Source organism: Pseudomonas sp. MIACH, assembly GCF_001269925.1.
GTDB lineage: Bacteria > Pseudomonadota > Gammaproteobacteria > Pseudomonadales > Pseudomonadaceae > Aquipseudomonas.
Window position 1 is genome coordinate 1 of the sequence record NZ_LHVO01000015.1, and the last position, 188,246, is coordinate 188,246.

Below are 188,246 nucleotides of genomic sequence, written 5' to 3' on the forward strand. Positions count from 1 at the left end.
GCAGCAGCCCCAAAACCAGCCTCTACAGAGTGTCTGATACACCGCGTTCTTCTTGACTGGGGCTGCTGCGCAGCCCAACGCGGGACAAGCCCGCTCGCCACAGGGAGATTTGTCAGGGTCTGAAAATTTGTGTAGATACCCGAGTTTCAGTTGACATCTACTTAACTGATCCACCGCCATCGGGGGCAAGCCCCCTCCCACATTTTTAACCGCGTTTCAGGCAGTTGATGGAGCGATCCACAGTGGTTTTGGCAATTTCCAGCAAATGCCACACCGCCAAGATCTTCGCCCGCTCCGGGCTTTCCAGTTGCTCCCCACAATCCAACGCAGTCGCCGACGCACTGTCGAGCAAACTGGCGGTGTAGAGCAGGGCATCTTCAAAGCTCAGGTCTTCGTTGACGGAGTGAAAGCCTTGGGTGGGGAGATAGTGATCGATGGCGCGGTTGAAGGCGGCGCGGTCTTTGGCGGGATCGTGGGGTGGATCGGGTAGGACTTTGTTCATTGTGCAACTCCTATTGAACTAAGGAGCTACCGCCAACGCTGCTAAACGAGGGTGGCAGCTGTACGCGGGTTAGCAGACCGGTCAATAGGAAAACCAGCGCACCCGAAGGTGCCCCGCGCACAGCCACCATAAACGCAGATGTGAACCGTGTGCCTATTGACGTCAGGCTGCTAAACCCGATCACTGATGAGCAGTGACGGACCGCAGACTAGCCACCGATTCCAGCAGGCACAAGGCGGCCAGGATTGTCTAGGAAACGTCCTGCAATTAAAAGGGACCGGCCTTGCTGGCCCTTTACAAACCATGACAAAACGCCACCCGCCCAACAATGGAACGCGGTCGATGTGGGAGGGGGCTGACATAGCCATCCATTGATTGGTTTTTATCTGTACGAGCGGTCTGACATGACGGATTTTGACGGTAACGCTGACGAGCTTTCGCTTCTAGCCGGTACACCGGAACGCGTTAAATAGCGGCCCTTTGCTTCCACCGCCGAGCCCCATGGACAACTCCGACATCGCCATCACCCTCGTCTTGATCTCCGCCTTCATGCACGCCACTTGGAATGCCGTCGTCCGCGCCGGCAGCAGCCGCTTCATGACCTTGGCCATGGTCGACGGCACTGCATTGCTGATCTGCCTGGCGGCGTTGCCGCTGGTCAATGTGCCAAACCCGCAGGTGTGGTGCTATGTGCTGGTCTCCGTGGTGCTCAATACGGTCTATCGATTGTTCTTGATAAAGGCCTATGAAACCGGCGATTTCGGCCAGGTCTACCCCGTGATGCGCGGCGTGCCGCCGGTGTTGGTCGCGCTGTTTTCCTACTTCTTGCTGCATGAGCAGCTGTCAGTCCAGGCCATGGCGGGGGTGCTGTTGATTTGCGGGGGGATTATCAGCCTGACGTTTGTGCGCAAGATGACGGCGCAGATGTTCAAGCCGATTCTGATGGCCGTGTGTGCGGGGGTGTTTATTGCGTCCTACACGGTGGTGGATGCCAAAGGGGTAAGAGCCAGTGAGACCGTGGTGCAGTACATCATTTATCTCACGGTATTCCAGAGCATTCCGATCCCGTTGCTGGCGTTTTTCAAGGAGCGGCCGGCACTCGCTCAGGCTGTACGCAGTCATTGGCGGGTGGGGGTGATGGGCGGCGTTTTGTACTTGGCGTCCTACGGCCTGGTGCTGTTTGCGCTGTCGCTGGACGCGGTGGCCAAGGTCTCAGCGCTGCGGGAAACCAGTGTTATTATCGGCGCCATCATTGCTGCGCTGTTCTTCCATGAGCGGTTCGGCTGGCGACGGATGCTTTCGGCGTTCGTCATTGTTTGCGGGATCATCCTGATCAAAGTGAGCACCTGATGGCCCAGCGCCCGCCACCCACGCCGATGCTTCAAGCCTTCGTCAGTGCCGCCCAGACCGGCAGTTTTGCGCGTGCTGCCTCCGAGTTGAATCTCACCGCCAGTGCCATCAGCCATCAAATTGCGGGGCTGGAAGAATGGTGGGGTGTGCAGTTGTTCGAGCGGCATTCGCGGGGTGTGAAACTCACTGCCGCAGGGCACGCGCTATTACCGGTGGCCGAGGATTTTTTCAATGCGCTTGAAGTGGTATTGCAGACACTCAATCCGAATACTCCCCAACCGCTGAGTCTCTCTTGCACCTCCTCGCTCTGTGCTGCGTGGCTGATTCCCAGAATGCACGGTTCGCACGCCGAGGCCTCACTCAACTTGGACCTGGTACTGACCAGCGCCGATATCAGCAGCACTCAGCTTGCGGCGCATCAATTTGACGTGGCGATCGTGATGGGGAATGGCGACTACCCGGACCATCACGTCGAACTGCTGATGCGAGATGCGGTGTTCCCGGTGTGCTCGCCGCAGTTCCAGCGGGTAAATGGCGATATTGCATGGGCGCAGATCGCGCAATATCCGTTGATTCACCGGGCCGACGATCATGTGTGCCCGGGGTGGGAAAGCTGGTTTGCCTTTCAGGGGCTAGCACCGCCGCCGTATCACCGTGGGCCGCGCTTTCCGGATTCCAGCCTGGCCATCAGCCTGGCGGCTAAGGGTGGCGGGATTGCCTTGGGTCGCACGGCGTTGGTCTATGACGCCTTGAAGGACGGCTCGTTAGTCGCTCTGCAGGCTCCGGTGATGATGTCGCCCGTCGCGTACTACATCATTTGTCGAAGCGGACGACAGTCCGAACCGGCGATTGCCCGACTGTTTGAATGGCTCAAGGCCCAGGCTGAGGTGTTTGTGCGTGAGGTGGCGGCCTTTCAGGATCGCTGATCAATTGCCCTCAGCCTCCACTGTTCTCCGACGTCACAATCTGCGGCGCGATATGCACCCGATGCCGCCCCGGATCAAACCCCTCGGCACTCTGCAATTCCACCAGCAACTGCACCAGCGCGTTCGCCGTCTGCCTGGGCTGTGAATCCACCACCACATCGATCAACCCCTGGCTCAGCGCCTGGCGTGACAGCGCCGTGGACTCCTGCAAAATGCAGCACAACGCCGGGCGCTTGGGCAGCTGCGCCAGGGCGCTGATGATGCCGTCGCCGCCGCCGCCCACCACACACAGGCCGCGCAGGTCGGTGTGGCGGGTGAGCAGGTCGAGGGTGGCTTCTTCGGTGATGTCGCAGTTGTCCAGGTTGATCAGCGGCTCCAGCGGTTTGAGACCGGGGGCGTGTTCGGCGAGGTAGCTGTGCAGGCCTTCGACCCGTGCCTGGTGACCGAGGAAGCGATGGCCGCCGAGCAGGATCCCCACGCTGCCTTTGCGGGCGCCACAGGTGCGGGCGAGCAGCCAGCCCATGGTGCGGCCGACCACGTGGTTGTCCTGGCCCACGTAGGGTTCTAGGGCTTGCTCATGAATATCCGAGAGCAGGGCCACCACCGGCACGCCGGCCTCGCGGATTTGTGCCAGGCACGCGTTGATCAGCGGATGGGCGAAGCTGACCACGGCGAGGGCATCGCACTGCACGGCCAGTTGCTCGATCTGCGCGACGATGGCGCTGGGTGTGCGGTCGTTGATGTAGTCGAATTGGCAGGTCAGGTTGGCGGTGGCGTGATGCTGGGCGGCATCGGCAATCGACTGCGCCAGGTGGGCATAGAACGCTTGGGCGGTGCCCAGCAGCAGAATGCCGAAGCGATAGGTCGGCCGGCGTTCGCGTATGCGTTGGCCGATCAGCCGCGCCGCAAAATAGCCCACGGCTTCGGCGGCCTGGAACACCTGCTCGGCCGTCTGCGGATTGACTGGCGCACGCGCATTCAGCACGCGGTCGACGGTCGCCACGCTGAGGCCCGCATGGGCGGCGACGGTGGCGATGGTCGGGCGTTTATTGTTGTTCATGACAGCCCCCTTGAGCGTCTTGATAGAAAACTATCAAGCCCCGCTGGGCCTGGATGATAGCTTGATAGGGAATGGATTCAAGGCCTTGAGGGTGATTTAGCCGCGCTCTATCGTTGGTTTCGCAAAGCACCTGAAACCTCTCGCTTGCGGAGAACAATAACAATGCCTGAACACACCGCTCACACCGCTCGGCGCGACTACAGCCTCACCGGCCCCGAAGCCGCCCGCGCGGCGGAAAAAGGCCTGGTCTCGGCCAGTTGGTACCAATCGCCGATTTCCCGTAAACGCATGAAAGAACTGATGCAACGCCGCGACGCCCCGGCCTTGCGCGACACCGCTATGTGGGTGAGTGCGCTGTTCGCCACCGGCTTCGGCGGCTACTGGTTCTGGGGCACGTGGGCCTGCGTGCCGTTCTTCCTCGTCTATGGCGTGCTGTACGGCACCGCGTCCAACCCGCGCTGGCACGAAACCGGCCACGGCACCGCGTTCAAGACCCGCTGGATGAACGACGCGCTGTACCAGGTCGCAAGCTTCATGTGCATCTTCGAACCCCACGTGTGGCGCTGGAGCCATGCCCGGCACCACACCGACACCATCGTCGTCGGCCGTGACCCGGAGATCGTCGAGCCACGCCCGCCGAGCCTGCCGATGATGTTTCTCAGCCTGTTCAACCTGCCCCTGGCCTGGAAGACCTTCAGCGGTGTGGCGCGCCATGCCATCGGCCAGATGAGTGCCCAGGAGGCGGACTTCATTCCCGAATCCGAGTGGCCCAAGGTGTTCCGCGCCGCGCGTATCTGGGTCGGCATCTATGCGCTGGTCATCGGCACCGCGTTGTACCTGCACAGCTGGTTGCCGCTGATGCTGGTGGGGCCGCCAAGTATCTACGGCGCCTGGCTCGGTTACGTGTTCGGCCTCACCCAGCATGTGGGCCTGGCCGAAGATGTGCTGGACCACCGCAGCAACTGCCGCACGATCTACATGAACCGCGTGCTGCGCTTTATCTACATGGACATGAACTACCACCTTGAGCACCACATGTACCCGATGGTGCCGTACCACGCATTGGCGCAATTGCACGAAGAGATCCGCAACGACTGCCCGCCGCCATACGCCAACCTGTTCGAGGCGTACAAGGAAATCATTCCGACGATCTGGAAGCAGCGCAGCGATTCGACTTACTTCGTCCAGCGTCCTATCCGCCCCAGTGCTGAACCGGCCGCCAGTGCGCCGATGCATGCAGAAGCCACTGCCGGCTGAACCCCACCCAAGAACACGAGAAAACGCCATGAACGATCAATGGATCGACGTCTGCGCCGTGGGCGAAATAGACGAAGAAGACGTGCTGCGCTTCGACCACGGGGCGCACACCTACGCGGTGTTCCGCTCGGCGGACAATGAGTTTTTCGCCACCGCCGGCCTGTGCACCCACGAGAAAATCCACCTCGCCGACGGCCTGGTGATGGACCATGTGATCGAGTGCCCCAAGCACAACGGGCGCTTCGATTACCGCTCCGGCAAGGCCCTCGGCGCGCCGGTATGCGTCAACCTCAAAACCTACCCGGTGCGGGTCGAAGCGGGGCGGGTGTTGCTCGCCGTCACGGCTTGATGATGAACGCCGCCCTGATCATCGTCGGCGCCGGCCATGCCGGTGGCCGCGCGGCATTGACCCTGCGTGAAGAAGGCTACAGCGGGCGCCTGATCCTGATCGGCGACGAGCCGCACTTGCCCTACGAGCGGCCGCCCCTGTCCAAGGGCTTGTTGCAGGGCAGCATGGACCTGGCCGGCTGCAGCCTGTGCGACAGCGCCCGGCTCGCCGAGTTGGGCATCGAACATATCGCCGGTAACCCGGTCCGCCAACTGGACCCGCCGCAGCACCGCCTGCAATTGGCCGACGGCCAGTGGCTGTCCTACGCCGGCCTGTTGCTGGCCACCGGGGGCAGGGCGCGGCGTCTGCCCCAGGAGCAGGCCAACGTGCTGTACCTGCGCACCCACGATGAAGCGTTGGCGCTGAAATCCGCGTTGCGGCCCGGAGCGCGGCTGGTGATTGTCGGCGGCGGGTTTATCGGCCTGGAAGTCGCTGCCACGGCGCGCGGCCTGGGCTGCGAGGTGACGGTGCTCGAAGCCGGGCCTCGATTGGCGGGCCGGGTGCTGGCGCCGGTCATCTCCGAGGCGCTGCTGCAGGTGCATCGTCAACACGGTGTCGACGTGCGCTTAAATGTGGCGCTGGAGTCGGTCCATGCAGAGGCGGTGCAACTGGTGGACGGGCAGTTACTGCCCTGCGACCTGGTGGTGGTCGGCATCGGCATGCAGCCGAATATCGAGCTGGCGGTGGCGGCGGGGCTGGAGGTGGGGCAGGGCATTCGCGTCGACGCGCACCTGCGCACCAGCGCGCCGGACATCTACGCGGCAGGTGATGTTTGCGAGTTTCACCTCGGCGGTGAGTACCAGCGCCAGGAAACCTGGCGCAATGCCGAGGCGCAAGGGCGGCATGCGGCGCTGAACATGCTCGGGCGCGAGCTGGTATTCGAAACGCTCCCCGGTTTCTGGTCCGACCAGTACGACTGGGGCTTGCAGACCGTGGGCGTGATCACGCCGCTGAGCGTCAGCCGCGCATTGCCGGGCGCGGGGCTGTTGCTGTTCTACCTCGACGCCGACCAACGTTTGCAAGGCGCCTGCGGCTGGGCCCCCGGCAATAGCGTGGCCAAGGACGTCAAGCTGTGCGAACGGCTGATCAGCGCGCGCATCGCCCTGAACGCGGCCAGCCTGGCCGACCCCAACGTGTCCCTCAAACACCTGCTGCGAGGCTGATATGCGCCAATTCCTGGTATTCCAATCCCTCTGGGCGATGCACACCGAGCCCGGCCCTATGGAGGCCCAACTCGACCGCATCAAAGCCGCCGGTTTCGACGGCATTACCGATCACTATTGGCAAGCCGCCGATGTCGCGCGCCTGCACGCCGCCGCCACGGCGCGGGGCTTGCAGATCGAGGGCCAGTTGTTCCCGCAAAGCGTCGACGACCTGGCGGCCGCACTGGATGTGATCAGCCGCCATGGCTGCCACCACCTCACCCTGCAAGCCGATGTGCGCCCGCGCAGCCAAACCGAGGCTGCCCGTTTGATCGAAGGCTGGCAACGGCTGGCCGAGCAGGTGGACTTTCCGGTGCTGCTGGAAACCCACCGCTATCGCCTCACCAACGACCTGTTGTTCACCCTCGACCTGCTGGCGCAGATGCCCGATCTGAAGCTGCTGGCGGACCTTTCTCACTACGTGGTCGGGCGCGAGCTGCCCGAGCCCGGCGCCGTTGAGGACGATGAACAGATCCGCACGATCCTGCGCCACAGCTGGGGCTTTCATGGCCGTGTGGCCAGCAGCGAACAGGTGCAGGTGTCGCTGGCGTTCCCCCAGCACCAGGCCTGGGTGCAGCGCTTTGCCGCGTGGTGGCGCTACGGGATCGAAGACTGGCTGGCCCGCCCCGACACCCCGCACAGCCTGTCCTTCACCTGCGAACTGGGCCCGCCGCCCTATGCCATCACCGGCGCCGACGGGCGTGAAATCAGTGACCGCTGGGGTGAGGCGTTGAAGCTCAAGGCCTTGATTCGCGGCGTGTGGCAGGAGTGTCGGAAATGATCTGCTAATCTGCGCGGGTTCACTCCCGCCCTTAGCCTGGATTTGCCCCATGCCGACTTCCTCCGTTCAGCCGCCTCTTGAACCGCAGTCCGTCTGCCACCCGATCACCAGCAGCGCGATCTTTATGGTCGCCACCATCGCCCCCGGCAGTGAAGACGGCGTGCGCGCCTGGTGCGCAGACATCGCCGGGCTGGTGCGTTCGGTGGGCAAGCGCGTGCCGGCGGGCAACCTCACTTGCGTCTGCGGTTTTGGCTCGCAGGCCTGGGACCGCTTGTTCGGCGCACCGCGCCCGGCGGCGTTGCACCCGTTTCGGGAGTTCGGTGTAGAAGGGCGCATGGCGGTGTCGACGCCCGGCGACATCCTGCTGCATATCCGCGCCGAGCAGATGGACCTGTGCTTTGAACTCGCCACCCAGCTGATGACAGCGCTGGGCGATAGCGTGAAGGTGGTGGATGAAGTCCAGGGTTTCCGCTACTTCGACATGCGCAGCATCATTGGCTTTGTCGACGGCACCGAGAACCCGGTTGGGCGCAAGGCCGTGGGCTTCACCATCATCGGCGACGAAGACCCCGGATTCGAAGGCGGCAGCTACGTGCTGGTGCAGAAGTACCTGCACAACATGACCGCCTGGAACAGCCTGACGGTGGAAGCCCAGGAGAAGGTGATCGGGCGCACCAAACTGTCGGATATCGAGTTAGGCGAAGACGCCAAGCCGAGCAATGCCCACAGCGCCCTGACCGTGATCACCGACGAGAACGGCGAAGAAGTCAAAATCCTGCGCGATAACATGCCCTTCGGCCGCCCCGGTGCCGGGGAGTTCGGCACCTACTTCATCGGTTACGCACGCTCGCCGCAGCCGCTGGAGCTGATGCTGGAAAACATGTTCGTCGGCCGCCCGGCAGGCAACTACGATCGCTTGCTCGACTTCAGCACGGCGGTCACCGGCGGGTTGTTTTTCGTGCCGTCGGCTTACCTGCTCGAAGCACTGGCGGAGCGTACGGGCGGGCTATAAGGCAAGGCAGTTCAAATGTGGGAGGGAGCAAGCCCCCTCCCACATGAGATTTATGCCGGGTTGAGACGAGGGGGGGTATATCAACTCAACAGCCCGGTACTGACCGCCACAATCAGGAACACCCCCAGCAGCGCGCGGTAGATCACAAAGGGCCAGGTGGAGAACCGCTCCAGGAACTTCATCAGGCCCCAGATTGCGAAGAACGCCGAGACGCTGGCCACCACCAGCCCGAACAGTAAATGCGGCCAGGCATGGGCGGGCATATCGGCGTGCAGCAGTACCCACAGCTCCTTCAAGCCGGCGAGGGCGATGGCGGGCAGGCCCAGCAGGAAGGAAAAGCGTGCGGCTTCTTCACGTTTGAAATTGAGGAACAAGGCGGCGGTGAGGGTCGAGCCGGAACGCGATACGCCCGGAATCAACGCGCCGATCTGCGCGACTCCGACGATCAGCGCATCGCGCAGGCGCATCTGGCTGACCTCGCGTGTATGCCGGGCGCGCAGCTCGGCCGCCGCCAGCAATACCGCCATCACCACGCAGGAAATCCCGATCACCATCAGCCCGCGCAGCGGCGAATTGCAGGCGTTCAGGGTCGACGACAAGGCCAGCCCGGCAATCCCGATCGGGATAGTCGCCAACACAATCGCCACGGCCAGCTTGAACCATTGATCGTTGTAGTCGCCCCGGCGCACCGCGCCGATGCTGCCAGTGGTCACTTGGCGTACATCGCGCCAGAAATAGCTGACCACCGCCGCCAGTGCCGCCAACTGCATGGCCGCTGAAAACGCCGAGCCGGGGTCTTGCCAGCCGAGCAGGGCGGGCACTACGCGCATATGCGCGGTGGAGGAGACCGGCAACAGTTCGGTAATGCCCTGGATCACGCCCAGGATGAAAATCTGCAAGTAATCCAGGGAGGCGAAGCCCACATCCAGGCCGGCGGTACAGACGTTCGTCAAAATACGTGTCCTTGAGGAAAGGTAGAGATCGGCGAAGTTTATTCGAAATGTTTCAAGAATTTGGCCAAGGCAATCGCTAACTGCAATCGGTTCAGCAAGTAGAAAGGTTCGCGGCGCTATTGGACTGCGCCGAGGTTTTGTGAACAATGGCGCCCTGCGTTTTTTGACCGAGAGCCCAATGCCTGAAACTACCGTGGAACTGATCCAGACCGGCCCTGAAGAATCCGAGTTGATCCGCAACCTCTACCAGTACTACGCCTATGAGTCGTCGGACTGGGAGCAGGAAGATGTCGAGGCGGACGGCCGTTTCTACATCCATGACGAACACCTGACGCGCTACTGGCACGACCCGCAGTGGAGCGCCAACCTGTTGCTGGTCGATGGCTATATCGCCGGCTTCCTGCTGATCGAAGGCAGCGAGTTGCCGGGCATCGACGCTCTGGAACTGGCCGACCTGTTTATCCTCAAGCGCTATCGCCGCAAAGGCATCGGCCGCGCCATCGCCACCCAGGTGCTGTGCAGCGGCGAGGCGGATTGGCTGGTGCGGTTTTATGACCAGGACGAAGTGTCCCAGGCGTTCTGGCGTACGGTGCTGGATAACCTGCCGCGCCCGGTGCAGGCCCTTGAGCTGGCGGATGATCCGCAGTTGATGAGTTACCTGGTTACGCGGGCGGTGTTGCATTAAAGGTTTGCTGCATCGCCTGCGGCGGCTGCCCGAACGCCCTTAAAAACGCCTGGCGCATGCGTTCGCGATCACCGAAACCGGTTTCGCGGGCCACCACTTCCACCGGGTGCCGGCTGGTTTCCATCATCGCGCGCGCAGCTTCGACCCGCAGGGATTCGATGGCCTTGGCCGGGGTTTGCCCGGTTTCTTCGCGGAATACCCGGCTGAACTGGCGCGGGCTCAGCCGGGCCACGTCGGCCAAGGCGTCCACCGACAGGTCGTGTGTGAGGTTTTCGCGGGCGTAGGCCAGGGCCAGTTGCACGCGGTCAGACTTGGGGTCCAGTTCCAGCAATGCCGACAATTGCGACTGCTCGCTGCCCCGGCGCTGGGCGATCACCAGCTTGCGCGCAATGCGCCGGGCGAGGTCGCTGCCCAGGTCGTTCTCCACCATGGCCAGCGCCATGTCCACCCCGGCACTCATGCCGGCGCCGGTCCATACCTGGCCGTCGACGATAAACAGCTTGTCTTCTTCCAGGCGGATGTCCGGGTAGCGCTTGCGAAAGGCCGGCGCGTGGATCCAGTGGGTGGTGGTGCGCTTGCCGTCGAGCAAGCCGGCTTCGGCCAGCACGAAGATGCCCATGCACAACGAGGCGACACGCCGCGATTGAGCCGAGGCGGCCTTGACCAGTTCCAGCAGGTTGGCCTCGGGCAGGCGAAACTCCAGGTAACCGCTGACGATCAGCGTGTCATAGCCTTGGGGCCGCAGGGGCGAGGTGTTCACCGAGAAGCCCTGGGACGTCATCACCGCGCCGCCGCTTTCCGACACCAGGTGAAACTCATACGCCGGCTCACCGCGCAGCAGGTTCGCGCATTCGAACACCGAGCCGAGGCTGAGGCTCAGGGATTGGAAGTTCGGGTAAACCATCAGCGCAACGCTGTGCATCGCATGTCTCCAGGGCGTGGGAGGGTGGATTGTCGGCGCGTGCCGGGTAAACGGCAACCCACTTCGGGCCATGTCCGGAATCCTTGCGCATATGACATTGTGAGGGTTTGGCGCCGCCCCTAACATTCCCTCAACGAACTAGACGACTGGTCTAATCGGACGGAGTGAAGCATGAACAGCGAAACTAAAAGTGCACGGCAGACCATTCTCGACACGGCGCAGTTGATTGTTGGCCGTAAAGGATTCTCTGCGGTGGGCCTGAACGAAATACTTCAAGCCGCCGATGTGCCTAAAGGTTCGTTCTATCACTACTTCAACTCCAAGGATGGCTTCGGTGTCGTGTTGCTCGATACCTACTTCGATAATTACGTGCACGGCATGCAGCAACTGTTCGACCAGCCCGGTTTATCCCAGCACGCCAAGTTGATGCGCTATTGGCAGGCCTGGATCGACAACCAGACCGGCTGCACCGATGCGGGCAAATGCCTTGCCGTCAAACTGGGTGCGGAGGTGTCAGACCTTTCAGAGCCCATGCGGTTGGCGCTGCTGCGTGGCACCTCGCGCACCATCGATTTACTGGCTATCGCCATACAGCGCGGCGTCGACGACGGTTCCCTCAGCGTCGATCAAGCCCCGGAAAGCCTGGCTCGGCGCCTGTACGCGTTGTGGCTGGGGACCAGCGTCATGAGCAAGATCACCCGTACATCCGCGCCGTTTGATGAGGCGTTGCTGCTGACCCGACAGCTGTTGGGTCACCCTGAACACACAGACATTCACTGATCGAGGCACTGGAAAATGAAAGTATTAATGGTACTGACCTCTCACGACCAGCTTGGCGACACCGGCCGCAAGACCGGCTTCTGGCTCGAAGAGTTTGCTGCACCCTATTACGTGTTCAAGGACGCCGGCGCCGAACTGGTGCTGGCTTCCCCGGCCGGTGGCCAGCCGCCGCTGGACCCGGTGAGTGATGAGCCCGACGCGCAAACCGAGCAGACTCGCCGCTTTGCCGCCGACCCTGCCGCGCAACAGGCCCTGGCCAACACGGTCAAGCTGGACACGGTCAACGCCGCCGACTTCGACACCGTGTTCTACCCAGGTGGCCACGGCCCGCTGTGGGACCTGGCAGAGTCGCCGGTGTCCATCGCCCTGATCGAGTCCTTCGAGCGTGCCGGCAAGCCCATTGGTTTTGTCTGCCACGCACCGGGCGCCTTGCGTCACGTCAAGGCCGTCAATGGCGAGCCGCTGGTCAAGGGCCGTCGTGTCACCGGCTTCTCCAACTCGGAAGAAGCGGCGGTGGGCCTGACCGATGTGGTGCCGTTCCTGATTGAAGATGATTTCAAGGCACTGGGCGGCAACTATCAGAAGGGCGCCGACTGGCAATCCTTCGTGCTCGAAGATGGTTTGCTGATCACTGGACAGAACCCTGCCAGTTCCAGTGACGTGGCCAAGGCGCTGCTGAAACTCACCGCATAAGTTAATTAACCCTTCTAATCATTGGCGACTTGCAACAGTCGCCAATGCTTTTGTTCGTCCCGAATTTGGATTACCCCAATGACTAACAGCGTTTTAAGTACCCCGGTAAAACTGGGTCATCACACCTTGAACAACCGTATCGTATTGCCGCCGCTGACGCGCCAGCGCAGCGCACAACCCGGCGACATCGCCACCGACCTGATGGCCGAGTATTACCGCCAGCGCGCTACGGCCGGTTTCATGGTCAGCGAAGGCACACAGATCGAACCGCGTGGCCAGGGTTACGCCTGGACGCCGGGCATCTACACCCCGGCGCAGATCGACGGCTGGCGCAAGGTCACCGACGCGGTGCATGCCGAAGGCGGGGTGATCTTTGCCCAGCTGTGGCATGTGGGCCGTGTGTCCCATAACGCCTTGCAGCCTGACGGCGCCGCACCGGTGGCACCGTCGGCTATTCAGGCCCAGCAAGCCAAGGCCTTTATCGAAACCGCCCCTGGCGCGGGTGAATTGAAGCAACCGCCGGTGCCTCGCGCCTTGAGCGTGCTGGAGATTGAAGAACTGGTCGGGCACTACGCCCAGGCCGCACGCAATGCCCTGGACGCCGGGTTTGACGGCGTGGAAATTCACTCGGCCAACGGTTACCTGGTCAACCAGTTCATCTCAGCCCATTCCAACCAGCGCGACGATGAATACGGCGGCTCGCTGCACAACCGCCTGCGCTTTTTGCGCGAGATCGTCGAAGCGGTCAGCAAGGTGGTCGGGCCGGAGCGCCTGGGCGTGCGGTTCTCGCCGTTGTTCAGCGGCACCGACCAGGACCGTGTGTACATCGGCCTGGTGGAAGAAGACCCGCACCACACCTACATCGAAGCGATCAAAGTGTTGGAGCAGTCAGGCATCGCCTACGTGTCCATCGCCGAAGCCGACTGGGACAACGCCCCCGTGCTGCCCGACACCTTCCGGGAAGCCGTGCGCAGCACCTTCAGCGGTCGGATTATCTATGCCGGTCGTTACACCGCTGAACGCGGCGCGAAACTGGTGGAAGCCGGGCTGGCGGATTTGATTGCATTCGGACGGCCGTTCATTGCCAACCCGGACCTGCCGCAGCGGCTATTCAAGGGCTGGCCGTTGAACCCGCTGCGGGAGGAGGGGATGTATGGTGGGGGTGAGGTTGGCTACATCGACTATCCCACTTACTCCGAGTAAGAACGGGGTCAGTGTGTGGGGCTTGTTTCCGTGGCGGCCTTCGGGCCGACCATGTCGTTGGGGTTGGAATGAGTACATATCCGTTGTTGCGGTAACGGCTGCCTATGGTTCCGCTCTTACAGCGGGTCACTTTTGGAGGGACCCAAAAGTAACCAAAAAGTCCTCGCCCCAACACTCGGCACCTCGCCTAGGCTCGGTGTGCCCTCACTCCGGCTTTGGAGCGTGGGCCGCCGCGATGGGCCATCCTTGGCCCAGCGCGGCTAACCCGGCGTCCTGCCGGGTTACCCACGCTCCAAAGCCTGCGTTCGGCCAGCGTGTTTGACGGGGCGATTTGAGATCAAAAGCCAAAGCGCGGCGGCCTTAGAGCCGACCGGAGTTGGGTCTGCTGTACTCGGTAAATGTGGGAGGGGGCTTGCTCCCGATAGCGGTGAGTCAGTCAACCCAAGTATCACTGACCCATCCTCATCGGGAGCAAGTCGAATCGTCGCACCGCCCCTCCCACATTTGCTTTGTGTTGCCTGCTGATTACCCCACCCGCAACACAATCTTGCCGATGTGGTCCCCACCTTCCATCCGCGCATGAGCCTGGGCCGCGTCGGTGTATTCGTACACCTTGTCGATGATCGGCAGGCAGCGCCCGGCCTCCAGCACCGGCCACACATACTCGCGCAACTGTTCGGCAATCGCGGCTTTTTCAGCCTTGCTGCGCGCTCGCAACAGTGAGCCGGTGATCACCGCGCGTTTGCCGAGGATGCTCAGCAGGTCGACGTCATTGGCCTTGGCGCCGCCGAGGAAACCCAGCATCACCAGGTGGCCGTCCATGGCCAGGGCCTTGAGGTTGTTGTTGAGGTACGAGGCTCCCATGATGTCGAGGATCACATCCACGCCCTGGCCGTCGGTCTTCTGGGCGATAACCTCGGCAAAATCCTGCTCGCGATAATTGATCGGCTCGCCGCCCAGCTGGGCGATGGCCGCGCATTTGTCGGCGCTGCCGGCGGTGGCGAAGGCCTGGATGCCGAACTCGCGGCACAGCATCAGCGCGGTCGTACCGATGCCGCTGGTGCCGCCATGGATCAGCACGCGCTGGCCGGTGTGCGCATCGCCGAGGCCGAACAGGTTGGCCCACACGGTGAAGAAGGTTTCCGGTACGGCGGCGGCTTGAATCCAGTCCATGCCTTCGGGGATCGGCAGCGCCTGGCTGGCGGGCACCGTGCAGAACTGCGCATAGCCGCCGCCGTTGGTCAGGGCGCAGACCTTATCGCCCAGCGCGTATTCGGTCACGCCGTCGCCCAGCGCGGCGACTTCGCCCGCCACTTCCAGGCCCGGCAGCGGGTTCATGCCGGGTTTCATCGGGTACTTGCCGGCGCGTTGCAGGGCGTCGGGGCGATTGACCCCGGCTGCGTGCACGCGAATCAGGATCTCGCCGGGGCCCGCCACCGGTACCTCCGCGCGGCGCGGCTGCAACACCTCGGGGCCACCGGGGGTGGTGATTTCGATCAGGGTCATTTCTTTAGGAAGCGTCATTTCAGATTACCTGCAGCGATGAGCGTATGGGTTGGGACCGTGTCGGACGGTCGACGGTTCAGCAGGCGCATGCCCAGTTCCAGTGCCAGGGCGACCACTATCGCCCCGGCAGCGATCATGAACAACAGCGCATGCTGACCACCGCTGAGGTTGAACAGGGCGGAATAGGCAAACCCCGAGAGCGCCTGGAAAGTCGCAAAGGAGACCGTGGCACGGCTCCACGCGACCTGCTGCTGATGATGGTTGGGGATCAGTTCGTGGACCCGCGCCAGCGCCAACGGCACGATGCCCGGCGGGAACGAACCGAGGATCACCGCGAGGACCGCCAGGCCAGCCAACGAGCCGGCAAACGGCACCGCACCGACGGCAATCGCCTGCACCACCAGCACCACGCGGATGCTCAAGCGTGCCCCCAGTTTGTCTGCCAGGAACCCGTAAGTGACCGGCCCCACAATCGACCCCAGGCCGTACATCACCCAGATCATCGCGCCGATATGCGCCCCGGCCCCCAGGCCACGGGCTACGTAATCCACCAGGAACACCATCGCCGGTACCAGCCCCGCAGCCATAAAGGCGTATTGGGCGAACAGCAGATACACGCCGGAAGGCGTCGCTACGGCCGCGCCGGATGGCGGCGCGTCTTCATGCAGCGTGCCCGAAGGCCAGGCGAACCAGCTGGCGGCGGTCAACACTACGGCCAGCAGGCCCAGGCCGAACCAGGTCTGCTGCAAGCCCAGGCTCAGCAGCGGCGGCACCAGCGTGCCGGAGCCGGCGATGCCCAGGCCGATACCGAGGAAGATCGCGCCACTGGCCAGACCCCGGCGTGCGGCCGGTACATGGGGCAACACGGTCGCTGCTACCAGCACCATGATTGCGCCACCGGCAATCCCCGACAGCAGGCGCCAAGCGAAGAACCACACCACCGACAGCGGGAAGCCGCAGGCGAAGAACGCCAGGGTCACCGCCACCATCATGCTGCGCAGCGCGGTCTTGTTCGAGGTGCGCTGGGCGATGGGCCGCCCGATCAGCGCGCCGATCAAGTAACCCACCAGGTTGGCGGCGCCGAGGTACACCACGTCATTGGCGCTGAACCAGTGGGCCTGGATCAGCGACGGAATCAACGGCGTGTAGGCAAAGCGCGCCAGGCCGATGCTGACCAGGCTGGCGCACAGGCCGGCGAAGATCGGCAGCCACACGGAGTGGCGGGGTGGGGCATGAGTGTCGAGCATGATGGCGGTCCTGGGTATTTTTCTCTGGTGCCCAGCATATCCAGGTTTATCGATGCAATAATGCAGCGATTACACGTCATGGCGATGCATATATGCAGCGCAAGGAGTCAGCATGAATTGGGATGATGCACGGGTGTTCCTGGCAGTCTGCCGCGAGTCGACACTGCGCGGTGCCGCACGGGTATTGGGCGTCGACCAGGCCACCGTGGGCCGACGGGTCAATGCCCTGGAAAAGTCCCTGAGTGCAACGCTGTTCCTGCGCACCTCCGAAGGCTACGCACTGACCGCCGTCGGCGAGGCCGCGTTGCTCTCGGTGGAAAAAATGGAACGCTCGGCGCTCGACCTGGAGCGCCAGATCCAGGGCCTGGATGACCGCCTGACCGGCACCGTACGCGTCAGCACCACCGACTCCCTGGCCACCGACTTCCTGATTCCCGCGATTGCGCGCCTGCACGCCCAGCACCCCGATGTGCGCGTGCAGCTGGATGCGTCGACCCAGTTCCTGAGCCTGGCCAAACGCGAAACCGACATCGCCGTGCGCAACACGCGCCCGGACAGCCCCGACCTGATTGCCCGGCGTCTCGCGCGCTGGCCGGTGGGGTTGTTTGCGTCCCAGGCTTATATCGATCGCCAGGGCGCACCGGAGCCGGGCAGCCTGTTTGAAGGGCATGACCTCGTGGTCTATCAACCGTACCTGCAAACCCAGAAGGACATGACCCTGGTCTCCGAACCCCTGGGCCGTGGGCGCATCGTTGCCGCCCTGAGTTCCAGCCTGCTGGTGCGCCGCTCCATCGCCGCCGGGATCGGCATCGGCGAAATCCCGATCCTCACCGGCGAGCGCGACGGGCTGGTGCGCCTGTGGCCCGCGCGCACGCGGCCGTTGCCCTACGACGTCTGGCTGGTGACCCACGCCGACCTGCGCCACACCGCGCGGGTACGGGCGGTGATCGATGAAATCGTCGCGGGGTTTGCCGGCACCGGGGAGTGAGGTCAGCACACGGTTGCAAGCGTGCGTACCGCTCTGTGGACACAATCGACGTCGATAACGTGTCAACCAACCGGAGCGCATATGAACGAATCAAGACACCAGGACCTGGGGCTGCTGTTTCTGCGGGGCAGCGGGGCGTTGTTCCTGCTGTGGGTGCATGGCTTGCCCAAATTGCTCAACTACAGCGAGCAGTTGAAGCTGATCGAAGACCCGTTTCACCTCGGCGCCCATGTCACCTTGCTGCTGGCGATTTTCGCCGAAGTGCTGTGCCCGCTGCTGATCATCGCCGGGGTGCTGGTGCGCCTGGCGTGCCTGCCGATTCTGGCGGTGCTGTTGATCGCGATGGTGGTGGTGCATCCGGAGTGGACGTTGCTGGAAGGGCAATTCGGCTGGCTGCTGTTGATCATTTTCACCAGCATCCTGATTGCCGGACCAGGGCGCCTGGCACTGGAAAAAAAGGCCGGGTAAACCAACCCCTTTAGGAGCGAGCTTGCTCGCGAAGAACTCGATAGCGACGCGTTAAATCTGATTTACTGCGTCATCGTTGACGATCTTCGCGAGCAAGCTCGCTCCTACAGGGGGAGTGGCGTGCCGGCCAAAGGAGCGGGTGTTTCAGCGCTGCAGGAACGCCAGCAGGTCTTCGTTCAAGGCCTGAGCGTGGGTCACGGCAAAACCGTGCGGCGCATCCTTGTACACCTTCAGCTCGGCGCCCTTGATCATCTCGGCGGCTACCTTGCCGGTGGTCTCGAACGGCACGATCTGGTCGCCGTCACCGTGGATCACCAGGGTCGGCACGTCGATCTTGGCCATGTCCGGGCGGAAGTCGGTCTCGGAGAAGGCGGTGACGCAATCCACGGTCGACTTGAGGGACGCCAGCATGGCGATCTGCAGGGTCTGGGTCAGCGTACCTTCGGAAACGACCTGGCCCTTGTTGATGCCGAAGAACGGCGTGTTGAAGTCCGCGATGAACTGCGCACGGTCTTTCAGCAACCCGGCCTTGATGCCGTCGAACACTTCGGTCGGCACGCCCTGGGGGTAATCGGGCTTCTGGCCGAAGATCGGCGTCACTGCGCCCAACAGCACCAGGCCGGCCACGCGTGCACTGCCGTGGCGTGCGATGTAGCGGGCCACGTCGCCGCCGCCCATGGAGAAACCCACCAGGGTCACGTCCTTGAGGTCCAGGTGTTCGATCAACTGCGCGATGTCGTCGGCGAAGGTGTTGTAGTCGTTGCCGGTCCACGGCTGGTCCGAGCGACCAAAGCCACGGCGGTCGAACGCGATGGTGCGAAAGCCACGGCTGCTCAGGTATTCCATCTGGTATTCCCACATGTCGGCATCCAGCGGCCAGCCGTGGCTGAACAGCACGGGCTTACCGCTGCCCCAATCCTTGAAGTAGATCTGGGTACCGTCTTTGGCAACGAATGTGCTCATGGAAAACTCCTTGATTTGAGGGACTGAAAAACCAGCCTCACTATTGCCCGAAACCGGGCCGGGGGCTTGTACGGGTGTGCTTGCCTGGGGTCACCAACTGAACTTGAGCTCGACCCCCAGGTAATTGCTGTCATCGCCGCCGGCATCGCGCAAGGTGCGGCCGACCGCGTAGTGCACTGCTTCAACCGCGCCGGTGAGGTTCGGCGTAAACACATAATCGGTACGCAGCTGACCATAGGCACCGGTCCAGCGTTCACCCTGGCCTGCGGTGCCTGCGACCGGCAGGTTTGGCTGGGTGTACACCGCGTCGCTGGTGGTCTGGCGCCACAACAGGCCGACGGCGGTCTGCACGCTGAGCTTGTCGATGGGCTTGACGGTGATCGACGGTTTGACGTGAATCAGGTTGCTGTAGCCCGTATAGCCGGCCAGGGAAAAATAGTAGCCGTTGGGGAACAGCGGGTTGAACGTGCCGACGGTGCCGTCCCCGGTCTGGCGGTCGCCCGAGGCAATGTCCAGCTGCAGGCCGATGCGCGGTTTCCACGCCAGGCTGTCGAAGGTGTAGCCGGTGCGGCTGCCGCCGGCCCAGGCGCGAATATCCTTGCTGCCCACCGAGCCGCTTTGCAGCATGGCTTCAATGTCCCAGTCGAACCCCTCGGCCGCACCGCCCAGGCGTGCGTCGAACAGATGGCGGGTTTCATCTCCGTCCGCATCCAGATAGTGCGCGGCGCTGCGCTCGTACACGCCGTAGTAGGCCGACAGCTCATTCTTGCCCCCCACCAGCCGCTCGACCCGCAGCATGTGGAAGCGCGCGTCACTGTTGGATTTGTCGTCGAAGTGCCGCCCGTCCTGATACTGCACCGGCTGGCTGGCAATCCCGATAAAGCGCCAGTTGGACGTCTCCCAATCGGCCCACAGCGCATCGAAGGATTGCCGCACATTCGGGCCGTCCCGCGATGAGATGAAACGCTGCAAGTCGAAGGCGAAGTCCTGGCGCCCGACACGCGCCTTGAGCGTGCCACTGGCGAAAGCGTTGACGTATTCGGCAAAGGCCAGGCGCAAATCGACGCGGTTCTGATCGGCGCCGCCGACCGTGGTCTTGTCGTAGGCGCGTACATCTTCGAGTTGGGTGAAGAGCCGCCAGTGTTCGTTCAAGTGCAGGTCGGCGTGCACCTGGAAGCGCTGGATCAGGTAGCGATCACGCTTCACGTCCTTCACCCCAAAACCACTGGCATCGTTCATCTCGAAGCGCTCGCGCAACGTCGCCCCCAATGACAAATAGGTGAACGGGTTGGCGCTGGACAGCGGGATGTACTTCAAGCTGTCCAGCGGCTGCGTGCGCAACGCCGGATCCTTGAGCACCGACCAGTCCTCCTGCCAGCGGTTGGTCTTGATGGCCGGGCGTGTCGGTTGATCGGCGGCGTGGGCGCTGCCGAGCAGCAGCGGCCACAGCACGGCCAGGCCCCAGCCTGTGCGGCGAATCATTTTGCGGCGTGGAGCTGGTGAATTTCCGCGACGTAGCCGCCGGGGAATTCAACCACGGCGCTGCGACGACCCTTGCTGTCAAAGGCCGGCACCAAGACCTTGGCGCCCGAGCCGGTGGCCTTGCCCAACGTTGCCGTCAGGTCAGGCACTTGATAACCGGTGGTCTCGTGGCCGAAGGGGTAGGGCAGTTGGCCGTTGGTGACCAGCACCGCCATGCGCCCAAATGGCGACTCGATATCGACGCGACGGTAAGTGCCAGTGGCTTGACCCACATCGACGCCGGGCGCGTGTTTGTCATCGGCCAGGACCTTGCCGTGGGAGAAGCCCAGGAACGCTTTGATAAAGGCGTCAGCGCGATCGGTGGACAGGTACACGCGGTTTTCCGGCACGGTCTGGAATGCCGCGTAGTCCGGGGTCTTGGTATGCCAGTAGAGCTGCATGTTCACGCCACCCGGCCATTGCACCACGGCGTCACGCCCGATCGGGTCCGGGAAGTCGCTGACGATAACGGCGGCGCCGTTTTCTCGCGCGGCTTTGAGTGCCGCGTCCATGTCCTTGACCAGGTAGCCGTTGCGTTCCTGGCCGAAGGGGTGCGGGATGGGCGTGGTGAAACCGAACAGCGACACCGTGCCCGCCGGCGTCTGCAGCAGTTGCGAGGTGGTACTGCTCGGCACCGGCAGCACGTTCACCACCACTTGGGGCGTGCTTTTGCCGCCAAAGGTGGCGAGGAAACTCTGGGCGAAACGGTCCACATCCGCCGGGGCCACATAGACGTGGCTGGTGTCGTATTGCGGCGCCACGGCCACGCTCGGGGTCGCCGCGAAGGCATTGCCCATCATTGCGCTCGCCAGCAGCGTCAATGCCACAGATACCTTGATTGCTTTGCTACGCATGCCCACTCTCCAACACTTCTACGTGATTGAAGCCGTGAGGTTAGGGGCAGGGACGCGATGGAAATTGTATAGGCGTGCTCGGTTGAACGGTTCAGCGTCTATGCTGGTCCACTGACCTCTACCGTCAGATCACACAGGTGAACGAAATGGCCAAGACTTACAGCTACGCCGCCCAGAACGCCAAGGATGCCCTCAAGCCGTTTACCTTCGAGCGCCGCGCGCCGGGGGCGGACGATGTCCAGATCGACATTCTCTATTGCGGCGTGTGCCACTCCGACCTGCACACCGCGCGCAACGAGTGGAACAACACCCTTTACCCGTCGGTCCCCGGCCACGAAATCGTCGGTCGCGTGACGGCGGTGGGTGGCAATGTTAAGAAATTCAAGGTCGGCGACCTCGCCGGTGTCGGCTGCATGGTCGACAGCTGCCAGCACTGCGCCTCGTGCGCCGAGGGCGAGGAGCAATACTGCGAGAGCGGTTTTACCGGCACCTACAACGGCCCGGTGTTCGGCGGTGAAAATACCTTTGGTGGTTACTCGGACAACATCGTGGTCAAGGAGAAGTTCGTGCTGCGCATCTCCCACGACGATTCCAACCTGGCCGCCGTCGCGCCGTTGTTGTGTGCGGGCATCACCACTTACTCGCCGCTGCATCACTGGAAGGTCGGGCCTGGCAAGAGGGTCGGTGTGGTGGGCCTGGGCGGCCTGGGGCACATGGCGGTGAAGATCGCCCACGCCATGGGCGCCCATGTCACGCTGTTCACCACCTCACCCAACAAGCGCGAAGACGGCCTGCGCCTGGGCGCCGATCAAGTGGTGGTGTCGAAGAACCCGGACGAAATGGCCAAGGTCGCCAACAGCCTGGACTTCATCCTCAACACCGTCGCCGCACCGCATAACCTCGATGCGTTCCTCAACCTGCTCAAGCGCGACGGCACCATGACCCTGGTCGGCGCCCCCGACAGCCCGCACCCGTCGCCAACCGTATTCAACCTGATCTTCAAACGCCGCAGCCTGGCCGGCTCGCTGATCGGCGGCATCCAGGAGACCCAGGACATGCTCGACTTCTGCGCCAAGCACGGGATTGTCTCGGACGTGGAAATGATCGACATCCAGGGCATCAACGAAGCGTATGAGCGCATGCTCAAGGGCGATGTGAAGTATCGGTTCGTGATCGATATGGAGAGCTTGAAAAAGGAAAGCCACGCGGCTTGAAAACTGCTCCGGGAAACACTGGGGGCAATGTAGGAGGGGGGCTTGCCCTAATGCCAGTCAGTCAAGGAGAAACACTGTAACTGTGGCGAGCGGGCTTGCCCCGCGTTGGGCTGCGCAGCAGCCCCAGGAAAGAAGAACGCGGTGTATCAGACACTCTGTAGAGGCTGGTTTTGGGGCTGCTGCGCAGCCCAACGCGGGACAAGCCCGCTCGCCACAACAGCCCTATCTGCCCAGCGTTCAGCCAACGGTGCGTAGATACCTATGCCCGATAGCAGTGTCGACTGGCACACAGCTATCGGCGGCAAGCCCCTCCCACATTAGGATCTCGGGTGGAGTCGATATTGTGGTGTTCAGTTAGGACGCAACCGCAGTATCTGCGCCCCATCGAACGGGTCCGTCAGGTAATGCGCCTGCACCCCGAATGTCTCCCGCAAGCGCTCCGGCGTCAGCACGTCCAGCGGCTTGCCCAGCGCTACCAGGCGCCCACGATCCAGCACGGCCAGGCGATCACAGGTCAGCGCTTGATTCAGGTCATGCAGGGCGATGAGGGTGGTCACCGGCAACCCTTGCACGCCTTTCAAAATCGCCAGTTGATGCTGGATGTCCAGGTGATTGGTCGGCTCATCCAGCAACAGGATCTGCGGCCGTTGCGCCAGGGCGCGGGCGATGTGTACGCGCTGGCGCTCGCCGCCGGAGAGGCTGCGCCAGGCGCGGTGGCTCAGGTGGGTGGCATCCACATCATGCAGGGCCTGGCGCACGATGGCGTCGTCTTCGCCGGACCACGGGCTCAGCGCTGACAGCCACGGTGTACGGCCCAGCGCGACGGCGTCGAACACGCGGATGGCGTCGTCGGTGTCGGCCTGTTGTTCCACCACCGCCAGCTGTTGTGCGATGGCGCGGCGGGACAGGTCGCCCAGGCGTTGGCCGCCCAGGCGCACGTCGCCGCTGGCCGGTGTGCGCAAGCCGGCGAGCAGTTTGAGCAGGGTGGATTTGCCGGAGCCGTTCGGCCCGACAATCCCCAGGGTTTCACCCAATTGAACCTCCAGGTGAATATCGCGCAGCAACTCGGCCTCGCGCACCTTGAAGCCCAGGCCGGTGCAACTCAGTACGCTCATCGCGCATTCCTCCGGCCAATCAGGATCAGTGCAAACACCGGCGCGCCCACCAGCGCCGTCACCACGCCGACCGGAATCACCTGGCCCTTGATCAAGGTGCGCGACAACACATCGGCCGCAATCAAAAATAACGCGCCGCCCAGCGCACTGGCCGGCAGCAGGCGCGAATGCCCGGTGCCGAGCAACAGGCGCACCGCGTGGGGGATCACCAGGCCGACAAAACCGATGGAGCCGACAATCGACACCATCACCGCCGTCACCAGCGCCGCGCACCCCACCAGCACAAACTGCACGCGGCGCACCGGGATGCCCAGGGACGCGGCCGAGTCGGTGCCGAAGGTGAACGCATCCAACGCGCGCCGATGCCACAGGCACACCACCAAGCCCGTGACCGCCACCGGCACTGCCAGCCACACCGACGGCCAGCGCACGCCGCTGAGGTTGCCCAGCAGCCAGAACATGATGCCGCGCGCCTGTTCGGAGCTGGCGGACTTGGTGATCAGGAACGCCGTGAGCGCATTGAACAGCTGTGACCCGGCGATGCCTGCGAGGATGATCTGCCCGGTGCCGCTGGACGAACCGCTGGCCCGCGCCAGCAAGATCACCAGGGCGAACGCCGCCATCGCGCCGACAAAGGCACCGGCCGAGAGTGAAATCAGCCCGCCGCCCACGCCCATCAGCGCCACCAACACCGCGCCGGTCGAGGCGCCGGCGCTGATACCCAGCAGGTACGGATCGGCCAGCGGGTTGCGCAGCAATGACTGCAAAATCACCCCGCAGGTGGCCAGCCCTGCACCGCAGGCGGCGGCAACCAGGGCGCGGGTGAGGCGGTAGTTCCACACCACGCCTTCATCGATCGGGTCCAGCACGTAACCGGCTGCCCACAGTTTGTTGGCGAGCACCTGCAGCACCACCAGCGGATCGATGGCGGTTTCACCAATGGCCACGCCGGCGAGCACGGCGATCAGCAATAGCGCCAGGGCGAGTAAGGTCCGGATCATTTCGGCAGGTCGTAGCCGTCGATGGCCGTGGCCAGTTGTTCCAGGCCATCGAACGTGCGGATGCTGGCCTGCAGCGCCAGGGCGTCGAGGATGATGATGCGGTTGTTTTTCACCGCGTCCATGTTGCGCGTGACCGGGTCGCTGCGCAGGAAAGCGAGTTTCTTTTCATGGTCGTCGGCGGGATAGCGGCGGCGGTCCATGCGGGCGATCACCAGGAAGGTCGGGTTGGCCTTGGCTATGGTTTCCCAGCCGACGGCGGGCCATTCTTCATCGGATTGCACCACGTTGTGCAGGCCGAGGGTTTCGAGCATGAACTCCGGAATACCCTTGTGACCCGCCACGTACGGGTCGCTGGCCATTTCGGAACTGGAGAACCACACCAGCGCGCTGGCCTGCTTGAGGCCTTTGCTCTGCACGGTGGCCACGGATTTGGCCAGGCGCGCCTTGAGTTCGTCGTTCAGGTGTTGGCCGCGATCCTGTACGTCGAAAATCTGCGCCAGCTGGCTGATGCTCTTGTAGATCGTCTCGATACGGAACGGCTCCAGCCGCGTGCCGTCGGCGCCCACCAGGTTGTCCTTGCCTTCGCAGTCGGAGGGCAGCAGGTAGGTGGGGATCTTCAGGTCGTGGAACTGCTCGCGGGTGCCGACCACGCCCTGCGGGCCCACCACCCATTCCAGCTCGGCGGCCACCAGTTGCGGGCGCTTGGCGATTACCGCTTCGAAGCTGGGCTCGTTGTTGGCCAGGCGCTCGATGCCATCGTTCTGTGCTTTGTACTGTGGCAACACGTTGTTGAACCACAGCGAGGTGCCCACCACACGGTCGCCTACGCCCAGGGCATAGAGCATTTCCGTGGCGGCCTGGCCAATGGTCACGCTGCGCGCGGGGGCCTGCTGGAAGGTGAGGGTGCTGCCGCAGTTTTCCAGGGTAAGCGGGTACTGAGTTGGCGCGGCTTGGGCCAGGGCGCAGAAACCCAGGGCACTGATCAGGGCGGTAACGCGTGGCAGCATGAGGCAATCTCCGTGTGAACCGTACGTGGGAACAGGGGAGGTACAGTTCGGAAATACGCCCTCGAACACTGCCGGTCGGGCAGGTAAGGATGTCCTTCCCGGACACCCCGCCGGTTAGTGATTTTGCTGGGCCGGCAGGTCTCCTGACTGATGCGTCGTCGCCACGCTCCGGCCTTCCCGGACGTGGTCCAGTGGCAGTGGGGAGCAGGCTCGGCATCTACAGTTGCGGGGGCAGTTCCGATTGACGCGGCATACCGCGCTTCGGATTCCCTATTAGTCCCGTTTGGGAACCGGCGCGGTATGGTAGTTGATTAGGGCGAGGCGATACAGCCCGAGGGGCGCCCAGTCAGACACGAATATCCTCAGGGCCCTGGATCAGCGCTTCAATTCGCGTCCCGGTGGCGCGCTCCTCGTTGCTGAAGCCGTCGTAGTCCGCCAGGTTGGCGAAGCGGATACCGGTCAATTGTTCGATCTGGATCACGCTGCGCTGGTAGGTCCTGACCTGGCCGAACATCAGGTCGAGCTGACCCAGTTCGCGGCTTTGGTCGATCATGTAGGCACTGGCGCAGGGCTTGCCGTCGTCGCTGAGGTAGGCCACCACTTTCCAGAACGCCTTGGGGATTCGGATGCCACGGTAGAGGCGATCGTCGTCGGCGAACACCGGGCCGCTGAACACCGTGGCCCGGGCTTTCCAGCGTTGCGTGTTATCGAGGATGTAGTCTTCCAGTTCCAGCCAGGTCTTCTGGTTGAACCCGCTCATCTGCGGCGAGCAGTTGGTGAAGTGGAAGGTGTCGAGGTTGGCGGTTTTTGCCTCGTCGCCCCAGTTGGGGTCTTGGCGGCGCACCAGGTGCCCACGATCCAGGCCGTTGTTGGTGTAGAGCGCTTCGCCCACCTGCGCGCTGATCGGCAGGCGACCATCGTAGGCCCACGTGTCATTGCTGCGGATAATCTCCACATGCTGCCCGCCGTCGATATTCACGCCGACGTAGAGCGCCAGTCGTCGGGAACGCGACATCGTCACCGAGAAATGCGTGTAGTCCAGGCGCAGGGGTTCTACGTCATCCGCCAACGCCTCGTCTGCCGTGGGCCAGGGCACCACGAAGCTGCTGAGAAAGTCTGCTGCATAGCCGCGCCGGTCCTTTAGATCCTTGGCGGCGGTGACACGGGGCGCCGCCGCCCGGGCCTCCATCAGCGTGGGGGGGGGCGCGATCAACGGGCGCAGATCGGCGAGTCTTGGGCGGTGCGCAAGGTCGATTTTGGCTTTACGGGCTGGCATGGGTAAGTCCTCCTTGGATAAACACGACTGCAACATAGGTTGATGACAATTGATGACACGCGTTAACCCCCTGGGGGCTATCCTCAAGCGGTTACCTGGAGCTTCACCACACGCCAAAAATGGAGCCAGCCCATGTGTGATCGCCACTACCGCAATCCGATTTTCTGCCTGATCCCGCCGTACATGCTCGACCAGATCGCGCGTCACGGTGATAAGGCCCAACGCGAAATCGCGCTGCGCACCCGCGCCAAGGACAGCACGTTCCGCTCGCTGCGCATGGTCGCAGTGCCTGCCAAGGGGCCGGCCCACATGGCCCTGGTCATGGGCGCTGGTAAACGGCGCTCGATCTACAGCGCCGAAGGCACCGACAGCCTGCCGGGCAAGCTGATCCGGGGTGAAGGCCAGCCCGCCAGTGGCGACGCCGCCGTGGACGAAGCTTATGACGGCCTGGGTGCCACGTTCGATTTTTTCGAAGAGGTGTTCGACCGCAACTCCATCGACGATGCCGGCATGGCGCTGGACGCCACCGTTCACTTTGGCCAGAACTATAACAATGCGTTCTGGAACTCGACCCAGATGGTGTTTGGTGATGGCGATGAGCAGTTGTTCAACCGCTTCACCGTGGCCCTCGACGTGATTGGCCATGAATTGGCCCACGGCGTCACGGAGGACGAGGCCAAGCTGATGTATTTCAATCAGTCCGGCGCGCTCAACGAGTCGCTCTCAGACGTGTTCGGCTCACTGATCAAGCAGTATGCGTTGAAGCAAACGGCCGAAGACGCCGATTGGTTGATCGGCAAAGGGCTGTTCACCAAAAAGATCAAAGGGTCTGCGCTGCGTTCGATGAAGGCCCCCGGTACCGCGTTTGATGACAAGCTGCTGGGCAAGGACCCTCAGCCGGGGCATATGGATGATTTTGTCCAGACCTACGATGACAATGGCGGGGTGCATATCAATTCCGGGATTCCCAACCATGCGTTCTATCAAGTGGCGACCAGGTTGGGCGGGTTCGCCTGGGAGCGAGCAGGGCGTATCTGGTATGACGCGCTGCGCGATGCACGGTTGCGGCCGAACTCGGGGTTTTTGCGTTTCGCGCGTATAACCTACGATATAGCCGGTCGTCTCTACGGCGCGAATAAGGATGAGCACAAGGCGGTCAAGGAGGGCTGGAAAGCGGTTGGCATTAACGTCTGACGTGAGGAACAGCCATGAAAATATCGATCAAGGAAAACGGCGGACCGGCGTTTTTTCCGGGTTTGGCCACACCTCGTACGGTGGAGTTGAATACGTTGCCCGAGCCGGACCAGCAAGAGTTGCGGCAACTGATCGAGGCTTCAAACTTCTTTCAGTTGCCGCAAAGCACCGCGCCAGAACCCGGAAAGCCGGGCCAGGTGCATTACACCCTGACCGTGAAAGAAGGCCAGCAGGAACATACGGTGTGCGTGCTCGCGCCGGTGAAGTCGCAGGCGCTGGATGGGCTGGTGCAGTGTGTGCGCCGGCATATCCGCAGTTGAGGTCACGCCAGCAGATCCTTCACCTTGGTAATGATTTTGTCGATGTCGAACGGCTTGTCCAGCACCGCATCGAACAGGTCCGAGCGCTGCATGCCGATATGGGCCTGCGCGCCGCTGATCAGAATAATCGGCAGGTGCTTGACGGCCGGCAGTGCACGCACCGCTTCGGCGAACTCCTCACCGTCCATCACCGGCATCATGAAATCGGTGATGATCAGCGACGGCCGTTCTCGCTCCAGCACCTCCAGCGCTTTTTTCCCATTGCCAGCTGTGACGACCATGAACCCCTCATCTTCCAGTGCATAGGCAAGGATATCGGCGATCAAGTACTCGTCATCGACGACCAGGATAGTGGCCATGTCAATTCAACCTACCCGAAGACTTAAAGAGCTGAACCAGGCAGCGCTGAATTGGATGCAACTGAGGGGGCATTTGTTGAGACCTTTCTTAAGTCAACGGCTTGGTCACGGATTACCACCTCCAACAATGAGGGGTCATAAAAGCTGTCTCTGACCTTAAGAATGGAAAGCGTCCTTCTAAGTTCAGACTGAATCTCGAAGAAACGCATAAGCATGAGGTTGTCGGCAATGCTCGACAGTTCAGACGCGGGGGAAGTGACCTCCGAGCCGAACAAATCATGCATCTCCCACGTGGCAAAGACCGTGACGCCCCTGGCGCGCAGCTCGTTCATCAGGGCGCTGTAGAAATCGGTGATTCGCGCCGGGTTGTTAGAGACGCGGGTCATGCCGCTCAAGCTGTCGATGAACAGGCGCTTGATGCCCTTTTCCTCGACAAGGCGCAGCAATCGCGCGCCAAGGCCGTCCAGCAGGCCTTCGGTGGTGGGCTGCCAGGCGATGGTCAGTGCGCCGCTGTCTTCCATCTTCTGGATATCGATGCCCAGGGATTGGCCTTTGAGCCGCAGGCGCTGAGGGCTTTCGTAGAAGCCGAAGTGCAGGCCGGGGGCGTCTACCGTCGATTCCGAGAGGAACTTGAGGCCCAGGGTGGTCTTGCCGATGCCCGACGGCCCCATGACCAGGGTCACGCTGGAACTGTGCAGCCCGCCACCGAGGATGCCGTCCAACGAGCCGATACCGCTGGCGATGCGCGTCAGGTCGGCGCTGTCGGGCGCGGACGGACGGCCATAGAGGCTTTCCAGGCGCGGATACACCACCAGGCCGTCGTCGTTGATTTCACACTCGTGCAGGCCGGTGAGCGCGCCGCTGCCGCGGGTCTTGCGCAACTGGATACGGCGCACGGAACGGGTACCGAACAGTTCCTCGCCCATTTCGATCACGCCATCGACCATGGTGTGCTCGGGGCTGCCGTCGTCCAGGCGTGAGCTGGTGAGGAACAACACCGTGCAACCGGCGAAGGCGGCATGCCCTTGCAGTTCGGAAATGAATTTTTTCGTGTCGATCGGCGAGTCGGCCTTGGAACGCGCGTTCAACAAGCCGTCCACCACCATGACAGTGGCCCTCTGCCTGCTGATCTCACGCCTGAGCAGCTTGACCACTTCATCGAGGCCTTCGTTTTCCAGGGTGTCAAAGGCGCTGACAAACTGGATTTCGGCGCCCACACGGGAGGCGTCAAAAAAGCTCAGGGTAGAGAGGAACTGGAAAAGGCGGTCGTGGGATTCCGCCAACAGCGTGGCAACCAGGACTCGGCCTCCATTGCGCGCGTGATTAAACCCCAGCTGGTTGGCAAGGATGGTTTTACCTGAGCCGGGGCGACCCTGAATGATATAGGACGCCCCAGACACCAGCCCTCCCTTGAGCAGAGCGTCCAGCCCTTCGATTCCGCTTTGAAGGCGATTTAGCTTTTCCACAGTGCGATCCTGACCCTAAAAACATGCTGTTAAGCCGAGTGGACAGAATGCTAACGCCATTTGTTCACTGCTGCTACTTGCGATCCAGCCACACGGTCTGTGCATTGCAGAATTCGCGTACGCCAAAATGCGACAACTCGCGCCCAAACCCGCTCTTCTTCACGCCGCCAAACGCCACCCGTGGGTCGGACACGCTGAACGCATTGACGAAGATCCCGCCGGTTTCCAGCTGGTTGGCGATGTCGCGGGCCTTGGCCGGGTCGGTGGTGAAGATGCTGGCGGTGAGGCCGAACTCGCTGTCATTGGCCAGGGCCACGGCGTGGTCGGCGTCGCGGGCGGTGATGATCGAGGCCACGGGGCCAAACAGTTCCTGTTTGAACGAGGTCATCTGGTCGGTGACGTCGGCCAGTACGGTCGGCGCATAGTAGTTGGCGGCACCGGCGACTTTGTGGCCGCCCAGCAACAGGGTGGCGCCTTCTTCGAGGGTGGCCTGGACCTGGCCGTGCAGCTCGTCGCGCAGGTCGAAGCGCGCCATCGGGCCGACGTAGGTGCTGGCCGATGTCGGGTCGCCCATCACCAGCGCGCGGCTGGCTGCGACGAACTTGGCCGTGAAGGCGTCCACCACGCCCGCTTCGATGATCAGGCGCTTGGCGGCGGCGCAAACTTGGCCGCTGTTCTGGAAGCGGCCGATCACGGCGGCCTGCACGGCGGCGTCGAGGTCGGCGTCGTTGAGCACGATGAAAGGGTCGGAGCCGCCCAGTTCCAGCACGCATTTCTTCAGCGCGGCGCCGGCCTGGGAGCCAATGGCCATGCCGGCGCGCACGCTGCCGGTGAGGGTCACGGCGGCAATGCGCGGGTCAGCGATGGCCTGGGACACGCCGTCCTGGGTGACGTTGATCACTTCGAACAGACCTTCAGCGAAACCGGCTTTCTGCAACGCCGCTTTCATCAGGTAGGCGCTGCCCATCACGTTCGGCGCGTGTTTGAGCACGTAGGTATTGCCAGCGAGCAGGGTTGGCACGGCGCCGCGCAGCACTTGCCACACCGGGAAATTCCACGGCATCACGGCGAGGATCGGGCCCAGCGGGCGGTATTCGATCTGGGCGCTGCCGTTGTCTACCAGAGTAGGCTCCGGGGCCAGCATGGCCGGGCCGTGGGTGGCGTACCACTCGCTGAGCTGGGCGCATTTTTCGATTTCGGCACGCGCCTGGGTGATGGGCTTGCCCATTTCCAGGGTGATCATCTGCGCCATTTCTTCGGCTTGATCGCGCAGGGCGCCGGCCAGGGCCTGCAGCAATTCGGCACGCTGGCTGACCGGCTGGCGGCGCCAGGTGCGGAAGGCTGCGGTGGCACGGTCGAGGGCGGCGTCCAGTTGCGAGGCGGTTTCGTAGGGGTAGCTGCCGACTGTTTCGCCGGTGGCGGGGTTGATCGACAGGGCGTGGGTCTGGTGAGAAATAGCGTTCATGGCACCGTCCGGCTGAATGTGTGGAATAGGGTCAGCCTACGGGGATGTATGTTTTCTGGAAACTGAATAATATTAAGCAATACGTTCACGATTGGAGAATGATTTGGATCTGGTGCAGCTGGAAATCTTCAAGGCCGTTGCCGAGCAGGGCAGCATCAGCGCCGCCGCGCAGTTGATTCATCGGGTGCCGTCGAACCTGACCACGCGCATCAAGCAACTGGAGCAGGATTTGGGCGTGGAATTGTTTATCCGCGAAAAGAGCCGCCTGCGCCTGTCGCCCGCCGGATGGAATTTCCTCGGCTATGCGCGGCGCATTCTCGACCTGGTGCAGGAAGCCCGCGCGACGGTGGCGGGGGAGGAGCCCCAAGGCGCGTTTGCCCTCGGCTCCCTGGAAAGCACGGCGGCGGTGCGGATCCCGGCGCTGCTCGCGGCTTACAACCAGAAGCACACCAAGGTCGAGTTGGACCTGAGTACCGGGCCTTCAGGCACGATGATCGAGGGTGTGTTGTCGGGACGCTTGGCGGCGGCGTTTGTCGATGGGCCGGTATTGCATGCCACCCTGGAAGGCGTGGCGGTGTTCGAGGAGGAGATGGTGGTGATTGCGCCGCTGCATCACGGGCCGATCACGCGGGGGCAGGATGTGAATGGTGAGAGCATTTATACGTTCCGTTCCAACTGTTCCTACCGACACCATTTCGAGCGCTGGTTTTCACAGGACGGCGCGGTGCCGGGGAGGATCTTCGAGATGGAGTCCTACCACGGCATGCTCGCCTGCGTCAGCGCCGGGGCTGGCCTGGCGCTGATGCCACGCAGCATGCTGGAAAGCATGCCGGGGTTTACCACGGTGAGCGTGTGGCCACTGGCGGACGGTTTTCGCACGCTGCACACCTGGCTGATCTGGCGCCGGGGCACCGTGTCGCAGAGTTTGAACAGTTTTGTGAAGTTGCTGGAGGAACGCGCTCTTCAAAACACCGCCCCTCCCACATTTTGATCTGTATCAGCCGCCGAATTGCAGGGTGCCCATGGCCAGTTTCGCCATGAGTGCCGTGGCGCCCAACTGCACCAGCCACAACGCCAAACCGCCCAGGAATACCCCCAGCGCCACTTGCAGTACCAGGCTTTTCTGACGCTTGGTTTGGGGCGCGCGCGGGGTGTAGTCGTGCAGTTCGTCGCGGTCGGCGCGCAGGTCCAGGTCGTCGTTTCTCATAAGGCTCTCACAGCAAGGGGGCAGTCGGGATTCAGTCTAGTGTGTTCGCCAGCAAAAAGGGGGAAGCCATTGGCTTCCCCCTTGGTAGAACGCTGGCAGGCTTATAGAACCTGAACAATCGCCTTTGTTACCGCAGCAATGTTCGATTGGTTCAACGCCGCCACACAGATACGCCCGGTATCGAGGGCGTAGATACCAAACTCGCTGCGCAGGCGGGTGACTTGCTCAACGGTCAGGCCGGAGTAGGAGAACATCCCACGCTGGCGACCGACGAAGCTGAAGTCGTGGCCCGGCGCAGCCTTGGCCAGCTCGGCAACCATCTGCTCACGCATGCCACGGATGCGCAGGCGCATCTCGGCCAGTTCGGCTTCCCACTGCGCGCGCAGCTCAGGGCTGTTCAACACCGCGGCAACAATCGCGGCGCCGTGGGTTGGCGGGTTGGAGTAGTTGGTGCGGATCACACGCTTGACCTGGGACAGGATGCGCGCGCTTTCTTCCTTGGAGTCGCCGACGATGGACAGCGCGCCCACACGCTCGCCGTACAGGGAGAACGACTTGGAGAACGAGCTGGAGACAAAGAAGGTCAGGCCCGATTCGGCGAACAGGCGCACGGCAGCGGCGTCTTCGTGGATACCGTCGCCGAAGCCTTGGTAGGCCATGTCGAGGAACGGCACCAGGTTCTTGGCCTTGACCACGTCCAGCACGTGTTGCCAGTCGGCCGGGCTCAGGTCGACGCCGGTCGGGTTATGGCAGCAGGCGTGCAGCACCACGATGGACTGGGGCGGAAGGGCGTTGAGGTCTTCGAGCAGGCCGGCGCGGTTCACGTCGTGGGTGGCGGCGTCGTAGTAGCGGTAGTTCTGCACCGGGAAGCCGGCGGTTTCGAACAGGGCGCGGTGGTTTTCCCAGCTCGGGTCGCTGATGGCGACGACGGCGTCGGGCAGCAGCTGCTTGAGGAAGTCAGCACCGATCTTCAGCGCGCCGGTGCCGCCAACGGCTTGCACGGTCACTACGCGGCCCGCTTCGAGCAGAGGCGACTCGGTGCCGAACAGCAGGGTTTGTACGGCCTTGTCGTAGGCGGCGATGCCGTCGATCGGCAAGTAGCCACGGGCGGCGTGTTGCGCCACGCGAATGGCTTCCGCTTCGGCAACGGCACGCAAGAGTGGAATCTTCCCCTCCTCGTTGCAGTAAACGCCCACGCCAAGGTTGACCTTGGTGGTTCGTGTGTCGGCGTTGAATGCTTCGTTGAGGCCCAGGATTGGATCGCGTGGTGCCATTTCGACAGCGGAGAACAGGCTCATTTTGCGGCAGCTCTATGGGGGAAAGGAGGGACGTGTCGCGCTCCAGCCGAATGCACTAGAGCGGTGCACAAACGGGGAGCTAGTATAGAGGCCATCACGGCTGAGGGCGACAACCGAAACGGCTTTTCGGCCAAGTTTTTCGGTTTATTTGCCGACCGTTAGTCTTATTGCAACATTGATCAACCACGGCAGACAGGACGATTGCCTTGAAACCCGTCACATTCGCCACCACTTCTACAGCTATCATGGTTTTTTCCTACGACCCGCTCTGAAACTTCGCGGGTTGTGGTCTTTTTCGTCCCCGACGGGTTTACAGTCTGGGGTGACTTCAAGAGGTACGTTATGTCGGATTTCCAACTAGTCACCCGCTTTGAACCTGCCGGCGACCAGCCCGAGGCCATTCGCCAGATGGTCGAAGGTATCGAGGCCGGCCTGGCGCACCAGACGCTGCTCGGGGTGACCGGTTCGGGCAAGACCTTCAGCATCGCCAACGTGATTGCGCAGATCAACCGCCCGACGCTGGTGCTGGCTCCGAACAAGACCCTGGCCGCGCAGTTGTACGGCGAGTTCAAGGCGTTCTTCCCGAACAACGCGGTGGAGTACTTCGTTTCCTACTACGACTACTACCAGCCCGAAGCCTACGTGCCGTCCTCCGACACCTTTATCGAGAAGGATGCGTCGATCAACGACCATATCGAGCAGATGCGGCTGTCGGCGACCAAGGCGTTACTGGAGCGCAAAGACGCGATCATCGTCACCACGGTGTCGTGCATCTACGGCCTGGGCAGCCCGGAAGCGTATTTGAAGATGGTGCTGCATGTTGATCGCGGCGACAAACTTGACCAGCGCGAGCTGCTGCGCCGCCTGACCAGCCTGCAATACACCCGCAACGACATGGATTTCGCCCGCGCCACCTTCCGCGTGCGTGGCGATGTGATCGACATCTACCCGGCCGAATCCGACCTGGAAGCGATCCGCATCGAGCTGTTTGACGATGAAGTCGAGAGCCTGTCGGCCTTCGACCCGTTGACCGGCGAAGTGATCCGCAAGCTGCCGCGTTTCACCTTCTACCCGAAAAGCCACTACGTGACGCCGCGCGAAACCCTGATGGGCGCCATCGAGGGCATCAAGGTCGAACTGGCCGAACGCCTGGAGTACTTGCGCGCCAACAACAAGCTGGTGGAAGCCCAGCGTTTGGAGCAACGCACGCGCTTTGACCTGGAGATGATCCTTGAGTTGGGCTACTGCAACGGCATCGAAAACTACTCGCGCTACCTCTCGGGCCGTGAGTCCGGGGCGCCGCCGCCGACCCTCTACGACTACCTGCCCGACGATGCGCTGCTGGTGATCGACGAGTCCCACGTCAGCGTGCCGCAAGTCGGCGCCATGTATAAGGGCGACCGCTCGCGTAAGGAAACCCTGGTGGAGTACGGCTTCCGTCTGCCGTCGGCGCTGGACAACCGGCCGATGCGCTTCGACGAATGGGAAGCCATCAGCCCGCAGACCATCTTTGTGTCGGCCACGCCGGGCAACTACGAGGCCGAACATGCCGGCCGTGTGATCGAGCAGTTGGTGCGCCCCACCGGCCTGGTCGACCCGGAAATCGAAATCCGCCCGGCGCTGACCCAGGTTGATGACCTGTTGTCGGAGATTCACAAACGTGTGGCTCTGGAGGAGCGGGTGCTGGTCACCACGCTGACCAAGCGCATGTCCGAAGACTTGACCGACTACCTCGCCGACCACGGCGTGCGCGTGCGCTACCTGCACTCGGATATCGACACCGTGGAGCGCGTGGAAATCATCCGCGACCTGCGCCTGGGCACCTTTGACGTGCTGGTGGGCATCAACCTGCTGCGCGAAGGCCTGGACATGCCGGAAGTGTCGCTGGTGGCGATCCTCGATGCGGACAAGGAGGGCTTCCTGCGCTCCGAACGTTCGCTGATCCAGACCATCGGTCGTGCGGCGCGTAACCTCAATGGCCGGGCGATTCTCTACGCGGATCGCATCACCGGTTCCATGGAGCGGGCGATTGGCGAGACCCAACGCCGTCGCGACAAGCAAATTGCCTTCAACCTGGAAAACGGTATTACGCCCAAAGGCGTGTTCAAGGACGTTGCCGACATCATGGAAGGCGCCACCGTGCCGGGCTCGCGCAGCAAGAAGCGCAAGGGCATGGCCAAGGCCGCCGAAGAGAGCGCCAAGTACGAGAACGAACTGCGCTCGCCGAGTGAGATCACCAAGCGTATCCGCCAGTTGGAAGAGAAGATGTATCAGTTGGCGCGCGACCTGGAGTTCGAGGCGGCGGCGCAGACGCGCGATGAGATTGGCAAGTTGCGCGAGCGGTTGCTGGCTGTCTGATCTGCGGTGGCTGGACTGGCCTCGGTTTTCCAGAAATCCCCCAGGCTGTTACCATCCGCCCCTTGTTTCAATTTTCAGTTATATCGCCCATTCGAGACCTGCCATGACCACCGTCCGCACGCGCATCGCGCCATCGCCTACTGGGGATCCCCACGTCGGCACTGCCTACATCGCCTTGTTCAACTACTGCTTTGCCAAGCAGCATGGCGGTGAATTCATCCTGCGGATCGAAGACACCGACCAGTTGCGATCGACCCGTGAGTCGGAACAGCAGATTTTCGATGCCTTGCGCTGGTTGGGTATCACCTGGGCAGAAGGCCCGGACGTCGGCGGACCGCACGGCCCGTATCGCCAGAGCGAGCGCAGCGATATCTACAAGCAGTACACCCAGCAATTGGTCGACATGGGCCATGCGTTCCCGTGCTTCTGCACCGCTGAAGAGCTGGACCAGATGCGCGCCGAGCAACAGGCCCGTGGCGAAACCCCGCGTTACGACGGTCGTGCGCTGCTGCTGTCCAAGGAAGAAGTGGCCCAGCGCCTGGCTGCCGGCGAGCCTCATGTGATTCGCATGAAGGTGCCGAGCGAAGGCGTGTGCGTGGTGCCGGACATGCTGCGCGGTGACGTCGAGATCCCGTGGGATCGCATGGACATGCAGGTGCTGATGAAGACCGACGGCCTGCCGACGTACTTCCTGGCCAACGTGGTCGACGACCATCTGATGGGCATCACCCACGTGCTGCGCGGCGAAGAGTGGCTGCCGTCGGCGCCCAAACTGATCCTGCTTTACGAGTACTTCGGTTGGGAACAGCCGCAGCTGTGCTACATGCCGCTGCTGCGTAACCCGGACAAGAGCAAGCTGTCCAAGCGCAAGAACCCGACTTCGGTGACGTTCTACGAGCGCATGGGCTTTATGCCTGAGGCGATGCTCAACTACCTGGGCCGCATGGGTTGGTCGATGCCGGACGAGCGCGAGAAGTTCTCGTTGCAGGAAATGGTCGATAACTTTGACCTGTCCCGTGTGTCCCTGGGTGGGCCGATCTTCGATATCGAGAAACTGTCTTGGCTCAATGGCCAGTGGCTGCGTGACTTGCCGGTGGAAGAATTCGCCAGCCGCGTGCAGCAATGGGCGCTGAACCCTGAATACATGATGAAGATCGCGCCGCTGGTGCAGGGCAGGGTGGAGACGTTCAGCCAGGTTGCACCGTTGGCCAGCTTCTTCTTTGCCGGTGGTGTGAACCCGGATGCCAAGCTGTTCGAATCCAAGAAGCTCTCGGGCGACCAGGTTCGTCAGTTGATGCAGTTGATCCTGTGGAAGCTGGAAAGCCTGCGCCAATGGGAGAAGGATGCGATCACTGCAACGATCCAGGCGGTGGTTGAATCCCTGGAACTGAAGCTGCGCGATGCCATGCCGCTGATGTTTGCCGCGATCACCGGGCAGGCCAGTTCGGTGTCGGTGCTCGATGCGATGGAAATTCTCGGCCCGGACCTTACCCGTTTCCGCCTGCGCCAAGCCCTTGATTTGCTTGGTGGTGTGTCGAAGAAAGAAAACAAAGAGTGGGAAAAACTGTTGGGCGCTATCGCTTAAGCAGCCCGTTGCAGCGACGAAACCCAGGTTTTCCGGGGTTTCGTCGGTAAGTGATTGTTATCCCGGCAAAAAATTTTGGAAAATGTTGAAAATAAATTTGACACACTTCCAAACCGCCATTAAGATTCGCCCCGTCCTCACCGATGAGGGGCTATAGCTCAGCTGGGAGAGCGCTTGCATGGCATGCAAGAGGTCAACGGTTCGATCCCGTTTAGCTCCACCAATTTACAGGTTCAAGGTCTGGCCACACCGTCCTTGAATCGATCAGGTCTCAGCTCTGATCAGATGTACAGAAGGTTTTGTCCCCTTCGTCTAGTGGCCTAGGACACCGCCCTTTCACGGCGGTAACAGGGGTTCGAGTCCCCTAGGGGACGCCAGTTTCAACAAGCAGTTCGAAAGGTCTGCTGCGCCGCGAGGCGAAAATCCGGGGCTATAGCTCAGCTGGGAGAGCGCTTGCATGGCATGCAAGAGGTCAACGGTTCGATCCCGTTTAGCTCCACCAATTTACAGGTTCAAGGTCTGGCCACACCGTCCTTGAATCAGATCAGGTCTCAGCGCTGATCAGTTGTATAGAAGGTTTGTGTCCCCTTCGTCTAGTGGCCTAGGACACCGCCCTTTCACGGCGGTAACAGGGGTTCGAGTCCCCTAGGGGACGCCACGATTACCCGCTCTGCGGGATTTTTAAGGGTCATTCAATTATTGAATGGCCCTTTTGTTTGTCTGGCGTTTGGCCAATTCTCTCCTCTATTCCCTTCTTCTGTTCTGACCAATGGTCATGCCTGTCGCTTGCGAAATATTATTATGGTAATAATATTCAACCCATGAAAGACGGAGGCAACGATGAACGATAAAAAAGCGCAAACCCGCGAACGTATTCTGCAAGCCGCCAGCGCCGCGTTGATCCAGCGCGGCCCGGCCGAGCCGAGCGTGGGTGAAGTCATGGGCGCGGCGGGGCTGACCGTCGGTGGTTTCTACGCGCACTTTGAAAGCAAGGACGCGTTGATGCTGGAGGCGTTCAGCCAGTTGCTGGCGCAGCGCCGCGCATCAATCGACGACATGGACGACCAACTCACCGGCGAGGAGCGCCGTACCCTGGTGGCGGCTTTCTATCTTTCCCGCAAACACCGTGATTCCACTTCCCAGGCCTGCCCCTTGCCGGCAACGGTTGGCGAGATGGGGCGCTTGCCGGATGCGTTTCGCGAGGTATTGAGCGAGCACGTTGAGTTGATGGCCGCACAATTGGCCGGCAGCCCTGAAGACACCGATAAGGCCCTTGCGGACATGGCGTTGATGGTGGGTGGTCTGACTCTGGCGCGGGCGCTGGGGCCTGGCGAGTTGTCGGATCGTGTAATACGTGCGGCCAAGTCAGCGGTGCGTTAACGGAGGGTTTGCATGATGGGTGCGCTGACTTGGATTCGTCGCTTCAACGGCACTGTTGGCCGTCTGGCCCCGCACGCGGTCGCCAACAAGATGCGTCGTGCCTTCATGACGCCACGCGAGCTGCCACCACGCGACTGGGAACTGCCGCTGCTGGCGCAATCGGAGCGCATTACCTTGCGTTTCGGTCTGTCGGCGCTGCGCTGGGGCCAAGGCCCTGCGGTGTTGTTGATGCACGGCTGGGAAGGCCGGCCAACCCAGTTCGCCAGCCTTATCAGTGCGCTGGTGGACAACGGTTATTCCGTGATCGCCCTGGACGGTCCTGCCCATGGCCGCTCGCCGGGACGTGAAGCCCATGTGCTGCTGTTCGCCCGTGCCATGCTGGAGGCGGCTGCCGAACTGCCACCGCTGCATGCGGTGATCGGCCATTCCATGGGCGGCGCCAGTGCGATGCTGGCGGTGCAGCTGGGACTGCGCACTGAGGCGTTGGTGAGCATCGCCGCACCGTCGCGCTTTTTGGATGTGCTGCGCGGTTTTACCCAGATGGTCGGTCTGCCTGCGCGTGCACGCTCGGCGTTTATCCAGGAGGTGGAGTTGACCTTCGGAATGCCGCTCAAGCACTTGGATGTGGCTCACTACCAGATGAATATCCCCGGGCTGATCGTGCACGCCGAAGACGATACCTTCGTACCCGTCAAAGCTGCGCAGGCCATCCACGAAGCCTGGTTCGACAGCCGCCTCCTGCGCCTGGAGCAGGGCGGTCACCAGAAAGTGCTGGCTGATCCCCGGGTGATCGAGGGGGTGCTGGCGCTATTGGCCGGCCGTCGTTTACAGGACCGGCAAACCGCCTGATACACTCCCCAGCCGACATTAATCGACTGGGAGCAAGGCATGGGCTGGGATTTGGCAACGCCGTTTATCATCGATCTGCAGGTTGCCCCTGAAGACATCGACGGCCTGGGGCACGCCAATAACGCGGTGTACGTGTCCTGGCTGGAGCGCTGCGCCTGGCGTCATTCCCAGCGCCTGGGGCTGGACCTCACCGAGTACCGCCGCCTGGACCGCGCCATGGCGGTGGTGCGTCATGAAATCGACTACCTGGCGGCGGGCTACGAAGGCGACGAGCTGCAGCTGGCCACCTGGATCGTCGATTGGGACCAGCGCTTGAAGATGACACGTCGCTTTCAACTGGTACGCCCGCGTGACGGTGCGACCTTGCTGCGCGCGCAAACCACCTTTGTCTGCATCGAACTGTCCAGCGGTAAACCCAAACGCATGCCAGCGGAGTTTCTCGACGGTTATGGTCCCGCCCTGACAGGGGGTTAACGGTTGCCGTGGGAAACCCAGTAAACTGCGCCACGATTTTTGTTGAGTGTTTTCCATGCAAATTGCTTTGGCGCCCATGGAGGGGTTGGTCGACAACATCCTGCGGGACGTGCTGACCCGCGTGGGCGGTATCGACTGGTGCGTGACCGAGTTCATCCGCGTCAACGACCGCCTGCTCACCCCGGCGTATTTCCACAAGCTCGCCCCGGAACTGCTGCACGGAGCCCACACCGCGGCCGGCGTACCGTTGCGCGTGCAACTGCTCGGCTCCGACCCGGTGTGCCTGGCGGAAAACGCTGCCCTGGCCTGCGAGCTGGGCTCCGAGGTCATTGACCTGAACTTCGGTTGCCCCGCCAAGACAGTCAACAAGTCCCGTGGCGGTGCAGTGCTGCTCAAGGAGCCGGAGCTGCTCAATCAGATCGTCGAGCACGTGCGCCGTGCCGTGCCTGCGCATATCCCGGTGACCGCCAAGATGCGCCTGGGCTTCGACAGTCCGGATGGCGCGCTGGTGTGTGCAACGGCCCTGGCCGAAGGCGGCGCCGCGCACATTGTGGTGCATGCGCGGACCAAGACCGATGGCTACAAGCCGCCCGCCCATTGGGAGTGGATCCCGCGGGTGCAGGACGTGGTCAAGGTGCCGGTGTTCGCCAACGGGGATATCTGGAGCGTTGAGGACTGGCGCCGGTGCCGGGAAATCAGTGGCGTTGAAGACATCATGCTTGGCCGTGGCCTGGTGGCGCGCCCCGACCTGGCGCGGCAGATCGCTGCTGCTCGGGCGGGCGAAGAGGTGGTCGAAATGACCTGGGCGCAGTTGCAGCCGCTGCTTCAGGACTTCTGGGTTCAATCGGTGGCGCAATTGACTGAGCGTCAAGCGCCCGGCCGTTTGAAACAGTGGTTGGCAATGTTGACGCGCAACTATCCGCAAGCCGTAGAGTTGTTTACCGCTCTGCGTCGCGAGACTGATCTGCGGCAAGTTAGTTGTCTGCTCGGTATAAAACATCCTGAGCGGGTTTAAGTTAGAGTTGGATAGCGTCTAAGTAGGCTCTGGTTGTATGAAATAACTGCTGTGAACGGTAGATAAGTACGCGCCTCTAATCATTTTAGTTAAAGGTGTTAGTGCAGAGTTAATCAGGAACTCTTTTGACGCGGTTGTTACTCAGGGGGTAGGCGGAATACAGTGACTCTATGCTGAACATTCAACAGTCATACGGACTTCCGCTTAAAACCCAGTCACTAAAGGATCGTTCCTATGTCTGACGTATCGCCGAGCAGCCGCTTTGTGCCCATGCCACTCGTAGACCCTTTCAAGGGGGTAGAAGGGAATCAACACTCCGGCGCTTCAGTTGTATCTCAAAGGATTACTTTTGGAGAGCCGGCTCAGGCGGGAGTGCAAACTTTATCTTGTTACCCCGGCCCTCCGGCTTGTTCCACCCATCCGCCCGCTTGTTCCGCCCCAGCCCGACCTGTAAAGAAACAGGGGTTTTTTTCCAAGATCGGCGGTTTTTTTAAAAAGGCTTTTGGAAAGGTTGGCGAGGTATTCAGTGGAATCGGTAATGTACTCAGCGGAGTCGGTAACGTCCTCGGTACAATCGGCAAGATGTTGTGGGGGGCAAAATAACTGAACTCCTGATCGAGAAACATCACTTCAATAGTCGCCTGAAGTCTTCAGGTGGCAGGGGCTTGCTGTAAATGAAACCCTGGTACAAATGGCAGTCCAGCGCTTGCAGGAATGCCAGTTGTTCCGGGGTTTCCACGCCTTCGGCGATCACTTCCAGATTCAGGCTGCGGGCCATCGCCACAATCGCGCGGATGATTTCCGCATCATTGGGGTCGTGGGTCGCGTCGCGCACAAAGGACTGGTCGATCTTCAGCGCATCTACCGGCAGGCGCTTGAGGTACGTCAGCGATGAATAGCCGGTACCAAAGTCATCCATGGCGAAACTGACTCCGAGCTTTTTCAGGCGGCGCATCTTGGCCACGGTGTCGTCCAGGTTCTGAATCACGATGCCTTCGGTGATTTCCAGTTTCAGCAGGCCGTAGGGCAGTTGATGGCGCTTGAGGCTGCGCTCGACACGCTCTACAAAGTCGTTCTGGCGAAACTGCCGGGGGCTGATGTTCACGCACAGGCTGAAATTCAGCGGGTCCACCAGGCCTTCAGCAATAAACTTCGCAAAGGCGGCGCAGGCCTCATCAAGGATCCAGGTTCCCACTTCGAGGATCAGGCCGCTGTCTTCCAGCACCTTGATGAATTCGGACGGCGACTGCGCGCCAAGCTGCGGATGCTGCCAGCGCACCAGGGCCTCGGCGCCGACGATCTTGTTGCCGCGCGCATCCACCTGGGGTTGGTAATGCACGCTGAACTCGCCGCGCGACAGGGCCAGGCGCAGGTCGGTTTCCATGCGCAGGCGCTCGCTGGCGGCTTTTTGCATGCTGTTGTGGAACATCTGCGTGGCGTTGCGCCCCGAATCTTTGGCCCGGTATAGGGCGATGTCGGCACGCTTGAGCAGGTCCGCCGGGGTGGTGCCATGGTCCGGAATCAACGCCACGCCGATGCTCGGAGTGACCTGCAGGCGATGGCCATCGAGGAACATGGGTTCCGAGAGCAATTCGCGCAGGGTGTCGGCCAGTTCCTGCACCTGGGCGCTGACTTGCGCGCGGGTGCCGTCCAGACCGCTGAGCAGGACCACGAATTCGTCGCCGCCCAGGCGTGCCACCGTGTCCTCCATGCGCACGCTGGCTTCCAGGCGCGCGGTGACGATTTTGAGCACGGTGTCGCCCACCGGGTGGCCAAGGGAATCGTTGATGTGCTTGAAGTGGTCGAGGTCAAGAAACAGCAAGGCGCCGCGCAGGTTATGACGCTTGAGCAGGGCTATCTGCTGGCTCAGCCGATCCATCAGCAGTGCACGGTTAGGCAGGTTGGTCAGCGGGTCGTGATAGGCCAGGTGACGGATCTGCGCCTGGGCGTTTTTCAACAGGCTCACATCCCGCGCGGTCAGCAGCAGGCATGGGGTTTCATTGAGGGTGATCGGTTCGACCGACACTTCCACCGCCAGCACTTCGCCACGCTTGTTGTGCCAGAGCATTTCCAGGTGATGGATGCGCCCCTTGATCTGCAATTCGGCGAGCAGCGCCGAGCGCTGGTTTTCATCGGCCCAGATGCCAATCTGGTACAGCGTCAGGCCGATGGCTTCTTCGGCGCGGTAGCCGGTGAGGCGGCAGAAGCCGTCGTTGACCTCCACATAACGGCCGGTATCACGCTCGGTGATGGAGATGGCGTCGGGGCTGGAATGGAAGGCTTTGGCGAATTTCTCTTCGCTGGCCTTCAGCGCGGCCTCCGAGCGTTGTTGCTGGGTAATGTCGCGCAGGGTGGTGACGATGCACGGTTGATCGCCCACTTTGATCAACCGGCTGGAAATCATGCAGGTCAGGGTTTGGCCGTTCTTGTGGTGCACCACGATGGCCACATTGCTCAGCGCCTGATCGCGGATCACCTGTTCGATGCGCTGCAGGCGCTTGCTTGACTCGTCCCACAGGCCGATCTGCTCGGCGCTCTTGTCGATCACCTCGGTCGCCGTCCAGCCAAACGTCTGGGTAAAGGCAGGGTTGATCTCGATGAACGCGCCGCTGTCCAGGCCAGTGACACAGATGGGATCGGGGCTGGCCTGGAACAGGCTGGCGAATTTTTCTTCGGAGGCGGTCAGGCGTTGCTCACGCTCCACCTGGTCGGTGATGTCCAGCAGGGTGCCGGCCATGCGTATCGGAGCGCCTTGCTCGTCCCGGTAGAGGCGGGCGCGGCTTTCCAGGTAGCGCGAGCTGCCGTCTTCCAGTTGCACGCGGTAAGTCAGCTGATAATTGCCGGCCGGGCCTTCGCGCAGGGTGCGATAAGCGTTGCGCATGTTCTCGCGCTCTTGCTTGGGCATGCCCTCGAAAAACGCTTCGAAGGATTCATGGAACGGCTCGGGTGGCAGGCCGTGCAGTTGCGCGGCGCGGGCCGAACCGTAGAGCATGCCGGTGGGAATATGCCAGTCCCAGGTGCCCAGTTGCGCCGAGTCCAGGGCCAGGTCCAGGCGCTCCTGGCTGTCCTTCAGGGCCTGCTCGGCGTTTTTCCGTTCGGTCGTGTCGAGAAAGGTGCTGATCAAGTAGGCCTCGCCGTCCAGCTCGACCTTTTGCGCACTGAGGGTGCCATCGTGGATCTGGCCGTTGCTGGCGCAGAACTGCACTTCCATGGTGATGGGTTCGCCCTTGCGCTGGGTCGCCTTGACCAGCAGGGCGCGCTGTTCGGGGTGCCGCCACAGGCCCAGGTCCAAGGTGGTGCGGCCGATCGCATCGGTCACCGGCCAGCCGAAGAGCATCTCGAAATACTGATTGGCTTCGCTGATCAGTCCGTCGGACTGGCGGGTCAGCAACACCATGTTCGGGCACAGGTGAAACAACGTGGCGAAGCGTTTTTCGGAATGGCTGAGGGCGTGTTCCCGCTCGCGTTGGCGAGTGGTCTCGCGGATCACGCCGATCATGCGGCGTCGGCCAGCCTTGTCCGGTGCCAGGCTGCCATTGATCTCCAGCCAGTGATGAGTGCCGTCCGGCCATTGGATGTGATGGTGCATGGCCTGCTCGAACGGCTCGCCGGCCAGCACCGCATGAAAGGCTCGCACTACCCGGGCCCGATCCGACGGCGCCAGCAGGTCGAGGTAATCGAGGTCCTTGGGCAGCGGTTGGCGCGGGTCGAAGCCGAACAGCGCCTGGGTACCCCGTGACCAGCTTATTCTTCCGGTGTCGATTTCCCAGCACCACGCCCCCAGCCGCGCAGCATTGAGGGCTGCCAGCAGTTGCGGGGCACTGTCCCAGCTTTGTTCCGCCTGTTGAGGGTCCAGGGCGTAAATGCGGGGCAGGGGTGGCACAGGGTCGACGGGGTTGCGCATTATCAAAGGGCCTTGGCTCGATGGGCAAACAACGCGGTTTTACTCACAACCTGAGGCCGCACAGCGTCATGCCGGTACCGCTGGCAGATCCTCCTGTGCATCCAATAGGCTCATGAAGGCCCGCGCAGCGTTCGACAGCGTCCTTTCGGTGTGCACGATATAGCCTAGCTGGCGACTGAGTTGTATGCCTGGCAAAGCGATACTTGCCACCTGATCATCAAGCATGGTGCGCGGCAAGACGCTCCAGGCCAGGCCGATGGAGACCATCATCTTGATGGTTTCCAGGTAGTTAGTACTCATCGCGATGTTTGGCGTAAGGCCCTGGGCCTCGAACAGTCGGCTGACAATATGGTGGGTGAAGGTATTGCCGCCAGGGAAAACCGCCGGGTGGCCGGCAATATCGGCCAGGCTGACGCTGCCGTTGCCGGTGAGGCTGTGCTCCGGCGCCACCACGAAATCCAGCGGGTCGTCCCACACCGGGGTGGCACGCACCAGGTTGTGCGGATCGGGCGCCAGGGTGATCACTGCCACCTCGGCGCGGCCGTGGAGGATTTCTTCGTAGGCCACTTCTGAATCAAGAAACTGAATATCCAGCGCCACGTTCGGGTATTGCCGGGTGAAGGTGCGCAGGACTGGTGGCAAACGGTGCAGGCCAATATGGTGGCTGGTCGCCAGAGTGAGGCGGCCGCTGACTTCGCCGGTAAGGTTGGTGAGGGCGCGGCGGGTGTCATCCAGCACGTTAAGGATCTGATAAGCACGCGGCAGTAGGGCCCGTCCCGCTTCGGTCAAGCCGACCTCGCGGCCCAGGCGATCAAACAGGCGCACCTTCAATTGTTGCTCCAGGCCGGCAATACGTTTGCTGATGGCCGGTTGGGTCAGGTGCAGGCGTTCACCCGCGCCGGAGAAACTGCCGGTCTCGGCGATGGCAATAAAGGCGTTGAGGTTGGCCAGGTCCATGGTGGTATTCCAGTTGGTAATCCAAAGCATAAAAAATATGAATTTGAGTTATTTAATGTAGCGCCATACCATCAGCCTCACAAGCCAAAGGGTTATTGAAAAGCCCGGCGCATAGAAATACCGCTGATGAGGACCGACTGATGGCCGGCAAAACGCTTTACGACAAGCTTTGGGATTCCCATGAAGTGAAACGGCGCGACGATGGTTCGTCGCTGATCTATATCGACCGTCACATCATCCATGAAGTGACCTCGCCCCAAGCGTTCGAAGGCCTGCGACTGGCCGGGCGCAAGCCTTGGCGCGTCGACTCGATCATCGCCACCCCGGACCACAACGTGCCGACCACCCCGGAGCGCAAGGGCGGGATCGACGCCATTGTCGACACCGTGTCGCGCCTGCAGGTGCAGACTCTCGACGATTACTGTGACGAATATGGCATCACCGAATTCAAGATGAATGACGTGCGTCAAGGCATCGTGCATGTCATCGGCCCGGAGCAGGGCGCCACCTTGCCGGGCATGACCGTGGTCTGCGGCGACTCCCACACCTCCACCCACGGTGCGTTCGGCGCCCTGGCCCACGGCATCGGCACCTCCGAGGTGGAACATGTGTTCGCCACCCAGTGCCTGGTCGCCAAGAAGATGAAGAACATGCTGGTACGCGTCGAAGGCAAGTTGCCGTTCGGCGTGACCGCCAAGGACATCGTGCTCGCCGTCATCGGCAAGATCGGCACCGCCGGCGGTAACGGCCATGCCATCGAATTCGCCGGCAGCGCCATTCGCGACCTGTCCATCGAAGGCCGCATGACCATCTGCAACATGTCCATCGAAGCCGGTGCCCGCGTGGGCATGGTGGCAGCGGACGAGAAAACCGTTGAGTACGTAAAAGGCCGTCCTTTCGCTCCGGCTGGCGCCGATTGGGACGCTGCAGTTGAAGCCTGGAAAGACCTGGTGTCCGACGCCGATGCGGTGTTTGACACCGTGGTCGAACTCGACGCTGCCCAGATCAAGCCGCAAGTCAGCTGGGGCACCTCGCCGGAAATGGTCCTGGCCGTCGACCAGAACGTGCCGGACCCGGCGCAGGAGGCCGACCTGGTCAAGCGCGGTTCCATTGAGCGCGCCCTGAAGTACATGGGCTTGAAGGCCAACCAGGCGATCACCGACATCCAGTTGGATCGCGTGTTCATCGGTTCCTGCACCAACTCGCGGATCGAAGACCTGCGCGCGGCGGCGGTGATCGCCAAGGGCCGTAAAGTCGCCTCGACCATCAAGCAGGCCATCGTGGTCCCGGGCTCAGGCCTGGTTAAAGCCCAGGCCGAAGCCGAAGGCCTGGACAAGATCTTCCTCGAAGCCGGTTTTGAATGGCGTGAGCCGGGCTGCTCGATGTGCCTGGCGATGAACCCGGATCGCCTGGAGTCGGGCGAGCATTGCGCGTCCACCTCCAACCGTAACTTCGAAGGGCGTCAGGGCGCCGGTGGCCGTACCCACCTGGTCAGCCCGGCCATGGCCGCTGCGGCTGCCGTCAACGGTCGTTTCATCGACGTTCGCGAATTGATCTGAGGAAAACCCGATGAGAGCTTTTACCCAACACACCGGTTTGGTCGCGCCGTTGGACCGTGCCAACGTCGACACCGACCAGATCATCCCCAAGCAGTTCTTGAAGTCGATCAAGCGCACCGGTTTCGGCCCCAACCTGTTCGACGAGTGGCGCTACCTGGACGTGGGCTACGCCTACCAGGACAACTCCAAGCGCCCGCTGAACAAGGACTTCGTGCTCAACGCCGAGCGCTACCAAGGCGCCAGCGTGTTGCTGGCCCGGGAAAACTTCGGTTGCGGCTCCAGCCGCGAGCACGCGCCGTGGGCCCTGGAAGAATATGGCTTTCGCAGCATCATCGCGCCGAGCTATGCCGACATCTTCTTCAACAACAGCTTCAAGAACGGCCTGTTGCCGATCATCTTGAGCGATGCGCAAGTGGATGAGCTGTTCAAGGCGGTGGAAGCCGATGTGGGTTACCAACTGACCATCGACCTGGCCGCGCAAACCGTGACCCGTCCGGACGGCAAGGTGTACCACTTTGAAGTGGACGCCTTCCGCAAACACTGCCTGATCAACGGTCTGGACGATATCGGCCTGACCTTGCAGGACGGCGATGCGATTGCCGCGTTTGAAGCCAAGCACCGGGCGAGCCAGCCTTGGTTGTTTCGTGACGCCTAAATTGATGTAGGCAGGACCGCCGCCATCGAGGGCAAGCCCCCTCCCACAGGGGAACGCATTCCAAATGTGGGAGGGGGCTTGCCCCCGATGAGGCCAGTGTTAACAACACACACCCAGGGGAAACACCATGACCAACACCGCCCACACCCAAGTCGTGCAAAAACAATTCGGCGAGCAAGCCTCGGCCTACCTGGGCAGTGCCGTGCACGCCCAAGGCACCGAATTCGCGCTGCTCCAGGCCGAGCTGGCCGGGCAGGGCGCTGCGCGACTGCTGGACCTGGGCTGCGGTGCTGGTCATGTGAGTTTCCATGTGGCGCCGCTGGTCAAGGAAGTGGTGGCCTACGACCTGTCCCAGCAGATGCTCGACGTAGTCGCTGGCGCCGCAGCGGATCGTGGCCTGGACAATATCCGCACCGTACACGGCGCGGCCGAGCGCCTGCCGTTCGCCGATGGCGAATTCGACTTCGTGTTCAGCCGTTATTCGGCGCACCATTGGAGCGACCTCGGCGTGGCCCTGCGCGAAGTGCGCCGCGTGCTCAAGCCGGGCGGCGTGGCGGCGTTTGTCGATGTCTTGTCACCGGGCAGCCCGCTGTTGGACACTTACCTGCAAACCGTCGAAGTGCTGCGCGACACCAGCCACGTGCGTGACTACTCCGCCGCCGAGTGGATGCGCCAGCTCAGCGAAGCCGGTTTGCATGTGCGCAGCAGCAGTCGCCAGCGCCTGCGCCTGGAATACACCTCGTGGGTCGAACGTATGCGCACACCGCCAGCGCTGCGCGCCGCGATCCTGGAGCTGCAGCAGGCGATGGGCCAGGAAGTGCGTGATTACTACGAGATTCAAGCCGACGGCACCTTCAGCACCGACGTGCTGGTGGTATGGGCCGAACGCTGATTAATTTTCCCGACCTGCCCACGGGCAGGTCGCTCGATGAAATGAGGAACCCATGAGCAAGCAGATTCTGATTCTCCCTGGCGACGGTATTGGTCCGGAAATCATGGCCGAAGCGGTCAAGGTCCTGGAACTCGCCAACAGCAAGTACAGCCTGGGCTTCGAACTGAGCCACGACGTGATCGGCGGCGCTGCCATCGACAAGCACGGCGTGCCCCTGGCCGACGAAACCCTGGACCGCGCCCGCGCCGCCGACGCGGTACTGCTGGGCGCCGTGGGTGGCCCGAAGTGGGACAAGATCGAGCGTGACATCCGCCCTGAGCGCGGCCTGCTGAAAATCCGCGCGCAGTTGGGCCTGTTCGGCAACCTGCGCCCGGCGATCCTCTACCCGCAACTGGCCGATGCTTCGAGCCTCAAGCCGGAAGTGGTCGCGGGCCTGGACATCCTGATCGTGCGTGAACTGACCGGCGGCATCTACTTCGGCTCGCCACGCGGCGTGCGTGAGTTGGAGAATGGTGAGCGCCAGGCCTACGACACCCTGCCGTACAGCGAGAGTGAAATCCGCCGTATCGCCCGTGTCGGTTTCGACATGGCCCGCGTGCGTGGCAAGAAGGTCTGCTCGGTGGACAAGGCCAACGTCCTGGCGTCCAGCCAACTGTGGCGTGAAATCGTCGAGGAAGTGGCCAAGGACTACCCGGACGTCGAGCTGAGCCACATGTACGTCGACAACGCCGCCATGCAATTGGTCCGTGCGCCGAAGCAGTTCGACGTGATCGTCACCGACAACCTGTTCGGCGACATCCTGTCCGACCAGGCCTCGATGCTCACAGGTTCCATCGGCATGCTGCCGTCGGCGTCCTTGGACACCAACAACAAGGGCATGTACGAGCCTTGCCACGGCTCGGCGCCGGACATTGCGGGCCAGGGCATTGCCAACCCGCTGGCGACCATCCTGTCGGTCTCGATGATGCTGCGCTACAGCTTCAACCTGAGCGACGCCGCGGACGCGATCGAGAAGGCCGTGAGCCTGGTACTGGACCAGGGCTTGCGCACCGGCGACATCTGGTCGCAGGGCTGCACCAAGGTCGGTACGCAAGAAATGGGCGACGCAGTAGTCGCCGCGCTGCGGAATCTGTAATCTCTCGGGCCCGCTTGCAGTTGTTGCTGCAAGGCGGCCCACTTTTTAACAAGGTGTAGTTGCGATGAAACGTGTAGGTCTGATCGGTTGGCGCGGTATGGTCGGTTCCGTGCTCATGCAGCGGATGCTGGAAGAGCAGGATTTCGATCTTATTGAGCCGGTGTTTTTCACCACTTCGAACGTAGGTGGCCAAGGGCCGTCCGTGGGCAAGGATATCGCCCCGCTCAAGGACGCCTACAGCATTGAAGAGCTGAAAACCCTCGACGTGATCCTGACCTGCCAGGGTGGCGACTACACCAGCGAAGTCTTCCCCAAGCTGCGTGAAGCCGGCTGGCAGGGTTACTGGATCGACGCCGCCTCGAGCCTGCGCATGCAGGACGACGCCGTGATCATCCTCGACCCGGTCAACCGCAAGGTCATCGACCAGCAACTGGACGCCGGCACCAAGAACTACGTCGGCGGCAACTGCACCGTCAGCCTGATGCTGATGGGCCTGGGCGGCCTGTTCGAAGCCGGCCTGGTCGAGTGGATGAGCGCCATGACCTATCAGGCAGCTTCCGGCGCTGGCGCGCAGAACATGCGTGAGCTGATCAAGCAGATGGGCGCGACCCACGCCGCTGTCGCCGATCAACTGGCTGACCCGGCCAGCGCGATCCTCGACATCGACCGCCGTGTGGCCGAAGCCATGCGCAGCGATGCCTACCCGACCGAGAACTTCGGCGTGCCGCTGGCCGGCAGCCTGATCCCGTGGATCGACAAAGAACTGCCGAACGGCCAGAGCCGCGAAGAGTGGAAGGCCCAGGCCGAGACCAACAAGATCCTCGGTCGGTTCAAGAGCCCGATCCCGGTGGATGGCATCTGTGTGCGCATCGGCGCCATGCGTTGCCACAGCCAGGCGCTGACCATCAAGCTGAACAAAGACGTGCCGATCGCCGATATCGAAGGGCTGATCAGCCAGCACAACCCGTGGGTCAAGCTGGTGCCGAACAACCGCGACATCAGCATGCAGGAGCTGAGCCCGACCAAGGTCACTGGCACCCTGAATGTACCGGTAGGCCGTCTGCGCAAGCTGAACATGGGCACCCAGTACCTGGGCGCGTTCACTGTCGGCGATCAGTTGCTGTGGGGCGCGGCCGAGCCGCTGCGTCGCATGCTGCGGATTTTGCTGGAGCGTTGATCGCTTGAGGCAATAAGAGAAACCCGCGTTCTGGTGACAGGCGCGGGTTTTTTATTGTTCTTTCGGGCGCTATCGGGGCAAGCCCCCTCCCACAGTGAACAGCATTTCAACGTTGGAATTCGGTCGAATGTGGGAGGGGGCTTGCCCCGATAGCGCCATCAGCCACACCACAAGCCCCAGGTTAATTGCCTCACCCCCAGTCACCCGGTAAAGTGCCGCTCCCCCCGCAATGCCCGAGGCAGCCCCCATGACCCAGACCTTTGAAATTGCCGTGATCGGCGCCACCGGTACGGTGGGTGAAACGTTGGTGCAGATCCTCGAAGAACTGGCTTTTCCGGTGGGGACCCTCTACCTGCTGGCCGGTAATAATTCGGCAGGGGCTTCGGTGCCGTTTCGGGGCAAGAACGTGCGGGTCAAGGAAGTCGATGAATTCGATTTCAGCAAGGCGCAATTGGCCTTCTTCGCAGCAGGCCCGGCGGTTACCCTGAGCTTCGCGCCGCGCGCCGTGGCGGCGGGCTGTTCGGTCATCGACTTGTCGGGCGCCTTGCCCGCCGAGCAGGCCCCCCAGGTGGTGCCGGAAGCCAACGCCCATATCCTTAAAGGCATGAAAAAGCCCTTCCAGCTCGGCAGCCCGAGCCCATCCGCCACCAACCTGGCAGTGGTGCTGGCACCGTTGCGCGGCGTGTTGGACATCCAGCGGGTCAACGTCACTGCCAACCTGGCGGTGTCTGCCCAAGGCCGCGAAGCGGTCAGCGAATTGGCCCGTCAGACTGCCGAGCTGTTGAATGTGCGCCCTTTGGAACCAGCATTCTTTGACCGGCAAATGGCCTTCAACCTGTTGGCACAAGTCGGCACGCCAGACGCCCAAGGTCATACAGCCCTGGAGAAACGTCTCGTACACGAACTTCGCGCGGTGCTGGAAACTCCTTTGCTAAAGATTTCCGCAACTTGCGTTCAAGCCCCGGTGTTTTTTGGCGATAGCCTGACTGTGTCATTGCAACTGGGCGCGGCGGTCGATCTTGCCGCCGTCAATCGCGCATTGGAGGCCGCACCGGGTATCGAGCTGGTCGAAGAGGGCGATTACCCGACAGCCGTGGGCGATGCGGTGGGCCAGGATGTGGTGTATGTCGGTCGGGTTCGCGCCGGAGTGGACGACCCGGCGGAACTAAATTTGTGGCTGACGTCAGATAACGTACGCAAGGGGGCGGCCCTGAATGCCGTGCAACTGGCGCAGTTGTTGATAAAAGGCCTTGTGTAAAAGATACTTGGCGGCAATTTGTAGATTGATTCTAACCAAGCGCTATGCTTGGCCCCAAGCAGGAACAGTTGCGCGTCGGTGACCTATCGGCTCGCCATGCCTTATGGCAAGCGGTTACCAACCTTCTCGCAGGCCGGGGAGTGTTCAAACAAAGGATGAGGCTATGGTTCAAGTTCGCAAACTGGTGTTAGCAATAGCGGCCGCCTCGGCGCTGTCCTCCGGTATGGCGCAAGCGCTGCAGCTGGGGGAGATGACCCTCAAGTCGAAGTTGAACCAGCCGTTGTCGGTGGAAATCGAATTGCTCGATGTCGGTGGTCTCACGGCGTCCGAGATCACCCCGAGCCTGGCTTCATCCCAGGCATTTGTGGATGCGGGCGTTGATCGCCAGGCGTTTCTCAATGACCTGACGTTTACCCCGGTCATCAATCCCAGTGGTCGCAGTGTGGTGCGCGTCACCTCCAGCAAGCCGCTGCCGGATTCCTACGTACGTTTCCTGCTGCAAGTGCAATGGCCTAATGGCCGTTTGATGCGCGACTACAGTGTGTTGCTCGACCCGGCCAAGTTCGACCAATCTGCGTCCACCCCAGCAGCACCTGCACCGCGTGTGGGAACGCCGGCCAGCCAGGCGCCGGCGGTGAGCAAGCCGGCGCAGCACACCACCACGTCGCGCGACACCCTGTGGGAAATTGCCCAGAAGCATCGCAATGGTGGCTCGGTGCAACAGACCATGCTGGCCATCCAGGCGCTCAACCCCGGCGCCTTTGTCGACGGCAATATCAACCGCCTGAAAACCGGCCAGGTGCTACGCCTGCCAGACACGGTGCAAAGCACAGCGTTGCCGCAACCTCAAGCAATCGCCGAAGTGACTGCACAGAATGCTGCATGGCGCCAGGGTCGACGCGCGGCCACCAATCAGGCGGCGGGCAAGCAGCAACTGGACGCCACCCGGCGCACCCAGGCCGGCAACGCACCGTCGACCACCAATACCCAGGACAATTTGAGCCTGGTCTCGGCCGAAGCGGCCAAGAAGGGCGGCAAGGGCAAGGCCGCTGACAGCCAGGTCCTCAGCGACAAGCTGGCGATGACCCAGGAGCAACTGGACACCACTCGCCGTGATAACGACGAACTCAAGAGCCGTGCGGCAGATCTGCAAAGCCAGTTGGATAAACTGCAGAAGCTGATTCAACTGAAGAACGATCAATTGGCCCGTTTGCAGGCCGAAAAGGCTGACCCGGCCGCCCCGGCGACGGCGGCGATGCCCGCACAGTTGGCCGCCGCTCCGGCAACCGCTCCGGCGGCGCCTGCCGAGCCGGCCACCGCGCCAACGCCGGCCGCCCCGGCCGCGCAAGCAGCGGAGGAGGCCAAGCCGGTCGCAGCACCTGATAGCACGGAAGGCAAGTTCAATGACCTGCTGACCAACCCGGTTGTCCTCGGCGTGATCGGCGGCGCGGCTGGCCTTGTAGTGTTGTTGCTCCTGCTGCTGTGGGCGCGCCATCGCAACGCCCGCCGTGAACAGGAAAAGCACTTGCGCATGGCGCGGGCGCTGGCTGAAGAACCGGAATTTACCTCAAGTATCGAACAGGACCTGCCGTCGGACAGCTTCGAAGGCCTTGAAGTGCCGCCGCCGAACGTCAAGCTGGCAGCGACTCCGGCACCTGCTCCGGTGGTTGCGCCGGCAGTGGCGGTTCCGACGGTTGCCTCCGTGCTGGCACCGCTGGCCGCTGCCGTGGCCCCGCAAAACGCCAACGACGCCCTGGCTCAGGCCCAGTCCCATATCGATCGTGGCCATCTGAACCAGGCTGCCGACGTGCTCGAACAAGCGATCAAGCATGAGCCCAAGCGCAGCGACCTGCGTTTGAAGCTGATGGAAATCTATGGCCTGCAAGGCGACAAGGACGGTTTCGTCACCCAGGAGCGCCAACTGGTGGCCAATGGTGAAAACCATGCCCAGGTCGAGCAGCTCAAGTCGCGCTTTCCTGCGATGGCCGTATTGGCGGCGGGCGTCAGTGCAGCGGTTGCCGCAGCAGCGCTTGACGCTCAATACGTCAAGGACCTGCTGGAAGACAAGCCAGCGGCCCCGGCCCCGGCCCCCGAGCCTGCTGCACTCGACACCGATTTCGATCTGAGCCTGGATGAGCTGGAAGCGGCTTCACCGGCCAACCTGGATGACGAGAAGACGTTTGCAGCCCTCCTGGCGCAGCAATCCGCACCCAAGGCGGACGAGGAAAGCCTGTCGGACTTCGACCTGGATCTGCAGCTCGATACCCCGGCGTCCGGGCAATCCGACGACGATTTCCTTTCCGGTCTAGAGGACCAGATGAAGGATGCGGCGGCGGTCGAGCCACCGACGCTGACACCGGCGGCACTGGATGACTTCGATTTGCCGGAGGATTTCGATCTGTCCCTGGCGGACGAACCGGACGCAGCCGCCAAGCCTGATGCCTTTGCTTCGGAGCTGGACGATGTCAACGCCGAGCTGGATCGCCTGTCCCAGAGCCTGGAGCATCCACCCATCGAGCCGTCTTTCACTGCTGAAGATGCGGCCTTGGACAGCGATGAGCCGGAGTTCGATTTCCTGTCTGGCACCAATGAAGTCGCCACCAAGCTGGACCTGGCCCAGGCCTATATCGACATGGGCGATGTTGACGGCGCGCGAGACATCCTTTCGGAAGTGCTGACTGAAGGCGACGAGGTACAGCGCGGCGAGGCCAAGGAAATGCTCGGCAAAATCTGAGGGTTGGTGCAAGTCCAGTGTGGGAGGGGCGGTTGGCGTGAATCTCTAACAAAAGCGCACACCCCGCGACTGCCGCACTTATAATGGCCGCCTTTGCGTAACTCATCAGGCTCTCAGTTCTTGGCAAATATAGATAACCCGGCCGCCGAAATGGCGGCCGCTGGCTTTTACCGCATCGCCCTGGGCGTGGAATACAAGGGTTCGCGCTATCGCGGCTGGCAGCGCCAGGCGTCGGGCGTGCTGACGGTGCAGGAAACCCTGGAAAAGGCCCTGTCCAAAGTCGCCGATTCGCCGGTATCGCTGATGTGCGCCGGGCGTACCGATGCCGGCGTGCATGCCTGCGGTCAAGTGGTGCACTTCGATACCCAGGCCGAACGCACGATGAAGGCGTGGGTGATGGGCGCCAATATCAATTTGCCCCACGACGTCAGCGTCAGTTGGGCCAAGGTCATGCCGGCGCACTTTCACGCGCGCTTCAAGGCCATCGCCCGGCGTTATCGCTACGTGATCTACAACGACCAGATCCGCCCGGCGCACCTTAACGAAGAAATTACCTGGAACCACCGCCCGCTGGATGCCGAGCGCATGGCCGAAGCTGCGCAGCACCTGGTAGGCGTGCATGATTTCAGCGCCTTCCGTGCCGGCCAGTGCCAGGCCAAGTCGCCGATCAAGGAAGTCCATCACCTGCGGGTGACCCGTCACGGCAAGATGATCGTGCTGGATATCCGCGCCGGGGCTTTCCTGCATCATATGGTGCGCAACATTGCCGGTGTTTTGATGACCATCGGCACTGGCGAACGCCCGGTGGAGTGGGCCAGGGAAGTGCTGGAAAGTCGTGTCCGCCGTACGGGCGGCGTCACGGCGCATCCCTTTGGCCTGTACCTGGTGGATGTGGAGTACCGCGACGAGTTTGAACTGCCGCAACGCTTCATCGGCCCACACTTCCTCACAGGTTTCAGCGAACTTGGCGGCTGACGCCCGGAAAAGCTTTTGTTACCATCCGGGACTTTCTCGGTCCCACCCCTGAGGTTTCTACGACATGTCCGTCGTTCGCAGCAAGATTTGCGGGATTACCCGCATAGAAGACGCGCTGGCGGCAGTCGAGGCGGGGGCGGATGCCATCGGTCTGGTGTTTTATGCCAGGAGCCCGAGGGCAGTGAATGTGTTGCAGGCGCGGGCGATCATCGCCGCATTGCCGCCATTCGTGACCACCGTGGGTTTGTTCGTCAACGCCAGCCGCTGCGAACTCAATGAAACCCTGGATGCCGTGCAACTGGATATGCTGCAATTTCACGGTGACGAAACCCCCGACGAATGTGAAAGCTACCAACGCCCGTATATCAAGGCGCTGCGGGTCAAGGCGGGTGATGATATCGCGGGTGCCTGTGCTGCCTATTCCAGCGCGCGTGGCATTCTGCTGGACACCTATGTCGAAGGCGTACCCGGTGGTACCGGCGAAGCGTTCGATTGGTCGCTGATTCCCGCGCAACTGAGCAAACCGATCATCCTTGCCGGTGGGCTCAATCCCGCGAATGTAGCGGCTGCCATTGAGCAGGTTCGGCCGTATGCCGTGGATGTCAGTGGTGGGGTGGAGCAAGGCAAGGGCATCAAGGATCACAGCAAGATTCGCGCATTCATGCAGGCCGTGCGCAACAGCAGTGGCGGGATGTGACGGCTGGCAGTCTGCCGCCGTCCATAACTACCACTGTGTAAAACAGCCCGGCGTCGCCTGAGGGAGGCCCGGAAATGAAGTGGCAACCTGCACTGGCAGGCTGTCTGGAAGGCTGAGGATGCAGGCTGGGAATGGCAGGTCGAACGTCTGACCCCGTCCAACCTGCGTCATCGCCACATATGAATTTAGCTCAAGGGCATACGCGGGGCTGTGTTCAAGCCACCGGTACTGGAGAAAGAAAGCATGAGCAACTGGTTAGTAGACAAACTGATCCCTTCGATCATGCGTTCCGAGGTGAAGAAAAGCTCGGTTCCTGAAGGTCTGTGGCACAAGTGCCCATCCTGCGACGCGGTGTTGTACCGCCCCGAGCTGGAAAAGACCCTGGACGTTTGCCCCAAGTGCAACCACCACATGCGTATTGGCGCCCGCGCCCGCATCGACATCTTCCTTGACGCCGACGGCCGCAACGAGCTGGGCGCTGACCTGGAGCCGGTGGACCGCCTCAAGTTCCGCGACGGCAAGAAGTACAAGGACCGCCTGACCGCTGCACAAAAGCAGACCGGCGAGAAAGACGCGCTGATCTCGGTCAGCGGCAAGCTGCTCGGCATGCCGGTGGTGGTCTCGGCGTTCGAGTTCTCCTTCATGGGTGGTTCCATGGGTGCCATCGTCGGCGAGCGCTTCGTGCGCGCCGCCAACTACGCCCTGGAAAACCGTTGCCCGATGATCTGCTTCGCCGCCTCCGGTGGTGCGCGCATGCAGGAAGCCCTGATCTCCCTGATGCAAATGGCCAAGACCTCTGCGGTATTGGCGCGTCTGCGCGAAGAGGGCATCCCGTTCATCTCCGTACTGACCGACCCGGTCTACGGCGGCGTTTCCGCCAGTTTGGCAATGCTGGGTGATGTGATCGTCGGCGAACCAAAGGCCCTGATCGGCTTTGCCGGCCCGCGCGTGATCGAGCAGACCGTGCGCGAAAAGCTGCCGGAAGGCTTCCAGCGCAGCGAGTTCCTGCTGGAACACGGCGCAATCGACCTGATCATCCCGCGCGGCGAGCTGCGCCCACGCCTGGGCAGCCTGCTGGCACAAATGATGGGCCTGCCGACACCGGTTTACGTCGCGCCTAAAGTCGAGCCAATCGTTGTGCCGCCGGTGCCTGCGAACCTATGACCCAACGTACCCTGGGCGAATGGCTCGCCTACCTTGAGCAGTTGCATCCGTCCGCCATCGACATGGGCCTGGAGCGCTCGCAACAGGTAGCGGCCCGCCTTGGGTTGGGCCGGCCCGCACCGCGCGTGATCACGGTGACCGGCACCAACGGCAAAGGCTCTACCTGCGCCTTTGTTGCCGCGCTGCTGCAAGCCCAAGGGCTGAAAGTCGGCGTGTACAGCTCGCCGCATCTGCTGCGTTACAACGAGCGGGTGCAACTCAATGGCGTCGAAGCCACTGATGAGCAGCTCTGCGAAGCCTTCGCCGCACTCGATGCCGGGCGGGGCGAGATTTCCCTGACTTACTTCGAAATGGGCACCCTGGCGGCGTTCTGGCTGTTCGAGCGTGCGCAACTGGATGTGGTCGTATTGGAAGTGGGCCTGGGTGGGCGCCTGGACACGGTCAACGTGGTCGATGCGGATCTGGCGCTGGTCACCAGTATTGGCGTGGATCATGTTGATTACCTGGGTGATACCCGCGAGTCCGTGGCCTATGAAAAGGCCGGGATCTTCCGCCAGGGCAAGCCTGCGCTGTGCGGTGACCTGGATCCGCCACAGCCCTTGCTGGACAAGGTGCGTGAGCTGGACTGCGGGTTTTTCCTGCGTGGCCGCGAATTCAATCTTGAGATCGGTGATCAGCACTGGCAGTGGCGCGGTCGGGATGCGCGTGGGCTGGCTGTAGAGCTGCGCGATCTGCCCTTGCTGAATCTGCCGATGGAAAACGCCGCGCTCGCGCTGCAAGCCTATCTGTTGCTGGACTTGCCTTGGCATGCTGAGCAGATTGCGGCGACTTTGCTCGCGACCCGAGTGGTGGGGCGTCTGGATCGTCGTGCGTTCGACTGGCACGGCAAGCGCCTGAACCTGTTGCTGGACGTGGGGCATAACCCCCATGCGGCGCAATACCTGGTACAACGCCTGACGCGCACACCGCCGGTGGGGCGTCGTCTCGCTGTATTCGGTTTGCTCGCCGACAAGGACCTGGAGGGTGTGGTTGCACCGCTGCTGGGCAGCGTCCAGGCTTGGGCGGTCGCGCCGCTGGATACGCCCCGTAGCCGTCCGGCCCATGAGCTTGAGATCGCGTTACAGAACCTTGGTGCGCCCGTGACGTCGTATGCAAGCGTGACTGCTGCCCTGGAAGCCCAGTGTGCGGTGGCGACGGCCGAGGACGAGATTCTGTTGTTCGGATCATTTTATTGTGTTGCCGAGGCGCTTGAGTGGTTGGCCCGGCGCTCCACGGAGGAAGCTGCACATGGCATTACTGGATAGCGCATACAAGCAGCGAATGGTTGGAGCCCTGGTGCTGGTGGCATTGGCGGTGATTTTCCTGCCGATGCTGTTTTCCCGCCAGGACGAGCAGCGTCAGGTGGTCGTCGAGGCTCCGGCTACGCCCCAGGCGCCGGCGGTGCCGCAGGTGCAGGTCGAGCCGGTGGTGGTGCCTGAGCCGCAGGCGTTGCCGGAAGAAGAGCCGGTGCCGACCGATGATGAGGTGGCCGCGCAGCAGGCGCCGTCGATGCCGGTGCAGCCAAGCGTGCCGGTGGTCAAACCGACACCTGCTCCGGCGGTCGCCGCCAAGCCAGCGACGCCTGCGCCTGCGCCCAAGCCTGTAGCGCCACAGCCTGCCGCGCCGGGCAAGCCGGACGTGGGGCAGAGCCGTATTGATCCGAATGGCTTGCCGATCAGTTGGTCGATCCAGGTGGCCAGCCTGGGCAATCGCGAAGGCGCCGACGCTTTGCAGAAGAAGCTGCGTGCCCAGGGTTACAACGCCTACATCCGTAGCGCCGACGGCAAGAACCGCGTGTTTATCGGGCCGCTGATCGAGCGCGCCGAGGCGGATCGGCTGCGGGATTTGCTGGACCGTCAGCAAAACCTGAAGGGCTTCGTGACCCGCTTCCAGCCTGAGCGCGGCTGAGTCCGTGGAATGCAATCCAATGTGGGAGGGGGCAAGCCCTTCCCACATTGGTTTTGCAGTGGGGTTGAAATCGGGCTGGCTCGCCACAAACTATTGATTTGCAAAGCAGCCGCAATCACAGCTTACCGACAGCCCGACGCTCTGCTAAAATGCGCCGCCTTATCCGTCCGTAGGCTCAAACGTGCCATTTACCTGGGTTGACTGGGCGATCGTTGCAATCGTCGCCATCTCCGCTTTGATCAGTCTAAGCCGCGGCTTCGTAAAAGAAGCACTGTCGTTGCTGACCTGGATCATCGCAGGAGTCGTAGCCTGGATGTTCGGCGGTTCATTGTCGGTCTATCTGGCCGGATACATCGAGACACCTTCGGCTCGCGTCATCGCGGGCTGCGCCATCATGTTCATCGCCACGCTGCTGGTGGGGGCAATGGTCAATTATCTTATTGGCGAGTTGATACGTGTTACCGGCCTCTCCGGGACCGATCGATTTCTCGGCATGGCCTTCGGCGCTGCGCGTGGCGCGTTGCTGGTGGTCGTGGCGGTCGGGCTGTTGAGCCTGGGGCCGGTACAGCAGGATTCGTGGTGGCAGGAGTCGGTACTCGTGCCAAAATTTCTATTGGTTGCAGATTGGTCCAAGAACCTCATATTGGGGTGGAGCAGTCAGTGGCTGGCCAGCGGAATCAGCGTACCCGCTGATCTTCCGTTCAAGGAACACCTCTTGCCGGCCAAAACGCCGCAGTAAGCTGTGTTCAGTCAAGATTCATTAAGTAGGGGTTGCGTCGCATGTGTGGCATCGTCGGTATCGTCGGTAAGTCGAACGTCAATCAGGCGCTGTATGACGCGCTAACCGTCCTCCAGCACCGCGGCCAGGACGCTGCCGGTATTGTGACCAGCCACGACGGCCGGTTATTCCTGCGCAAGGATAATGGCCTTGTACGTGACGTGTTCCATCAGCGTCACATGCAGCGCCTCGTCGGGCACATGGGCATTGGCCATGTGCGTTACCCGACTGCTGGTAGCTCGACTTCGGCCGAAGCTCAACCGTTCTACGTCAACTCGCCTTACGGCATTACCCTGGCGCATAACGGTAACCTGACCAACGTTGAGCAACTGGCCAAGGAGATTTACGAATCTGACCTGCGCCACGTCAACACCAGCTCCGACTCGGAAGTGCTGCTCAACGTGTTCGCCCACGAGCTGGCCCAGCGCGGCAAGCTGCAGCCGACCGAAGAAGACGTGTTTGCCGCCGTGATCGACGTGCACAATCGTTGCGTCGGCGGTTACGCCGTCGTTGCGATGATCACCGGCTATGGCATCGTCGGCTTCCGTGACCCGCACGGTATTCGTCCAATCGTGTTCGGCCAGCGTCACACCGACGAAGGCGTCGAGTACATGATCGCGTCCGAAAGCGTGTCCCTGGACGTGTTGGGCTTCACCCTGATCCGCGACCTCGCCCCGGGCGAAGCGGTGTACATCACCGAAGACGGCAAGCTGCACACCCGTCAGTGCGCCGTAGCGCCGAAACTCACCCCGTGCATCTTCGAACACGTCTACCTGGCGCGTCCGGATTCGATCATCGATGGCGTTTCGGTGTACAAGGCGCGCCTGCGCATGGGCGAGAAGCTGGCCGACAAGATCCTGCGCGAGCGTCCCGAGCACGACATCGACGTGGTGATCCCGATCCCGGACACCAGCCGCACTGCTGCGCTGGAGTTGGCCAACCACTTGGGCGTCAAGTTCCGCGAAGGCTTCGTGAAAAACCGTTACATCGGTCGTACCTTCATCATGCCGGGCCAGGCTGCGCGTAAGAAGTCGGTGCGTCAGAAGCTCAACGCCATCGAGCTGGAATTCCGCGGCAAGAACGTGATGCTGGTGGACGATTCCATCGTGCGCGGTACCACCTGCAAGCAAATCATCCAGATGGCCCGTGAAGCCGGTGCGAAGAACGTGTACTTCTGTTCCGCAGCGCCTGCCGTGCGTTACCCGAACGTGTACGGTATCGACATGCCGAGCGCCCACGAACTGATCGCACACAACCGCACCACCCAGGACGTGGCCGATCTGATCGGCGCCGATTGGCTGATCTACCAGGACCTGCCGGACCTGATCGAAGCGGTCGGCGGTGGCAAGATCAAGATCGAGCAGTTCGACTGCGCCGTGTTCGACGGCAAGTACGTGACCGGTGACGTCGACGAGGCCTACCTGAACAAGATCGAGCAGGCGCGTAACGACTCGTCGAAGATCAAGACCCAGGCGGTCAGCGCGATCATCGATCTGTACAACAACTGAGTAGACACCGGCCCTGAGGGGCCGGTTTTGTATCTTAAATAAAGAATTGAGTAAGGAGTCGCAGCATGAGTCAGGAATGGGATGCCGGTCGGTTGGACAGCGACCTCGATGGCGTAGCTTTCGATACCCTGGCTGTGCGCGCCGGCCAGCACCGTACCCCGGAAGGTGAGCACGGTGACCCGATGTTCTTTACCTCCAGCTACGTGTTCCGCACGGCGGCCGACGCTGCTGCGCGCTTTGCTGGCGAAGTGCCGGGTAACGTTTATTCCCGCTACACCAACCCGACTGTACGCGCGTTTGAAGAGCGTATTGCGGCGCTGGAAGGTGCAGAGCAGGCGGTGGCAACGGCCACCGGCATGGCGGCGATCCTGGCGGTGGTGATGAGCCTGTGCAGTGCCGGCGACCACGTGCTGGTGTCGCGCAGCGTGTTTGGTTCGACCATCAGCCTGTTCGAGAAGTATTTCAAGCGCTTCGGTGTTGAAGTGGACTACGTGCCCCTGGCGGATTTGTCCGGCTGGGATGCGGCGATCAAGTCCAATACCAGGTTGCTGTTTGTCGAGTCGCCGTCCAATCCGCTGGCCGAACTGGTGGATATCGCCGCATTGTCCGAAGTGGCTCACGCTAAAGGCGCGATGCTGGTGGTCGATAACTGTTTCTGCACGCCTGCCTTGCAGCAGCCGCTGAAGCTGGGCGCGGACATTGTGGTGCACTCGGCCACCAAGTTCATCGACGGCCAGGGTCGTTGCATGGGCGGTGTGGTTGCCGGTCGCAGCGAGCAGATGAAGGAAGTGGTGGGCTTCTTGCGCACCGCCGGCCCGACCCTGAGCCCGTTCAACGCCTGGATCTTCCTCAAGGGCCTGGAAACCCTCAGCCTGCGGATGAAGGCCCATTGTGCCAACGCCCAGGCACTGGCTGAGTGGCTGGAGCAGCAGGACGGTATCGAGAAGGTGCATTACGCCGGCCTCAAGAGCCATCCACAACACGAACTGGCCCAGCGTCAGCAGCGGGGTTTCGGCGCTGTGGTGAGTTTCGAAGTGAAGGGCGGCAAAGAGGGCGCGTGGCGCTTTATCGATGCGACCCGCCTGATCTCCATCACTGCCAACCTGGGTGACAGCAAGACCACCATTACCCATCCGAGCACCACGTCCCACGGACGCCTGGCGCCGCAGGAACGTGAAGCCGCCGGCATCCGAGACAGCCTGATCCGTATCGCGGTAGGCCTGGAAGACGTCGCTGATCTGCAGGCTGACCTGGCTCGCGGGCTGGCTGCCTTGTGATCGAGTGGTCCATGGAGGCCGCAACGGCCAGTAATGGGCGCGTCGCTCTGGTGACGGGCGCGGCGCGGGGCATTGGCCTCGGGATTGCCGCGTGGCTGATCAGCGAAGGCTGGCAGGTGGTCTTGACCGATCTGGATCGCGAGCGTGGCTCCAAGGTGTCCAAGGTGCTGGGCGAGAATGCCTGGTTTATCACCATGGATGTGGCTGACGAGAAACAGGTGGCCCAAGGGGTCGCCGAAGTCCTGGGGCAATTCGGTCGTTTGGACGCGTTGGTCTGTAACGCTGCGGTGGCCGACCCGCACAATATCACCCTGGAAAGCCTTGACCTGGCTTACTGGAACCGCGTGCTGGCCGTTAACCTCAGTGGGCCGATGTTGCTGGCCAAGCACTGTGCACCTTACCTGCGGGCCCACGGCGGGGCGATCGTCAACCTGGCGTCGACCCGGGCTCGTCAGTCGGAACCGGATACCGAAGCCTATGCGGCGAGCAAAGGTGGGTTGTTGGCGCTGACTCACGCCTTGGCGATGAGCCTCGGGCCGGAAGTGCGGGTGAATGCGGTCAGCCCTGGCTGGATTGATGCCCGTGATCCAGCTGCGCGGCGTGCCGAACCTTTGACTGATGCCGATCATGCCCAGCATCCGGCGGGCAGGGTGGGTACGGTAGAGGACGTGGCGGCGATGGTGGCATGGTTGCTGTCGCGCCAGGCCGGCTTTGTCACCGGGCAAGAGTTTGTGGTGGACGGTGGCATGAGCAAGAAGATGATTTACAGCGAGTAGGGCAGGTAGCCGTCTTGAAGCTATTTTGTCTTTTTCAGAAAAACTTCAAGCAGGCTATTGACTTAGGTCCGCTACCTGCGTAAATTTCGCGGCCTCAACGAAGCAAAGGGTGATTAGCTCAGCTGGGAGAGCATCTGCCTTACAAGCAGAGGGTCGGCGGTTCGATCCCGTCATCACCCACCACTTCTTGAGAGTTTTGCCTTCGGGTAAGACGCAACGTTAAAGGTTGCACCGACGCGCAGCGGTAGTTCAGTCGGTTAGAATACCGGCCTGTCACGCCGGGGGTCGCGGGTTCGAGTCCCGTCCGCTGCGCCATATTTTCCAGGTTCGATTCGTCGGGCTTGAGATTGAACAGCCAAGCTGATCGATCAGATGTTAAAAGACGGTTGAGGCGGTTTGCTCGGCCGGTCAAGCGATACGCAGCGGTAGTTCAGTCGGTTAGAATACCGGCCTGTCACGCCGGGGGTCGCGGGTTCGAGTCCCGTCCGCTGCGCCATATCTGCCTCAAGGCCCACTGAACGCCTTGAAGCACAAAGAAAGCCACTGGCTGCTTTGATCCGATAGCAAAGACCCTGGTCGAAAGACCGGGGTTTTTTGTGTCTGCGATTTGGCTATTTTTTGCGAGAGCCGGCGAACCGGCTCCCATTGATTTGTCAGAAGCCCAGCTTATCCCGCAGCCCGTAATACCAAGCCCCCAGTGCCGCAAACGGTGTGCGCAACAGTTGCCCGCCTGGGAATGGGTAGTGCGGCAGGTCGGCAAACGCATCGAAGCGCTCTGCCTGGCCTCTCAGCGCTTCCGCCAGGACCTTGCCCGCCAAGTGGGTGTACGTCACGCCATGGCCGCTGCAGCCCTGTGAGTAGTAGATGTTGTCACCCAGGCGCCCGACCTGCGGCAAGCGTGACAGGGTCAGCAGGAAGTTGCCGGTCCAGGCGTAGTCGATCTTCACATCCTTGAGTTGCGGGAAGGCCTTGAGCATCTTCGGGCGGATGATTGCTTCGATGTTCGCCGGGTCGCGCGCGCCATACACCACGCCGCCGCCGAAGATCAGGCGCTTGTCGCTGGTGAGGCGATAGTAGTCGAGCAGGTAGTTGCAGTCCTCTACGCAGTAATCCTGCGGCAGGAGGGTCTTGGCCAGCTCATCCCCGAGTGGCGCCGTCGTGATCACCTGGGTGCCACAGGGCATCGACTTGGCCGCCAACTCCGGCACCAGGTTGCCCAGGTAGGCATTGCCCGCGACGATGATGAACTTGGCCCTGACCTTACCTTCGGCCGTATGTACCACCGGATTGGCACCCCGCTCGATGCGCACCGCCGCCGATTGTTCGTAGATCGTACCGCCCAGGGACTCCACGGCTGCCGCTTCACCCAGCGCCAGGTTGAGTGGATGGATGTGGCCGCCACTCATGTCCAGCAGTCCGCCGACATAGTTGTCACAGGCCACTACCTCGCGAATGCGGCGCTCGTCCAGCAACTCCAGCTGTGTATGGCCGTAGCGTTCCCACAAGCGCTTCTGCGACTCCAGATGGCCCATGTGCTTGCTGTTGAGTGCCGCGAACACGCCGCCGTCCTTCAGGTCGCACTGGATCTGGTATTTGGCCACCCGCTCGCGAATGATCCTGCCACCCTCGAACGCCATCTGCCCCAGCAACTGCGCCTGCTGGGGGCCGACGCTGCGCTCGATCACATCAATGTCACGGCTGTAGCTGTTGACGATCTGTCCACCATTGCGGCCCGACGCGCCAAAACCCACCTTGGCAGCTTCCAGCACCGTCACGCGAAAACCGTTCTCCAGCAGAAACAGCGCGCTGGACAGGCCGGTATAGCCGGCGCCAATCACGCACACATCGGTTTCGACGTCCCCTTGCAACATTGGGCGCGGCGGAACGGCATTGGCGGAAGCGGCGTAATACGACTGGGGGTAGGGGGTGTTCGCCATCCTGGAACCTCTGTTTTATATTTTTTACGAGTGCTCCGATCCTACCTGAGTTGAAAATTGCCTGCCAGCCACCCGAAAAAGCGCGGCGCACCGGCCACAAATAAAAAATTCGCATATTCATAGGCTTAGCTGCAAAAAAGATGTTGACACCCCTTCGGAATTCCGTAGAATGCCGCCTCACAGCAGGCACGTAGCTCAGTTGGTTAGAGCACCACCTTGACATGGTGGGGGTCGTTGGTTCGAGTCCAATCGCGCCTACCAAACAAAATCCGCTCTGCTGGGCGGTCTAGAAGGGCTCACCGAAAGGTGGGCCCTTTTTTGTTGTTCGCAATTTACGGCTATCAAAAAATCAACACGCCCCTAAAGTAATCGACGCCCAGGCCGATGCAGTCGCAAATCTTCAACTCTCGGACATTTGGCATGCTTATCAACATCAGCACTACCTCTTCCGTAGTAAGTACTCCCAGCCTTGTCAGCTCGACTGATACCACGGCCACGGCCAGTACGAACAGCGCAGGCGGCATGACCGTCAACATGAAAGCTGACTCCAATAGCGCGGCAGGCGTGGGTGGCGGTAGCCAAGCCTCATCGATCTCGAAGGAGTCCGATACCGTCAAGGCGTTGAAGAAGCAGATCGAGCAGTTGCAAAAGCAGCTTCAAGCGCAGCAGCAGGCCTTGCAGGAAGTCCAGTCCCGCGACCAGAGTGCAGAGGCTAAAGCCGCGGCAGTAGCAGCGGCGCAAACACAGATCGCGGGCACTGCGGCAGCCTTGCAAACGGTGACTTCCGCGCTGTTGCAGGCGGTAACGGATGAGGGCAACAGCACCTCCGGATCGATGGTCAATACCACCGCCTGATAGCCGCAAAAGTGTGTTGAACGGCAGCCGTCAGCGTCGATTCAACACACTTTCTCCCGCTCCTACCGGCAACCGGTACACATCCACCAGCGCCAACACCCCCAGCAACGCCACCCCGATGAACGCCACGCGAAAATCCGCGACCTGCGCCTGAATCTCATGCCCTTGTACGCTCATGGATGCCCGCAGCAGCAGCGCCGCGACCGTCACACCCATCCCCATGGCCATTTGGAATGACAGGCTGAACAGCGCCGACGCCTCGCTCATGCGTGCCTTGGGTACGTCCGCAAAGCCGATCGAGTTGTAGCAAGTGAACTGCATCGAGCGTGAAAGGCCGCCCACGAACAGCACGCTGGCGATCAGTGCAAATGGCGTCTGCGCGGTGAAAAACGCGCAGGCTGCAATCGACATCACCCCCATCACCCCATTGACCAATAACACCTTGCGAAAGCCGTAGCGCTGCATGATGGCTGTGGTAAAGGGCTTCATCGCCAGGTTGCCGGCGAATACCGCCAGTACCAGCAGGCCGGCATCCACTGGTGACAAGCCGAACGCTACTTGAAATAGCAGTGGCAGCAAGAAAGGCAGTGCGCTGATGGCCAGGCGGAAGAGCGACCCGCCGTAGACGCTTACGCGAAAGGTCGTGATGGACAGGGTGTCGAGCGGCAGTAATGGCTCACTGTAGCCCTTGCAATGATGCACGGCCCATACCGTCAGCAGGAGTCCCGCCGCAACCAGCATGCCGCCAGGAATGAGCATTTCGCCTGACTGGCTGCCCAGCCATTCCAGCCCGCCCAGCAGCGCTACGCAGGCGCCTGCCAGCAAGACAAACCCCTTTGCATCGAACCTGCGCACGTTCGTCTCGCGGCCTTCCGGCACCAGCCATAGGGCGGCGATCAAGGCCAGGGCGCCGAGTGGCAGATTCACGTAGAAGATCCATGGCCACGACGCATGGGTCACGATCAAGCCGCCGGCCAATGGCCCGAGGATAGGCGCCACCAGGCCGGGCCAAGTGATCACCGCGATCATCTTCACCAAGTCTTTCTTGTCGGTGTTGCGCAGCACCGCCAGGCGCCCGACGGGCACCATCAGTGCGCCGCCGATGCCTTGCAGGACACGGGCAACTACGAACATCTCGAGACTCTGGCTAAGCCCGCAGAGCAGTGAGGCGAGGGTGAAGACGATGATCGCGCCGGCAAATACGCGGCGTGCGCCAAAGCGGTCGGCGATCCAGCTGGACAGGGGGATGAAGATCGCTACGGCGAGGATGTACGCGGTGATGCCGATGTTCATGTCAACCGGCGTCACCCCGAAGGCGGTCGCCATGGTCGGTAGTGCCGTGGCGATAACGGTGGCGTCAAGGTTTTCCATGAAGAAGGTGACGGCGACCACCAGGGCAATCAGGCGGGTTTGCAGGCTGAGGCTGGTTTGCGCGGCTGAATCTGGAGTGGGTGAGGTCACCGATGCAGCCCCTTCCGATGCCGATGATGACGTGTCGTCAGTGCGCGAACCGATCGGCGCGCCGGTTTCAGTCCGGTGCGGGAGCGTGCGCTGAGGGTTTTTTCGGTTTTCACTGAATGTCCGTATCCACAACAGTGATGGGGAGCCTGGTCAATCGGCGACGCTACGATGCGCGAATCCTGCGCAGCCTGTCTACACCTTGTTACCTGCGCCGCCTTCAATTGCCCACAAGATTTATTGGTTTGCAGCAACAATTTTTCTTGTTGGACACCTCCCGCTTCCACACAGCAAAGTTGCCGCCACTGACGCTCGCCCTGACGGGTCAACAATAAAAAACCGAGCCGACTGCACGCCACTTCCTGCTGTGAACCCTTTGTTCACATCCTGCTGTAATGGCGCCGCAGCGCGCACTTAAGGACCTTTCCGCCATGCAAACTGTTGTGAACTTATGGCCGTTAATCGGCGTACTTCTGATCGTGGTTGGCTTTGTTTTGCGCTTCAATCCGTTATTGGTGGTTACCGCCGCCGCTATCGCCACAGGGTTTGCCGCCCATTTCCCGCTGGAAAAAATCCTCGCCACCATGGGCAATGGTTTCCTGCAGACCCGCGCCCTGCAATTGATCCTGTTGTTGCCCCTGGCGGTCATCGGCCTGCTGGAACGTCACGGCTTGCGCCTGCATGCGCAGAACTGGATTGCGCGGTTTGAGCGCGCTACGGTCGGGCGCCTGTTGATTATCTATCTGTTTGTGCGTGAAACCACGGCTGCCATGGGCTTGACCAGCCTCGGCGGGCACCCACAGATGGTACGCCCGCTGCTGGCACCGATGGCCGAAGGCGCGGCGGAAAAACGCTACGGCAAACTGCCGGATAAACTACGTCACAAGGTGTTGGCCATGTGTGCCGCCACCGACAATGTCGGCCTGTTTTTTGGTGAAGACATCTTCGTCGCCTTCGGTGCGATCGCGTTGATGCACACCTTCCTGCTGGGGTCGGGAATCGACGTAGAGCCGCTGCACATTGCGATGTGGGGCATTCCCACGGCTATTTGCGCGTTCATCATTCACGCGATCCGACTTCATCGCTTTGACCGAAGGCTGACCCGCGAGATGACGTCCGTCGCCACCCCAGTGGAGGTCGCGCAATGATCATCTCGATTCAATACCTGTACTGGCTCGCCGGGGTTCTGCTGCTGATTACCGCGGGCATGATCCTGTTGGATCGAACCCACCCCAAGCGTTGGTCCAGCGCACTGTTCTGGCTGCTGTTCGCCATTCCATTCCTGGTGGGGGAGCGCCTGCCATCGGTGGTGGTCGGTGTGGGGGTAGTGGTGATGGCGCTGATCGCAGGTTTGGGCGGCGTTGGTCGTGGCACCCATGCGCAGTTGCATGACAAGGCTTCGCGTGCCAGTGCCGGTCGCCTCGGTCACAAGCTGTTTATCCCGGCGCTGGCCATTCCCCTGACCACGGTGATCGGTTCGGTCTTGCTCAAGCACACCGAGATTGGCGGCGTACCGTTGCTGGATCCGAAAAACACCACCTTCGTGTCCCTCGGCATCGGCTGTTTGATCGCTCTCGGCCTGGCCTGCTGGCTGACCCGCGATACGCCAGTGCAAGCCTTGCGCGAATCCCGGCGCCTGACCGAAGCCTTGGGTTGGGCCATGGTGTTGCCGCAGATGCTGGCGATGCTTGGGTTGTTGTTCAATGAGGCCGGGGTCGGCACGGCGGTCGCGCACGTCACTACCACTTACATCAACCTGGATTTCAAGCTGGTGGCGGTGATGGTCTATGTGTTGGGCATGGCGCTGTTTACGGTGATCATGGGCAACGGTTTCGCGGCGTTCCCGGTGATGACCGGCGGCGTGGGTGTGCCGGTGCTGGTGGGTATCTACGGCGGCAATCCGGCGGTGATGGCGGCGATTGGCATGTTCTCCGGCTACTGCGGAACGCTGATGACGCCGATGGCTGCCAACTTTAATATCGTGCCGGCGGCGTTGCTGGAGTTGCCAGACAAAAACGCGGTGATCAAGGCCCAGATGCCGACGGCCTTGATGATGCTGGTGGTCAATATTGTCCTGCTTTACTGGTTGATGTGAGGTCCAGATGCGAACCGTACTGCTGACGGGGTTCGAGCCCTTTGATCAAGACGTGGTGAATCCTTCCTGGGAGGCGGTGCGCCAACTGGATGGCGTGCAGCTCGACGATGATGTGCAGATTGTTGCGCGCCGACTGCCTTGTGCATTTGCCACGGCAGGTGAGTGCCTGGTCCAACTGATCAGTGAATTGCGCCCGGCGATGGTCATCGCCACTGGATTGGCACCTGGGCGTAGCGAAATATCCATCGAGCGAGTGGCGATCAACATCAATGACGCGCGCATTCCCGACAACCTCGGCGCACAGCCTATTGACACGGCGGTAGTGGTCGGCGGCCCTGCGGCATACTTCTCAACGCTGCCGATCAAGGCGATGGCCAAGGCGGTTCGGGAGGAGGGGATTGCGGTGTCGGTGTCGCAGACGGCGGGTACATTTGTTTGCAACCAGGTGTTCTACCGTTTGCAGCACGAACTCTCGGGCTCGGGTGTACGCAGTGGCTTTATCCACGTGTCGCGTGAGCTTGGAGCGGGCCTGGTCGATGGGCTGCGCATCGCGGTGTCGACGGCATGGCACACCCCGGTGGACGTGGTGGAAGTGGGCGGACAGGTGAGTTGACGCCTCAGTGTTGTTGCAGGCGCCGTGAGCGTTTACAAGCAACCAGGTGATCCGTAGATTGCATCGCGCCGATTATTCGTTTCAGCTCACGAGGAAACCCCGCAGTGTCCATCCGAGGTTCAGCCGTATTTGCCCGCCCTTACCGCGCCTTCCTGTTCGATATGGACGGGACCCTGCTCAATTCAATTGCTGCCGCCGAGCGGGTGTGGAGCACTTGGGCTGAACGCCACGGGCTGGATGTGGCGAGGTTTCTGACCACCATCCATGGTGCGCGGGCGATCGACACCATCACGCGCCAGGCATTGCCCGGTGTTGATCCGCAGGTTGAGGCGCGGTGGATCACCGAGGCTGAAATCAAGGATGTGGACGGTGTCGTCGCGATTGCCGGTGCCGTCGAGTTTCTCAGCCGTTTGCCCGGTGATCAGTGGGCGCTGGTCACCTCTGCACCCAGGGAGCTGGCGTTGCGTCGGCTGCAAGCGGCAGGTATTACACCGCCAGCGGTGCTGGTCACGGCTGAAGACGTGGCCATCGGCAAGCCGAACCCCGCCTGTTATGTGCTCGGTGCGCAGCGTCTGGGGGTGTCGGTGCAGGACTGCCTGGTGTTTGAGGATGCCACGGTGGGGATTCGTGCGGGGGAGGCGGCTGGGGCGGATGTGATGGTTGTGACGTCGACGCACCTCAAACCCATGGTGACGGAGCATCCTTCGATTGATGGGTATGAACAGCTAAAGGTACAACGCAGCGCTGATGGCTTGTTGTGCTTGGAGCGAGCGGCGGGCTGATACAGAAAGCCAGGCCCGTTACTGGCCTTGGCTTGCGTCGCTGGCGGCTGGTTCAGGCGATGCCTGCATTCGATCACTGCGCATGCCTTGGCGGGACAGCACCATCTCTCTGAGAATCTCGTTGGCGAGCCGGGCAATTGCTTCGGCTCCGCGATAATGCGCGCGCACGATTCCGGTGATTGCGAAGTGGTCGGTTTCCGGACCGCTGAGTACGGCCGAGAGCGTGCCGTCGGCGTGCAGCGTGCAGGTGACCGCGTAGCTGGGCAGGCGGGCTGCCAATTCAGATTCGATTTGAGTTTTAGTGAGGGTGTCCATCTGTTTCTGCGCCTTTACTGGCTGTGCAAACACACTCAAGAATAGGTCTTGCTACGACGCTGTAAACACCGGTGATCTGATAGTGAATCAGGGGGGCGTCAGCGTGCGGTTTTGCGAAGGGTTCGCTGGCACAACTTGTGCTGCACGGCCATCTGGATGGGCTTGAGGCAGAACATGAACAAGTAGCCACACAGCAGCAGTACCAGGTCCAGCCGCGAACGGGGGGCCTCAGCGCCTTCTATTTCAAGCTTCAGGCCATATTCCAAACCGACGAAGACCAGCCCTATCAGCAGGGCAATCATCCAGGATGTGGAGAAAAATGGCCGCGCAGTGCCAGGCATCATCGACGTGCTCCCAGGTGCACACGGATGGCGGGATGTCAGTCAGGGGATTTGGTTGCAGAGGGTGTAATAAGTTCCAGGCGTGAAGATAGTTTCATCTTGACGAATAGATGAGTGTGCCGAAAAAACAGTTCGCGCAACTAAAGACAAAAGCAGTCCGAGGAAGTTTTCGCCAGCCGTAACAGTGAACGAAAGGGCTGGCTACTGAGGGTGCTTCAAGGCGTCTGGTTTTTGTCCGGAGCGGTCAGGCCGGCCTGGATGCGCTGGTAAATTTCCTCGCGATGCACGGCAACATCCTTGGGTGCGTTGATGCCGATTCTTACTTGCTGGCCGCTGACGCCCAGGATGGTGATCGTAATGTCATCACCGATGTTTATGCTTTCACCGACTTTGCGGGTGAGTATAAGCATGGACTTCTCCTTGATTACTTTTAAGGACACATGTTTCAGACAGGGCAGGTGTCGTATGTGTGTAGCTTACTGCTAAGCGCTTCCCTGTGACTGCCTCTTTTAGGACGCATAGAGGCGACATTAATTCCCATGGCGGCATCATACAGGTCTGGGATACATCATTCGCATTGTTTAAGCCAACGTTTATGACGGCCAGAATAGACAGTGAATGATAAAGTCGCCTCTTTATCCTTTGAAGGAGCAGGGCAGTGCGTAAAGTAGCGATGGCAATTGCGGTGTTGGCGTTGGCCGGTTGCGGTGAAGGCAAGCGTGTCGATGCCCCCAAGGCCAAGCCTGCCGTGACCGAAAACCAGCCACAAACCGGCGCGATTGCCGCCCAGGAGTGGGATCTGCGCGTAGGCCCACCGGACCACAAGTTGCAGGCAATCACGGACCTGACCGCCTGGTTGCTCGAGCACGGGTTCAGTTTTTATATCGTGAAGGTCGACGGCAAGGACGAAGTGCTGCTGGGGCCGTTTGCAACCAGGGCAGAGGCCGAGGCCAAGCAGACACTGCTCAACGAAAAGATGGCACGGGCGAAGAAAAGCGACACGGTGTCCGAGATCATCGAGCACACGTCCGCGCAGTAACGGGCTGATTGGGCGGCCGTGCCGCCCATCTTCAACTGCAGGCTTTCAGGTTTACCGGGCCGACAAATTCATTGCCAAGGCCCATCACGCACGCCACCGTCTGGTTACGTTGGCGCTCCCAGGCTTGTACCGGATAGGTCTTGTTCCAGGCTTCGTACAACTGGCGATCCTGTTTTGACAGGCGCAAGCCGTACTGCTTGCTCATGTAGAAATAAGTGCGTGCGATCATCCCGCGAATAGACGGGCGTGGCATGACCTTCTTGGCCTTGAAGTCCACCTGGGTCAGGCATGAACCGTACTGCCCACTTTGCACCGGCAGCCAGCCAAAACTGAAGTTGCTTCGGTCGCCATTGACCTCGCCGATGCTCGGCACCAGGTTGTGCAAATCCGCTTCGGCACGCTTGAACACATCGTCATGCCGCGTGCAGTTCTTGCGTCCACCGTTCTGCCAGCATTGGCGCTGATGTCCGATCTGCCAGGCCGGAACAATGTGCTCCCACTCGATGCGTGCAGCACGATTGGCGTTTTTACGTGGGATGTAGCCACAGGCTTTGAGGTCAACGCGATTACCGGTGTATTTGCAGCCGCAATAGAACTCGGTGGATTGTGGCGCATAGAGCGTCCAGGCGACCTTCTTGGCTTCGCTGAAAGTTCGGGGTGCTTGGGCATGGGCAGAGACAGCGAACAGCAGGCAGCACACAGCAATAAAACGGGCACTCATCGACTCAATCTTCCTTCGGCACAACCCAGAAAATCTGCACGCCGTCGTCATCCCGATAGGCGAGGGTGACGTTGTCGTTCTCTGCGATTTCCTCCAGCAAGCGCTGCCATTCGTCCTCTGGTTCTTCCGGCAAGCGGAAGATCAAGGCTGCCTTGGCTTTCTGAGCGTTAGTGGAGTTGATGATTTTTTGCACACGAATGGCCAGGCGTTCGTAGGCATCGGGTGGGGTTGGCGCTGCGGAAGAGGACTTTGCCACGGAGTATTCCTTAATAGGCTGTACGTGCATACAGTATTTAACTGTAGGCAATTTCGCAACTGCTTAAATTTCAAGAAGTTCGTCTGACAGCGGTTTAAGTGGTTCGGTGTAAGGCGGGGAGGTGTTGGTTGCGGGATTTACAGATGAAGTAGAGGCGGGTAAACCCGCCCCTACAGAGATGTCAGCAGGAATCAATATTCCCAGAACATCCGTTGCAGCTCTTTGCTGTCCTGGGTCTTGGTCAGGGCGACCATTGCCAGAATCCGCGCTTTCTGCGGGTTCAGGTCGAGGGCGGCGACCCAGTCGTACTTGTCGTCTGGCTGTTCGGCATTACGCAGCACCATGCCCCCGGCATTTACGTGGGAAGAACGGATGATCTGCACACCTTGCTTGCGCAACTCCACCAGCGCGGGAACCACTTTGGACGACACCGAACCGTTGCCGGTGCCAGCGTGGATGATGGCTTTGGCGCCAGCCTGGGCCAGTGCCTTGTAGGCGGTGTCGCTTACGTTGCCGTAGCCGTAGGCGATTTCAACATCGGGCAAGCTCTTGATGTTCTTGATGTCGAATTCCGAGTCCATGGTGTGACGCTTGGCTGGCAGGCGGAACCAGTAGGACTTGCCTTCAACGACCATACCCAGAGGGCCCCACGGGCTCTTGAAGGCTTCGGTCTTGATATTGATCATCTTGCTGACGTCGCGACCCGATTGGATCTCGTCGTTCATGGTCACCAGTACGCCTTTGCCGCGCGCATCTTTGCTGCTGGCCACGGCTACGGCGTTGTACAGGTTGAGCATGCCGTCTGCCGACATGGCGGTGCCTGGACGCATGGAGCCGACTACAACGATGGGTTTGTCGGTTTTTTCCACCAGGTTCAGGAAGTAGGCGGTCTCTTCCAGGGTGTCGGTACCGTGGGTGATCACGATGCCATCCACGTCTTTGCTGTCTGCCAGTTCAGCGACGCGGCGTCCCAGCTGCAGCAGGTTTTCGTTGTTGATGCTTTCGGATGCAATTTGCATCACTTGCTCGCCACGCACATTCGCGATCTGACTAAGCTCAGGAACACCGGCGATCAATTGCTCGATGCCAACTTTAGCTGCCTGGTAGGTGGCGCTATTGGCTGCGCTGGCGCCCGCGCCAGCAATGGTGCCGCCGGTGGCGAGGATCACCACGTTGGACAGTTTGGTCTTGGATTCGACGTCCTTTGCCTGAGCGGCAACAGGGAACAGCAGCAGAAGGGCTAACGCGCCCGGAACAAAGTTCTTCAATGCAGATTTCATTATTTTTCTCTCTGGTTTTTGATGAGTGCTGTAGCAGGTTCATCTAGAGCGCCCGGGCGGTTCTGAACGCCGCGAGGTGCTGGGTAAGAGCAGGATTTGTACCAGGCTGATTGTGTGCGTTGATTTAAAATAACTTATTGATTTGTAAAGACTATTGTCATTGGCTTGGCGCGTCTGGTGATGTGCGCGTCCGGCTTTCCGAACAAGTGGCGAGATTGCGTTCGGTTGTCCGAAAATGATCACGAAAAATCCTGGCCTGTACGCTGACGCCTGTCGTTTCAGAGAACGAAACTGTCGGGGGGATGTTTAACAACGTGCTTCACAAGACGGGAGAGGGCAGGGGGTAGACGCCTCGCATGAAAGGCGATGCTCAACCGTTGACAAATCTCGACAAGGTTCTCATAGTTTGATTAACGCAAACGTTTGCGAGATGTTTCACGGAGCACTCCTTGAGTCTCCTGCCAGCTCGTATCAGTCGCCCGGGTGGGACGGCTGCCGAAGCAGTCTTCGGTGCAAGCGTTGCTCACAATAATCATAAGATCGGAGTGAACCCATGAAGCTGCCATTCGCTGGACGTCTTCTTGCTGTCGCTGTGCTTGCTGCCGCATCCGCCGCCTTACCCCTTTCCTCTGCATTCGCTGATGACACCGCCACCAAACCCAAGGTCGGCCTGGTGATGAAATCACTCGCGAATGAATTCTTCGTCACCATGCAGGACGGTGCCAAGGCGTACCAGAAAGACCACGCGGCTGATTTCGACATGATCACCAACGGGATCAAGAACGAAACCGATACCAGCGCGCAGATCGATATCGTCAACCAGATGATCCTCGCCAAGGTCAACGCCATCGTCATCGCGCCAGCAGACTCCAAGGCGCTGGTCACCGTACTGAAGAAAGCCTCGGATGCCGGCATCAAGGTCGTCAATATCGACAACCGCCTGGACCCGGACGTGCTGAAAAGCAAGAACCTTGATATCCCCTTCGTCGGTCCCGACAACCGTAAAGGCTCCAAACTGGTGGGTGACTACCTGGCCAAGCAACTGGCCGCGGGCGATAAAGTCGGCATCATCGAAGGCGTGCCAACCACCACCAACGCCCAACAGCGCACCGCAGGCTACAAGGATGCGATGGACGCTGCCGGCATGAAGATCGTTTCCACGCAATCGGGTAACTGGGAAATCGACCAGGGCCAGAAGGTGGCTTCCGCCATGCTGAGCGAATACCCCGATCTCAAGGCGCTGCTGGCGGGTAACGACAACATGGCGCTGGGCGCGGTCTCCGCCGTGCGTGCGGCCGGCAAGGCCGGCAAGGTGCTGGTCGTAGGCTACGACAATATTGCCGCCATCAAGCCGATGCTGCAGGACGGCCGCGTCCTGGCGACTGCCGACCAGGCTGCCGCGCAGCAAGCCGTGTTCGGTATCCAGAACGCGCTGAAGCTGGTCAAGGGTGAGAAAGTCGATGCCAAGGACGGCGTGATCGAAACCCCGGTCGAACTCGTCCTCAAGAAGTAATCCTGGCAGCACCCAACAGCGCCCGCTCGTCCTGAGCGGGCGCCTGGAGATTTTCCTATGTCATCTTCCGCCCCGAACGCTGTCCTCTCGGTCAGCGGTATCGGCAAGACCTATGCCCAGCCGGTTCTGTCCGACATCACCCTGACGCTCAATCGCGGTGAAGTGCTGGCGCTGACCGGTGAAAACGGCGCAGGCAAAAGCACCTTGTCGAAGATCATCGGCGGTCTGGTCACACCGACTACCGGGCACATGCAATTCAACGGTCAGGATTACCGGCCGGGCAGCCGTACCCAGGCTGAAGAGCTGGGGGTGCGCATGGTCATGCAGGAGCTTAACCTGCTGCCTACGTTGACCGTGGCTGAAAACCTGTTCCTGGATAACCTGCCCAGCCACTGTGGCTGGATCAGCCGCAAACAGTTGCGCAAAGCCGCGATCGAAGCCATGGCCCAAGTCGGCCTGGATGCGATCGACCCGGATACATTGGTTGGCAGCCTGGGTATCGGCCACCAGCAAATGGTCGAGATCGCCCGCAACCTGATTGGCGATTGCCACGTACTGATCCTCGACGAACCCACGGCCATGCTCACTGCCCGTGAAGTCGAGATGCTGTTTGAGCAAATCACTCGCCTGCAGGCCCGGGGCGTGGCGATCATTTACATTTCACACCGGCTCGAAGAGCTGGCCCGTGTCGCCCAGCGCATTGCGGTACTGCGCGACGGCAAGCTGGTGTGTGTCGAGCCGATGGCCAACTACAACAGCGAGCAACTCGTTACCTTGATGGTCGGTCGCGAGCTGGGCGAGCACATCGACCTGGGCCCGCGGACTATCGGCGGGCCTGCGCTCACGGTGAAAGGCCTGAGCCGCTCGGACAAGGTCCGCGACGTGTCTTTCGAAGTGCGCGCGGGCGAGATCTATGGCATCTCCGGTCTGATCGGCGCCGGCCGCACTGAGTTGTTGCGCCTGATCTTCGGCGCCGACCTGGCCGACAGCGGTACCGTGGCGCTGGGCTCTGCGGCCCAGGTGGTGAGCATTCGCTCGCCAGTGGATGCGGTGGGCCATGGCATTGCGCTGATCACCGAAGACCGCAAGGGCGAAGGCTTGCTGTTGAGCCAGTCCATCAGCGCCAACATCGCCCTGGGCAACATGCCGGAAATTTCCGGCGCCGGTGTGGTGAATACGCGAGATGAGGCAGCATTGGCCCAGCGCCAGATCGATGCCATGCGTATCCGCAGTTCCAGCCCGGCGCAATTGGTGTCGGAGCTGTCCGGCGGCAACCAGCAGAAAGTGGTGATTGGCCGCTGGCTGGAGCGCGACTGCTCGGTGATGCTGTTCGACGAGCCTACCCGCGGCATCGACGTCGGTGCCAAGTTCGACATTTATGCCTTGCTCGGCGAGTTGACCCGCCAGGGCAAGGCGCTGGTGGTGGTGTCCAGCGACCTGCGTGAACTCATGCTGATCTGCGACCGCATCGGTGTGCTGTCCGCCGGACGCTTGATCGAGACCTTCGAGCGCGACAGTTGGACACAAGACGAATTGCTTGCCGCCGCCTTTGCCGGTTATCAGAAACGTGATGCGCTGCTCAACGACGCAGTGCTTAGGGATACCCCATGAAAACAACAACTTCCCCCGGTAAGACTGGCGGCAACTTCTATGGCCTGGGTACCTACCTGGGGCTGGCGGGTGCGTTGCTGGCGATGATTGCGCTGTTCTCAGTGCTCAGTGATCACTTCCTGTCCTACGACACCTTCAGCACCCTGGCCAACCAGATCCCGGACCTGATGGTGCTGGCGGTGGGCATGACGTTCATCCTCATCATCGGTGGCATCGACCTGTCGGTGGGCTCGGTGCTGGCGTTGGCAGCGTCGGCTGTCAGTGTGGCGATTCTCGGCTGGGGCTGGAGTGTTTTACCGGCCGCCGTGCTCGGCATGGGCTGCGCCGCGTTGGCCGGCACCATCACCGGCTCTATCACCGTGGCCTGGCGTATTCCATCGTTTATCGTGTCCCTCGGCGTGTTGGAGATGGCCCGTGGCGTGGCTTACCAGATGACCGGCTCGCGCACCGCCTATATCGGTGACTCCTTTGCGTGGCTGTCCAACCCGGTTGCCTTCGGTATTTCGCCGTCGTTCATCATTGCTTTGCTGGTGATTATTGTCGCCCAACTGGTATTGACCCGTACCGTATTCGGTCGCTACCTGATTGGCATCGGCACTAACGAAGAAGCCGTGCGCCTGGCTGGGATCAATCCCAAACCGTACAAGATTCTGGTCTTCAGCCTCATGGGCCTGCTGGCCGGTGTGGCAGCGTTGTTCCAGATTTCGCGCCTGGAAGCGGCAGACCCGAATGCCGGTTCCGGCCTGGAACTGCAAGTGATCGCCGCAGTGGTGATCGGCGGTACCAGCCTGATGGGCGGGCGTGGTTCGGTGATCAGTACCTTCTTCGGTGTGTTGATTATTTCGGTGCTGGCCGCGGGCCTTGCGCAGATCGGTGCTACGGAGCCCACCAAGCGCATCATCACCGGCGCCGTGATCGTGATCGCTGTGGTGCTGGATACTTACCGCAGCCGTCGCGCCAGTCGGCGAGGTTGAACCATGGCGACGATCAAGGATGTAGCAGCGCTTGCAGGTATTTCCTACACCACCGTGTCCCATGTGGTGAACAAGACGCGCCCGGTGAGCGAGCCGGTACGGATCAAGGTCGAAGCGGCGATCAAGCAGCTCGACTACGTGCCCAGCGCCGTCGCGCGTTCGCTCAAGGCCAATACCACGGCCACTATTGGATTGCTCGTGCCCAATAGCCTCAACCCTTATTTTGCCGAGCTGGCCCGGGGTATCGAGGATTACTGTGAGCGTAACGGCTACTGCGTGATTCTCTGCAACTCCGACGACAACGCGGAAAAACAACGTAGCTACTTGCGCGTGTTGCTGGAGAAACGCATCGACGGTTTGATCGTGACCTCGGTAGGCGGTGATGACAGCGGCCTCGCAGCGGGTTTGAGCGCGGTGCGTACGCCCATGGTGATTGTCGACCGGGCGCTGGACGGCATTGATGTTGACCTGGTGCGTATCGATCACGAGCAGGGCGCCTACCTGGCGACCCGACACTTGCTTGATCTGGGCCATCGGGACATCGCTTGCATCGGCGGCCCGGCCCACACGCGCGTCGCGCAAATGCGTCTGGCGGGGTACCAGCGTGCGCTGCATGAGGCCGGTGTGGAAGTGCTGGCCAATCGCACCCGGGAAAGCGACTTCACCAGCACCGGCGGTTATGCTGCTGCCGTGCAATTGCTGGCGGAAAACCCGCCCAGCGCAATTTTTGCCAGCAACGACATGATCGGTTTCGGCGTGTTGCGCGCCGCGGCGGAGCGTAATATCCGCGTGCCTGGCGAACTGTCGGTGATCGGTTTTGATGACATACAAATGGGCCGCTACGTGTACCCGGCGCTGACCACGGTTGGCCAGTCGATCCTGCAACTGGGCGAGACGGCGGCCGAGCTTTTACTGCGACGAATTTCAACACCTCAACTGCCGATCGATCAACGCATCGTGACGCCGAGCATTGTATTGCGCGAGTCGACGGCGCCAGTCGCCAGCGCATTCGCCCAATACCGCTGAACCGAATTGATGAGTACTGATGTATGCCAGCAAAAGTAGTGGTAGTAGGCAGCTTGAACATGGACTTGGTCACCCGCGCCAGTCGGTTGCCCCGTGCCGGCGAGACCCTGATCGGCCAAACATTTTCCACGGTGCCTGGCGGCAAGGGGGCCAACCAGGCCGTGGCATCGGCGCGACTGGGGGCGGATGTGGCAATGATCGGCTGTGTCGGCACCGATGCCTATGGCACTGAGCTGCGTGGCGCCTTGCTGGTGGAAGGTATCGATTGCCAGGCGGTGAGCACTGTGGACGGCTCCAGTGGCGTCGCCTTGATTGTGGTGGACGACAGCAGCCAGAACGCGATCGTGATTGTCGCTGGCAGCAACGGTGAGCTGACGCCCGCCTCACTACGGGCATGTGATGCGGTGCTGCAGGCCGCCGATGTGATCATCTGCCAGCTTGAAGTGCCGATGGATACTGTCGGTTATACCCTCAAGCGCGGTCGTGAACTGGGCAAGACCGTGATCCTCAATCCAGCGCCGGCCAGCGGTCCGTTGCCCGCCGACTGGTACGCCGCGGTCGACTACCTGATTCCCAACGAAAGCGAAGCCACCGCACTGAGCGGCGTGACAGTCGACTCTCTCGACAGTGCCAAGGTCGCGGCGACACACCTGATCAAGGCGGGGGCCGGTAAAGTCATTATTACTCTGGGTGCCCAAGGTGCGTTGTTCGCCGATGGCCACGGTTTTGAGCACCTGGTGGCGCCCAAGGTCAAGGCGGTGGATACCACCGCTGCCGGCGATACCTTTGTCGGTGGTTTTGCCGCAGCACTGGCCAGTGGCAAAAGTGAAGCCGAGGCCATCCGTTTTGGCCAGGTCGCTGCAGCATTGTCAGTCACCCGTGCCGGTGCGCAACCCTCCATTCCTACGCTGCATGACGTTCAAGGTTTTGTGCCCTTATGAAAAAGACCCCGCTGCTCAATATCGCCTTGTCGCGGCTGATCGCATCCCTGGGCCATGGCGACATCCTGGTGATCGGCGACGCCGGTTTGCCAGTGCCGCCGGGGGTCGAGTTGATCGACCTGGCGCTGACCCAGGGCATTCCCGACTTCATCAGTACCTTGCGTATCGTGCTCAGTGAAATGCAGGTGGAAAGCCATGTGCTGGCGGAAGAAATCCTGCTCAAGCAGCCACCCGCGCTGGTTGAGTTGAATGCCTTGACTGAGCAGGCAGCCCTCGGCGAGCGACGACTGCTCAGCCATGAACAATTCAAGCAGTTAAGCCGCAATGCGCGCGCGGTTGTGCGCACTGGCGAGTGCCAGCCTTACTGCAATATCGCGCTGGTGTCTGGCGTAACCTTCTAGAGTTCCCCAACGACAAGGAGTGTTTTATGCAACGTGGTCTCCCAACCCTGAGAAATCTGTTTCGGAGTGTCCTGCTTTTGTCCGCGCTCACTGCTGCAAGCGCCCAGGCGGCGGAAAAAATCGACTTGATCATCGACACTGATCCAGGTGCCGACGATGTGGTGGCCTTGCTCTTCGCCATGGCTTCCCCGGACGAATTGAACATTCGTGCGCTGACCACCGTCGCCGGCAATGTGCGCCTGGACAAGACCTCGCGTAACGCGCGTCTGGCCCGCGAGTGGGCCGGGCGTGAAGAAATCCCGGTGTACGCCGGCGCACCCAAACCGCTGCTGCGCACACCGATCTACGCCGAGAACATCCATGGCAAAGAAGGTATTTCCGGCGTCACCGTCCATGAACCTAAAAAGGGCCTGGCTGAAGGCAACGCTGTTGATTACCTGATCAAGACCCTTCGGGCTGCCAAGCCTCACAGCATCACCATTGCGATGCTCGGCCCGCAGACCAACCTGGCGCTGGCATTGACTCAGGACCCGGAAATCACCCAAGGCATCAAGGAAGTGGTGGTGATGGGCGGCGCGCACTTCAACGGCGGCAATATCACCCCGGTTGCCGAGTTCAACTTGTTCGCCGATCCGATGGCGGCCGAGATTGTGCTCAAGAGCGGCGTCAAGCTGACTTACCTGCCGCTGGACGTGACTCATAAGGTCCTGACCAGCGAGGCGCGTTTGAAAAAGATCGCCGACATCAAGAACAATGCGAGCAAGGTCGTCGGCGATATTCTTAATGAATACGTCAAGGGCGACATGGAGCACTACGGCATTCCGGGCGGACCGGTACATGACGCGACCGTCATTGCCTACCTGCTCAAGCCATCGTTGTTCACGGGGCGTCAGGCCAATATGGTGGTGGACAGCCGCGAAGGTCCGACCTTTGGCCAGACTATCGTGGATTGGTACGACGGCCTGAAGCAGGAAAAGAATGTGTTCTGGGTTGAGAACGGCGACGCCCAGGGCTTCTTTGATCTGCTCACCGAGCGCCTGGCGCGCTTGAAGTAAAGCGCTTGCCGGTTGACGTTCGTCAGCCGGCTCTTATTCGCGCTCGGGGTCTTGCGCCCCCATATGATCGGCCGGGTATTTTTCGAATACCTGGCCGATGAATGCTTGCGCTGCCTGGGTGCCGAGTTCCTTGACCAGCAGGTCGATACCGATGATTGCCAGTTCCTCCGGGCTTCCTGGGCTGTAGGAGCTTTGGCCTTGGGGCCACTTGGCTTTGATATCGGCTTGCAGCGTTACGGTGGTCATGGAAATCTCACGGGTTGAAAGACGGGGCAATGCGCTGGAACGCGGTTCTAGCGGGCGCAGTTAATCATTTTGCGCGGTGTTTGGCACTGCTACTTAGGCATGAAGCAGGTGCTGTGCGACACTGTCCCCCTGTTTAATTGCCGGGGGACACCGCGTGCAGATCGATTTGAATAACCCCGAAAACCTCACCCTGGCCGCCGTGCGCCAACTGATCGCCAGCGCCAGTGATGACGAGCACACCCAGTTACGTGTGAGCAAGGCTGGGATTGCCTACATATCGTCGGGGGTGGTGGGGGGCACGGATATAGACGGCCTGCTGTTTCGCCTGGAGACCTGGGCCAAGGGCTCTGGCTATGTCGGCAACGTCGCAGCCAGCGATGAAGTCTGGGTCACGCAGATTTTCAATGCGCTGAAGCAGAATTGGCCGAAGCCGCCGTTTGACTACATCGACATCTACTGATGCGTTCATATCTGGTCACGATTGATCGGGCGAATGCCTGCTGAGAGTCAGGCAGACTTGCCCATCAGCGGTTTACGTCTTGAAACCAATCTGCCAGGCCGCTGTCGCACGATCTCTGTTCATTATTTTCAATAGGAGGCTTCATGCCTTGGAAGCTCGCATCATTCGGTACCCTGTTGGCAGCACTCGCGTTGGCGGGTTGCAGCACCCCAGGTGCCTCTGAGCCAGCCAAAGACGCCGCCGTGTCCGATGCTGGCCATAGCCGCTGTGAGGCTAAGGCCGCCGAATTTACCATTGGCCAAAAAGCCTCGCCGCAGTTACTGGAACAGGCTCGCACGCGTGCCGGTGCGCAAAATGCGCGGATCCTCAAGCCCAACGATATGATCACGCTGGAATACCGCTCCGACCGTTTGAACCTGAATACCGACGACAACCTGGTGATCAATCGCGTCAATTGCGGCTGATTGCTTCCAGGTTTTTGCAGCGCCCATAAAAAACCCCGTCACATGGACGGGGTTTTTTTAGCTCAGCACAGAATTACTCTGGGCGAACCTGTGCAGCTTGCATACCCTTTTGGCCTTTCTCAGCCACGAAGGAAACGGTTTGGCCTTCTTTCAGGCTTTTGAAACCGTCGCTTTCGATAGCTTTGAAGTGTACGAACAGGTCGTCACCGCCACCTTGAGGAGTGATGAAGCCGAAGCCTTTTTCATCGTTGAACCATTTAACGGTGCCGGATTGGCGATTAGACATGGTGTATCTCCAAGAAACATATATTTTCAGTAGTACTGTGCTGCTCAGGCCAACTGGGCACACTGGGCTATCATAGTCGAAATGCTCGGCTTGGGAGCCCCCCCAAGGCATAGTTTGCTAATCAATAGCGTTGCGTTCAATGCTTGATTCGGCTGAAAGCCCCGATCTACGGGGCTTTTGCACGAAATATCAGCTGGTAAAAAAAGCCGTAAAAGCTGTGTAATTTGTGAGAAATGGCAGTTTTCGGGCTGTTTTTCCGGTAAAACGGCCGTCTGATCAGGGGCCGATCTTACTTTTTCTTCACGACTTTGCAGGACGAAATAGCCGCGACCGCTTTGTTTTTAAGCTCCGGGCTGGCGTTCTGGTTGGTCATGAGTTCCTTGATTTCAGCAGTGCTCAATTCAGCGTTGATCTTGTCAGCGCCGCATTCGCAATGGGCTTTGGCGGTTTTGACGTCCACGTTCTGGCTGGCGGCTGCGCTGCAGTCGCTGACGAAACTGTCGCGGGCGCCGGCTGGCCAGTTGGACGGGGCGGCGGCCTGTGCGCCGAGGGAAAGGAGGCTCAGGGTAGCGGCAAGAGCGAGGGTAGAGGTAAAACGCATCATGGGATGCTCCTTTGGGTCGGGGACGAACGGCGATTCTCAGTGGGTTTGAGGCATGGCGTACAGCCCAAGTTCACTTTTGCAGCTATAAAGGCTGGAATTTGTGTTTACGGCAGGTGTGGTCGGCGCGATGACCGTTCATCTGTGCTAGCATCTTGCGCTTGGCTAATTCCGGGTGCGCCATTTGCCGCCCTGCCATGTTTCTTTTTAGCTCACTCCAGTCACTGTGGTTCGATTATCGGTTGGCCGAAAGGCTCCTGCCGCTGTAAGGCAGGCGTTCATCACTGAACGGCCTGGTGTTGGATCTTGTACTGGCTCATCCCAACCCACGTGACCTTTGGTAGGGGTCACCACTAGGAGAGGAGGCGCCATGCCAACTATTACTCTTCCCGACGGCAGTCAACGCTCATTCGATCATTCGGTTTCCGTAGCCGAGGTTGCCGCATCCATTGGTGCCGGCCTGGCCAAGGCCACCGTGGCCGGCAAGGTCGATGGCAAGCTGGTTGACGCCAGCGACCTGATCACCTCCGATGCCAGCCTGCAAATCATCACGCCCAAGGATCAAGAGGGGCTGGAGATCATTCGCCACTCTTGCGCGCATCTGATTGGCCACGCGGTCAAACAGCTGTACCCAACGGCGAAAATGGTGATCGGCCCGGTCATCGACGAAGGCTTTTATTACGACATTGCCTACGAACGTCCTTTCACTCCGGACGATCTGGCTGCCATCGAACAGCGCATGCACGCACTGATCGAAAAAGATTACGACGTCATCAAGAAGGTCACTCCGCGCGCCGAAGTGATTGACGTGTTCACCGCGCGCGGTGAGGACTACAAGCTGCGTCTGGTGGAAGACATGCCGGACGAACAGGCCATGGGCCTGTACTACCACGAAGAATACGTCGACATGTGCCGTGGTCCGCACGTGCCGAACACACGCTTCCTCAAATCGTTCAAGCTGACTAAGTTGTCCGGTGCCTACTGGCGCGGCGACGCGAAGAACGAGCAGCTGCAACGGATCTACGGCACTGCCTGGGCTGACAAGAAGCAACTGGCCGCCTACATCCAGCGCATCGAAGAAGCCGAAAAGCGCGATCACCGCAAGATCGGCAAGCGCCTGAACCTGTTCCACCTTCAGGAAGAAGCGCCGGGCATGGTGTTCTGGCATCCGAACGGCTGGACCCTGTATCAAGTGCTTGAGCAATACATGCGCAAGGTTCAGCGCGACAACGGTTACCTGGAGATCAAGACCCCACAGGTGGTTGATCGCAGCCTGTGGGAGAAATCCGGGCACTGGGCCAACTACGCCGACAACATGTTCACCACCCAGTCGGAAAACCGCGACTACGCCATCAAGCCGATGAACTGCCCTTGCCACGTGCAAGTGTTCAATCAAGGCCTGAAGAGCTACCGCGAGTTGCCGATGCGCCTGGCCGAGTTCGGTGCCTGCCACCGTAACGAGCCATCGGGTGCGCTGCACGGCATCATGCGCGTGCGCGGCTTCACCCAGGACGACGCCCACATTTTCTGCACCGAAGAGCAGATGCAGGCCGAATCCGCCGCGTTCATCAAGCTGACCATGGATGTTTATCGCGATTTCGGCTTTACCGAAGTCGAGATGAAGCTGTCCACTCGTCCGGAAAAACGCGTCGGTTCCGACGAGCTGTGGGATCGCGCCGAAGCGGCACTGGCCGCAGCGCTAGACAGTGCGGGCCTTGCGTACGACTTGCAGCCGGGCGAGGGTGCCTTCTACGGGCCGAAGATCGAATTCTCGTTGAAAGATTGCCTTGGTCGTGTCTGGCAATGTGGTACCTTGCAGCTCGATTTTAACCTGCCGATCCGTTTGGGAGCCGAATACGTCTCCGAAGACAACAGCCGTAAACACCCGGTTATGCTGCACCGGGCGATCCTCGGCTCGTTCGAACGGTTCGTCGGGATCCTGATCGAGCACTACGAGGGCGCGTTCCCTGCGTGGTTGGCTCCGACTCAGGCAGTGATCATGAATATCACTGATAAACAGGCAGATTTTGCCGCTGAAGTTGAAAAAACTCTCAACGAAAGCGGATTTCGTGCCAAGTCCGACTTGAGAAATGAAAAGATCGGCTTTAAAATCCGCGAGCATACTTTGCTCAAGGTTCCCTATCTTTTGGTTATCGGAGATCGGGAAGTCGAGATGCAGACTGTCGCTGTGCGTACTCGTGAAGGTGCTGACCTGGGCTCGATGCCCGTCGCCCAGTTCGCTGAGTTCCTCGCGCAAGCGGTTTCCCGGCGTGGTCGCCCAGATTCGGAGTAATTATTATTAAGCGTGAAATGAGACAAGATAAACGAGCTGCACCGAAAGCCCCGATCAACGAGAATATCTCGGCACGCGAGGTTCGGTTAATTGGCGCTGACGGCGAGCAGATTGGCATCGTCTCGATTGATGAAGCGCTTCGTATTGCAGAAGAGTCCAAGTTGGACCTGGTGGAAATCTCCGCCGATGCAATCCCACCCGTTTGCCGGGTGATGGACTACGGCAAGTCGATCTTCGAAAAGAAGAAGCAGGTTGCCGCGGCGAAGAAGAACCAGAAGCAGATTCAAGTAAAAGAAATCAAGTTTCGTCCAGGGACGGAGGAAGGGGATTACCAGGTAAAACTGCGCAACCTGGTACGTTTCCTGAGTGATGGGGACAGGGCCAAGGTATCCTTGCGATTCCGCGGCCGTGAGATGGCCCACCAGGAGCTGGGGATGGAACTCCTCAAACGGGTTGAAGCTGACCTGCTTGAGTACGGTTCGGTCGAACAGCATCCTAAGATGGAAGGACGCCAGCTGATCATGGTCATCGCCCCGAAAAAGAAGAAGTAATCAACAGGGCACGGCAGGCCTTCTGATTATGTTTATCAACTGAATGCGGAGTATCCGAACATGCCAAAGATGAAGACTAAAAGTGGTGCTGCTAAGCGGTTTCTGAAAACTGCTAACGGTATCAAGCACAAGCACGCTTTCAAGAGCCACATCCTGACCAAAATGTCGACCAAGCGTAAGCGTCAACTGCGCGGTAGCAGCTTGCTGCATCCGTCTGACGTGGCAAAAGTCGAGCGCATGCTGCGCCTTCGTTAATTTTGGATCAAGAATAGAGGAAGTAACTCATGGCTCGTGTAAAGCGTGGCGTCATTGCCCGTAAACGTCACAAAAAAATTCTGAAACTCGCTAAAGGCTACTACGGCGCGCGTTCACGCGTATTCCGTGTTGCCAAGCAAGCGGTAATCAAGGCAGGCCAATACGCCTACCGCGACCGTCGTCAGAAAAAACGTCAGTTCCGCGCTCTGTGGATCGCTCGTATCAACGCTGGTGCACGTGTTAACGGTCTGTCCTACAGCCGTTTCATCGCTGGCCTGAAAAAAGCGTCCATCGAAATCGACCGTAAGGTTCTGGCTGAACTGGCCGTGAACGAAAAAGCGGTGTTTGCTGCGATTGTCGAGAAAGCTAAAGCCACCTTGGCTTAAGTACCCCCGACAGTCACCCTGGGCTGCTCCTGTAGCCCAAGGTGGTAAACGTCATAAATAGGGGAAGAGCCTTCAAGCTCTTCCCCTATTTTGTATCTGGAGTCTGTACATGGAAAACCTGGACGCGCTCGTCGCTCAAGCTCTTGAGGCTGTGCAAAGCGCTGAAGATATCAATGCCCTGGAGCAAATCCGGGTTCACTACCTTGGCAAAAAGGGTGAATTGACTCAGGTGATGAAGACCCTGGGAAATTTGCCGGCTGAAGAGCGCCCGCAAGTCGGCGCGCTGATCAACGTCGCCAAGGAGCGTGTCACAGAGGTGCTCAATGCGCGCAAGGCGTCGCTCGAGGAGGCCGATCTTGCGGCCAAGCTCGCCGCCGAGTCCATTGATGTGACCTTGCCTGGCCGTGGCCAGGCCTCGGGCGGTCTGCATCCGATCACCCGGACTCTGGAACGTATCGAGCAGTTCTTCACCCATATCGGCTACGGCATTGCCGAAGGCCCTGAGGTCGAAGACGATTATCACAACTTCGAGGCGCTCAACATCCCAGGCCATCACCCGGCCCGGTCGATGCACGACACCTTCTATTTCAACGCAAACATGCTGTTGCGCACCCATACCTCGCCGGTACAGGTCCGCACCATGGAAGCGAACAAGCCGCCGATCCGCATTGTCTGCCCAGGCCGTGTGTACCGCAGCGACTCCGATATCACCCACTCGCCGATGTTCCACCAGGTCGAAGGCCTGCTGGTTGATCGCGACATCAACTTCGCCGACCTCAAGGGCACCATCGAAGAGTTCCTGCGGGTGTTCTTCGAGAAAGAACTGGCGGTGCGTTTCCGTCCATCGTTCTTTCCGTTCACCGAGCCGTCCGCAGAAGTCGACATGGAGTGCGTGATGTGCAGCGGTAAAGGCTGCCGCGTCTGCAAACAGACCGGCTGGCTGGAAGTGATGGGCTGCGGCATGGTTCACCCCAACGTGCTGCGTATGTCCGGGATCGATCCGGAAGAGTTCTCGGGCTTTGCCTTCGGCATGGGCGTTGAGCGCCTGGCCATGCTGCGTTACGGCGTGAACGACTTGCGTCTGTTCTTCGACAACGACTTGCGGTTCCTCGCGCAATTTCGCTAGTCGTAACGAATCTTTAGGAGAGCAGGATGAAATTCAGTGAACAATGGCTGCGCGGCTGGGTAAGCCCGCAGGTAGATCGCGACGCGCTGGTTGCGCGTCTGTCGATGGCCGGTCTTGAGGTCGATAGCGTTACGCCGGCCGCCGGTGTTTTCAGTGGCGTAGTCGTGGGTGAGGTGCTGAGCACCGAGCAACACCCCGATGCCGACAAATTGCGTGTGTGCCAGGTCAGCAATGGCACGGAAACCTTCCAGGTCGTGTGCGGAGCGCCTAACGTGCGCCCCGGCCTGAAGATCCCGTTCGCCATGATCGGCGCCGAACTGCCGGGCGACTTCAAGATCAAGAAAGCCAAGCTGCGCGGTGTCGAGTCCAACGGCATGCTGTGCTCCCAGGCGGAGTTGCAAGTAGGCGAGGGCAATGATGGCCTGATGGAGCTGCCGGCCGATGCACCTGTGGGCCAGGACATTCGTGTCTACCTGGAGCTGGAAGACGCCAGTATCGAGGTCGACCTGACCCCGAACCGTGGCGACTGCCTGTCCCTGGCCGGCCTGGCACGTGAAGTGGGCGCGTTGTACAACGCGCCAGTCACTCGTCCAGTGGTTGCCGCAGTGGCTGCGGTGCACGATGAAGTGCGTCCGATCGAAGTACTGGCACCAAACGCCTGCCCACGTTACCTGGGGCGCGTGATCCGCAACGTTGACCTGTCCAAGCCAACCCCGCTGTGGATGGTTGAGCGTCTGCGCCGCGCCGACGTGCGTAGCATCGACGCTGCCGTCGACATCACCAACTACGTGATGCTTGAGCTGGGCCAGCCGCTGCACGCTTTCGATCTCGCCGAAATCAATGGCGGCATCCGTGTGCGCATGGCCGAAGAAGGCGAGAAGCTTGTATTGCTCGACGGCCAGGAAGTCAGCTTGCGCGCCGACACCCTGGTGATCGCTGACCATTCTCGCGCCCTGGCGATTGCTGGTGTGATGGGTGGCGAGCACAGCGGTGTGTCGGAGACCACTCGTGACATATTCATTGAAAGTGCGTTCTTCGACCAGATTGCCATCGCTGGCAAGGCCCGCTCCTACGGCCTGCACACTGATGCTTCGCACCGCTACGAGCGCGGCGTGGACTGGAAGCTCGCCCGTGAGGCCATGGAGCGCGCCACTGGCCTGCTGCTGGAAATCACCGGTGGCGAAGCTGGCCCGATCACCGAGACTGTCAGCGAACAGCATCTGCCGTCCGTTGCGCCGATCACCCTGCGCGCCAAAAGCGTCGAGCAAATGCTCGGCCTCGTCATAGCGCCGGCTGAAATCGAGCAACTGTTGTCGGCCCTCGGCCTGACCATTTCTGTGAGTGGGGAAGGGCAGTGGCACGTTGAAGTGCCAAGCCATCGCTTCGATATCAGTCTGGAAGTCGATCTGATCGAAGAGTTGGCTCGCCTGTACGGTTACAACCGCCTGCCGGTTCGTTACCCGCAAGCACGTCTGGCGCCGCAACCCAAGGCTGAAGCGCGTGCGCACTTGCCTGAGCTGCGTCGTCTGCTGGTTGCCCGTGGTTATCAGGAAGCGGTGACCTACAGCTTCATCGATCCGAAGCAATTCGAACTGTTCAATCCGGGCGTCGAACCGCTGCTGCTGGCCAACCCGATCTCTAACGACATGGCCGCCATGCGTTCGTCGCTGTGGCCAGGTCTGGTGAAAGCCCTTTCCCATAACCTGAATCGCCAGCAAGACCGCGTGCGCATGTTTGAAAGCGGCCTGCGGTTTGTCGGTCAGCTCGACGGCCTGAAGCAAGAGCCAATGCTGGCCGGGGTTGTTTGCGGTAGCCGCTTGCCAGAAGGCTGGGCGCAAGGTCGCGACGCCGTAGACTTCTTCGACGTTAAAGCTGACGTGGAAGCGGTCTTGGGCTTTGCCGGTGCACTGGACGACTTCACATTCGTGCCAGGCAGCCACCCGGCGTTACACCCAGGCCAGACTGCGCGCATCGAGCGCGAAGGTCGCCTGGTGGGCTTCGTCGGAGCCATTCACCCAGAGCTGTCGAAAACCCTTGGGCTCGACCGCCCGGTCTTCGTCTTCGAACTGGTCCTGGCCGAAGTGGCCTCGGGCAAGATGCCTAAATTCAGCGAGTTGTCGCGCTTCCCTGAAGTGCGTCGCGACCTGGCCCTGATCGCTGATCGTGAAGTCGCCGCCACTGCCGTTTTGGATGTAATCCGTGAAAATGCAGGGGAATGGCTGACAGACCTCAGGCTATTTGACGTCTATCAGGGTAAAGGCATTGATCCGCATAGAAAAAGCCTTGCAGTTGGCTTGACCTGGCAGCATCCATCGCGCACTCTTAATGACGATGAGGTGAATACCACGACACAAAATATCCTCACCTCGCTCGAACAAAGGTTGAACGCCACGTTAAGGAAGTGACGTATGGGGGCTTTGACGAAAGCTGAGATGGCGGAACGTCTGTACGAAGAGTTGGGTCTGAACAAGCGCGAGGCCAAGGAATTGGTCGAGCTGTTTTTTGAAGAGATCAGGCACGCTCTGGAAGACAACGAACAGGTCAAATTGTCGGGTTTCGGTAATTTTGACTTGCGGGACAAACGCCAGCGGCCTGGCCGCAATCCAAAAACGGGAGAAGAAATCCCGATCACGGCTCGCCGTGTGGTCACCTTTCGTCCAGGGCAGAAGTTGAAGGCCCGAGTTGAGGCTTATGCTGGAACCAAGTCATAACGACGAGCTACCCGTCATCCCTGGCAAACGCTACTTCACCATTGGTGAAGTCAGCGAGCTCTGTGCGGTAAAACCGCACGTTCTGCGCTATTGGGAGCAGGAGTTTCCTCAACTCAACCCCGTCAAACGTACTGGGAACCGTCGGTATTATCAGCGCCAGGATGTGCTGATGATCCGACAGATCCGTGCGTTGCTGTATGACCAGGGCTTTACCATCAGCGGCGCGCGCCAGCGTATGTCCGGTGATGAAGCCAAAGACGACACAACCCAATACAAGCAACTGATCCGCCAGATGATCTCCGAACTCGAAGATGTGCTGGTAGTTTTGAAGAAGTGATACAGGCTTTTAAAATACTTCCACATTTCAAAAGCTTGCGGTATATTCCTGATCGCTTCGTTACGAAGCGAACCAGTAACACGCCTAGTCGGGGCGTAGCGCAGTCCGGTAGCGCACTAGCATGGGGTGCTAGGGGTCGAGTGTTCGAATCACTCCGTCCCGACCATATTTTTCAGTGACTTAGCCGAACTCTAGCCAGTTCGGCTTTTTTACGCGTAGGGACTTTTGCGGGGGATCATCCCAGTTTCCTCCTCAAGATGGTCAGCGCTGGCCCGCGAGAGTCAGTAGCCGACACTTTGTTCGCAGCCTCAATCAAGTGCTGCAACTCCGGGGTAGAATAGTGGCTCGTAATGCTGCCGTTCTTATGCCCCAACAACGCTTTCCGATCTTCCTCCGTCACGCTCGCTGCACGTAGCCTTCTGCCAAAGGTGTGCTTCAAGTCGTGAATCCTGATCGACCTGAATCCGGGGTGTGCTGGCGCATGGTGGACCTTCTCCCACTTGTCTGCTGCGCGCACCCTGGCTTTCTTCCAGGCTGAATCATTCATTCGATGCATTGCCGTTGGCCCGAACTGATCTGGCTGCCCGTACGGGAACACCAACTCCTTGTGTAGGCCGCGCTGTCCATCGATGATGGACATCGCCACGTTGTTCAAGATCACCAGGCGTTCATCGCCGTTCTTCACCCCTGCTTTTTCACTCCGCCCGCCGAATCCGGCAGGTATCAGAAACACGCTGGTGTTCAGGTCCGGCACCCGTATTTCCCAATCCCACCGCAACTTGCACACTTCCTGCTCCCGGCAACCCGTGTTCACCTTATAGAGGGCCATCCTCAACAGGTGGTCGGGCAGCTCAGGGAACAAGAGGGCCTGCTCTTCCCAGGACATCGGGTAGGGTTTGCGGCTCGACTTCTTTTCCTCAAGCATCGATATCATCGGCACGCTCTCCAGCCACGGCCGCTTTTCAGCATCGCGCCACTTTCGGTGGCACAGGTTCAAGATCCTGACGACTCGCTGCAGGGCGATGTTGACCGTCCTGTTCGATACGCCTGGCTTCACCTTCCCTTTGTCCGTCTTGTTCGGCCGCTGCCGTTCGCGAATGAACGTAGCCAGGCTCCCATCATCGATGTGCGTTATCGGCAGATCGCCGATGTACGGGTCGAGCTGTTCGATGTGGGAAGCGGAAAGGCCAATCGATGCCTGGTCTTTGAACTCGATCAAGAACCGGGTGGCAGCTTCGCGCCAGGTGCGGACCTGGCGCACGCCGTAAATCTTTTCCTGCCGCAGCTTCTCAAGCCGATGAATCAAATACTGCTCGGCTTCCTCCCTCTCGCTTGCTCCAGTGCTTTCTTGAAGTCGGCTACCTCTGACGACTTTGTCGATGTGCCAAATCCCGTTCCTCTGGTAGAGGCCCGACATTGTTTTTCGCGCCATTGTTTTGCTCCTTGGCGCCCACTGCGGGGCGGATTGTTGTCCTGATCGGCCTGCTTTTCAATTGCCATGCGTTCGATGTAGGCGTCTGCCCATTCGTCCAGCTCGTGGCGGTCGAAGGCAACGCCCTGTTTTCCAATGGGAAATTCGCGGACGTGGGGGCGGACGGTTTCGTCGAAAACTGCTCGACACATGCCGAGGTAAGTAGGTGCGTGTTTCGCCCGGATGAAGCGCGGCGCGGTCTCTTTGGTTGGTAACGCAGTTGACTTGGCCATGGAATCATCACTGTTCGATGGAGGAAGTTGTTTGCACTGACTTCCTGACAGGAAAGGCTTCGCCCTCCCACTTGCCAGGTTTGCCACGTATCGCGCCATGCAGGTCGTATCGGTGGGGCTTCTTGCTGGCGAACAGCTTTTCACACGCCTTTAGCAAGGCGCTGTCATCTTCTATTGCCAACAACTCCTGGCCAGCCGTCGAGCCAACCTGAATCCAGCCGGATTTGTCGCGCCCGTAGTTTTCTGTCTTGAACAAGCGATACCTGTTCCTGTGTCCGGTCCCAGGTGAAGAGGTCTCGGTATTCATGTAGAACGCGACGCCATCAAGGCGCACCCGAAGTACTGTCTTAGCCATGGGGCGCACCACGCTGAAAGTGGTCTGCCAGCACCCGGCGAGCATCGATGCCACAGGATGCCGACATTGCGTAGATCTGGCCGAAGGTGGTATCCCGGCGCTGCAGGGCGTTGAACAGCTGGATCAGGCGCTCGCCCAGTTGTCCGTTGCGGCGGCTCATAGGTCCGAACTCACAGCAGGCGGGAGAGGGGCGACGGCATTGGCCAGCGCATCCAGCAGCAAGGTTTGGCGGTTCTGTCCGTCCAGATACTGGCGTACGGCTTGGACGAACACGCTGTTCATGCTGCGGTCCGCGGCGTTCGCAGCCGCTTCAATGTCAGCGCGCAGGCCGTCAGGCAGTCGCACCACAAACTTGTCAGCGGTGCGGGAATCGTATTGGTTGATGCTCATGATGATCTCCTGGCGAACTCCCAAAATATTGGGAGCTGAATGAATGGGTTAATCGCCTGATTTCGGCGTGGTGATGAGGAGGAATAAGCAGGCACTCGCAATGAGCCAGACTGCGGTACCGAAGAAAGCCGCCGTCACGTCGAAATCCGAGGAGCTGCTGATCAGGTCGCGGGCGGCAAAAAGCAGCCAGGCGCCAGAGGCGGTGATTTAGAGCAGGATGGAGATCATCACTTTGAATAGCTGAAACGGTGTGATGGGCTTACGTGGCATTCACTTTCTCCAGGGCGAGCAAGGGCCCGCCGCGTTGTTGGCTTTCGCAAAAAATTGAGGTGCTCTTGTTTCGCCATGAGGTGGCGAAGGAGTGGCTGTAAATTAGCAATAGCTAAATAAATTAGCAAATTATTTTTGCTGATTTCGGTTTGCTAATTTACATGCCGAAATAAAACCCGCCTTGGGTGGCTCGTAGTGGCGAAGTAATGGTGCTAAATTTTGCGCACCAGTCGCGCTTGGGTAATCAGCCGCGGCGGAGGAGCGTAGGACATACGACCTCTCAGATTGACAAGACACAAAATAACAATCACAGGAAGTGAACTATGAAAATTATCACCCTCGTACTCGCGACAGTTCTTGCTGTCACCTCTGTATCTGCAATCGCTCACGGCGGTCGTACCGACAAGCAGGGGTGTCACAACGATAAGAAGGCAGGTACACGGCATTGTCACTGATCTAAGCCCTGATTCAGCGTTGCCTTGTAGGAAGCTGGCAAGCACCTCGCGAAGCCAGCGCAATTGCGCCGCGATCTGAAAGAGGCTGCGGCCCTGCGTAAGTGGTTGGGCATCGATCTGGTGTGGGCAGTTGTGCGGCTATCTGAGGCTGCTCAGGAAGATTAGGCCAAGGAGTTGCAGAGGATTGCAGCGAGCTACCAGGATGTCGAGGACAGGCTGGCGGGCCATGCGGATGAGGTGAATGCGGGAAGGTTCGTTCGACTAGCGAGTACTTAGCATCGACAAGCAGGAAACGCTTGGACACTATATAAAGCGCACATGCACACCACATAAAACCGTTTTAAATCAGATGGATATGAGAAAAATGGCTAATTTGCCCACCAGCCCTAAATCACAGATGCCTTTAGCAATTGATGCTCAGATTGAGATCGATGGTATTGGTATGGGCGTACTTTCGGATGGTACGCCTTTTCTAACTGCGCGCGGTCTGGCCCGATTATGTGGCATTCAGCACACGTCAATCTTGGATATTGCAAACGACTGGGCATCGAATAGGCCGGCAATTACCAAAATTCACTCGTTGCTTCAAACTCATGGGCTGACCTATGAGGAGCCTTACACAACGGTTGTTGACAAAGGCACGATGTCACATGCGTACCCAGATGGCGTCTGCCTGGCGATCTTAGAATATTACGCATTTGAAGCAGGAATAAATCGTAAAGACGAAGCACTGATGAACTTCAGGCTTCTTGCTGGTAAAGCTCTTCGAGACTTCATTTACACGCAGGTCGGATACGATCCAGAGAACCACGTTCCTACTCAGTGGAAGCAGTTCCACGATAGGATGTCTTTGGTCTACAACGCGGTGCCAGCGGGTTACTTTGGGGTGTTCAAAGAAATCGCTGATATGGTCGTCCATCTTGGGCAGAGCGGCATTCATATTGATAGCACCTTTGTTCCTGACGGTAGCGTGGGAATACATTGGGCAAAGCATTGGAAGGCCGCTGAGTTAGAAAACGTTTACAGCCCACGAATCAAATACGAACACAACTACCCAGATTATTTCCCGCAAGCCCTGTCGAACCCTCAAGAGTCAAACTGCTATCCAGAGTCCGCCCTGGGGGAGTTTCGGAGGTGGTTCCGTGAGGTATACATAGGCGCTGGCAAGTTTGAGGCGTACCTGACAACTAAGGTCAAAGCCAAGTCTCTACCGATATCTGTAGCTCAATTAGCCATTTCTTCGTACGCAAATCAGCCGCTTCTCAAGTAATAGGCTTTTTCGCTGTATAGAGCTCGGCCCGGCCTCGCGCCGGGTTTCTTGTCTCTGCCTACCGCTTCCCCGCCTGCTCATACACAGAGCTTCGCTCGCGTTTGCCGACTGCCAGCACCAGGATGACAATTCGCTCATCCTCAACGCGGTACACAAGTCGGTAGCCGGCGCCGCGCAATTTGATCTTGTAGCAGTCCTTCATGCCATGAAGCGCATCGCCTGGCACTCGCGGGCCGGACTGCCGCTCCTGGAGCTTTTTCAGAAACTGGAGGCGTATTGTTCCGTCGAGTTTACGCAACTCCTTCAGTGCCTTCGGATCCCACTCGACCTCGTACTCAACGCCCATTGGCTATATCTGCCTCGGCCTCGCCAATGAGATCGTCGAGCGATACTCGAACAGGTGTTTCGTTGGCGTCGAGCCGTGCTTTGACTAGCTGAACCAGTTCCAGCTCGTCCAGGCGCTCGACCATCGCTTCGTAGACATTTGCCGGAACCATGTAGCCCATAACTCGGTTGTGGTTCAGCACAGCCACGGGCAGGCCGTTGGCGCCGCTCAAGACAGAGGACGGGTTCTTCTTGAGCTCTGAAACGCTGACGGCCACATCAGCCAGAATATTTTGCATGGATAAGACTCCTATATAGGTCTTTATTCTGGTCTTTTTAGGTGATGGTGGCAAGCGCATGGCGCATGGCGCATGCTCAGAACAGGCTCGGGCATTTGTAGAGCTTGATCGCCGAGCTGTCGAGGCCAGTACTGCCAATCACGTAAAGTGTTTGGATGTTGGCTTTTTCTGCAATAAAGCCTTCGCAAGAATAACCGCACATCATGATTCGGGCGGTGAAGCAAACGTTCTGCAGTTTGAGCTTGTACAGGTCTTGAGGCCAGGTCATGCAGTCGTAATTGCCGCCAATGGGGCAGGTGACGTGCTCAAGCCCGCCAGACGCTAGGACTGTTGATCCCGCTAGGTTATCAATCTCTCCGTATCCCCATGCGCTCTGACTCAGTCCAGCAACGATCAGCGGCAACATCCAGTGCAGTGTGGTCATCATCTTTCCATGATTCAGGTGGTGGGGCGCTGACTCTATCAACCCCTGATGTCGGTCTCAACGCCTGCCGATCTGGTGGCTCCGGGTGTGCTCCCCGGATGCGCCGCCAGGCTATTACATTTTGCTAACGGGCTGGATAGACTCTATATACCCCTAGTGACTGCATTGGAGGCATCAGTGGCAAGGCTGAGTAATGCTATACGCAAGGTGTCAGATATTCCCGATTGGTTTTATTTAAGTAACTATAAATTTTTAGAGGAGCTTGATAGCGCGGGTTGGTATGAACAATTATTTGCTAGGAAACAGCTGTTCCTTATGCTTGGTTACCGAGCGAATAAAAAAAAGTCGATCGCTGTTGAGGATTTAGCATATAGGGCCGCGTTCGAAATATGGGAGAAGGTAAATGTTTCTTTGGCGGAGTCCAGCGTTTTATCTTCTATGTGTGGGCATGATGCGGCTAATGGCCGCGTTCAATCAGACTATGCAAACCCTATTCATTCATTGACATATCGGCAGTACTTGCAGCAAGAAACTAAAATCAAGGAAGACTCAAAAGAGAAAGCGAATGAGTGGTGGGAAAATATCAGTAGTTTTGATTTTGGTACGGGTAGCACGGATCTAAATCTTGCTTATCAAGTTATGGAGTTTATAGATCTGCCACTATATATGTCACAAAGAAGTACATCGTTACATGCAATAGCCGACGTCGACTTAACGATGCCGGATGCAGTTTTGGTCGAAGCTTTTAAAACGTGGCTGGCAAGGACGAGAGCTGACTTTTGCTTAGAGTCACCAAAACAATATAGGAAGCCAGATTTCGCCTCGTGGGTAAGGCTTGGAGTGTTGCCTTACATAGACTTGACATCTTGGGCTGAGATATCAGGCAAGAGTATTCCTAATAGGCTAATGGCAAACTTGCTCTTTCCATCTGGAGACGGAGGGGAGGAGACAATTAGGAAAACAACTGCTCCAATTGCGATGGAGATGATTGGTCGTGGTAAGTACTCAGATAGAACCACCCTCGATATATTGCTAGCGGTTGCTGCTCATGAAGGGCGAGTCGGTGCGGTTGGGTAATCCGGAAGCTTTTTTTGCTCTTTCTTTTCCGGAAAAAAGATAGCCCTTTTCAGTGACTTTCAATTACTGATTTTGTGTGAATAATTGGAAACCATCGTAACCGCAATCTCTTCGTGAGGGGCTCGATGGTATGTATAGCGGATTGAACAGAAAAGTTCGCACAGGTGTAAAAAATGGCACGTCGGGCATAGGGCTAATCATCGATCTCAAGATCTCCATCATCATCTGGGTTTGGCAGTGCATCAAAACGCTCGACCATGCCTGGAAATTCCTCCTCCATCATGCGCCGGGTTTCAGGATCCTTAAGTTTCATCCGGAGCCCAATGATCGTCAGTTTTCGCATCAGTTCTTCAGTCGAAATGCCAAGTTTTGCCGCCTCCGTATCGAACTGCTCGGCTTCTTCGGCGCTGAGCTGAATCTCGATTTCCTTAGTGGTCTTTCTCAGTTCCGGCATCAGATCGTAGGCGTCCATTTTCAGCACCCGGGCCAGTTTGAGGGCGCCACCCAGGCGGGGTTTGGACCGACCAGCTTCATATCGGACGATTTGAGGTTGGCTGATGCCGCTTTGTTCGGAAAGATCTTTTTGCGTCAGACCTGCTTCGGAGCGTGCCCATAGGAGGCGTTCAGCAAAAGATCTGGTATCGGTCATGAGCCCTCTAAGCCTCTTAATTACTGGGTTTCATATCACTATATCAGACAACAAATGATCCCCAATGATCAGTATTGACATGTGATATCAAGTGGTATCAAATGATCATAAGTGATCACGTTCGTAGCGATGGAGGTTAAGGATGAGGCAAGAAAAAGTTCCGCTGGTGATTCGTTTGCCACTTCAACTGAGGGATTGGCTGAGCACGAAGTCAGAGGAGAACGGAAGGACAGCGAACGGGGAGGTAGTTTTCCGCTTACGGAAAATGATGGAGCAGGAGCTTGTTCATGAAAAACAACAGGCATGAAAAAGCCCCAAGCGCGCCAACGCTTGAGGCCTATGAAGCAGTGAACATTTCTGAGGACATTCACATGACGAAGCATACCGAAGTAAACGAAAAACTCAATGCTGGCGCTGTTAAAGCGCCGGTGACCGTGCCGCTTTCATTCGTGCGCTGCAACGTTGAGCGACAAGATTTGTACAGCGTTTGTCCAGGCGTTCCTGCTGTCGATGCTTTGAATCAGGCATCTTTCATTCTTCATAGCGTGAGATCGGCGCTGGAAGACGCGGGAATGGCAGGGCTCATTGTCACGCCAAGCCAAGCATGGTTGCTACACATGGCGGTCGAGTCTGCTAAGGCTGCTATCGACTCCGTCACCGAAGGCCTGGAGAAAGCACGATGAATACTTTCTTCATCCAATCTGAGCAGCTTTCTGTCGATGCTCCACGTTTTCTGCAATCGCAAAACGTGGCGCGGATGTCATCTCGCGAAATTGCAGAACTGGTGGGCTCCCGTCACGACAAGGTGAAGCAGTCGATTGAAAGGCTGGCTGAACGTAACGTTATCGTCCGCCCCCCAATGGGGGATGAACAGTCCAATGACGCACTGGGGCGTCCGCGCACCGAATCGGTCTATTACGTGAGCAAGCGCGACAGTTACGTCATCGTTGCCCAACTCAGCCCTGAGTTCACAGCCCGGCTGGTGGATCGCTGGCAGGAACTGGAAGAGATGTCAGCAAAGCCCGCATTCGATATTGCGAGCCTGAACGATCCCAAGGTTCTGCTGGCCCTGCTTACCGACAACGTCCGCAAGGTAGTTGCCCTAGAAGCTGACAACACCGAGCTGACCAAAGAGAATCACGAGTTAGAAGTGAAAGTGGAGCAGGACGCGCCGAAGGTGGCCTTTCACGACATGGTTGTGGTGTCGCACAAGACCTACAACGCCGCCCAGGCTGCGAAGCTCATCGGTACCGGCCGTACCAGGTTGCTACAGTTCATGCGGCAGAAGGGGTGGATCACTCGGTCGAACGAGCCGTATCAGGCAAAGATCGAGGCCGGCCTGCTTGATGTGAAGCTAGGTACCTTTGAGCATCCCATTCAGGGCACTATCCCGACGTGCTCGACGCTGATCACTGGCAAGGGACTGACCAAGCTGGAGGCGCTGTGGAGGGAGAGGGACGCTGACCTGTTGGCATAGAAATGAAGAGAGCCCGGTCCAGCACCGGGCTTTCTGCATCTGGTTCAAGGCTTTTCAGCGTTGGCCTTCTCAAGCAGAGCGGCAATGCCTTCGAGCAATATCAGGTCCGACTCCTTGAGCCTTCCCTTTGCCGCGGCCCTGGCGAGCTTTTCGATAACGGCAACTGCTCGCGGCGTAGCTTTGTCCTGAAGGGCTTGGTAGGCCGACGCGGCCTCTCGCACCACATCCTGCCGTGTGTACTCACCCTCGATCATCGCCGGCCCTTGCCCGTTAGGGTTGACCAGGACACCAGGCGTGAGCCCGATTTTCTGCTCGAGGTTGAGCGCTGCTTTCTCGCCCAGGGAGCGATGCCCATTGAGGATCTGGGACAAATACGACGCGTCCAGATCGTGTTGATCGGCGAAGTCTTTCTGGCTGAGTGGGCCGATGACGCGCCGCAGCGCGTCGACCCTAAGAGTTTTGATATCCATAGGCGAATAGTGTCCCTGCGTTAGCAAACAGTAAATTATAAAATGCTATTGCTGTTGAGATTAGCAAAATGTAATCTGGGCTTCTTTCGGAGGTAAACATGACGCTACTCGAACTGATCCGGTCTCTCGACACACCTTCGGTGGAGTCGTTGGCCAAACGCAGCGGCACCAGTGCCGGAAACCTCAAGCAGATCGCCCACGGCTTTCGACGGGCAGGCCCAGGCCTCGCCATCAACCTTGAACGGGAGTCGAGCAGGGCGGTGACCTGTGAAGAGCTCCGGCCCGATGTCGACTGGGCCTATCTGCGTAATTCAGTCCAAGAGCCAGATCTTTAAACCTGTTTAAAAGAACCCCTGATCGAGGGCGCATATCTTCGCCCTGAGCTGAACGTTCCGCCACGACAACCACGAAGAGGTTTCCCGAAATGGAACAGGTACATCGCGCAATACATGAAGCAGTTCTGGAGGCGGGTCCAAAGCAACTGGCTCACCTGATGGGTATGAGCCACACCGCATTGCTCAATCGCAGCAATCCGAACGATGACTCGCACCGGCTGAACCTGGAGCAATTCCTTCAGATCCTGGTGCACAGCAAGAACGTTGAGCCGCTTGAGCTCCTAGCGAACACCTTGGGTTATGCCTTGGTCCCGCAGGCACGGCCAGCCAGTAAGAACCTTATCGATGCGCTGATCCATCTCGCGGCTGAGTACGGAGATGTATCTCGACTGGTGCATGACGCCCTGGCGGACGGTCGGGTTTCACCTTTTGAGAAGGCGAACATCCAGAAAGAAATCGGCCATGTACGGCAAAGCTTGTTGGTACTGGAGGAGTCGGTCAAAGCGGCGTGATTACCTGTCCGAACGGCTAGGTATCAGAGGAATAAAACGGGCGGAGAATGAATTTTGCCCGGTGCAGAAAGCAACAAACCCGGCGGGAACCGGGCTCATCTAATCGTCCTGTGTGATCAGGACTACACAACTGCAGAGGTGTGAATCATGGCACATGCAATTCGTAGTAAACAAGTTCGGTCGCCTGTTACTGAGCGCATTCAATCTAAACCCCGGCTGGTCAGTGTGCCCAAGAGCGTGTCAATCACGCCTACGGTGCAGCCTTTTGATGAGCGGGCAGGCTTTACCTACTACGAGGTTCAAGTTGTTTATGAGGACGCGGGATTAAAACAAACCTACCCCGGCGTGCTGGATGAGTGTCTGGCATTAGAGCTGAAGGCCATGCTCGAGCCAGAAGTAGCCCCGTGCCCTGTTCGTATTTCGTGGGTAGCAGGCTGGGCAAAAGGATTCGAAAACTTCCTCCGGATGAACGACCGCGTAACAGACATGATCCAGTCAGTCCGATCGGCTGAGCGTCCTGGGCATGAGTTCCTAGCTCGTCTTGGTCAGTTCGGTCCGTATGAAGGTTACGCGCCACAAAACAGCCAGGCAGGAAGCGTGGCGCCGAATCTCTCGGAGGTTCGGTCATGAACCAGGTCATTGACTCTAAGAGTCCTAGCTTCAACAAAAAACCTTTCTACCTAGTTGAGGTTTTTGACGGGCGTGGTGTGTACGGCTTCGGCCTTGGGCTAACAGACGAGCGAGTTGCTCGTGACCTGCTCGAGACTCTCGGTCGTGATCTGCTTGGCCGAATAACAAAACTCCACACACTAGCCAACCCACCAGAAGAGGCTCGGGGTTACCAAAAGCATAGGCAGTTTACCGAGCAGACTCAGCGCATAAAGGCGTTGATTGATATGTGCGCGAACGAGCCTTCGCCTGGCCGCTCCTTCTTAGTTGCCTTCGTGCAACAGCATCGCGCTGCAATGCCCCTCAGTCATATGGCTTCAATGCTTGAGCATGCCAAGTACGAGCCCGACTTTGATGAGTTTGCCTATATCCCACTTCACCAATCTGCAATCGGGAGGGCATACCCATGAGTGAAATATCCCAAGAGGTACCTGTCACCGTCATCGACGAAGCGCACTTCGAGAAGTATCCCGATGCAGCGCTGTTGCTGAAGTGTTTCGAGGTCGTCAAGGACGCGCTGGACGTCATCGACGAGCCGGAGTACTCCATTGAGAAAGAGGACGACACTCACCTTGACCTGTACCGAGCCTACTACGCACTCATGGTGTTGTTCAGGCGTAGGACTGGGCACGACGCGAGGCAAGTGGCCCAGGATCACTTTGAGGCAATGAGCCGCCACTTGTTGGAGGGGAAGCCGCGACCAGAAAACAGCATTCCCGTCGTCGTGTTCCCTGGGGAGTGCCTACCGGATGAGGCATTCGCCGGCCTGACGGACCAACAACTGGCTTGCGCGGCGTTCAACTACAGCGATCGCGTACGAGTCCTGATCATGGACCACTCACCGCAGGCTTTGGCGTTGGACGAGGCTCGCACGCTCTCCATTGACTCCACCACAGCACTGCGCCTGCTGGTGTTGCGCCTGTCTGGCGGCTCAATGGAAACCATGTGTGCCGGGATGTGCCGCAAGCATGGGGAGACGCTGCAATGATCGGCTCTGTCGAATCAACTACGGGAATCCCCGTAATTAAACCTGCAACGGCCTGCACCATCGCCGGCCCCTGGCCAACCTACGGCAACTTCCGAACGCTTCCAGAGCGCGAGCGCTGGGTGCTTTACGGCAGCGCCAAGGCCTACCGCGAGTCGCTTGAGCGCCAAGGTTTCGAGATGGCTGAAACCTATGATGCCTTCATCCGTCGCGTGACAGAGGAGTTGGATATCTGATGGCGCGTATTAGGACGATCAAGCCAGAGTTCTGGAGCAGTGAACAGGTGATGGAGTGTCAGGCTCTGACACGCCTCCTGTTCATTGGTATTTGGAATTTTTGTGACGATGGCGGCAATCATCCTGACTCGGAGAAAACCATCAAGGCCCGGGTTTTTCCCGGCGACGAAATCAGCTCGTCGAGTATTCGTCGAATGCTCGACGAGCTGTCGTCGAACGGTCTTTTGGCCTTCTACGAGCACTCTGGCAAGCGGTATTTGCATGTCAGCGGGTGGGAGCACCAAAGGATCGATAAACCAACCTTCAAGTACCCGGAGTTTGTTGAGTCCCCAGTGGTGTCCAGTCCGCCACTTCTAGGGGCTGGCACTGATGACAACCAGAAACCGGGGCCTGGAGGTGATTCTGTCGGCGAGCCCTCCACGAGCATTCGACTACCTCTCGACGAGTCCTCGTCGAATCCTCTACTAGGCCTCGACCCCGGAAGGGAAGGGATGGGTAATAGGAAAGGAGAAGAACAAGATCAAGAGCATGTCCATCGTCGCGATGCTCCGCCGGACGACGCGGCACCGGAATCTCAAGCTGAGGCAAATGGGCAGGCGCAACCCGTAACTGATCAGCCCGCTTCGGCGGACTTGAAACCGAAGCGAGATATCAAACCTGCAGCTGCGGATCCGCTAGACGGTTTTGAGCAGTTCTACCGGTTGTATCCGCGGCGCCAGAAACGACCGAGCGCCGAGTCAGCCTGGAAGAAACTCAAACCTGACGCTGCACTGCGCGAAACGCTGCTTTCCGCGTTGGCAAAACACTGTCTGAGGTCCGACTGGATCAAGGATGGTGGCCGGTACATACCGCTGCCAGCGTCCTGGCTCAACGGCCGATGTTGGGAAGACGAACTCCTGGCGACCACCGAACAGTCCCACCACGTGGGTCTCAACAAAATTGACCACACCGCCGGCCTTGAGCAGCAAGCCGACGGTTCATATCGAATTGCGAGCGTGACCCCATGACCACAAAACCCAAGTACACCCTGGAAACTCGGGCGGGTGAATGCCAAGTGGATGGCAAGTTTGCTGATCACCTGGTGCAACAGTTCGGCGCCGATCCGGTTTGGTTCGGTTGCCCCCGTTGCCACTTCGACGCTCGCCACTCACAAGACTTTGACCAGCGTTCGAAGGCGGTAGGTATCCACCGAGACCGGCTGCTGAACGAGCGCCTCCTCGACGCAGGCATTCCCGATCGCTTCATGGGCTGCACGCTGAACAACTGGATTGCTGAGGCTCCTGCCCAGGTTCAAGCCCTTGCAGCCTGCGGTGGTTTTGTTGAAGCATTCAGCGAGAACTTCGCCGTCGGACGTTCCGCGATGCTGCTGGGTACCGTGGGCACAGGAAAAACCCACTTGGGCGCCGCCATGCTGCAGGCCGTGATCCGCGAACACGCTCATGATGGGCTGCGCGGTCTCTACGCTACCGCCGGTTCAATCATCCGAGACGTGAAGGCCACCTTCGGCAATCGAGGGCGCACCGAGGCGGATGTCTACGCTGACTTGATTTGCCCCGACCTGCTGGTCATCGATGAGGTTGGAGTTCAGCACGGAACCGACTTCGAACGCCAGGTGTTGTTCGAGGTGATCAATGGCCGTTACGAGAAGATCAAGCCCACGATCGTGGTGAGCAACTTGGGTGTGACGGAGCTTCGCCAGTGCCTGGGGGATAGGGCTGTTGACCGCCTGAGCGACAAGAGCGGCATTGTGGTGGTGTTTCGTTGGGCATCTGCGCGGGGTGCCGTATGAGCCGCGAACTGTTCAGCATCGAAGCCGAGCATGGCGTCCTGGGCGCGATCATGCTGAAACCGGATCTGTTCGACGAGGTCACCAGCAAGGTCAGCGTCTCCGATTTCCACGACTTGGAGAATGCCGCACTCTACCAGGCAATCATTGACTGCCACGCCACCGGTGATCCGGTTGACCCGGTCACAGTTGGGCTTTGGCGGCCGAAGTTGCCTAGCGGCGATAGCACCCTGGCGTTCGCAGTCGAGATCGCCAATAACATAACCAGCACCGCCAACTGGAAGACATACGCCAAGCATGTTCGAGAGCGGGCCATCTTGCGGCGAGTGGTCGAAGCTGGCGATGTGATTCGGGAGCAAGCTACCGAAGACCTGCCGCTGGCGGAGATCATCGCACTTGCCCAGCAGGCTACCGCCGACCTTCGTGATCTGGACGACGACGGACAGCGGGATTACTACAGGGCGAGCGAGATCCTGCCTGGTGTGGTCGACACCATCGACTCGAAGTTTAACAAGACGATGCCTACAGGGCTTTCGACCGGGCTGAAGGATCTTGATGAACTGGTGCGAGGGTTACGCCCTGGCAACATGATCGTTGTCGGCGGGCTGACCGGCTCAGGCAAGACGATCCTCGGTCTTCAAATCGCCCAGCACGTCACCTGCAAGCTCGATGGCGTCGGTTTAGCGTTCTCCATGGAGATGACCAAGGAGGAATTGATCACGCGCGGCCTTGCATCGATCGGTAGCGTCAATCTGAGCAAGTTGGACAGTGGCGATCTTGAAGACCATGACTGGCCAAAGCTAACCAGCGCGGTCAGCGTCCTCAACGAAGCCAAGCTGTTTGTTAACGACCAGGCGGGCATGACGATGCCTCGCATCCGCTCAATCGCCCGGCAATGCCAGCGCAGGGAAGGGCTCAGCGTGTTGCTGGTCGATTACGTCCAGTTGATCAGCGTCGAAGGTAGTGCCAATCGCTCTATCGAGGTTGGGAAGATATCCACGGCCCTGAAGAACCTGGCCAAGGAGCTCAAGATCCCGGTGATCGTGCTGGCCCAGCTCAACCGCGGTTCAACCAACCGTCCGGACAAACGCCCACGCCCAAGCGACATCCGCGACTCCGGCCAGATCGAGCAGGACGCTGATGTGGTGATCCTGGTGCACCGCGATATGGACAGCGAAGAGGGCCAGAACGGAGTAACTGAACTGATCGTCGGCAAGGTCAGGCACGCAAAGGTCGGTTCGTGCCTTGTGCAGCAGCAGGGCAAGTACGTCAGGTTTGTTGATTTCGGAGGTAAAGCACCAAGCACCGAAGAGGTTGAGATGGGGCGCGTATTGAAGTTCACCGGCCGCGCAAAGGGGAGAAAAGACCATGAGTAACGTATCAGCGGCATTGCCGCGCAAAAGCATGAGCGACCTAGAGCGGCGCTTTCTGAAGATCGCTGGTGAGGAGCTGGCCAAGGTCAAAGTCGGGGGGGCGAGCGCGCTGGCTTACCTGCTGGATATGGTAGCCAGTTGGCACGGCAGCCGGGCACAGATCGGGTTCCACGACTTTGGTCAGCGCTGGCTGATCGAGGGCAATGCAAAGAACAAACCTGCTGATCGGTTGCTGCGTGACCTGTTTGGCTTGAGTGATCCAGATCCGAGGAAAGCCGCATGAATACCAGAAAACCAGCACGTCTCCCCTTGGGTGATACCGAGTACATGCTTGAGCAGTGGGGCTTCTGGCGCATGGATGGTATGGGCGTGCCGAGCTATGTGTCGCCGTCCTGGGCGATCATGAGAGATATGATTCCATCGACAAGTAGGTCCTATGTCATAACGGATGAACTGGCTATTGTCGTTGATGGCGCCGTTGCCAGACTTTGCAAGCGTGCGCCTGAGATGGGTGACTTCGTTTGGCTGTATTACGCGGCCAAGTGGCCTGCCAAGCGGATAGGTAACAAGTACGACATGAGCGAGGCCAAGGCCAGGGAGATCATCAAGACCGGCGTCGGATGGATAGACTGCTCTTTGGAGCGATTCATCGAAGCCGCGTAAGAAAATACTTGCACACGCGGAATAGCCTTGTTTTCATGGCACGGTGTTCAGCTGTTTCAGCGCGACACCACAGAGGAGCCCCGGCCATTTAGCCGGGGTTTTTCCTTTGTCACTGATTTGGGGCTGGCGTTCCTTCAAGAGATCGGCGTTCTATGTCTGAAAGACTTTTCAACTCAAATCGTCCGCTATATGGACGGATAATAGGTCCTTTAATTGGAGTGTTGGGCGAGGTACCAGACGAAGCCCCAGGCGTTTTTCCAGATTCGCCTTGGTCGGACACGAAAGGAAGTAGATCGGCGAGATTCCCTTTGTATGCCAGCGTCTCTTTCGGAATGGTAAGTAAGTTGACGAACTTCACCGTTACAGTATTTCCGCGTTGAGAACCTGACTCAGACCCGAGGCCGCCACCGGCTTTAGCTGTTCCGGCCCCTGGCGCAACAGGCGCAGACAGGTCGATAGTTAAGTTTCCTGTCTTTTTGTCGCTGGCCGCGATATTAAATACGACCGTGACCTCCGATGCGATCAGCCCTGTTCTGACATCTCCCTCAGCCATTTTCATTACCTTCAGGCCGGTCCCAACATCTTGCATGGCTTTGACGAGAGTGATCTCGCTGGGCTTTGCGGCGGGCTGGAATAGGCTGCATCCTGAAAGAGATATCGCCCCTATTGTGATAAGTGTTTTTCCTAGCATAGCTTGCTCCTTTTTTTGGTGGCTAGATGCCACATTTGGAGCGTAGATCAGCTTTGTAAGAGTGTGCGAAGCCTTGCTAGCTAGCTTCTCTGAAGGTTGCATAAGCGCCTTCATCGTTCGATTGTTTTTGGCACAGCCATAGCGCTGGGCTTTTTCGTTTTGTGCCGTTCGTCCAGTGTTCGGCACTCGCTGCGATCTGCCGACTCCCATCCTCACGCGCGGATATTCTGTGCGTTAGAACGGAGAGCTAGCATGGAAATCAATGAGAACGCCCCGGGCAATATTTCACAGCAGGCGGTAACGCGCGGCACGGACAACGAGACGGGGCACGATCCGAAGCGTGATGAGGATAAGGTCCCACTGCCGCCGGACGACGAAGCGCCTCTTGAAGAGGACATGTCGGATGTGGACGCTGCTGATTCGGTGGCGAGCGAACACCCCGACAACTGAAGTTTTGTACATCAACAAACCCGGCCAAGCGTCGGGTTTTTTGCCTTTTGTTATCCTCGCTTGCTTTTAGCCACGTCGCGGAGTAGATCCTGCACAAACCAGAAGCCCAGAGCAGAGAAATAAATCAACTCGAGCACTTCGAGTCGCTTGATTGGTTGCTCGCTAAGGCCGAAAGAGATCCATATCCAGGCGGTCCAAAAAATGAAGCCAGCGCTCACACCAAATCTAGCCATGAACTTGGCGATGTTCGCGGTCATGTTTCCCATCAACTGGCTTATTCGCTCTATCGCTGTGGATTTGCTGAGCTGGTTTGCGATGACTGTCGCGATGATCGTTACGGCGGTGGTAGTGATGATCGTTATGAGGGTATCGTTTGGCATCCGGTGATCCTTCCTTTGCTTGCCTGGTGTGAGAGTCGGCAAGGTTAAGCGAAGGATCATCCGGATTGCATAAAATCTCAGAGCCTCGCCGCGTTCGGGGCTTTTTTATTGCCTGAGTTTCACCTATAGCCAGGACAGCCCTCCGGAAGGCCTGGACGTCGATAGCCGGTAGTGCGACGTACGATGAAAACACCGGCAGCCCGTGCACCCTGACCTCGCTGTGCTTCCGGGGTGGCGCGATGAACGAATGGCGAGATCGATGCACTGGGGCGTCGACGCTGGGACTGTCTTTGGCAGGCTGCGGGAAGACTTTGTTTATTTCTGATGAAGTAAATTCAGATAGGTCGTGCAAAACTCGCTATTGACGATTTCCGCTACTCTGGCGTCCCGCTCATCCCATGAAGAATCGGGTGGGCCCATTATTTCATCTCTTATGTTTGCGGCAATTGCAGCTAGCTCTGCTGGGTTTTTCTTGATGCCATTTTCTCGCATATAGAGGCCTGTTATTTCCCAAGACTTCGCTATCAAAGGGTCATTTTGTTTTTCAATGCTCTCTGCCATGGTGCATCGAATCATATGAAATATCCGCTCCTCATGGCGTGCGCATCCCTGAGTTGCTAGAAGAGTGCCGGCGAGCATCACCGAGAGAAATTTGCTTCCTTTCATCTTTCTTTCTGTATCCATCCAGTATTTCGTTCTTCGAAGGGGCGGCGGTCTCTATCCCCCCTCAAGTGTACCTTTTCAGGCCTCGACATTGATCGAGGCCTTTTCGTTTTCGGCCCCGCCACACCCTTCGCACTGAGCAGGGAGTGCCGCCGGGGCTGACCTATTTCAAACATGCCCCACGGAGTCGAGCGCATGGAGTATCTACAGCGCCTGCTCGACAAGATCGACAGGTTCGAATTGTTGATTGCGGGCCTGATTGGGGCCGTTGTTGCGAGCTGGTGGCACAAGGACGACTTGTCCGACTGGCGCGCCTGGATGGTGTTCTTGATCACCGGTGTTGCCTGCTCGCTGTACCTGACGAGCATGGTCAGTGCCTACCTGAATGTCACCGAGCCGAAGATCGTCGCCGGCATTGGCTTCTTGCTGGGCACGTTCGGCGGCTCGCTCCTGGCAGCAATCAACCGAGCCATCAAAGCCGCTGACCTCTGGGCGCTCATTCGCCAGCGGTTCGGGGGAGGCAATCCACCATGAATCTTGAACTGATCAACTCCATCGCCTGCGGCCTTATCGCGCTGTGGGCCACCTGGTGCGTACTGAGCGGGAAGGTGAGGGACGGCATCCTTGGGAAGCTGATCTACACCACGATCGCCATTACCGGTTTCGTCGTGTCGGTGCGCAGCCAGAACATCTTCTTCGGCCCGACCACTGCCGGCCTGACGCTGCATGTGTCCCTGGCCCTGGCCGGTGTGCGCCACATCTTCATGGTCACGTACTGGCAGCGGGTGAAGGTCTGGCTGTGCCGGGCGCTGAACTGCGAGCACTGTCTGCACTGTGACAAGGCGCCGGGCGGTATCGATCGACGGAGCAAGTAATCCGCGCCACAATTTGGCGTATTCAAAATCGTGGCGCGACTTTCATAGGGCTAGCTATAACCCGAACTGCGAATATCTCTTCGAAAGAAGGGCTATCAGCTGAGTTTTTGCTTCTGCATAGTCCGCCGTATTTACACCCCTGCGCTGATCAGGCGCCAGTACATTCGGGCCGCTCATCATTGTCGAAATGGTTGAGAGTATTTCCGACCTAATCGACCGTCCCTCAAGCTCGGTCCACAGCGCAGGGTTACGGTTTTGATCGGTAAGTGCATCGAACGCCAGCGCGATAAGGTCCGCCGGGTTGTCCTTGTTGAACGCTGATTCTTTACTCATGGTGAGGCTCGTAAGCTCGGGAGATGACGCGCCCGCTTCCCGAAGAGCCGTCCTTATGATTTCAAGCATCTGCACCACGTTTTCTTCGGAAGCTGGGATTCCATTGCGAAGAGCAGTGTCCCCCTTGCTGTATGCGGTTAAGCAGTGATTCACAATATTCATGTACCGATCTCTCTCTCTGGTGGTTAGGGGCCCATCAATACCGGCAAAGCGCCACTATTTCAACCACGACTTTATGGTCACTTGAGACAATTTATGACAACCAAGCAACCCGACTGGGAGGCGATCGAACGAGCCTACCGGGCAGGTTCGCTTTCCATCAGGACTATTGCAGAGCGCCAAGGCGTGAGCGACACGGCAATCCGGAAGAAAGCCAAGGTTCAAGGATGGGCGAGAGACCTTTCTGACCAGGTGCGCAAAGAGGTTCGCAGCAAGCTGGTTCGCGGAGAGGTTCGCAACGACCAAGGCGCGAACTGCGAACTTGATGCCGAGATCATCGAAGAGGCCGCAGAAGAAGGGGCCCGGGTGGTTCGCAGCCATCGCCGAGACATTCGGAAGGCGATGAACCTTGCGAACCTGCTGATGGATGACTTGCTAAACACCATCCAGCGCCGCGAAGAGATCGAAGACGCGATCATCGATGAGACGGGCGAGGACAATAACGGTATGCGCCGGGCCTCGATGCTCGCTGCTGTCGCGCTGCCCAGCAACTCCAAAACCCTGTTTCAGCTTTCCTCTGCAATGAAGAACCTGCAGGTTCTGGAGCGTCAGGCATTCAGCCTGGACGAGAAGGAGAAGACGGACGACGCCGACGAGATCTCGAAGATGATGGACGAACTATCACAGGACGCTTGATATGAAACCCGAGCACATGAAACTGCTTCGGGATCGATTCTGGCGACTGAATAATCTCTATTTCATCACCGACAAGCAGGGAAAGAAGGTTCGCTTCCGCATGACGCAGGAGCAGATCGATTACTTCCAGGGGATGCATACCCGGAACATCATCCTGAAGGCGCGTCAGCTTGGCTTCACGACGCTGGTGTGTATCGTCCAGTTGGATGCGGCGCTGTTCGAGGCTGCGAAGTGCGCCTTGATCGCTCACACCCTGAACGACGCCAAGCGCCTTTTCCGGGAAAAGGTGAAGTACGCCTACGACAACCTGCCGAAAGAGCTGCGCGCTGCCAACCCAGCACGAAATGACGCCGCCGGTGAGTTGGTATTTAGTAAGGGCGGCTCGCTTTACGTTTCCACATCGTTCCGTGGCGGCACGCTGCGCTACCTGCACGTATCCGAGTTCGGGAAGATCTGCGCCAAGTTTCCGCACAAGGCGCGGGAGATCGTCACCGGCGCTTTCGAGGCAGTGGCTGCTGATTGTTTCGTCACCATCGAGTCGACGGCGGAAGGCCGGGCCGGGTATTTCTTCGATTACAGCCAGTCAGCGGAGCGCCAGCAATTGGCCGGTGTTCCGCTAGGCCTGCTGGATTGGAAGTTCTTTTTCTTCAGTTGGTGGAACAACAAGGCCTACAGCCTCGACTCTGCCGACGTGGTGCTGCCGCAGCGCCTTACCGATTACTTCAACGAACTGCACGCAAAGCACGGGGTCGTCACCAACGACGGCCAGCGTGCCTGGTACGCGGCCAAGGAGAAGACACTCGGCGATGACATGAAGCGGGAATACCCGTCGATTCCCGTCGAAGCCTTCCAGCAGTCGGTCGAGGGCGCCTACTACGCGCAACAGTTCACCAAGCTGTATGCCGCTCAGCGAATCGGCACTCTGCCAGACAACAGCCACCTGCCGGTGATGACCATTTGGGACATCGGTGTGAGCGACTCCACCGCCATCTGGTTTGTGCGCCAGGTGGGCGAGCAGTACCACGTCATCGATTACTACGAGAACTCAGGCGAAGGCCTGCGGCATTACATGAAGGTGCTCAAGGACAAGGGTTACACCTACTCCGAGCACTGGGGGCCGCATGATATCGAGAACCGTGAGTTCGGCAGTGATGCGAAGACGCGCAAGGACATCGCCCGAGAGGGTTACGAAATCGACGGACAGGTTTATCGGATGACGTTCCAGGTCGTCCCGAAAATCGGGGTGGACGACGGCATCGAGCAGGCCCGCGAAATTCTGTCCAAGTGCGCCTTCGACGAATCGAAGTGCGAAGAGGGCATTACCTGCCTTGAGAACTATCGCAAGGAGTGGGACGACAAGAAGGGCTGCTGGAAAGACAAGCCGCTGCATGACTGGACGTCTCACGGCTCCGATGCATTCCGATACTTCGCTGTCGCTAAGAGCGCAAAGAAGCCGGTCAAATCAATCAAAATGGGATTCGCACGCTAATGGCAAAACAACGAGAAATGAACTGGGAAGCCATGTTCGCGGATCGCATGCGCCTGAGCGAAAGCGGATGCCTGGAGTTCACCGGCTACTGCAATCCCGATGGCTATGGAGCGATCACTTGTAGGGGCATCAAGCACGGCGCCCATCGCCTCAGTTATTTGATGACCAAAGGGCCAATACCTGATGGATGCGTTGTGCTGCATGAGTGCGACAACCCTGGCTGCGTCAATCCTGATCACTTGCGGGCGGGCGAAGTCGCGGACAACGTGCTCGACATGGAAGAGAAAGGTAGAGCGCGGAAGGTAGTCGGCTCTGCGCATGGCCAATCGAAGCTTGATGAGCTGGATGTTCGCCTGATCCGATCCAGCAAAGAAACTGGTGCTGCGTTGGCTCGCCAGCTTGGTGTCACAAAGAGTTTGGTATGTCGGATCCGGCGCGGCATTGGCTGGTCTCATGTCGGAGAATCAAATGTCGCATGACGTCACATACACCCGCCCGGAATACGACGCGGCACAGTCCCGTTGGCGGCTGGTGCGAGACGTGTGCAAGGGCTCCGAGACGGTAAAGGGGCGCGGCGATGTTTACTTGCCCAGGCCCAACAAGCACGACACCAGCCCTGAGAACCTTGAGCGGTACAAGTCGTACAAGCAGCGGGCCGTGTTCTACAACGCTACCGGGCGCACAAAGCACAGCCTGGTGGGCGCCGTCTTCCGTACCTGGCCAACCTTGACTGTCCCTGGTGAGCTTGATTACGTGGCCACGGACGTCGACGGGCAGGGTGTGAGCGTTTATCAGCAGTCGCAGTCGGTCATCGGGCATCTGCTCGAAGTCGGTCGGCACGGTTTGCTGGTGGATTACGCTGCGGTGCAGGCCGGCACAGTGAGCAAGGCAGATGAGCAGGCTGGGCGCGCTCGTGCGAACGTTGCGAGCTATCCGGCCGAATCAATCAGGAACTGGAAGACCCGCAAGGTCGGTGGTCAGCACCTGCTGAGCTTGGTGGTGCTGCAAGAATCTGTAGACGTCGATACCGATGATGGCTTCGGCAGCGAAAAGGTTACCCAATACCGCGTGCTGCGCCTGGATGAGGCTGGCGTCTATACCCAGGAAGTTTGGCAGGAGGGCTCAAGCGAAACTTCGATGATCACTCCGCCTTTCACTCCGCTGAACGGCGCCGGGCAGCCTTGGCGCGTGATCCCGTTTCAATTTCTCGGCAGCGAGAACAACGACACCAGCATCGACGACTCGCCGCTGTACGACATGGCCGTGCTGAACATCGGCCATTACTGCAACAGTGCGGATTACGAGGACTCGGTGTGGTTTTCCGGGCAGCCGCAGTTTTGGATCTCTGGTCTTGACGAAGCCTGGCGCGACCATCTTGAAGCCAACGGCATCTATGTCGGCTCCAGGGCTCCGCTGACACTTCCTGCCAACGGATCGTGTGGCTTTGCTCAGCCTGAGCCGAACACGCTGGTGAAGGAGGCCATGGACGCCAAGAAGCAGGACATGGTGTCCCTCGGCGCCCGTCTGATCGAACGTGGTAGTGCCGTGAAGACCGCAACCCAGGCCGATAACGACAGCGCCGCCGAACACAGCGTTCTCTCCCTGGTGGTGAGCAACGTCAGCGAGGCATACAGCCAGTGCCTGGTTTGGATGGCCGAGTTCGTGAACGCCACCGGCGAGGTGGTCTACAAGCTCAACCAAGACTTCAGCCAGATCACTCTGGATGCCACGATCCTGGCGGCGCTGTTCAACGCAGTGCAGGGCGGCAAGCTACCGGAAGGCGACTTCTGGCAGTACCTGCGTGATCGCGGCGTTATCAACCCAGAGAAAACGGACGACGAAATCCGGGATGAGCTGGAGGCACAAAGCACCGGGCCAGCCCTGGACGACACCGAGGTAATTCCGAATGGCGGCAAACCAAGCAATCCTTGATGCCACCATCCGGCATGCCGTGTTCTTGGAGCAGCTCAAGTCGGGAGAGGTGAAGAAGTTCGCCCCCTTTCTCAAGGAGATCGACCGCTCGATTCGTGAGCGGCTGACGCGGGCGGATCTGACGGACTACACCGTCGTCCGCCTGGAGCGGCTGCTTAGCGAGGTTGATAGCCTGCTGCTGGGCATCTTCGACCGCTACAGCGAGAAGCTGAACCTCGACCTGGTGGACATCGCCAATTACGAGGCCGAGTTTGAAGCGACCAGCCTGACCCGGGCGGCGCCGGTGGGTGTCACTTTTGACGCGGTGGTGCCAGGTGCTGCGGCAATCAGGGCAGCAATCCTCACCAATCCGCTCAGCGTGCGCGGTGCGGATGGCGGGAAGCTGCTCAAGTCGTTCATTGATGGATTCACCGCCACCGAGCGGCAACGCCTCACAGGCGCGATCAGGCAGGGCTTCTTCGAAGGCCAAACAAACTTCCAGATCATTAAGAACATTCGCGGCAGCAAGGCGCTCCAGTACAACGACGGCGTCCTGGCCACGACGAGCCGTAACGCCGGCTCCATCGTGCGGACGGCGGTGCAGCACGTCGCCACCCAGGCGCGTATGGAGACGCTGAAGGAAAACAGCGACGTCGTGCAGTCGGTGGAGTGGGTCAGCACCCTGGATTCGAAGACAACCAGCCAATGTCGGACGCTCGATAAGCGTCGATTCAAGCTGAACGAGGGGCCAAGGCCGCCGATCCACATCAACTGCCGCTCGACGCTGGTTGCTGTGACGCGCTTCAGCGCCTTGTTCGCCAAGGACGCCACGCGGGCATCGATCGGTGACGGCGGCGCTCAGCAGGTGAGGGCGGACCTCAGCTACTACGACTGGCTCAAGCAGCAGCCGGCGGCGTTTCAGGACAAGGCTATTGGGCCGATGCGGGCGAGGCTTTTTCGCGAAGGTGGATTGAGTGTCGAGCGCTTTGGCGAGCTGCAGCTTGATCGCAACTTTGCGCCGCTGACCCTTGCACAAATGCGCGCCCTTGAGCCGCTGGCTTTCGAGCGCGCAGGTGTTTGAGGGATCAATCGCTGCCCTTGTCGAGCGACGATTTGTACCAGAAGTACGGATTGATGGGGTCTTGGACGGGCGGTTTCCCCGCAAGAAATTCTTTGGCTGCGTCGAGATTGAAGTCGAGAGCATTCACGGGCCGGTAAAAATCGAACTTTCGTTTTGTAGGATTGAAGATCCCAGTGCTCACCAGCGCGTTTACCACCTCTGTGGTTGCCTGCATGGTGTTGCGATACGGTGAGTTCTTCGGCAGAAATTTCGCCCGAATCAGAGGGTCCAGCGACCCCATCTGCCGAGCGTCGAAGTTGGCTAGTGCCTGCGCGCGCATATTTACTGGAAAGCTTTCGCCGTACTCTTTCCGCACCTCGTCGAGATCGTCGTCCGCGCCCATGCTCACCTGGCTTGTCCGGACGCAATAGTCGACCAGCCGGACGAGATCAATATGCTCGCCCGGTGCGTGGGGCAATGAAATGCGCAGCCCGTCATCCGACAGGAGAGTGGTTTTTGTGGGAGCTGCACTCCGCTCCGTTATGTTTTTTTGAAGCATTACGTATTCCTCGTATGGGATCAGAGCAAACAGTGGTTTGCCCTCTTGATCACTGATTATTTGATGTTTTTTGTTCATGTTGCGTTCTCGTTTCGTGTAATAAACGAAATATTAAATGAAATAAATGAAAAATCCAATCTGGATTTATCCCGGATATCGGGTTTTCACATCCGCAGGCAGGGCCTGCACCTACGTCTCTGGGAGACAACCAATGCTGAAATTCCAACTGGATACCCTGGAAGGGGTAGATGAAGCCGTGCGCGCTCTTTACACCGAGAAGGACGGCAAGTTTGTCCTCGGTATCGAAGGCCTGCCGCAACCAGAAGATGTATCCGGCCTGAAGTCGAAGGTGGAAGAGCTGCTCGGAGAAAAGAAAGCCGCCGAGAAGGCTCGCAAGGATGCGGAAGAGCAGGCCCGACTGGAGCGTGAAGAGGCCGCTCGCAAGTCCGGCAACGTCGAGGAACTCGAAAAGTCCTGGTCTGAAAAGTACAACCGCCGCGAAGCTGAGCTGAACGGCATGCTGGAACAGGAGCGTGGAACGCTGAGCACTCAGATCCGGGATCTGACCGTCGGCCGTACCGCTACTGACATCGCGTCTGCCCTGGCAATCCCAGGCAGCGCCAAAGCCCTGTTGCCGCACATCGAACGCCGTCTGAGCGTCGAGCAGCGCGATGGGAAGCCTGTCGTGGTCGTCCTCGACCAGCAGGGCAAGCTCTCGGCGGCAACGCTGGATGAGCTGAAAGCAGAATTCGCAAACGACACGGCCTTCGCGCCGTTGATCGCGGGTAGCAAGGCATCTGGCGGCGGGGCTGCTGGTGCTGGAGGTGGCGGCGGGGCCGCAAAAGGAAAAATCGGCGGCACCAAAGAGGAACGACAGGCCGCGATCGCGAGCCGGTTCCCGGATCTACCACAATCGTAAGGAATAACTCATGTCCCTGTCGCAAATGCAGGTTTTCAACGAATACATCATGCCGGCGACTCTCGAGACGCTGGATCAGTATCTTTCCGCGTTCAACGCCGCCAGCCGTGGCGCAATCGTGCTGTCTCCGGATGGCTTCACTGGTGACTTCCTCCAAGAGTCGTTCTTCCAGACCCTGGCCGCCGCCCAGCGCCGCGTGGATCGCTACAGCGCAAACGCCGCTGTCGCTGCCACCGACCTGACCGAGCTGAAGAACACCTCGGTGAAAGTCGCCGGCGGCTTCGGTCCGATCCGCTACGAGCCGTCGCAGATGACCTGGCTGGAGCGTCCAACTGCGCAAGGCATCGAAGTCGCCAGCCGCGCATTCGCTGAAATCCTGCTGAAGGACCAGCTGAACACCGCGATCGCCGCCCTGGTTGCTGCTATCACCGCACAGGCTGCCGCCGTCAACGATGTGTCGGCTACCACTGGCATCACCTACGCAGGTCTGAACAACGCCCACGCGAAGTTCGGCGACGCAAGCCAGAACCTGGTAACCCAGGTGATGCAGGGCACCAGCTACCACAAGCTGGTAGGTCAAAATCTGGCGAACCAGCAGCAGCTGTTCCAAGCGGGCAACGTCCGCGTGGTGGACATCCTCGGCAAGATCTCCGTTGTGACGGATGCCCCGGCGCTGATGCAGGCCGGCACCCCGAACAAGGAAATCATCCTGTCCCTGGTGCAAGGCGCTGCGCTGGTCCACGACGGCCGCGACATCATCAGCAACGTCCAGACCACTAACGGCAAGGAGCGTATCGAAACCACGCTCCAGACCGACTACACCTTCGGCCTGGGCCTGAAGGGCTACACCTGGGACACCACCACCGGCGGCAAGTCGCCTACCGACGCCGAACTGGCGACCGGTACCAACTGGGACAAGACTGCCACCAGCATCAAGCACACCGCCGGTGTGGCTCTGATCGGTGATGCCTCCAAGTAACCCTGACAGCTGAGTCGGGCCCAGTGCTCGGCTTGGCGAGGACATGATCATGAGCAACAAGAACATCTGGTATCTGCCTGGTCCATTCCATCAGTACCAAGAAGACGTCAAGGCACTGGCCAAGGATCATGGCTTGCGCATCATCGACGCGAGCGCTACCGAAAGCCGCGAAGATGCTGCCGACGATGTGCCTGACGTGACGGTCAAGGAAGTGCCGAAGGTGCTGCTGATCGATGGTGGCAACTCCAGCGTCAATATCGATGTCTTCCGTGCCGAACTCGAATCTGTCGGTCTGATCGTCGAGTCATTCGCTGATCAGGCGCTGGTGCGCCCCGAAGGCGATCTTGGCCCGATCGCTGATCGCCTGTTTCAGGCGTTCGAAGCGGTAAACGCCGGCGTGGAAAGCCTCATCCGTGAGCGTGATGGCGAAGCTGAAAAGGTGAAGGCTCTGCAACTGCAGGTGGACGACCTTCTCCACCAGGCCGCCAAGGCTCGCCTGGACGACCCGGACGCGAAGGAAGTCGCCGACCTGAAGGCTAAGTTGGACGAAGCCAAGGTTCCATACCGGGCCAACGCATCGAAAGAATCCTTGGAAAAGCTCGTCGCTGATCTGCCCAAGGCTTGATAATGCTGGCTGCCGGTGACCCGGTGGCCGATCTCAAACCATTCCAGCGAGTTGACGCATGACACTCATCATTGAGGACGGCACCGGCAAGCCTGACGCCGAAAGCTACGCGAGCGCCGAGGACCTGGCCATGTATGCCGTGAAATTCGGCACGGTCATCCCCGCAGGTGTTCCCGAGCAGGAAGCGCTGCTGCGCCGGGCCGCCTTAGCGATGGATGGCAAAACCTGGAAAGGCCGCAAGATGAGCAGCGAGCAAGCGTTGGCCTGGCCGCGTCGGGGTGTTGAACTGGACTGCCAGATCAAGCCGGACAACTACCTGCCGGCGCGGATCCAGTACGGCCAGATGGCCCTGGCCGCCGAGATCCATCAGGACGACATCGACCCTGTTGAAAAGCGCAAAGGTGCGGTGTTGCTTGATCGTGTTGAGGGGGCGGTGACGCGGCAGTACGCAGCGATCCCATCTATCAGCAACCGACTGCTGCCGGCGGCACCCGACCGGCCGAGTGCCACGCAGTTTGCCGACTATCTCCAAAAACGTGGACTGTTCGCTGTGCGGGCGTGATCAATCCCCTCGTAGCAACAATAAGTCGAACTCTTCCTGATACTCATCTTTAACTGCTTGATAGCCTTGGCCCAAGACACGCGCTCCTATTCGTAGCTTTTTGATGGGCACAGGCTCAAAAATATTAAAGATATATCGGGCGACTTTGTTGGATTTGTTTTCGTCAAAACCTGCATTGATGAACATCTGTCTGAACGCGCTTATTGCGTCACATTTGCTGTAAAAATCTCTTCCAGTACCTGAAGTTTTTTTATCAATCGCGTCGGCAAGGTCGCTTAGATATTTGCTTTCTTCTATGTGACTCATAATTCATCCTTGAGTAGTTGAACATGGGATTCTACGACGAAATGGCCGTGATGGCTTTGGAGATGATCACAGAGTTCGGCCAGCCCGTGACCATCAGCAAGACGGAGCTGGGCGAGTACGACCCAGAGACTGGCGGCGAGTCGCCAAGCGCGACCGTCGAGCAAACCGCCCAAGGCATCCTGCTCGACTTCACTGGCCAAGAATTCCAGAACAACAGCCTCATCAAACAGGGCGACAAGAAGCTCAAGATCGCCGCGCAGGGATTGGCGTGGGTGCCTGGTCTGCTCGACAAAGTGGTTGCTCAGGATCGCACCTGGTCAATCGTGCCGCCGCTGAAAGAGGTCAACCCTGCCGGTACGCCGATCCTGTATGAGTTGCAGGTGCGGTCGTGAGCCGGGCAGGCGCCGGACAGTCCGGCAGTTTTGCGCTCAGCCTGGCCGAGTTCGCCGCTCAGACGGGTGAAGCCATTGACGCCAGTGTTCGCGAGATCATCATCGAGGTCGGCAGCAGCCTGATCCGGATGTCTCCCGTGGGTAACCCGGAGATCTGGGCCGCAAACGTCGCTCACCGTGAGGCGAACACCCGGGCGGCCGACGACTATGACTTCAAGGTCGCGGTCCGTAATACGATCATCAACCTCAACGAATCGAACTTCACCAAAGCCGGCAAACTGCGAAAGGGTGTGAAGTACGCCAAGCCCCTGACAAAGACCGAGCGCGACCAGAACTTCAATGTGAACGGCTTGGTCGCTGGCAGGGACTACGTCGGTGGGCGGTTCCGGGCGAACTGGCACATATCGCTTGGCGTGGTAGAGAGCGTCACCTTTGATGAGGTTGACCCGAGCGGCGCCGAAACCACTGCTGCAATGGTTGCCGCGATGAGTGACTTCACCGCCGGCCAGATGGCCTACATCATCAATAACTTGCCCTACGCGATTCCGCTGGAGTTCGGCCATTCCTCCCAGGCCCCCGGAGGCATGGTTAGGGTAACCGTGGCCCGCTTCCAGCAAATCGTGCTGGAGGCCATCAGGAACAACCAGGTATGAGTCACGCAATCATCGCCTCGATCTACGAGGCCAAGCTCATCGCCTGGAACGCTGCCAGGCCGGACAAGCTCAAGATCGTTTTCGAGAACACGGCCTATGCGCCAGCTGAAGGCGAGACCTACCTGCGAGCCTTCACCATTCCTGGTGATACCGCAAGCAACACACTCGGCGGTGATCACCGCCTGTACACCGGAGTGTTTCAGGTCAGCATCATCGCGCCGGCGGGTACCGGGAAGATCAAGATCAACCCAATTGCCTCCGAGATCATCGCGCTATTCCCCCTGTATGTGCGTGATGTGAAGAACGGTTTCGTGGTAACTCCGATGACTCCGGTGGATGTCGGTCCAGGCATTACTGGCGACTCAACCTACACCGTCCCGCTGTCTTTCTCCTACCGGTCTGACACCACGCCATAACCCGCCCGTTGGGCAAATCCCGAACCCGCCAAGTGCGGGTTTTGTCATTTCTGCAAAGAGGAAAACCCATGTCTGTTTATTTCCCCAACGGGGCAACACTGGCGCTCTCGACTGGCTTCGCCGCTGCGAAGGTGATTGCGAGCATCACGAATGCCAACCCAGGAGTCGCTACGGCACTTGCCAACGGCTTTGCCAATGGCGACATCCTGCTTATCACCTCCGGGTGGGAGGACATCAATGAGCGCGCCGTGCGTGTCGCCGCCGCCGCCGCCGGAGCATTCACCCTGGAAGGTATCGACACTTCGAATACCTCGTTTTTCCCTGACGGCATCAGCGCCGGCACCGCCAAGAAAGTCACCGGCTGGGTCGCGGTAAACCAGGTGATCGGTAACTCGATGTCCGGTGGTGAGCAGCAGTATTGGACGTACGCCCCGCTTGAGGCTCGCCGCGACAAGCAAATCCCCACCACTAAAAACGCTCAGGCGTTTTCATTCCAGCTCGCCGATGATGACAGCTTGGCCTGGTATGACGAATTGGATAAGGCAGACCGAGAGAAGGAAGTGCGCATCCTGCGTATGTCGCTGCCCAACGGCAAGACGATCTACTACGCCGGTTATGCTTCTTTCAACAAAAGCCCGACCCTGGTGCGTAACGAAGGTGCAGCCGTAGCATTTGGCTTCACCATCAACGCCGAGATCACTGCGTATCGCGCGCCTGTTGTTGCGGGCGGTGGGGCTTAATCATGGCGAAGTTCAAGATTGCCCAATCACCGACGTTTCTGGGGGCCGTGATGGTTCCGGTAGTCGGCCAGGATCCGGTGAAGGTGGGCTTCACCTTCAAATATCGAAACCGTATCGAGCTTGCGGCGCTGTTCGACGAGTGGAGCCAGCGGCGCAAGGAAGGCCTCGATAAGTTCGGCGAAAAGCCTTCTGTGTCCGAAATCGTTGCTGTCGACACCGAAAACCAGATTCAGCAAATCAAGGATCTGGTTGTGGGCTGGGAGTTCGATGACAAGTTTGACGATGAGAGTATCAAGGCGCTGGTGACGTCCTGTAATGGCACAACCGAGGCTGTCGTAGACGCCTACCAGGATGCTTACGCCAAGGCTCGCACGGGAAACTGATCCGCGCCGCCCGCGCCCTGTATGAGTCCCCGCCGGATGCCGAGCAGATCGCTTCTTTCGGCTGGGATGCAGAGGACATGGAAGAAGAGTTCGAGGTTTGGCCGTGCCTTTGGCTGGCGTTCCTTCTATTCAATCGGATGTCTACTCAGTGGCGTGCAGGTACGGGCGGCGCGATCGGTCTCGACTACAGCAGCATCCGCGACGTAGCCGGGTTCCTCGGCATCAAAAAAAAGAAACTCGCTGAAATCTTCCCTGACCTTCAGGTGCTGGAAGGCGAAGCCCTGCGCGTCATGGCGGAGGAAAGGGAAAACAGCCCGTAACCACGGGCACTTATTCAAGGTGAGTCGATGAACATTGCAGAACTCGGCGTCAAGATCGACTCGGCCGATGCAGTCCAGGCTAAAACGAGTCTGGATGAAATGGCGAAGGCCGGCGGCCGGGCCGAGCAGTCCGCCGTTTCGCTGATGAACGAAATGCAGGCGCTGGAAAAGTCGCTGTCCACCAGCGCTAAAACTACCCAGGACTTGGCAAAGCAGCGTGACGCTCTCGCCAAGCTGACCAAGACCGGCGCCTATGGCGAGGCCGAGGCAGCGAAAATCTCGGCACAGCTCGACAAGCAGCAGGTGGCCTTGGCCAAGTCCGCTATGGACGAGCAGAAGGCCCTCAACAGCCTGCTGGGGGCTATTGACCCTGCCCGTGCCGCGCTGGCTAAGCTGGACACGCAGGTCGAGCAACTGGGTAAGCATCTCGACGAGGGTCGAATCAGCCAGGACCAGTACAACAGCGCCCTGGCCAAGATCGACAAGGATTATGGAAAGCTCGAAAAGACCACCACCGGTTTCGACAAGCTGCGCCTCGGCACCCGCCAGGCACAGGAAAACGTCGTACAGCTTGGTAACGCGCTGTCGTCGGGCGACTGGGGTAGCGGAGTTCGCGCCGTGGCTCAGTTGGGTGCCGGCGCTGGTGCAGGTGCTGCGGGCTTGCTCGCCATCCTGGCGCCTCTGGCCCTGGCTACCGCAGCCGTGGGCGGCCTGGCATATGCCTACCACAAAGGCAGCGAAGAGCAGGACAGCTACAACAAGTCGCTCATCCTTACCGGCAACTATGCAGGGGTTAGCGCTGGGCAGTTGGGCGACATGGCGCGCCAAGTCAGCGCGACCGTGGGCACCACAGGCCAGGCCGCTGCGGTACTGGCGATGCTGGCGGATAACGGCAAGATCGCCGGCGAGAGTTTTGCGGGCATCACCCAGGCCGCCGTTTCGATGCAGGAGGCGACCGGTAAAGCCGTCAGCGAGACGGTCGCCGAGTTCGTCAAGTTGGCAGACGAGCCGGTCAAGGCATCCGCTGCGCTGAATGAGCAGTACCACTACCTAACCGCCTCGGTTTTCTCTCAGATCGCCGCCCTGGAAGAGCAGCGTGATCACGCAGGCGCCGTGAAGCTTGCTACCGAGTCCTATGCCGACGCCATCAACGAGCGCACGCCGAAGATTTTGGAGAACCTGAGCTTCTGGGAGAAAGGCTACAACGCGGTCGCACGCGCTGCTGACAGCCTCAAGAACATCGGGCGCCCGGACATTGGCGCAGATATTGAGCAGGCACGCCGAGACCTGGCGAGCGCACAGTCCGGCGACGTTGGTCTGTTCCAAAACAAGCAGCAGATGATTGATCTCTATCAAAACCGCTTGAATATGCTTGAGGACCAGAAGGCGGCACAGGCTGAAATTGCAAAGCTGGAAGGCGATCAGGCAAAAGCCCAACAAGCCGCGATCACCTCGATGCAAAAGGTTGACGCGCTCACCAAGTCATCTTGGACAAATGAGCAAAAGCGGGCAGACGCGCTCAAGGACTATAAAAAGCAACTCGACGATATTCGCAAGGTAGCGCCGAACGACCCGCGCTTGGCTCAGGCCACAGTCGACAAAAACATCGCCAACATCAATGACAAGTTCAAAGACCCGAAAGCAGCCGGTTCCCAGGTCGACCTGACCAGCTTCAACACCGCCAAGAACGACCTGGCGGCGATCACTGATACCTACAAGAACTACCAGAAGGAACTGGAAGCGGCGCAGAAGGCCGGTCTGCTGTCTGAGGAAGACTATCTGCTGCGGCGCCAGGCTCTGATCGGCAATCAGCTCGACCAGACAACGGCAGCCTACGAGGCAGAGATTGCAGCGCTTGAGGCCGCCAAGGGCAAGAAGTCCACGTCGGCTGCGCAAAGCATCCAGCTGGACCAGAAGATCGCCGACGCGCGCGCAGGAATGGTCAAGGCGCAGAAGGATGCCGACAGTCAGCTTGAAGTGCTCGCTACCAATGAGACCGGGCGCCTGGCAAAGCAGGAACGATCGATCAGCACATACGTGCAGGCACTGGGGCAGCAGCAGAGGGCCTTGGAGTTGGCAGGCCAGCGCGCAGTGCTCGGCGTGGGGCAGGGTGACCGCCAGAACGCGCTCAGCGGCGAACTGAACAGCCAGCAGGACCGGTTTGCTCAGCAGTCGCTGGAGCTTGCCAACCAGAAATCCGACCCATCGCGGAACATGTCGGAGGAAGAGTTTAAGCGCAAATCGCAGGCTCTCGCAGACGCGAACAAGGCCGCGACGGACCAGATCCGGCAGAACTATGCAGATGTGGAAAATGCCCAGGGCGATTGGACGAAGGGCGCAACGGCAGCCTGGGATAACTACCTGGATTCGGCGCGCAACATCGCCGGGCAAACCAAAAGCCTGTTCGGCAACGCCTTCAGTTCCATGGAGGATTCCATCGTCAACTTTGCCATGACCGGTAAGGCGTCGTTCTCGGACTTCGCCGAATCGATCCTGGCGGACATGGCGCGCATTGCGACACGGCAGGCAAGTTCGGCACTGCTGGGCAGTCTGGTTGGCGCGGCGGCGAGCTACTTCGGTGGCAGCGCGGCCGGCGGCGGCAATGGCATGGCCGCCGGGTCTGCCGGTGCCACGTCGTCGAACCTCGGGGCGTCATCGGCCGGCTACTCCAACACCTACTTCCCGCAAGCCAAGGGCGGCGCGTGGTCGGGCGGTGTACAGATGTTCGCCGACGGCGGTGCGTTTACGAACTCCATCGTTAGCAAGCCAACGGCGTTCGGTATGGCCAATGGCAAAACCGGAGTCATGGGTGAAGCTGGTGAGGAGGCAATCATGCCCCTGACCCGGACGTCGAGCGGCAAGCTGGGGGTTATGGCCATGGGCGGCGGCGGGGCTGGCGGAACGCAGATCAATGTCGAGGTGCATATCGATGGCGACGGCAACGCTACCTCCTCGGCTGATGCACCTGGCTATGACCTCTTCGGCAAGGAGCTGGCGACGTTCGTAGAGCAGAAATACCAGGAACTGCGATCGAGGGACATGCGCCAGGGCGGCGTCATCAACAACGCAATCAAGGGGCGATGATGGCTATCGAACGATTCACCTGGGCGACGGAGAAAGGCGCGGAGGGCGATATTGCCCAGCGCGTTCGCTCCAAGAAGTTCGCAGATGGATACGAGCAGTCGGTCGAGGATGGGATCAACAACCGGTCGCAGTCCTGGCCGGTGACGTTTACCGGTCTGAAGCCGCGCATCAAAGAGATCATGGCGTTCCTCGATCGACACAAAGGGGCTAAGGGCTTCCTCTGGGAACCGCCCCTGGGTGAGCTTGGCCTCTACAAGTGCAACGGCTACAAGCCAGTGCACCGTGGCGGCCAGGTCTACGCCATCACCGCGACTTTCCAGCAAACCTTTAATCCCTGAGATAACCGCCCATGGCACTGATCACGGACATCCAGAAACTGGAGCCCGGTGGCGAGATTCGCCTGTTCGAAATTGACGGGACCGAGTACGGCGCGGACTACCTGCGCTTCCACGGTCACGCCATCCCGCATACGCCGGAGGAATTGTTGGCCTACGAGGGCTCCGAAGAGGACCTGCCCGCCAAGTCTATTATCTGGCAGGGGCAGGAGTACGCAGCCTGGCCGGTGCAGATTGAGGGTATTTCCTCGAGCAGCGACGGAACCGCTTCTCGGCCCACGTTCGCCGCGGGCAACGTCAACGGGCGCGTCACCGCGCTGTGCCTGGCCTTCGAGGACATGCTCAAGTTCAAGCTCACAGTCCGCGAAACCCTGGCCCAGTACCTGGACGCAGCCAACTTCCCCGAGGGCAACCCGACCGCCGACCCGACGCAGGAGGCGCTGGAGATCTGGTACATCGACCAGAAAACCAGTGAGGACGGCGAGGCCGTCGTCTGGGAGCTGTCCTCTCCGGGCGAGATCGATAACCACGGCCTGCCCGGGCGGCAGATGACCACGTTCTGCCACTGGGCCATGACCAATGGTTACCGGGGGCCGGACTGCGGCTATACCGGCGTGGCCATGTTCGACGACGAGGACAACCCCACGGATGACCCGGCACTGGACCAGTGCAAGGGCTGCCTGTCGTCCTGCAAGCTGCGCTTCGGCGAAAACAACGAACTGTCCTTCGGTGGATTCCCCGCCGTTTCCCTCATAGCCCGGAGCTGACCATGCGCAAGCACATCATTGCGTCCATCCAGGCGCACGCGGCGGCCCAGTATCCGAAAGAATGTTGCGGCCTGCTGCTCGCCATCGGTCGCAAGCAGAAGTACTTCCCGTGCCGAAACATCGCCACGGAGCCGAACGAAGAGTTCCGGCTCGATCCTGAGGACTACGCTGCGGCGGAAGACCTTGGCGAAGTGATCGGCATCGTTCACTCGCACCCGGACGCCACCAGCAGGCCGTCGCCGCATGACTTGGCCATGTGCGAGGCGACGGCGCAGCCCTGGCATATCCTGTCGTGGCCAGAGGGCGACATGCGCACGATCACGCCAACGGGCAGCACGCCGCTTCTCAACCGGCCGTTCGTACATGGGGCCTGGGACTGCTGGCAGGTGTGCGCTGATTGGTATGCCCGTGAGTGGGGTCTGGAATTCGAAGCCTTTCAGCGCACTGATGGCTGGTGGGAGAGCGCGGAGAACGCCAGCCTTTACGAGGCGAACTACGAGGCCGCCGGGTTTGTGCGCGTCGACCGACCGCAGCGTGGTGACATGATCGTTATGCAGGTTGGACGCACCGTTCACCCGAACCATGCCGGGATCTACCTGGGCATTGATCCGGCGTTACCTGGCGAAAAGTCGGGCGCGTTCGGCCCTGGTCCATTCCTGTTACACCACCTTTACGGTAGGCCGTCCGAGATCATCGTCTACGGCGGGCCCTGGCACGATCGAACGCGCTTGATCCTCAGGCACAAAGACGCGAGATAACCAACGTGACGCGGCATTGCCTTAGGAGGCGAGCGTGAGAGAATTATCAAATTGGCTCACGGCGCAAAGCCACGCGAATCTGGCGCGCTTTGCAGAGCGGTCGCCTCAGGAATTGGAGCAAGTCATCGTAACCAGCGCGATGACTGAGGCTGCCATGGAATACGTCTACAGCCTCTACGATCCGTTAATGTCCACTCACCTGTTGGAAGAGGTTTTCCGGATTATGGCAGTTCTTCAGCCGAAGGTTCTGGCAAAGACAGAAGTGCTTCATTCACCTTGAACGAAATAGCGTCTAGATTGGCAAAAACCTTTACGAGAGCATCTTCGGGAATGTCAGGATGCTGAATCAGGCCGGCGAACAAACTCAAAGCCGAAAACGTTGTTATCAAACCCACCGAAAGCTGCTTGAGACTGTGAAGGCTGAATTCCTTGGCGAAAGCTGAGTCATCGCTATTCCTGCGCATGATGTTAGTGGCCTGGGCAGCCTGCACTCCCTCGGGAGAAGGTGTCCATTGCCAATGTGCGACCTCGTTTCGCAATAGCGATAGCTTCCGATATTCGCCGATAGCTTTCGAGAGCCTTGCATTTAGCTCAGAACTGATTGGCGGTTGCTTCGCTTTCGCCATGTCGAGGATGGCTTTTGTCATGCCTCCGGCTTTCAGGTTCAGGGATTGAATCAAGATGTATGCAGTCGCGGCGGATACTCCGGAGAGCGTCACGAATAGGTCAAGAAGAGGTGGGTCGCACAGAGCATGATTAATGACGACCTGCCCAATCTCCTGTTTCATTTCATCACTGGGGCCTGCTCTATAGCCCCAATTCTCGTATTCGTTGCCCGGCGCGCCCTCCAAGTCATAAACGCGCCGAAATTGGCGCAACCCCAGTCCTTGGGCTTGCAGGCGAAGGACTGGGAAATCCTTTACGCTTTTGTTTGGGTTTTGACGATAAGCCGCCATTTCACGTCAGGACCGAACACGGTAGGGTGTTGGTGGTGGTTTTGCGGTGGGAATTTGTCACCTTTGTTCGAGGTGATTTCATCGCCACAGCCTTCGCACCGGTAGATGCCCGAGGCTGGAACTATGCTCCCGATCTGATGTAGGTCGTTCCAGTCGCCGCCGCCGAGAATAGTTGGCGTCTCATGGAAGACGTACTTCGCCGTTTGTTCCGTTACGATCGCCATTTTCCTTCCTGCCCTGTGTAGAAATCAGGCACAAAGCTACTACGGCAGCAAGTCAGCCAGTTACTGGCATTCCATCCACGCTGGATGCCCGGACAGGATTCTTTTAAGGAGTTTTCCGGTCGGTTCGATCTTGTGATGGCGCAGTGCTAGAGTGCGTTACAAATCACAGGAGTTGAAAGATGGTGCGCACGGTAGCTGTTTTGATGGGTTTCGCTTTTTTGGCTGGCTGCGCTAACACCCAAGAGGTTGACGCTTGGCGATCGGAGGCCCAGCGAACAACGCCAGTGTGTACAAGCGAAAATCAGTGCCAGGTTATGTGGTCGGCAGCGCGTAGCTGGGTTTTGAGTCATGCCGGCACAAAGATTCAGACCTATGGGGCTGATTATTTCGACACGTACAATCCCATACCAAACAGTCCTGCTCTGGCCGCACAGGTTTCAAAGGATGCTCTTGGGTCTGGAAAGTACAAGATCGGCGCAAAGCTCTGGTGCGACAATATGTTCGGATGCCAACCGAATGCATGGCAGGCACTTCTAGACTTCAACCGAACTGTTAATCAGGCGGGTGTCGGCCAGTAATCGAGTAAATAGGAGTACAGCATGCGGATTTTGATAGCGGCGGTAGCGGTGGCGATGCTGGCGGGGTGTGCCTCATCGGCGATCTCGGTGCGGGATGCTAAGCCGGTACCGTCGGACGAGGTCTATGCCTTCCAGACCAAACCAGCTGGCGAGAGCGGAAAAATCACCGTGGTGCGCGACTCCGGCGCGGTCGGTTCTGGCTGCGACATCGTTGTTTATGTCGACGGCCGGAGGGCTGCAAAAATCGGAACTGGTCAGCGGGCCACATTCTACCTTCCGCCGGGGTCGCCCAATCTCGGCGCAGGCCTGGCTGGCTCTGGCTTGTGCGCAGGCGCTGCAATTCGAACCATCGCAGCAACGGTGCAGCCAGGCAAAGAAAGCCTGTACCGTATCAGCGGCGACATGGCTGGGTTCTACATAGGGCCCTATGTCGATTACAAGTGAATCAAGAAACCTTGAAACCGCCTCCGGGCGGTTTTTTATTGCTCGGAGAAAGTGATGCAGGCATCAGCGATCAACTACCAACCCATGACGACGATTCGCCTGCACGGGCAGCTCCGACAGTTCGGAAAGTCCTTCAGACTCGCGGTGAAATCGCCGGCGGAGGCGATCAAAGCACTATGCGTGCAGATCCCCGGATTCGAGCGGTTTCTTTCGAATGCCAAGTCGCGCGGCCTTGAGTTCGCGGTGTTTCGCGATAAGCGCAATATCGGGGAGAAGGAGCTGCGCTACAACGGTGCCGGAGACATCCGGATTGCGCCCGTGATCGTAGGCAGCAAGCGCGGCGGTATTCTTCAAACCATCGTCGGTGCGATCTTGATTGTTGTGGGTGTTATTTTCTCTGCAACGCCTTTCGGTACTCCGCTCATAGGTGCGGGCATCGGACTTGTCGCCGGCGGCGTGATTCAAATGCTCAGCCCCCAGGCCGGCGGCCTCAAGACTAGTGCCGCACCAGAGAACACTCCCGGCTACGCCTTCGGCAGCGCCAAGAACACCACCGCATCGGGTAACCCGGTGCCGCTATGCATCGGGGAGCGCCGTTGGGGCGGCGCGATTATCAGTGCTGAGATCTACGCAGAAGACCAGGCTTAGGACGATTATGACGCCTCAGCTTTCATCTGTTTTGGCTGCCCTCGTACGTATCCGCCCAACATCCAAAGGCCGCCAGTAATGAGCGCAGTAACCAAACCTATAGCCAAACTGCCCAGTGCCACTCCTATGTCATAGGCCGTCATAAGTCCCGTAAAAAATTCCAATACGGCGCTTACGCTTATTTTAGCCGTTACGAGTCCGAATAAAATTGACGCGGCATAAACTGGTGCTGAGAGTGCAATTCTCATCCATTTACTTGCTTTGTTCACCGAGTACTTCCTTGTTGGACTGAGTAATTCGTTGCATGTTAAAGCCTGCTCGCGGCAAATCCAATCTTGCAGCTTTTCCTGAAAATTCTTTAACCAAAACCGCCCATGAGGCGGTTTTTTATTGCCTGGAGAAAAGCATGGGTGCAGCACGGAAAATCGATGTGTATGGCGCTAAGGGCGGCTCGGATAAGCCGAAAACACCAACCGAGGCACCGGATAGCCTGCGCTCTGTCGCAATGGCAAAGATGCTGATCGCTGTTGGCGAAGGTGAGTTCGAAGGCACACCTACCGCGCGCGATATTTTCCTCGACAACACTCCGCTTCAAGACCCCCAAGGCAACATGAACTTCCCGAACGTTAAATGGGAGTGGCACGCCCTGGGTTCGAGCCATCACCAACACTCAGCTTTCTGCTGTGCGCGTGCGCTTTGCCTGCCCTAGTCTCTTATCCAATTTCCTAAGGCCGAGCAGCCAACAATGTTGGCTGCACTTCGAGGTTGTCGTGGTTCAAAGCCAGAGCGTCTGAATCGCTACCCGCGATTGTTTACATTCATTGCGTATGATAGGTTTGATTTAAACATTCATTCAGTATGTATGTTTTCTGGGGTCGTCGAGGCTGCGATCCGTTTCCTATCAGGGAACGGTTAACCCACTAGCTTTCCGGGATTAGCGGCGCGATCAAAGCACTTTGCAGTGAGCCCTGTATCCAGGGTGGCAAATGCCTCGCGTTTTGGGCGAGTCCTGAATTTCATCTAAAGGGATTTAGCAATCATGAGTTCACCTTCAGTCGCTTCGCCTGCACCTTCTCCACGGTATCCATGGCTGGCAGTGACCGCCATGGGCCTTGCTACATTTTCGGTCGTGACGACAGAAATGCTTCCAGTCGGTTTGCTGACGACCATTGCCGGCTCGCTTGAAACGTCAACGGGAAGCGCTGGTTTATTGATCTCATTGCCTGCTTTGCTAGCGGCTTTTTTTGCACCGCTGGTGGTGATCGCAGCAGGCAATCTGGACCGCCGTTGGATTTTGTGCGGTTTACTCGTCCTGTTGGTAATCGCCAATATTGCATCGGCCCTGGCCCCAAGTATGGTGTGGATGCTGATTGCGCGTGCGCTTGTCGGCTTCTGCATGGGGGGGATCTGGGCTGTCGCGGGTGGCTTGGCCGCTCGGCTGGTCCCGGCACACGCAGTGGGGCTGGCCACCTCCATTATTTTTGGTGGGGTCGCTGCGGCATCCGTGCTGGGTGTGCCATTAGGCGCGTTGATCGGTGATTTTGCCGGTTGGCGTTGGGCTTTCGGCTGCATGGCTATTTTCAGTGCGGGTGTGCTGTTGATTCACCTCTTCGCCATTCCCGCTTTGCCTGTTCACCACTCAGTCACCTTGCGCCAGTTCGCTGAACAGTTTGCCAACCGCAAGTTGCAAGCCGGTCTCGCACTGACCATCTTGCTGGTGGCCGGGCACTTCATGGCATTCACCTTTGTCCGTCCGTTGTTGTTATCGGTCTCCGGATTCGATGCTCAATGGATCGGCGCGTTGCTGTTCGCCTATGGTGTCGCGGGCATCATTGGCAACTTCCTGGCGGGTATTATCGCCGCGCGCCGCACGGCCCTGACCCTGGTCTTTATCTCGCTGGGATTGTTGTTGGCGCCAGTGCTGTTCCTGACGATCGGTGACTCCCATGTGGGGGGCGGCCTAGTGTTGCTGGCCTGGGGGCTGGCCTACGGTGGCGTGTCGGTGGGCTTGATGACCTGGATGATGAAAGCGGCGCCGCATGCAGTGGAAATCGCTACTGCGCTTTATGTCGGTGTATTCAATATCGGTATTTTTCTGGGGTCGTGGTCGGGTGGGCAGGCGGTAGACAGGTTCGGTCTGGCCACCAATCTCTGGTTGGCCGCAGGTTTGGCCACATTGGCACTGCTGCTGACGTTCGCGATCCGTTCAAGTGGCAAAAAAACTCAGGCAATTTGCCCATAGGCTGGGCCCGAAAGGGGTTCGGTTGTTCGATTGGAAACCTATCCCCCTCGTTTCACGCACGACTGTGACGGGGGGGAGTGTGCACGACGGTAAGTGGTCAAAGAAACTTGATCAGTAACCATAGGCATCGCTGGCAGGAGAAGGGCGGTATGCGGGTTATACGGATTGCAATGCACACCGTCGCAGGCTTATTCGCGCTTGGCGCCGGGTTTTTGTTCTTGGGCGGACTGTGGTTGATAGTGCTTGGCGGGAGCTGGTTCTACGCAGTGGCAGGCTGTCTTCTTGGCTACGTTTCCTATTCGCTTATCAAACAGCACGCTCATGCTTTCAGCACGGCAATCGTCCTGTTGATTTTCAGTGTGATTTGGGCGCTGCTGGAGGTGGGCCTGGACTACTGGCAGTTTGTGCCGCGTGTGTCCTTATTTTTAGGCGTGGCTTGTGTGGTTACGTTGTTTTACGCGCAGCTTAGAACTCATGACGGCGTGCAAGGTGGACGCAAGATGCGAACGCCAGCGTCGATTGTGTTGTTCGGCATCGCGTTTGTCGGCATCGGGGCTGGTTTCTATCCGCATGCATCAGTTGTTTCAAAAGGCGTGCTGACGGCTGAGGGAGCATCCAGCGCCAACCCTCCTCTGGAACACGCAGTCAATCAGGATTGGCCTCAATATGGGCTCAGTGCACGGGGCACTCGATATTCAGAACTTGCCGAGATAGAGCGTTCGAACGTAACGGATTTACAGGTCGCCTGGGAGTTTAAAACCGGTGATGTACCCACCGCAGAAGCTGCCTTTCAGGGCACCCCGATAAAGATAGGCGACATGCTCTATGTCTGTACGCCCTACAGCAAAGTTATGGCGGTCGACGCTGAAACCGGTGTTGAGAGGTGGCGATTCGATCCACAAGTAGTTTCAAAAGAATGGCAGCGCTGCCGTGGCCTCGCGTCCCATTCGGCGCCTGACGAAAGCGTCACGGGCAACGTGGATGACAGCACGGACGGCTTGTGTAAAACGCGTATTGTACTGACCACCCTCGATGCAAGGTTGTTCACGCTTGATGCCCGCTCGGGTGAGGCGTGTCCTGGGTTTGGCGAGCACGGTTACGTGGATCTGCTGAAGGGATTGAGCGAAAGGGCTAAAGACTCCTATTTCCCTACCTCAGCGCCCCTTGTTGCGGGTGACGTCATTGTCACCGGTGCGCGTATGCAGGATTGGGCCAGTGGTGGCGAGCCATCGGGTGTTGTGCGTGGTTGGGATATTAAGTCAGGGCGGCTTGTCTGGGCATGGGACCCGGCTGCTCCAAAGAGGGGGCATCCGCTCCCGGAGGGGGAAATTTACGCGGATGAGACCCCCAATTTCTGGGGCACTGCCTCCTATGATTCTGAACTGGGATTGATCTACGTACCGACGGGTAATCAGACTCCAGATTTCTGGGGCGCTGATCGTTTACCGTCATCTGAAACGTACAATGCTTCAGTCGTCGCCATTGATGTGAAAACCGGGATTGATCGTTGGCACTTCAGGACCGTCAATCATGATCTCCATGATTATGATGTTGCCGCTCAGCCCATTCTTCATGACCTTGTAATGGGGAATGGAGAAAGCATTCCTGTCGTGATCGTTTTGACAAAAATGGGGCAGATTTTTGTTTTGGACCGCCGCAATGGTCGTCCTGTTCTCCCCGTTGAATCACGTGCGGTCAGTGTGGAGGGCGCGCCTGCCGGCCAACATCCATCCGCTGTCCAGCCTTATTCACGAGCGTCACTTGACTACGGTCCGCTCACAGAAAAAAGTATGTGGGGGATCACCGCGCTTGATCAGCTGTATTGCCGCATTCAGTTTAAGCGTATGCATTGGAAAGGCGATTTCACACCGATAAGCACACAAAAAACAATCATGTACCCCGGTTATTACGGGGGCATAAATTGGGGGGGCGGGGCGGTTGATGTCAGTTCAGGCCTGCTGGTTGTCAATGATATCCGCATTGCTCATTGGGCCCAATTTATCAAGCATGAGGATGCCCTGGCCGCTGGCTACAATCCTACTGGCGCTGCGGGTAATTACGCTCAACAGCGTGGGGCACCCTATGGTGTCATTCACGGAATGTTCACCTCGCCACTCGGAGTGCCCTGCACTGCGCCGCCTTACGGCACATTGACCGCAATTGAGCTTCGGTCCGGAGAGATCGCATGGCAAGTCCCCATGGGCAGTACCGAAGACACGCCTTTGTTGGGTGCGATTACCGGATTACGTTTGCCTCTTGGAATGCCCACCATGGGCGGACCTCTTGTTACCCGTGGTGGGGTGGTCTTTTTCTCCGGTTCGATGGATCACTACCTCAGGGCCATGGATAGCGGGACCGGGAAGGAACTCTGGAAAAGTCGACTGCCCGTCGGCAGTCAGGCGACCCCCATGACTTACCAGGGTGGCAGAACGGGAAGGCAATACGTTGTTGTCACTGCGGGCGGTTCGCAAGGCCCGGAGCAAGAACGCGGAGACTATGTGATCGCCTACCGCCTCCCTTGATCGTTGTGCCGAAGCGGGGCTGCGTATGCAACTTACACATCGCTGCGCAGCGGACCACATCTGCCTGTGGAAAAGAGAACGAGATGAAGGGAAGCACGCATTATGACGTATGAGGTTTTTGAGCTCGGTGACATTCAGTTGCAATCGGGTCGTCGTCTCCGCGAGGCCCGATTGGCATACAAGACCTATGGTCGCCTTAATGACGCAAAGGACAATGTTATTGTCTATCCGACGTCCTTCGCAGCCACCCATGAAGATGCCGCCTGGTTGATCGGGCCAGGTCGTGCGCTGGACTCGGAAAAGTATTTCATTATCGTGCCAAACGCTTTCGGCAATGGCTTGTCCAGCTCGCCCAGCAACACGGCGGCGCCGCAGAACGGTAATCGATTTCCACACGTTACGATCCACGACAATGTTGTTCAGCAACATCGCTTAGTTACCGAATTGTTCGGTATCCAGAAAATTCGGATGGCCACAGGTTGGTCTCTGGGCGGCACTCAGGCCTTTGAGTGGGCCTGTGCATTCCCGGACATGGTTGAGCGGCTGTTTACCTTTCAGAGCGCAGCACGCACGTCACGTCATTTGTATGTGTTTTTTGACAGCGTGCGCGCGGCGATCGAGCTGGATGCCGACTTCCGGGAGGGGTTTTACACGCGGCCACCGCAACGCGGCTTACGTGTTGCCGCGCGTGTCTATGCTGCCCTGGGGCTGTCTCAGGCGTTCTTCCGCGACCGACTGGATGAGACCGCACTGGGCTACGCATCCATTGAAGACTTCCTGATTGATTTCTGGGAAGGGTGGTTCCTCAAGCGAGATGCCAACGACATCATTGCGCAACTCTGGAGCGGACAGCATGCAGACATCAGCGCAAATGCCCGTTACCAGGGCGATGTCAGTAAGGCATTGGCTTCGATCACCGCCGATACGCTGGTGATGCCTGCATCGAGTGATCTGTACTTCCCTGTCCGAGATGCCGAACACGAGGTCAGTCGGATACCCAAAGCCGAACTGCGCATATTGGAATCCGTCTGGGGGCATGTCGCTGGCGAAGGCCTGAATGATGCGGATACCCGGGTGATTGAACAGGCGATGATTGAACTTCTTGCACGCTAGCGCATGTGGCGCTGTTTCACGGGGCACGGTGTGCTTGTTATCGAACTACGCGAAAGTGACAATAGATACAAACCGCATGTATAGCTGCACCTATTCATGACTTCATGGACATCACAGGTCATGCCGCCTTCAGTGAGGAGATAACCGATGGTTCGCCGCACCCGCGCCGATATGGAAGAAACCCGTGCCCTGTTAATAGTCAAAGCGCGAGAGATGTTCAGTGAGCGAGGCTATGCGGACACCTCAATGGATGAGCTGACGGCTCAGGCGAGCCTGACCCGTGGCGCGCTCTACCATCACTTTGGAGACAAGAAAGGCTTGCTGTCAGCAGTCGTCGAGCAACTCGACGCTGAAATGGATGAGCGTCTGCAAGCCATTACTGACACTGCAGCAGATGCCTGGGACGGTTTTCGCCAGCGCTGCCGTGCGTATCTGGAAATGGCCCTGGAACCACAAATCCAGCGGATTGTGCTGCGCGATGCCAGGGCAGTACTGGGCGGCACCTCACCCGATGCACAGCGTCATTGTGTAGAGTCGATGCAGCGGATGATTCAGGTCTTGATCCAGCAAGGTATCGTGGTGGATGTCAACCCTCAGGCGCTGGCGCTGCTGATCTACGGCAGCCTTGCCGAAGCCGCGTTCTGGATTGCAGATTCGGAAGAGGGCGATAAGCGACTCGCGCAGAGTGTGGTCGCGCTTGAGTTGCTGCTGAGGGGCATCCTGGTTAAACCAAAGGCCGACCCCCAGTAGATAAGTTCGTTGCCAGAAGCAGGGGCACGCGCATCATCATTTGCTTAGCGGATCCAAGTGCACATCGCGCTAGGATTAAGAAACGAAAGCCACTCTATTGAGTGGCTTTTTTCTGCCGGTCATTCCAAGCGAAGTGCTTTAGCGTCGAGACTTACACGGAATACGCTTGCGTAAGCGAGTGTTCTCGCATCCGTCGGTGTCCCCAGACAGCCACCAGCAGTACCGCCGCTCCGGCTGCCAGAGCAACGTTGAATCCATAGCGAGCCCCTTCCATATCGACTAACTGGCCCGATGCCGCAGCACCCATCGCCACCCCGACATTCAAGCCCGCCAGCAACCAGGTCATGCCTTCAGTCAATTGTCGTTCCGGTACGATTCGCTCAACCAAGGACATCGCTACGATCATTGTGGGCGCGAAGAATAGTCCAGCCACCAGTACCGCTGCGGACAGGCCGGCAATATTGCCCGCCATCAACAAGGGCAGTGTGGTTGCTGCCGTAGCCAAGCCACCCAACAGCAAGAGTGTGTGGAGCGGTGTTTTCAGTTTCAGCGCACCGAACAACAGGCCAGCGGCGCACGAGCCGATGGCATAACAGGACAGCACGATACTCGCGGCTGCCGGACTCCCCATCTGTTCAGCGAATGCGACACTTACGATATCGACCGTTCCAACGATGACGCCCATCGCGACCATCAGCAATGTTAATAGTCGCACGTCCGCCAAGCGAAAGATGGAGGCCGTTCTCGTTCTCTTTTCTTCGGCGGATTCCACTGGCGGCTCGGTGGATACTTGGGCCGCCAAAGCAAGCGTACCAATCGCCAGCATCACGACGGCCGCCAGCGGTCCGGCCTGGGGAAAGACGGCCACGCTCAATCCCACGGAAATCGGCGGCCCTGCGATAAACGTCACTTCGTCCAGTACGGTTTCGAGGGAGTAGGCTGTTTGCAGGTGGGGCTTGCCTCGGTATATCGCCGTCCACCGGGCGCGAACCATCGCCGACATGCTCGGCATGAAGCCCGCTAACACTGCCGCCAGGAACAACGTCCAGTCAGGCGTGTGCCAGTAGGTGCAAGCCAGTAGTAGAAGCAGGCCCACCACACTGAGACCAGCAGACAATGGCAGTACCCGGCGTTGGCCATAACGATCCACCATTCGTGAAACCTGCGGTGACATCAGTGCATAGGTCAGGACAAAGGTGGCAGAAACCGCGCCAGCCAGTGCATAGCTGCCACGCAACTGCGAAAGCATCGTGATAATGCCGATACCTGTCATCGGGAGCGGTAAACGGGCTAGCAGGCCTGCCAGGGAAAATGCCCTGGTGCCCGAGGCTTGAAACAGTATTCGGTACGGATTAGCCATGTTCGATACTCCTTATCGAGTGAGTACAGCGTGTCTGACGATCGTTGAATCGGGTTTTACATTCGCTGCGTATCATTAAAATCGTATAATCATACGAGATGAATGTAAATGATTGGTTGGGCTGGCGCACAGGCTCCACGGTGCCTCAAATCTCTGCTCAAGGGCGCCCATAGCTGAAATCAGGCATATAGAGTTGCGAGTCGAGTGTGGGTAACGCCTGTTTGCGGGGGAGGGCGAGCAGAGTGAGCAGGGTATCGGCGTGTACGGACCACAGGCCACGGAACAGGGTGCCGTTCTCGAATCGGTCGCTCACCCGGTCAGTGACGAGGCGCAGCGTAAAGCACCCTTCGTCATCCCAGGAAGTGAGTTCGGATTCAGTAAATTCCATGTCGGTATGGCACAACGGAAACAGCGTCTTGAACAACGTTTCCTTGGCTGAAAAACACAAGTAGAAGAAGGTCAGCGCCCGTTCCCTGTCCATTTTTTTGAACTGGTTCAGCTCGGGCAAAGAAAGGACGTGATTGGCCATTTGCTCAAGTTCTGCGTGCTCAACCATCGATTCAGCATCCAGGCCAATGGCGAGATAACGCTCCGCATCGCCCACACATGCCAGTGCGCACTCTTGAGTGTGGGTGATCGAACCCTTGAACTCCTTTGGGAATTTTGCATAGCGATAGGGCTTGGCAATCGGCGGCCACACGCTATCGCCACCCAGTGCCTGAAGCGCTGCAGCCGAACAGATTCGGCCGGCTGCGAACTCCTTGCGCCGGGATGTCATGGCGCACGCCAGCCACTCCTCTGCCTGCGGCATATCGCGCTCGACGACGTCTTTTACCTGGAATGAAAACAATGCCATCCGAGGTAATTCCGGGTAGTTGAATGGCCATATGCGAAGAGCTGAACTCATGGCGTGCAGACCACGGTTCTGTCTTCCGTCATGCGCAGACGAGAATGGTAAAACCCTGGCGCTCCATAAGTGACATCGGAGGATGAGTTAACCGCGCCGCCGTGGATGTCGGTAAACACCGAACACTGACTGATGAAATAGTTACCGCAGAAATTTACGGACAGCAGGGCGCCAATGTCCGCCGAAACACACTTCATGGCCTTTTCAACATTTGCATCGATGGCGTAGAGCCCCAGTCCCAGCACACCAAACTCTTGGCCGACGTAGCTGAGTTCGCGGGCAACGGTCTTGAGGTCATCTTTGACGATAACAAAGGAGACCGGACCTGCGACTTCGCTGGCGTAGTAGTCGAGACTGCTTGAAAAACCCGGTTGTACCGCAATCACAGAGGGCGTCAGTACCTGGGCATCAGCAAACTCAGGATCCTGCAGCAGCTCGCAATGGCGCAATACCTTGGCAAATCTGGCACCTTCGCATTGCCGAATATCGGCGACGGTTTGTTTGCCGATGATGACCCCGAGCAGATCACGTGGTGGCTGAAATCGTTGCAGCAATTGATCGATCCGAGCCACCAGGTCGCGCTGGAATACGTCAACCGTGATGATCTTGTCAGGTAACCGAATGCCGTCCTTGAGCACGTAGATGTTCTGCGGCGACGTGCACAACTGCGCTGAGTAAGAGCACAGACCGAATGCCAGATTCTCGATCATGCCGTCGTAGTTGTCCGTAGAGTGCACAAACACGGAGGTTTGGGCGCTTTGCTGGGTCATGACGCGGGCGTGCCATGCATGCTGACGCAGCCATTTGCCAAATTCGGATTTACCCATGTAATCAATCAGCTTCACCGCACGGTGCTGCGCAGCCTTCCTGTAGTCAGCGTCGTTATCAGAGCAAAACAGGTTGATGATGTCTGCTGAAACACCCGCTTCGGCGCACACTGATTTAATCGCCTTTACGGTCAATGCCAGCGGCAGGATAGCTTCGGAGTGAGGGATGACAATGACAGGGCAACCCGCAGCCAATGAGGCGAAAACGCACGGGTATGCCCCCCAGGTGGGGGCGACCCGACCCGAATACACCAGAGAAAGGCCAGCAGGCTTTGGCTGGAAGTTGCGCAAAATCCGCTGTGGCTGCGCGTCCCCTACGCTGAGTTCGGAGTCCACCTGTTGGGTCAGTTCGGCCGTTATTTGACAAATACGCGCAACGGATTCAAGCGCTCGTGCCTGGGCATGAACAGCGTTCGCATGAAAGCCCATGAAGAAACCATGGCCACTGGTATGCATACCCACCTGAGAGAACAGGAACGTGTCTGCATGAATTCTCGTGATTGCTTCGCACAGCAATGCACTACGAAGCTCAACACTCAGGTGCTCCCATTTGCTCATCGAACGATTGGCCTTTTTAACCAGGCTATCGAAGTGTTCGGCACGGTATGAAATGCCTAATGGAAACCCATAAGGCGACGTCTCCTTACCGACTCTCTTCTCCCCCAGGTCCGCTGAGCTGCGACGGTCGATCTGAAACTTGGAGTCGAGCAGGCGCTTGAACCTGATCTCGCCCTGTTCGATTTGAGCATGCTCGTAGTTCGTCAACTCATCGGAAAACGGGCTGTAAGGCTGCCTGGATTTCACCGCGACAATCGCGCTATTCATCATTGACCGATGCTGATCACGCCACATCTTCAATCTGCGTACGTTCATGATGCCTGGCCGATCTTTTGAGCTGATCCAAAGTCCGTCCCGGTAGGCATCTGCGCCGCAAACATCGCATCGAGTTCTGCGGTTGTGGCTGACTTAGCCATGTCCACAAAACTTTGTGCATCATTGCCCACGCTGTATTGAGCCAGAGGCTGCGCAGTCGTCAGCACGTCAAGGATGACTTCAGCGAAGTCGGCTTCGCTGGTGGTGGCAGCGCGGGCCAGCGCTTCGCTCTGTTTGAGAAACTCGGTGAATGAGCGAGCGTATATTTGCCTCGCCTCGCCGCTGACCTGATTCATGATGTCCTGGCCGGTGGCGAGAAACTTATCCCAGATAGGGGTGTAGATCGCGCCCGGCTGTACCACGCTGACCGTGACGCCAGAGTTGGCCAGTTCTCTGCGGAGTGCATCAGTGAATGCCATTTTTGCAAACTGAGCGATGGAGTACGCACCCAGGTAAGGAACCGCAATGCTTCCCAGGCCGGACGTGATGTTGATGATGCGCCCGCGGTTTTCACGTAGCTGAGGCAGCATGGCCTGAGTGACCTGCAGTTGACCTATGACGTTCGTGTCAAGTTGTCGGCGCAGCTCTTGCGGGCTAAGCATCTCGAGTGGGCTGGGCACGCAAATGCCGGCGTTGTTGATCAGGCCCCACAGAGGGTAGGCAGTGTTCTTTGCCGCGATTTTTTCCAATGCCTGCGCGACCGACGCCTCGTCGGTGATATCGAGTCTGACTTCCTCCACATTGGCTTGCCCGTTAAACACGCCGCGAATCTCCCTTGCGGCAGCGAAAACATGAAAGCCATTACGAGCAAGCATCAAGGCTGCCGCATGGCCCAGACCCGAAGAAGCACCGGTAACAAGTACGCTTTTCTTAGACATGACAATCCCTTATCTGGCTGAAAATTTTCGTTGGGTGACTTATTGGGCGTGTACTGCAAAATCGTCGAACAGCATTGACGCCTGCAGTCGTTCTCGCATGGTTTTTGCCGGCGCGAGCAGCATGCCAACGTCGCGTTTCAGCCGAGGCAGGAATTGGTCGTATTGCTCCACATCGCTCAGCGCCCTTGATGCGTCGACGATGGCTTTAGCCCGGGGTTGGCGGATCGACTCGTATCGTCGCAACGCCGCTTGATGGTCTGTCGACGTCGACAGGACATGCCCAAGCACGGCTGAGTCCTCTATGGACAAGCCCGCGCCCTGGCCCAGGCTTGTGAGCATTGGATGAGCTGCATCGCCGAGTAACGTTGCACGCCCCTTGGACCACGTCGCTGGAAAGGACCTGTCTTTTGCATCGACCGTGATGATGGCTTCGTTGGGCGTGGCGTGAATAATGTCGGAAACGATGGCTGGCCATCCCTCATAGACCTTGGCAACGTCGGCGCTTGTGCCGGACCAGCCAACAGCCTCCTGGTTCGACATATTGGCTGTTCCCCACCAGTAGACCCATCCACCTCCGATATCAATGATGCCAATCCGCTTGCCCTTGCCCCAGTAATGCACGACATAGCCAGGGGTTATTTGCGGATGATCATATTTGACCAGTGCGAGCCAGCAGATGTATCCAGCCTCTTGTACCTGGCTGGGGATCCCCATCGCATCGCGCACCGCGGAATAGTAGCCATCAGCGCCGACCAGGATGTCGCCTGAGGCCTTGGTCCCGTCTTCGAAGGTCACGTGTACAGCGTCATCCGTTTCGTCGTAGCTTGCAAATCGCTTTGCGTGGCTGATGTCTACCTCCCCCAGGTTGTCCAGCAAGGCGGTTTGCAGTTGCTGTCTGGAAATGCAGACGCTGGGAGAACCTTGCTCCTCGGCAATTTCCTGGAACGGAAGACGCTTGAGGAGAAATCCGGACTTATGACGGATCTCGAAGTTGCGAATTTCGGCTCCGTAGTGCTCCAGCCCCAGATCTATATCGAGCAACTTTTTCATGGCCGCGCTGGCGTTCGACATCACCGAGAGACCTGAACCGGTGGCTCTCATGCTGTCAGCCTTCTCGAAAAGACGCACTGACCAGCCAACTTTTTTCAAGGCGGCTGCACACGATAAGCCGCCGATTCCGGTTCCGATAATGAGCGCAACAGGTTTGGTTTTCATGTTTTGACCCTGATCCATAGTTATTTGATTTCTTCAAGAATTGCCGTGACGAGCGCACCGACAAAAGGTTCTTCCATGATGGTCAAATGATCACCGTCAACCTCAATCAGCTTGATCATCCCCGAGGTTTTGCCCGCCCAACCATTGAGTGGATCGTTGTATTCACTGCGGATGGTGTCGTGCATATCCCGAAGAATGGGGGGGAGCGGTTCAATTGCCCGGATCAGGGTGATATCCAGTTCCGGGCACTTCGCCTCGTAGTTGTATTGCGTCGCCGCTTCCCAGTTAGTGCGATACACCTCGAACAGCCGCTGCATGACGGCTTTGGTACTACCGGCCGGAATCGCCCCAATGGAGATTGCGTGATCGGTGATGAAGTCGAAGCGCTCCTGAAGCGTGGCGATATGATCAGGCACAATTTGGACAGGGAGCTCGGAGCCTCTCGACGTCCAGAGCAGTTCCCAAAAAAACCAACTCAGCAATGCGTCATCACTGGCTTTGCCTTGGGCGTGTGAGCTAAGCGCCATGGTGTCCAGAATCAGTACATTGGCAACGCGCTCGCCTGCCCGTATCAACTGCTGGGCTATCTCAAATGCAATGAACCCACCGTAGGACCAGCCACCGATGACGTACGGACCTTCGGGCTGGATTCGACGCATTGCTTCAATGTACAAACGTGCTTGTGCCTCGACAGACGGGATGGGCTCAGAGCCTGCATCGACCCCCGAGGCCTGCAGTGCATAGAGTGGCTGTTCGGCGGGTAAATGCGGAAGCATGCGCAGGTACGAGAGAATATTGCCGCCCATGGGGTGGACAAGAAACAACGGTGTGCGCTGCCCGGTTTCGCGTAGCGGCACCAGTGGGTCGAACGTGAATGCGCCACCGCCTTTTTGAATCAGCACGCTGAGTTTTTCCATGGTCGGTGCACTGACAAAGGAAGACAGGGGCACGTTGATTCCGTACAACTTCTCAACCAACACAACCAAGCGCATTGCTGTCAGTGACGTGGCCCCGCAATCGAAGATGCTCTGTTGGGGGTAGATTTTCGGAGTCTTCAGAAGCTCGGCTGCCAATTGGCATAGCTTCATTTCGTACTCGCCGCTCGGCTCCCGGTAATTCACCGCGTTACCCAGCTGGACGTTCAGCGTGCGCAGCGCAGCGTCATCCCTTTTGCCGCTTGGCGTGGTCGGCATCTGCGCGATCCAGGCCATGTGAGTTGGCAGCATGTACGTCGGCAATTCCTCGCTGAGGTAATGCTTGAGCTGGGACAGCACCGCCTCGTCTTGCGACCCGCTTCCTGTCAGGTAAGCGACCAGGTAGGCGTCGTGCTCATCACGCGGCTTCGCGATCACTGCCACGTCAATGTGTTCGTTGCGGGTTTCAAAAAAGCTCAGGACTTTGAGTTCGATTTCCGACAGTTCAATTCTGTAGCCACGCACTTTGACCTGGTTGTCATTCCGGCCAAGGCTGATAACGGTGCCGTCGGCGCATTTGATACCGACGTCACCGGTTCGATAAAACAATTTGCCGGGTACATGATCGTGACGGATGAATTTCTTATCTGTTTCTTCTGGGGCTTTGTAGTAACCGGACGCCAGTGCGTCTCCGTAAACGCAGATTTCTCCCGGTACGCCATCGGGAATAACGTTGGCAGCGTCGTCAAGAATGAGGATGCCAACTCCGTCAATCTCGCTACCGATAGGAGGTAACGCCGGGAAGTAATCAGGATTACCGCTCATGCTGTAGCGGGTCACCACATGGGTTTCGGTTGGACCGTATTGATTTTCCAGAATCCCCCCGCGCAGATGTCTCATCAGTGCGCGAATCTCCTGGGTGACCCGCAATTGCTCGCCTGACGAGCCGACAACGCGCAGGCTGCCAGGAAACAGATCAAGGGCGACAGCCGCTTCCGCGAGTTGCTGCAGGGCGATGTAAGGCATGAATACGCGTTCCACGCACTTGCGATCCATAAACCTGAGCAGGGCCGAGGGATCACGGCGTTCCTCTTCGCTGATCAGGTGCAGCGTCGAACCCGCGCTTAGCGTTGAGAAAATTTCCTGGAACGAAACGTCAAAACTGAGCGGCGCGTACTGGAGTGTCGAGCCAACGGCGCCACTCGCCGATTTGTTCTGCCAGCCGACCAGATTCGCCAGTCCTCTATGGGGCATTGCGACCCCTTTAGGTGTGCCTGTGGAGCCTGACGTGAACAGAATGTAGGCGTTGTCGGTCGACTCAACCGCGACGTCTGAACAGGCGGCCTCTACCGTTTGTAAAAGGTCATTGGTGAGATCCAGGCGCACAGTACTGTCAGGTAGTTCGTTAACGCACGACCGGGTGACGACTACTTTTGGCGCTGCGATTTTCAGGATCAGTTCAATGCGTGCGGCGGGATAAGACACGTCGATAGGTAGGCAGATGGCCCCTGATCGCAGGGTTGCCAAGGCTGTGGCGATCTGTTCGAACGAGCGTGGCAATGCCAGGCCGACAACGTCCTGGCGCTGTACGCCTTTACTGCTGAGCAGAGACGCAATTCTGCCGGCGGTATCCCAGAGTTGTGCGTAGGTCCACTGGGCATCTTCATAGGTAACTGCAACGGCCTGTTGCTGATGACGCACGGCCTGAAGGATCTGCGCAGGCACGGGAATGAATGCGTCCCTGGCCGGGCCCGAGGCGAGATAACCGGATTGCGCAATCGGCGACCTGAAGAGCGCTTCTGCATGGGGTTGAAAGGCCAGGCGTTTCAACGCGTCATTGAAAAGCCGCGCAAAGACTTCACCTTGTTCGCGTGCATAGATTGCTCCATCCATATCCACACGGATGGCGACCTCGGCTCCCGAGAACTCGCGCATGACGTTCACAAGGAGGGCAAAACTGGTCTCTTCCTGCGGATCGAAGGCTGCGATCTCGATGCCGGTTTGTGCGGCGACTTCCTCCAGTACATGGAAGTGGATGTAGTTGAATGCTGTGCTTATGGATACGCCTGCATTGTCTGTCTGAATTTCACTCAACGGGAATCGACGATGACGGTGGCTCGCCTTCTCGTGCCTGAAGATTGACTCAACCAATTGTTGAGCGCTGACTTCGGCCAGGTTGACTCGCAACGGCAATGTGTTCAGAAACAATCCGAGAAGGTGTTCTGCGTGCCGGATCTCTGGGCGTGCGTGGGTCACAACACCTGTCAGCACGTCTCTCGTATTGCTCATTGACGCTATCGCCGAACAATGGGCAGCCAGGTAGAACGTCTTGATGGGCAGGTGAGAGCGTTTTGCCAGTTGCACCAATGCGTCATCAAGGGCGGGTTCAACAAAAAACCGGTACGAGAACATCCCGCTGTCCGCGCGCTCAAGGTGCGCCGCGAGTCCAATCGGCAGGATGTTGGTGGCGCCTTCCAGATGGCCCTTCCAGTAGGCTCGATGCTCGCTGCTATTTATTGCAGCGAGTTCGTCCTGAACAAACAGCGATGGGTTCGGTAAATCGTGGGTGGGATAACCCAGGGCTTCATCATTACCCCTCGCATAACAGAGGAGCAGTTCGCGAATCAGGTTCGCGACGCTACCGCCGTCAAGGATTGCATGATGGAAACTGAGCACCAGGTCCAGAGGAGCGCCTGATTCGTTAATGAAAACGGCTACGTTGAACAGTGGCCCTGTGGCAAACGAATAGTTGTGCGCGGACCACGCCTGCATATGCTTGGCTATTTCCTGCTCATAGACGTTTGCCAGCGGCGTATTGACGGCCAGAACCTCGTTTACCGACAAGTCCTTGTGAATAAGCTGAAGCGGGGTGGAGTATTCGCCGATGTTGAACGTTGTACGCAATGCCGGGTGGCGCTGGATTAAACCCTGCAGGGCTTCGCGGAACTTCTGTTCAGACCAGTCCATTTTCAGGGTGTAACGGAAAACGTCTTTGTAGACCCGGCTTTGTTCTTGCTCTCGGCTATGGAAGAGGAGCCCCAGTTGCAGTTGTGAAATCGGATAGGCGTCTACGGCCAATTCTGCAAGGCGCTTGCGCTCATTGTCAGTCACCAGCTCAAACGCACTCAGTGCCGCCTTGGGCAGGGCCACGTTGTCTGCGGTAAGTTCCAGGAAGCGCCCCAGTTCTTGAACCGTGGTGTGGTCACTCAGGTCGGACAAGTTGGCGTCATATCCGTGCTTCTCTAATTCCGAGCGCACCTTCAGCATCAGGATTGAGTCGCCTCCGATGGAATAGAAATCGTCCTCTGCAATAATGTCCCGCTGACCGAGAATGCCGCCCCAGATATCGCTGACCAGGCGCTCTGTCACACTCAACTCGGCTTTTGGTGCGGCAGTTTGAGTGGTATTGGCCATCGCTAATGCTTGGCCACGGTCGAACTTTCCATTGGGGGTGAGTGGGATATGGTCAAGGGCTACGAACCGGGAAGGAAGCATGAACGCCGGGAGCGCGTTAGCCATTTGCTCACGCAATGAGCGCTCGGTTTGTGGAATGCGACTGACAAACAGTGCCACCAAATGGTTGCCTCGCTTATCGTCCTGCTCAACGACGACTTCGGCATTCAAAATGTTTGGCAGATTGAGCAGCGTATTCTTGATTTCGCCCAATTCAATACGGTTTCCGCGGATCTTTACCTGGCCGTCCATTCTTCCCATATAAAGGATAGAACCATCCTTTGCCCACGCGGCGAGATCTCCGGTTCGGTACCAGCGACGCCCATCCTCCGGATCGGTAATGAAGCGTTCCGCCGTAAGGTCCGGGCGATTCAGGTAGCCTCTTGCCAACTGGACGCCGCCGATTTGCAGTTCTCCAGGTACGTTGACGAGCTGCCTGACACCATGTTGGGAGACGATACGTATTGACGTGTTGTTGATGGGGTAACCAATCGGCACTTCATCAATGTCCGAGTGGCCCAGCAGGTCCAGCTCATACCAGGTGACATCTACGGTCGCCTCGGTCGGACCATATAAGTTGATCAACCTGGGCGGCTGGGTATCGCCAGTGAACAGTTTGCGGAATTTATTCACGACGGCAGGGGAGAGCGCTTCGCCGCTGGTAAACAGGCAGCGCAGGCTCTGTACGCTGAGCAGTTGTTCTCGATCGTCTGCCAGCGCCTGGATGTAGGGTTCAAACATCGAAGGAACGAAATGGGCCACCGTGACCTTGTGATCGCTGATAGCTTTAATCAGCGCGCGAGGATCTCGCTGAGCCCCTTGCTCCAACAGGGCCACCGACGCCCCCGTCAGACTCCACCAAAAAAGCTCCCACACCGAAACATCGAACGAGATAGGGGTTTTTTGCAGGATCACATCGTTACTGGCGAGCGGATGAATCTCTTGCATCCACTCCAGGCGATTGATGACCGAGTGATGTTCAATCACGACGCCTTTCGGTCTGCCGGTCGAGCCCGACGTATAGATGATATAGGCGGGATCCTGGGGGCGAGCCTTGCTGACATAATTGACTTCGCGCGCCAGCTCCAAGAGGAGTACGTCGAGGTCGAACCTGCGCGGATCATCACTGCTCATGACCTGAGGCAGGTTGGTGATCACCCGTTTCGCGTTGCTATCCTCAAGCATGTACTGAATACGGTCTGCGGGATATTCGCTATCGATTGGCAGGTAAGCCGCACCCGTTTTCAGTACGGCGAAGATCGCTGCCATGAGCTGTGGCGACCTGACCATTGATACCGCTACAACGTCACCCGGGCCTACGCCTTGGTTTTCCAGCTCTGTGGCGATCGCCGAGGACCAATTGTCCAATTCGGCATAGGTGAAGGTTGCATGGTCGTGGTCACGCAACGCTATGTTGTAGGGGGTTCGTGCTGCCTGCGCTCGAAAAAGCGATATGACGGTGTCTTTTTCACTGTAAGACTTGGTGGGGCCTTCTTCGAAGGCCCGGAGTGTTTCAGCCTGCTCATAAGTCAGCAGGCTGACCTGGTCCAACGGCTTGTCCAGTTGGGGCAGGAAGCCATCCACCAACTGAAGGAACGCGTCGAGAAACACTGATGCGTGGCACTCGGAATCGAACGCCGCGCTGTTGAGGCAAATTTCCCCACATACGTCGGCGTTTTTTCCGTAGGTATGCAAGTGAATGGCCACCGCGTCTTGTGCGTGAACGTGGGCGGTGCTTCTGTGAGTCGACGACGGCACACCTTGATCAGACTGCGGGTAGCGCAGGTATGAAACCGTCGCATCGAACAGTTGTCGGTTGTGGCCAGAACGCGCGATTTCAGAGACCAGTTGCCCAAAGGGAATGGACTCTCTTTCCTTGATAAAGCTGACCTGTCGCTTGAGTGAAACCGCAACGTCTCGAAGCGTGTGAGCGTGGCTGACTTGAACGCTGACGGGAAGCGTGTTGGCTCTTTGGGTGACGGCGGTGATGTCAGCTTCGCCTCGATTGAGGAAGGGCACCCCAAGCAAAAAATGCTCGGCGCCATACTGGCATGACAGCAATACCGCCAATGAGGCGGAAACGGTCATGAAGGGCGTCATGCCGATATCCAGGGCGCGCTGAACGTCTTCAGCCGAAATCGTGAATGTACGACGATAGCGTTGGGATGAGGAGAGCGTCGGACCGGACTTCGAAAAAAGTATGGGGTTCACATCCTTGACTGTGCCAGCTACCTCAAGGATTGCCTGATGAAGCGCTGCACTGTGCAGGGAAGGAGTCTTTGCGGCGTGGTGCTCAACGTAATCGTGAAGGCTCGATTGAGGAAGTGCTTCCCTTCCTTCGAAAACGTTCAAAATCTTTCTGGACAGCACGTCCAATGCCCAGCTGTCGACCACGATGTGATGGCCTCGAATCATGAGCATCACTGAAGTCCCCACCTGCCCGATAGCTGCCTCAATCAGCGGAGCACGGGCAAGATTCCATGAGTGGCGGGACCATTCTTCGTAAAAAGCCGCCGAGCCGGATTCGTCGGTGAACTCAAATAGCTCTGCGACGATCTTGCTCGATGTTTGTCGTACCGTCGGATGGCCGTCGTTGTCATGGTACGTCTTGAAGCAAGCGGGCTCAGATCGCAGAACGTTCTCAGCGACGAATTTCAACCTTTCCACGTCGACCGATCCTGGCAGGCAAACGCACAAAGCCACGGTGAACTGGTGGCTGTGAGGGGCTTTTTGCGATTCAAACCAGATATCACGCTCAAACGGATTCAGCAGCTGAGCTGTGTGCGAGGCGGATTGTTTTTCGTCTACGGCGCTGGCGCTGTTCATCGCGATCTAACTCCCTTTAGATGATTTACGCGGCAGTAAGCGGAGAGGCAGCTGACACGATTGTCAGAGTTGTCTTACATCCGCTTCTGCCAAATGAGAAGGCGGGTGAATAATGTCGTTGACTGACAAAATAAGTCAATAGGCATATTTCTTGTTGTGTATTTTATTAAAATTGCGCAATTGTCATTTGATGGTAATAATGTTTGGTCGGGTACCGTGAGTTGACCTAATCGAGGAAACAGACGCGTGGCGGAAAAAGAAGAGGTAGGCAGGCGTGAGCGCAAGAAGCTCATGTTGCGCGATGCCCTTATTTCAGCGGCTTATGAGCTTTTCGCTGAGAAGGGATTTGATGAAACGCGAGTCGAGGACATCACCGAAAAAGTGGATGTCTCCGCTCGTACATTTTTTCGATATTTCTCCTGCAAGGAGGATGTCGTTCTGGATTATCAAGAAGCGGAGCATCAGGAGTTCATCGCTGCGCTTGCTGAGCGTCCTCCCCACGAACCTGTTGTGACGGCCTTGAGGCATGCCGCTGTGGATGTCGTCAGGAGTTGTGAGAAGGGATCGTATGGTTTTGATGCGGATCGTTTCATGACGCTTCAGGAACTGTTGAGAAGTCACCCTCTGATTCGTGCAAAAACTCTGCAAAATGGGGTAAATCGTCGAGATTCGATTGTTGCCCTTATCGCCGGGAGAATGGGGGTGAATGCAGAGAATGACATTCGTCCGAGTGTCGTCGCATGGGCGTTGGACTACGCCCATACAGCGGCTCATGACCTCTGGAAAAAAAGATCCTCCTCTGCGCTCTACTCGGATGTGCTTGATGAGATTTTTGTCATCGTTGAGGAGGGGTTCAACTTTCCTGCTCTTCAAGTCAGATGATTTGCCCTGATTGAGAGGGCGCTTCAATCGTTCGCCGGGCTAGAGTTGAGTTCAAATCATTGCCAGCCTTGGCGGGCGGGTTTCACGGTTGGTCACCTGGAATCGGACCTTGCCTTGGCCCACTCTGAAAAGATTGGGCTTTTTCATGCCTGAACAATACCCCCGCATGTGCCCCCGCTCGCGTTCTCCCTTTGATTCTCGCTCCTCTGCAAACAGAAAATTCGATGTTAATCATCGGATTTTTACGGTTTTTCCATACTGACCAATGACGATAATCGTGGCTTCCAAACGGGGGGGTAATTGCTGATGTCGAACGCACAAAGCTATACAGCTACCGCGAAGTGGTTGCACTGGGGCATGGGGCTGATCTGGATTGTCGCTTGGCTGGTCGGGATCGTGGCGGTTCATTGGCGTGATGAGTTCAACCCTCAGCACCAGTTGACGTTTCTCCATAAGGCGATGGCCAGCGTGCTTCTTTTTCTTATCGTCCTGCGTATCGGCTGGCGTCTGACGCATGCTGCCCCCGCAATGCCCGCGACGATGAGTCCGCTGATGAAACGGGGGGCTTTCGCTGGCCATCTGTTGCTGTACTGCATCGCGCTGGTGGGGTTGCCGATGTCGGGCTGGTATTGGAGTTCGGTCGCAGATAAACCCATCCTGGTCGCTGGTTTGTTCCTGCTGCCAACGCTCGTCGAGCCTGATCAAAGCCTGTACGACCTGGCAAAGTCGATTCACACCTACACCGCCTGGCTATGCGGAGCACTGGTGGGTGGGCATATGGTCGTTGCGTTGAAGCATCACTTCATTGACAAAGATCGGGTTCTCGCCGGCATGCTGCCCGGCCGTGGTGACTGACCGTCCAGGTTCATCGCAGCGTTTGATCGTGCAGGTTCCGGAACGGCTCGAGCGACGTCAGCGGAGCATTGTCTCCACGTCCCCGAGCGTCACACGCGGGATCACGCTCTGCGGAATTTTTGAAGTATCAGATAAGTTGTAAACCATGAAGTCATCGCCCATGACTTTTTTGGACATCAACTCGAACGATGGAAGTATGCGGGTGTAATAGTGTTGGTCGAGCCCGCAGGGCGAGTTTACGGCGTCCATCGTTTCGTAAAAGCGCCCCGACTTTTCGTCCAGGTCCACGCCGACCAGGAAAACCTTGGAAAACCCGACGTGGAATGCCAGCTGTATGGCCAGATAGGCCACGGTTCGAGCATCAAAAAAACCTGCGCTCATGTCCTTGCTGAAGCCGATGGGTCTTTTCCGGAGGGGCAGCAAGGAATGCTCCACGACCAATGCGTCACGTCTCCCCAGCACAGCCTCAAGCCAGCTCGGTTTTTCGGCCTTGGATAACGGGTAGAGCTGCCCGCTGGGGCGAACGCGAGACGATTGCGCATGATCTTCCCACAGCGCCACCCTCTGGCTGACGGCCATCGCATAGTCGAATAAGGCGGGCTGCTGTTGGGAGAAACTTCTGTCAGAACAGGCATAAAAATAGGGTTTGACGTCGGTGTTCATGAACAGCGAAATCGCGCCATTCATGGTGATCATGGGCACGTGCGCAAACGTTTCGAGGGGAAACGATCTGGCTGACAGGCCGGAAGCAATGATAAAAACCGCGCCTGATTCGATACCCCGACAGCCAGCAAAATCGTGCAGGGGCAGCGGGCACCATGGCCCGGACGTATGGTCATTGGCAGGCGTGGACTCAAGGCGCGACAGCTGTTTCATTCGGCCTGCACCAGACAGTGAGTTTGAGGTAGGTGTATCACCAATATGAACACTGTTGATGGGGGCGGCGCATGAAGAATAATTTATAAGCCTGTTCTCACCCCCCAACCCTCTGCGCCATGCAGAGCTGAATCTTGTCCATGTTCTCAAGTGGGTGAATCGCCCACAGCTAATTCGTTTCCGCGTGTTACTTCCGCCCACCCATGGGGCATTTCCTGCGCTATTTGGTAGCAAGTTCCGGCGCAACAGGGTTCACGTCCCCGTCAGCTTTTTTCTTCTATTTCATCTGAATCAATCCCTTAGCCCGCATCTCGATCACTTGGCACGCATCCTGCTTTTTTGTATCCGTGGATAATTGGATACAAAAATTCAAAAGGTGCTGCCGATGCAATTTGCCCCCGCTTACGTTGACCGCCAGCCCCTCACCGCAGAGGAGGAGGCCTACAACTTTCTCCTCGATGCTATTTGCGGCGGCCGCTACCGCAAGGGCGACCGCCTGATCGCCGAAGACATCGCCACCGAGATCGGCATGAGCCGCATGCCGGTGCGCGAGGCGTTTCGCCGCCTGGATGCCCAGGGCCTGGTGACCCTGCGCCCCAACCGTGGCGCTATCGTCAGCGGCCTGGATATCGACGAACTGCACGAGGTTTTCGAAATGCGCAGCGCGCTCGAAGGCCTGGCGGTGCGCGTCGCCGTCGGCCGTATCGGCGAGCGTCAACTGGCGGCGCTGGAACGCATGCTCGACGCGATGGACGACTACCGCGACGAGAGTGCCGCCTGGGTCAGCCGGCACCGCGCGTTCCATGAATACCTGTGCAGCCTCAGCGGCCGCCCACGCTTGATGAAGCAGATTTCGGCGCTGTACTCGCTGGTCGAGGCGCCCATGCGCTTGTGGTTGCAGCACGGCGAAAAGCCCCTCAGCGCCCGCCAGGAACACGCCGTGATCCTCGATGCGATTCGCGCCGGTGACGCCGCCCGCGCCGAAGCCGTGGTGCGCGAACACATCGAAGGCACCGTGCCGGCACTGATCCAGTTCCTGCAAACCGAAAAATAAGAAAAACCTGCTGTGTTTTGACTTTAGTCCTGCCCCGTTATTCAACGAACTGGAGTGTCTGGTCATGCATAAATGCCGCGCCTTGCTGGTGGCTGTCTCCCTCGGTCTCTGCGCACAAGGGGCCGTTGCTGCGCCTCAAGTGCCGGATCGTCTGCAAAAAGTCGACAAACTGGTCTATTGCTCGGGGATGGATTCCCCGCCCTTGGTGTCCTTCGATGAAACCCAGAAACCGCGCGGGCTCACCGTCGACCTGGGCCTGGAAATCGCCAAGCGCCTGGGCGACAAGCAAGTGCAGTGGCGGGTGATCCCGTTCTCTGGCCTGGTGCCGGCGTTGCTCGCCCAGCAGTGCGACATGATCGTCGACCAGTTGTTCGACAAACCCGAGCGGCGCCAGGTGATCGACATCGTCAACTACATGTACTCCAGCCAGGCGGTGGTGGTGCCCAAGGGCAACCCCAAGGGCATCAAGACGCTGGATGACCTGTCCGCGCACAAAGTGGCGGTGCTCAACGGCTCCACCGTCAAGACCCTGCTCGATACCCACAATGAAAGCCTCACCAAGGCCGGCAAGCCACCGATGAAACTGGTGGTCTACAACACCGACACCGACGCGTTCCAGGCCCTGCGCATCAGCCAGGTCGACGCCTACGGCACCACCGTGGAAACCGCCGGTTACTACGCCGCAATGGCCCCGGACCTGTTCCAGGAAGGCGTGCCGGCGTTCAGTCGCATCCTCACCGGGCTTGGCATGCGCAAGGACGACCCGCAACTCACTGCCGCCGTGCAGCAGATCATCAGCGACATGCGCAGCGATGGCAGCTATGTGCAATTGCTCAACAAATGGCATGTCAGCAGCGACACACTCGACTGAGGTTCTACAACAATGAATTTCAATTGGGATGTGTTCTGGCAGTACCTGCTGCAGCCTAGTGGGGTTTACCTCACGGGGCTGTGGCTGACCTGCCTGATCAGCGTACTGGCGATGCTGCTGGGCTGCGCGCTGGGGCTGGCGGCGGCGCTGTTGCGCTTGTCGAAGAACCCGCTGTTGCATCTGCCGGTGCGTTTTTATGTGTGGCTGATGCGCGGCACGCCGCTGCTGGTACAGATCGTGTTTCTGTACACGGCACTGGCGGCGGGCGGGATTTTCCGCTTTGAGGATATCGAGCTGTTCGGCTTGATCGTCCCCGGCAATATCCAGGCGGCGATCATTGCCCTGGGCCTCAACGAAGGCGCGTATATGGCCGAGATCATCCGTGCCGGTATCGGTGCGGTAGACAAGGGCCAATATGAAGCCGGGCGCTCCCTGGGCATGGGCTTCGCCAAGTTGATGCGGCGCATCGTGCTGCCCCAGGCGTTCCGGGTGATCGTGCCGCCGCTGGGCAATGAGTTCAACGTGATGCTCAAGAACACCACCCTGGTCAGCGTGATCGGTGTGCAGGAGTTGCTGCTCAGCACCCAGATGATCACCTCGGCGACCTTCCGCGTGTTTGAGCTGTACCTGGTGGTCGCCCTGTATTTCCTGACGCTGACCACGCTCTGGGGCTTTTTCCAGCGCTGGCTCGAAACCCGCTTCAGCCAGTCCGACCGGCCTTCCGCGCCGCCACCGGCAGCCAGCCGTATGTTCGGGCGCAGCACCCTGAAACTGCTGAGGGGACGATAACCATGGCGCACCAAAGTGAAGAACTGATCATTGAAGCACTGGATATTCAGAAGTCGTTCGGCGAGTTGCAGATCCTCAAGGGCATCTCGCTGCAAGTACGGCGCGGCGAAGTGGTAGTGCTGATCGGCGCCTCGGGCTCCGGCAAGACCACCTTTATCCGCTGCATCAACCTGCTGGAAGACATCCAGGGCGGGCGCATCCGCGTCAACGGCCGCGCCATGGGCTATCGCGAGCGCAGCGACGGCAGCCTGGTGCGCGATTCGGAGCGCAACATCGCCCGCCAGCGTCGCGACATCGGCATGGTGTTCCAGCGCTTCAACCTGTTCCCCCATATGACGGCGTTGGAAAACATCATCGAAGCGCCGATCCAGGTCCTCGGCACACCACGTGCCGAAGCGCTGGAACAGGCCCGTGGCCTGTTGGCGCGGGTGGGCCTGGCGGACAAGGCCAGCCATTACCCGTCGATGCTCTCCGGCGGCCAGCAGCAACGGGTCGCCATCGCCCGCGCCCTGGCGATGAAACCCCAGGCCATGCTGTTCGACGAACCCACCAGCGCCCTCGACCCGGAAACCGTCGGCGAAGTGCTGCAGGTGATGAAAGAGCTGGCCGAGGAGGGCATGACCATGGTGGTGGTCACCCATGAAATGGGCTTTGCCCGTGAAGTGGCGGACCGCGTGGTGGTACTCGACCAGGGCGAACTCATCGAACAAGGGCCGCCGGAACAGATCTTCAGCCACCCCAGCCATCCGCGTACCCGGGCGTTTCTCAGCCGTGTGTTATGACTTTTTTTGAAGAGCCTTTGCCATGTTGAAATTTTCTGCTCACGAGTATCCCTATCCGTCGCAGCGCCAGAGCGTCTTTGCCCGTCGTGGCATGGTCGCCGCATCCCAGCCCCTGGCCGCCCAGGCCGGTATCGAGATCATGCAAAAGGGCGGCAACGCCATCGACGCGGCCATCGCCACGGCGGCGGCGCTCACGGTGGTGGAGCCCACCGGCTGCGGCCTGGGCGGCGATGCGTTTGCCTTGGTGTGGTGCAAGGGCCAGTTGCATGGCCTGAACGGCAACGGTCATGCGCCAGCCGCCCTGAGTATCGAGGCGGTCAAGTCCGCCGGGCACGACCGGATGCCGCTGTACGGCTGGACCCCAGTGACCGTGCCCGGCTGCCCATCGGCCTGGGCGGAGCTGTCGCAACGCTTCGGCAAGCTACCGTTTGCCGAGTTGCTGCAACCCGCCATCAGCCTGGCCCGCGAGGGTTTCCCGCTGTCACCGGTGGTTGCCCATCAATGGCAGATCTCCTTGAACGAATTCAGCCCGCACCGCGATGGAGTGCTGCAAGCCTGGTTCGACACGTTCCTCATCGATGGGCGCGCACCCCAAGCGGGCGAGATTTTCCGCAACCCGGCCCAGGCGCGCACCCTGGAAGAACTGGCCACCAGCCGTTGCGAAAGCCTGTATCGCGGTGACCTGGCCGCACGCCTGGACGCCCATTCACGGGCCACCGGTGGTTACCTGCGCGCCAGTGACCTCAAGGATTACCGCGCACAGTGGGTGGACCCGATCCACATCAATTATCGCGGTGTCGACGTCTGGGAAATCCCACCCAGCGGCCAGGGCCTGGTGGCGCTGATGGCGCTGAAAATCCTCGAAGGCTTCAGCTTCGATCACCGCGACAGCCAACAGACCTGGCATCGCCAATTGGAGGCCATGAAGCTCGCCTACAGCGACGGCCTGCACTACATCACCGACCCGCTGCACATGCGCGTGGCAGTGGCCGACCTGCTCAGCGACGACTACAGCGCGCGCCGCCGCACCCAGATCGGCGAACAGGCGCAGCCGCCCAAACCCGGTGACCCGCACGCCAGCGGTACGGTGTACCTGGCCACGGCAGACGCCGAAGGCAATATGGTCTCGTTCATCCAGAGCAACTACCACGGCTTCGGCTCCGGCGTGGTATTGCCCGACAGCGGCATCGCGCTGCAGAACCGTGGGCAGGAATTCAGCCTCGACCCGACCCACGCCAACTGCCTGGCAGCGGGCAAGAAAACCTTCCACACCATCATCCCCGGCTTCCTCACCAAGGACGGCCAGGCCCTTGGCCCGTTCGGCGTGATGGGCGGCTATATGCAGCCCCAGGGCCACGTGCAGATGGTGATGAACCTGGTGGACTTCGGCCTCAACCCCCAAGCTGCGTTGGATGCGCCGCGCTGGCAATGGCTGGGCGACATGAAGGTCGGCATCGAGCAGGGCGCCTCCCGGGACCTGGCCAATGCCCTGATCCGGCGTGGTCACCAGGTGCAGATCGCCAGCGACCTCACCGACTACGGCCGTGGGCAGATCATCCTGCGCGACCCGGTCAGCGGCGTGCTGTGCGGCGGCACCGAACCGCGTGCGGATTCGCATATCGCGGTATGGTAACCAGAGCAGGGCATGGCGCCGCCATTGCCCTGCCATTTTTGAAAAAAGTTGGTCGAAGCCTGTCCCCTTTTTTCACCTCGCCTGTCATTCCAGGCAAGTGAACAAAATCGAGAGCTTCTTCCAATGTCCGCCGTCCTCCCTTTGCGCTTGCGCCCGTTGCTCAAACTGAGCCTGATGCTGAGCCTCAGCGCCAGCCCGTTGTTCGTCCCCGTCAGCTATGCCGAAGACAGCGCCGCGCGCCGCAGCTACCAGGTGCCTGCCGGCAGCCTGAGCGCGGCGTTGACCCGTTTTGCCGGGCTGTCGGGGGTCAACCTGTCGGTGGACCCGGCGCTGGTCAGCGGGCGCAGCAGCAGTGGTTTATCCGGCGAATACGGTGTGGAAGAAGGCTTTGCCCGCTTGCTGCAAGGCTCCGGCCTGCAGTTGCAGCCCATGGGCGAGCAAGCGTACATGCTGGTGCCGATGCCGGAGGGCGGCAGCCTGGAACTGGCGCCCACGTCCATCCTCGGTACCACCGGCCTGTACGACGGCGACACCTACGCCGGTGGCCAGGTGGCGCGACGTGGTTCGCAAGGCTTGTTGGGCACCCGTGACTTCATGGAAACGCCGTTCAGCATGACCACCTACACCCAGGACGCGGTGAAAAACCAGCAGGCGCGCACCCTCGGCGACCTGATCGCCAGCGACCCGTCGGTACGCGCCACCAACCCGGCCGGTGGGCGTTACGAGCAGTTCACCATTCGCGGTTTCAGCCTGTTCAACAGTGATGTGTCATACAACGGCCTGTACGGCGTGCTACCGACCTACACCATCGACATGGAAATGGCCGACCGCGTCGACATCTTCAAAGGCCCCACCCAGTTGATCAACGGCATCTCGCCGCGCGGCAGCGTCGGCGGTGGGATCAACGTGGTGCCCAAGCGCGCCACCGACAAGGACATCACCTCGTTCACCGGCACCTGGGCCTCCGACAGCCAGGCCGGGGGCGCGGTGGATGTGGGCCGGCGCTTTGGCGAAGACAACAAGTTCGGCCTGCGCTTCAACGGCGTGAAGCAGTCCGGCGACACCGAATGGGACCACCAGAGCGTCGACCGTGAGATGGCCGTGCTGGGCCTGGATTTTCGCGGCGAGCGCCTGCGTCTTTCCACCGACATCGGCCGCACCGAACGCGACACCGATGCTCCGCAGGAGCGTGTACAGGTAGCGGCCGCCGCGCCGGTGCCCAGCGCCAACGATGTGCGCCGCAACTATGCGCAGTCCTGGAGCAAGGCCCGCACCAAGGACACCTTCGGTACGGTGAATGCCGAATATGACCTCAGCGATTCGGTGATGCTCTACGGCGGTGTCGGCGCGCGTAAAAGTAACCACGAGTTCCTGCGCCATGCGGTCTCGGTCAGCAACGCAGCCGGCGCGTTCACCGTCTCGCCGCGGGATTTCACCCGCGATGAAAACGTGCGCACCGCCACGGCCGGCGTGCGTAACTGGTTCCACACCGGGCCGGTGAGCCATGAGGTCAACCTGGCCGCCAGTTACTTCTATATGGACTTCACCAACGGCGGTGCGCGTTATGCCAACGCATCGAGCAACCTCTACAACCCCGTGCAAACCCCGACGCCGTCTGTGGCCACGCGCCAGGATGCGAAGGTGTATACCGAGAACAAGTTCAGCGGCGTGGCCTTGTCCGACACCCTGGGCTTTTTCGATGACCGCCTGCTGTTGACCCTCGGCGCGCGCTGGCAGCGAGTCATCGTGGACGACTGGAGCAACGGCATCAAAGGCGACACCAACTACGATGAAGAAAAGATCTCGCCTTCGGGCGGCCTGCTGTTCAAAGCCACCGACAAGCTGTCGCTGTACGCCAACTATATGGAAGGGTTGAGCCAGGGCAAGATCGCACCGTCTACGTCGCGCAACGAAGACCAGATCTTCCCGCCCTTTATCAGCCGCCAGGTGGAAGTCGGCGCCAAGTACGACGCGGGCGCCTTCGCCGTCACCGCCGCGGTGTTCCGCATCAAGCAACCGGCCTACGAGACCAACGCCACTTCGCAGCTGTTCGGCCCCAACGGCAAACGCCAGAACACCGGTGCGGAGCTGAGCGTGTTCGGCGAACCGCTCAAGGGCGTGCGCCTGCTCGGCGGTGTGATGTACATCGACAGCAAACTAAAGGACACCACCAATGGCGCCTGGGACGGCAACCGCGCGCCGGCCACGCCCAAGTACAACGTCAACCTCGGTGCCGAGTGGGACGTACCGACCCTCGAAGGCCTGACCCTGACCAGCCGTGGCATCCATTCCAGCTCCCAATACCTGGACCAGTCCAACGTCAAGGAAATCGACGCCTGGAACCGTATCGACGTCGGCGCCCGCTACGCCTTCAAGGTCGATGACAAACACATCACCCTGCGGGCAAATGTGGAGAACGTCGCCGACAAGCGCTATTGGAGTTCGGCCGGCGCGTCGGATGACAGCGAGCCGGGGCTGACCTTGTCGACCCCGCGCACCTACTTGCTGTCTGCCACCGTCGACTTCTAGACGCGGATTAAAAATGTGGGAGGGGGCCATAGGTATCTACACAATTTTCAGAGACTGGCGAGTTCCCCTGTGGCGAGCGGGCTTGCCCCGCGTTGGGCTGCGAAGCGGCCCCAATCAAGTCAAATGCGGTGTGTCAGGTACTCCTCAGCGAATGGTCTTGGGGCTGCTACGCAGCCCAACGCGGGGCAAGCCCGCTCGCCACAGGAGGCGAGGCGTTAGTTAATGAGAATGTTTTTTGATCACGCCGCCCCAATATGGAATAGTACCCGCCGTTTTCCCCAGCCCGTCCAGTTGGGGTGTTTTAACGCCGAGGTACCTCCATGCGATTGCTGCGCTCCATCCCCACCCTTGCCGCCTGCCTGCTGGCGTTCTCTTCCAGCCTGCTGAGCGCTGCCCCCATCGACCTCAATGACGGCCAGCACGCGGTGCATCTGCCCGGTGCGCCCAAGCGTGTGGTGGTGTTGGAGTTCTCTTTTCTCGACAGCCTCGCCGCCGTGGACGTCACCCCCGTCGGCGCCGCCGATGATGGCGACGCCAATCGCGTGCTGCCGCGTGTGCGTCAGGCCATCGGCCAGTGGAAATCCGTGGGCCTGCGCTCGCAACCGAGCATCGAGGAAATCGCGCGGCTCAAGCCGGACCTGATCGTGGCCGACCTCAACCGCCACCAGGCGCTGTACAGCGACTTGGCGAGTATTGCGCCAACCCTGTTGCTGCCGTCGCGTGGTGAGGATTATGAGGGCAGCCTCAAGTCCGCTGAGCTGATCGGCAAGGCCTTGGGCAAAAGCCCGCAGATGGAAGCCCGCATCGCACAAAACCGCGAAAACCTGAAGAAAATCGCCCAGCAGATCCCCGCCGGTGCCAGCGTGTTGTTCGGTGTCGCCCGTGAAGACAGCTTCTCCGTGCACGGCCCGGACTCCTACGCCGGCAGCGTGCTGCAAGCCATCGGCCTGAAAGTGCCGTCGGTGCGCGCCAACGCCGCGCCGACCGAATTCGTCAGCCTGGAACAACTGCTCGCCCTCGATCCAGGTTGGCTGCTGGTCGGCCATTACCGCCGCCCGAGCATCGTCGACAGCTGGAGCAAGCAGCCGCTGTGGCAAGTGTTGGGCGCGGTGCGCAACCAGCAGGTGGCCGAAGTGGACGGTGACAGCTGGGCGCGCAACCGTGGTGTGTTGGCCTCGGAGCAGATCGCCGAGGATGCCCTGGCGATCCTCAAGGGCGGCAAAGCCGTACAGAGTCAATAAGCATGGGCCGTGGTTTGGCCGCAGCCGGCATCGTGGTGCTGGGTGCCGTGTTGTTCTGGCTGTCGTTGTACAGCTGGTCGCCGTTCACCCTCACGGCGGCCGACGCCTGGAATGGCCTGGTGCATCAGGGCAGCGTGGGCGGCAATATGGCCTATATCGTCGCCCAGTTGCGCGTGCCGCGTGCGGTGTGCGCGGCATTGGTGGGCGCCTGCCTGGGCCTGGCCGGGGCGCTGATGCAGGGCATCACCCGCAACCGTCTGGCATCGCCGTCGCTGTTCGGCGTGACGGCAGGTGCGGCGTTGGGGCTCGCGTTGTTTTCCACCGGGTTGGTCGCACCGCCGTTTGCCGGCGGTGCCTTGCTGATGACCTGCCTGGGCGGCGCACTGGCCTGGATCACAGTGTTCAGCCTCGGTGGCGCCTGGTCGCCGGCCACGGCCCAAGGTCGCCTGGTGTTGGCCGGGGTGGCCGTCGCCGCGTTGTGTGCTGCCTTGACCCGGCTCACGGTGATCCTGGTCGAGGCCCAGGCGCAAAGCGTGCTCAATTGGCTGGCCGGTTCCCTGGCCAACGTCGGTGCGGCCCAGGTGCAATTGCTCTGGCCGTGCACCTTGATCGGCGGCCTGTGGGCGCTGTGGTGTGCGCCGCGCTTGAACCTGATCAACCTTGGCGAAGACGCCGCGCGCTCGTTGGGCGTTGGCATTGCCAGCCTGCGTTTGCAGGTGTTCGTCGCCAGCCTGTTGCTGGTGGGGGCGAGTGTCTGCGCGGTCGGGCCCATCGGCTTTGTCGGGTTGATCGCGCCGAATATCCTTCGCCAGTTTCTCGGTAATGACTACCGCTGGCTGATCCCACTCAGTGCCGCCTTGGGCGCAGTGATCGTGCTGGGCGCCGACCTGCTCAGCCGCGCCGTGGCGTTCCCGGTGGAAACCCCGGCCGGGGTGGTCACTGCCTTGATTGGTGCCCCGTTCTTCCTCTTTCTCGCCAGGCGCGCCCTATGACCCAGCCACGATTGCGCCTCTGGCTGCTGCTCGGTTTATTACTGCTGGCGACCTTCGTCAGCCTCAGCGCCGGCACCCTGTGGCTCACGCCCGAAACCGTGCTGGAGCGTCTGCTGGCCCATGACGCCCTCGACTTTGAAGTCTGGAACCACCGCCTGCCACGCAGCCTGATCGCGATCCTCGCCGGCTGCGCATTCGGCCTGGCCGGGGCGATTGTGCAGGGCGTGATTCGCAACCCGCTGGCCTCGCCGGAGATCCTCGGTGTGACCCAAGGTGCGGGGCTCGCGCTGACCGTGGCGATCATCAGCTGGCCGCACCTGCCGATTGCCTGGCTGCCGCTGGTGGCCTGCCTGGGCGGCGCCGGTGGTGCGTTGCTGTTGGCGCTGTACAACACCGGTGTGAGTTTTTCCGGCGTGCGTTTTGCGCTGTCCGGGGTGGCGATTGCGGTGACCTTGTCCAGCGTCACCGAGTTTCTGATCCTGTCCCACCCGCTGGACATCAACACCGCTTTGCTCGCGCTCACTGGCAGCCTGTGGAGCCGCAACTGGCACCATGTAGTGCTGGTGCTGCCGTTCCTGGTGTTGATCCCGCTGGGGCTGTGCCTGGCCAAACCGCTGAACCTGATCGCCCTCGGCGATGAGGCGGCCCACAGCCTGGGCACCGCACTGAACCGCACACGCTGGCTGGCGATGGCCTGCGCGGTGCTGCTCGCCAGCCTGGGCGTGGGCGTGATCGGGCCGATCGGCTTTATCGGCCTGGTCGCACCGCATATGGCACGGCGCCTGGTCGGTGGGCATCACCAGTACCTGCTGCCGGCGGCGATGCTGATCGGCGCGCTGTTACTGGTGCTGGCCGACACCCTCGGGCGCACGCTGATCGCGCCCAGCGAAATCCCCGCCGGGGTGCTTACGGCGGTGATTGGCGCCCCGTATTTTCTTTGGTTGCTGGCACGGTTCAAGGGCTGATGACATGAGTATTCTTCAAGCACGCGCGCTGGATATCGGCTACGGCGCCACACCCATCGTGCAGGGGCTGTCGTTCACGCCGCCGACGGGAAAAGTCACCGCGTTGATCGGCCCCAATGGCTGCGGCAAATCCACCTTGCTCAAGGCGTTTGCGCGCATCCTCAAGCCCACGCAAGGTGAGCTGAGCCTGGATGGCCAGGCCTACGCCAGCCTGTCCGCCCGCCAACTGGCCCGGCACATTGCATTCCTGCCCCAAGTGCTGCCGGTGCCCGAAGGCGTCAGCGTGCGCCAGTTGGTCGCCTACGGCCGCAGCCCGCACAACTCGCTGTGGGGACGCCTGAGCGGCAATGACCAGGCCCATGTGACCCAAGCCATGCAACGCCTGGAGCTCGACAACCTGGCCGACCGCGCCCTGGCGGACCTGTCCGGCGGCCAGCGTCAACGCGCCTGGCTGGCCATGGTCCTGGCACAGAACGCCCCCGTGGTGCTGCTCGACGAACCCACCACCTACCTCGACATCAGCCACCAGGTCGAACTGCTCGATCTGATGGGCGAACTGGCCGCCGAAGGCAAGACCGTGATTACCGTGCTCCACGACATCAACCAGGCCTGCCGCTACGCCGACCATTTGGCGGTGATGCACGCCGGCAAGCTGGTCGCCGATGGCACGCCGGCGCAGGTGATCAGTGCCGAGTTGATGCGCCAGGTGTTTGAGGTGCAGGTGCAGATCATGCGCGAACCGGTGGCAGGCACGCCGATGTGCCTGGTCGAAAAAAGCACCCGAGCCCAAGCCTGACGCGATCAAAAAATGTGGGAGGGGGCTTGCTCCCGATAGCAGTGGGTCAGTCAATGCATGAGGTGACTGACACACCGCTATCGGGAGCAAGCCCCCTCCCACATTAGGATCTCAGTTGGCTTCAGATTTCCACGCAGCCTTCTTGACCTCAATGGCCTTGGGCAACAACCGATTCTGGAAAAACAGATCCGCCGTCGCCTGCTGCGCCTCAATAATCTTGTCATCAATCGGCAAAATCGGCGAAGGCGGGCGGTTGTCCATGTAGCGTGCAACCACGTCGGCGGGCAGGCCCATGAAGTCGGTCAGTACGTTCAGGCTGTCTTCGCGCTGGCTGCGGGTGAGGGCTTCGGCGGCGGTGAGTTCGTCGAGCAGGTCATGGATAAACGCCCCGTTGTCCCGCGCATACTCGCGCCGGGCGGTGTACACCGGACCCGACAAACCCAAGCCTTCGCCATTGGCCAGCACATGGCTGGGGCTCTGGCTCAAGGCGAGTGACGAGTAGGGTTCCCAAATCGCCCAGGCATCGACGCTGCCTTGTTCGAACGCCGCTCGCGCATCGGCCGGGGGCAGGTACACCGGTTGGATGTCCTTGTAGCTCAGGCCGGCGTTGTTCAGCGCGCGCAGGATCAGGTTGTGGGAGCTGGAACCCTTCTGGAACGCCACTTTCTTACCCTTGAGGTCCGCGACCGAATGCAGCGGGCTATCGTTGCGCACCAGGAGAGTCTCGGCGCTGGGCTTGGGCGGTTCGGCGCCGATGTAGACCAGGTCGGCCCCGGCGGCTTGGGCGAACAGCGGCGGGATGTCGCCGGTGGAACCCACGTCCAGTGCCCCCACGTTCAGCGCTTCAAGCATCTGCGGGCCGGCGGGGAACTCGATCCACTTCACCTGCGTCTTCGGGAAACGCTTTTCCAGCAAGTCATGTTGCTTGGCGAGTACCAGGGCGATGGAACCCTTTTGGTAGCCGATACGCAGGGCGGCGGGGTCGGCGGCCAGTGCGGTTTGCGTCACGGCCAGCAGGGCCAGGATCAGTGCGGGGATTTTCATGCTCTAGCCTCTGTAAAACGATGGGCCGGGCGCGCCAGGCCGAGGTTTTCGCGCAAGGTGGAACCGCTGTATTCAGTGCGAAACAGGCCGCGCCGCTGCAACTCGGGTACCACCCATTGCGCGAAGTCTTCCAACCCACCCGGCAAGTGCGGCACCAGGATATTGAAGCCATCGGCCGCGCCGTTTTCGAACCAGTTTTGCAGCTCATCGGCAATCTGCGTAGGCGTGCCGATCAGGCTGTAATGCCCCCGGCCACCGGCAATTCGCCGACCCAGTTGCGCGAGGGTCAGTTGCTCACGGCTGGCCAAGTCACTCAGCAGTTGCTGGCGACTGCGTTGCCCGCTGTCGGTCAACGGCAGCTCCGGCAACGGCCCGTCCAGCGGATAGCCGGACAGGTCGAAATTGCCCAGCATGCGCCCCAGCAACGCGACACCCACCTGCGGTTCAACCAGCGCCTGGAATGCCTCGAATTTGGCCTGGGCCTCGGCCTCCGTCGCCCCGACCACCACAAACACGCCGGGCATGATTTTCAGCGAATCCGGCCCGCGCCCGTACAGGCTCAGGCGGCCCTTGAGGTCGGCATAAAACGCCTGGGCATTGGCCAGCGAGGTCTGTGCGGTAAACACCACCTCGGCGGTCTGCGCCGCCAGCTCACGGCCGGCTTCGGACGAGCCGGCCTGCACGATCACCGGCTGGCCCTGGGGCGAGCGCGCCACATTCAGCGGGCCCTTGACCCGGAAGTGTTCGCCCACATGGTCCAGCACATGCAGCTTCGCCGGGTCGTAATAGTTGCCGCTGGCCTTGTCGCGCACAAAGGCATCGTCTTCCCAGCTGTCCCACAGCCCGGTCACCACTTGATGAAACTCCTTGGCGCGGCTGTAGCGTTCGCCATGGCCGAGGTGTTCGTCGCGGCCAAAATTCTGCGCTTCGGCGGCGTTGTCCGAGGTCACCAGGTTCCAGCCCGCGCGGCCGCCGGACAGGTGATCCAGCGAGGCGAACTTGCGCGCCACATGATAGGGCTCGTTGTAGCTGGTGGTCGCCGTGGCGATCAGGCCGATGTTATCGGTCACCGCACTCAGCGCCGAGAGCAGGGTGAGCGGCTCGAAATGATCCGAGCGCGCCATATGGCTGGCGATCTCACCGGTGGCGGCGGCGATGCTGTCGGCCACGAACAGCGCATCGAACTTCGCCGCTTCGGCCACCCGCGCCAGGTGTTTGTACTGGGCGAAATCCAGCCCGGCATCCGCCGGCACGTCCGGGTGGCGCCAGGCGGCGACATGGTGCCCGGTGGCCATGAGAAAGGCGCCGAGTTTCAGTTGACGGCTCATGCTAGAAATCCTTGCGCAGTTGCACGCCGAAGTAACGCTCATCGTCACGGGGTACGGCGCGGTAGATGTAGTTGCCGCCACTGGCCAGCAGCGGTGAGTAGGACTTGTCGGCGAGGTTCTTGGCCAGCAACGCCACGCGCCAGCCGTTGGTGTAGTCGGCCAGGGCCACGCTGGCGTTCCAGATGCCATAGGCGCCTTGCTTGGTGTCGACGTTCTGACTGATGTCGTACTGCACTTCGCTCTGCCAGCTGTAGTCGGTGCCCAGTTCGATGTCCAGGCCGTTATCCAGCGGGATCGTGTAGTCGGCGCGCACGTAGCTTTTCCAGTCCGGGCTGAAGGGCAGTGGCTTGCCATTCACGTTGCACGTCGCTGCTGCGCCCGCCGGGCAGGCGAACTCATCGATGCGCGCACGGGTGTAGGCCAGGGCGCCGGAGAGCTTGAGTTGCTGGGTGGCCTGCAGGGCGTAATCCAGCTCGACGCCTTCGGTGCTGACGCTGCCGGCGTTGATCAGGCGAGTCACGACCTGGCCGGCGACGGTGTCGAAAAAGTTCGCCTGGTAGTTGTCGTAATCGCTGTGGAATACCGCCAGGTTGGTGGTCAGGCGGTTGTTCCAGGCGGTGGCCTTGATCCCGGCTTCCCAGGTGTTGGAGGTTTCCGGCTTGAGCGCATCGGTGTCGCGCGGTTGCATATTGAAGAACACGTTGTAGGCCGGGCCCTTGTAGCCGCGCGAGTAGGTCAGGTAGCTGGTGACGCTGTCGCTGATGTCGTACTGCACCCCGAGGCGACCGGACCAGCCGTCTTCGTCCACCGATCCGGAGCTGGAGGTGGCCGGTTGAATCCCGCTGACCGTAGTGGCCGAGGTGGAGACGCGACGGTGATCGTATTTCAGGTCATCGTGGGTGTAGCGCAGACCGGCGATGCCACGAAAGCGCGAGGTGAAATTCAGCGTGGTCTCGCCGAACACCGCGTAGCTGTCGCTGGTGGTGCTGTAGTCGGCGATGCCACGGTCGGTGCGCGTGGTGGTCGTGAGCGTGCGCTGATAGGTTTCCTCGTCCTTGCCGTGCATGTAGAACAGGCCGCCGACGTATTCCAGGAACTCACCCTTGGGCGAGGCCAGGCGCAGTTCCTGGGAGTATTGGTCGAAGGCCAGCTCGCCCTTGTCGGCGGTGCCGGGGAAGGCGGCGGTCACTGTGCCGAGGCGGTCGCCGTCCTGGTACTGGGTGTTGTCCCAGCCGCGCCAGGCGGTGATCGAGGTCAGGGTGTAGTCACCGAGGTTCCAGTCCAACTGAGCGGATAAACCTTTGTTGGTGTCTTCGACATGGCTGCGCGTATCGGTGTTGATGTCGCGGTTGTCGCTGGAGGCGCGCACCGGGCTCAAGGCATTGGTGAAGGCCGGGCTCAGGGACTTGCTGACCACGCCATTCGGCGCGTCGTCGTGGGACTGCATGTAGTCGGCGATCAGGGTCAGTTTCACCTCATCGTTGGGGGTGAATTCCAGCTTGCCGCGGATGCCCTTGTGGTTGTAGCCGTTGACCTCCTGGCCGTTGTGCTGGTTATCGACGTTACCGTCGTAGCTGCCGAACAGCGTGCTGATCGAGCCTTTGAGCACATCCGGCACCAGGCTGCCGCCGATGCCGAAACGGGTACGGCTTTCATTGCCGCTGTAGTACGCCTGGTCGATATAGCCGTGGGTCTCGGCGGTGGGCGCCTTGCTGGTGATGTTGAGTACGCCGGCCGAGGCGTTCTTGCCGAACAAGGTGCCTTGCGGGCCGCGCAGCACTTCGATGCGTTCCAGGTCCAGCAGGTCGAGGGTGGCCTGGCCGGGGCGCGCGTAGACCACGCCGTCGATCACCGTGGCCACCGTCGGCTCCACGCCAGGAGAGGTGGAAATGGTGCCCACGCCGCGCACGAACAGCGAGGTGTCCTTGTTCGAGGCGCCGGTGCGGAAGTTCAGCGACGGCACTTGCTGGGCAATGCTTGCGACGCCGTTGCGGTTGTCGCGCTCCAGTTGTTCGCCGTCCAGCACCGAAACCGCCACCGGGACTTTTTGCAGTGACTCTTCACGCCGGGTGGCGGTGACCGTCACCGCTTTGAGCGTGGGCTCCTGTTCGTCAGCGGCAAAGGCGCCGGGCACGGGGAGGGCGGTCAGACCGGCGAGAAGGAATAAGTGCGTGTGCCTGTGCATGGTGTGTTCGCTCGAAAAAATGCCCTGAACCGCTGCGGTTCTTGCGACCGTCAGCGCCTGTGAAAACTGTCGTGGGCATTCGCTTGAGCGAGTAGCAGACAGCGCGCTTTGTTAGCGCTAACATCGGCATTATTGGTAGCTCGGGTTTAGAGCGTCAAAGACTTAAAAATTATTCCTATATTCTTTTTGGTTGTTAGCAGGATGATCCCGTGAGCGAAGAGAAACCGCGCAAGCGCCGTGGCGCCGGGCGCGTCACCTTGAACACTGTGGCCCGCCAGGCCGGGGTGTCGGCCATCACCGTGTCGCGCTATTTCAACCAGCCGGAGCAGGTCTCGCCCGAGCGTCGCGAGCGCATCGCCGAGGTGGTGGCCGAGCTGGGTTATGTGCCCAACCTGGTGGCCGGCGGGCTGGCGTCGGCGCGGGGGCGGATCGTGGCGATGGTGATCCCGAACATCTCGGGGCCGATCTTTGCCAACACGATCCAGGGCTTCAGCGACACCCTCAGCCGTCACGGTTATCAGCTGTTGCTGGCATCCAGCTACTTCAGCGCCGAGCAGGAAGAAAGCGCGGTGCGCGCGTTCCTCGGCTGGTCGCCGGCGGCGCTGGTGCTGACCAGCCGCTTCCACAGCGCGGGCACCGACAAGATGATCGCCGACGCCGATATTCCGGTGGTGGAAACCTGGGACTACGTGCCCGAACGCGCGCCGGTGCAGATCGGTTTTTCCCACTACGATGTCGGCGTCACGGCCGCGCGCTACCTGCATGGCAAGGGCTATCGGCGCATTGCCTTCGTGCAGAACAGCGCTACGGGCGACTTCAGCGCGCTGGAGCGGGGTGATGGGTTTGCCGCGACCCTGATCGAACTGGGTGTACAGCCCCGGGTCTTCGTCCCGGACGCCGACAGCGCGCCCTTCGAAGCCGGCAAGCAGGCGATGGAAGCCTTGATGAGCCACGCCACCCCGCCCGACGCGATCTTCTTCGCCAATGACAACCTCGCCGCCGGTGGTTTGCTGGCGGGGCAGCGCGCCGGGCTGAAGATCCCACAGGACTGCGCCGTGCTCGGGTTTGGCGATTATCCGTTTGCCGAAATGCTGTTGCCGAGCCTCAGCACCATCAAGCCGCCCGCCTTGGAAATCGGTGTGCTGGCGGCCACGCGGGTGCTGGAAAGCCTCGGGGTCGTGCCGGTGGAGGATGAAGTCCAGCGTTTGAACCTGTTGGACTGCCGCCTGATCGAACGGGAAAGCGCCTGAGCTTTATTTGCGGCCCAGGGGCAATTTGGATACGGTGCAAGCCTGCCCACAAGGATGTCCCCATGACCGAGCTCGCCCCCAAGACCCGCCGCGCCCCCAAAGGTGAAAAACGCCGCGAAGAGCTGCTGGACGCGGCCTTGCAGGTGTTTTCCCTGGAAGGTTACAGCGGTGCGTCAGTGGCCAAGGTGGCGGCCATTGTCGGTATTTCCGTGGCCGGTGTGCTGCATCACTTCCCCAGCAAAATTTCACTATTGATGGGCGTGCTGCAACGTCGCGATGAGGTCAATCAACGAATCGCCGATGAAGTACGCGCCGAAAAGTCCCTGAGCGGATTGCTCGGCAGCCTGCGCGCGATCAACCGTTCGAACGCCACCGCGCCGGGGGTGGTGCGGGCGTTTACCATTTTGAATGCCGAAAGTCTGCTCGACACCCAGCCGGCGTGGGCGTGGTTCCAGGAGCGTTATGCGGGGATCCAGCGGCGCTTGCAGGGGCAGTTTGCCGACCTGGTCGCAGCGGGGGAGGTGCGCAGCGATGTGGACATCGCCGGGCTGGTGGAAGAAATCCTGGCCATGATGGATGGCCTGCAGATCCAGTGGCTGCGCTTTCCGGAGCAGGTGGACCTGGTGGCGCGGTTTGACAGCTACATCGCGCGGGTCGAGGCAGCCATCAGAACCTGAGTTGAACACTGTCAACATGTGGGAGGGGCGGTGCGACGATTCGACTTGCCCCCGATGGCGGTCTCTGGGCCGGCCATGTGCTGGGGTTGGAATGAGTACATATCCGTTGCTGCGGTAACGGCTGCCTATGGTTCCGCTCTTACAGCGGGTCACTTTTGGAAGAGCGCCAAAAGTAACCAAAAACGCTTCGCCCCACCACTCGGCACCTCGCCCAGGCTCGGTGTGCCCGTAATCCGACAGTGATGTGGGGGGCCGCCGCCACGCGCCATCCATGGCGCGGGGCGGCTAAACCGGCATCCCTGCCGGTTTACCCCCCAAATCACTATCGAATTCCGGCCAGCGTGGTTAACGGGGCGCCTGAGATCAAGATCAAGATCAAAAGAAAGATCAAGATCAAGGGCGGCTCGCTTCGCATCGTGGTTAGCGTTGGCTGCTACACAGTTGTGTAGATACCCATGCTCATCGGGGGCAAGCCCCCTCCCACAGGGATCAGTTGCCGGTGGCACTGCCCTGGCTGCTGTCATCGCTCATGTCATAGCCATCACCGTCGCTGGTGCCGCTGTCGCCTTCATTTTGATGCAGCACACCGCCGGTCTTCACCGTCGATTCACGCAGCGTCGAGTTGAGCGCCGAGCGCGGCAGCGGGTTGCTGGTGGTGGTCGACAGTTCCTGGCGGAACGGGTTGACCAGCTTGGCGTTCAGGCGAATATCCTGGGACGACGCGCCCACCGACAGGTTGAAGCTGTCGGCATCCACCACCCATTGCTTGCTCGCTACGTCGTAGTAGGCCAGCGAGCGATCGTTGAGCTCGATGGTCACGCGCTTGCTCTCGCCCGGCTTGAGGAACACCTTCTTGTAGCCCTTGAGTTCCTTGATCGCGCGTTCGACTTTCGGGTTGTTCTGGCCCACGTACAACTCGGCCACTTCGGCACCCGCGACCTTGCCGGTGTTGGCCAGGTCGAACGACACCTTGATCGGCGCACCGGCCACCGCCACCCCAGGGGTCACGCTGATGTTGCTGTAGCCGAAGGTGGTGTACGACAAGCCGTAGCCGAACGGGTAGAGCGGCTTGATGCCCTTTTTCTCGTAGCCGCGATAGCCCAGGAACAGGTCGTCCTTGTAGCTCATCTCGGCCAGGGTTTCCTGGTTGTCGAACTTGGGGAAGGTCGCGTAGATCGGGTTGTCTTCGATGTTGCGCTCGATGCTGATCGGCAGCTTGGCCGACGGGTTGACCTTGCCCAGCAGGATCTCCGCCAAGGCCTGGCCGCCGTTCTGCCCAGGGTAGAATGCATGCAGCGCGGCCGGTACCTGGTCGATCCAGTCGCTCATCTTCAAGCCGGTGCCGCCGTGCAGGGTGACCACGGTATTCGGGTTGACCTTGGCGATGCTCTGGATCAGCAGGTTCTGGTACTCGGGCAGGTCGAAGCTGTGGTCGAAGCCTTCGCCTTCGTATTCATTGCTGTTACCGGCCGCGACCAATACCGCGTCGTACTGGGCCAGGTCCTGCGGCGCTACCAGCGAGGCCCAGCTCATCTGCACGCCGACCAGGCCGCCCATGGTCGAGAGGTAGCCGTTGCGGCGCGAGTATTCCAGCTTGATGTCGACCGGTTTACCGGCTTCCAGGTTGACCTTGGCAAACACCGGGATGGTCGGCGGAATGCTGTTGTTCGGCAGCGGTTTGCCGTCGCCGTTGTCGAGGACTTTCTTGCCGTTGACGTAGAGGCGCACGGCGCCGTCGGCACGCACCTTGAACACCTGCTCGCCGCTGACCGTCGGGGTGATCTGGCCGCTGTAGCGAATCGAGGTGGCGGCGGTATCGCCGTTCACGGGTAGGCTGTCGGTGGACCAGTCCAGGTCGACATGGGTGTCGGTGCGGCTGGCGGCCGGGTCGCCGGACCAGTTGGTGTTGCTGAAGAACTCGGTCTTCAAGCCTTTGACGCTGTTGCCATTGCTGTCGGCATGGGTCCAGGTCGAGGTGGCCGGGTCCAGGGACAGCCCGTCGATAAACTCGACCTTGGCGCCTGGCGCCAGTTGTTGCAGGCCGCTCAGCTCACTGATGTAGTTGGCGGCCATGACGTTGGCGCTGCCAAAACCGGTAGGCGGCGCGTACTTGGCCAGGGCGCCGACCACGGCGATGCGCTTGACCTTCTTGGCGTCCAGCGGCAGCAGGCTGTTCTGGTTTTTCAGCAGCACGATGCCTTCGCGGGCGGCGTTCAGGGCCACGCGGTTGCTGGTGGCGCTGTTCATGTTGTGGCTGGTCAGCGGCGCCTTGCTGTCGAACTTGTACAGGTAGATCTGCTTGAGGATGCGGCGCACCTTGTCATCGATGGTCGCGCTGCTCAGCTCGCCGCTGTCCAGGTACGGCTTGAGGATGGTGCTGTTCATCTGGTAGCCCATCATGTCCAGGTCGGTACCCGCCTGGGCCGCCGGCAAACCGTCGACCACCGCGTTGTAGTCGCTCTGCACGAAGCCCGGGTAGCCCCATTCGGTCTTGAGGATGTCACGCATCAGGTGCTTGTTCTGGCACGCGAACTCGCCGTTCACCTTCTGGAACGCGCACATCATCATCGCGACTTTGCTGTTCTTCGAGGCGGACTCGAACGGCGGCAGGGTCATCTCGCGCAGCACGCGCTCACTGATGATTTCATTGAGGTGGAAGCGGTTGCTTTCCTGGTCGTTGGCGGCGAAATGCTTGGCGTTGGCCCACACGCCACGGGACTGAATGCCGTTGATCACGGCCGGCGCCAGGCTGGCGCCGAGGAACGGGTCTTCACCGGACAAGTACTCGAACGCCCGGCCGCTGTACGGCATGCGGTACAGGTTCACGCCGGGGCCGGTGACGAACTGATAACCGCCACTGGCGGTGTCATAGCCCAGGGCACGGCCCAGGTCGATGGCGCGACGCGGGTTCCAGCTGGCGGCCAGGTTCGGTCCCGACGGGTAGACCACGCCCTGCGCGTTGCCTTCGCTGGTGTAGCGCACGCCCACGCCGCCATCAGCGCCGTGAATCTGCGGGATGCCGTACTGGGTCAGTGGCTTGACGTCCCAACCACCGGTGCCGCCGATGTAGGCGAGTTTTTCTTCCATGGTCATCTTCGCCAGGGTCTTGTCCGCGGCTTTTTCCGCGCGGCTTACCCGACCTTCATCCAGGGCCGGGCTGGTGGCCGCATGCACCTGGGACACGGCCAGTGCCAGCAGGGCGAAGGCCGACTGTGCACCGATCATTTTGCGTTTATTCATGGGTCTCTCCGACAACAGTTCAGTAAACATGGGGCGCCGAGAAGTGCGTATTGCACTGCACCTCGTCACTTTTTTCTGGGCAATAGTTGCCCGTGATCGCAATTTTTAACCGATGGCTAATTGCAACTATTTGGCGAATTTCGCAGTTTTATAAGTGTAATAATTGTATTAGTTATTGTTGTGGATAGTGTCTAAGCGATATCACGAGATGGCATTTTGAACCGCAAAAACCGCATAATTAAGGCAATTCTTGCGCTTGGAAGTCAAACAAAAGCTAATTTTTGCGTGAAATAAGAAATAATTTCTTACCTTTTGGAACTAAGGCTAAACCTACTAGTCGATTGGTTTAAGAAAATTTGTCGAGTCGTGGCTAACTAGTGGCATTGCTCGGTAGTTCTAAAATGCCATGTTTACACAAGCTGTCATACACAACGCTTTGGTGTAGGGTCTTGATCGAGTTCAAGGCGCCACTTGGGCTATCTGCTGTTTTTGATCTGGAGAAAGTTGATGAAGATTTCCCTGTTGGGTGCCGGTGTTGTACTGGGCGTTGCGCTAAGTGGCGCGGCGATGGCGGCGGAGTCCACCGACGCCGATGCGAAATCCGGGGCTGCCGATTCCACGGTGCTGACCCAGACCCACGATGCCAAGGCGGTTAAAAAGCAGAAGGCTGAAACCACCAAGGGTGGACGGCCGCTGAGCAGCAGCCAGGCCGCGCCGAAGACCTCGAACTAACGGGGAAACGCGGTCCCCTGTGGGAGCGGGCAAGTCCCCTCCCACAAGGGTCTCCCATAGCCCTTTAGAACATCGCCCCTCAGATTTTTACCCATGCCCAGCTCCTCAACGCCTCTCAATGCCTGCCAACTGCACATCCCGCACACCGAACAGGTCTGCGCGTGGCTGATGCAACACGCTGGGTTGAAAACCGTTGACCTGGAGCGCGCCCGACGTCTGTCCCAGGAGGGCGGCGACACCGAGTTGCTCGGCCTGCTCACGCGCCTGGGGCTGGTCTCGGAAGTAGAGCTGGCCCGTGCCTGGGCTGACCTGCTCGGCGCACCGCTGCTGCTGGCCGATGCTGCGCCGCCGCTGTTGGACCCATTGCCGGTATTGACCGAACGCTTCATGCGCCACTACCAAGTGGTGCCCGTGGGCTGGAGCCAGGGCGGCCTGCGGGTGCTGGCGGCCAACCCGTCGCTGGTCTACCCGTTCCAGGCCATGGCCTATGCCTGTGGCGTGCCGGTGTGGCTGGCCGTGGGCCCGCGCAACGAAGTCGAAACCCTGATCGAGCGCTACTACGGCCAGGGCCGTTCGGCGATGGGCACGCTGATCGAAAACCTCGACGAGCAGGGTGGCGCCCTGGAAGACATCGAACACCTCAAGGACATGGCCTCCGAAGCGCCGGTGATTCGCCTGGTCAACCTGATTCTGCAGCGCGCGGTAGAACATCGCGCCTCGGACATTCATATCGAACCCTTCGAAAATCAGCTCAAGGTGCGCTACCGCATCGACGGCGTACTGCACGACGCCGAGGCGCCGCCGTCCAGCTCTTCGGCAGCGGTGATTTCGCGGGTGAAGATCATGGCGCGCCTGGACATCGCCGAGCGGCGCCTGCCCCAGGACGGGCGCATCATGCTGCGCATCCAGGGCAAGGAGCTGGACTTGCGGGTGTCCACGGTGCCCACCAGTTTTGGCGAATCGGTGGTCATGCGTTTGCTCGACCGCCAGACCGTGCAGTTCGATTTCCAGAGCCTGGGCTTCGATGGCCAGCGCCTGGAAACCTTCCTCGAAGTACTCGAACGGCCCCACGGCATCCTGCTCGTCACCGGGCCCACCGGCTCGGGCAAGACCACCACGCTGTACACCGCGCTGTCGCGGCTCAATACCGCCGAGCGCAAGATCATCACCGTCGAAGACCCGGTGGAATACCAGCTTGAGGGCATCAACCAGATCCAGGTCAAGCCGGCCATCGGCCTGGACTTCGCCGGCGCGCTGCGCTCCATCGTGCGTCAGGACCCGGACGTGATCATGATCGGTGAAATCCGCGACCTGGAAACCTGTCGCATCGCCATCCAGTCGTCCCTCACCGGCCACCTGGTGCTCTCGACCCTGCACACCAACAGCGCGGCGGCGAGTATCACGCGCTTGCTGGACATGGGCGTCGAAAGCTACCTGATTGCCTCGACCGTCAACGGCATCCTCGCCCAGCGCCTGGTGCGCCGCCTGGACCCGGCCACCCGCGAAGCCTTCGAAGCACCGGCGGAATTGATCGCCGAACACGGCCTCGACCGGTTTACCGAGCAGCGCCCGATCATGCTTTATCGCCCCCGCGCCGATGCGCCGGGCGGTGGTTACCACGGCCGCAGTGCGATCACCGAACTGCTGGTGATGAACGAAGAACTGCGCAGCCTGTTGATGCGCCAGGCCGACGCCGCCACCCTCGAACAGGCCGCCCGCCGTGGCGGCCTGCGCACCTTGCATGAAGAGGGCCTGCGCCAGGCCGTGGCTGGTGTCACGTCACTTGAAGAAGTGTTGCGCGTCACCCGGGGGGAGGGCGCATGAGCCTGTTCAAATACCGCGCCCTCGACAGCCAGGGCCAAGCGCAGAACGGCACCCTCGAAGCCAAGGACCAGGACGCTGCAGTCGCCGCGCTGCACAAGCGCGGCTTGCTGTTGTTGCAGATCGAGGTGGCGGGTGCCCAGGGCCTGCGCAAGGCCTTCGGCCGGGGCCAGTTGAACGGCGCGGCCCTGGTCAGTTTCACTCAACAGTTGGCCACGCTATTGGGGGCTGGCCAGCCGCTGGAACGCTCCCTGGGCATCCTGCTCAAGCAGCCCGGCCAGCCGCAGACCCGTGCGTTGATCGAGCGTATCCGCGAACAGGTCAAGGCCGGCCAGCCGTTATCCAAGGCGCTGGAGGCGGAGGGCAGCCAGTTCTCGCCGCTGTACTTGAGCATGGTCCGCGCCGGCGAGGCGGGCGGCGCCCTCGAAGACACCCTGCGCCAGCTCAGCGACTACCTGGAGCGCAGCCAGTTACTCCGGGGCGAAGTGATCAACGCGCTGATCTACCCGGCGTTTCTGGTGGTCGGCGTGCTCGGTTCGCTGGCCCTGCTGCTGGCCTACGTGGTGCCGCAGTTCGTGCCGATCTTCAAGGACCTGGGCGTGCCGATTCCGCTGATCACCGAGGTGATCCTGGGCCTCGGCCAATTCCTCGGGGCCTACGGCCTGGTAGTGCTGGCCGGGTTGATTGTCGGCGCATGGGCCCTGGCCGCGCGCCTGCGCGATCCCCAGCGCCGCGAACGCTATGACCGCCGCGTGCTGGGCATCCGCATCATCGGCCCGTTGCTGCAACGGGTCGAAGCCGCCCGCCTGGCCCGTACCCTCGGCACGCTGCTGAGCAACGGTGTGGCGCTGCTGCAAGCACTGGTGATTGCCCGCCAGGTCTGCACCAACCGCGCCCTGCAAGCCCAGGTCGCCCACGCCGCCGAGTCGGTCAAGGGCGGCGGCACCCTGGCCAGCGCCTTCGGCAGCGAGCCGCTGCTGCCGGATCTGGCGTTGCAAATGATTGAAGTCGGCGAACAGGCCGGCGAACTCGACAGCATGCTGCTCAAGGTCGCCGAGGTGTTCGACGTCGAAGCCAAACGCGGTATCGACCGCCTGCTCGCCGCGCTGGTGCCGTCCCTGACCGTGGTCATGGCGGTGCTGGTGGCGGTGATCATGCTGGCGATCATGCTGCCGCTGATGAGCCTGACCAGCAATATATGAACCCTTAAGGAAACACGCTGATGCGCCATACCCGATTCAAGCCCGCCCGCCGCCAGGGCGGTTTTACCTTGCTGGAAATGCTCGCCGTGATCGTGCTGCTGGGCATTGTCGCGACCATCGTGGTGCGCCAGGTCGGCGGCAATGTGGACAAGGGCAAATACGGCGCGGGCAAGGCCCAACTGGCCAGCCTGAGCATGAAAATCGAAAGCTACGGCCTGGACGTCGGCTCGCCACCCAAGAGCCTGCAGCAACTGGTCGACAAGCCAGGTAACAGCGCCGGTTGGGCCGGGCCGTATGCCAAACCGTCGGACCTCAAGGACCCGTTCGGTCATGCCTTCGGCTATCGCTTCCCCGGTGAGCACGGTGCGTTCGACCTGATTTTCTACGGCCAGGACGGCCAGCCCGGCGGCGAAGGCTACAGCGCCGACCTGGGCAACTGGGAATAACCCACGACCATGGCCAACGCCCAACGCGGCTTTACCTTGCTGGAAATGCTGGTGGTGATCGTCTTGATCAGCATCGCGGCCGGGTTGGTAGGGTTTGGCCTGCAACAAGGCCTGCGCGCCGCCAAAGAGCGCCAGGCCGTCGGGCAGGTGGTCGAGGCATTGCGTAGCACGCGGGCGCGGGCGATTGTCAGTGGCACCGCCGAAAGCACTGTGTTTGATTTGCGCAACCTCAGCGTGCAGGCGCCGGGCCGTCCGAAAAAGTATTGGCCGGCCGGGCTGCAAGTGACCCTGCACACTGCCGAGCAAGCCGGCGCTGCGGTGGATTTCTACCCGGATGGCAGCTCCACCGGCGGCCACGTGTTGCTGGCCAACGGCAGTCGGCGTTGGCGCATCGACATTGGCTGGCTGACCGGCAGCGTCGAATCCAAGGCCTTGCCATGAAGCGCCAGGCGGGTTTTACCCTGCTGGAAATGCTCGCCGCGCTGACGCTGATGGCGATCTGTAGCACGGTGCTGTTGGTCGCCTTCGGCCAGAGCGCACGCTCGTTGTTGCAGGTGTCCCACAGCGACCGCCTGACCCATGCCGCCTTGAGTGTGATGGATCAGGAAGGCATGGGCCCTTTGGCCAGCGGCACACGCCAGGGCGAGTTGGACGGTATTGCCTGGCAACTGCGCATCGCCCAGCAGCCCAGTCGCGTCGGCCAGGCCCATCTGTTTCGCCTGGATCTCACCGTCAGCGAAGGCCCGCGCCAGGCCAGTTTCAGCACCTTGAAACTGCGCGCTGCCAGCGTCGGGGCTGGCTTGTGAAGGCGCGTCAGCAGGGCTTTACCTTGCTTGAGATCATGATCGTACTGAGCCTGCTCGGGGTGTTGCTGACCCTGATCGGCGGCGCGTTGCTGGGCGCCAATCGCGCCGTGCTCAAGGCCCAGCGCTACACGGTCAGCCTGGATGAAATGCGTGCCGCGCAGCAGTTTTTGCGCACCGCCATCAGCGAGGCGTTACCGCTGGATGTGACCGAGGACGACAGCCAGACCGATGGCTTTTTCGCCGGTGGTCCCCAGCGTATGCAGTTTGTCGCGACCTTGCCGGGTGTGCTCGGCGGCGGTATCCAGCGCTTCACCTTGCAGTTGGTGGGGCCCGAATCGCAGCGCGACTTGCAGGTGGCGTTCGCACGGTTTGAGTCTGAGGCACAGGTGAGTGTTCCGGCGGCGCGCAGTGAGCCGCAGGTGTTGTTGAAGGATGTCGAGGACCTGCAATTCAGCTATCGCGGCGTGTCGCCCAAGGGCCAGGCCACCGGCTGGATCAGTACGTGGCCGTGGACCAAGCGCCTGCCTTACACGGTGCGGATTGACGCACGGGTGAATGGCCCGGTGCCGTGGGTGACCCAGGTGGTTGCCTTGCGCCTGAACCTGTCCGGCGGGGCGCCCGAATGATCCGGCATCAACGCGGTGTGGCCCTGCTGCTGGTGCTGTGGGTGCTGGCCTTGCTCAGCCTGTTGCTCGGCGGTTTGGCCGGCTGGGTGCAACTGGAAACCCGCCAGGCCGCCTGGCACCGCCAGCACACCCAGGCGGTGCTGGCGGCCGAGGCCGGGGTGGCGCTGGCGATGCAGGCCGTCGCCGACCCGTTGCAGCGCAAGCAGTGGATTGCCGACGGACGTGAAATCCCCCTGCTGTTCGACGATGCGCAGCTGCGCGTCAGCCTGCACAGCGAGCGCGGCAAGTTGTATTTGAACAGCGCCGAGGTGGGCGATTTTGCCCGCCTGGCCCTGGCCTGCGGTGCGACCCAGGCCCAGGCCAACCAACTCGCCAGAGCCCTGGAAGTGCGGCGTAACCAGGGCCTGGCACCGTTTCGCGTGGTGGAAGAAGTGCGCCAACTGCCGGGCATGACCCAGGCGCTGTACAGCGAACTGGTGCCCGAGATCAGCCTGTGGAGCGGCCTGGACCGGCCCGATCCGGCATTCGCCAGTGCCTTGATGCGCCGCGCACTGAACCTGCCGCATCAGAATGCGGTGGGTGCCGATCCCGGCGAGGTGCTGGTGGTCAGCAGCCGCGCCCAACGCCCCGGCGGTTACCACGCCCAGGTGCAAGCCACCGTGTTATTGAGCCCCGCGCAAGGCAGCGCACAACCTTATCGAGTCTTACGTTGGCAAGAATGAACGAACAGTTAACCGCACGGCTTCAGGCGCTGGCGCAGCCCATCACCCAGCGCTGGCGCGGCAGCCTGCTGCAACTGGGCTGGCGCCTGTGGCTCAAGGAGCTGCGCGGCTGCCTGCCGGCGTGGTTGTCGTTTGCCGATATTCCCGAGCATGTCTACGCCTGGCCGCTGACCGCGCCGGTTGAAAAGCTGCCTGGCGAAGCGCGTCAGGTGCTGGTGCTGCCGCCTGAAACGGTGCTGGTGCAAACCCTGCAATTGCCCCCGGCGGCAGCGCGCAACCTGTCGACGGTGGTGGGCTATGAACTGGACCGCTTCACGCCGTTCGACGCCGCCCAGTTGTACTTTGTCGCGCGCCAGGAGCGCCGCACCCCCACGCACCTGCACGTCACGCTGGTGGCGATCCTGCGGGAGCGCCTCGACCAGATCCTCAATGACTGCGCGGTCCTCGGCTTGCAGCCCCATGCCGTGGATGTCGCCGATAGCGCAGGCAAACCCATGGGCATCGACTTGCTGCCGGCGCCGTTGCGTCCCCGTCAGCGCCCCCAGGGCAAGGGCCTGCAACGCAGCCTGCCGTGGCTATGCGGCGCCTTGCTGATCGCGGCGATGCTGCTGTGGCTCAACGACCGCCAGCGCGTGCTCGATGCCATGCAGCACAGCGTGCGCGAGCAGAGAGCCCAGGTCGCCGAGATCCAGGCCCTGCGCCAGCAACTGCTCAATACCCGTGGCGCCGCCCAGTACCTGATTCGCCGCAAGGCCGCCCAACCGCCGTTGGCGGCGCTGCTCAACGAGCTGACCGCGTGCCTGCCCTCGGACACCTGGCTCGACCAGTTGGAAGTCAACGACGGCGCCGACGTGTCCTTCTCCGGGCAGAGCGCCAAGGCCAGTGCCTTGATCACTCGGATCAAGGGCTGCCACAGCCTGGAAAACGCCCAGTTCGAAGGGGTGATCCAACCCGATGCGCAAACCGGCAAGGATCAATTTTCCTTGCGCGCCCACCTGCACCAGGAGGCCGCTGATGCGCCGACCACTGACACCCCGTGAACGCCGTGGCGCGGCCCTGATCGCCCTGGCCCTGGTGCTCGGCGCCGGTTACTGGCTGTTGATCGACAGCTGGTTCGCCGGCCCCTTGCGCAGCATGGGCGAGCAAGCCGAGCAGCTGCGTGAACAGCAGCAACGCTACGCCGGCGTGTTGCGCCAGGGCGACAGCCTGCGCCAACAGTTGGAACAGGCGCGGCAGGACCCGGCCAGCAGCACCAGCCTGTTGCCCGGCGACGACCCGAGTGCGGTGGCGGCGGACCTGATGCAACGCATCGCCGACCTGATCAACAGCCGCGCCGGCCTCGGTGGCGGTTGCAGCCTGACCCAGCGCATGCCCATCACCCCGGAGCAGGACGACGCCGAGCCCTATCGCCAGGTCAAGGTCAGCCTGACCCTCAACTGCGCCATCGAACCCTTGACTGCGATCCTGCATGAGCTGGAGTACCAGCGGCCGTTTCTGTTTGTCGATGAGATGAGCATCCGCCGCCCACCGAACGCACCGGCCAGTGGCGGCGCCGGGCAACTGGTGGTGCACCTGTTGGTGCGCGGTTACCTGCAACCGGCCGCCGCCCGGCAGGTGCAACGATGATCAATGCATTGCGTCCCCTGGAATGGCTGTTGCTCGGTGTGGCCGGGCTGTTGGGCCTGCTGATGGTCGGCATCCTCAGCAGCATCGGCGATGCGCCGCAGTGGCTGCCGGCGCCGGACCCCGATGCGCGCGCCACTACCGCCGCCAAGGTGCTGGTGGCGCCGAGCGCGACCCTCGACAGCCTGGCCGGCACCTGGCAAGTGCCGCTGTTCAGCCCCGACCGCAGCCCCGACCGTGCGGTGGGCCAAGCCGCCGTTTCCAGCCTGTCGAGCCTGGTGCTGACCGGTATCGTCCTCGACGGCGACCTGCGCGTGGCGCTGCTCAAGCGTGCCGATGGCCCGCCGCTCAAAGTCCAGCAGGGCCAGACCCTGCCCAATGGCTGGCGCCTGGAACACCTGACGCCCCGCGATGCCCGCTTTGTACTCGACGGCCACACGCAAACCCTGAGCCTGCGGGCCCTGCGTTTGCCGCCGCCATCCACCACACCCCCGATTACCCTTCCTCACGAGTCCACCCCTTGATCGATACCTTCCCTGGCGCCTTGCGCACCACCGTGTTCTGCCTGGCCACCGCCGTTTCCCTCGGTGGCTGCGGCACCTTCCCCGAGCATCTCGACCCGGACGAGGCCCTGCTGCATGAGGCGATGCAGGGCACCGGTTCGCAACGCCCACCCGTGGACCCGGCCAGCGAACAGGCACCGGTCGACAGCGGCCAACCCCAGGCGAAGACACCGCCCCAGCGCCAGTTGATACGCGGCAACCAGCAGTTCGTGCGCCAACCGGCAGCGGTCTCGGCCGCCAAGGAAGAGGGCAGCGGTGACATCGTGTTCAACTTCGCCGACCAGCCGATCGAAGCGGTGATCAACAGCGTGATGGGCGACCTGCTGCACGAGAACTACAGCATCGCCCAGGGCGTGAAGGGCAATGTCAGCTTTTCCACGTCCAAGCCGGTGAACAAGCAGCAGGCCTTGTCGATTCTGGAGACCCTGTTGTCGTGGACCGACAACGCCATGATCAAACAGGGCAACCGCTATGTGATCCTGCCGGCCAACCAGGCCGTGGCGGGCAAGCTGGTGCCGGAGATGCGCGTGTCGCAGCCGTCCAGCGGTTTGTCGGCACGCCTGTTTCCGTTGCGTTATATCTCGGCCACCGAGATGCAGAAACTGCTCAAGCCGTTTGCCCGCGAGAACGCCTTCCTGCTGGTGGACCCGGCGCGCAATGTGCTGAGCCTGGCCGGCACCCCTGAAGAACTGGCCAATTACCAGGACACCATCGACACCTTCGACGTGGACTGGCTCAAGGGCATGTCGGTGGGCGTGTTCGGCCTGCAACGCGCGTCGGTGGCCGAGCTGATGCCCGAGCTGCAAAAAATGTTCGGCCCCGACAGCGGCATGCCCCTGGCCGGCATGGTGCGCTTCTTGCCCATCGAGCGGACCAACTCGGTGGTGGCGATCTCGTCGCAGCCGCAGTACCTCAGTGAAGTCGGCGACTGGATCCACACCATCGACGAAGGCGGCGGCAACGAGCCGCAGATGTACGTCTACGACGTGCGCAACATGAAGGCCACCGACCTGGCCAAGTACCTGCGCCAGATCTACGGCACGGGTGCGATCAAGGACGACACCCCGGCCAAGGTAGCCCCCGGTTTGCGCACCGCGACCTTGTCCTCGCCGGGCACCAACAGCACTTCCGGCAGCACGCCGGGTGGCCTGAGCAACAACCTCAATGGCAACCCACCCGCCGCTGAGGATGAGGAGCAAGCCCCCGACGCCGAGCAAGACAATGCCGAGCAGGGCGCGACCGAAGACGCTCCGGCCAAAAGCCTCGACGCCGGCACCCGCATCACCGCGCAAAAAAGCAGTAACCAACTGCTGGTCCGCACCCGCCCGGTGCAGTGGAAAGAGATCGAATCGGCGATCAAACGCCTCGACAACCCACCGCTGCAAGTGCAGATCGAAACGCGCATCCTCGAGGTCAAGCTCACCGGCGAATTGGACCTTGGCGTGCAGTGGTACCTCGGCCGCCTCGCGGGCAATTCCACCAGCACCACCGTCGGCAACACCGCCGGCAGCCAAGGTGCGTTGGGCGGCGGCGGGGCAGGGTTGGGCGCGACGGATTCGTTGTTCTACTCCTTCGTCAGCTCCAACCTGCAAGTGGCCCTGCACGCCCTCGAAACCAACGGCCGCACCCAGGTGCTGTCGGCGCCGTCGCTGGTGGTGATGAACAACCAGCCGGCACAGATCCAGGTCGGCGACAACATCCCGATCAGCCAGACCACGGTCAACACGGGCACCTCCGACACCACGTTGAGCAGTGTTGAATACGTGCAGACCGGGGTGATCCTCGACGTCGTGCCACGTATCAATCCGGGTGGCTTGGTGTACATGGACATTCAGCAGCAGGTCAGCGATGCCCAGGACCAACAGGCGTCCAGCAACGACACCCAGGCCAACCCACGTATCTCCACGCGCTCGGTATCGACCCAGGTTGCGGTGCAAAGTGGGCAAACGGTATTGCTGGGCGGGTTGATCAAGCAGGACAACGCGGAGAGTGTCAGTGCGGTGCCTTACCTTGGGAAAATTCCGGGGTTGCGCTGGTTGTTTGGCAATACCAGCAAGTCCAAGGACCGCACGGAATTGATTGTGCTGATTACCCCGAGGGTGATTACCAGCAGCAGCCAGGCGCGGCAGGTGACGGATGACTATCGCCAGCAGATGCAGCTGTTGAAGCCGGCTAACTGAAATGTGGGAGGGGCGGTGCGACGATTCGACTTGCCCCCGATGGCGGCCTCTGGGCCGACCATTTTTTTGGATTGGACCGGGTACATATCCGTTGCTGCGGTAACGGCCGCTATGGGTTCCGCCCTTACAACGGGGCGCCTGAGATCAAGATCTAAAGCAAGATCAAGGGCGGCTCGCTTCGCATCGTGGTTACCGTTGGTTAATACAACGTTGTGTAGATACCCATACTCATCGGGACATAGGTATCTACACAATTTTCAGAGACTGGCGAGTTCCCCTGTGGCGAGCGGGCTTGTCCCGCGTTGGGCTGCGTAGCAGCCCCAGTAAAGCTGAATGCGGTGTATCAGAAACTCCATAGCGGCTGTTTTGGGGCCGCTACGCGGCCCAACGCGGGACAAGCCCGCTCGCCACA

193 protein-coding genes, 9 tRNA genes, 2 pseudogenes and 1 riboswitch are annotated in these 188,246 nt (G+C 59.9%); of the genes and pseudogenes, 144 read left to right on the forward strand and 60 right to left on the reverse strand.

The genetic code is table 11. From position 1 onward, the window contains the following. Window positions 1-205: 205 nt before the first annotated feature. Window positions 206-502, reverse strand: coding sequence for a DUF6124 family protein (locus AD670_RS04815; protein WP_053128775.1), 297 nt, complete (start codon window positions 500-502; stop codon window positions 206-208). 501 nt (window positions 503-1,003) lie between these two features. Here AD670_RS04815 and AD670_RS04820 point away from each other — a divergent pair. Together AD670_RS04820 and AD670_RS04825 are read left to right on the forward strand one after the other, a co-directional pair. Continuing rightward, complete coding sequence (locus AD670_RS04820) at window positions 1,004-1,852, forward strand: EamA family transporter (protein WP_053128776.1); 849 nt, start codon at window positions 1,004-1,006, stop codon at window positions 1,850-1,852. Continuing rightward, on the forward strand, window positions 1,852-2,778 hold the full coding sequence (locus AD670_RS04825) for a LysR substrate-binding domain-containing protein (RefSeq protein WP_053128778.1): 927 nt from the start codon (window positions 1,852-1,854) through the stop codon (window positions 2,776-2,778). Before AD670_RS04820 ends, AD670_RS04825 begins: the two co-directional genes overlap by 1 nt. Before the next feature lie 10 nt (window positions 2,779-2,788). Here AD670_RS04825 and AD670_RS04830 read toward each other — a convergent pair whose 3' ends face one another. After that, window positions 2,789-3,838: a LacI family DNA-binding transcriptional regulator gene (locus AD670_RS04830; RefSeq protein WP_053128779.1), complete on the reverse strand. Its 1,050-nt coding sequence runs from the start codon at window positions 3,836-3,838 to the stop codon at window positions 2,789-2,791. A gap of 162 nt (window positions 3,839-4,000) precedes the next feature. On the opposite strand from AD670_RS04830, the gene AD670_RS04835 reads away from it, so the two are divergent. Genes AD670_RS04835 through AD670_RS04855 form a run of 5 tightly spaced genes read left to right on the forward strand, consistent with a single transcriptional unit; the run spans window position 4,001 to window position 8,478 of the window. Further along, complete coding sequence (locus AD670_RS04835) at window positions 4,001-5,095, forward strand: fatty acid desaturase family protein (protein WP_053128780.1); 1,095 nt, start codon at window positions 4,001-4,003, stop codon at window positions 5,093-5,095. Window positions 5,096-5,123: 28 nt separating this feature from the next. After that, the gene (locus tag AD670_RS04840; RefSeq protein WP_053128781.1) at window positions 5,124-5,444 is read left to right on the forward strand and encodes a MocE family 2Fe-2S type ferredoxin; all 321 of its coding nucleotides are present in this window, start codon (window positions 5,124-5,126) and stop codon (window positions 5,442-5,444) included. Between the two features lie 2 nt (window positions 5,445-5,446). Continuing rightward, window positions 5,447-6,646, forward strand: a complete 1,200-nt coding sequence (locus AD670_RS04845; RefSeq protein WP_053128782.1) for an NAD(P)/FAD-dependent oxidoreductase — start codon at window positions 5,447-5,449, stop codon at window positions 6,644-6,646. 1 nt (window position 6,647) lies between these two features. Then, window positions 6,648-7,466, forward strand: coding sequence for a sugar phosphate isomerase/epimerase (locus AD670_RS04850; protein ID WP_053128783.1), 819 nt, complete (start codon window positions 6,648-6,650; stop codon window positions 7,464-7,466). A gap of 49 nt (window positions 7,467-7,515) precedes the next feature. After that, a complete protein-coding gene (locus AD670_RS04855) occupies window positions 7,516-8,478 on the forward strand; it encodes a Dyp-type peroxidase (RefSeq protein WP_053128785.1) in 963 nt (320 codons plus the stop codon). Between the two features lie 80 nt (window positions 8,479-8,558). Here the strand turns inward: AD670_RS04855 and AD670_RS04860 are convergent, their stop codons facing one another. Continuing rightward, window positions 8,559-9,431: an undecaprenyl-diphosphate phosphatase gene (locus AD670_RS04860; protein ID WP_053128787.1), complete on the reverse strand. Its 873-nt coding sequence runs from the start codon at window positions 9,429-9,431 to the stop codon at window positions 8,559-8,561. 178 nt (window positions 9,432-9,609) lie between these two features. Between AD670_RS04860 and AD670_RS04865 the strand changes: the two genes are divergently transcribed. Continuing rightward, window positions 9,610-10,116 carry a GNAT family N-acetyltransferase gene (locus AD670_RS04865; protein WP_053129121.1) on the forward strand — a complete coding sequence of 169 codons (507 nt, stop codon included), beginning with the start codon at window positions 9,610-9,612 and terminating at the stop codon, window positions 10,114-10,116. On the opposite strand, the gene AD670_RS04870 is transcribed toward AD670_RS04865, so the two are convergent. After that, window positions 10,094-11,038, reverse strand: a complete 945-nt coding sequence (locus AD670_RS04870) for a GlxA family transcriptional regulator (protein WP_053128789.1) — start codon at window positions 11,036-11,038, stop codon at window positions 10,094-10,096. The two genes, AD670_RS04865 and AD670_RS04870, sit on opposite strands and share 23 nt — an antisense overlap. Before the next feature lie 171 nt (window positions 11,039-11,209). On the opposite strand from AD670_RS04870, the pseudogene AD670_RS04875 reads away from it, so the two are divergent. The 3 genes and pseudogenes from AD670_RS04875 to AD670_RS04885 all read left to right on the forward strand — a co-directional run bounded on the left by AD670_RS04875 (window position 11,210) and on the right by AD670_RS04885 (window position 13,714). Continuing rightward, a pseudogene (locus tag AD670_RS04875) lies at window positions 11,210-11,837 on the forward strand (TetR/AcrR family transcriptional regulator). After that, a complete protein-coding gene (locus AD670_RS04880; RefSeq protein ID WP_053128793.1) occupies window positions 11,834-12,511 on the forward strand; it encodes a type 1 glutamine amidotransferase domain-containing protein in 678 nt (225 codons plus the stop codon). Before AD670_RS04875 ends, AD670_RS04880 begins: the two are co-directional and overlap by 4 nt. Before the next feature lie 78 nt (window positions 12,512-12,589). Next, complete coding sequence (locus tag AD670_RS04885) at window positions 12,590-13,714, forward strand: alkene reductase (protein ID WP_053128795.1); 1,125 nt, start codon at window positions 12,590-12,592, stop codon at window positions 13,712-13,714. A 525-nt stretch (window positions 13,715-14,239) separates the two neighbouring features. On the opposite strand, the gene AD670_RS04890 is transcribed toward AD670_RS04885, so the two are convergent. Both AD670_RS04890 and AD670_RS04895 read right to left on the reverse strand, forming a co-directional pair. Continuing rightward, window positions 14,240-15,238, reverse strand: a complete 999-nt coding sequence (locus AD670_RS04890) for an NAD(P)H-quinone oxidoreductase (RefSeq protein ID WP_053128797.1) — start codon at window positions 15,236-15,238, stop codon at window positions 14,240-14,242. Then, window positions 15,235-16,467, reverse strand: a complete 1,233-nt coding sequence (locus AD670_RS04895) for a YbfB/YjiJ family MFS transporter (protein WP_053128799.1) — start codon at window positions 16,465-16,467, stop codon at window positions 15,235-15,237. Before AD670_RS04895 ends, AD670_RS04890 begins: the two co-directional genes overlap by 4 nt. Window positions 16,468-16,579: 112 nt before the next feature. Between AD670_RS04895 and AD670_RS04900 the strand changes: the two genes are divergently transcribed. Together AD670_RS04900 and AD670_RS04905 are read left to right on the forward strand one after the other, a co-directional pair. Beyond that, window positions 16,580-17,455, forward strand: coding sequence for a LysR family transcriptional regulator (locus AD670_RS04900; RefSeq protein WP_053128800.1), 876 nt, complete (start codon window positions 16,580-16,582; stop codon window positions 17,453-17,455). 81 nt (window positions 17,456-17,536) lie between these two features. Beyond that, window positions 17,537-17,923 carry a DoxX family protein gene (locus AD670_RS04905; protein WP_053128802.1) on the forward strand — a complete coding sequence of 129 codons (387 nt, stop codon included), beginning with the start codon at window positions 17,537-17,539 and terminating at the stop codon, window positions 17,921-17,923. Between the two features lie 144 nt (window positions 17,924-18,067). Here AD670_RS04905 and AD670_RS04910 read toward each other — a convergent pair whose 3' ends face one another. The 3 genes from AD670_RS04910 to AD670_RS04920 form a co-directional block, all read right to left on the reverse strand. After that, window positions 18,068-18,886 carry an alpha/beta fold hydrolase gene (locus AD670_RS04910; protein ID WP_053128803.1) on the reverse strand — a complete coding sequence of 273 codons (819 nt, stop codon included), beginning with the start codon at window positions 18,884-18,886 and terminating at the stop codon, window positions 18,068-18,070. A 90-nt stretch (window positions 18,887-18,976) separates the two neighbouring features. After that, on the reverse strand, window positions 18,977-20,368 hold the full coding sequence (locus AD670_RS04915; RefSeq protein ID WP_053128804.1) for an alginate export family protein: 1,392 nt from the start codon (window positions 20,366-20,368) through the stop codon (window positions 18,977-18,979). Continuing rightward, window positions 20,365-21,261, reverse strand: coding sequence for a VOC family protein (locus tag AD670_RS04920; RefSeq protein WP_053128806.1), 897 nt, complete (start codon window positions 21,259-21,261; stop codon window positions 20,365-20,367). Before AD670_RS04920 ends, AD670_RS04915 begins: the two co-directional genes overlap by 4 nt. A gap of 146 nt (window positions 21,262-21,407) precedes the next feature. Here AD670_RS04920 and AD670_RS04925 point away from each other — a divergent pair, with 146 nt between their 5' ends. Then, entirely contained in the window at window positions 21,408-22,475 is a 1,068-nt protein-coding gene (locus tag AD670_RS04925; protein WP_053128807.1) for an NAD(P)-dependent alcohol dehydrogenase, read from the forward strand. 350 nt (window positions 22,476-22,825) lie between these two features. Here AD670_RS04925 and AD670_RS04930 read toward each other — a convergent pair whose 3' ends face one another. The 4 genes from AD670_RS04930 to AD670_RS04945 form a co-directional block, all read right to left on the reverse strand. Then, the gene (locus AD670_RS04930; protein WP_053128809.1) at window positions 22,826-23,590 is read right to left on the reverse strand and encodes an ABC transporter ATP-binding protein; all 765 of its coding nucleotides are present in this window, start codon (window positions 23,588-23,590) and stop codon (window positions 22,826-22,828) included. Then, window positions 23,587-24,591, reverse strand: coding sequence for an iron ABC transporter permease (locus tag AD670_RS04935; RefSeq protein ID WP_053128810.1), 1,005 nt, complete (start codon window positions 24,589-24,591; stop codon window positions 23,587-23,589). Before AD670_RS04935 ends, AD670_RS04930 begins: the two co-directional genes overlap by 4 nt. Next, complete coding sequence (locus AD670_RS04940; protein ID WP_053128812.1) at window positions 24,588-25,598, reverse strand: ABC transporter substrate-binding protein; 1,011 nt, start codon at window positions 25,596-25,598, stop codon at window positions 24,588-24,590. The genes AD670_RS04935 and AD670_RS04940 overlap by 4 nt, the downstream gene beginning before the upstream one ends. Before the next feature lie 115 nt (window positions 25,599-25,713). Next, window positions 25,714-25,908, reverse strand: a riboswitch (cobalamin riboswitch). A gap of 36 nt (window positions 25,909-25,944) precedes the next feature. Next, the gene (locus tag AD670_RS04945) at window positions 25,945-26,874 is read right to left on the reverse strand and encodes a DNA/RNA non-specific endonuclease (protein ID WP_053128813.1); all 930 of its coding nucleotides are present in this window, start codon (window positions 26,872-26,874) and stop codon (window positions 25,945-25,947) included. Between the two features lie 132 nt (window positions 26,875-27,006). Here AD670_RS04945 and AD670_RS04950 point away from each other — a divergent pair, with 132 nt between their 5' ends. Both AD670_RS04950 and AD670_RS04955 read left to right on the forward strand, forming a co-directional pair. Beyond that, entirely contained in the window at window positions 27,007-28,068 is a 1,062-nt protein-coding gene (locus tag AD670_RS04950; RefSeq protein ID WP_053128814.1) for a M4 family metallopeptidase, read from the forward strand. Window positions 28,069-28,082: 14 nt separating this feature from the next. Then, complete coding sequence (locus AD670_RS04955; protein WP_053128815.1) at window positions 28,083-28,388, forward strand: protealysin inhibitor emfourin; 306 nt, start codon at window positions 28,083-28,085, stop codon at window positions 28,386-28,388. A gap of 2 nt (window positions 28,389-28,390) precedes the next feature. On the opposite strand, the gene AD670_RS04960 is transcribed toward AD670_RS04955, so the two are convergent. The 3 genes from AD670_RS04960 to AD670_RS04970 form a co-directional block, all read right to left on the reverse strand. Next, window positions 28,391-28,747, reverse strand: coding sequence for a response regulator (locus AD670_RS04960; protein WP_053128816.1), 357 nt, complete (start codon window positions 28,745-28,747; stop codon window positions 28,391-28,393). A gap of 23 nt (window positions 28,748-28,770) precedes the next feature. Further along, window positions 28,771-30,213: an ATPase domain-containing protein gene (locus AD670_RS04965; protein ID WP_053128817.1), complete on the reverse strand. Its 1,443-nt coding sequence runs from the start codon at window positions 30,211-30,213 to the stop codon at window positions 28,771-28,773. 73 nt (window positions 30,214-30,286) lie between these two features. Further along, window positions 30,287-31,678 carry an aldehyde dehydrogenase family protein gene (locus AD670_RS04970; RefSeq protein ID WP_053128819.1) on the reverse strand — a complete coding sequence of 464 codons (1,392 nt, stop codon included), beginning with the start codon at window positions 31,676-31,678 and terminating at the stop codon, window positions 30,287-30,289. A gap of 103 nt (window positions 31,679-31,781) precedes the next feature. Here AD670_RS04970 and AD670_RS04975 point away from each other — a divergent pair, with 103 nt between their 5' ends. Next, entirely contained in the window at window positions 31,782-32,669 is an 888-nt protein-coding gene (locus AD670_RS04975) for a LysR family transcriptional regulator (RefSeq protein WP_053128821.1), read from the forward strand. Between the two features lie 6 nt (window positions 32,670-32,675). On the opposite strand, the gene AD670_RS04980 is transcribed toward AD670_RS04975, so the two are convergent. Further along, window positions 32,676-32,885 (reverse strand): hypothetical protein, encoded by a 210-nt coding sequence (locus tag AD670_RS04980; RefSeq protein ID WP_053128823.1) that lies wholly within the window; start codon window positions 32,883-32,885, stop codon window positions 32,676-32,678. A 101-nt stretch (window positions 32,886-32,986) separates the two neighbouring features. Then, on the reverse strand, window positions 32,987-34,183 hold the full coding sequence (locus AD670_RS04985) for an amino acid aminotransferase (RefSeq protein WP_053128824.1): 1,197 nt from the start codon (window positions 34,181-34,183) through the stop codon (window positions 32,987-32,989). A 342-nt stretch (window positions 34,184-34,525) separates the two neighbouring features. On the opposite strand from AD670_RS04985, the gene uvrB reads away from it, so the two are divergent. The 10 genes from uvrB (at window position 34,526) to AD670_RS05035 (ending at window position 41,844) form a co-directional block, all read left to right on the forward strand. Beyond that, window positions 34,526-36,541 carry an excinuclease ABC subunit UvrB gene (gene uvrB / locus AD670_RS04990; protein WP_053128826.1) on the forward strand — a complete coding sequence of 672 codons (2,016 nt, stop codon included), beginning with the start codon at window positions 34,526-34,528 and terminating at the stop codon, window positions 36,539-36,541. A gap of 103 nt (window positions 36,542-36,644) precedes the next feature. Next, the gene (gene gltX, locus AD670_RS04995) at window positions 36,645-38,126 is read left to right on the forward strand and encodes a glutamate--tRNA ligase (RefSeq protein WP_053128828.1); all 1,482 of its coding nucleotides are present in this window, start codon (window positions 36,645-36,647) and stop codon (window positions 38,124-38,126) included. A gap of 147 nt (window positions 38,127-38,273) precedes the next feature. Beyond that, window positions 38,274-38,349 (forward strand) — tRNA-Ala (locus AD670_RS05000). A gap of 78 nt (window positions 38,350-38,427) precedes the next feature. Next, a tRNA-Glu gene (locus AD670_RS05005) sits at window positions 38,428-38,503 on the forward strand. A 49-nt stretch (window positions 38,504-38,552) separates the two neighbouring features. Continuing rightward, window positions 38,553-38,628, forward strand: a tRNA-Ala gene (locus AD670_RS05010). 80 nt (window positions 38,629-38,708) lie between these two features. Further along, window positions 38,709-38,784: transfer RNA gene (locus AD670_RS05015), tRNA-Glu, on the forward strand. Window positions 38,785-38,966: 182 nt separating this feature from the next. Beyond that, entirely contained in the window at window positions 38,967-39,506 is a 540-nt protein-coding gene (locus AD670_RS05020; protein ID WP_053128830.1) for a TetR/AcrR family transcriptional regulator, read from the forward strand. Window positions 39,507-39,521: 15 nt separating this feature from the next. Further along, window positions 39,522-40,355: an alpha/beta hydrolase gene (locus tag AD670_RS05025; RefSeq protein WP_053129124.1), complete on the forward strand. Its 834-nt coding sequence runs from the start codon at window positions 39,522-39,524 to the stop codon at window positions 40,353-40,355. Window positions 40,356-40,394: 39 nt separating this feature from the next. Next, window positions 40,395-40,829: a thioesterase family protein gene (locus AD670_RS05030; RefSeq protein ID WP_053128832.1), complete on the forward strand. Its 435-nt coding sequence runs from the start codon at window positions 40,395-40,397 to the stop codon at window positions 40,827-40,829. 55 nt (window positions 40,830-40,884) lie between these two features. Beyond that, complete coding sequence (locus AD670_RS05035; RefSeq protein ID WP_053128834.1) at window positions 40,885-41,844, forward strand: tRNA-dihydrouridine synthase; 960 nt, start codon at window positions 40,885-40,887, stop codon at window positions 41,842-41,844. Window positions 41,845-42,469: 625 nt separating this feature from the next. Here AD670_RS05035 and AD670_RS05040 read toward each other — a convergent pair. Beyond that, on the reverse strand, window positions 42,470-45,748 hold the full coding sequence (locus tag AD670_RS05040) for an EAL domain-containing protein (protein ID WP_053128836.1): 3,279 nt from the start codon (window positions 45,746-45,748) through the stop codon (window positions 42,470-42,472). 66 nt (window positions 45,749-45,814) lie between these two features. Next, window positions 45,815-46,705, reverse strand: a complete 891-nt coding sequence (locus AD670_RS05045) for a LysR family transcriptional regulator (protein WP_053128837.1) — start codon at window positions 46,703-46,705, stop codon at window positions 45,815-45,817. A 140-nt stretch (window positions 46,706-46,845) separates the two neighbouring features. Here AD670_RS05045 and leuC point away from each other — a divergent pair, with 140 nt between their 5' ends. The 19 genes from leuC to AD670_RS05140 all read left to right on the forward strand — a co-directional run bounded on the left by leuC (window position 46,846) and on the right by AD670_RS05140 (window position 65,733). Then, on the forward strand, window positions 46,846-48,264 hold the full coding sequence (leuC, locus tag AD670_RS05050; protein WP_053128838.1) for a 3-isopropylmalate dehydratase large subunit: 1,419 nt from the start codon (window positions 46,846-46,848) through the stop codon (window positions 48,262-48,264). A 10-nt stretch (window positions 48,265-48,274) separates the two neighbouring features. Next, window positions 48,275-48,919, forward strand: coding sequence for a 3-isopropylmalate dehydratase small subunit (leuD, locus tag AD670_RS05055; RefSeq protein ID WP_053128839.1), 645 nt, complete (start codon window positions 48,275-48,277; stop codon window positions 48,917-48,919). A gap of 127 nt (window positions 48,920-49,046) precedes the next feature. Beyond that, on the forward strand, window positions 49,047-49,811 hold the full coding sequence (locus AD670_RS05060) for a class I SAM-dependent methyltransferase (RefSeq protein WP_053128840.1): 765 nt from the start codon (window positions 49,047-49,049) through the stop codon (window positions 49,809-49,811). 52 nt (window positions 49,812-49,863) lie between these two features. After that, window positions 49,864-50,946, forward strand: coding sequence for a 3-isopropylmalate dehydrogenase (gene leuB / locus AD670_RS05065; RefSeq protein ID WP_017530190.1), 1,083 nt, complete (start codon window positions 49,864-49,866; stop codon window positions 50,944-50,946). A gap of 64 nt (window positions 50,947-51,010) precedes the next feature. Beyond that, the gene (gene asd, locus AD670_RS05070) at window positions 51,011-52,123 is read left to right on the forward strand and encodes an aspartate-semialdehyde dehydrogenase (protein ID WP_027604071.1); all 1,113 of its coding nucleotides are present in this window, start codon (window positions 51,011-51,013) and stop codon (window positions 52,121-52,123) included. A 247-nt stretch (window positions 52,124-52,370) separates the two neighbouring features. Then, complete coding sequence (locus tag AD670_RS05075; RefSeq protein WP_053128841.1) at window positions 52,371-53,381, forward strand: aspartate-semialdehyde dehydrogenase; 1,011 nt, start codon at window positions 52,371-52,373, stop codon at window positions 53,379-53,381. 163 nt (window positions 53,382-53,544) lie between these two features. Then, window positions 53,545-56,115: a FimV/HubP family polar landmark protein gene (locus AD670_RS05080; protein ID WP_053128843.1), complete on the forward strand. Its 2,571-nt coding sequence runs from the start codon at window positions 53,545-53,547 to the stop codon at window positions 56,113-56,115. Window positions 56,116-56,265: 150 nt separating this feature from the next. Next, entirely contained in the window at window positions 56,266-57,090 is an 825-nt protein-coding gene (truA, locus tag AD670_RS05085; RefSeq protein WP_053128844.1) for a tRNA pseudouridine(38-40) synthase TruA, read from the forward strand. Between the two features lie 64 nt (window positions 57,091-57,154). Next, window positions 57,155-57,787 (forward strand): phosphoribosylanthranilate isomerase, encoded by a 633-nt coding sequence (locus AD670_RS05090; protein WP_053128846.1) that lies wholly within the window; start codon window positions 57,155-57,157, stop codon window positions 57,785-57,787. Window positions 57,788-58,030: 243 nt separating this feature from the next. Beyond that, window positions 58,031-58,951, forward strand: a complete 921-nt coding sequence (gene accD / locus AD670_RS05095) for an acetyl-CoA carboxylase, carboxyltransferase subunit beta (protein ID WP_027604076.1) — start codon at window positions 58,031-58,033, stop codon at window positions 58,949-58,951. Then, on the forward strand, window positions 58,948-60,255 hold the full coding sequence (folC, locus tag AD670_RS05100) for a bifunctional tetrahydrofolate synthase/dihydrofolate synthase (RefSeq protein WP_053128848.1): 1,308 nt from the start codon (window positions 58,948-58,950) through the stop codon (window positions 60,253-60,255). The genes accD and folC overlap by 4 nt, the downstream gene beginning before the upstream one ends. After that, window positions 60,239-60,898: an SPOR domain-containing protein gene (locus AD670_RS05105; RefSeq protein ID WP_053128851.1), complete on the forward strand. Its 660-nt coding sequence runs from the start codon at window positions 60,239-60,241 to the stop codon at window positions 60,896-60,898. The genes folC and AD670_RS05105 overlap by 17 nt, the downstream gene beginning before the upstream one ends. Before the next feature lie 181 nt (window positions 60,899-61,079). Continuing rightward, window positions 61,080-61,637 carry a CvpA family protein gene (locus AD670_RS05110; RefSeq protein WP_003192538.1) on the forward strand — a complete coding sequence of 186 codons (558 nt, stop codon included), beginning with the start codon at window positions 61,080-61,082 and terminating at the stop codon, window positions 61,635-61,637. A gap of 41 nt (window positions 61,638-61,678) precedes the next feature. Beyond that, complete coding sequence (purF, locus tag AD670_RS05115) at window positions 61,679-63,184, forward strand: amidophosphoribosyltransferase (RefSeq protein ID WP_027604079.1); 1,506 nt, start codon at window positions 61,679-61,681, stop codon at window positions 63,182-63,184. A gap of 65 nt (window positions 63,185-63,249) precedes the next feature. After that, complete coding sequence (locus tag AD670_RS05120) at window positions 63,250-64,461, forward strand: O-succinylhomoserine sulfhydrylase (protein ID WP_053128853.1); 1,212 nt, start codon at window positions 63,250-63,252, stop codon at window positions 64,459-64,461. Between the two features lie 11 nt (window positions 64,462-64,472). After that, complete coding sequence (locus AD670_RS05125; protein ID WP_053128854.1) at window positions 64,473-65,237, forward strand: SDR family oxidoreductase; 765 nt, start codon at window positions 64,473-64,475, stop codon at window positions 65,235-65,237. Between the two features lie 107 nt (window positions 65,238-65,344). Further along, a tRNA-Val gene (locus AD670_RS05130) sits at window positions 65,345-65,420 on the forward strand. Window positions 65,421-65,475: 55 nt separating this feature from the next. Further along, window positions 65,476-65,552 (forward strand) — tRNA-Asp (locus AD670_RS05135). A 104-nt stretch (window positions 65,553-65,656) separates the two neighbouring features. Continuing rightward, a tRNA-Asp gene (locus tag AD670_RS05140) sits at window positions 65,657-65,733 on the forward strand. 157 nt (window positions 65,734-65,890) lie between these two features. On the opposite strand, the gene AD670_RS05145 is transcribed toward AD670_RS05140, so the two are convergent. Next, window positions 65,891-67,174: an FAD-binding oxidoreductase gene (locus tag AD670_RS05145; protein ID WP_053128857.1), complete on the reverse strand. Its 1,284-nt coding sequence runs from the start codon at window positions 67,172-67,174 to the stop codon at window positions 65,891-65,893. Window positions 67,175-67,358: 184 nt separating this feature from the next. Between AD670_RS05145 and AD670_RS05150 the strand changes: the two genes are divergently transcribed. Both AD670_RS05150 and AD670_RS05155 read left to right on the forward strand, forming a co-directional pair. Then, window positions 67,359-67,435: transfer RNA gene (locus AD670_RS05150), tRNA-Val, on the forward strand. Between the two features lie 159 nt (window positions 67,436-67,594). Continuing rightward, window positions 67,595-68,029: a hypothetical protein gene (locus AD670_RS05155; RefSeq protein ID WP_053129127.1), complete on the forward strand. Its 435-nt coding sequence runs from the start codon at window positions 67,595-67,597 to the stop codon at window positions 68,027-68,029. 30 nt (window positions 68,030-68,059) lie between these two features. On the opposite strand, the gene AD670_RS05160 is transcribed toward AD670_RS05155, so the two are convergent. Then, window positions 68,060-69,490, reverse strand: a complete 1,431-nt coding sequence (locus AD670_RS05160) for an MFS transporter (protein WP_053128858.1) — start codon at window positions 69,488-69,490, stop codon at window positions 68,060-68,062. 428 nt (window positions 69,491-69,918) lie between these two features. On the opposite strand from AD670_RS05160, the gene AD670_RS05165 reads away from it, so the two are divergent. The 4 genes from AD670_RS05165 to AD670_RS05180 all read left to right on the forward strand — a co-directional run bounded on the left by AD670_RS05165 (window position 69,919) and on the right by AD670_RS05180 (window position 72,977). Next, window positions 69,919-70,635, forward strand: a complete 717-nt coding sequence (locus AD670_RS05165; protein WP_053128861.1) for a DUF969 domain-containing protein — start codon at window positions 69,919-69,921, stop codon at window positions 70,633-70,635. After that, entirely contained in the window at window positions 70,632-71,582 is a 951-nt protein-coding gene (locus AD670_RS05170; RefSeq protein ID WP_053128863.1) for a DUF979 domain-containing protein, read from the forward strand. Before AD670_RS05165 ends, AD670_RS05170 begins: the two co-directional genes overlap by 4 nt. A 7-nt stretch (window positions 71,583-71,589) precedes the next feature. Continuing rightward, window positions 71,590-72,195: a pyroglutamyl-peptidase I gene (gene pcp, locus AD670_RS05175; RefSeq protein ID WP_053128865.1), complete on the forward strand. Its 606-nt coding sequence runs from the start codon at window positions 71,590-71,592 to the stop codon at window positions 72,193-72,195. 104 nt (window positions 72,196-72,299) lie between these two features. Then, entirely contained in the window at window positions 72,300-72,977 is a 678-nt protein-coding gene (locus AD670_RS05180; RefSeq protein ID WP_053128868.1) for an HAD-IA family hydrolase, read from the forward strand. 18 nt (window positions 72,978-72,995) lie between these two features. Here AD670_RS05180 and AD670_RS05185 read toward each other — a convergent pair whose 3' ends face one another. From AD670_RS05185 to csrA, 3 genes are all read right to left on the reverse strand, one after another. Next, complete coding sequence (locus tag AD670_RS05185) at window positions 72,996-73,292, reverse strand: hypothetical protein (RefSeq protein WP_053128870.1); 297 nt, start codon at window positions 73,290-73,292, stop codon at window positions 72,996-72,998. 98 nt (window positions 73,293-73,390) lie between these two features. Continuing rightward, window positions 73,391-73,636 carry a hypothetical protein gene (locus tag AD670_RS05190; protein ID WP_053128872.1) on the reverse strand — a complete coding sequence of 82 codons (246 nt, stop codon included), beginning with the start codon at window positions 73,634-73,636 and terminating at the stop codon, window positions 73,391-73,393. Window positions 73,637-73,848: 212 nt separating this feature from the next. Then, entirely contained in the window at window positions 73,849-74,043 is a 195-nt protein-coding gene (csrA, locus tag AD670_RS05195; RefSeq protein WP_003192511.1) for a carbon storage regulator CsrA, read from the reverse strand. 263 nt (window positions 74,044-74,306) lie between these two features. Here csrA and AD670_RS05200 point away from each other — a divergent pair, with 263 nt between their 5' ends. Beyond that, window positions 74,307-74,672 carry a hypothetical protein gene (locus AD670_RS05200; protein ID WP_053128873.1) on the forward strand — a complete coding sequence of 122 codons (366 nt, stop codon included), beginning with the start codon at window positions 74,307-74,309 and terminating at the stop codon, window positions 74,670-74,672. A gap of 31 nt (window positions 74,673-74,703) precedes the next feature. On the opposite strand, the gene AD670_RS05205 is transcribed toward AD670_RS05200, so the two are convergent. From AD670_RS05205 to AD670_RS05215, 3 genes are all read right to left on the reverse strand, one after another. Then, the gene (locus AD670_RS05205; RefSeq protein WP_053128874.1) at window positions 74,704-75,393 is read right to left on the reverse strand and encodes an endonuclease; all 690 of its coding nucleotides are present in this window, start codon (window positions 75,391-75,393) and stop codon (window positions 74,704-74,706) included. Window positions 75,394-75,397: 4 nt separating this feature from the next. Then, entirely contained in the window at window positions 75,398-75,649 is a 252-nt protein-coding gene (locus tag AD670_RS05210; RefSeq protein ID WP_172681445.1) for a DUF1654 domain-containing protein, read from the reverse strand. A 191-nt stretch (window positions 75,650-75,840) separates the two neighbouring features. Beyond that, a complete protein-coding gene (locus AD670_RS05215) occupies window positions 75,841-76,929 on the reverse strand; it encodes an asparaginase (protein ID WP_053128876.1) in 1,089 nt (362 codons plus the stop codon). Window positions 76,930-77,482: 553 nt separating this feature from the next. Here AD670_RS05215 and AD670_RS05220 point away from each other — a divergent pair. Genes AD670_RS05220 through AD670_RS05250 form a run of 7 tightly spaced genes read left to right on the forward strand, consistent with a single transcriptional unit; the run spans window position 77,483 to window position 84,450 of the window. Beyond that, complete coding sequence (locus AD670_RS05220; protein ID WP_053128877.1) at window positions 77,483-78,442, forward strand: sugar ABC transporter substrate-binding protein; 960 nt, start codon at window positions 77,483-77,485, stop codon at window positions 78,440-78,442. Between the two features lie 57 nt (window positions 78,443-78,499). Further along, window positions 78,500-80,053, forward strand: a complete 1,554-nt coding sequence (locus AD670_RS05225) for a sugar ABC transporter ATP-binding protein (RefSeq protein ID WP_053128879.1) — start codon at window positions 78,500-78,502, stop codon at window positions 80,051-80,053. After that, window positions 80,050-81,027 carry an ABC transporter permease gene (locus tag AD670_RS05230; protein ID WP_053128881.1) on the forward strand — a complete coding sequence of 326 codons (978 nt, stop codon included), beginning with the start codon at window positions 80,050-80,052 and terminating at the stop codon, window positions 81,025-81,027. Before AD670_RS05225 ends, AD670_RS05230 begins: the two co-directional genes overlap by 4 nt. A gap of 3 nt (window positions 81,028-81,030) precedes the next feature. Further along, window positions 81,031-82,053: a LacI family DNA-binding transcriptional regulator gene (locus AD670_RS05235; RefSeq protein ID WP_053128883.1), complete on the forward strand. Its 1,023-nt coding sequence runs from the start codon at window positions 81,031-81,033 to the stop codon at window positions 82,051-82,053. Between the two features lie 23 nt (window positions 82,054-82,076). Beyond that, entirely contained in the window at window positions 82,077-82,994 is a 918-nt protein-coding gene (gene rbsK, locus AD670_RS05240) for a ribokinase (protein WP_053128886.1), read from the forward strand. After that, complete coding sequence (gene rbsD / locus AD670_RS05245; protein ID WP_053128887.1) at window positions 82,991-83,395, forward strand: D-ribose pyranase; 405 nt, start codon at window positions 82,991-82,993, stop codon at window positions 83,393-83,395. The genes rbsK and rbsD overlap by 4 nt, the downstream gene beginning before the upstream one ends. A 26-nt stretch (window positions 83,396-83,421) precedes the next feature. After that, window positions 83,422-84,450 carry a nucleoside hydrolase gene (locus AD670_RS05250; protein ID WP_053128889.1) on the forward strand — a complete coding sequence of 343 codons (1,029 nt, stop codon included), beginning with the start codon at window positions 83,422-83,424 and terminating at the stop codon, window positions 84,448-84,450. A 33-nt stretch (window positions 84,451-84,483) separates the two neighbouring features. Here AD670_RS05250 and AD670_RS05255 read toward each other — a convergent pair whose 3' ends face one another. Continuing rightward, window positions 84,484-84,696 (reverse strand): hypothetical protein, encoded by a 213-nt coding sequence (locus AD670_RS05255; RefSeq protein ID WP_053128891.1) that lies wholly within the window; start codon window positions 84,694-84,696, stop codon window positions 84,484-84,486. Window positions 84,697-84,850: 154 nt separating this feature from the next. Between AD670_RS05255 and AD670_RS05260 the strand changes: the two genes are divergently transcribed. Next, on the forward strand, window positions 84,851-85,156 hold the full coding sequence (locus AD670_RS05260) for a hypothetical protein (RefSeq protein ID WP_053128892.1): 306 nt from the start codon (window positions 84,851-84,853) through the stop codon (window positions 85,154-85,156). A 143-nt stretch (window positions 85,157-85,299) separates the two neighbouring features. Further along, the gene (locus AD670_RS05265; protein ID WP_053128894.1) at window positions 85,300-85,620 is read left to right on the forward strand and encodes an I78 family peptidase inhibitor; all 321 of its coding nucleotides are present in this window, start codon (window positions 85,300-85,302) and stop codon (window positions 85,618-85,620) included. A gap of 73 nt (window positions 85,621-85,693) precedes the next feature. On the opposite strand, the gene AD670_RS05270 is transcribed toward AD670_RS05265, so the two are convergent. Next, a complete protein-coding gene (locus AD670_RS05270) occupies window positions 85,694-85,906 on the reverse strand; it encodes a cold-shock protein (RefSeq protein ID WP_032631434.1) in 213 nt (70 codons plus the stop codon). 289 nt (window positions 85,907-86,195) lie between these two features. Continuing rightward, a complete protein-coding gene (locus AD670_RS05275) occupies window positions 86,196-86,510 on the reverse strand; it encodes a hypothetical protein (protein WP_082340908.1) in 315 nt (104 codons plus the stop codon). 367 nt (window positions 86,511-86,877) lie between these two features. Here AD670_RS05275 and thrS point away from each other — a divergent pair, with 367 nt between their 5' ends. The 9 genes from thrS (at window position 86,878) to AD670_RS05320 (ending at window position 94,332) form a co-directional block, all read left to right on the forward strand. Next, window positions 86,878-88,800, forward strand: coding sequence for a threonine--tRNA ligase (gene thrS / locus AD670_RS05280; protein WP_048719014.1), 1,923 nt, complete (start codon window positions 86,878-86,880; stop codon window positions 88,798-88,800). Further along, window positions 88,800-89,351: a translation initiation factor IF-3 gene (gene infC / locus AD670_RS05285; RefSeq protein WP_015884933.1), complete on the forward strand. Its 552-nt coding sequence runs from the start codon at window positions 88,800-88,802 to the stop codon at window positions 89,349-89,351. The genes thrS and infC overlap by 1 nt, the downstream gene beginning before the upstream one ends. A 60-nt stretch (window positions 89,352-89,411) precedes the next feature. Further along, complete coding sequence (gene rpmI / locus AD670_RS05290; RefSeq protein ID WP_002553160.1) at window positions 89,412-89,606, forward strand: 50S ribosomal protein L35; 195 nt, start codon at window positions 89,412-89,414, stop codon at window positions 89,604-89,606. 29 nt (window positions 89,607-89,635) lie between these two features. Continuing rightward, the gene (gene rplT / locus AD670_RS05295; protein ID WP_003174975.1) at window positions 89,636-89,992 is read left to right on the forward strand and encodes a 50S ribosomal protein L20; all 357 of its coding nucleotides are present in this window, start codon (window positions 89,636-89,638) and stop codon (window positions 89,990-89,992) included. 109 nt (window positions 89,993-90,101) lie between these two features. After that, window positions 90,102-91,118 (forward strand): phenylalanine--tRNA ligase subunit alpha, encoded by a 1,017-nt coding sequence (gene pheS / locus AD670_RS05300; RefSeq protein ID WP_034099107.1) that lies wholly within the window; start codon window positions 90,102-90,104, stop codon window positions 91,116-91,118. A 26-nt stretch (window positions 91,119-91,144) separates the two neighbouring features. After that, a complete protein-coding gene (gene pheT / locus AD670_RS05305; RefSeq protein WP_053128896.1) occupies window positions 91,145-93,523 on the forward strand; it encodes a phenylalanine--tRNA ligase subunit beta in 2,379 nt (792 codons plus the stop codon). Window positions 93,524-93,526: 3 nt separating this feature from the next. Next, complete coding sequence (gene ihfA / locus AD670_RS05310) at window positions 93,527-93,829, forward strand: integration host factor subunit alpha (protein ID WP_002553164.1); 303 nt, start codon at window positions 93,527-93,529, stop codon at window positions 93,827-93,829. Further along, window positions 93,810-94,166, forward strand: coding sequence for a MerR family transcriptional regulator (locus AD670_RS05315; RefSeq protein WP_003174972.1), 357 nt, complete (start codon window positions 93,810-93,812; stop codon window positions 94,164-94,166). Before ihfA ends, AD670_RS05315 begins: the two co-directional genes overlap by 20 nt. A gap of 89 nt (window positions 94,167-94,255) precedes the next feature. Then, window positions 94,256-94,332: transfer RNA gene (locus AD670_RS05320), tRNA-Pro, on the forward strand. Between the two features lie 69 nt (window positions 94,333-94,401). Here AD670_RS05320 and AD670_RS05325 read toward each other — a convergent pair. The 4 genes from AD670_RS05325 to AD670_RS05335 form a co-directional block, all read right to left on the reverse strand. Then, complete coding sequence (locus AD670_RS05325) at window positions 94,402-95,598, reverse strand: tyrosine-type recombinase/integrase (protein ID WP_053128897.1); 1,197 nt, start codon at window positions 95,596-95,598, stop codon at window positions 94,402-94,404. 279 nt (window positions 95,599-95,877) lie between these two features. Then, window positions 95,878-96,225: a hypothetical protein gene (locus AD670_RS05330; RefSeq protein WP_053128898.1), complete on the reverse strand. Its 348-nt coding sequence runs from the start codon at window positions 96,223-96,225 to the stop codon at window positions 95,878-95,880. Beyond that, window positions 96,218-96,385 (reverse strand): hypothetical protein, encoded by a 168-nt coding sequence (locus AD670_RS31610; RefSeq protein WP_172681446.1) that lies wholly within the window; start codon window positions 96,383-96,385, stop codon window positions 96,218-96,220. Before AD670_RS31610 ends, AD670_RS05330 begins: the two co-directional genes overlap by 8 nt. Further along, window positions 96,382-96,615 (reverse strand): Arc family DNA-binding protein, encoded by a 234-nt coding sequence (locus AD670_RS05335; RefSeq protein ID WP_053128899.1) that lies wholly within the window; start codon window positions 96,613-96,615, stop codon window positions 96,382-96,384. Before AD670_RS05335 ends, AD670_RS31610 begins: the two co-directional genes overlap by 4 nt. A 593-nt stretch (window positions 96,616-97,208) precedes the next feature. Between AD670_RS05335 and AD670_RS31380 the strand changes: the two genes are divergently transcribed. Together AD670_RS31380 and AD670_RS05340 are read left to right on the forward strand one after the other, a co-directional pair. Then, window positions 97,209-97,340 (forward strand): YHYH domain-containing protein, encoded by a 132-nt coding sequence (locus tag AD670_RS31380; RefSeq protein WP_156338103.1) that lies wholly within the window; start codon window positions 97,209-97,211, stop codon window positions 97,338-97,340. Window positions 97,341-97,704: 364 nt separating this feature from the next. Next, window positions 97,705-98,610 carry a hypothetical protein gene (locus tag AD670_RS05340; RefSeq protein ID WP_053128900.1) on the forward strand — a complete coding sequence of 302 codons (906 nt, stop codon included), beginning with the start codon at window positions 97,705-97,707 and terminating at the stop codon, window positions 98,608-98,610. 58 nt (window positions 98,611-98,668) lie between these two features. Here the strand turns inward: AD670_RS05340 and AD670_RS05345 are convergent, their stop codons facing one another. From AD670_RS05345 to AD670_RS05355, 3 genes are all read right to left on the reverse strand, one after another. Continuing rightward, window positions 98,669-98,956, reverse strand: coding sequence for a type II toxin-antitoxin system RelE/ParE family toxin (locus AD670_RS05345; RefSeq protein WP_053128901.1), 288 nt, complete (start codon window positions 98,954-98,956; stop codon window positions 98,669-98,671). Then, complete coding sequence (locus tag AD670_RS05350; RefSeq protein WP_053128902.1) at window positions 98,946-99,233, reverse strand: type II toxin-antitoxin system Phd/YefM family antitoxin; 288 nt, start codon at window positions 99,231-99,233, stop codon at window positions 98,946-98,948. The genes AD670_RS05345 and AD670_RS05350 overlap by 11 nt, the downstream gene beginning before the upstream one ends. 76 nt (window positions 99,234-99,309) lie before the next feature. Next, window positions 99,310-99,657: a hypothetical protein gene (locus AD670_RS05355; RefSeq protein ID WP_053128904.1), complete on the reverse strand. Its 348-nt coding sequence runs from the start codon at window positions 99,655-99,657 to the stop codon at window positions 99,310-99,312. A gap of 177 nt (window positions 99,658-99,834) precedes the next feature. Here AD670_RS05355 and AD670_RS05360 point away from each other — a divergent pair, with 177 nt between their 5' ends. Beyond that, window positions 99,835-100,734: a DUF6387 family protein gene (locus tag AD670_RS05360; RefSeq protein WP_053128905.1), complete on the forward strand. Its 900-nt coding sequence runs from the start codon at window positions 99,835-99,837 to the stop codon at window positions 100,732-100,734. 193 nt (window positions 100,735-100,927) lie between these two features. Here AD670_RS05360 and AD670_RS05365 read toward each other — a convergent pair whose 3' ends face one another. Then, entirely contained in the window at window positions 100,928-101,383 is a 456-nt protein-coding gene (locus AD670_RS05365) for a helix-turn-helix domain-containing protein (RefSeq protein ID WP_053128907.1), read from the reverse strand. Window positions 101,384-101,525: 142 nt separating this feature from the next. Between AD670_RS05365 and AD670_RS30575 the strand changes: the two genes are divergently transcribed. Genes AD670_RS30575 through AD670_RS05375 form a run of 3 tightly spaced genes read left to right on the forward strand, consistent with a single transcriptional unit; the run spans window position 101,526 to window position 102,860 of the window. Next, window positions 101,526-101,690, forward strand: a complete 165-nt coding sequence (locus AD670_RS30575; protein ID WP_082340910.1) for an Arc family DNA-binding protein — start codon at window positions 101,526-101,528, stop codon at window positions 101,688-101,690. Continuing rightward, window positions 101,671-102,066 (forward strand): DUF3077 domain-containing protein, encoded by a 396-nt coding sequence (locus AD670_RS05370; protein WP_053128908.1) that lies wholly within the window; start codon window positions 101,671-101,673, stop codon window positions 102,064-102,066. The genes AD670_RS30575 and AD670_RS05370 overlap by 20 nt, the downstream gene beginning before the upstream one ends. Next, window positions 102,063-102,860: a phage antirepressor KilAC domain-containing protein gene (locus AD670_RS05375; RefSeq protein WP_053128909.1), complete on the forward strand. Its 798-nt coding sequence runs from the start codon at window positions 102,063-102,065 to the stop codon at window positions 102,858-102,860. The genes AD670_RS05370 and AD670_RS05375 overlap by 4 nt, the downstream gene beginning before the upstream one ends. Window positions 102,861-102,904: 44 nt before the next feature. Here the strand turns inward: AD670_RS05375 and AD670_RS05380 are convergent, their stop codons facing one another. Further along, window positions 102,905-103,330: a transcriptional regulator gene (locus tag AD670_RS05380; RefSeq protein WP_053128910.1), complete on the reverse strand. Its 426-nt coding sequence runs from the start codon at window positions 103,328-103,330 to the stop codon at window positions 102,905-102,907. Between the two features lie 98 nt (window positions 103,331-103,428). Here AD670_RS05380 and AD670_RS05385 point away from each other — a divergent pair, with 98 nt between their 5' ends. The 11 genes from AD670_RS05385 (at window position 103,429) to AD670_RS05435 (ending at window position 109,889) form a co-directional block, all read left to right on the forward strand. Continuing rightward, on the forward strand, window positions 103,429-103,665 hold the full coding sequence (locus AD670_RS05385; protein WP_053128911.1) for a YdaS family helix-turn-helix protein: 237 nt from the start codon (window positions 103,429-103,431) through the stop codon (window positions 103,663-103,665). 89 nt (window positions 103,666-103,754) lie between these two features. Then, entirely contained in the window at window positions 103,755-104,177 is a 423-nt protein-coding gene (locus AD670_RS05390; protein ID WP_053128912.1) for a phage regulatory CII family protein, read from the forward strand. 147 nt (window positions 104,178-104,324) lie between these two features. Next, window positions 104,325-104,807 carry a hypothetical protein gene (locus AD670_RS05395; RefSeq protein WP_156338106.1) on the forward strand — a complete coding sequence of 161 codons (483 nt, stop codon included), beginning with the start codon at window positions 104,325-104,327 and terminating at the stop codon, window positions 104,805-104,807. Next, window positions 104,804-105,256, forward strand: a complete 453-nt coding sequence (locus tag AD670_RS05400; protein ID WP_053128916.1) for a hypothetical protein — start codon at window positions 104,804-104,806, stop codon at window positions 105,254-105,256. The genes AD670_RS05395 and AD670_RS05400 overlap by 4 nt, the downstream gene beginning before the upstream one ends. Beyond that, on the forward strand, window positions 105,253-105,834 hold the full coding sequence (locus AD670_RS05405) for a hypothetical protein (RefSeq protein ID WP_053128918.1): 582 nt from the start codon (window positions 105,253-105,255) through the stop codon (window positions 105,832-105,834). The genes AD670_RS05400 and AD670_RS05405 overlap by 4 nt, the downstream gene beginning before the upstream one ends. Next, on the forward strand, window positions 105,831-106,067 hold the full coding sequence (locus AD670_RS05410) for a hypothetical protein (RefSeq protein ID WP_053128920.1): 237 nt from the start codon (window positions 105,831-105,833) through the stop codon (window positions 106,065-106,067). The genes AD670_RS05405 and AD670_RS05410 overlap by 4 nt, the downstream gene beginning before the upstream one ends. After that, complete coding sequence (locus AD670_RS05415) at window positions 106,067-107,074, forward strand: hypothetical protein (protein WP_053128922.1); 1,008 nt, start codon at window positions 106,067-106,069, stop codon at window positions 107,072-107,074. Before AD670_RS05410 ends, AD670_RS05415 begins: the two co-directional genes overlap by 1 nt. Beyond that, window positions 107,071-107,856 carry an ATP-binding protein gene (locus AD670_RS05420; RefSeq protein ID WP_053128924.1) on the forward strand — a complete coding sequence of 262 codons (786 nt, stop codon included), beginning with the start codon at window positions 107,071-107,073 and terminating at the stop codon, window positions 107,854-107,856. Before AD670_RS05415 ends, AD670_RS05420 begins: the two co-directional genes overlap by 4 nt. Then, on the forward strand, window positions 107,853-109,229 hold the full coding sequence (locus AD670_RS05425; RefSeq protein ID WP_053128926.1) for a replicative DNA helicase: 1,377 nt from the start codon (window positions 107,853-107,855) through the stop codon (window positions 109,227-109,229). Before AD670_RS05420 ends, AD670_RS05425 begins: the two co-directional genes overlap by 4 nt. Next, on the forward strand, window positions 109,222-109,509 hold the full coding sequence (locus AD670_RS05430; protein ID WP_053128927.1) for a hypothetical protein: 288 nt from the start codon (window positions 109,222-109,224) through the stop codon (window positions 109,507-109,509). Before AD670_RS05425 ends, AD670_RS05430 begins: the two co-directional genes overlap by 8 nt. Next, complete coding sequence (locus AD670_RS05435; protein WP_053128929.1) at window positions 109,506-109,889, forward strand: antiterminator Q family protein; 384 nt, start codon at window positions 109,506-109,508, stop codon at window positions 109,887-109,889. The genes AD670_RS05430 and AD670_RS05435 overlap by 4 nt, the downstream gene beginning before the upstream one ends. 109 nt (window positions 109,890-109,998) lie before the next feature. Here the strand turns inward: AD670_RS05435 and AD670_RS31385 are convergent, their stop codons facing one another. Next, on the reverse strand, window positions 109,999-110,766 hold the full coding sequence (locus AD670_RS31385) for a hypothetical protein (protein WP_156338107.1): 768 nt from the start codon (window positions 110,764-110,766) through the stop codon (window positions 109,999-110,001). 66 nt (window positions 110,767-110,832) lie between these two features. Here AD670_RS31385 and AD670_RS05440 point away from each other — a divergent pair, with 66 nt between their 5' ends. After that, window positions 110,833-111,030 carry a hypothetical protein gene (locus AD670_RS05440; protein WP_053128932.1) on the forward strand — a complete coding sequence of 66 codons (198 nt, stop codon included), beginning with the start codon at window positions 110,833-110,835 and terminating at the stop codon, window positions 111,028-111,030. A 50-nt stretch (window positions 111,031-111,080) separates the two neighbouring features. On the opposite strand, the gene AD670_RS05445 is transcribed toward AD670_RS05440, so the two are convergent. Both AD670_RS05445 and AD670_RS05450 read right to left on the reverse strand, forming a co-directional pair. Next, on the reverse strand, window positions 111,081-111,410 hold the full coding sequence (locus tag AD670_RS05445) for a hypothetical protein (protein ID WP_053128933.1): 330 nt from the start codon (window positions 111,408-111,410) through the stop codon (window positions 111,081-111,083). A gap of 315 nt (window positions 111,411-111,725) precedes the next feature. After that, on the reverse strand, window positions 111,726-112,094 hold the full coding sequence (locus tag AD670_RS05450) for a hypothetical protein (RefSeq protein ID WP_053128936.1): 369 nt from the start codon (window positions 112,092-112,094) through the stop codon (window positions 111,726-111,728). Window positions 112,095-112,268: 174 nt separating this feature from the next. Between AD670_RS05450 and AD670_RS05455 the strand changes: the two genes are divergently transcribed. After that, on the forward strand, window positions 112,269-112,607 hold the full coding sequence (locus AD670_RS05455) for a hypothetical protein (RefSeq protein ID WP_010211438.1): 339 nt from the start codon (window positions 112,269-112,271) through the stop codon (window positions 112,605-112,607). Further along, the gene (locus AD670_RS05460; protein ID WP_053128939.1) at window positions 112,604-112,948 is read left to right on the forward strand and encodes a hypothetical protein; all 345 of its coding nucleotides are present in this window, start codon (window positions 112,604-112,606) and stop codon (window positions 112,946-112,948) included. Before AD670_RS05455 ends, AD670_RS05460 begins: the two co-directional genes overlap by 4 nt. 54 nt (window positions 112,949-113,002) lie before the next feature. Here the strand turns inward: AD670_RS05460 and AD670_RS05465 are convergent, their stop codons facing one another. Further along, complete coding sequence (locus tag AD670_RS05465) at window positions 113,003-113,443, reverse strand: hypothetical protein (protein ID WP_053128942.1); 441 nt, start codon at window positions 113,441-113,443, stop codon at window positions 113,003-113,005. A 93-nt stretch (window positions 113,444-113,536) separates the two neighbouring features. Here AD670_RS05465 and AD670_RS05470 point away from each other — a divergent pair, with 93 nt between their 5' ends. Genes AD670_RS05470 through AD670_RS05490 form a run of 5 tightly spaced genes read left to right on the forward strand, consistent with a single transcriptional unit; the run spans window position 113,537 to window position 118,617 of the window. Continuing rightward, on the forward strand, window positions 113,537-114,136 hold the full coding sequence (locus AD670_RS05470) for a hypothetical protein (RefSeq protein ID WP_053128945.1): 600 nt from the start codon (window positions 113,537-113,539) through the stop codon (window positions 114,134-114,136). A gap of 1 nt (window position 114,137) precedes the next feature. Beyond that, the gene (locus AD670_RS05475) at window positions 114,138-115,625 is read left to right on the forward strand and encodes a terminase (RefSeq protein ID WP_053128947.1); all 1,488 of its coding nucleotides are present in this window, start codon (window positions 114,138-114,140) and stop codon (window positions 115,623-115,625) included. Beyond that, on the forward strand, window positions 115,625-116,104 hold the full coding sequence (locus tag AD670_RS30580) for an HNH endonuclease signature motif containing protein (protein WP_082340911.1): 480 nt from the start codon (window positions 115,625-115,627) through the stop codon (window positions 116,102-116,104). The genes AD670_RS05475 and AD670_RS30580 overlap by 1 nt, the downstream gene beginning before the upstream one ends. Continuing rightward, a complete protein-coding gene (locus tag AD670_RS05485) occupies window positions 116,094-117,557 on the forward strand; it encodes a DUF4055 domain-containing protein (protein WP_053128950.1) in 1,464 nt (487 codons plus the stop codon). Before AD670_RS30580 ends, AD670_RS05485 begins: the two co-directional genes overlap by 11 nt. Further along, window positions 117,532-118,617 (forward strand): minor capsid protein, encoded by a 1,086-nt coding sequence (locus AD670_RS05490; protein WP_053128951.1) that lies wholly within the window; start codon window positions 117,532-117,534, stop codon window positions 118,615-118,617. The genes AD670_RS05485 and AD670_RS05490 overlap by 26 nt, the downstream gene beginning before the upstream one ends. Window positions 118,618-118,621: 4 nt before the next feature. Here AD670_RS05490 and AD670_RS05495 read toward each other — a convergent pair whose 3' ends face one another. Beyond that, window positions 118,622-119,233 carry a hypothetical protein gene (locus AD670_RS05495; RefSeq protein WP_053128954.1) on the reverse strand — a complete coding sequence of 204 codons (612 nt, stop codon included), beginning with the start codon at window positions 119,231-119,233 and terminating at the stop codon, window positions 118,622-118,624. Window positions 119,234-119,366: 133 nt separating this feature from the next. Between AD670_RS05495 and AD670_RS05500 the strand changes: the two genes are divergently transcribed. From AD670_RS05500 to AD670_RS05515, 4 genes are read left to right on the forward strand one after another with little or no spacing between them, the layout of a single operon-like run. Continuing rightward, complete coding sequence (locus AD670_RS05500) at window positions 119,367-120,074, forward strand: hypothetical protein (RefSeq protein ID WP_053128957.1); 708 nt, start codon at window positions 119,367-119,369, stop codon at window positions 120,072-120,074. 10 nt (window positions 120,075-120,084) lie between these two features. After that, the gene (locus tag AD670_RS05505) at window positions 120,085-121,053 is read left to right on the forward strand and encodes a major capsid protein (protein ID WP_053128960.1); all 969 of its coding nucleotides are present in this window, start codon (window positions 120,085-120,087) and stop codon (window positions 121,051-121,053) included. Between the two features lie 49 nt (window positions 121,054-121,102). Continuing rightward, window positions 121,103-121,678, forward strand: a complete 576-nt coding sequence (locus AD670_RS05510) for a hypothetical protein (protein ID WP_053129132.1) — start codon at window positions 121,103-121,105, stop codon at window positions 121,676-121,678. Between the two features lie 58 nt (window positions 121,679-121,736). Further along, complete coding sequence (locus AD670_RS05515; RefSeq protein ID WP_053128962.1) at window positions 121,737-122,240, forward strand: DnaT-like ssDNA-binding protein; 504 nt, start codon at window positions 121,737-121,739, stop codon at window positions 122,238-122,240. Here AD670_RS05515 and AD670_RS05520 read toward each other — a convergent pair whose 3' ends face one another. Then, entirely contained in the window at window positions 122,241-122,546 is a 306-nt protein-coding gene (locus AD670_RS05520; RefSeq protein WP_053128965.1) for a hypothetical protein, read from the reverse strand. A gap of 23 nt (window positions 122,547-122,569) precedes the next feature. On the opposite strand from AD670_RS05520, the gene AD670_RS05525 reads away from it, so the two are divergent. From AD670_RS05525 to AD670_RS05570, 10 genes are all read left to right on the forward strand, one after another. Further along, window positions 122,570-122,938, forward strand: coding sequence for a hypothetical protein (locus AD670_RS05525; protein ID WP_053128968.1), 369 nt, complete (start codon window positions 122,570-122,572; stop codon window positions 122,936-122,938). Beyond that, entirely contained in the window at window positions 122,935-123,591 is a 657-nt protein-coding gene (locus AD670_RS05530; protein WP_053128971.1) for a hypothetical protein, read from the forward strand. Before AD670_RS05525 ends, AD670_RS05530 begins: the two co-directional genes overlap by 4 nt. Further along, window positions 123,588-124,007 carry a phage tail terminator-like protein gene (locus AD670_RS05535; protein WP_053128974.1) on the forward strand — a complete coding sequence of 140 codons (420 nt, stop codon included), beginning with the start codon at window positions 123,588-123,590 and terminating at the stop codon, window positions 124,005-124,007. The genes AD670_RS05530 and AD670_RS05535 overlap by 4 nt, the downstream gene beginning before the upstream one ends. Before the next feature lie 68 nt (window positions 124,008-124,075). Beyond that, entirely contained in the window at window positions 124,076-124,747 is a 672-nt protein-coding gene (locus tag AD670_RS05540) for a phage tail protein (protein ID WP_053128977.1), read from the forward strand. Between the two features lie 2 nt (window positions 124,748-124,749). Further along, window positions 124,750-125,130, forward strand: a complete 381-nt coding sequence (locus tag AD670_RS05545; protein WP_053128980.1) for a phage tail assembly chaperone — start codon at window positions 124,750-124,752, stop codon at window positions 125,128-125,130. A 47-nt stretch (window positions 125,131-125,177) separates the two neighbouring features. After that, on the forward strand, window positions 125,178-125,450 hold the full coding sequence (locus tag AD670_RS05550; RefSeq protein WP_371263172.1) for a DUF1799 domain-containing protein: 273 nt from the start codon (window positions 125,178-125,180) through the stop codon (window positions 125,448-125,450). Window positions 125,451-125,477: 27 nt separating this feature from the next. Next, window positions 125,478-128,534: a phage tail tape measure protein gene (locus AD670_RS05555; RefSeq protein WP_053128986.1), complete on the forward strand. Its 3,057-nt coding sequence runs from the start codon at window positions 125,478-125,480 to the stop codon at window positions 128,532-128,534. Beyond that, the gene (locus AD670_RS05560; RefSeq protein ID WP_053128989.1) at window positions 128,534-128,872 is read left to right on the forward strand and encodes a phage tail protein; all 339 of its coding nucleotides are present in this window, start codon (window positions 128,534-128,536) and stop codon (window positions 128,870-128,872) included. Before AD670_RS05555 ends, AD670_RS05560 begins: the two co-directional genes overlap by 1 nt. A gap of 11 nt (window positions 128,873-128,883) precedes the next feature. Next, complete coding sequence (locus AD670_RS05565) at window positions 128,884-129,636, forward strand: phage minor tail protein L (protein WP_053128992.1); 753 nt, start codon at window positions 128,884-128,886, stop codon at window positions 129,634-129,636. Window positions 129,637-129,638: 2 nt separating this feature from the next. Further along, window positions 129,639-130,394: a C40 family peptidase gene (locus AD670_RS05570; RefSeq protein WP_053128995.1), complete on the forward strand. Its 756-nt coding sequence runs from the start codon at window positions 129,639-129,641 to the stop codon at window positions 130,392-130,394. A 221-nt stretch (window positions 130,395-130,615) separates the two neighbouring features. Here the strand turns inward: AD670_RS05570 and AD670_RS05575 are convergent, their stop codons facing one another. Beyond that, window positions 130,616-131,350 (reverse strand): hypothetical protein, encoded by a 735-nt coding sequence (locus AD670_RS05575; RefSeq protein WP_156338112.1) that lies wholly within the window; start codon window positions 131,348-131,350, stop codon window positions 130,616-130,618. Then, on the reverse strand, window positions 131,314-131,574 hold the full coding sequence (locus AD670_RS05580) for a hypothetical protein (RefSeq protein WP_053129000.1): 261 nt from the start codon (window positions 131,572-131,574) through the stop codon (window positions 131,314-131,316). The genes AD670_RS05575 and AD670_RS05580 overlap by 37 nt, the downstream gene beginning before the upstream one ends. Window positions 131,575-131,753: 179 nt before the next feature. Here AD670_RS05580 and AD670_RS05585 point away from each other — a divergent pair, with 179 nt between their 5' ends. From AD670_RS05585 to AD670_RS05595, 3 genes are read left to right on the forward strand one after another with little or no spacing between them, the layout of a single operon-like run. Further along, complete coding sequence (locus AD670_RS05585) at window positions 131,754-132,152, forward strand: hypothetical protein (RefSeq protein ID WP_053129003.1); 399 nt, start codon at window positions 131,754-131,756, stop codon at window positions 132,150-132,152. Window positions 132,153-132,173: 21 nt separating this feature from the next. Next, entirely contained in the window at window positions 132,174-132,596 is a 423-nt protein-coding gene (locus AD670_RS05590; RefSeq protein ID WP_053129006.1) for a hypothetical protein, read from the forward strand. Between the two features lie 54 nt (window positions 132,597-132,650). Then, a complete protein-coding gene (locus AD670_RS05595; protein WP_053129010.1) occupies window positions 132,651-133,244 on the forward strand; it encodes a tail assembly protein in 594 nt (197 codons plus the stop codon). Window positions 133,245-133,249: 5 nt separating this feature from the next. On the opposite strand, the gene AD670_RS05600 is transcribed toward AD670_RS05595, so the two are convergent. After that, the gene (locus AD670_RS05600; RefSeq protein WP_156338115.1) at window positions 133,250-133,513 is read right to left on the reverse strand and encodes a hypothetical protein; all 264 of its coding nucleotides are present in this window, start codon (window positions 133,511-133,513) and stop codon (window positions 133,250-133,252) included. Between the two features lie 137 nt (window positions 133,514-133,650). Here AD670_RS05600 and AD670_RS05605 point away from each other — a divergent pair. The 5 genes and pseudogenes from AD670_RS05605 to AD670_RS05625 all read left to right on the forward strand — a co-directional run. Then, window positions 133,651-133,963, forward strand: a pseudogene (locus tag AD670_RS05605) (hypothetical protein); the annotation flags it as partial. Window positions 133,964-134,283: 320 nt separating this feature from the next. Then, on the forward strand, window positions 134,284-135,486 hold the full coding sequence (locus AD670_RS05610) for an MFS transporter (RefSeq protein ID WP_053129020.1): 1,203 nt from the start codon (window positions 134,284-134,286) through the stop codon (window positions 135,484-135,486). 170 nt (window positions 135,487-135,656) lie between these two features. Next, the gene (locus AD670_RS05615) at window positions 135,657-138,008 is read left to right on the forward strand and encodes a membrane-bound PQQ-dependent dehydrogenase, glucose/quinate/shikimate family (protein ID WP_053129135.1); all 2,352 of its coding nucleotides are present in this window, start codon (window positions 135,657-135,659) and stop codon (window positions 138,006-138,008) included. Window positions 138,009-138,110: 102 nt separating this feature from the next. Further along, window positions 138,111-139,121 (forward strand): alpha/beta fold hydrolase, encoded by a 1,011-nt coding sequence (locus AD670_RS05620; protein ID WP_053129022.1) that lies wholly within the window; start codon window positions 138,111-138,113, stop codon window positions 139,119-139,121. Between the two features lie 147 nt (window positions 139,122-139,268). Then, the gene (locus tag AD670_RS05625; RefSeq protein WP_053129024.1) at window positions 139,269-139,871 is read left to right on the forward strand and encodes a TetR/AcrR family transcriptional regulator; all 603 of its coding nucleotides are present in this window, start codon (window positions 139,269-139,271) and stop codon (window positions 139,869-139,871) included. Window positions 139,872-140,022: 151 nt separating this feature from the next. Here AD670_RS05625 and AD670_RS05630 read toward each other — a convergent pair whose 3' ends face one another. The 6 genes from AD670_RS05630 to AD670_RS05655 form a co-directional block, all read right to left on the reverse strand. After that, on the reverse strand, window positions 140,023-141,231 hold the full coding sequence (locus AD670_RS05630; RefSeq protein ID WP_053129027.1) for an MFS transporter: 1,209 nt from the start codon (window positions 141,229-141,231) through the stop codon (window positions 140,023-140,025). Between the two features lie 157 nt (window positions 141,232-141,388). Continuing rightward, window positions 141,389-142,087, reverse strand: a complete 699-nt coding sequence (locus tag AD670_RS05635; protein WP_053129030.1) for a 4'-phosphopantetheinyl transferase — start codon at window positions 142,085-142,087, stop codon at window positions 141,389-141,391. A 47-nt stretch (window positions 142,088-142,134) separates the two neighbouring features. Then, complete coding sequence (locus AD670_RS05640) at window positions 142,135-143,838, reverse strand: aldehyde dehydrogenase family protein (protein WP_053129034.1); 1,704 nt, start codon at window positions 143,836-143,838, stop codon at window positions 142,135-142,137. After that, window positions 143,835-144,716, reverse strand: coding sequence for an SDR family NAD(P)-dependent oxidoreductase (locus AD670_RS05645; RefSeq protein WP_053129037.1), 882 nt, complete (start codon window positions 144,714-144,716; stop codon window positions 143,835-143,837). The genes AD670_RS05640 and AD670_RS05645 overlap by 4 nt, the downstream gene beginning before the upstream one ends. Before the next feature lie 39 nt (window positions 144,717-144,755). Beyond that, window positions 144,756-145,931: an FAD-dependent monooxygenase gene (locus tag AD670_RS05650; RefSeq protein WP_053129138.1), complete on the reverse strand. Its 1,176-nt coding sequence runs from the start codon at window positions 145,929-145,931 to the stop codon at window positions 144,756-144,758. 20 nt (window positions 145,932-145,951) lie between these two features. Further along, window positions 145,952-153,124 (reverse strand): non-ribosomal peptide synthetase, encoded by a 7,173-nt coding sequence (locus AD670_RS05655; RefSeq protein ID WP_156338121.1) that lies wholly within the window; start codon window positions 153,122-153,124, stop codon window positions 145,952-145,954. A gap of 246 nt (window positions 153,125-153,370) precedes the next feature. Here AD670_RS05655 and AD670_RS05660 point away from each other — a divergent pair, with 246 nt between their 5' ends. Beyond that, window positions 153,371-154,006: a TetR family transcriptional regulator gene (locus AD670_RS05660; protein WP_053129045.1), complete on the forward strand. Its 636-nt coding sequence runs from the start codon at window positions 153,371-153,373 to the stop codon at window positions 154,004-154,006. Window positions 154,007-154,312: 306 nt separating this feature from the next. After that, window positions 154,313-154,861: a cytochrome b gene (locus tag AD670_RS05665; RefSeq protein WP_053129141.1), complete on the forward strand. Its 549-nt coding sequence runs from the start codon at window positions 154,313-154,315 to the stop codon at window positions 154,859-154,861. Between the two features lie 57 nt (window positions 154,862-154,918). Here AD670_RS05665 and AD670_RS05670 read toward each other — a convergent pair whose 3' ends face one another. Continuing rightward, window positions 154,919-155,737: a lipopolysaccharide biosynthesis protein gene (locus AD670_RS05670; protein WP_172681447.1), complete on the reverse strand. Its 819-nt coding sequence runs from the start codon at window positions 155,735-155,737 to the stop codon at window positions 154,919-154,921. Window positions 155,738-156,122: 385 nt separating this feature from the next. On the opposite strand from AD670_RS05670, the gene AD670_RS05675 reads away from it, so the two are divergent. The 10 genes from AD670_RS05675 (at window position 156,123) to fecE (ending at window position 167,389) form a co-directional block, all read left to right on the forward strand. Continuing rightward, window positions 156,123-156,791: a GntR family transcriptional regulator gene (locus AD670_RS05675; protein WP_053129047.1), complete on the forward strand. Its 669-nt coding sequence runs from the start codon at window positions 156,123-156,125 to the stop codon at window positions 156,789-156,791. Window positions 156,792-156,855: 64 nt separating this feature from the next. Beyond that, the gene (locus tag AD670_RS05680) at window positions 156,856-157,662 is read left to right on the forward strand and encodes an ABC transporter substrate-binding protein (RefSeq protein WP_053129050.1); all 807 of its coding nucleotides are present in this window, start codon (window positions 156,856-156,858) and stop codon (window positions 157,660-157,662) included. A 12-nt stretch (window positions 157,663-157,674) separates the two neighbouring features. Then, entirely contained in the window at window positions 157,675-158,451 is a 777-nt protein-coding gene (locus AD670_RS05685; protein WP_015884889.1) for an amino acid ABC transporter permease, read from the forward strand. Between the two features lie 2 nt (window positions 158,452-158,453). Continuing rightward, window positions 158,454-159,233 carry an amino acid ABC transporter ATP-binding protein gene (locus tag AD670_RS05690; RefSeq protein WP_053129053.1) on the forward strand — a complete coding sequence of 260 codons (780 nt, stop codon included), beginning with the start codon at window positions 158,454-158,456 and terminating at the stop codon, window positions 159,231-159,233. A gap of 22 nt (window positions 159,234-159,255) precedes the next feature. Further along, entirely contained in the window at window positions 159,256-160,866 is a 1,611-nt protein-coding gene (locus AD670_RS05695; protein WP_053129057.1) for a gamma-glutamyltransferase family protein, read from the forward strand. Window positions 160,867-160,989: 123 nt separating this feature from the next. Continuing rightward, window positions 160,990-163,395, forward strand: a complete 2,406-nt coding sequence (locus AD670_RS05700; protein ID WP_053129060.1) for a TonB-dependent receptor — start codon at window positions 160,990-160,992, stop codon at window positions 163,393-163,395. A 320-nt stretch (window positions 163,396-163,715) separates the two neighbouring features. Further along, complete coding sequence (locus tag AD670_RS05705) at window positions 163,716-164,636, forward strand: Fe(3+) dicitrate ABC transporter substrate-binding protein (protein WP_053129063.1); 921 nt, start codon at window positions 163,716-163,718, stop codon at window positions 164,634-164,636. Between the two features lie 2 nt (window positions 164,637-164,638). Further along, entirely contained in the window at window positions 164,639-165,628 is a 990-nt protein-coding gene (gene fecC, locus AD670_RS05710; protein ID WP_053129066.1) for an iron-dicitrate ABC transporter permease FecC, read from the forward strand. After that, window positions 165,625-166,593 carry an iron chelate uptake ABC transporter family permease subunit gene (locus AD670_RS05715; RefSeq protein WP_053129069.1) on the forward strand — a complete coding sequence of 323 codons (969 nt, stop codon included), beginning with the start codon at window positions 165,625-165,627 and terminating at the stop codon, window positions 166,591-166,593. The genes fecC and AD670_RS05715 overlap by 4 nt, the downstream gene beginning before the upstream one ends. A gap of 4 nt (window positions 166,594-166,597) precedes the next feature. Then, the gene (fecE, locus tag AD670_RS05720) at window positions 166,598-167,389 is read left to right on the forward strand and encodes a Fe(3+) dicitrate ABC transporter ATP-binding protein FecE (RefSeq protein WP_053129072.1); all 792 of its coding nucleotides are present in this window, start codon (window positions 166,598-166,600) and stop codon (window positions 167,387-167,389) included. Between the two features lie 111 nt (window positions 167,390-167,500). Here the strand turns inward: fecE and AD670_RS05725 are convergent, their stop codons facing one another. Genes AD670_RS05725 through AD670_RS05735 form a run of 3 tightly spaced genes read right to left on the reverse strand, consistent with a single transcriptional unit; the run spans window position 167,501 to window position 171,946 of the window. After that, complete coding sequence (locus tag AD670_RS05725) at window positions 167,501-168,433, reverse strand: sulfonate ABC transporter substrate-binding protein (protein WP_053129075.1); 933 nt, start codon at window positions 168,431-168,433, stop codon at window positions 167,501-167,503. Next, complete coding sequence (locus AD670_RS05730; RefSeq protein WP_053129078.1) at window positions 168,430-169,761, reverse strand: LLM class flavin-dependent oxidoreductase; 1,332 nt, start codon at window positions 169,759-169,761, stop codon at window positions 168,430-168,432. The genes AD670_RS05725 and AD670_RS05730 overlap by 4 nt, the downstream gene beginning before the upstream one ends. Before the next feature lies 1 nt (window position 169,762). Then, window positions 169,763-171,946: a TonB-dependent receptor gene (locus tag AD670_RS05735; RefSeq protein ID WP_053129081.1), complete on the reverse strand. Its 2,184-nt coding sequence runs from the start codon at window positions 171,944-171,946 to the stop codon at window positions 169,763-169,765. 209 nt (window positions 171,947-172,155) lie between these two features. Here AD670_RS05735 and AD670_RS05740 point away from each other — a divergent pair, with 209 nt between their 5' ends. Together AD670_RS05740 and AD670_RS05745 are read left to right on the forward strand one after the other, a co-directional pair. Further along, window positions 172,156-173,196: a LacI family DNA-binding transcriptional regulator gene (locus AD670_RS05740; RefSeq protein WP_053129084.1), complete on the forward strand. Its 1,041-nt coding sequence runs from the start codon at window positions 172,156-172,158 to the stop codon at window positions 173,194-173,196. A gap of 62 nt (window positions 173,197-173,258) precedes the next feature. Next, entirely contained in the window at window positions 173,259-173,873 is a 615-nt protein-coding gene (locus AD670_RS05745) for a TetR/AcrR family transcriptional regulator (RefSeq protein ID WP_053129086.1), read from the forward strand. Between the two features lie 489 nt (window positions 173,874-174,362). Here the strand turns inward: AD670_RS05745 and AD670_RS05750 are convergent, their stop codons facing one another. Then, entirely contained in the window at window positions 174,363-177,113 is a 2,751-nt protein-coding gene (locus tag AD670_RS05750; RefSeq protein WP_053129089.1) for a glycoside hydrolase family 3 protein, read from the reverse strand. Window positions 177,114-177,620: 507 nt separating this feature from the next. Between AD670_RS05750 and AD670_RS05755 the strand changes: the two genes are divergently transcribed. The 12 genes from AD670_RS05755 to gspD all read left to right on the forward strand — a co-directional run bounded on the left by AD670_RS05755 (window position 177,621) and on the right by gspD (window position 187,834). Further along, on the forward strand, window positions 177,621-177,845 hold the full coding sequence (locus AD670_RS05755) for a hypothetical protein (protein WP_053129093.1): 225 nt from the start codon (window positions 177,621-177,623) through the stop codon (window positions 177,843-177,845). 93 nt (window positions 177,846-177,938) lie between these two features. Continuing rightward, window positions 177,939-179,669, forward strand: coding sequence for a type II secretion system ATPase GspE (gene gspE, locus AD670_RS05760; RefSeq protein ID WP_053129095.1), 1,731 nt, complete (start codon window positions 177,939-177,941; stop codon window positions 179,667-179,669). Further along, window positions 179,666-180,868, forward strand: coding sequence for a type II secretion system inner membrane protein GspF (gene gspF / locus AD670_RS05765; protein ID WP_053129098.1), 1,203 nt, complete (start codon window positions 179,666-179,668; stop codon window positions 180,866-180,868). The genes gspE and gspF overlap by 4 nt, the downstream gene beginning before the upstream one ends. 20 nt (window positions 180,869-180,888) lie before the next feature. Continuing rightward, the gene (gspG, locus tag AD670_RS05770) at window positions 180,889-181,314 is read left to right on the forward strand and encodes a type II secretion system major pseudopilin GspG (RefSeq protein WP_027607415.1); all 426 of its coding nucleotides are present in this window, start codon (window positions 180,889-180,891) and stop codon (window positions 181,312-181,314) included. Window positions 181,315-181,323: 9 nt separating this feature from the next. Then, a complete protein-coding gene (locus tag AD670_RS05775; RefSeq protein WP_053129101.1) occupies window positions 181,324-181,755 on the forward strand; it encodes a type II secretion system protein in 432 nt (143 codons plus the stop codon). Continuing rightward, on the forward strand, window positions 181,752-182,120 hold the full coding sequence (locus tag AD670_RS05780) for a type II secretion system protein (RefSeq protein ID WP_053129104.1): 369 nt from the start codon (window positions 181,752-181,754) through the stop codon (window positions 182,118-182,120). The genes AD670_RS05775 and AD670_RS05780 overlap by 4 nt, the downstream gene beginning before the upstream one ends. Then, window positions 182,117-182,746, forward strand: coding sequence for a prepilin-type N-terminal cleavage/methylation domain-containing protein (locus AD670_RS05785; RefSeq protein WP_053129107.1), 630 nt, complete (start codon window positions 182,117-182,119; stop codon window positions 182,744-182,746). Before AD670_RS05780 ends, AD670_RS05785 begins: the two co-directional genes overlap by 4 nt. Then, window positions 182,743-183,468: a hypothetical protein gene (locus AD670_RS05790; protein WP_053129110.1), complete on the forward strand. Its 726-nt coding sequence runs from the start codon at window positions 182,743-182,745 to the stop codon at window positions 183,466-183,468. Before AD670_RS05785 ends, AD670_RS05790 begins: the two co-directional genes overlap by 4 nt. After that, a complete protein-coding gene (locus AD670_RS05795; RefSeq protein WP_053129113.1) occupies window positions 183,465-184,508 on the forward strand; it encodes a type II secretion system protein GspL in 1,044 nt (347 codons plus the stop codon). Before AD670_RS05790 ends, AD670_RS05795 begins: the two co-directional genes overlap by 4 nt. Continuing rightward, the gene (gene gspM / locus AD670_RS05800) at window positions 184,483-185,094 is read left to right on the forward strand and encodes a type II secretion system protein GspM (RefSeq protein WP_024076406.1); all 612 of its coding nucleotides are present in this window, start codon (window positions 184,483-184,485) and stop codon (window positions 185,092-185,094) included. Before AD670_RS05795 ends, gspM begins: the two co-directional genes overlap by 26 nt. Further along, entirely contained in the window at window positions 185,091-185,615 is a 525-nt protein-coding gene (locus AD670_RS05805) for a general secretion pathway protein GspN (protein ID WP_053129116.1), read from the forward strand. The genes gspM and AD670_RS05805 overlap by 4 nt, the downstream gene beginning before the upstream one ends. Further along, window positions 185,612-187,834 carry a type II secretion system secretin GspD gene (gspD, locus tag AD670_RS05810; RefSeq protein WP_053129119.1) on the forward strand — a complete coding sequence of 741 codons (2,223 nt, stop codon included), beginning with the start codon at window positions 185,612-185,614 and terminating at the stop codon, window positions 187,832-187,834. The genes AD670_RS05805 and gspD overlap by 4 nt, the downstream gene beginning before the upstream one ends. Window positions 187,835-188,246 lie beyond the last annotated feature (412 nt).

Bases quoted from the DNA above. Each gene is read 5' to 3' on its own strand.
- AD670_RS05185 (WP_053128870.1), bottom strand. From the start codon at position 73,292: ATGGACACCCTCACTAAAACTCAAATCGAATCTGAATTGGCAGCCCGC.
- AD670_RS04880 (WP_053128793.1), top strand. From the start codon at position 11,834: ATGAAAGTATTAATGGTACTGACCTCTCACGACCAGCTTGGCGACACC.
- AD670_RS05525 (WP_053128968.1), top strand. From the start codon at position 122,570: ATGGGATTCTACGACGAAATGGCCGTGATGGCTTTGGAGATGATCACA.
- AD670_RS05355 (WP_053128904.1), bottom strand. From the start codon at position 99,657: ATGACCACACTGCACTGGATGTTGCCGCTGATCGTTGCTGGACTGAGT.
- AD670_RS04950 (WP_053128814.1), top strand. From the start codon at position 27,007: ATGTGTGATCGCCACTACCGCAATCCGATTTTCTGCCTGATCCCGCCG.
- AD670_RS04835 (WP_053128780.1), top strand. From the start codon at position 4,001: ATGCCTGAACACACCGCTCACACCGCTCGGCGCGACTACAGCCTCACC.
- AD670_RS05475 (WP_053128947.1), top strand. From the start codon at position 114,138: ATGAAACCCGAGCACATGAAACTGCTTCGGGATCGATTCTGGCGACTG.
- AD670_RS05695 (WP_053129057.1), top strand. From the start codon at position 159,256: ATGTTGAAATTTTCTGCTCACGAGTATCCCTATCCGTCGCAGCGCCAG.
- AD670_RS05620 (WP_053129022.1), top strand. From the start codon at position 138,111: ATGACGTATGAGGTTTTTGAGCTCGGTGACATTCAGTTGCAATCGGGT.
- rplT (WP_003174975.1), top strand. From the start codon at position 89,636: ATGGCTCGTGTAAAGCGTGGCGTCATTGCCCGTAAACGTCACAAAAAA.
- fecE (WP_053129072.1), top strand. From the start codon at position 166,598: ATGAGTATTCTTCAAGCACGCGCGCTGGATATCGGCTACGGCGCCACA.
- AD670_RS04855 (WP_053128785.1), top strand. From the start codon at position 7,516: ATGCCGACTTCCTCCGTTCAGCCGCCTCTTGAACCGCAGTCCGTCTGC.
- AD670_RS05450 (WP_053128936.1), bottom strand. From the start codon at position 112,094: ATGGATACAGAAAGAAAGATGAAAGGAAGCAAATTTCTCTCGGTGATG.
- AD670_RS05790 (WP_053129110.1), top strand. From the start codon at position 182,743: ATGATCCGGCATCAACGCGGTGTGGCCCTGCTGCTGGTGCTGTGGGTG.
- AD670_RS05755 (WP_053129093.1), top strand. From the start codon at position 177,621: ATGAAGATTTCCCTGTTGGGTGCCGGTGTTGTACTGGGCGTTGCGCTA.
- AD670_RS05270 (WP_032631434.1), bottom strand. From the start codon at position 85,906: ATGTCTAATCGCCAATCCGGCACCGTTAAATGGTTCAACGATGAAAAA.
- AD670_RS05555 (WP_053128986.1), top strand. From the start codon at position 125,478: ATGAACATTGCAGAACTCGGCGTCAAGATCGACTCGGCCGATGCAGTC.
- AD670_RS05745 (WP_053129086.1), top strand. From the start codon at position 173,259: ATGACCGAGCTCGCCCCCAAGACCCGCCGCGCCCCCAAAGGTGAAAAA.
- ihfA (WP_002553164.1), top strand. From the start codon at position 93,527: ATGGGGGCTTTGACGAAAGCTGAGATGGCGGAACGTCTGTACGAAGAG.
- AD670_RS04945 (WP_053128813.1), bottom strand. From the start codon at position 26,874: ATGCCAGCCCGTAAAGCCAAAATCGACCTTGCGCACCGCCCAAGACTC.
- AD670_RS05170 (WP_053128863.1), top strand. From the start codon at position 70,632: ATGATCATCTCGATTCAATACCTGTACTGGCTCGCCGGGGTTCTGCTG.
- AD670_RS05430 (WP_053128927.1), top strand. From the start codon at position 109,222: ATGAGTAACGTATCAGCGGCATTGCCGCGCAAAAGCATGAGCGACCTA.
- AD670_RS05570 (WP_053128995.1), top strand. From the start codon at position 129,639: ATGCGCAAGCACATCATTGCGTCCATCCAGGCGCACGCGGCGGCCCAG.
- AD670_RS05685 (WP_015884889.1), top strand. From the start codon at position 157,675: ATGAATTTCAATTGGGATGTGTTCTGGCAGTACCTGCTGCAGCCTAGT.
- AD670_RS05595 (WP_053129010.1), top strand. From the start codon at position 132,651: ATGCAGGCATCAGCGATCAACTACCAACCCATGACGACGATTCGCCTG.
- rpmI (WP_002553160.1), top strand. From the start codon at position 89,412: ATGCCAAAGATGAAGACTAAAAGTGGTGCTGCTAAGCGGTTTCTGAAA.
- AD670_RS05465 (WP_053128942.1), bottom strand. From the start codon at position 113,443: ATGAATATTGTGAATCACTGCTTAACCGCATACAGCAAGGGGGACACT.
- AD670_RS05445 (WP_053128933.1), bottom strand. From the start codon at position 111,410: ATGCCAAACGATACCCTCATAACGATCATCACTACCACCGCCGTAACG.
- AD670_RS04890 (WP_053128797.1), bottom strand. From the start codon at position 15,238: ATGACGCTTCCTAAAGAAATGACCCTGATCGAAATCACCACCCCCGGT.
- AD670_RS05665 (WP_053129141.1), top strand. From the start codon at position 154,313: ATGTCGAACGCACAAAGCTATACAGCTACCGCGAAGTGGTTGCACTGG.
- AD670_RS05750 (WP_053129089.1), bottom strand. From the start codon at position 177,113: ATGAATAAACGCAAAATGATCGGTGCACAGTCGGCCTTCGCCCTGCTG.
- AD670_RS05495 (WP_053128954.1), bottom strand. From the start codon at position 119,233: ATGAACAAAAAACATCAAATAATCAGTGATCAAGAGGGCAAACCACTG.
- AD670_RS05350 (WP_053128902.1), bottom strand. From the start codon at position 99,233: ATGCAAAATATTCTGGCTGATGTGGCCGTCAGCGTTTCAGAGCTCAAG.
- AD670_RS05080 (WP_053128843.1), top strand. From the start codon at position 53,545: ATGGTTCAAGTTCGCAAACTGGTGTTAGCAATAGCGGCCGCCTCGGCG.
- AD670_RS05075 (WP_053128841.1), top strand. From the start codon at position 52,371: ATGACCCAGACCTTTGAAATTGCCGTGATCGGCGCCACCGGTACGGTG.
- AD670_RS04885 (WP_053128795.1), top strand. From the start codon at position 12,590: ATGACTAACAGCGTTTTAAGTACCCCGGTAAAACTGGGTCATCACACC.
- AD670_RS05410 (WP_053128920.1), top strand. From the start codon at position 105,831: ATGATCGGCTCTGTCGAATCAACTACGGGAATCCCCGTAATTAAACCT.
- AD670_RS04910 (WP_053128803.1), bottom strand. From the start codon at position 18,886: ATGAGCACATTCGTTGCCAAAGACGGTACCCAGATCTACTTCAAGGAT.
- AD670_RS05405 (WP_053128918.1), top strand. From the start codon at position 105,253: ATGAGTGAAATATCCCAAGAGGTACCTGTCACCGTCATCGACGAAGCG.
- purF (WP_027604079.1), top strand. From the start codon at position 61,679: ATGTGTGGCATCGTCGGTATCGTCGGTAAGTCGAACGTCAATCAGGCG.
- accD (WP_027604076.1), top strand. From the start codon at position 58,031: ATGAGCAACTGGTTAGTAGACAAACTGATCCCTTCGATCATGCGTTCC.
- AD670_RS05575 (WP_156338112.1), bottom strand. From the start codon at position 131,350: ATGGCGGCTTATCGTCAAAACCCAAACAAAAGCGTAAAGGATTTCCCA.
- AD670_RS05250 (WP_053128889.1), top strand. From the start codon at position 83,422: ATGCAACGTGGTCTCCCAACCCTGAGAAATCTGTTTCGGAGTGTCCTG.
- AD670_RS05330 (WP_053128898.1), bottom strand. From the start codon at position 96,225: ATGGCTAAGACAGTACTTCGGGTGCGCCTTGATGGCGTCGCGTTCTAC.
- gspF (WP_053129098.1), top strand. From the start codon at position 179,666: ATGAGCCTGTTCAAATACCGCGCCCTCGACAGCCAGGGCCAAGCGCAG.
- AD670_RS04895 (WP_053128799.1), bottom strand. From the start codon at position 16,467: ATGCTCGACACTCATGCCCCACCCCGCCACTCCGTGTGGCTGCCGATC.
- AD670_RS05145 (WP_053128857.1), bottom strand. From the start codon at position 67,174: ATGGCGAACACCCCCTACCCCCAGTCGTATTACGCCGCTTCCGCCAAT.
- AD670_RS05670 (WP_172681447.1), bottom strand. From the start codon at position 155,737: ATGAAACAGCTGTCGCGCCTTGAGTCCACGCCTGCCAATGACCATACG.
- AD670_RS04925 (WP_053128807.1), top strand. From the start codon at position 21,408: ATGGCCAAGACTTACAGCTACGCCGCCCAGAACGCCAAGGATGCCCTC.
- AD670_RS05265 (WP_053128894.1), top strand. From the start codon at position 85,300: ATGCCTTGGAAGCTCGCATCATTCGGTACCCTGTTGGCAGCACTCGCG.
- AD670_RS05505 (WP_053128960.1), top strand. From the start codon at position 120,085: ATGTCCCTGTCGCAAATGCAGGTTTTCAACGAATACATCATGCCGGCG.
- AD670_RS05220 (WP_053128877.1), top strand. From the start codon at position 77,483: ATGAAGCTGCCATTCGCTGGACGTCTTCTTGCTGTCGCTGTGCTTGCT.
- AD670_RS05255 (WP_053128891.1), bottom strand. From the start codon at position 84,696: ATGACCACCGTAACGCTGCAAGCCGATATCAAAGCCAAGTGGCCCCAA.
- AD670_RS05640 (WP_053129034.1), bottom strand. From the start codon at position 143,838: ATGAACGTACGCAGATTGAAGATGTGGCGTGATCAGCATCGGTCAATG.
- AD670_RS05560 (WP_053128989.1), top strand. From the start codon at position 128,534: ATGGCTATCGAACGATTCACCTGGGCGACGGAGAAAGGCGCGGAGGGC.
- folC (WP_053128848.1), top strand. From the start codon at position 58,948: ATGACCCAACGTACCCTGGGCGAATGGCTCGCCTACCTTGAGCAGTTG.
- AD670_RS04825 (WP_053128778.1), top strand. From the start codon at position 1,852: ATGGCCCAGCGCCCGCCACCCACGCCGATGCTTCAAGCCTTCGTCAGT.
- AD670_RS05515 (WP_053128962.1), top strand. From the start codon at position 121,737: ATGACACTCATCATTGAGGACGGCACCGGCAAGCCTGACGCCGAAAGC.
- csrA (WP_003192511.1), bottom strand. From the start codon at position 74,043: ATGCTTATACTCACCCGCAAAGTCGGTGAAAGCATAAACATCGGTGAT.
- AD670_RS05435 (WP_053128929.1), top strand. From the start codon at position 109,506: ATGAATACCAGAAAACCAGCACGTCTCCCCTTGGGTGATACCGAGTAC.
- AD670_RS05625 (WP_053129024.1), top strand. From the start codon at position 139,269: ATGGTTCGCCGCACCCGCGCCGATATGGAAGAAACCCGTGCCCTGTTA.
- AD670_RS05365 (WP_053128907.1), bottom strand. From the start codon at position 101,383: ATGACCGATACCAGATCTTTTGCTGAACGCCTCCTATGGGCACGCTCC.
- pcp (WP_053128865.1), top strand. From the start codon at position 71,590: ATGCGAACCGTACTGCTGACGGGGTTCGAGCCCTTTGATCAAGACGTG.
- rbsD (WP_053128887.1), top strand. From the start codon at position 82,991: ATGAAAAAGACCCCGCTGCTCAATATCGCCTTGTCGCGGCTGATCGCA.
- AD670_RS05120 (WP_053128853.1), top strand. From the start codon at position 63,250: ATGAGTCAGGAATGGGATGCCGGTCGGTTGGACAGCGACCTCGATGGC.
- AD670_RS05315 (WP_003174972.1), top strand. From the start codon at position 93,810: ATGCTGGAACCAAGTCATAACGACGAGCTACCCGTCATCCCTGGCAAA.
- AD670_RS04955 (WP_053128815.1), top strand. From the start codon at position 28,083: ATGAAAATATCGATCAAGGAAAACGGCGGACCGGCGTTTTTTCCGGGT.
- AD670_RS05340 (WP_053128900.1), top strand. From the start codon at position 97,705: ATGGCTAATTTGCCCACCAGCCCTAAATCACAGATGCCTTTAGCAATT.
- AD670_RS04820 (WP_053128776.1), top strand. From the start codon at position 1,004: ATGGACAACTCCGACATCGCCATCACCCTCGTCTTGATCTCCGCCTTC.
- AD670_RS04985 (WP_053128824.1), bottom strand. From the start codon at position 34,183: ATGAGCCTGTTCTCCGCTGTCGAAATGGCACCACGCGATCCAATCCTG.
- AD670_RS04940 (WP_053128812.1), bottom strand. From the start codon at position 25,598: ATGCTGCCACGCGTTACCGCCCTGATCAGTGCCCTGGGTTTCTGCGCC.
- AD670_RS04970 (WP_053128819.1), bottom strand. From the start codon at position 31,678: ATGAACGCTATTTCTCACCAGACCCACGCCCTGTCGATCAACCCCGCC.
- AD670_RS31610 (WP_172681446.1), bottom strand. From the start codon at position 96,385: ATGAGCCGCCGCAACGGACAACTGGGCGAGCGCCTGATCCAGCTGTTC.
- leuD (WP_053128839.1), top strand. From the start codon at position 48,275: ATGAGAGCTTTTACCCAACACACCGGTTTGGTCGCGCCGTTGGACCGT.
- truA (WP_053128844.1), top strand. From the start codon at position 56,266: ATGGCGGCCGCTGGCTTTTACCGCATCGCCCTGGGCGTGGAATACAAG.
- AD670_RS05125 (WP_053128854.1), top strand. From the start codon at position 64,473: ATGGAGGCCGCAACGGCCAGTAATGGGCGCGTCGCTCTGGTGACGGGC.
- AD670_RS05645 (WP_053129037.1), bottom strand. From the start codon at position 144,716: ATGTCTAAGAAAAGCGTACTTGTTACCGGTGCTTCTTCGGGTCTGGGC.
- pheT (WP_053128896.1), top strand. From the start codon at position 91,145: ATGAAATTCAGTGAACAATGGCTGCGCGGCTGGGTAAGCCCGCAGGTA.
- AD670_RS05585 (WP_053129003.1), top strand. From the start codon at position 131,754: ATGGTGCGCACGGTAGCTGTTTTGATGGGTTTCGCTTTTTTGGCTGGC.
- leuB (WP_017530190.1), top strand. From the start codon at position 49,864: ATGAGCAAGCAGATTCTGATTCTCCCTGGCGACGGTATTGGTCCGGAA.
- AD670_RS05440 (WP_053128932.1), top strand. From the start codon at position 110,833: ATGGAAATCAATGAGAACGCCCCGGGCAATATTTCACAGCAGGCGGTA.
- AD670_RS05805 (WP_053129116.1), top strand. From the start codon at position 185,091: ATGATCAATGCATTGCGTCCCCTGGAATGGCTGTTGCTCGGTGTGGCC.
- thrS (WP_048719014.1), top strand. From the start codon at position 86,878: ATGCCAACTATTACTCTTCCCGACGGCAGTCAACGCTCATTCGATCAT.
- AD670_RS04900 (WP_053128800.1), top strand. From the start codon at position 16,580: ATGAATTGGGATGATGCACGGGTGTTCCTGGCAGTCTGCCGCGAGTCG.
- AD670_RS05215 (WP_053128876.1), bottom strand. From the start codon at position 76,929: ATGAAATCTGCATTGAAGAACTTTGTTCCGGGCGCGTTAGCCCTTCTG.
- AD670_RS05415 (WP_053128922.1), top strand. From the start codon at position 106,067: ATGGCGCGTATTAGGACGATCAAGCCAGAGTTCTGGAGCAGTGAACAG.
- AD670_RS05630 (WP_053129027.1), bottom strand. From the start codon at position 141,231: ATGGCTAATCCGTACCGAATACTGTTTCAAGCCTCGGGCACCAGGGCA.
- AD670_RS05205 (WP_053128874.1), bottom strand. From the start codon at position 75,393: ATGAGTGCCCGTTTTATTGCTGTGTGCTGCCTGCTGTTCGCTGTCTCT.
- fecC (WP_053129066.1), top strand. From the start codon at position 164,639: ATGGGCCGTGGTTTGGCCGCAGCCGGCATCGTGGTGCTGGGTGCCGTG.
- AD670_RS05535 (WP_053128974.1), top strand. From the start codon at position 123,588: ATGAGTCACGCAATCATCGCCTCGATCTACGAGGCCAAGCTCATCGCC.
- AD670_RS04905 (WP_053128802.1), top strand. From the start codon at position 17,537: ATGAACGAATCAAGACACCAGGACCTGGGGCTGCTGTTTCTGCGGGGC.
- AD670_RS05395 (WP_156338106.1), top strand. From the start codon at position 104,325: ATGGCACATGCAATTCGTAGTAAACAAGTTCGGTCGCCTGTTACTGAG.
- gltX (WP_053128828.1), top strand. From the start codon at position 36,645: ATGACCACCGTCCGCACGCGCATCGCGCCATCGCCTACTGGGGATCCC.
- AD670_RS05230 (WP_053128881.1), top strand. From the start codon at position 80,050: ATGAAAACAACAACTTCCCCCGGTAAGACTGGCGGCAACTTCTATGGC.
- AD670_RS05705 (WP_053129063.1), top strand. From the start codon at position 163,716: ATGCGATTGCTGCGCTCCATCCCCACCCTTGCCGCCTGCCTGCTGGCG.
- AD670_RS05775 (WP_053129101.1), top strand. From the start codon at position 181,324: ATGGCCAACGCCCAACGCGGCTTTACCTTGCTGGAAATGCTGGTGGTG.
- AD670_RS05385 (WP_053128911.1), top strand. From the start codon at position 103,429: ATGACGCTACTCGAACTGATCCGGTCTCTCGACACACCTTCGGTGGAG.
- AD670_RS05690 (WP_053129053.1), top strand. From the start codon at position 158,454: ATGGCGCACCAAAGTGAAGAACTGATCATTGAAGCACTGGATATTCAG.
- AD670_RS05500 (WP_053128957.1), top strand. From the start codon at position 119,367: ATGCTGAAATTCCAACTGGATACCCTGGAAGGGGTAGATGAAGCCGTG.
- AD670_RS05565 (WP_053128992.1), top strand. From the start codon at position 128,884: ATGGCACTGATCACGGACATCCAGAAACTGGAGCCCGGTGGCGAGATT.
- pheS (WP_034099107.1), top strand. From the start codon at position 90,102: ATGGAAAACCTGGACGCGCTCGTCGCTCAAGCTCTTGAGGCTGTGCAA.
- AD670_RS05420 (WP_053128924.1), top strand. From the start codon at position 107,071: ATGACCACAAAACCCAAGTACACCCTGGAAACTCGGGCGGGTGAATGC.
- AD670_RS05045 (WP_053128837.1), bottom strand. From the start codon at position 46,705: ATGGACCTGGCCAACCTCAACGCCTTTATTGCCATCGCCGAGACCGGC.
- AD670_RS04865 (WP_053129121.1), top strand. From the start codon at position 9,610: ATGCCTGAAACTACCGTGGAACTGATCCAGACCGGCCCTGAAGAATCC.
- AD670_RS31380 (WP_156338103.1), top strand. From the start codon at position 97,209: ATGAAAATTATCACCCTCGTACTCGCGACAGTTCTTGCTGTCACCTCT.
- gspE (WP_053129095.1), top strand. From the start codon at position 177,939: ATGCCCAGCTCCTCAACGCCTCTCAATGCCTGCCAACTGCACATCCCG.
- AD670_RS05040 (WP_053128836.1), bottom strand. From the start codon at position 45,748: ATGCGCAACCCCGTCGACCCTGTGCCACCCCTGCCCCGCATTTACGCC.
- AD670_RS04930 (WP_053128809.1), bottom strand. From the start codon at position 23,590: ATGAGCGTACTGAGTTGCACCGGCCTGGGCTTCAAGGTGCGCGAGGCC.
- AD670_RS04915 (WP_053128804.1), bottom strand. From the start codon at position 20,368: ATGATTCGCCGCACAGGCTGGGGCCTGGCCGTGCTGTGGCCGCTGCTG.
- AD670_RS04850 (WP_053128783.1), top strand. From the start codon at position 6,648: ATGCGCCAATTCCTGGTATTCCAATCCCTCTGGGCGATGCACACCGAG.
- AD670_RS05025 (WP_053129124.1), top strand. From the start codon at position 39,522: ATGGGTGCGCTGACTTGGATTCGTCGCTTCAACGGCACTGTTGGCCGT.
- AD670_RS05540 (WP_053128977.1), top strand. From the start codon at position 124,076: ATGTCTGTTTATTTCCCCAACGGGGCAACACTGGCGCTCTCGACTGGC.
- AD670_RS05345 (WP_053128901.1), bottom strand. From the start codon at position 98,956: ATGGGCGTTGAGTACGAGGTCGAGTGGGATCCGAAGGCACTGAAGGAG.
- AD670_RS05635 (WP_053129030.1), bottom strand. From the start codon at position 142,087: ATGGCATTGTTTTCATTCCAGGTAAAAGACGTCGTCGAGCGCGATATG.
- AD670_RS05335 (WP_053128899.1), bottom strand. From the start codon at position 96,615: ATGAGCATCAACCAATACGATTCCCGCACCGCTGACAAGTTTGTGGTG.
- AD670_RS05370 (WP_053128908.1), top strand. From the start codon at position 101,671: ATGAAAAACAACAGGCATGAAAAAGCCCCAAGCGCGCCAACGCTTGAG.
- AD670_RS05380 (WP_053128910.1), bottom strand. From the start codon at position 103,330: ATGGATATCAAAACTCTTAGGGTCGACGCGCTGCGGCGCGTCATCGGC.
- AD670_RS05730 (WP_053129078.1), bottom strand. From the start codon at position 169,761: ATGAGCCGTCAACTGAAACTCGGCGCCTTTCTCATGGCCACCGGGCAC.
- AD670_RS04840 (WP_053128781.1), top strand. From the start codon at position 5,124: ATGAACGATCAATGGATCGACGTCTGCGCCGTGGGCGAAATAGACGAA.
- AD670_RS04845 (WP_053128782.1), top strand. From the start codon at position 5,447: ATGAACGCCGCCCTGATCATCGTCGGCGCCGGCCATGCCGGTGGCCGC.
- AD670_RS04980 (WP_053128823.1), bottom strand. From the start codon at position 32,885: ATGAGAAACGACGACCTGGACCTGCGCGCCGACCGCGACGAACTGCAC.
- AD670_RS05725 (WP_053129075.1), bottom strand. From the start codon at position 168,433: ATGAAAATCCCCGCACTGATCCTGGCCCTGCTGGCCGTGACGCAAACC.
- AD670_RS05455 (WP_010211438.1), top strand. From the start codon at position 112,269: ATGGAGTATCTACAGCGCCTGCTCGACAAGATCGACAGGTTCGAATTG.
- AD670_RS05090 (WP_053128846.1), top strand. From the start codon at position 57,155: ATGTCCGTCGTTCGCAGCAAGATTTGCGGGATTACCCGCATAGAAGAC.
- AD670_RS05655 (WP_156338121.1), bottom strand. From the start codon at position 153,124: ATGAACAGCGCCAGCGCCGTAGACGAAAAACAATCCGCCTCGCACACA.
- AD670_RS04935 (WP_053128810.1), bottom strand. From the start codon at position 24,591: ATGATCCGGACCTTACTCGCCCTGGCGCTATTGCTGATCGCCGTGCTC.
- rbsK (WP_053128886.1), top strand. From the start codon at position 82,077: ATGCCAGCAAAAGTAGTGGTAGTAGGCAGCTTGAACATGGACTTGGTC.
- AD670_RS05580 (WP_053129000.1), bottom strand. From the start codon at position 131,574: ATGGCGATCGTAACGGAACAAACGGCGAAGTACGTCTTCCATGAGACG.
- AD670_RS05275 (WP_082340908.1), bottom strand. From the start codon at position 86,510: ATGATGCGTTTTACCTCTACCCTCGCTCTTGCCGCTACCCTGAGCCTC.
- AD670_RS30575 (WP_082340910.1), top strand. From the start codon at position 101,526: ATGAGGCAAGAAAAAGTTCCGCTGGTGATTCGTTTGCCACTTCAACTG.
- AD670_RS05105 (WP_053128851.1), top strand. From the start codon at position 60,239: ATGGCATTACTGGATAGCGCATACAAGCAGCGAATGGTTGGAGCCCTG.
- AD670_RS05780 (WP_053129104.1), top strand. From the start codon at position 181,752: ATGAAGCGCCAGGCGGGTTTTACCCTGCTGGAAATGCTCGCCGCGCTG.
- AD670_RS05425 (WP_053128926.1), top strand. From the start codon at position 107,853: ATGAGCCGCGAACTGTTCAGCATCGAAGCCGAGCATGGCGTCCTGGGC.
- asd (WP_027604071.1), top strand. From the start codon at position 51,011: ATGAAACGTGTAGGTCTGATCGGTTGGCGCGGTATGGTCGGTTCCGTG.
- AD670_RS05470 (WP_053128945.1), top strand. From the start codon at position 113,537: ATGACAACCAAGCAACCCGACTGGGAGGCGATCGAACGAGCCTACCGG.
- AD670_RS05165 (WP_053128861.1), top strand. From the start codon at position 69,919: ATGCAAACTGTTGTGAACTTATGGCCGTTAATCGGCGTACTTCTGATC.
- AD670_RS05485 (WP_053128950.1), top strand. From the start codon at position 116,094: ATGTCGCATGACGTCACATACACCCGCCCGGAATACGACGCGGCACAG.
- AD670_RS05035 (WP_053128834.1), top strand. From the start codon at position 40,885: ATGCAAATTGCTTTGGCGCCCATGGAGGGGTTGGTCGACAACATCCTG.
- AD670_RS05375 (WP_053128909.1), top strand. From the start codon at position 102,063: ATGAATACTTTCTTCATCCAATCTGAGCAGCTTTCTGTCGATGCTCCA.
- AD670_RS05460 (WP_053128939.1), top strand. From the start codon at position 112,604: ATGAATCTTGAACTGATCAACTCCATCGCCTGCGGCCTTATCGCGCTG.
- AD670_RS05715 (WP_053129069.1), top strand. From the start codon at position 165,625: ATGACCCAGCCACGATTGCGCCTCTGGCTGCTGCTCGGTTTATTACTG.
- AD670_RS05735 (WP_053129081.1), bottom strand. From the start codon at position 171,946: ATGCACAGGCACACGCACTTATTCCTTCTCGCCGGTCTGACCGCCCTC.
- AD670_RS05190 (WP_053128872.1), bottom strand. From the start codon at position 73,636: ATGATGCCTGGCACTGCGCGGCCATTTTTCTCCACATCCTGGATGATT.
- AD670_RS05610 (WP_053129020.1), top strand. From the start codon at position 134,284: ATGAGTTCACCTTCAGTCGCTTCGCCTGCACCTTCTCCACGGTATCCA.
- AD670_RS05650 (WP_053129138.1), bottom strand. From the start codon at position 145,931: ATGAAAACCAAACCTGTTGCGCTCATTATCGGAACCGGAATCGGCGGC.
- gspG (WP_027607415.1), top strand. From the start codon at position 180,889: ATGCGCCATACCCGATTCAAGCCCGCCCGCCGCCAGGGCGGTTTTACC.
- AD670_RS05675 (WP_053129047.1), top strand. From the start codon at position 156,123: ATGCAATTTGCCCCCGCTTACGTTGACCGCCAGCCCCTCACCGCAGAG.
- AD670_RS05795 (WP_053129113.1), top strand. From the start codon at position 183,465: ATGAACGAACAGTTAACCGCACGGCTTCAGGCGCTGGCGCAGCCCATC.
- AD670_RS04920 (WP_053128806.1), bottom strand. From the start codon at position 21,261: ATGCGTAGCAAAGCAATCAAGGTATCTGTGGCATTGACGCTGCTGGCG.
- AD670_RS04870 (WP_053128789.1), bottom strand. From the start codon at position 11,038: ATGCACAGCGTTGCGCTGATGGTTTACCCGAACTTCCAATCCCTGAGC.
- AD670_RS05020 (WP_053128830.1), top strand. From the start codon at position 38,967: ATGAACGATAAAAAAGCGCAAACCCGCGAACGTATTCTGCAAGCCGCC.
- AD670_RS05390 (WP_053128912.1), top strand. From the start codon at position 103,755: ATGGAACAGGTACATCGCGCAATACATGAAGCAGTTCTGGAGGCGGGT.
- AD670_RS05225 (WP_053128879.1), top strand. From the start codon at position 78,500: ATGTCATCTTCCGCCCCGAACGCTGTCCTCTCGGTCAGCGGTATCGGC.
- leuC (WP_053128838.1), top strand. From the start codon at position 46,846: ATGGCCGGCAAAACGCTTTACGACAAGCTTTGGGATTCCCATGAAGTG.
- AD670_RS05400 (WP_053128916.1), top strand. From the start codon at position 104,804: ATGAACCAGGTCATTGACTCTAAGAGTCCTAGCTTCAACAAAAAACCT.
- AD670_RS05510 (WP_053129132.1), top strand. From the start codon at position 121,103: ATGAGCAACAAGAACATCTGGTATCTGCCTGGTCCATTCCATCAGTAC.
- AD670_RS05700 (WP_053129060.1), top strand. From the start codon at position 160,990: ATGTCCGCCGTCCTCCCTTTGCGCTTGCGCCCGTTGCTCAAACTGAGC.
- AD670_RS05545 (WP_053128980.1), top strand. From the start codon at position 124,750: ATGGCGAAGTTCAAGATTGCCCAATCACCGACGTTTCTGGGGGCCGTG.
- AD670_RS05200 (WP_053128873.1), top strand. From the start codon at position 74,307: ATGGCAATTGCGGTGTTGGCGTTGGCCGGTTGCGGTGAAGGCAAGCGT.
- AD670_RS05680 (WP_053129050.1), top strand. From the start codon at position 156,856: ATGCATAAATGCCGCGCCTTGCTGGTGGCTGTCTCCCTCGGTCTCTGC.
- AD670_RS05490 (WP_053128951.1), top strand. From the start codon at position 117,532: ATGGCGGCAAACCAAGCAATCCTTGATGCCACCATCCGGCATGCCGTG.
- AD670_RS04815 (WP_053128775.1), bottom strand. From the start codon at position 502: ATGAACAAAGTCCTACCCGATCCACCCCACGATCCCGCCAAAGACCGC.
- AD670_RS05590 (WP_053129006.1), top strand. From the start codon at position 132,174: ATGCGGATTTTGATAGCGGCGGTAGCGGTGGCGATGCTGGCGGGGTGT.
- AD670_RS04830 (WP_053128779.1), bottom strand. From the start codon at position 3,838: ATGAACAACAATAAACGCCCGACCATCGCCACCGTCGCCGCCCATGCG.
- AD670_RS04960 (WP_053128816.1), bottom strand. From the start codon at position 28,747: ATGGCCACTATCCTGGTCGTCGATGACGAGTACTTGATCGCCGATATC.
- AD670_RS05155 (WP_053129127.1), top strand. From the start codon at position 67,595: ATGCTTATCAACATCAGCACTACCTCTTCCGTAGTAAGTACTCCCAGC.
- AD670_RS05615 (WP_053129135.1), top strand. From the start codon at position 135,657: ATGCACACCGTCGCAGGCTTATTCGCGCTTGGCGCCGGGTTTTTGTTC.
- AD670_RS05520 (WP_053128965.1), bottom strand. From the start codon at position 122,546: ATGAGTCACATAGAAGAAAGCAAATATCTAAGCGACCTTGCCGACGCG.
- AD670_RS05030 (WP_053128832.1), top strand. From the start codon at position 40,395: ATGGGCTGGGATTTGGCAACGCCGTTTATCATCGATCTGCAGGTTGCC.
- AD670_RS05060 (WP_053128840.1), top strand. From the start codon at position 49,047: ATGACCAACACCGCCCACACCCAAGTCGTGCAAAAACAATTCGGCGAG.
- gspM (WP_024076406.1), top strand. From the start codon at position 184,483: ATGCGCCGACCACTGACACCCCGTGAACGCCGTGGCGCGGCCCTGATC.
- uvrB (WP_053128826.1), top strand. From the start codon at position 34,526: ATGTCGGATTTCCAACTAGTCACCCGCTTTGAACCTGCCGGCGACCAG.
- AD670_RS30580 (WP_082340911.1), top strand. From the start codon at position 115,625: ATGGCAAAACAACGAGAAATGAACTGGGAAGCCATGTTCGCGGATCGC.
- AD670_RS05325 (WP_053128897.1), bottom strand. From the start codon at position 95,598: ATGGCGCGAAAAACAATGTCGGGCCTCTACCAGAGGAACGGGATTTGG.
- AD670_RS05235 (WP_053128883.1), top strand. From the start codon at position 81,031: ATGGCGACGATCAAGGATGTAGCAGCGCTTGCAGGTATTTCCTACACC.